The 230,686-nt window shown below is 32.0% G+C and carries 191 protein-coding genes, 1 tRNA gene, 1 pseudogene and 1 other annotated feature (2 of these 194 only partly in view); of the genes and pseudogenes, 30 read left to right on the forward strand and 163 right to left on the reverse strand.

The genetic code is table 11. The annotated features are described in order from the left end of the window. The 4 genes from KQI38_RS13655 to KQI38_RS13670 all read right to left on the reverse strand — a co-directional run. On the reverse strand, window positions 1–487 hold the 5' portion of the coding sequence (locus KQI38_RS13655; RefSeq protein ID WP_338114478.1) for a response regulator. 197 nt of this gene lie to the left of the window's left edge; only the first 487 of its 684 coding nucleotides appear in the window; its start codon is at window positions 485–487; its stop codon lies beyond the left edge, outside the window. Window positions 488–501: 14 nt separating this feature from the next. Then, a complete protein-coding gene (locus KQI38_RS13660) occupies window positions 502–1,959 on the reverse strand; it encodes a sensor histidine kinase (protein ID WP_216560327.1) in 1,458 nt (485 codons plus the stop codon). A gap of 530 nt (window positions 1,960–2,489) precedes the next feature. After that, complete coding sequence (locus KQI38_RS13665; RefSeq protein ID WP_216560330.1) at window positions 2,490–3,395, reverse strand: acetamidase/formamidase family protein; 906 nt, start codon at window positions 3,393–3,395, stop codon at window positions 2,490–2,492. 83 nt (window positions 3,396–3,478) lie between these two features. After that, complete coding sequence (locus tag KQI38_RS13670; protein ID WP_216560333.1) at window positions 3,479–4,849, reverse strand: APC family permease; 1,371 nt, start codon at window positions 4,847–4,849, stop codon at window positions 3,479–3,481. Window positions 4,850–5,267: 418 nt separating this feature from the next. On the opposite strand from KQI38_RS13670, the gene KQI38_RS13675 reads away from it, so the two are divergent. Together KQI38_RS13675 and KQI38_RS13680 are read left to right on the forward strand one after the other, a co-directional pair. Beyond that, window positions 5,268–6,356, forward strand: coding sequence for a response regulator transcription factor (locus tag KQI38_RS13675; protein ID WP_216560336.1), 1,089 nt, complete (start codon window positions 5,268–5,270; stop codon window positions 6,354–6,356). Next, window positions 6,346–7,578, forward strand: a complete 1,233-nt coding sequence (locus KQI38_RS13680; protein WP_216560339.1) for a sensor histidine kinase — start codon at window positions 6,346–6,348, stop codon at window positions 7,576–7,578. The genes KQI38_RS13675 and KQI38_RS13680 overlap by 11 nt, the downstream gene beginning before the upstream one ends. 266 nt (window positions 7,579–7,844) lie before the next feature. Here KQI38_RS13680 and KQI38_RS13685 read toward each other — a convergent pair whose 3' ends face one another. The 15 genes from KQI38_RS13685 to KQI38_RS13755 form a co-directional block, all read right to left on the reverse strand. After that, entirely contained in the window at window positions 7,845–9,143 is a 1,299-nt protein-coding gene (locus KQI38_RS13685) for an L-cysteine desulfidase family protein (protein ID WP_216560342.1), read from the reverse strand. Between the two features lie 88 nt (window positions 9,144–9,231). Further along, window positions 9,232–11,064, reverse strand: a complete 1,833-nt coding sequence (locus KQI38_RS13690) for an ABC transporter substrate-binding protein (protein WP_216560345.1) — start codon at window positions 11,062–11,064, stop codon at window positions 9,232–9,234. A 94-nt stretch (window positions 11,065–11,158) separates the two neighbouring features. Further along, entirely contained in the window at window positions 11,159–12,142 is a 984-nt protein-coding gene (locus tag KQI38_RS13695) for an ABC transporter ATP-binding protein (protein ID WP_201259810.1), read from the reverse strand. A 1-nt stretch (window position 12,143) separates the two neighbouring features. Next, complete coding sequence (locus KQI38_RS13700; RefSeq protein ID WP_216560348.1) at window positions 12,144–13,124, reverse strand: ABC transporter ATP-binding protein; 981 nt, start codon at window positions 13,122–13,124, stop codon at window positions 12,144–12,146. A gap of 16 nt (window positions 13,125–13,140) precedes the next feature. Further along, complete coding sequence (locus tag KQI38_RS13705; RefSeq protein WP_216560351.1) at window positions 13,141–14,649, reverse strand: ABC transporter permease; 1,509 nt, start codon at window positions 14,647–14,649, stop codon at window positions 13,141–13,143. Window positions 14,650–14,664: 15 nt separating this feature from the next. Further along, a complete protein-coding gene (locus tag KQI38_RS22030) occupies window positions 14,665–16,074 on the reverse strand; it encodes an ABC transporter permease (RefSeq protein ID WP_216560354.1) in 1,410 nt (469 codons plus the stop codon). An 18-nt stretch (window positions 16,075–16,092) separates the two neighbouring features. Then, window positions 16,093–16,233, reverse strand: coding sequence for a hypothetical protein (locus tag KQI38_RS22035; protein ID WP_246565847.1), 141 nt, complete (start codon window positions 16,231–16,233; stop codon window positions 16,093–16,095). 371 nt (window positions 16,234–16,604) lie between these two features. Then, a complete protein-coding gene (locus tag KQI38_RS13720; protein WP_094901081.1) occupies window positions 16,605–18,467 on the reverse strand; it encodes a sigma-54 interaction domain-containing protein in 1,863 nt (620 codons plus the stop codon). A gap of 236 nt (window positions 18,468–18,703) precedes the next feature. Further along, window positions 18,704–20,707, reverse strand: a complete 2,004-nt coding sequence (locus KQI38_RS13725; protein ID WP_216560357.1) for a molybdopterin-containing oxidoreductase family protein — start codon at window positions 20,705–20,707, stop codon at window positions 18,704–18,706. Window positions 20,708–20,839: 132 nt separating this feature from the next. Then, window positions 20,840–22,903: a 5'-nucleotidase C-terminal domain-containing protein gene (locus KQI38_RS13730; RefSeq protein WP_216560360.1), complete on the reverse strand. Its 2,064-nt coding sequence runs from the start codon at window positions 22,901–22,903 to the stop codon at window positions 20,840–20,842. 181 nt (window positions 22,904–23,084) lie between these two features. Next, a complete protein-coding gene (locus KQI38_RS13735; RefSeq protein ID WP_216560363.1) occupies window positions 23,085–24,191 on the reverse strand; it encodes a glycerol dehydrogenase in 1,107 nt (368 codons plus the stop codon). A 219-nt stretch (window positions 24,192–24,410) separates the two neighbouring features. Then, window positions 24,411–24,995: a metal-dependent hydrolase gene (locus KQI38_RS13740; protein WP_216560366.1), complete on the reverse strand. Its 585-nt coding sequence runs from the start codon at window positions 24,993–24,995 to the stop codon at window positions 24,411–24,413. A gap of 148 nt (window positions 24,996–25,143) precedes the next feature. Continuing rightward, complete coding sequence (locus KQI38_RS13745) at window positions 25,144–26,208, reverse strand: hypothetical protein (protein WP_216560369.1); 1,065 nt, start codon at window positions 26,206–26,208, stop codon at window positions 25,144–25,146. Window positions 26,209–26,284: 76 nt separating this feature from the next. Beyond that, window positions 26,285–26,923 carry a YiiX/YebB-like N1pC/P60 family cysteine hydrolase gene (locus KQI38_RS13750; protein WP_216560372.1) on the reverse strand — a complete coding sequence of 213 codons (639 nt, stop codon included), beginning with the start codon at window positions 26,921–26,923 and terminating at the stop codon, window positions 26,285–26,287. A 99-nt stretch (window positions 26,924–27,022) separates the two neighbouring features. Continuing rightward, entirely contained in the window at window positions 27,023–27,538 is a 516-nt protein-coding gene (locus KQI38_RS13755) for a competence protein ComK (protein ID WP_216560374.1), read from the reverse strand. Between the two features lie 232 nt (window positions 27,539–27,770). Between KQI38_RS13755 and KQI38_RS13760 the strand changes: the two genes are divergently transcribed. Further along, window positions 27,771–28,319: an RNA polymerase sigma factor gene (locus tag KQI38_RS13760; RefSeq protein ID WP_216560377.1), complete on the forward strand. Its 549-nt coding sequence runs from the start codon at window positions 27,771–27,773 to the stop codon at window positions 28,317–28,319. An 82-nt stretch (window positions 28,320–28,401) separates the two neighbouring features. Here KQI38_RS13760 and KQI38_RS13765 read toward each other — a convergent pair whose 3' ends face one another. The 3 genes from KQI38_RS13765 to KQI38_RS13775 form a co-directional block, all read right to left on the reverse strand. Continuing rightward, window positions 28,402–28,848: an Hsp20/alpha crystallin family protein gene (locus KQI38_RS13765; RefSeq protein ID WP_216560380.1), complete on the reverse strand. Its 447-nt coding sequence runs from the start codon at window positions 28,846–28,848 to the stop codon at window positions 28,402–28,404. A gap of 184 nt (window positions 28,849–29,032) precedes the next feature. Then, window positions 29,033–29,923, reverse strand: coding sequence for an HD-GYP domain-containing protein (locus KQI38_RS13770; RefSeq protein ID WP_216560382.1), 891 nt, complete (start codon window positions 29,921–29,923; stop codon window positions 29,033–29,035). A gap of 199 nt (window positions 29,924–30,122) precedes the next feature. Continuing rightward, entirely contained in the window at window positions 30,123–30,614 is a 492-nt protein-coding gene (locus KQI38_RS13775; protein WP_216560385.1) for a metallophosphoesterase family protein, read from the reverse strand. 164 nt (window positions 30,615–30,778) lie between these two features. On the opposite strand from KQI38_RS13775, the gene KQI38_RS13780 reads away from it, so the two are divergent. After that, complete coding sequence (locus KQI38_RS13780) at window positions 30,779–32,782, forward strand: transporter substrate-binding domain-containing protein (RefSeq protein ID WP_216560388.1); 2,004 nt, start codon at window positions 30,779–30,781, stop codon at window positions 32,780–32,782. After that, the gene (locus KQI38_RS13785) at window positions 32,766–34,130 is read left to right on the forward strand and encodes a sigma-54-dependent transcriptional regulator (protein WP_216560392.1); all 1,365 of its coding nucleotides are present in this window, start codon (window positions 32,766–32,768) and stop codon (window positions 34,128–34,130) included. Before KQI38_RS13780 ends, KQI38_RS13785 begins: the two co-directional genes overlap by 17 nt. Window positions 34,131–34,230: 100 nt before the next feature. On the opposite strand, the gene KQI38_RS13790 is transcribed toward KQI38_RS13785, so the two are convergent. The 5 genes from KQI38_RS13790 to KQI38_RS13810 form a co-directional block, all read right to left on the reverse strand. Further along, a complete protein-coding gene (locus KQI38_RS13790; protein ID WP_216560395.1) occupies window positions 34,231–35,670 on the reverse strand; it encodes a Na+/H+ antiporter NhaC family protein in 1,440 nt (479 codons plus the stop codon). A gap of 273 nt (window positions 35,671–35,943) precedes the next feature. Next, the gene (locus KQI38_RS13795) at window positions 35,944–36,780 is read right to left on the reverse strand and encodes a polysaccharide deacetylase family protein (protein WP_216560398.1); all 837 of its coding nucleotides are present in this window, start codon (window positions 36,778–36,780) and stop codon (window positions 35,944–35,946) included. A 293-nt stretch (window positions 36,781–37,073) separates the two neighbouring features. Continuing rightward, window positions 37,074–37,562 carry a nucleoside recognition domain-containing protein gene (locus tag KQI38_RS13800; protein WP_216560400.1) on the reverse strand — a complete coding sequence of 163 codons (489 nt, stop codon included), beginning with the start codon at window positions 37,560–37,562 and terminating at the stop codon, window positions 37,074–37,076. After that, window positions 37,546–38,199: a nucleoside recognition domain-containing protein gene (locus tag KQI38_RS13805; RefSeq protein WP_216560402.1), complete on the reverse strand. Its 654-nt coding sequence runs from the start codon at window positions 38,197–38,199 to the stop codon at window positions 37,546–37,548. Before KQI38_RS13805 ends, KQI38_RS13800 begins: the two co-directional genes overlap by 17 nt. A 15-nt stretch (window positions 38,200–38,214) precedes the next feature. Next, window positions 38,215–39,387 (reverse strand): M20 family metallopeptidase, encoded by a 1,173-nt coding sequence (locus KQI38_RS13810; protein ID WP_216560405.1) that lies wholly within the window; start codon window positions 39,385–39,387, stop codon window positions 38,215–38,217. A gap of 477 nt (window positions 39,388–39,864) precedes the next feature. On the opposite strand from KQI38_RS13810, the gene KQI38_RS13815 reads away from it, so the two are divergent. After that, window positions 39,865–40,287: a helix-turn-helix domain-containing protein gene (locus KQI38_RS13815; protein ID WP_216560408.1), complete on the forward strand. Its 423-nt coding sequence runs from the start codon at window positions 39,865–39,867 to the stop codon at window positions 40,285–40,287. A gap of 233 nt (window positions 40,288–40,520) precedes the next feature. On the opposite strand, the gene KQI38_RS13820 is transcribed toward KQI38_RS13815, so the two are convergent. The 6 genes from KQI38_RS13820 to KQI38_RS13845 all read right to left on the reverse strand — a co-directional run bounded on the left by KQI38_RS13820 (window position 40,521) and on the right by KQI38_RS13845 (window position 47,696). Further along, window positions 40,521–41,180, reverse strand: coding sequence for an RloB domain-containing protein (locus KQI38_RS13820; protein WP_216560411.1), 660 nt, complete (start codon window positions 41,178–41,180; stop codon window positions 40,521–40,523). 2 nt (window positions 41,181–41,182) lie between these two features. Then, window positions 41,183–42,511: an AAA family ATPase gene (locus tag KQI38_RS13825; RefSeq protein WP_216560414.1), complete on the reverse strand. Its 1,329-nt coding sequence runs from the start codon at window positions 42,509–42,511 to the stop codon at window positions 41,183–41,185. A gap of 358 nt (window positions 42,512–42,869) precedes the next feature. After that, window positions 42,870–43,475, reverse strand: a complete 606-nt coding sequence (locus KQI38_RS13830) for a substrate-binding periplasmic protein (protein WP_216560417.1) — start codon at window positions 43,473–43,475, stop codon at window positions 42,870–42,872. 66 nt (window positions 43,476–43,541) lie between these two features. After that, window positions 43,542–44,588 (reverse strand): 2,5-dihydroxypyridine 5,6-dioxygenase NicX family protein, encoded by a 1,047-nt coding sequence (locus KQI38_RS13835; RefSeq protein ID WP_216560420.1) that lies wholly within the window; start codon window positions 44,586–44,588, stop codon window positions 43,542–43,544. Between the two features lie 43 nt (window positions 44,589–44,631). Further along, window positions 44,632–45,921 carry a cytosine permease gene (locus KQI38_RS13840; RefSeq protein ID WP_216560422.1) on the reverse strand — a complete coding sequence of 430 codons (1,290 nt, stop codon included), beginning with the start codon at window positions 45,919–45,921 and terminating at the stop codon, window positions 44,632–44,634. Between the two features lie 137 nt (window positions 45,922–46,058). Continuing rightward, entirely contained in the window at window positions 46,059–47,696 is a 1,638-nt protein-coding gene (locus KQI38_RS13845) for a PucR family transcriptional regulator (protein ID WP_216560425.1), read from the reverse strand. 389 nt (window positions 47,697–48,085) lie between these two features. On the opposite strand from KQI38_RS13845, the gene KQI38_RS13850 reads away from it, so the two are divergent. After that, window positions 48,086–48,754: a diacylglycerol/polyprenol kinase family protein gene (locus tag KQI38_RS13850; RefSeq protein ID WP_216560428.1), complete on the forward strand. Its 669-nt coding sequence runs from the start codon at window positions 48,086–48,088 to the stop codon at window positions 48,752–48,754. Between the two features lie 11 nt (window positions 48,755–48,765). Next, window positions 48,766–49,560: a DUF92 domain-containing protein gene (locus tag KQI38_RS13855; protein ID WP_216560431.1), complete on the forward strand. Its 795-nt coding sequence runs from the start codon at window positions 48,766–48,768 to the stop codon at window positions 49,558–49,560. Between the two features lie 87 nt (window positions 49,561–49,647). On the opposite strand, the gene KQI38_RS13860 is transcribed toward KQI38_RS13855, so the two are convergent. Beyond that, complete coding sequence (locus tag KQI38_RS13860) at window positions 49,648–50,043, reverse strand: type II toxin-antitoxin system HicB family antitoxin (RefSeq protein ID WP_216560434.1); 396 nt, start codon at window positions 50,041–50,043, stop codon at window positions 49,648–49,650. A 36-nt stretch (window positions 50,044–50,079) separates the two neighbouring features. Next, window positions 50,080–50,253: a type II toxin-antitoxin system HicA family toxin gene (locus KQI38_RS13865; RefSeq protein WP_216560437.1), complete on the reverse strand. Its 174-nt coding sequence runs from the start codon at window positions 50,251–50,253 to the stop codon at window positions 50,080–50,082. A gap of 341 nt (window positions 50,254–50,594) precedes the next feature. Between KQI38_RS13865 and KQI38_RS13870 the strand changes: the two genes are divergently transcribed. Both KQI38_RS13870 and KQI38_RS13875 read left to right on the forward strand, forming a co-directional pair. Beyond that, entirely contained in the window at window positions 50,595–51,944 is a 1,350-nt protein-coding gene (locus KQI38_RS13870; RefSeq protein WP_216560440.1) for an MBOAT family O-acyltransferase, read from the forward strand. Next, the gene (locus KQI38_RS13875) at window positions 51,913–52,959 is read left to right on the forward strand and encodes a hypothetical protein (RefSeq protein WP_216560444.1); all 1,047 of its coding nucleotides are present in this window, start codon (window positions 51,913–51,915) and stop codon (window positions 52,957–52,959) included. The genes KQI38_RS13870 and KQI38_RS13875 overlap by 32 nt, the downstream gene beginning before the upstream one ends. A 12-nt stretch (window positions 52,960–52,971) precedes the next feature. Here KQI38_RS13875 and KQI38_RS13880 read toward each other — a convergent pair whose 3' ends face one another. The 5 genes from KQI38_RS13880 to KQI38_RS13900 all read right to left on the reverse strand — a co-directional run bounded on the left by KQI38_RS13880 (window position 52,972) and on the right by KQI38_RS13900 (window position 61,749). Continuing rightward, on the reverse strand, window positions 52,972–55,386 hold the full coding sequence (locus tag KQI38_RS13880; protein WP_216560447.1) for an S-layer homology domain-containing protein: 2,415 nt from the start codon (window positions 55,384–55,386) through the stop codon (window positions 52,972–52,974). Window positions 55,387–55,600: 214 nt separating this feature from the next. Next, complete coding sequence (locus tag KQI38_RS13885; RefSeq protein ID WP_216560450.1) at window positions 55,601–56,611, reverse strand: stalk domain-containing protein; 1,011 nt, start codon at window positions 56,609–56,611, stop codon at window positions 55,601–55,603. 354 nt (window positions 56,612–56,965) lie between these two features. Continuing rightward, entirely contained in the window at window positions 56,966–58,762 is a 1,797-nt protein-coding gene (locus tag KQI38_RS13890; protein ID WP_216560453.1) for a C1 family peptidase, read from the reverse strand. Window positions 58,763–58,837: 75 nt separating this feature from the next. Continuing rightward, entirely contained in the window at window positions 58,838–59,011 is a 174-nt protein-coding gene (locus tag KQI38_RS13895) for a hypothetical protein (RefSeq protein ID WP_216560456.1), read from the reverse strand. A gap of 422 nt (window positions 59,012–59,433) precedes the next feature. Further along, window positions 59,434–61,749, reverse strand: coding sequence for a leucine-rich repeat domain-containing protein (locus KQI38_RS13900; RefSeq protein WP_216560459.1), 2,316 nt, complete (start codon window positions 61,747–61,749; stop codon window positions 59,434–59,436). A gap of 226 nt (window positions 61,750–61,975) precedes the next feature. Here KQI38_RS13900 and KQI38_RS13905 point away from each other — a divergent pair, with 226 nt between their 5' ends. Next, window positions 61,976–63,487 carry a PPC domain-containing protein gene (locus KQI38_RS13905; protein WP_216560462.1) on the forward strand — a complete coding sequence of 504 codons (1,512 nt, stop codon included), beginning with the start codon at window positions 61,976–61,978 and terminating at the stop codon, window positions 63,485–63,487. Between the two features lie 209 nt (window positions 63,488–63,696). Here KQI38_RS13905 and KQI38_RS13910 read toward each other — a convergent pair whose 3' ends face one another. The 9 genes from KQI38_RS13910 to KQI38_RS13950 all read right to left on the reverse strand — a co-directional run bounded on the left by KQI38_RS13910 (window position 63,697) and on the right by KQI38_RS13950 (window position 81,076). Continuing rightward, window positions 63,697–64,092, reverse strand: coding sequence for a hypothetical protein (locus tag KQI38_RS13910; RefSeq protein ID WP_216560465.1), 396 nt, complete (start codon window positions 64,090–64,092; stop codon window positions 63,697–63,699). Between the two features lie 55 nt (window positions 64,093–64,147). Next, entirely contained in the window at window positions 64,148–64,369 is a 222-nt protein-coding gene (gene tnpA, locus KQI38_RS13915) for an IS66 family insertion sequence element accessory protein TnpA (protein ID WP_420857136.1), read from the reverse strand. A 300-nt stretch (window positions 64,370–64,669) separates the two neighbouring features. Next, entirely contained in the window at window positions 64,670–66,703 is a 2,034-nt protein-coding gene (locus KQI38_RS13920; protein WP_216560469.1) for a hypothetical protein, read from the reverse strand. A 103-nt stretch (window positions 66,704–66,806) separates the two neighbouring features. Beyond that, a complete protein-coding gene (locus KQI38_RS13925; protein ID WP_216560471.1) occupies window positions 66,807–70,025 on the reverse strand; it encodes an FIVAR domain-containing protein in 3,219 nt (1,072 codons plus the stop codon). A gap of 349 nt (window positions 70,026–70,374) precedes the next feature. Continuing rightward, on the reverse strand, window positions 70,375–71,838 hold the full coding sequence (locus tag KQI38_RS13930) for an S-layer homology domain-containing protein (RefSeq protein ID WP_216560473.1): 1,464 nt from the start codon (window positions 71,836–71,838) through the stop codon (window positions 70,375–70,377). A gap of 109 nt (window positions 71,839–71,947) precedes the next feature. Continuing rightward, a complete protein-coding gene (locus tag KQI38_RS13935) occupies window positions 71,948–72,304 on the reverse strand; it encodes a four helix bundle protein (protein ID WP_216560475.1) in 357 nt (118 codons plus the stop codon). Between the two features lie 58 nt (window positions 72,305–72,362). Then, window positions 72,363–74,069 (reverse strand): hypothetical protein, encoded by a 1,707-nt coding sequence (locus KQI38_RS13940; RefSeq protein WP_216560477.1) that lies wholly within the window; start codon window positions 74,067–74,069, stop codon window positions 72,363–72,365. Window positions 74,070–74,217: 148 nt separating this feature from the next. Beyond that, a complete protein-coding gene (locus KQI38_RS13945) occupies window positions 74,218–80,652 on the reverse strand; it encodes an IPT/TIG domain-containing protein (RefSeq protein WP_216560479.1) in 6,435 nt (2,144 codons plus the stop codon). A gap of 61 nt (window positions 80,653–80,713) precedes the next feature. After that, entirely contained in the window at window positions 80,714–81,076 is a 363-nt protein-coding gene (locus KQI38_RS13950) for a four helix bundle protein (protein ID WP_216560483.1), read from the reverse strand. 248 nt (window positions 81,077–81,324) lie between these two features. Here KQI38_RS13950 and KQI38_RS13955 point away from each other — a divergent pair, with 248 nt between their 5' ends. From KQI38_RS13955 to KQI38_RS13965, 3 genes are read left to right on the forward strand one after another with little or no spacing between them, the layout of a single operon-like run. Next, complete coding sequence (locus KQI38_RS13955; RefSeq protein WP_216560485.1) at window positions 81,325–83,820, forward strand: chitobiase/beta-hexosaminidase C-terminal domain-containing protein; 2,496 nt, start codon at window positions 81,325–81,327, stop codon at window positions 83,818–83,820. A 13-nt stretch (window positions 83,821–83,833) separates the two neighbouring features. Next, window positions 83,834–84,715, forward strand: a complete 882-nt coding sequence (locus tag KQI38_RS13960) for an S-layer homology domain-containing protein (RefSeq protein WP_216560487.1) — start codon at window positions 83,834–83,836, stop codon at window positions 84,713–84,715. 11 nt (window positions 84,716–84,726) lie between these two features. Continuing rightward, window positions 84,727–90,972: a hypothetical protein gene (locus tag KQI38_RS13965; protein WP_216560489.1), complete on the forward strand. Its 6,246-nt coding sequence runs from the start codon at window positions 84,727–84,729 to the stop codon at window positions 90,970–90,972. Window positions 90,973–91,052: 80 nt separating this feature from the next. Here KQI38_RS13965 and KQI38_RS13970 read toward each other — a convergent pair whose 3' ends face one another. From KQI38_RS13970 to KQI38_RS22840, 22 genes are all read right to left on the reverse strand, one after another. Beyond that, window positions 91,053–93,560, reverse strand: a complete 2,508-nt coding sequence (locus tag KQI38_RS13970; protein WP_216560495.1) for a sulfatase-like hydrolase/transferase — start codon at window positions 93,558–93,560, stop codon at window positions 91,053–91,055. Window positions 93,561–93,630: 70 nt separating this feature from the next. Beyond that, the gene (locus KQI38_RS13975; protein ID WP_216560497.1) at window positions 93,631–94,746 is read right to left on the reverse strand and encodes a S41 family peptidase; all 1,116 of its coding nucleotides are present in this window, start codon (window positions 94,744–94,746) and stop codon (window positions 93,631–93,633) included. Window positions 94,747–94,904: 158 nt separating this feature from the next. Next, entirely contained in the window at window positions 94,905–95,291 is a 387-nt protein-coding gene (locus KQI38_RS13980; protein WP_216560499.1) for a hypothetical protein, read from the reverse strand. Between the two features lie 124 nt (window positions 95,292–95,415). Beyond that, window positions 95,416–96,174 (reverse strand): lysine 5,6-aminomutase subunit beta, encoded by a 759-nt coding sequence (kamE, locus tag KQI38_RS13985; protein ID WP_216560501.1) that lies wholly within the window; start codon window positions 96,172–96,174, stop codon window positions 95,416–95,418. Next, the gene (gene kamD / locus KQI38_RS13990) at window positions 96,174–97,727 is read right to left on the reverse strand and encodes a lysine 5,6-aminomutase subunit alpha (protein WP_216560503.1); all 1,554 of its coding nucleotides are present in this window, start codon (window positions 97,725–97,727) and stop codon (window positions 96,174–96,176) included. The genes kamE and kamD overlap by 1 nt, the downstream gene beginning before the upstream one ends. Window positions 97,728–97,876: 149 nt before the next feature. Further along, the gene (gene kamC, locus KQI38_RS13995; RefSeq protein ID WP_216560505.1) at window positions 97,877–99,514 is read right to left on the reverse strand and encodes a lysine 5,6-aminomutase reactivase ATPase KamC; all 1,638 of its coding nucleotides are present in this window, start codon (window positions 99,512–99,514) and stop codon (window positions 97,877–97,879) included. Window position 99,515: 1 nt separating this feature from the next. Next, window positions 99,516–100,544, reverse strand: a complete 1,029-nt coding sequence (gene kamB / locus KQI38_RS14000; RefSeq protein ID WP_246565848.1) for a lysine 5,6-aminomutase reactivase subunit KamB — start codon at window positions 100,542–100,544, stop codon at window positions 99,516–99,518. A gap of 159 nt (window positions 100,545–100,703) precedes the next feature. After that, window positions 100,704–101,954: a lysine 2,3-aminomutase gene (gene kamA / locus KQI38_RS14005; RefSeq protein WP_216560507.1), complete on the reverse strand. Its 1,251-nt coding sequence runs from the start codon at window positions 101,952–101,954 to the stop codon at window positions 100,704–100,706. A gap of 149 nt (window positions 101,955–102,103) precedes the next feature. After that, entirely contained in the window at window positions 102,104–103,141 is a 1,038-nt protein-coding gene (gene kdd / locus KQI38_RS14010; protein WP_094900414.1) for an L-erythro-3,5-diaminohexanoate dehydrogenase, read from the reverse strand. Between the two features lie 355 nt (window positions 103,142–103,496). Further along, a complete protein-coding gene (locus KQI38_RS14015; RefSeq protein WP_216560509.1) occupies window positions 103,497–104,885 on the reverse strand; it encodes a sigma-54 interaction domain-containing protein in 1,389 nt (462 codons plus the stop codon). Window positions 104,886–105,080: 195 nt separating this feature from the next. Next, window positions 105,081–106,289 carry a hypothetical protein gene (locus KQI38_RS14020; RefSeq protein ID WP_216560511.1) on the reverse strand — a complete coding sequence of 403 codons (1,209 nt, stop codon included), beginning with the start codon at window positions 106,287–106,289 and terminating at the stop codon, window positions 105,081–105,083. Window positions 106,290–106,447: 158 nt separating this feature from the next. Then, window positions 106,448–107,815, reverse strand: coding sequence for a germination protein YpeB (gene ypeB / locus KQI38_RS14025; protein ID WP_216560513.1), 1,368 nt, complete (start codon window positions 107,813–107,815; stop codon window positions 106,448–106,450). Window positions 107,816–107,826: 11 nt separating this feature from the next. Continuing rightward, a complete protein-coding gene (gene sleB / locus KQI38_RS14030) occupies window positions 107,827–108,522 on the reverse strand; it encodes a spore cortex-lytic enzyme (protein ID WP_276515588.1) in 696 nt (231 codons plus the stop codon). Between the two features lie 305 nt (window positions 108,523–108,827). Continuing rightward, on the reverse strand, window positions 108,828–109,547 hold the full coding sequence (gene spoIIR / locus KQI38_RS14035) for a stage II sporulation protein R (RefSeq protein WP_216560515.1): 720 nt from the start codon (window positions 109,545–109,547) through the stop codon (window positions 108,828–108,830). A gap of 185 nt (window positions 109,548–109,732) precedes the next feature. Beyond that, window positions 109,733–110,860: a Ger(x)C family spore germination protein gene (locus KQI38_RS14040; RefSeq protein WP_216560517.1), complete on the reverse strand. Its 1,128-nt coding sequence runs from the start codon at window positions 110,858–110,860 to the stop codon at window positions 109,733–109,735. Beyond that, window positions 110,857–111,951 (reverse strand): GerAB/ArcD/ProY family transporter, encoded by a 1,095-nt coding sequence (locus KQI38_RS14045; protein ID WP_216560519.1) that lies wholly within the window; start codon window positions 111,949–111,951, stop codon window positions 110,857–110,859. Before KQI38_RS14045 ends, KQI38_RS14040 begins: the two co-directional genes overlap by 4 nt. Beyond that, a complete protein-coding gene (locus KQI38_RS14050) occupies window positions 111,938–113,452 on the reverse strand; it encodes a spore germination protein (protein WP_216560521.1) in 1,515 nt (504 codons plus the stop codon). The genes KQI38_RS14045 and KQI38_RS14050 overlap by 14 nt, the downstream gene beginning before the upstream one ends. A gap of 11 nt (window positions 113,453–113,463) precedes the next feature. Further along, entirely contained in the window at window positions 113,464–113,673 is a 210-nt protein-coding gene (locus KQI38_RS14055) for a CLC_0170 family protein (protein WP_216560523.1), read from the reverse strand. Window positions 113,674–113,734: 61 nt separating this feature from the next. Continuing rightward, entirely contained in the window at window positions 113,735–114,589 is an 855-nt protein-coding gene (ispE, locus tag KQI38_RS14060; protein WP_216560525.1) for a 4-(cytidine 5'-diphospho)-2-C-methyl-D-erythritol kinase, read from the reverse strand. Window positions 114,590–114,661: 72 nt separating this feature from the next. Next, window positions 114,662–116,209, reverse strand: a complete 1,548-nt coding sequence (locus tag KQI38_RS14065; RefSeq protein WP_216560526.1) for a DUF3794 and LysM peptidoglycan-binding domain-containing protein — start codon at window positions 116,207–116,209, stop codon at window positions 114,662–114,664. A 114-nt stretch (window positions 116,210–116,323) separates the two neighbouring features. Continuing rightward, window positions 116,324–116,590 carry a Veg family protein gene (locus KQI38_RS14070; RefSeq protein ID WP_246565849.1) on the reverse strand — a complete coding sequence of 89 codons (267 nt, stop codon included), beginning with the start codon at window positions 116,588–116,590 and terminating at the stop codon, window positions 116,324–116,326. 176 nt (window positions 116,591–116,766) lie between these two features. Then, window positions 116,767–116,877: a hypothetical protein gene (locus KQI38_RS22840; protein WP_420857137.1), complete on the reverse strand. Its 111-nt coding sequence runs from the start codon at window positions 116,875–116,877 to the stop codon at window positions 116,767–116,769. 189 nt (window positions 116,878–117,066) lie between these two features. Here KQI38_RS22840 and KQI38_RS14075 point away from each other — a divergent pair, with 189 nt between their 5' ends. Then, window positions 117,067–118,869, forward strand: coding sequence for a heme NO-binding domain-containing protein (locus tag KQI38_RS14075; protein ID WP_216560547.1), 1,803 nt, complete (start codon window positions 117,067–117,069; stop codon window positions 118,867–118,869). Window positions 118,870–119,031: 162 nt separating this feature from the next. Here the strand turns inward: KQI38_RS14075 and KQI38_RS14080 are convergent, their stop codons facing one another. The 5 genes from KQI38_RS14080 to KQI38_RS14095 all read right to left on the reverse strand — a co-directional run bounded on the left by KQI38_RS14080 (window position 119,032) and on the right by KQI38_RS14095 (window position 123,161). Further along, window positions 119,032–119,571 (reverse strand): spore maturation protein, encoded by a 540-nt coding sequence (locus tag KQI38_RS14080; protein ID WP_216560549.1) that lies wholly within the window; start codon window positions 119,569–119,571, stop codon window positions 119,032–119,034. Continuing rightward, window positions 119,556–120,191, reverse strand: coding sequence for a nucleoside recognition domain-containing protein (locus KQI38_RS14085; RefSeq protein ID WP_216560551.1), 636 nt, complete (start codon window positions 120,189–120,191; stop codon window positions 119,556–119,558). Before KQI38_RS14085 ends, KQI38_RS14080 begins: the two co-directional genes overlap by 16 nt. Before the next feature lie 357 nt (window positions 120,192–120,548). Then, window positions 120,549–121,886, reverse strand: coding sequence for a magnesium transporter (mgtE, locus tag KQI38_RS14090; RefSeq protein ID WP_216560553.1), 1,338 nt, complete (start codon window positions 121,884–121,886; stop codon window positions 120,549–120,551). Window positions 121,887–122,184: 298 nt separating this feature from the next. Next, window positions 122,185–122,481, reverse strand: a complete 297-nt coding sequence (locus KQI38_RS22660; protein ID WP_338114399.1) for an iron-sulfur cluster biosynthesis family protein — start codon at window positions 122,479–122,481, stop codon at window positions 122,185–122,187. A 284-nt stretch (window positions 122,482–122,765) separates the two neighbouring features. Next, complete coding sequence (locus tag KQI38_RS14095; protein WP_094900398.1) at window positions 122,766–123,161, reverse strand: phage holin family protein; 396 nt, start codon at window positions 123,159–123,161, stop codon at window positions 122,766–122,768. A gap of 157 nt (window positions 123,162–123,318) precedes the next feature. On the opposite strand from KQI38_RS14095, the gene KQI38_RS14100 reads away from it, so the two are divergent. Then, the gene (locus tag KQI38_RS14100; RefSeq protein WP_094900397.1) at window positions 123,319–123,504 is read left to right on the forward strand and encodes a DUF1858 domain-containing protein; all 186 of its coding nucleotides are present in this window, start codon (window positions 123,319–123,321) and stop codon (window positions 123,502–123,504) included. A 54-nt stretch (window positions 123,505–123,558) separates the two neighbouring features. On the opposite strand, the gene KQI38_RS14105 is transcribed toward KQI38_RS14100, so the two are convergent. Continuing rightward, window positions 123,559–123,789: a glutaredoxin family protein gene (locus tag KQI38_RS14105; RefSeq protein WP_216560555.1), complete on the reverse strand. Its 231-nt coding sequence runs from the start codon at window positions 123,787–123,789 to the stop codon at window positions 123,559–123,561. 209 nt (window positions 123,790–123,998) lie between these two features. Between KQI38_RS14105 and KQI38_RS14110 the strand changes: the two genes are divergently transcribed. Beyond that, window positions 123,999–124,265 (forward strand): late competence development ComFB family protein, encoded by a 267-nt coding sequence (locus tag KQI38_RS14110; protein WP_158220060.1) that lies wholly within the window; start codon window positions 123,999–124,001, stop codon window positions 124,263–124,265. A 36-nt stretch (window positions 124,266–124,301) separates the two neighbouring features. On the opposite strand, the gene KQI38_RS14115 is transcribed toward KQI38_RS14110, so the two are convergent. From KQI38_RS14115 to KQI38_RS14200, 18 genes are all read right to left on the reverse strand, one after another. Further along, the gene (locus KQI38_RS14115) at window positions 124,302–124,667 is read right to left on the reverse strand and encodes an ArsR/SmtB family transcription factor (protein WP_201259740.1); all 366 of its coding nucleotides are present in this window, start codon (window positions 124,665–124,667) and stop codon (window positions 124,302–124,304) included. A 26-nt stretch (window positions 124,668–124,693) separates the two neighbouring features. Beyond that, on the reverse strand, window positions 124,694–126,163 hold the full coding sequence (locus KQI38_RS14120) for a ring-infected erythrocyte surface antigen domain-containing protein (protein WP_216560557.1): 1,470 nt from the start codon (window positions 126,161–126,163) through the stop codon (window positions 124,694–124,696). A gap of 30 nt (window positions 126,164–126,193) precedes the next feature. Then, window positions 126,194–127,060, reverse strand: a complete 867-nt coding sequence (rsmA, locus tag KQI38_RS14125; RefSeq protein ID WP_216560718.1) for a 16S rRNA (adenine(1518)-N(6)/adenine(1519)-N(6))-dimethyltransferase RsmA — start codon at window positions 127,058–127,060, stop codon at window positions 126,194–126,196. Continuing rightward, window positions 127,050–127,598, reverse strand: coding sequence for a ribonuclease M5 (gene rnmV, locus KQI38_RS14130; RefSeq protein WP_216560565.1), 549 nt, complete (start codon window positions 127,596–127,598; stop codon window positions 127,050–127,052). The genes rsmA and rnmV overlap by 11 nt, the downstream gene beginning before the upstream one ends. A 146-nt stretch (window positions 127,599–127,744) precedes the next feature. Further along, window positions 127,745–128,512: a TatD family hydrolase gene (locus tag KQI38_RS14135; RefSeq protein WP_216560567.1), complete on the reverse strand. Its 768-nt coding sequence runs from the start codon at window positions 128,510–128,512 to the stop codon at window positions 127,745–127,747. Window positions 128,513–128,524: 12 nt separating this feature from the next. After that, window positions 128,525–130,474 (reverse strand): methionine--tRNA ligase, encoded by a 1,950-nt coding sequence (metG, locus tag KQI38_RS14140; RefSeq protein ID WP_216560569.1) that lies wholly within the window; start codon window positions 130,472–130,474, stop codon window positions 128,525–128,527. Window positions 130,475–130,755: 281 nt separating this feature from the next. Beyond that, window positions 130,756–130,989: a binding site (T-box leader), on the reverse strand. Window positions 130,990–131,180: 191 nt separating this feature from the next. Beyond that, complete coding sequence (locus KQI38_RS14145) at window positions 131,181–134,165, reverse strand: collagenase (protein ID WP_216560571.1); 2,985 nt, start codon at window positions 134,163–134,165, stop codon at window positions 131,181–131,183. Between the two features lie 825 nt (window positions 134,166–134,990). Continuing rightward, a complete protein-coding gene (aroC, locus tag KQI38_RS14150; RefSeq protein WP_216560573.1) occupies window positions 134,991–136,115 on the reverse strand; it encodes a chorismate synthase in 1,125 nt (374 codons plus the stop codon). 53 nt (window positions 136,116–136,168) lie between these two features. Further along, window positions 136,169–136,990 carry a 3-deoxy-7-phosphoheptulonate synthase gene (gene aroF / locus KQI38_RS14155; RefSeq protein WP_216560575.1) on the reverse strand — a complete coding sequence of 274 codons (822 nt, stop codon included), beginning with the start codon at window positions 136,988–136,990 and terminating at the stop codon, window positions 136,169–136,171. 12 nt (window positions 136,991–137,002) lie between these two features. Beyond that, window positions 137,003–137,800 carry a tryptophan synthase subunit alpha gene (gene trpA, locus KQI38_RS14160; protein WP_216560576.1) on the reverse strand — a complete coding sequence of 266 codons (798 nt, stop codon included), beginning with the start codon at window positions 137,798–137,800 and terminating at the stop codon, window positions 137,003–137,005. Further along, entirely contained in the window at window positions 137,790–138,971 is a 1,182-nt protein-coding gene (gene trpB, locus KQI38_RS14165; RefSeq protein WP_246565850.1) for a tryptophan synthase subunit beta, read from the reverse strand. Before trpB ends, trpA begins: the two co-directional genes overlap by 11 nt. A gap of 5 nt (window positions 138,972–138,976) precedes the next feature. Next, window positions 138,977–139,579: a phosphoribosylanthranilate isomerase gene (locus KQI38_RS14170; RefSeq protein WP_216560579.1), complete on the reverse strand. Its 603-nt coding sequence runs from the start codon at window positions 139,577–139,579 to the stop codon at window positions 138,977–138,979. Between the two features lies 1 nt (window position 139,580). Continuing rightward, window positions 139,581–140,354 carry an indole-3-glycerol phosphate synthase TrpC gene (gene trpC / locus KQI38_RS14175; protein WP_216560582.1) on the reverse strand — a complete coding sequence of 258 codons (774 nt, stop codon included), beginning with the start codon at window positions 140,352–140,354 and terminating at the stop codon, window positions 139,581–139,583. Beyond that, a complete protein-coding gene (trpD, locus tag KQI38_RS14180; RefSeq protein ID WP_246565851.1) occupies window positions 140,351–141,367 on the reverse strand; it encodes an anthranilate phosphoribosyltransferase in 1,017 nt (338 codons plus the stop codon). Before trpD ends, trpC begins: the two co-directional genes overlap by 4 nt. Window positions 141,368–141,370: 3 nt before the next feature. After that, window positions 141,371–142,828 (reverse strand): anthranilate synthase component I, encoded by a 1,458-nt coding sequence (gene trpE / locus KQI38_RS14185; protein ID WP_216560584.1) that lies wholly within the window; start codon window positions 142,826–142,828, stop codon window positions 141,371–141,373. A gap of 508 nt (window positions 142,829–143,336) precedes the next feature. After that, the gene (locus tag KQI38_RS14190) at window positions 143,337–143,915 is read right to left on the reverse strand and encodes a DUF5317 domain-containing protein (RefSeq protein ID WP_216560585.1); all 579 of its coding nucleotides are present in this window, start codon (window positions 143,913–143,915) and stop codon (window positions 143,337–143,339) included. A gap of 5 nt (window positions 143,916–143,920) precedes the next feature. Then, on the reverse strand, window positions 143,921–145,168 hold the full coding sequence (locus tag KQI38_RS14195) for an HD-GYP domain-containing protein (protein WP_216560587.1): 1,248 nt from the start codon (window positions 145,166–145,168) through the stop codon (window positions 143,921–143,923). 234 nt (window positions 145,169–145,402) lie between these two features. Beyond that, window positions 145,403–146,014: a hypothetical protein gene (locus KQI38_RS14200; RefSeq protein ID WP_216560589.1), complete on the reverse strand. Its 612-nt coding sequence runs from the start codon at window positions 146,012–146,014 to the stop codon at window positions 145,403–145,405. 353 nt (window positions 146,015–146,367) lie between these two features. Here KQI38_RS14200 and KQI38_RS14205 point away from each other — a divergent pair, with 353 nt between their 5' ends. Beyond that, complete coding sequence (locus tag KQI38_RS14205; protein ID WP_216560591.1) at window positions 146,368–147,399, forward strand: 3D domain-containing protein; 1,032 nt, start codon at window positions 146,368–146,370, stop codon at window positions 147,397–147,399. Between the two features lie 48 nt (window positions 147,400–147,447). Here KQI38_RS14205 and KQI38_RS14210 read toward each other — a convergent pair whose 3' ends face one another. From KQI38_RS14210 to KQI38_RS14345, 28 genes are all read right to left on the reverse strand, one after another. Continuing rightward, window positions 147,448–150,048, reverse strand: a complete 2,601-nt coding sequence (locus KQI38_RS14210; protein WP_216560593.1) for an HD domain-containing phosphohydrolase — start codon at window positions 150,046–150,048, stop codon at window positions 147,448–147,450. 333 nt (window positions 150,049–150,381) lie between these two features. Continuing rightward, on the reverse strand, window positions 150,382–152,220 hold the full coding sequence (locus KQI38_RS14215) for an ATP-binding protein (RefSeq protein ID WP_216560595.1): 1,839 nt from the start codon (window positions 152,218–152,220) through the stop codon (window positions 150,382–150,384). Window positions 152,221–152,436: 216 nt separating this feature from the next. Then, window positions 152,437–153,432, reverse strand: a complete 996-nt coding sequence (locus tag KQI38_RS14220; protein WP_338114476.1) for a DNA double-strand break repair nuclease NurA — start codon at window positions 153,430–153,432, stop codon at window positions 152,437–152,439. 102 nt (window positions 153,433–153,534) lie between these two features. Beyond that, complete coding sequence (gene rsmI, locus KQI38_RS14225) at window positions 153,535–154,371, reverse strand: 16S rRNA (cytidine(1402)-2'-O)-methyltransferase (protein WP_216560597.1); 837 nt, start codon at window positions 154,369–154,371, stop codon at window positions 153,535–153,537. Window positions 154,372–154,425: 54 nt separating this feature from the next. Further along, window positions 154,426–155,157, reverse strand: a complete 732-nt coding sequence (locus tag KQI38_RS14230) for a tRNA1(Val) (adenine(37)-N6)-methyltransferase (protein WP_216560599.1) — start codon at window positions 155,155–155,157, stop codon at window positions 154,426–154,428. A 104-nt stretch (window positions 155,158–155,261) separates the two neighbouring features. Beyond that, on the reverse strand, window positions 155,262–155,429 hold the full coding sequence (locus tag KQI38_RS14235; protein ID WP_094900372.1) for a DUF362 domain-containing protein: 168 nt from the start codon (window positions 155,427–155,429) through the stop codon (window positions 155,262–155,264). A 98-nt stretch (window positions 155,430–155,527) separates the two neighbouring features. Further along, window positions 155,528–156,427, reverse strand: coding sequence for a PSP1 domain-containing protein (locus KQI38_RS14240; protein WP_216560601.1), 900 nt, complete (start codon window positions 156,425–156,427; stop codon window positions 155,528–155,530). A gap of 15 nt (window positions 156,428–156,442) precedes the next feature. Further along, window positions 156,443–157,411 (reverse strand): DNA polymerase III subunit delta', encoded by a 969-nt coding sequence (gene holB, locus KQI38_RS14245; protein ID WP_216560603.1) that lies wholly within the window; start codon window positions 157,409–157,411, stop codon window positions 156,443–156,445. Window positions 157,412–157,426: 15 nt separating this feature from the next. Beyond that, window positions 157,427–157,720 (reverse strand): cyclic-di-AMP receptor, encoded by a 294-nt coding sequence (locus KQI38_RS14250; protein ID WP_235601265.1) that lies wholly within the window; start codon window positions 157,718–157,720, stop codon window positions 157,427–157,429. A gap of 3 nt (window positions 157,721–157,723) precedes the next feature. Continuing rightward, window positions 157,724–158,050 (reverse strand): cyclic-di-AMP receptor, encoded by a 327-nt coding sequence (locus KQI38_RS14255; RefSeq protein WP_216560605.1) that lies wholly within the window; start codon window positions 158,048–158,050, stop codon window positions 157,724–157,726. A 4-nt stretch (window positions 158,051–158,054) separates the two neighbouring features. Next, on the reverse strand, window positions 158,055–158,687 hold the full coding sequence (gene tmk, locus KQI38_RS14260) for a dTMP kinase (RefSeq protein ID WP_216560607.1): 633 nt from the start codon (window positions 158,685–158,687) through the stop codon (window positions 158,055–158,057). Window positions 158,688–158,703: 16 nt separating this feature from the next. Beyond that, window positions 158,704–160,119 carry an aminotransferase class I/II-fold pyridoxal phosphate-dependent enzyme gene (locus KQI38_RS14265; protein WP_094900435.1) on the reverse strand — a complete coding sequence of 472 codons (1,416 nt, stop codon included), beginning with the start codon at window positions 160,117–160,119 and terminating at the stop codon, window positions 158,704–158,706. A gap of 94 nt (window positions 160,120–160,213) precedes the next feature. After that, on the reverse strand, window positions 160,214–160,405 hold the full coding sequence (locus tag KQI38_RS14270) for a sigma factor G inhibitor Gin (RefSeq protein WP_094900368.1): 192 nt from the start codon (window positions 160,403–160,405) through the stop codon (window positions 160,214–160,216). A gap of 97 nt (window positions 160,406–160,502) precedes the next feature. Then, window positions 160,503–161,480, reverse strand: a complete 978-nt coding sequence (amrS, locus tag KQI38_RS14275; RefSeq protein ID WP_216560609.1) for an AmmeMemoRadiSam system radical SAM enzyme — start codon at window positions 161,478–161,480, stop codon at window positions 160,503–160,505. 132 nt (window positions 161,481–161,612) lie between these two features. Beyond that, a complete protein-coding gene (gene amrA, locus KQI38_RS14280; protein WP_246565853.1) occupies window positions 161,613–163,058 on the reverse strand; it encodes an AmmeMemoRadiSam system protein A in 1,446 nt (481 codons plus the stop codon). A gap of 310 nt (window positions 163,059–163,368) precedes the next feature. Beyond that, complete coding sequence (locus tag KQI38_RS14285) at window positions 163,369–165,336, reverse strand: sodium:solute symporter family transporter (RefSeq protein WP_216560611.1); 1,968 nt, start codon at window positions 165,334–165,336, stop codon at window positions 163,369–163,371. Between the two features lie 61 nt (window positions 165,337–165,397). After that, on the reverse strand, window positions 165,398–166,171 hold the full coding sequence (locus tag KQI38_RS14290; RefSeq protein WP_216560726.1) for a cyclase family protein: 774 nt from the start codon (window positions 166,169–166,171) through the stop codon (window positions 165,398–165,400). A gap of 22 nt (window positions 166,172–166,193) precedes the next feature. Beyond that, on the reverse strand, window positions 166,194–167,015 hold the full coding sequence (locus KQI38_RS14295; RefSeq protein WP_216560613.1) for a beta-keto acid cleavage family enzyme: 822 nt from the start codon (window positions 167,013–167,015) through the stop codon (window positions 166,194–166,196). A gap of 21 nt (window positions 167,016–167,036) precedes the next feature. Beyond that, entirely contained in the window at window positions 167,037–168,209 is a 1,173-nt protein-coding gene (locus tag KQI38_RS14300; RefSeq protein WP_216560615.1) for a thiolase family protein, read from the reverse strand. A 226-nt stretch (window positions 168,210–168,435) separates the two neighbouring features. Then, complete coding sequence (locus tag KQI38_RS14305) at window positions 168,436–169,857, reverse strand: sigma-54 interaction domain-containing protein (protein ID WP_216560617.1); 1,422 nt, start codon at window positions 169,855–169,857, stop codon at window positions 168,436–168,438. Window positions 169,858–170,018: 161 nt separating this feature from the next. Then, window positions 170,019–170,981 carry an L-threonine 3-dehydrogenase gene (locus tag KQI38_RS14310; protein WP_216560619.1) on the reverse strand — a complete coding sequence of 321 codons (963 nt, stop codon included), beginning with the start codon at window positions 170,979–170,981 and terminating at the stop codon, window positions 170,019–170,021. A 21-nt stretch (window positions 170,982–171,002) separates the two neighbouring features. Beyond that, on the reverse strand, window positions 171,003–171,770 hold the full coding sequence (locus KQI38_RS14315) for a creatininase family protein (RefSeq protein ID WP_216560621.1): 768 nt from the start codon (window positions 171,768–171,770) through the stop codon (window positions 171,003–171,005). A 171-nt stretch (window positions 171,771–171,941) separates the two neighbouring features. Next, on the reverse strand, window positions 171,942–173,132 hold the full coding sequence (locus KQI38_RS14320; RefSeq protein WP_216560623.1) for a glycine C-acetyltransferase: 1,191 nt from the start codon (window positions 173,130–173,132) through the stop codon (window positions 171,942–171,944). A 101-nt stretch (window positions 173,133–173,233) separates the two neighbouring features. Next, window positions 173,234–173,941, reverse strand: coding sequence for an ABC transporter ATP-binding protein (locus KQI38_RS14325; RefSeq protein WP_216560625.1), 708 nt, complete (start codon window positions 173,939–173,941; stop codon window positions 173,234–173,236). After that, window positions 173,919–174,719, reverse strand: coding sequence for an ABC transporter ATP-binding protein (locus tag KQI38_RS14330; RefSeq protein ID WP_216560627.1), 801 nt, complete (start codon window positions 174,717–174,719; stop codon window positions 173,919–173,921). The genes KQI38_RS14325 and KQI38_RS14330 overlap by 23 nt, the downstream gene beginning before the upstream one ends. Before the next feature lie 20 nt (window positions 174,720–174,739). Continuing rightward, window positions 174,740–175,690, reverse strand: a complete 951-nt coding sequence (locus KQI38_RS14335; protein ID WP_216560629.1) for a branched-chain amino acid ABC transporter permease — start codon at window positions 175,688–175,690, stop codon at window positions 174,740–174,742. Between the two features lie 16 nt (window positions 175,691–175,706). After that, window positions 175,707–176,579 (reverse strand): branched-chain amino acid ABC transporter permease, encoded by an 873-nt coding sequence (locus KQI38_RS14340; RefSeq protein ID WP_216560631.1) that lies wholly within the window; start codon window positions 176,577–176,579, stop codon window positions 175,707–175,709. Between the two features lie 50 nt (window positions 176,580–176,629). Further along, a complete protein-coding gene (locus tag KQI38_RS14345) occupies window positions 176,630–177,790 on the reverse strand; it encodes an ABC transporter substrate-binding protein (protein WP_216560633.1) in 1,161 nt (386 codons plus the stop codon). A 454-nt stretch (window positions 177,791–178,244) separates the two neighbouring features. On the opposite strand from KQI38_RS14345, the gene KQI38_RS14350 reads away from it, so the two are divergent. Beyond that, complete coding sequence (locus KQI38_RS14350) at window positions 178,245–178,892, forward strand: Crp/Fnr family transcriptional regulator (RefSeq protein ID WP_216560635.1); 648 nt, start codon at window positions 178,245–178,247, stop codon at window positions 178,890–178,892. 62 nt (window positions 178,893–178,954) lie between these two features. Here the strand turns inward: KQI38_RS14350 and KQI38_RS14355 are convergent, their stop codons facing one another. The 4 genes from KQI38_RS14355 to saoL form a co-directional block, all read right to left on the reverse strand. Next, window positions 178,955–179,593, reverse strand: a complete 639-nt coding sequence (locus KQI38_RS14355) for a 50S ribosomal protein L25 (protein WP_216560637.1) — start codon at window positions 179,591–179,593, stop codon at window positions 178,955–178,957. A 92-nt stretch (window positions 179,594–179,685) separates the two neighbouring features. After that, the gene (locus KQI38_RS14360) at window positions 179,686–179,946 is read right to left on the reverse strand and encodes a pro-sigmaK processing inhibitor BofA family protein (RefSeq protein WP_094900361.1); all 261 of its coding nucleotides are present in this window, start codon (window positions 179,944–179,946) and stop codon (window positions 179,686–179,688) included. A gap of 70 nt (window positions 179,947–180,016) precedes the next feature. After that, window positions 180,017–180,292, reverse strand: coding sequence for a DUF2508 family protein (locus KQI38_RS14365; RefSeq protein WP_094900360.1), 276 nt, complete (start codon window positions 180,290–180,292; stop codon window positions 180,017–180,019). A gap of 49 nt (window positions 180,293–180,341) precedes the next feature. Further along, a complete protein-coding gene (saoL, locus tag KQI38_RS14370) occupies window positions 180,342–181,010 on the reverse strand; it encodes a MerB-like organometallic lyase SaoL (protein WP_246565854.1) in 669 nt (222 codons plus the stop codon). 174 nt (window positions 181,011–181,184) lie between these two features. Between saoL and saoD the strand changes: the two genes are divergently transcribed. From saoD to saoC, 4 genes and pseudogenes are all read left to right on the forward strand, one after another. Next, a complete protein-coding gene (gene saoD, locus KQI38_RS14375) occupies window positions 181,185–181,517 on the forward strand; it encodes a DsrE-related protein SaoD (RefSeq protein ID WP_216560641.1) in 333 nt (110 codons plus the stop codon). Window positions 181,518–181,623: 106 nt separating this feature from the next. Beyond that, window positions 181,624–181,842 (forward strand): annotated as a pseudogene (gene saoT, locus KQI38_RS22395) (thioredoxin-like (seleno)protein SaoT); the annotation flags it as partial. Between the two features lie 7 nt (window positions 181,843–181,849). Further along, complete coding sequence (gene saoE, locus KQI38_RS14385; protein WP_216560645.1) at window positions 181,850–182,947, forward strand: efflux transporter SaoE; 1,098 nt, start codon at window positions 181,850–181,852, stop codon at window positions 182,945–182,947. A 4-nt stretch (window positions 182,948–182,951) separates the two neighbouring features. Beyond that, complete coding sequence (gene saoC, locus KQI38_RS14390; protein WP_216560647.1) at window positions 182,952–183,422, forward strand: Cys-Cys-COOH (seleno)protein SaoC; 471 nt, start codon at window positions 182,952–182,954, stop codon at window positions 183,420–183,422. 69 nt (window positions 183,423–183,491) lie between these two features. Here saoC and saoX read toward each other — a convergent pair whose 3' ends face one another. From saoX to saoB, 7 genes are all read right to left on the reverse strand, one after another. Then, the gene (saoX, locus tag KQI38_RS14395) at window positions 183,492–184,679 is read right to left on the reverse strand and encodes an ABC transporter substrate-binding subunit SaoX (protein WP_216560649.1); all 1,188 of its coding nucleotides are present in this window, start codon (window positions 184,677–184,679) and stop codon (window positions 183,492–183,494) included. Between the two features lie 75 nt (window positions 184,680–184,754). Next, the gene (locus KQI38_RS14400) at window positions 184,755–185,192 is read right to left on the reverse strand and encodes a MerR family transcriptional regulator (protein WP_216560651.1); all 438 of its coding nucleotides are present in this window, start codon (window positions 185,190–185,192) and stop codon (window positions 184,755–184,757) included. A 231-nt stretch (window positions 185,193–185,423) separates the two neighbouring features. After that, a complete protein-coding gene (locus KQI38_RS22965) occupies window positions 185,424–185,558 on the reverse strand; it encodes a nitrate ABC transporter substrate-binding protein (RefSeq protein WP_094900352.1) in 135 nt (44 codons plus the stop codon). Between the two features lie 39 nt (window positions 185,559–185,597). Further along, window positions 185,598–186,251 (reverse strand): ABC transporter permease subunit SaoP, encoded by a 654-nt coding sequence (gene saoP, locus KQI38_RS14410; protein ID WP_216560653.1) that lies wholly within the window; start codon window positions 186,249–186,251, stop codon window positions 185,598–185,600. Window positions 186,252–186,270: 19 nt separating this feature from the next. Further along, window positions 186,271–187,428 (reverse strand): double-cubane-cluster-containing anaerobic reductase, encoded by a 1,158-nt coding sequence (locus KQI38_RS14415; protein ID WP_094900351.1) that lies wholly within the window; start codon window positions 187,426–187,428, stop codon window positions 186,271–186,273. Window positions 187,429–187,463: 35 nt separating this feature from the next. After that, complete coding sequence (gene saoA, locus KQI38_RS14420) at window positions 187,464–188,336, reverse strand: ABC transporter ATP-binding protein SaoA (RefSeq protein ID WP_094900350.1); 873 nt, start codon at window positions 188,334–188,336, stop codon at window positions 187,464–187,466. A 13-nt stretch (window positions 188,337–188,349) separates the two neighbouring features. Beyond that, entirely contained in the window at window positions 188,350–189,156 is an 807-nt protein-coding gene (gene saoB / locus KQI38_RS14425) for an ABC transporter substrate-binding (seleno)protein SaoB (RefSeq protein WP_369819382.1), read from the reverse strand. 259 nt (window positions 189,157–189,415) lie between these two features. Between saoB and KQI38_RS14435 the strand changes: the two genes are divergently transcribed. After that, on the forward strand, window positions 189,416–190,570 hold the full coding sequence (locus KQI38_RS14435; RefSeq protein WP_216560657.1) for a double-cubane-cluster-containing anaerobic reductase: 1,155 nt from the start codon (window positions 189,416–189,418) through the stop codon (window positions 190,568–190,570). Window positions 190,571–190,618: 48 nt separating this feature from the next. Here the strand turns inward: KQI38_RS14435 and KQI38_RS14440 are convergent, their stop codons facing one another. Continuing rightward, on the reverse strand, window positions 190,619–191,878 hold the full coding sequence (locus tag KQI38_RS14440; RefSeq protein ID WP_216560659.1) for a GGDEF domain-containing protein: 1,260 nt from the start codon (window positions 191,876–191,878) through the stop codon (window positions 190,619–190,621). A gap of 372 nt (window positions 191,879–192,250) precedes the next feature. Between KQI38_RS14440 and murJ the strand changes: the two genes are divergently transcribed. Next, window positions 192,251–193,759, forward strand: a complete 1,509-nt coding sequence (gene murJ / locus KQI38_RS14445) for a murein biosynthesis integral membrane protein MurJ (RefSeq protein WP_216560661.1) — start codon at window positions 192,251–192,253, stop codon at window positions 193,757–193,759. 43 nt (window positions 193,760–193,802) lie between these two features. On the opposite strand, the gene KQI38_RS14450 is transcribed toward murJ, so the two are convergent. The 20 genes from KQI38_RS14450 to KQI38_RS14545 all read right to left on the reverse strand — a co-directional run bounded on the left by KQI38_RS14450 (window position 193,803) and on the right by KQI38_RS14545 (window position 214,838). Then, window positions 193,803–194,663 (reverse strand): uroporphyrinogen decarboxylase family protein, encoded by an 861-nt coding sequence (locus KQI38_RS14450; RefSeq protein WP_094900341.1) that lies wholly within the window; start codon window positions 194,661–194,663, stop codon window positions 193,803–193,805. 13 nt (window positions 194,664–194,676) lie between these two features. Further along, window positions 194,677–196,401: an ASKHA domain-containing protein gene (locus tag KQI38_RS14455; protein ID WP_216560663.1), complete on the reverse strand. Its 1,725-nt coding sequence runs from the start codon at window positions 196,399–196,401 to the stop codon at window positions 194,677–194,679. Then, the gene (locus KQI38_RS14460; RefSeq protein ID WP_094900339.1) at window positions 196,401–197,399 is read right to left on the reverse strand and encodes a uroporphyrinogen decarboxylase family protein; all 999 of its coding nucleotides are present in this window, start codon (window positions 197,397–197,399) and stop codon (window positions 196,401–196,403) included. Before KQI38_RS14460 ends, KQI38_RS14455 begins: the two co-directional genes overlap by 1 nt. Window positions 197,400–197,410: 11 nt before the next feature. Beyond that, on the reverse strand, window positions 197,411–198,484 hold the full coding sequence (locus KQI38_RS14465) for a uroporphyrinogen decarboxylase family protein (RefSeq protein WP_216560665.1): 1,074 nt from the start codon (window positions 198,482–198,484) through the stop codon (window positions 197,411–197,413). A 15-nt stretch (window positions 198,485–198,499) separates the two neighbouring features. Continuing rightward, entirely contained in the window at window positions 198,500–199,147 is a 648-nt protein-coding gene (locus KQI38_RS14470; RefSeq protein ID WP_201259734.1) for a corrinoid protein, read from the reverse strand. Window positions 199,148–199,460: 313 nt separating this feature from the next. Beyond that, complete coding sequence (locus KQI38_RS14475) at window positions 199,461–200,327, reverse strand: MetQ/NlpA family ABC transporter substrate-binding protein (RefSeq protein ID WP_216560667.1); 867 nt, start codon at window positions 200,325–200,327, stop codon at window positions 199,461–199,463. A gap of 30 nt (window positions 200,328–200,357) precedes the next feature. Next, entirely contained in the window at window positions 200,358–201,173 is an 816-nt protein-coding gene (locus tag KQI38_RS14480) for a DUF169 domain-containing protein (protein ID WP_216560669.1), read from the reverse strand. 22 nt (window positions 201,174–201,195) lie between these two features. Next, entirely contained in the window at window positions 201,196–201,870 is a 675-nt protein-coding gene (locus KQI38_RS14485; RefSeq protein ID WP_216560671.1) for a methionine ABC transporter permease, read from the reverse strand. Further along, entirely contained in the window at window positions 201,864–202,862 is a 999-nt protein-coding gene (locus KQI38_RS14490; RefSeq protein WP_216560673.1) for a methionine ABC transporter ATP-binding protein, read from the reverse strand. The genes KQI38_RS14485 and KQI38_RS14490 overlap by 7 nt, the downstream gene beginning before the upstream one ends. A gap of 280 nt (window positions 202,863–203,142) precedes the next feature. Then, window positions 203,143–203,922 carry a pseudouridine-5'-phosphate glycosidase gene (locus KQI38_RS14495; RefSeq protein ID WP_216560675.1) on the reverse strand — a complete coding sequence of 260 codons (780 nt, stop codon included), beginning with the start codon at window positions 203,920–203,922 and terminating at the stop codon, window positions 203,143–203,145. 15 nt (window positions 203,923–203,937) lie between these two features. Next, the gene (locus KQI38_RS14500; protein ID WP_216560677.1) at window positions 203,938–204,777 is read right to left on the reverse strand and encodes a YjjW family glycine radical enzyme activase; all 840 of its coding nucleotides are present in this window, start codon (window positions 204,775–204,777) and stop codon (window positions 203,938–203,940) included. A gap of 36 nt (window positions 204,778–204,813) precedes the next feature. After that, window positions 204,814–206,283, reverse strand: coding sequence for a YjjI family glycine radical enzyme (locus tag KQI38_RS14505; RefSeq protein WP_246565856.1), 1,470 nt, complete (start codon window positions 206,281–206,283; stop codon window positions 204,814–204,816). A 15-nt stretch (window positions 206,284–206,298) separates the two neighbouring features. Then, on the reverse strand, window positions 206,299–207,225 hold the full coding sequence (locus KQI38_RS14510; protein ID WP_216560681.1) for an ABC transporter permease: 927 nt from the start codon (window positions 207,223–207,225) through the stop codon (window positions 206,299–206,301). After that, the gene (locus KQI38_RS14515; protein ID WP_216560683.1) at window positions 207,219–208,316 is read right to left on the reverse strand and encodes an ABC transporter permease; all 1,098 of its coding nucleotides are present in this window, start codon (window positions 208,314–208,316) and stop codon (window positions 207,219–207,221) included. The genes KQI38_RS14510 and KQI38_RS14515 overlap by 7 nt, the downstream gene beginning before the upstream one ends. Next, window positions 208,306–209,835 carry an ABC transporter ATP-binding protein gene (locus KQI38_RS14520; protein WP_094900328.1) on the reverse strand — a complete coding sequence of 510 codons (1,530 nt, stop codon included), beginning with the start codon at window positions 209,833–209,835 and terminating at the stop codon, window positions 208,306–208,308. Before KQI38_RS14520 ends, KQI38_RS14515 begins: the two co-directional genes overlap by 11 nt. 64 nt (window positions 209,836–209,899) lie before the next feature. Then, complete coding sequence (locus KQI38_RS14525; protein ID WP_216560685.1) at window positions 209,900–210,970, reverse strand: BMP family ABC transporter substrate-binding protein; 1,071 nt, start codon at window positions 210,968–210,970, stop codon at window positions 209,900–209,902. A 228-nt stretch (window positions 210,971–211,198) separates the two neighbouring features. Further along, on the reverse strand, window positions 211,199–211,396 hold the full coding sequence (locus KQI38_RS14530) for a tautomerase family protein (protein ID WP_094900326.1): 198 nt from the start codon (window positions 211,394–211,396) through the stop codon (window positions 211,199–211,201). A gap of 248 nt (window positions 211,397–211,644) precedes the next feature. Continuing rightward, entirely contained in the window at window positions 211,645–212,589 is a 945-nt protein-coding gene (locus KQI38_RS14535; protein WP_094900325.1) for a carbohydrate kinase family protein, read from the reverse strand. Between the two features lie 322 nt (window positions 212,590–212,911). Further along, window positions 212,912–213,733 carry a zinc transporter ZupT gene (zupT, locus tag KQI38_RS14540; RefSeq protein WP_216560687.1) on the reverse strand — a complete coding sequence of 274 codons (822 nt, stop codon included), beginning with the start codon at window positions 213,731–213,733 and terminating at the stop codon, window positions 212,912–212,914. Beyond that, window positions 213,726–214,838 (reverse strand): YibE/F family protein, encoded by a 1,113-nt coding sequence (locus tag KQI38_RS14545; RefSeq protein ID WP_094900323.1) that lies wholly within the window; start codon window positions 214,836–214,838, stop codon window positions 213,726–213,728. Before KQI38_RS14545 ends, zupT begins: the two co-directional genes overlap by 8 nt. 408 nt (window positions 214,839–215,246) lie before the next feature. On the opposite strand from KQI38_RS14545, the gene KQI38_RS14550 reads away from it, so the two are divergent. Then, window positions 215,247–215,322, forward strand: a tRNA-Val gene (locus tag KQI38_RS14550). Between the two features lie 152 nt (window positions 215,323–215,474). Further along, window positions 215,475–216,932, forward strand: coding sequence for a leucyl aminopeptidase (locus KQI38_RS14555; RefSeq protein WP_216560689.1), 1,458 nt, complete (start codon window positions 215,475–215,477; stop codon window positions 216,930–216,932). Between the two features lie 46 nt (window positions 216,933–216,978). On the opposite strand, the gene KQI38_RS14560 is transcribed toward KQI38_RS14555, so the two are convergent. Beyond that, complete coding sequence (locus KQI38_RS14560; RefSeq protein WP_216560691.1) at window positions 216,979–218,187, reverse strand: L-lactate MFS transporter; 1,209 nt, start codon at window positions 218,185–218,187, stop codon at window positions 216,979–216,981. Between the two features lie 165 nt (window positions 218,188–218,352). Between KQI38_RS14560 and KQI38_RS14565 the strand changes: the two genes are divergently transcribed. Next, a complete protein-coding gene (locus tag KQI38_RS14565) occupies window positions 218,353–219,894 on the forward strand; it encodes a putative polysaccharide biosynthesis protein (protein WP_216560693.1) in 1,542 nt (513 codons plus the stop codon). Window positions 219,895–219,972: 78 nt separating this feature from the next. Further along, a complete protein-coding gene (locus KQI38_RS14570; RefSeq protein ID WP_158220055.1) occupies window positions 219,973–220,866 on the forward strand; it encodes a DUF4349 domain-containing protein in 894 nt (297 codons plus the stop codon). A gap of 25 nt (window positions 220,867–220,891) precedes the next feature. On the opposite strand, the gene KQI38_RS14575 is transcribed toward KQI38_RS14570, so the two are convergent. Genes KQI38_RS14575 through KQI38_RS14590 form a run of 4 tightly spaced genes read right to left on the reverse strand, consistent with a single transcriptional unit; the run spans window position 220,892 to window position 226,084 of the window. Continuing rightward, entirely contained in the window at window positions 220,892–222,670 is a 1,779-nt protein-coding gene (locus KQI38_RS14575) for an aminopeptidase P family protein (protein WP_216560695.1), read from the reverse strand. Further along, on the reverse strand, window positions 222,660–223,742 hold the full coding sequence (gene eutH / locus KQI38_RS14580) for an ethanolamine utilization protein EutH (protein WP_094902441.1): 1,083 nt from the start codon (window positions 223,740–223,742) through the stop codon (window positions 222,660–222,662). Before eutH ends, KQI38_RS14575 begins: the two co-directional genes overlap by 11 nt. Window positions 223,743–223,790: 48 nt before the next feature. Next, window positions 223,791–224,978, reverse strand: a complete 1,188-nt coding sequence (locus tag KQI38_RS14585) for an amidohydrolase family protein (RefSeq protein ID WP_216560697.1) — start codon at window positions 224,976–224,978, stop codon at window positions 223,791–223,793. Continuing rightward, window positions 224,972–226,084 (reverse strand): amidohydrolase family protein, encoded by a 1,113-nt coding sequence (locus tag KQI38_RS14590; RefSeq protein ID WP_216560699.1) that lies wholly within the window; start codon window positions 226,082–226,084, stop codon window positions 224,972–224,974. Before KQI38_RS14590 ends, KQI38_RS14585 begins: the two co-directional genes overlap by 7 nt. 274 nt (window positions 226,085–226,358) lie before the next feature. Here KQI38_RS14590 and KQI38_RS14595 point away from each other — a divergent pair, with 274 nt between their 5' ends. After that, window positions 226,359–227,537, forward strand: a complete 1,179-nt coding sequence (locus KQI38_RS14595; protein ID WP_216560701.1) for an IS110 family RNA-guided transposase — start codon at window positions 226,359–226,361, stop codon at window positions 227,535–227,537. 307 nt (window positions 227,538–227,844) lie between these two features. On the opposite strand, the gene KQI38_RS14600 is transcribed toward KQI38_RS14595, so the two are convergent. The 3 genes in view from KQI38_RS14600 to KQI38_RS14610 are tightly spaced (at most 57 nt apart) and all read right to left on the reverse strand, a layout consistent with a single transcriptional unit that may run on beyond the window. Continuing rightward, entirely contained in the window at window positions 227,845–229,608 is a 1,764-nt protein-coding gene (locus tag KQI38_RS14600) for a peptide ABC transporter substrate-binding protein (protein WP_216560703.1), read from the reverse strand. 57 nt (window positions 229,609–229,665) lie between these two features. After that, window positions 229,666–230,634, reverse strand: a complete 969-nt coding sequence (locus tag KQI38_RS14605; RefSeq protein WP_216560708.1) for an ABC transporter ATP-binding protein — start codon at window positions 230,632–230,634, stop codon at window positions 229,666–229,668. After that, a protein-coding gene (locus tag KQI38_RS14610; RefSeq protein ID WP_094902433.1) for an ABC transporter ATP-binding protein crosses the window boundary here: on the reverse strand, window positions 230,624–230,686 show its end. The gene runs 981 nt beyond the window's last position; the window shows 63 of its 1,044 coding nt (coding positions 982–1,044); its start codon lies beyond the right edge, outside the window; it ends in the stop codon at window positions 230,624–230,626. Before KQI38_RS14610 ends, KQI38_RS14605 begins: the two co-directional genes overlap by 11 nt.

Below are 230,686 nucleotides of genomic sequence, written 5' to 3' on the forward strand. Positions count from 1 at the left end.
AATGTAGTAGCTCAAACTCCTTGTTAGGTAAAAATATTTCTTTTCCTCTAATGTATACCTTTCTTGATTTCACTTCTATTGTTAAATCTCCTCTGATAATTACATCTTCTTCTTTCATTGTGCTTCTCGTTAATAACTCATATCTACGAATATGTGCACCTACTCTAGCTACCAGTTCTGAGGGTTCAAATGGTTTTACAATATAGTCTGTGGCACCCATACCTAAACCTTTAATTTTATCTAAATTCTCATTTTTTGCCGTCACAAATAATATTGGTATGTCATGATGTTTTATAAGTTCCTTACAAACTTCAAATCCATCCATATTTGGAAGCATTATATCTAAAACAATTAAATCGTATAAATTTTCATCGGCTTTTTTTATTCCATTTTCTCCTGTATAACATATATCTACTTCATATTGATTTGCTTCTAGATAATCTTTCTCAAATTCCGCTATCTTTTTATCATCTTCTATAATTAACACTTTTTTCAATTATATCAATTCCCTTCTTCTATAACCTTTAACCCTGCTTTAGGCAAACTGATAATCAATTCTAATCCATCATTATATTTTTCATTTACTCTTATACTACCATTATGTGCATTAACAATATTTTTGACAATAGCTAGCCCTAAACCTGCACCTCCTGTTTGCTGACTTCTTGATTTATCAGCTCTATAGAATGGATCAAATATATTAGTTATTTCATCGTTAGTTATTCCCATACCATCATCAGCAAAAGAAATATTATATAGCTCGCCATATTCTGATAAAGTAATATATATATTACCTATACCATCTTTCTTATATTTCGCACTATTTTTTAAAATATTTAATACAACTCTTTTAAAATGCATCCAATCTATCTGAACTTCTGCCATTTCTAATTCTGTAATAAAATGTATATATATATTGTCTTTACTAAATTCCGACCTAATTTCTGATATACATCCTTCAAAAAAATCAACTAAATCAGTACTAATAAAGTTAAAAGACACACCGTTCATATCCAATGTGGAGTATAAAAAAAGTTCATTTATCATCTTACTCATTTGGTCTGCTGTTTGGTTAATATTTTCTAAATACCTAATTTGTTTTTCTTTTGTATCTATAATCCCTTCTAATAATCCTGAGGTAAATCCCTTTATAGATGTAAGTGGAGTATTAAGATCATGTGTTATTCCTGCTATTAGCTCTTTTCTATTATTTTCATATCTTTCTTTTTCTTCTTTAGAATTAAGTAATTTCTCTCTCATATCATCAAAATCTTTACACACATCTCCAAATTCATCATCATTAAGATAATCAATTTCAAAGTGTAAATTACCCTCTTTAATTTGATTTGTTCCTTCTCTAAGAGCGTTTAAAGGTCTTAAAATTGATCTTAAAATAATAAATGTCATTACAGATGTTGTTAAAATAACTGCACTAACTATAGCCACTAAGACAAATAATATAGTTTTCATTATAAATTGTTTATCTTTTGCAATAGTCTCATTCTGCTCTTCTAAAGTTACTCTCGTCTGTGTACTAACCATATATAAATAATTAATATTATCATTGCTGCTACTATCATTTCCAAATAATTTTATACAACTTGCTTCTCCTGATTCATTTATAATAGTGTATTCACTTTTATTTGCATTATTGAAATATTCTCCTATCACCTTATCTGAATATTCATTATAATTTTCACTTTCATAACTTGTATCATTATCAAGTATAAGCTTTACTGAATATCCCCCAGCTTCAATTTCCTTTACATTTTCTATCACCTTTTCAAAGTCTTCTTCTAAGATATTCTGCTCTATTCTTTGTATGATTTCAAAATGATCTTCATAAACAAATCTTTCCTCTACTGCATTAGATGCAATATATAATGACAATATTCCAATAACAACTGGCAATAAGAATGTTAACAAATTAGATATAACAACCTTTTTTCTTATAGACATTTTATCCTCCTTTGTAAGCTATATATGTTATCATCTTATTTATTTAATTCTTTACTTTAAAACTAATATTATCTTATAACTTGTTTATTCTATATTATCTTTATCCATATATCTTATTATTATAAATATCAATATAACTGCAACTACTGCGTACATAATATAGTTCATACTATTAATTAACTAAACTATTTTTGATATCAGTTTATGTTTACTTAAATCAAAGGCACTAGATAAATCAATTATAAAATTATATGTAGCATGAACATATACCCCTTTAAATATTTTATAGTATATAAAATAATATTCACAGTATAAACAAGATATCTTTCAAAATTTTTAACAATTATACCATATTAAAAAATTTAAATCTATAAAAAATACGGAGAGAGTGCATTCCTCATTAGAATACCTCTCTCCGTCCAACTTTTTGGGGTCAGATCAGTTAAACCTTATCTCGTGCTTTTCACTTTAAGCTTTTTTATTTAGCTCTATTAATTACTTTCTACAATTGCTCCCTTAATTTCTCAAAACTATAATGATTGAATCAATCTTTCTGTTGATATAATATATTTTGGTATAGCAGCTCTTATGGTTTTTTTAGGATCTACAACTTGAGATATTTTTAAATCTACAGCCAAACTAGTTAAAATATAAGCATCTTCCCATTCTAATCCTAGAGCACCCTCAAGATATTTTACCGTTTCACTAGTAGCTTCATATAGAGCAGAGTCTAAATTATTACCGGAAGCAATAACCATAGTATATCCATCTGTTTCAAGTAAAGGCCACTTAACAGTTTTACCTTTAATTAAGCTTATTTCCAGTGTAACCTCTGCTGGTACTTCTAATCCCGTAAAGCAGATTTCTCCATCTCCCATAATTGCATGACAATCACCTAATGCCAACAAAGCACCCTTTTGATTTACAGGAAAATACAATGTAGACCCAGCTGTGATATCATTAGTATCCATGTTACCACCATGTTTCCATGGACTATCAGTTGGCCATTCACCATCTTCTTTAGAAGGTGCTACTCCAATTACTCCTATCATAGGTCTTATAGGTAACTTTACCCCATGGAATATTGCATACCCATCCTCAATATTCACAACTCTAATTATTGGTTTACTAACTTGATCACCAAGTACACCTTCATTAGGTACTACTGCACAAACTCCTTTATTAGCAACATCAATGCTAATAACTTTTACTTGAAGTAAATCCCCTTGTTCTGCACCTTCTACATAAATAGGTCCTGTAGCAGGATTCAATCTATCATAGTCAATTTCTGTTAAAACTTGCTCTTCATTATAGATTTGTTGAAAGAAGCAGTCATTTGTCTTTACCTTGATTACATCCCCAGGGGAAATTACCTCCACATGATCCATTAAATTTGTAAATTTGTAAATAACTTTGTTTCCTGAAATTATCTTCATCTTTATCTCCTCCACATCTATATCAAAATTTATACTTATTACTTCAAAAAGACAGGAGAAACTTCCCCTGTCTTAGCTCTTATTTACTCAAGGCTATTGATATCATCAGGTGTTAGTGTAATTAATTCGTGCTTATTAGGATGTTTCTTTCTATAGGATTCCATCAATAAGTATAATACAGCTCCAATAAAACTATATATGATAAGTGAGATATATCCACCTATTGCTAATTCCAAAGATGATCCTATGATTATCCATACAGATACTATCATTCCTAGAATGAATAATAGATTACCTCCTGGTGCCTTATAAGGTCTTTCCCATTCAGGAAACTTCTTCCTTAGAACCATTGCATCCAAACAACATATAAAGTATACCAACCCAGCTGCTATACAGGAAACTGCATAAATATATTGAACCCAGTTATCTCCAGTAAAGAGACAGAAGAAAACTGAAAATAATAATACTACAAAATTTGCCACTATCGGCTGTCCATGCTTGTTTAGTTTGGTGAAAGCTTTAGGTAACTGATTTAGCTGAGCAGCTCCATATAATACTCTTGCTGATGATACCCAAAATCCCATCAATGTAGTAAATGCATGTAGTATACCTGAAACTATAGCTGCTATACCAACTATTTTAGGTAATCCAAATTTAGCTACAAGCTCTGGTTCTGGTAGATTCATACTTGCTATTTCTTTCCAAGGAGCCATACCACCTATTGCTAATACAATGATAAAATATAGAATCGCAGGAACAAACAATGATGACAGAATAATCTTCCATATTTTCTCTGGTGGAAAGTTTGTTTCTTCTATCATTGTGGGAGTCATTTCGAAGCCTATAAACTTCAAGGAAAATACTGCAAATGCTATAAATATCCCATTGAATCCCCTAGGAAACATACCACCATGAGAAGAAATATTATCAAATGACCAGTTTCCACTAAAGAAAAAAGTTCCAGCAACAATTAATGATATAACTACCATTGTGAAGAAAAATATACTAGCCAATCTTCCTGTAAATCCTATGTTAAAATTAGATAGTATATACCATAAAACTATTATTCCAATAGCAACCCAAACTACCATATGAGCTGGAATAGGAATAAAAAAATTAAGTGCTGTTATAAAAATAAATGCCATCATAGGTGGCTCCACGACTTGTATTAAAAACATCATCCATTGAGCTGCCCAACCTGCTTTATGACCAAATGCATTGGTAGTCCAGATATCAACCGCAGATGAAAATGGTAACATTGCAGTAAGCTCCGCAAAAGTTAGACCTACAGGTATTAACAGTACAGCCAGAATAGGAAATATAATTGCTGCTCCTGCTCCAGTTACAGAGAACCAATAAGGAGCCTCAGCAAGCCAACCGCCGATTACTGCTCCTGAAGCTATAGCTATCATTTGCATAAAAGATAGATTTCTTTTTAATTTTACATCTGACATATTAATACCCCCTATAATTATTTAATAACTTCTAATCGCTCGTCTGTGTTAATAACATGGCAGTAAATATTATTCAAGATTTCCATCTCATAATAAAAAGATACATGCCTATCATTTACCCTCATAGATAATTCCTCCCTTTATTTTAATATAATTACTACCTAAACAATTACAAATTGTTGATGCTTTGTTGAATACATAATTGAATTTTTTTATTATTCTAAATATATTGTAACATCTCTAGTGTCGATAAATCCTTTACATATATTTTCTTTTTTATATCTTAATATCATATTTTGCAAATCAAAAGTATGAAATAGCAAATCTATAATATGTTGATATGTATATAAGCAAATGATAATCTATAATTAGAGACTTTATCTGTTAAATATATCTTCTTCAAGGAGGGACAAACATAATGTATACAGTATTAATAGCAGATGATGAAATTATTGAACGAAATTATCTAAAAAGCGTTCTCAAAAAACACTCTGACGAATTTACTCTAGTTGGAGAAGCAACTAATGGGGAGCAAGTTATCAATATAGCTTTTCAAAAGAAACCTAATATTATAATTATGGATATTAATATGCCTCTTCAAAGTGGGCTAATTGCTGCCAAAACTATAAAGACAAAGTTCCATAACACCATTATCATCTTAAATAGTGCTTACTCAGAATTTAAATTTGCACAGCAAGCCATCCATTATGATCTTGATGCCTATTTATTGAAACCTGCTAGTGAAAAAGAAATACTTGATACAATGATTAATTCTCTTCACAGAAAATGTCTGAAAGGACAAGTCATTGGTGACTATTGTAATGTCTCAAATACTTTAAACAATAAATATCCTTATACACTAGTAGACAGATTAATCAATTCTATCTTCACAGAAGATTTTGAACTTATTAGGTTTAACACTCTTAACTATCTTGACTTTTTAAATTCTCAGCAACATAATTTAGAAGAATACAGATTACATATAGTAAATACTATTTTTTCAATAATGAGATCATTAAAAAAAGTTTTACCTGATGATATACAATCATTATTAAATGGTGATGAGTATCTTCAAAAAATAAGCAAATCCCAATATTGGTATGATATACTGGCTGTCACTGAAGATTTCTTTAGGCAATTCTTATTTTTATTCAGTGGAAATCTATCTTTATCTTCTAATTTTACTGATATGGTTGAAAAATACATAGAAGAAAACTTTGAGAAACAGATCTCATTAGATATGCTTGCAGAAATATTTCATTTTAATCCCACATACCTATCAAGAAAATTTTATCAGGATAAAGGTTACACTATAAATGATTTTCTGAATCAAAAACGAATTGACTATGCTATTTACTTATTAAAAAATTCTTCTCTTTTAGTAAAAGATATTTCAAGAAATTGTGGATTCACAAATGTATCACACTTTAATCGTAGTTTTAAAAAGGTTACAGGTAAGCAGCCTTCTCAAGTCAGACTGGAGGGAAACGTGGAAAATGGACATTAAACTGACAGATATATTAACAGAAGAGTTCCTAGAAAAATTTCAGGATTCCTTTGCTTTTGCTACAGGTTTTGGTGTTGTTTTTGTAGATTTAGACGGTAATCATATAGGAGAAGGAAGTAATTTTTCCAAATTTTGTAGTGCAATTAATAAGACAGAAGAAGGGGCTTCTTACTGTGCATTAACTAATCGGAAGGCAATAGATTTAGCTATTAAAACAAAAAAGGCCAGTATATATGTATGTCATGCAGGTCTTATAAATATAGAAATCCCTTTAACTTATGAAGGAGAATATATAGGAGCAATTACTGCCGGACAAGTTTTATGTTCAGATATGGATACCTATCCAAAAGATACAGAGTTTAAACCACTACCTTGGCTGGATACAGAAGAAGCAGCCGAATATTTCAGTAATATAAAAATACTCACCAGACAAGAAATTGAAGCTACAGCAGTATCTCTAGAAAATATAGCCAATTATATTATTCAAAATACTATGTATAACAAGCTTCAGGAAAAATTAGCAGAGGAACGAGAAAAAACTTTGGAATATGAGAAAAAACAAATCGAGATGGAGCATCATCTAAAACTAGCAGAATTAGATGCACTCCAAAAACAAGTTACTCCACATTTTATTTTTAATGTAATCAGCTCTATATCTCGATTAATTTCTATGGAGGAATATTCATCTGCTTCAAATATGCTAAATTCTTTTTCACAAATGCTACGCTATAGTTTGTCAAATATACGATCAAAGATTACTTTAGAACAAGAACTCAACTATATTCAAAACTATTTAGTTATACAGAAAAATCGTTTTTCTGAAAGAATAGACTATGAAATTATGGCAGACAATGAAATACTCTCACTAATGATACCTTATTTCTCTTTACAGCCTTTAATAGAAAATGCTATTGAACATGGCCTTCTCCCATTGGAAAATGGTGGTAAATTGAAATTAAATTTTTCAACAACATCTTCTGACTACTGTATTGAAATAATAGATAACGGAATTGGAATGAATTATAAAAAATTAGAAGAAGTTAAAAAGATCTTACAAATTGATAGAGATACTTGCTCAACAAATCATATAGGTCTTAAAAATTGCTATAGAAGATTTAAACTTATGTATGGTGAAAATGCAACATTTAATATAGATAGTAAACCCAATGAAGGTACAAGGATATATATTACAATCTCAAGGAACGCTGATATCATAAACTGACACTCTTATTTAAGTATTTCTAATATAATTAGATATTGCTAAATGCATGTTAATAAGGTGCAAGAATACTTATTTTTACTTCATTATCATTCATTATCAACACCTCAAAATAATTATATCAGATTTTTAATATTAATATATTATCTTTAATAATTCTAGGATAAATAGCTATACAATGATGTGAAAAAGACCCATGGATTTAATCTGTCATATCCATTGGGTCTTAGTAAACCAAATAGTATTAATCAATAAAAAATACTATTCTTTTATCTATTTAACATTATTTCTATGACTGTATCGTCAATATTTTTCATCCCTTCACCGCTAAGTTTTGCAAGATTTCTAATGCTTTTTTCTACCTGATTATCTACTATTCCATTAAAATCTTTAATTGTTATTCCTTCAATAGCTAATAAAGCAGACTGCACAGCTGTAGAAGCTGCTGTACCTAATTTTAATGCACAACTTGGTTTTGCACCATCGCATATTACACCTGCTTGATTTGCTATAATATTGTTAATTGTAGATGTTATAGCATTTTTATCTCCTAACAACCAAGCAATAGCTGCTCCTGATCCTATAGATGCAGCTATACTACACCCACATAAATTAGATAATCTTCCTATATATCTTTTTACATAAGATGTGATTATATGACTAATTGCTAACGCCTTTACTAAATCTTCATCACTTATCTTCATAATCTCTTTATATGCAGCTAAAGGCAATATAGCAGTTAATCCATTATTTCCACTTCCACTTGAGCTCATAACTGGCATAGAATATCCTGACATTCTAACATCTGATGCAGCCGCAGTTAAAGCATATGCCAAATTCACAAAATCTTTTGAGATTAAACCATTTTTCATATTGCTATTATAACTATATCCTACCCCTAAGCCATGCTTTTTGTCTAATCCTTCTTTAGCTATATTCATATTCATTTCCATACCGTCTAATAAAAACTTAATATCTTCATAATCTAATTTTTCGATTTCTTCTACTATAGTATTTATCGGTAGATTATAGAAGTTTTGCTCCTCATTATCATTATTATTTTCCTTGTTTGCCCCATTTCTCTTATTCAATATTTCATTACCATCTATTGATAATAAGACAATATTATCATGTTTATCTTCTGTTATGGCAATTGAAACATGATCCTTGTTTTCTATAGTGGTCTTTATATAAACTGGCTTATTATTATCTTTATCAACTTTAACATTAATTTCACAGGACTCTAATATTTTCTCCGAGTATTTTAATTCTTCATTTGTAATGTTCCCCAATATCTGTAATCCATATTTAGGATCTCCTATTGATGCCCCTAATGATGCAGCAATATGTAAGCCTATCTTATTGGTATTTGGTATTCCTACATCCATACCATTTTTATATATTCCTTTGCTTACTTCTACTGTGATTTTTGAAATTTCTTTGGAATCATTAGGTAATATTGATACTCCATAGGCTGTATTTAATGCAACAGCTACAGGTTCAGTACATCCGATAGCAGGTTTAATTTCTCTATTTAATATTTCGATAATATGTCTTTTAATATCCATATATGTCCCCTCCTTATCTGCCTTAGCAAAGATAAAATTCATCCCTTACTTATAAGGTGTAAAGGATGAATTTTTTCTTGTTATACTATTATTTCTTTGAATCCCAATATTTTTGTATATACTCTTTTGCTTTTGCTGGGTCAGCCTTATGAACATTTCCAGTATCTACTAAGGTACTAATTGTTGAATAAGCCTTAATCTTTAAATTATTGTATACTGCCAAGATTTGATCTTGGTCTATTGCATTTAATACTGCTTTTCTTAAGTTTTCATCTGAAAACTCACTTTTTCCTAGTAGATTGAAGAATGCATAGGACACTGCATTGCTTGGTCTTTTTTGTAGAGTAAGTTTGGAATCTCCTTCTACTAATGGATATTTATCTTCTGGTACACTATATAATAAATGAATCTCACCACTTCTAAGTGCTGAAAGTGAGCTGTCTAGATCTTTTATAAATTTAACTTCTACTCTATTTATTCTTGGCTCGTGTTCTGTTCCTGCCATATATCCAGGATTCTTTTCAAATACTACTTCATAGTCATTTTTATAAAGCATAATATATGGTCCACTAACTGTAAGAGTATTATTATATGTTGCACCTTCAGTTACAGTTGATTGGTCTCCATAAGCTATATCTTTATTTTTATCATATTTTGCAACATCATAAGTATTAATTGCTTCTACTTGTTTCTTTGAAACAATACCTGCTGATTGATGTGCTAAATAATTTAATACCTGTGGGAAAGGATGAGTTGTTGTAACTTTAACTACCTGGTATTTTCCAGCTGCATTATTTACATCTTTTTTATCTGCAACAAGTTCTTTAATTTCACTTGGTAAACCTGCTTCTAGTGCAGACTTTACTGATGTTTCTTTTCCTGACTCCTTGAAGCCTTCTAATGATGCTAAGTCTGTAATAATTTCGATTTTATCCATACTTGAGTGCAAACTATAAGTTCTATGGTCTGGAACTGAATTCTTGTCCTTTGCTCTATTCATGGAAAATACAACATCTTCTGCAGCTACTAATTCTCCAGTATCTACAGCCTTTTTATCAACAACTTTAGCAAACTTTACATTATCTCTTAGTATAAAGTAATACTCTTGATTTCCTTCTTCAATAACATAATTATAAGATAGAGAACCCTTAGAGGTTACTTCATCATCGTCTGTTAAATTAACTAATCTTACATGCATATTTGTATTTATTATATTGATTGAACCGTCATTTCCCTTGATAGGGTCCATGGATGTTAATGATGACATTGTTTGGCTCATTATAAATGGTGAAGAAGTTCTTTTACTTTGGTCTACAAAATCAATTTCTTCCCAAGGCAATGAACGAGATTTACTCAATCTAACACTATCAGCTTTTAATACATCTTTATTTATAGCTTGACTCTTAAGACTGGAATAAAGTGGAATTATATATGCATTATCCTCTACAAGAACCTTTTCAAATTCTTTATAAGTTTCTTTATATTGTTCTGGTGTTTCAGAAGCAGCTTCTTCAACTAATTTATCAAGCTCAGGATTTGATAATCCATAATCATTATAGTCTCCACCTGTTGTAAATATAGATCTTACTGCATAATCAGGGTTTCCTGTAACAGTTGTCCATCCAGAGATTGCTATATCATAGTTTCCTGCTTCCTTTTGTCCTGTAAAGCTACCATAATCAGGTTGAATATTTAGTTTAACATTGAAACCTGCCTTTGCAAGTTGATCTCTTACTATATTTACATCTTTTTCATTTGAGCTCATAGATAATATCTGAATATCTACTGGTTTAACTGATGAATCTCCAGAAGCTGCTGTATCCTGAGTGTTGTTTTTTACATCATCCTTAGTCTTTACATTACATCCTGCAACACCTAATACCATCACTAAAATTAACAGTATAGATATAAATCTTTTCATTATTCATCTCTCCTTTTATATAATTAATATCATTTCCTATTAACATCTATTATTTCCGATACCCCCTCCTTTAGTTAAAACAAAACAGAACTCATTATTTTGTCTCAAAGCATAGAGTACCATCTTGAATTTCTTTATATCTAAAACAAGCTACATGATGATCCTTTTCAACTTCATTTAAGGATGGATTCTCATTTCTGCATTGTTCTATTGCAAAAGGACACCTAGCGGCAAATCTACATCCAGGCTGTGGATTAATAGGTGAAACTATTTCTCCAGCAAGAATAATCTTTTTCTTTTTAGCCTCTATATTTATAGATGGTATTGCCGATAATAAAGCTACAGTATATGGGTGTAATGGCTGCCTAAATATTTCTTTCTTCGGAGCTTTTTCAATAAGCTGTCCTAAATACATAACACCAATATTATCAGATATATGTTTTACTACTGATAAATCATGGGAAATAAATATATAGGTTAATCCTAACTTCTGTTGAAGTTCCATTAATAAGTTTAAAATTTGAGCTTGTACAGAAACATCTAATGCAGATACTGGCTCATCACATACTATAAATGATGGATCTACAGATAAGGCCCTTGCTATAACTACTCTTTGACGTCTGCCTCCATCAAATTCATGAGGATAAAGATTATATGCCCTTTTGGATAATCCTACTTGTTCCATGAGGTATTCTACCTTTTCTCTTCTTTCCTTCTCATTCTTATATATGTTATGAAGCTTAAGTGGCTCTTCAATAATCTGTGATATAGTAAACCTAGGATTTAATGAAGCATATGGATCTTGAAAGATAATCTGCATATACTTTCTCATTTGACGCATCTCTTCATTATCAAAGGTTGTAATATCCATGCCATCATAGAGGACACTTCCAGCAGTGGGTTCGTGAAGTCTAAGTATCACTCTCCCCAAAGTACTTTTTCCACATCCTGATTCTCCAACTATACCTAAGGTTTCACCTTTATCTATGGTGAAACTTACATTATCAACTGCATGAAGATTTCCATTAGGTACGCTAAAATATTTTTTTAAATTATTTACTTCCAGTATATGTTTCATCTTAGTTGCCCTCCCCATTTTCAAATAATGAAAAATGGCATTTATATTGATGCTCCTTGCCTTTAACCGTTGGAGCTAATTCTGCACATATATCTTGTTTGTACTTACATCTTGGATGAAATGGACATCCCGTTGGTAAATCAGCAGAGTTAGGAGCAGAACCAGGAATCGGAATGAGCTTTTCACTATCTTCGTCTAGCTTTGGTATAGACTCAAAAAGTCCCCTTGTATATGGATGTTTAGCATTTGTATATACTTCTTTAACAGTACCCTTTTCCATTATCTCTCCTGCGTACATTATAGCTACATGGTCACAAGTTTCTGCTACAACACCTAAATCATGAGTAATGAGTATCATAGCCATATTATATTTTGATTGTAAATCACTAATAATCTTTAGTACTTGTGCCTGTATAGTAACATCTAATGCAGTAGTAGGCTCATCTGCTATTAAAAGTTGAGGATTGCATAATAACGCCATAGTTATAACTACTCTTTGCTTCATCCCACCAGAAAATTGATGTGGATAATCATTGTACCTATCCTCTTTTACTCCTACAACCTTCAATAAATCTAAAACTAATTTCTTTCCCTCCTCTTTATTTAACTTCTTATGAGTCATTACAACTTCTAAAAGTTGCTCTCCTATGGTCATAATGGGGTTAAGAGAAGTCATAGGATCTTGGAATATCATGGATATACCATTCCCTCTCATTTGCTGATTTTCTTTTTCCGTATTGTAAATTAAGTTTTTTCCTTGAAATATTATCTCTCCTTGGGTAATAATACCTGGAGGATATGGAACTAATTGCATTATTGCTAAAGCAGTAGTAGATTTACCAGCACCAGTTTCTCCAACTAGACCTAAACTTTCACCCTGTTTCAAGGATAAGTTCACACCATTTACTGCTTTTACTGTTTCATCTTCTGTAATATAATGTACGTGAAGATTTTTTATCTCTAATATCTTATCTTTTTCCAAAATTCCCTCTCCTTTCTTACTTCAATTTAGGATCTAGTGCATCTCTTAAACCGTCGCCAAAGTAATTAAAAGATAATACTATCAATATAATCGCTAACCCTGGAAATATGGCTAAATAAGGATTAGTCTCAAGGTAGTTGCTTCCAATCTTGAGGATATTGCCCCACTCTGGAATATGTGGTTCTACCCCTAATCCAAGATAACTTAGAGAACTAGTAGAAAGTACTGCTCCACCTATTCCTAAAGTAGCTCTTATAATTATAGGTGCTAAAGAATTAGGAATTATATGTTTTAATATTATAGTAAAATCCTTTGCTCCGCAGGCTTTAGCTGCTTCCACAAATTCATTATTAGATATACTCATTACAGTAGCCCTTACAGTTCTGGCATAGGCAGGAACTGAACCTATACTTAGAGCCAAAATTAAATTAATTGTATTTGCACCAAAGGCAGCCACAATTGCGATAGCTAACAATATACCTGGTACTGCATATAAAATGTCTAATAATCTCATAATCACATTATCTAATTTTTTACCATAATAGCCAGATATTGCACCTAAGATTCCACCTATGATTACAGGGACTAAAGTTGCAATAGTACCAACTACTAAGGATATCCTAGCCCCAAAGACTATTCTAGTAAAAACACATCTACCATAATTATCTGTACCAAAAGGAAATTCCAATGAAGGAGATTTCAAAATAGTTTCATAGTTATTATCAATGGCAATAGAATAATCAAAGGTTAAATTACTACAAATTGATAGAGAAATAAGTAGAATTACCATAAACATTCCTAAAACTGCCATATAGTTTCTAAACAATCTTCTAAGTACGTCGATCCATTCTATAGAGATTTCCTCATCTTTTTGTCTTAATTTACTTATGATTATCAATCCCAATAAGAATGCAAATACATTCCCTGTTAAAACACTAAGGATTAGGGGGAATGCAAAGGGCAAAAGTTTTTTATCAACTACTTTTCCCTTTACAAACTTTGAAACCATTACCATGGTAAATATATAAAATATCGTAATAGCTAGTAATATTCCCATACCTAACATAAAGGTATTGGATACATATGCCTTAAATAAATTTAGTGCTGATATAAGCATAATTGTAAAAGACGTTAAAATAGCATAAATACATAAAGTATATTCTATATTTTTTTCTTTTTTAATTAAAGTAAAGCCAGCTATTGCCATAAAGAAATTACCTGTTATTGCAAAAGGTATTAAAAGATATCCTACTATTCTTGTAGATTTTTTAATATCATTAAGCTGTAATATTTCTTTTTTTATCTTCATTGTTATTAAATATTGGAATATAGCTGATACAAGATAAATGCCTCCTACTATAATTGCTATGGAATTTATCTTTTTAGTTGAGATATCAAAACCAAATCCTAAAATAAGAAGTGCAAGGATTAGGGATATTCCCCAAGCAAAAGCTGAGTTTCTATATTCCTGAAAACTATCTAGTTTTCTTTTTTCTATTCTTTTTAAGTATTGTTTGTTTTCCAAAGTCTCCACCTCCTCCTAATATGACTTCATCTTGGACTTAATTCTTGGATCTAAAAATGAATACATAATATCAACTACAAGATTAGCCAAACTTATAATCACTGCAACATATACTACTCCTGCCAAAACTATAGGTATATCTGGAATGAATTGTTTATCCACTATGAAGCTGCCAATACCATTAATATTGAATACCTTTTCCGTTACGGCAGAACCTCCAAGCATACCTCCAAATTGTAATCCTATAACAGTAACTATAGGAATCATTGCATTTCCAAGTATATGCTTAGTTATAACCTTTCCTTCACTTAAACCCTTAGCACGGGCTGTAACAATATAATCCATATTTTTTACCTCAAGCATAGAAGACCTTGTCATACGGGCTACAGTTGCAGCTAATGATGTTCCCAAAACTACACTAGGCATAATAAGTGTTTTCCAATCTCCTAGAATAAACGTAGCGGGAAGCAAATGCACCTTTATAGAAAAATTTAATATTAAAATCAATCCCATCCAAAATGTAGGTATTGACAATCCTAGGAGAGCTACTAGCATGAAGATATAATCAAAAGATGAGTATTGCTTTATTGCAGATATAATCCCTGCAGGTATTGCTATAGCAACAGCTATGATGAGGGAAGCAAATGTTAATTGCAATGTAATAGGAAACTTTCTCATAATTGCAGCTAAAACATCTTCATTTCCTACATATGACTTTCCTAGATTAAAGGTAATTAAACTTTTAAATGTATTGAATAGTTGTATATAGTATGGCTTGTCCAACCCATTAATCCTGTTGAACTCTGCAACCTGATCTGGTGTAGCTGTTTGCCCTAGAACATTTATAGCTGGGTCCATTGGAGACAAATATAGTATAGTAAATACTAGCCAAGTAACACCGAATATAACAAATATCATCATTAAAAGTCTTTCAAATATATATTTTGTATAAGGATTACTATAGATCAATATCAATACATACATGGGAAGAGATAATATTATAGATATTGCAAGAAATACCTTATTGTTAAACAATTCTACAAAAGTATTGCATAAAGTAATATTCTTGATTCCTCTTTTTTTAGCTTCAAGGACTAGCTCATCCATCAATATTTCGTTAAACTTCTTCTCTGTATTTTTATTTACTCTATTCTTAAAATCCTCTTTACTTAATTCTTTTTTAAAGAAATTTTGCTTATTCTTTAATTGTTCTTCAGTATCCTTAATAATCTTATCCTTTACACCCTCTTTTATTAGCCTATTAGCAATATCTTCTTTCAATTTTTCATATTGATTTTCTCTTCTATTATTTAAATATTTAAATAAAACAAAAGGAAGAGATAATATTCCAAATACAAACAAAAATATCTTATAAAGAGGGCGTTTATACATCTTTTCAAAAGAAACTCCCAAAGTTTTTATCACCTTTTTAACCTCCTTATTTTATTTTTTTATGTCCTCAATATCTAAAGTCATATAATCAAAGACAATTTGTTCTCCATCATTTATTACAATACAAGGTAAGCCAACTCGTCCGCTTTCCCTAATATCTTTAAACTCTGGAGCATGGTCTCTGTGTTTCAAAAATAGCTTTAAATTAAACAAATTTTCTGTAATATCCAGATACAAAAACTTTATTTCATTTGTAGAAAGAAACTCTTTCGCAGGTGTACATCCGGGTCAATGCTTACTTCCAAAAATAATAACTTTTTTCATTTAATATCCTCCTGTAATTTTTAATATTATTGTATATTTAATTATCTTCTATAATATAGCAAGAACCATGCCATACTTTTTATCACTTTTTCTAAGTAAATAAAAAAAGCGCCTATGGACGCGTTAAAGGTAGCTTTTCTTGATATTAAATTATCGATATTGAAATATTAAAGCAAAACCTTCCTATTGGTTATAAAAAAAGTCATCTCAATAATGAGACAACTTTTAAAAAATTATGTCTATTTTTGTCGTTTAGTGTCCTTTTTATCTATCGTCTCATGATTGAGATAATTCTCATGATTGAGACAGATATTATACTCCTTTATTTTTCTATATAATGTTGCTCTACTGATGTCTAATTCTTTACAAACACAACTGATCATTTGGTCTTTTGTGTTAGAATAAGAATATTTATTTATACATCTTATAATAATTTCCTTTTCTACTATACCTAAAGAGCTGGATAAAGATTCACCATCAAATCGTTTAGTAAATCCTTCATTCTTAGGTTCAAGACGCTTTTCTATCACTTGACTACTTATTAGACTTCCAGTTTCAAAATTACATGCATATTCTATAAGGTTTTGCATCTCTCTAACATTACCAGGCCAATGATATTCCATCATTAGATTAATAGCCTCTTGTGTTAGACCACGGATATCTTTGTTAAGCAGTTTAGAATAATACTTGATAAAATGGTTTGCAATATATAAGATATCTTCATGTCGTTTGACCAATGGAGGTACCATTATAGGTATTACATTTAATCTATAATATAGGTCTTCCCTAAAAAGCCCTTCTTTAACTCTCTTTAGCAAATCTTTATTTGATGCAGCAATAATCTTTACATCAACTTTTTTTACGACATTGCTGCCTATCCTGCAAACTTCTTTTTCCTGTAAAATCCTCAATAGTTTTACTTGAAGATCATAGGGAATGTCTCCAATTTCATCCAAGAAAACTGTCCCTTTATCCGCTACTTCAAACTTACCAATTTTGTTAGCATATGCCCCAGTGAAAGCCCCCTTCTCATAACCAAAGAATTCACTTTCAAATAAGTCATAGGGAATAGCTCCGCAGTTAATAGGGACAAATGCGAAATCCCTCCTGTCACTGGAATTATGTATAGCTCTCGCAAATAATTCTTTGCCTGTCCCACTTTCCCCCTGAATCAATATATTAGATTCAGATAAAGCTGCCTTTTCAGCTAATCGCTTTACTTCCAAGAATTCTTTGGAGATTCCTAAGATATTATCAAACTTTAGCCTGATATGATTTTTTTCAATGGATTGCATAACTTGTTTCTTAAAATAATCTATATTTTGAATAGTTAGCATTATTTCTTTAGAATTATTATCCATATTTAAATAAGTTATGGTCACAAGGAGCGTATATTTTATTCCAAGAATATCTATGGCAATTTCACAGGGTCGTATACACTGTCCTGATTCCAATAATTCTTGAAGCTTCTTATGTTTCCTTATCTCACTTACAAAATCATCTATATTTTCAATACCAACCTCAGCAAATATACCCTCTAGTGCATTGTTTGTATATAATACCTCTCCACTGTCTGTATATAGGATTACACCTGAGTTTATAGTATTTAAGATACCGTTCATTCTTTGTGCATATCTTTTCTTAGATAGATCCATTTGATACTGATCATATTTACCTCCTAATAAAGATGCCATCTTTTCAAGGTAGTTTAAATAAATATCTCTATTACTTTGTATTCGATGTTTTTGTTCATCATTAAATGCTATAACACCTAAAACACCAATTTTCTTCTCCTTACACTTAATTGGTACACAGATCTTAGCTAATTCCTGACAATGAATACGATTAGTACATCTATTATATATAGATTCATTTTTACAATGATTGATAATAACAAAAGATTCGTCAGATAAAAGACAACTTTCAAATGCAGAGTTCTTCGCAATTTTATTATTAAGTTCTTTCTTATATATTCCAGTTCCAGCTATCCGATCCATATTTTCATTCATCATCGTAACATCTAAATTAAGAACCGCCTCAATAGCTTCAGCAATCTTTTGTGCTAAATCATAATACTCTTGTAATTCTAATTCGTTAATCATGGCGTCCTCCTAAAAACACTTATTTAAAAATCTTATAATAAGTATATTATATATAATTAATATGAATAACTGCAATAGAGCTCATATGGTAATTTTTATAATGTTTAAATTAAAATGAGGATTCTTATCCAAAAGAATCCTCATGTCTCCTATATTTACAATACTTCTAGATATAATAAATGCATCTAAGATATTATTCCTAATATATTTAAAGAATCCAAAACACTCTTAATTAATCAAGCCTTATATCTTATATTACATATACATTCATAATAAGCTGCATTATTACCCATATCGGAATATCTCTCAGAGATAAGTCTATTAACTCCTCCCAATCTTTGTATCCACCATCCCTGATATATCATCAGTATATCTCTTCTTATGCTGTCATTATACTCAACTACACAATCTAAACTACCAGTATCTGTGAATACTTCAGCTACTGAGCCATTCCTTATATCCATCTTAGATCCAGTTTCACTATGTATATATACGATAGGTAATTGTTTTTCATCCACTAGAACAAAATGCTGGGAATTAAGTGAATCCTTAGTATGTGGAGTAAGCAGATAAAAAGGATATTCTTCATTTGGTTCCATATCTATACTTTTATATACAGGGAGAGGTTCAAAACCCTGACTCTTAGCTAGATTAGAATAAAGTTCATATTTTCCGCTAGGTGTTTGGAAGTTCTTATCATCCCAAGCCACAGGAGTAGCTCCAGGTACTATTATTGGACCTGACTTTATATCATCTATAGTTATACCCGTTAAATCAGTCATTGGCTTTAGTGCCTTTTCTATCCACCACTCACTATTCTCTATAGGAAAGTTTTCTAGTTTCAATCTCTTAGCCAATTCATTCCAAATCAACAACTCAGATGGTATCCAAGGATTTGGTTCTATTACCTTATTACAATAATTTATATAATTGTGATTAGATGGAGGACAAATTATATTATCTTCCTCTAAAAAATGGCGACAAGGTAGAACAACGTCTGATAGATTTGCTGTATCTGTCATGAACATATCTATAGTAACTTTAAATCCTACTTTTTCAAATGCCCTAGCCATTCTGTTACTATCCATAAATTGAGTTAATGGATTAGCCCTAGTAGTAAATATAATCTCTACCTTTGGGTCTTCTGCTGTTTCAATAAATTCAGCCATTTTAGGTCTAGAAAATACTCTATGGTGTTTTCTTAGTGTGTCTCCTGACAGAAGCTCATGATCAACATAATCATTCATCCTGCTATTATTATAATTTACTCCTCCCCCGCCTATTCCAATATTTCCAGTTATTGCACCTAAGGCGTCAATGGTTCTAACAGTATAGCCTCCATTGGTATATCTTTGTATTCCAAATCCAATTATAATAGAAGAAGGCTTAGATTTACCATATTTATCTACAAGAACTTCAATATCTTCCATAGGAACACTAGATATTTTAGCCCCTTTCTCTAGGGTAAAATCCTTTATATAACTCCTAAACTCATCAAAACCTACTACATACTTATCTATAAATTCCTTGTCAATTAATCCCCTTTCAATAAGGATATTTGCCATTGTAAGAGCCAATGCTCCGTCGGTCCCTGGCAATGGAGATATATGCATATCTGCTAGTTTTACTGTATTTGTCTCTAAAGGGTCTATAACTATGATATATGCTCCCCTTCTCTTTGCTTCCTTTAAAAACGGAACAAGATGAAGTCCAGTATCCATAGGATTTCTTCCCCATATAATGATAGTCTTTGAATTTACAACGTCGGAAATCTCATGGCTTAGAGATTTTCCAAAATCATATCTTTGACCTTCACTTCCTGCTCCTACGCATAAACTGCCTATTGCAGCAGTAACTCCACCATATGCACTAAAAAATCTATTTTCCACTTTTTTAAGTAGTCCTACGTTGCCTGCATGATTACAATGTAACAAGGCAGTAGTAGGATATGTTTCCCTCAACTCATGAAGCTTACTTGCTACTAGATCCAAAGCTTCCTCCCAACTAGCCCTTTTCCATCCATTTTTCTCTTTTATCAGCGGCTCTCTAATTCTATCTGGATGGTTTATCATATCCATATACCTCATACCCTTGGCACATAAAACATTACCTGTAATATGGTTTCTATTATCTCCCTTAAGAGATATAATCTTGTTATCAGATACAGTAGCCAAAATAGAACATGAATCCCAACAATCCAATGTACAAGAAGTACTTATTTTGATTTCGTTATAATCCATTATCAACACCTCAAAATAATTATATCAAACTGAAGAGTTTTTTTCTCTAGTTAATTATATTATCTAATTTTTATAAATTTCTTCCAAATTTAAAAACCCCAAGGCTACATTCAAAGCCTTGGGATTTCTATATTATTCTGCTGGATTAATAACAGTTATTCTTCCTTCTAATTCTGGAGATACTGTTTTAACTTTCATTAGATATTCTACAAAAACATCTCTTAAATAAAGCTTAGTTTTCAATGTTTCTGTTGTTTCATCCTTAAGCATAGTGAAATTATCTCCTCCACCTGTTAAGAAATCATTTGATACAACCTTATAAACTTTATCCATTTCTATAGGTTTATCATCTACTAATACTTCTGTTACCCTTGAACCTACTTCCTTAGATGCATCAAATGTATATTTAAGTCCTGCTACTTGTAAGAAGCCACCTGCAGCTCCTGGATACCAAGATACTCCATGCTCTAAAGTCTTCCATATAGTTTCACCAGTAGCTTCTACTACAACTACTGTATTATCAAATGGTAAAACTGCATACACATCATTCATAGTAATAGGCCCTTGGGCAATACTTGCCCTTACTCCACCACCATTTTGAAGAGCAATATCAGCACCAGTTATATCTAATAAGCTATCTGCAATTAAATTTGCTAAATTAGATTCTTTCATTCTTGCTGTTCCTCTTTCACCATCTAAGGCTACAGTAGATTCTCCTACTACTTCTTTCATCTTTTCATCTAATTGAGTCTTATATTTCCCTATTATGCTTTCTGCTACTGGATCATTTTCAAGATTTTCAGTTAAGAAAATATGTGCAAAATTAAGACCTATCATTTTATTATCTAATACATTAATATTTATCTGATTTAATACTTCTGCATGTTTTCCAGGAGAAATTAACCAAGTTCCTTCAATATCTTGTGGAAATCCAACTACGTCTTGTCCACCACCGATTTCTATATCAATACCCTTTACCTTTGTAGGAAGTATCGGATTGTTTCCATGAATATGTGCAAGAGTTATTATTATATCTGTTTCATCCTTAATAGCATCTATAGCATTTTGTGTAGCTTCAAATTGCTCTTTAAAAGTAATTCCTTTAACATTATTAGGATGAGTATATACATGACTCATATCATCTGTTATGCCAATAATCCCTACTTTAATTCCATCTACTTCCTTTATAATAGATGGTTTTAAAAACTCTGGATATTTTTCTTCAAAATAAGTATTTGCTGATAAGAATGGGAATTTAGCATTACCAGCATTTCTCTTCATAACTTCGAAAGGAAAATCAAAGTCATGATTTCCTAATGCCATAGCATCATAACCCATTTCATTCATTACCTCTATAGTTGATGCTCCTTCAAATAAATTAGCAATGTTGGTATTATAAGGTGCATCGCCACCGTCTATTAATAAAGTGTTAGGCTGTTTTTTTCTAAAATCTTTTATAATCTTACTCATTTTAGAAAGTCCACCTATTTCTCTTTCCATTCCTGTTGCTTTATATGGTTCCAAATGACCATGAATATCAGATGTTGCAAATACAGTGATTACTTTAAAATTAGGATTAGATAAGATATTGTGAAGAAGATATGCAGCTTCTTCTCTATTTATCAACTCATCAGAAGTAGCAAATTCCTTAGAAACAAGACCTAAATCAACCATTTCTTGAATGAAATCAATTTCTTTATCTACTCCAAGTACTACCTTAGCTATCATCTCAGTAAATTTTGTTTTTGTAAGAGTATCATTTGGTTTATATTCATTACCAACAACTTTATCTGCCCTTACCTTCAGTAATCCTTCAATATAATTCATTCCCCAATGATTAACTATATCCTTTGAAGAAGGAATAGAGAATGCATCTGTTATTACTTCTAGCGGATTGCTATAGCTAAATTTCTTTTCTAGCTCTGTATTTTCTACCATAAGTGGTTCAATTTCAGATAGCTTAAAACCTCTTACTAATAATGCAGCAGCCTCTGCCTTTGTTAATATTCTTTCAGGATAAAACTTATTATTAGGGTTAGAGCTAATAACACCCTTAGTGTGTAACTCCACTATAGCTTGATTATAAGGTGATTCTCCAATATCATTGAAAACAATCTCCTCTGCTGCTAATGTTGGCATACCAAGTCCTAATACTAGAATGATCGCCATAAAAATGCTAATAAATCTTTTACTCATTGTCATGCCCCCTTAATTTATTATGGTCTATTAAATTATAGTATATATAGGTTAAGGGAACAAGACCTTCGCGTTAAATATTGGTAAATTTAAAATATAAAACCTGTCCCTATATTTCACAGAGACAGGTTTTATTAATTCAACTATTCAAATAGCTCAATATAAGTGAACAAGATATACTCTATTTTAAAATATATTGTTTCTTAAAGTTTTCTCCTATGGCATCTGCAGCCAATATTGCTGCATATACATCTTCTGCTGTTACCTTAAATGGCATATAGTGAATAGTTTCACCTTCTGCACAGCTTAATTTTGCTGCTTCCATTAATTTTTCATTTGATACATTAGCCATATTTAAATCTACTAATGTAGTTGGAAGACCTACTTCATTACAGAAATATAGCACTTCATTTAATTCTTCTATAGATGCATTTTCTAATACTAATTGAACCAATACACCAAAAGCAACTTTTTCACCATGATATAAATCATGTGCTTCTTCTATAACAGTTAATCCATTGTGAACAGCATGAGCTGCACCAAGTCCGCCACTTTCAAATCCAAGACCACTTAGAAGCGTATTTGCTTCTACTATTTTTTCTACAGCCTTAGTTACAACTTTCTTCTCTATGGCCAATTTTGCTTTTAATCCTTCATTTATCAATGTTTCATAGCATAAATTTGCTAAAGCAATTGCAGCATCTGTAGGAAGTCCACCAGCCATAGTAGTTGAACCTGATTGAAAACTGGCTCTAGCTTCAAACTTTGTAGCCAAAGCATCACCCATACCTGCAACAAGTAACCTTGCTGGCGCAGATGCAACTGCCTCTAAATCAATCAATACAACATCTGGGTTCTTTGGTAAAAGTAAATATTCATCAAATGCTCCTTCGTCTGTATATAATACAGATAAGGCACTACAAGGTGCATCAGTGCTTGCAATAGTTGGAACTATGACTACTGGCAAACCTTGATAATAGGCAACAGCTTTTGCAGTGTCATGGATTTTCCCTCCGCCTATACCGATAATAACATCTGCACCTATTGATTTTACTTCTTCTTCAAGTCTTTTTATCTCTCCTTTTGAACATTCACCATTAAATTTTGCAAAATGAATATTAACAGAGTCTCCAAAACTTTCCTTCACAGTTTCTCCAAATCTTTTATGACCTGATTCACTAATTATAATAAAGAAAGATTTTCCCAAATGTCCTACATGATCTTTAATTCTCTTTAATTCGCCAGCACCTTGTATATATTTTCCCGGAGAAATTATAATTTTTGTCATAAGTACCACTCCCTAATTGTTTTTAATTAATATACCCTTGATTGACAATTAATAATCAAGCTATAGATATGTTTTATATGGAATTATAATAATATAGATAAATGATAGTATGGAGTAGTAAACCGATTATATAATCATTATGGTGATATAAAAATACCCTAAGGCTTAAAATTACTAATAACCTTAGGGTGTTCTTGTTATTCTGTTAGATCAATAGCTCTATATTAAATATCTAAACAATAAACAAGCACAATAGATACTTAACAATCTAAATATTATCTTTTCAGCCTTACTATTTGTCTTAATTTTAATAGGAAATGATATATTATTTTTCAAAGGATAAAATAACTTCACTCCTTTTGTAGTAAATAAATCTGCTATTATATGTAGTACATATCCTATAGCAAAACCAGAATATACAGAGGTTAATCCATAATTCACTGTTCCCAGTGTAACTATAGATGTAGATGCTAGAAAACCTACTATACTATGGGTAAAACCCCTATGACTAGATATCCCTATGAGAAAGGATATTAGTCCTAAATAAAGAAAGATACTTATTTGATTTGAATAATACAAATACATAAATAAACTGCCTAAAGATAGATAAAATAATATCCTATAAAAATTATTATTAACCAATAGTATTTTTTGATTTAATTTACCCTTAGGATGATCTAAATCAGGAATTAAAGAGCTTACTGCTGAAGCCAGTACTACTATTAACTGATTTTCTACTGGCTGACCAAAGGATACTGTTAATGCTGCAGTGATTCCTATTACTACATGTGTTTTTCCCGTCATAAAACTCCTCCATAGATGTCATTTTCATATACCTGCCTAATTAGTATACTTTATTATAGAGAAAAGAACAAGTATTCCATTTAATATAAATTTATATTTCTCTATTATATCTAGATATAATCAATACAGTTTTATACCTTCTAGTTCCTTATGGCTTAAATAAACCTGTGGTATAATAATGATAATCAGTCTCTCTCTCATTGACCACCAGAGTAGAATCCTTTAAGGAGAAATTCTTATCATATCTATATAAATATCCATCTCCCAGTATGATAATATCTTCATCATCTAACTCTAACTGTTCTATATTATGTGTAAATTCAACTATATCACTATTTTTATCATCGACATTAAATATACTAATTTTATTTCCTATAACTCCTACAGGATCAAAATGAGTGATAAGTAATTTGTCATTATATCCCATTATTTGGAAAGGAAAGTTTTCTTTTAAGTCATATATTCTAACTTCTCCACTTTCTCTATTGTATTCACATAATTTATTTATCGGTTGACTTTCTGTGCCTTCTATTGAATGAGATGCTGAAAAGTATAATTTATTGTCTTTCATTACTGTATCATATTGTCCAAATCCAATATCTGTAATATCTATTTTTTCTAAGATATTCAAAGTATCAGCATCTAGTATATAAAGAGATGAATTCATTTTTCCATTTTCATTGCTTTCACCAAAGGCAAATAATTCATTCTCATAAATTTCAATATAGCTGATATAGGTGTTAGGTATTTCTACTTTAGATAGTTTCTTTGTTTCCCTATTACATCTTACAATATTTGATACAAAGTTCATGGTATTAACACCATAAATATAGCTATCATCTACAGCAATACTATTCATGTTCTGTAACCCAGTATTATATTTTTTTATTTTCATCTTATCCAAATCATATTCCATAATAAAGGTAAGTTCTTTTTTACTATAAAGTCCTTTAGGAACAATAAACATACTATTTTTAAAAACTTGAGGCAAAGAAAATCCATCTCCCATAGATCCATATTTAATTTTTTCCTCACCTGTCTTTTCCAAGTTATCATCATAAAATGATATATATGAGTTATTCTCTTGACCTGTAGTTTCAATTACTCCATACTTATAATTAAAATCCTTTCCCTTAAAGTTCATATTGTTACATCCTGATAATAGGAATAAGATAAGAATTGTAGCTATAAGAAAATTATTTCTTCTATACATTTGTTTCCCTCCTAGGTAATAATAGTGGACATACTAAATGTATATCCACTATTATCTAAAATTATTATTCGTAAAGTTAGTTTTCGTATATTTTTGATGTTCTGCTAGTATTTACTAACTCCATAGGATGAACTGCAACTCCATAGGAACCAGTATCTAAATCTATTCCATATAAATCTAAAAAGGCTGCCCAAACTAACTGAGAACAATAGAAGGAACTCCTTGTTGAAACATTTAAGTAATTCCAGTTATAGCTTTTTCCTCTTTGTCTATAACACCAATCAGCAGCATTGCTATCTTGGGTCGTAGTTGTTCCACTTACGGTTACTCCATAACATTTTGATCTAGTTTTATTCCAATCATTAGGTCCTGTAGTTACTCCGCCAGATAAGGATTCAACAACTGTTGTGCTAGTATAGATAATAGCTGCATGACCTGTAGGGATAATGCCCTTAAATTTGTCAGGTGTAACTAAAATAACTCCTTTTCTTGTTGGATATGTGCCATAGGCAGAAAGTTCAATGCCTTTGGAATTTTCTGAATTTTTATCTTGCACTAAAGGTACTTTTGCTGCCTTTTCCCAATCTTCTTGAACTTGCTTCATATCAATGGTGTAATTATCACTACCATTGGCAAACACTGGAGAGACATTTGTCAACACCAAAATCATCATTAAAAGAACACAACTTAACAAACTTACCCTTTGCCTTTTCATTTCAAATCAACCTCCAACAATTTATTTTTTCCGTATAAAAACTTATGCATGATTATCTTTTAATATTCATTGAAATGAAATTACTTTCTTTTTTATTGCCTATCTAGTGATGATTACTCTCGCATTATAAACTACTTCCTGCTCCTTTATTTTCATTGACCTATCCTCATAACACCTACTTACTATATTACCATTTCTCATATGCTTATCTATTGTAGATAAACTACATAAGCATGGAATGTAGACACCATTAGATAAATATACTACAGTGGATTCTTTTTCTTCTCTAATTTTTTCTATATGTCTCATATTAATATATCCAAAGGCTCCATCATTCTTATACATGGGCACTCTAGTCTTGAAAGGTATGAAAACATCTCTCTTACTTAATGGAATAGGTACTAGATTTGGTGATGATACTAAAGCTCCATATCTCTTCTTCAATTCCTTTAAATCAATCATATAATGTTTACCAATAAGACGTAGAATCGTTTTAATACTTTTATCTAGTATTAATGGTTCTAAACCCACAGCATAAATCTTAGTACAGTTCCCCCTGTTATCTACGTACTGCGGCAAAATTGCCATCAGTTCTTCATTAAGTACTCTTTCCATCATATTCCCTCCTCTTTTTTAACAGTTATTTAACTCTTAGACTTATAATAACAGAACATATGTTTTATTGCAAGTCCTTTGAAAAAAATAAGGACTTTTATTTAGTCACTAAAAATCCGTCTTATTCTTCCCATGACTTGTTATAAATCTGCTTTTCCAATTTAAGTAATAACCAGATATATTAATCCTAAATAATTGTGCACTGTGAATTGTCAAAAAGGGAGTGAATAATATGTTGGATAAATTAATTGAAGAAGCTAGAAAAGGAAATAGGGCGGCAGCAGGAGAAATTATCAATAGATTGCAGCCATTGGTTATAAGCTCAATTAGAAAATATTATAATAATGGAAAAGAGTATGAGGATTTAATACAAGAAGGTAATTTAATGATTTTGGAAAGTTTAAAGAGCTATGACTCTACTAGGGCCGTACATTTCTTAGGATATATAAAATTGAATCTCAAATATCTATATCTAAATAAACATAAAAGAAAAATACATCTATCCCTAAACGACTCGATAGCAGATGGAGAACTGGAAATCATAGATATTCTAGTATCAGATGACAAAGCTGCACTGGATATAGTATTAGAAGATGAAAGAAATATCCAGCTTAACAAAGCTCTAGAAAAGCTTACTGAAAGGCAGAGAGAAATAGTAATTCTTTATTATGTAAAAAATATGAGTATTGGTTATATAGGAAGTAAGCTTGGTATAAGCTACAGAACTGTGGTAAATACAAAGACTAGAGCCTTAGAAAATTTAAAAAAATGGATAAGGTAAGGAAAGAGCCAGTTCCTAAGAGCTGGCTCTTTAATGTGGGACATAAGGTTGCATAAATATAGTTAGATATCATCTGTCCCAGTTATTCAATTTCAATTTTTTTAGTATTGCCTGTATTTTCTTTTTTAGAAACTGTAATATGAAGAACTCCATTATCTAATTTTGCTTTTACTTCATCAGATTTAGCTTCATCTAAATATATAGCACGACTCATTGAACAATACCTGCTCTCTTTGTAAACATAGTTCTTCTTTTCCTCACTAATATTCTCATCTCTTGCCACAGAAATACTAAGTCTACCATCATTTAGTTGAATATCTATTTCCTCTTTTTTCACACCAGGAAGTGCCGCTTCTACTATATACTCCTTATCATTCTCTTGAATGTCTATTTTAAATGACCCATTTCCACCAATTCTGTTAGAGGACCAATTATAATTAAAAAAGTCGTCCATTATGTTGTATAAGTCCTCAAAACGAGAATTAAATATACTTGTGTTTCTTCTGTTAAAAGGTACTAATCCAGACATATTTAACAACTCCTTTTTATATTATTTAATATTTCATTAGCACTCTAAGTCACCGAGTGCTAATTTCTACATATAATATACCATTTATTCAAGATTATGTCAACCTATTTTCTTGATTTATATAAAAAAATAGAAAACCAATTCCCTTGATTGATTCCCTATTTTCCCTTTAATAAATAATGATTTATTCTCTAACTACCTCAACTAATGCCTCAACTATTTCTTTTTCATACCATATACCTGAATAAGTTCTAAGTTCTTGGATGGCATCATTAACACTCATAGGCTTTCGATATGGTCTATTAGATGTCATAGCATCAAAGCTATCTGCAACTAAAATAATTTTAGCCTCCATAGATATTTCTTTGCCTTTTAGACCAAAAGGATAACCGCTGCCATCAATTTTTTCATGATGCTGCAAAATAATTTTAGCAACTTCTTTATCTCCAATTGTCTCCATGACTATATCATGTCCCCTCTGAGGATGTTTTTTTATGAAATCAAACTCTTCTGCAGTCAATTTTCCAGGTTTATTTAAAATTTCAATAGGGACATCGATCTTCCCTATATCATGAATTTTACCTATAAATAAGACATTTTGAATAACCTCATCTGAAAGCTTTAAATAAGTTGCTATTTTAACAGCTAAATTCCCTGTACTATTACAATGTTTCTCTGTATAATGATCTTTTTTCTGAATCATATCCATAAGCTCCATGACCTTATTCATTTTGGATACTTGCTCCATGAAAAAACTCTTTTTTCTAATCATCAAGAGTTCTGTGTCTTCCTCTACACTGAGGTGATGGGTTTCTTTTAAATTCTTAAAGGTATAATGTTCTCCCCCTAAAATATAAGACCTTGTATTAGTATGATAAAGTTTACCACTTAATACAAAGACTGCATTCATCGAATTCTCACATTCATATGGCTGACAAATCACCGAATGCCCTGCATGTATGTAAGATTCAAAGATTTCAAAATCACTGTCTTGAATCATAAGTTTAAATCTTCCTGCTTTGTTTATATCTTCTTTTATGGCTTCACCGTTTTTATAGATTTTAAAACCATCCATGTTGTACCTCCGTGTGAGTTTTCATTAGAACATAAACTTATGAATAATCATTGCTATTACAGTTAGATATTAACTTATTATAATTAAAATAATTATACCAAATATTTCTACAATTTCCAACAAGGTTATACACAATACGACAAAAAAGTTAGCTTTAGCTTAACCTCCACTAAAATCCTAACCCTCTTTCTTTAATATTCTAAGAAAAAAATTTAAATTGCAAATCAATGCTTTCAGAATGTAATTCTAATATAATATAAGAATACCATCTTTCTTGACGTTTATTGGTTAATGATCCAGGATTCAACATCAATATTCCCTTTTTAGTTTTAACTAATGGTTGATGGCTATGACCAAATATAATTATATCTATATCGTCTTCTCTAAATTTTTCATAGGCTCGATCTAAGGTATTACTATCAGTACCATGTCCATGAAAAATTCCTATTCTATAACCCTCTATAGTGACTATTTCTTTTTCCTTTGTCAGATTTTTTATTTCAGGTTCATCTACATTTCCCCACACTCCAATAAAATTCTTGTAATTTTGTAATACTTCTATGACTTCCATACTTATATAATCACCTGAATGAATAATGATGTCTACTTCCTTAAAATAAGTATCTAGAAAATCAATAAAGCTAGAGATATTTTTTGTAATATGAGTATCAGAAATAATACCTATTTTCATTTAACTTTCCTCCTATATTCATAATTATATATTTTAGATATTTCTTTTCCAATAAAATCCTTAACCTCATAGCATTGAGAATCCATTCTAATTATTCCCAGCACTTAGTCATCTCTTAAAAGATATGATATAATAAAATTATCATCTTAGTGGGAGGTATAACCTTGGGTCATAAGGCTTATAAACAAATTGCAATTATATTTATAATACTTATCATATTATTTCCCCTCTTTATAATTCTAAATAATAGAATTAATTTATCTAATAATTTAACCAAAAAAGAGAGAGAATGGTTACATCAACAGGGAAGTCTAATATATGCTGCTGATAGAAATGCTCCTCCTCTTAGATTTCATGATGAAGCAGATGGACAGTATAAGGGAATTCTTATTGATTATGTAAATTCCTTATCTATAGAAATAGGAACTAATATCGAACTTCATCCTATGCTCTGGGAAGATGCTATAGACAGCCTTTCACAAGGTCAAACTGATATATGTGATATGTTTGCTAGTGCTGAAAGGAGTAAACATTTCCTATTCACTAAACCTATATATAACTTAAGATCTGTATTGGTGATTCAGGCTAGCAACACTGACATACATAGTCTACAAGACCTTGAAGGTAAGGTTATGGCTATGCAAAAGAAAGACTATGCCAGCGAATATCTAAGTATTAATTTCCCTAGTATCGAGCAGCATTATGTTGGTGACTTAGAGGAAGCATTGCTACTTCTTGGAGAAGGGAAAGTAGATGGAGTTTTAGGAGACGAACCTGTCATATTTTATCACTTAAATAATAATCATCTAGAAAATAAAGTAAAAATAATTGAAAAACCTGTTTATGAAAATCAGGTGGTTTTTGCTGTTCCTAAGTCTAAGCCTGAATTAATTCCTATTTTAAACAAGGGTATAGATGCATTGAAGAAGAAAAATGCTGTTGAAAAAGTGCAGCAAAAATGGTTTGGCATTTCAGCACCTATTGTTAGACAATTTGATATTGAGGCAGCTAAAAAATATATATTTTCCCTTATACTTATAATAGCTACTATTATTATCTTGATGAGTCTATGGAATAGTTCTCTTAAAAAACAAATTAAACTTAGAACTAAAGAGTTAGAAGATAGTAGAAATGATCTGCAAATCGTTTTTGATGGAATGACTGAGTTTATGTTAGTTCTAAATAGAGATAATATAGTTGTTAATACTAATAAGTCCTTCTTAAATTTCATAGGAAAAAACAAATATCAAGTCTTAGGAAAATATTATGGTGAAATTTTAGATATGTTTTCTACTTCTGATTTTGATAATATTATAAAAAGTACTTTTGAGGATAGTATTAATTGTAAAAATGAAATATATTTAAAAAATGAAGTCTATGAAGTCAATACTTATCCCTTAAAAGACACCAATAATAATATTAACAATACATTAGTTTTAATGTATAACGTTACTAGCGATAAAATAAGTAAGAATAAATTGCTCCAAGCTAATAAAATGATGGCAATTGGAGAATTGGCCGCTGGTATAGCCCACGAAATTAGAAATCCTTTAGGAATAATTAGGAATCATAGTTTTATTCTAAGGTCATATTCCAATACAAATATCAATAAATCCCTTGATTATATTGATAATGCAGTACAAAGAGCCAGTAGGATTATTGATAATATTCTCAATTTCTCTAGAATTTCTGGTGATACTGAAGAATTTGTGGATATAGGTGGATTTATCCACAATATTTTAGAGCTACAGGTAAAAAATTTACAGAAACAGGGGATAAGTTACAAAGTTGAATGTATAAATAACTATAAATTTTTAATTAATCAAGAGTCTTTAAAGCATATATTGATAAATTTATTGTCTAATGCTATGGATGCTATTGAAGAAAATGGAGAAATCATAGTAAAAGCCTATGAATATGATGAAGGTATCCTAATAGAATTTATAGATAACGGAATTGGAATTAATGCAGAGAATATAGAGAAAATCTTCAATCCTTTTTATACTTCTAAGGAACCGGGTAAAGGTACAGGACTGGGACTTTATATAACCTATAATGAAGTTAAAAAACTAAAAGGTGACATTTCTGTAGAAAGCAAGTTAGGATTTGGTACAAAATTCAAAGTGTATTTACCAGCTGGAGGGAGTAGCAATGAAGGAAGTATTTAAAATATTAATAGTTGATGATGAAAAAGAACATAGAGAAACCTATAGAATGCTTTTAGAAAGCAGAGGCTTTATTATTGGAGAGGCAAGCAGTGGGGATGAAGCCTTAAATATTCTGGAAAGTGAATACTATCCAATAGTTTTATGTGATGTAGTCATGCCTGGTTTAAGTGGTATAGAGGTATTAAAAAAGATAAAATCAAACTACGAATCTGTAGAGGTAATTATGGTTACAGGCTACGGTGGAGTAGAAACAGCTGTAGAAGCCATGAAAATAGGAGCATTCGGCTATTTTATCAAAAGCCATAATCCAGAGGAACTTTTAATTGAAATAGAAAAGACTAAAAAACTGTTAAATTTACAAAAGAAGAACAATATGATTTCAACAAAGAAGAATAAGGAAAGATATCTTTATCAAAGCAAGAATCCTAAGATGAAGGAATTATTAAACACTCTAGAGGATATTGGACAATCAAGTGCAAATGTACTTCTTTTAGGGGAATCTGGTGTAGGAAAAGAGATAATAGCTCAAAGACTTCACGATATAAGCAAAAGATCTAACATGCCTTTTATCGCTATTAATTGTCAATATTATTCTACAAATCTATTAGAATCTGAATTATTTGGGCATGAAAAAGGTTCTTTTACTGGTGCTAATGAAAAGAGAATTGGTAGATTTGAAGAAGCTAATGGAGGTACTATCTTTCTAGATGAAATAGGAGAAATATCTCAAGAAATTCAAGTTAAATTTCTAAGGGTATTAGAAAATAGAAAAATTGAAAGAATGGGTTCAAATAAACAAATAGAAGTTGATTTTAGATTAATCTGTGCAACTAACAAGAATCTACTACATGAGATTCAAAGTGGAAATTTTAGAGAAGATCTCTTTTATAGAATCAATACTATTATACTTGAAATACCTCCTCTCAGAGAGAGAAAAGAAGATATCTTGGATATGATTAATTTCTTTATAGATAATTATAAGATGGAGTTTAAAAAGGATATCACTAAGATAGAAAATGAAACATTAGAATATCTACTTAATTATAGCTATCCTGGTAATATCAGAGAATTAAAAAATATAATCGAGAGAATGTTTGTCTTATGTAAGGATGGAGTATTGAAAATGGAAGGAATGGAATCAAGTACAGCAAAAAACTTTGATTCTCATAAACACTTTGATATTTTAGACTTTAACCTTGCAAGAGCAAACTTTGAAAAAGAATATTTAATCAACGTTCTGAAATTAAACGATAACAATATAACTAAAACCGCTGAGGTAATCGGTTTAAGTAGAAGACAACTTTTCAATAAAATAAACGAGTACAATTTAAGAGAATTTATGTCATAGTAGAACTTTCCTATTGGTTATAAAAAATAACTCCTTGGTGATATGATACTTCCAAAGTAGATAGTCTAATTAAAATAGACTATCTACTTGGAGGTATTTTTTATGCCTTTTCGCTAATTTTCTTAGCTTGTTTCATATTATCGTATCTACCGATTCCAAATATTATTGAAATAAACATTACTGCTAGCATAGCATAGGAATATAATACATATGGCGTTACTTCAACTGCTGTTAATGGAGCTGCACTGTCTTTAGCAAAACTTATGGTATAGATTATAGCAGGTGTCCAAGGTAGGGCATAAACAAATGTATTAGATTGGGCGTCTAAAAGATTTGCAATACGATATGGACTAATTCCATGTTTCTCACCTAGTGGTCTAGCAAAGGAAGCACCAACTGCTAATATTGCAGGAGCATTAAGTCCCATTAAAGCTGAAAGTATTATAATCATAAAGCTTATAACAAACTCTGCACTTCTTGGGCTCTTTGCTACTTTTCCTAAAGCATTTAATAATTTAACATCTCCATGTCCTGCTCTCATGATTTCAATTGAACCAAATAATAAAAGTGCTAGGACTACAACCTGCATCATACTATTGATACCTGTATAAATAACACCATCTACTGTTCTATCAAGTCCAGCACCTGAAACTCTAATTAAAGCCTCCTTAACTACATCAGCAGCAGGATCTATTTGTATAAAGTCCATTAATCCAAATAATACTGCTGTTCCACCTGCTAATACAGACCCCACTGTAGTTGCAATAATAATATCTCCAGATTTAACGGCAATCCAAATGGTTAATGCAACTGGAATCATCATAAATAATGTCTTAGGGTTATATGAAATAGATTCCATAGCTGAAATATCACCTTTATATCCACTTCCAATAATGATAATTCCAATGATAACTATAATACCTGAAGTAATGGCATATTTCAGACGAGATTTAACTACACCTGGAACATCAACACCTTGTGAAGTAGCAGAACAAATAGTTGTATCAGAAACTGGTGCAAGATTATCTCCAAAAGCACCGCCAGAAATTATAGCACCAGCTAAAAGAGCAGGATGTGCGCCTAAAGCAATGCCAGCCGGATATAAAACACCCATTCCAGCAGCAATTGTACCAAAGCCTGTACCAGAAGCCGTAGCAAAGACTGCTGATGCTAAAAAAGATATGACAATAAAGAAAGTCCCTTGGATACCCATAGAAGCAGCTACACCAGCAATCCCATCAGCTAAACCTGAAGTACGAAGAATTCTAGAAAAGACTCCTGCAAAGATCCAGCATACTACAGGGATTATAGCTTCTTTACTAGCCATACCATTAATTAGAGCATTAGAATATTGTGACTTATCCTTTGCAAAGAAAAAAGCGACAACTAAAGCAGTGAATGCAGGTACCCAAAGAGCCCCATCTGATATAGAGCCAAAGTGGAATGTTGTAAGTATAATCATAACTAAGAATACAACAAAAGGTAAGAAAGAAACCCATTCACCACCATAAAACTCTAATTTTTTCGTTTCATTACTCATTTTACTCCCCCTCTTAATATTATTTATTAAAGTATATATATGGATTAATATATAATTGCAAGAAGGATGCCATGTCCTTATATAGGTAATATGCCCAAAATCCCTTAGTAGAACAATATAATTGAAAAAAATTGCTATGTAAAATAGTTCACCCTATGCAATATATTGCATAGGGTGAACTATACTAGGTAGGCTTTACTTAAAATCTTTTATTATACAAAACGCCTTATAGGTACTTCTACCTATAAGGCGTTCATTTTGAAAATATCTTATTTATTTTAGAAAAGACATAAATTTATCTAAATCTATATTTTGATTGATAACCATTCTAGGAATTTCATATTTTTTAGTATATCTAGATACATATCCTGAGCTTACTGTGAACCCCAGCTTATATCCTGCTTCTTCTACATATTTAATAGTGCGTTTATCATATTCTCCAAAGGGATAAGCTATGTATTGTGAATTCAATAATTCTTTACTTTTAAATAAATCCTTCATTATTTCTTCCTCAGAAAGAGATTTTAAAAATGGAATCCCTTCTTCATTATGACGATGTAGATCATAGGTATGACAGGCAAATAAGAATACATCATTATATTTTCCCATATCCCCTACTGGAATATACTGTAAGCCCTTAGGATCAAATTCCATTTTTTCTCTAGTTGCCAGCTCTCCTACTGAAAAAATAGTTCCTTTCATGCCATATTCTTTCATTATAGGATAGGCATATATACCATTGCTTAGATATCCATCATCAAAGGTTATAACCACTGTTTTTTTAGGAAGTTTTATTTTTCCATCCATAAAGGATTCAAGCTCATTCATGGTGGCTGTATAATAACCATTTTCCTTTAAATATTTCATTTGTTCAGTAAATTTTTCAAGGCTTAGTACACTATTATTATTTTCCCAACCGCAGTTTATAATATCCTGTTCAGGCAATATATGGTGATATAGAAATACAGGAATCTTATCTAAACTAGCGTAGGAAACTGTAGCTGTACAGGCAAATAAAAAAATAACTATAACTAATATTTTTCTTATGTAATCATCCCCTTTTGTTCTTGTTCTTCGATTTATTTTATCATGATTACATAGAGTCTTCAATATATTAATTTTATATCTGTTGAGAAGGTTATTTGTTGTATAAATTATCTTTTGAAGATAAGAGTTTTAAGTTATATTCTTAGTATTTTTATAATCAAATATTATAAGTTTTTAAGACGTTATTTATCTTGCTTATAAATTATTATCAATAGATTCTATTTAAATGAAAAATATAGGGATTTTAGTTTCCTTGAGGCTGTCGAATTTAAACAAGAAGGGGAGAAGTATATCTAATACAGCTTAAAGAAAAATCTCCTCCCCTTATATATCACCTAAGTTATATGTTAATGAATTTATTGTAATCCCATAATAGTAAGAATTAATCTCATTAATAACATACCTACAATAGTATCAAATATGGGAATAAATAGCATAAGCTTTCTATACTTAGGATTAGTATCTGCAACCAGAACTATCCTTGCATAATGTCCTACTAGAGTTCCCATAAGCATACTAGGCATAATAAGTATAGTTGCTTGTGCTGCATTTATTAACCCTTGAGTATATAAATTAGCTGCTGTAGCCGCTCCTGCTGCTTTTGCAAAGAATGCAGATATAAACACTACTACAGATTCTCCAGGTAATCCAAAAATACCCATTATAGGTCCAAAAACATTTCCTAAAATATCAACCAAACCAGTTAGCTGCAAGAATTGAACTATTACATACCCAAGAACCATAGCGGGAAGTATTTGTTCAATGCCTATATAAAACCCTTTCTTTGCACCGCCCATAAAAGTTTCAATGGTACTTTTCTTTTTCTCTTTAACTAATTGGCTCATGTTTTACACCTCTTTCCTTCCTATTTTTAATACGAATAATTAGTCTAACTAAATTTGCACCTAAAATCTTGCAAACTATTTCTATCAAAATAATTGGTCCAATAGCAAGTAAAGATATGGGCAATAATGGTGCTTGAGTATTTATTGTATTCAATACAACAGCAGAACCTGCATATTGATATGCTACATATATGGTTCGTTCATCATCAGTCATATGCCCATCCTCTACTAATTCCTTTGTCATAAATGATCCAATATCTGAGCTGGTAAAAGAAGCAACAAAAGATATGCCTGCAATTCCAGGAATCCCTAGTAATGGCTTGAGCAGAGGATTAAATAGCTTTGCAGCCGCATCCATTGCTCCCATAGATTCCACTACATCAATTAGCCCTACTGCAAGGCAAACTGTAGGTATTAGAGTAAGTGTAAATAGAAGTCCTTCTTTCGCTCCTGTTCCACCTTTTCCAACAAAATTTATACCTTCATAAATTTCTCCAAAATTACCTGTCAAGTTTGCAAAGTCAAATGCTTTGAGTACACCATCAGAATCTTTGAAAACTCCTGAAAACAAAATAATCAAACCTAATAATGATAGCCAACCTTTCCAAGTTACTTTGTTTTGATTTACCATATTCATAATATGCTCCTTTCACTATTGAAATTTTTGTAAATTCATGATAATCGTAGATATTAGCTTTGTCCTCTTCAATAAAGAATCCACCAAAGCATATTCTTTAATAGTATGGTTCCATTGACCTTGCACTCCAAATGAACACAAAACAGGAGTTTTTGCTATAGTTATATAGGAAGCATCTGAACTACCTCCAAGCCTTTTATAACCCATTTCTCCAAATCCATATTTCTTAGATACTTCATTGACAAAATTATAATATTTCATGACATCTTCTGTTGTTTCATAGGCTGCCATTGAGCTTACGATTTCATATTTTGTTGAAGTTCCTTCTATATATGTTTTCTTGCATATATCTTGTATTTTTTCTTTAACAATATCCATATCACTCATTTTATCAAACCTAATATCAATTTCTATAGTGCATTGTGCAGGTATTGCATTGGATACTGTACCACCATTTATTTTTCCTACGCTAACAGTAATTCCAGATTCTAAATCAGTAAGTTTTTGAATTTCTATAACCTTTAGAGCCATTTCCGCTATTGCATTTTTCCCACTTGAGAAATCATTTCCAGCATGTGCCTCTACTCCATCTACAGTAACATGGCACTCCATCCTGCCTTTTCTTCCTACACATAGATAATTATCAACTAAGCCTGTCTCCATATTAAATGCACAAATACCACCTTTTGCTTCATTTAATATTATTTCTGCACCCTTTGAATTTACATGACCGATTTCTTCATCTCCAGAATAAATAATCTTTATTGGTCTTTTATTGTAATTAGTCTTGTTTAAAGCTTTAATAACATATAGAGAAATGATTATTCCTCCCTTCATGTCCAATACCCCTGGTCCATAGGCTTTACCTTCTTCCATTCTAAAAGGCTTGTCTCCAAAGGTTCCAGTAGGAAAAACAGTGTCCATATGTCCAGAGAAAATCACAGGTTTATTTTCTCTATCAGAACCTAATTCTCCAACTAGAGTAACTCCATTTTCTTCTCCCACATCAACTAATCTGCAACTTAATCCTTCTTTCTCAAATTCTTCTTTTAGACGTTGAGCTACTATATTTACATTATTCCTTTCTCTAGCATAGCTTTCCAAATTAACAATATCTCTCCATAAGGCTATCATTTCATCCTTACTATCATCTATATATTTATAGATTTGATTTAAACTATTTTCCATAATCTTATCCTCCTTGAAATTTTTATTAATGGTGTACAGATATTGATTTTAAATTATATTTTTTTGATAAAGCTAGATCTAATACTATAATTAAAAGCAAATTTTATAAAAGAAATATCTGCAAAAACGCTAGTGATAGGACTAAAATATGAATTGACCATGATGACTTGTTATAGTTAAGAGTTATGAATTTTTTATATAGATTTCTCATTAGATTCACCTCCTGATAAAATATTGGTCATTCAAAAATAAAGCATACAAATATTAGTAAATTAAATAAATAAGTAAAAGATGATGTTTAAGCTATTGTAATAATTGGCAAGTTGTTTTTAATCAAATTACCATTCGGTAACATAATGTTACCATACCGTTTGGTAATACGTCAACATCTTTCTTGTATTTTTGGTAAATATAATGCTAGTAAAACTTATATGGATTATAATATTGGTAAGATATTATTTAGGAGGAACATAACAAGTGGCAAGTATTGGTGAAAGAATATTAGAATTGAGAAAACAGTTTAATTTAAGTCAAAAAGAATTAGCTGAAAAAACAGGTATTACTGAAGCTAGTCTATCACGATATGAGAATAATTTGAGAGAGCCAAAAGCAGAAATAATCACAAGAATATCAGAAGTTCTCGAATGTTCCACTGACTATCTCCTTGGACGTACTAACAATAAAAAAGATTATACCAAATCCGATACTAACTTGTTCAATGATAATTTTAAATCTAAAGGATATAACGAAATAGAAGAGAAAATTAGGGAAAGATTGTTGAATGAAGGAATTATAGATAAAAATGAACCTATTACTAAAGATATGCTTGATAAAGTTTTAAAGTATGGTATAGAAGCTACTATAGAAATATTAAAATTAGAAAAGAAACTAGAAAAATAAAATTTACTAGTTTCTTTTTTGTTTTGCGAGCATTAAAAAAATTAATTATTTATCCAAATAAAGTGTTTTATGAATTTTTGCCAACCTTCTTGATCTGTTCCATATCTACCAAAGCTTAATGAAAGTATAAAAGTAAACAATAAAATAAAACATATTTTTTGCTTCATGCCTTTAGTATCCTCCTTGTTCCTCAACTAGATACTAATGTTCTACCCACAATTGCATTTAAATCATTAGACTAATTCACAGTCTTTTAATATTTTTTTAATAACCTCCCATATTCCTAATGAGGGATTCTCTTTGTAATATTTGAATCCTTTATATTCATGTAGTATATATCCATTATCTTTATTACGTTGCATAATGACTTTTGCACGGTTAACAGCAGTTATTACATCTGTCAACGTTAATTTATTCAAGATACGTTTAAAATTGGCTTCATGCTTGTAATCATCCATACTTTCAAAATTCTCATTAAAAGCTCGATTAATTGGAAGAAGGTATTGTCGCCTATGCGCAAAGGGACCATTACAATCAGCCTTATGCAAAACAATCCACAAATCAAAAGTTAAATTGGTGTATCCAAATTTATATGTTATTTGCTTGCCTAATTCTTTAGCCTTTTTCATATTATCCATAGTATCTTTAAATTCTTTCACATGGATCGGTTCGTCACTTTCATAATCAGAAATATGGTAAATGTCTGTTTTTCTAATAACAACAAGTGACTTTGCCCTTTTTAATGGATTCTTCTCTATAGGACAATCAAAAGAAACCTTGAATGTAGCTTCTGAAGAATCATTGATTTCACCTTGTAACCACTTAAGATACCACTGCTCCGTTTCACCTTCTACACTAAAATAATATTTTTTAGTTGATTTCAATTTCGCCATTATTACACCTCTCTTTCTTGAGAAATCAATTCCTCGAAGATTGGTGTAAAATCAATATCTTTAATAGCTCCATATTGACTGATAAAATAGTTTTTCATATAATCTTCATGCTTACGCACTCCTTTTTCACCAGTAGTTCCAAAATCAGATAAAGCATATACTACACTATTATGAGCATCCTCATCTCTTTCAACAAATTTAATTTCATCCCGTCTGAATAAGTTTGAATTTAAAAATATTGGATTATGAGTATTAAAAATTAATTGTGCATGTTTAATATTGATATCGTCATTATGAAAAATGTTTATAATACTCATCAATGCCATGGGATGAATAGAAGCATCAAACTCATCAACTACTAACGTGCCTCCTGTCAATATTGCTCTAATTACTAAAGGAAACATATTAACAAAACGAATTGTTCCATAAGATTCAAATATCTCTGCGGCCATTGCAGCTCTTTTTTGGTCTTTTATATCTTCAAAAATTGAACATAGCTTTGCATCTTCTTCATCATCGCTTATGACATATCCCAATGCATTAGAATTAATTCCAAATAGTCTTGCAGCATTATTTGTAGTCTTTTCCACATAAACCGTTTGCTTCTGAGGATCAACAAAGCGCTTAATAAGCTGCATTGAATCCGCTCTATAAATAACCATAAATTTCTTTGCAAACCATTCTGTAATTAATTTTACAAAATTCTGGCTAAATATTAATTTAAATCCGTTTGTTAGAAAAAGTTCCTCATCATTTAAACTATTTCTAGATATTTCAATAACACTCTTTTCATTTTGATAAGTAGTATCAACTAAATAGTTTTTTATGCTCTTCAAATTACCGAAAGAAAGCCCATCTTCTCTTAAAAATATTTTTTCTCCATTTACATAAAGCTCTTCCTTTAATACTTTTCTAGAGTAAGTATCATCCAGAAAGCAACCTAAATCTAAATTTATGGAGTAATGAATAAGAAGGCTATTTTCTATAAAGTCTATAGAGAATAATACAGGTTCTGAACATCTTGCATTATTGTTCGGTATCAATTCCAATGCATTCGCTGCTGGATTTAGTGTAGTTTTCTCTTCGGAATTTCGAATGTTTCCTCGTAATACAATAGCTCTAAAAGTGTCCATTGCACCAATAATATTAGTTTTCCCTGCTGCATTAGGCCCATATATCACCGATGAACATAACCCCTTAATATTTTTGCCTTTTATTCTTTCTATAAGTAGACTGTAATCTAAACCTTTTTGCTTCGGTGCAGCCGTCATTGAAAAAACAGTTTCATCTACAAAAGATTTATAATTTTTTGTTCTAAATTCCAAAAGCATATTTTTTCCCTCCATTCTGCAATTATTTTGCAAAATCACACTTCATATTATACTTATATTATGCTCAAAAGTCAAATATGTTATTCAATTTTGAAATTATTTTGCAAAATTATTATAAACACACTTTCTTAATAATCACAACTTGAAGCTTATTTATTCTTCATTCCACCCAATCTCTGTTACATACATAAAGGTAACATAATTCAATGATACTATGATGAAATGTAGCAAATTCATAATCATATTTTTTATTGGCAAGTTTCGATAAAAGTCGGATGGTACCTGGTACTTTTTGGACTTGCTGAAAATAAAAGAAAACACAGGATACAATCTTTTCCTATGTTTTCTATGCCTTTATTTACTTCTCATTCCACTCATTTCTCAAGCTTTCATTACTAAATACTACATATAGTGGTCTTATAAATTCTAAGGCTTTTATTGAATGTATATTTGAGAATTCTTCTTTTTCTAATATATATTCTTTTACACCCTTATCAAATATGCCCAAATCAACTACCTTATCATTAATAGCCTTGAGAAGCTCTGTTTGGTCTTTGTAGCTAACCTTCAAAGAAGAATCAATATTATCAATATCATCACCATAGGTATAATTAGCTATAACACCTAAAGTCAACTTGTTTTCTTCTATTTCTTTATAGGAGTTAAGCTTTATTTCTGGATTACCTGTAACTACTTCTGTAATTGCATTTCTAAATAAATTTGAAAAAAAGTATTTGCTTTCTCTCTCCTTAGTATATTGTACTTGAAATGCTGCATCTAATTTCTTGTTGACAATATTATCTTCAATGATTTTCCACTCATCTAAAACTATATTTACTTCATACCCCATATTTTCAAATTTGTTTTTTATATTTTCATAATCAGAGCCTTTTAGATTTCCATCTTCATCATAATATTGATATGGGGGAAATGGATCTGCTCCTATATTTATTATTTTTTTCATTGTAGCACCATCCTTTATTAGAAGTACTGTAATTTGGCTGCCAGATTACTGACAGCCAAAGTTTATTTATTTACCTAGTTTTTTTGCAAGTTCTTCTAGTTTTGGATCTATGAAAACACCATCTTTTAATATTTGGCGACCATCTAACCAAACTGAGCAATTTAAGCAAATACCGTCAATATGACTCTTAGCCTCTCTTGATTCACCACCAGAATAATTAGATCCTTGGTGACCGAAGCCCCACTCTGTACTACCCCAAACCCTTTCATCTTCAGTTGTACATCCTTCTAACTTTGCATTAGGGCTACAGCCATAGCAAACATGTGCTGCAATATACATATTTGGATCATTCAGAGATTTGAAATAATTTTTAACTAATTCTGCCTTGCTGCCACCTTCAAAATCAACTATTCTTCCCTTTTCAACAACATAAGTTATGACCTCATCTAATACTCCTAGTTCTGCATCTCCACCACCACTTAATGCTCCATCAATAGCAATTCTACCATTAATACTTTCTTCTATAGGAGCCCATCCAATTTGTCCTATTAAGAAATGTGCCCCTGGAACACTATAATCTATTTCGCTATTAATTGGTCTATTAGGGTCATTTTTAAAGGATACATCTGTACCAGCTTTATTTGTTATCCTTACTTCAGATGCTTCCTTAGTCATTCTTGTTAGTTCATCTTGAAATTGTTTTTGAATATCCATATCAACTTTTCCAATATTCCTTACAATTCTTTCAATTCCTAGACCACCAAGCATTACCTGTCTGGTTCTTCCATTAGTAACAGCCTTGTCCCACAGTGGTGAATAAAGAAGCCATTGGTCATTTAATTCTATCCATACATCTGTTTTATCTGCACAAGCAATCAGAGGTTCTGGTAAATATGGCATAGTTAACGCCCCATATCCCTTTGGTGTTGAGTGCCATGCTACCATTACCTTTGCCCCTAAAGCTTCTGACATTTTTGCTATTTCCTCTGCAACTCTAAAATCAGAAACTGAATCAATTGTAATTAATACGCTTTCACCTTTTTTTACTTTAACCATATCATGCATCAACTTATATGCTGCTTGTGCTAATTCCATATCCATATATTTTGGCATATTAAATTCCCCCTTGATATTATTTTTATTATAAATTGAACTATTATGGTTCAATATATGTGCCAATTAATCCAATCTTCTTATCCTTATTCATCTTCATAAGAATTATATATACTACCATTCCTACGATTAGTGAATTTAGTGAAGCTATTCCCCAATTAACAAAGTAACCTACCAAACAAGCTATTGCCCAGCTTATAAATGCATTTATATTCCACTGACAATATTCACTACCTTTGCCATACTCATATTTTTGATTGCTAATAAAGAAGTAGTCTGCCAATATTATTCCTGCCATTGGTGGAACTCCTATACCTAATAAAACCAACCAATCAGCGAAGTAGTTTGATAGACCTGCAACACCTACAAGAGTAGCTATAACACCTGATACAAGAACTATCTTTGATCTATCTACATTGATAATATTTGCAAGTCCCAAGGATGAGGTATATAAATTATTATCATTAGTAGTCCACTGTGCACCTATAAGTACTAATAATGCAGGGATACCAAGACCTAGTTGTAGCATAGCTGATGGAAGATCACCTATACCAGTAGCTACTGTAGTTACAAATCCAGCCATTATAATGAAAACATTTGCAACCATATATCCGAAAATTGTACCTAACCAAGCTACTTTTGTAGATTTTGCATATCTTGTAATATCTGCTTGGGCAGAAGCCCCTCCTGCAAATGATCCTACAACCATTACTATTCCAGCTCCTAAGCCCATAGATTGCTCTGGTTTCATACTTGCAACCACGTTCCAGCCTCCTACTTGCTTTACTGCCACAATCATACCTATCGTTGCAGTAATGACTATTAGCGGAACCGCTATCTTGCTTAATAGGCTAATTCCTTTGTAGCCATAGTAGGCAGTTAAAAGCATTAGTATCCCACCCCAAAATGCTGCCACATATTTTGTAGTTAAAAATCCACCGTTAGGGAACATAGCATTAATTGTGTCTCCAAAGAATCCTACTTGAACAGAAAACCAACCTAACATACTAAGAGCAAGTACTAAACTTACAACCTTTGAACCTTGTCTTCCAAATCCTGGTCTAGCTAACATTGGAGTAGCTACACCTTCTTTAGCCCCTGCAGCACCTACTGCACCACCATAAATAGATAAAATAGTGTTACCAATAAAAGAGGCTATAATTGCTTGTTTTAGATCAAGACCTACTGCTATCGACGCTCCAGTAAAGAGTCCTGACATGGCAATACAGAAACCTGCTGCTACAATGGCAACATCAAAAAAACCTTTTTTCTGGTTTTCAGGTACTCTCTCAGTTGGGATGTGTGATGGGTTTGAATGTTGGTAGTCATACATTTTCCCTCCTATTTTTTATTTTGTTGATTAATTTTAATTTTAACATCTCTTAATTGATATTACATTATAGTAAAAGACAAATATAAAGGTATATATTTGTGCAAAAGCACAAACACATACCACCTAAAATTTCTTTGTTATAGACTATTTATCATAAATGCCAATAAATAATTGAGCGTATATGGCATTTCAAATGGATTATCATTCAATATTTCAGTTATCTTGTTTTTTCTATAAAGTACAGTATTTTTGTGCAAATACATATCCTTAGCGACTGTTGAAATATTCATATTATTATCTAAGAGATTTTTCAATGTCTCTATTAAATCAGTACCATTGGCCCTATCATAATCTATTAATGGTGCTAATAAATAATCAATTATAACTCTAATATCATCATTAAATTTCAGATCCTTTAATAATGGAAAAAAACCTAGCTCATTATATTTAACTACCCTATTTTCTCCAAATAAATTTCGTCCCATTATAGCGGCACTTGTGGCCTCCTTATATGCCTTAGGAATTTCAGTAACTTCTTCCATATGGTTGCTTATTCCTATGGATACAGAGCCTATGAAATCATTATTACATATTTTTAATATCCTTTGACCTAAAGAACTGGCCTTATCTTTATCTTTGATTTTATCATTATTACTATGTAATAATATAAAGATCACATCAGATCTAAATCCAATTAAATTATTAGGGTTAGAATATTTAACCTCCTGAGACAAGGTAGGATATAGAACCTTCTTAGCATAATTTTGAATATCCTTTACACCTTTACTAGATAAATTTTCTTGAATGCTATTAATATTAATAATCATGAGTCTAGTTTTATTGACGATATCCCAATTAATGTCTAATCCTGCCTTTAAAGCAACTTCTTCACTCCTAAAATTCCAAGTAATTAAATCACCAATATAATCTTGAATATTAATTTCTTCTAATTCTTGGATTCTACTTTTTTTTGTATAAATCAATGTGCATATCTTAGCAATATTTTCTATTTTTCTCAATGTATGTTCAAATCTTTCTTCTTCATATCCGACTACTACAAAACCATAGAACTTACCTATAGTTTTAATAGGATATAATACCTTCTTCTTTTGTCCAATATTTTTGATACAGTAATTAAACTTATCACATTCTGAGTTTATAGTGTTGAAGTTGAGTTTTAAATAATCCTCTACTGTTTTTATAGTGTTTTTATCTGCATTTTTAGAGAATATACAATTATTGTCTAAGTCAAGAAACAATATTTCTTGTTCAAACATACTTGAAATATTGTTAAATATATCTTCCAATTCTTCTTTATTTGCAACCTGTTCTATTAGCTTATTTTGTGTTGAAAGAAGTAGCTGGAAATTATCTATATTTATTTTCATAAGTTTTTCTATTATAGGGTTTAATATCTCTACATAAGAAACTTCAGAATTTGCAACAATGAGAGGGAAATCTATAGTATTACATAGTTCTATTATTTCTTTGTCAATATCTTTTATCCACATATCAATATGACATAGTACAAGGCCACAGCCACCTGACTTATGTAAGGCTCTTATTACCTCTTTTTGCTTTTCAATATTTGTATGAATTGCATAAAATGAAGTTATATATAATTCGTTTTTTAGCACCCATTTTGAAATATTAGAGTCTGCCACTTCCAAAACACTTATACTATCTACTATATTATTGACTCCACCATTACCAGCTACTATACTAGCATCTCTTAAACCACCTAAACTAAGTATGTCTCTTACTGTAAGATTCATTTAATCATCCCTTCTTTCTTGCTAAGTGAAGATAAAAGTTAAACTATTTTAATATTTTGCAGCTTTATAACTATAATCTATGTAACTGAAATTTCCTTTAATTTTATACTAACAGAATATATTATTTTTTGCAATTTTGAGAAAATTCTTCATCCATAAGAAAATAGCTATTTGGCTAATAGATAAATTGCTTCATCCTTATATTTCCTTTTTTATCTATAACTCTTATTTATGTTCCTGTTTTATTCATAAATTTTATCTACTAACAAAAAAATTAGCTCAAAAATATGCGATTTTTAGACGATATGGGAGCTTTCTTTTAATTTTTGTAAATTAATGATATTATGTATTATATGTATTTTTTAACCAAAGAGATAGGAGAATTTGATTTGAATAATATAATTGGAATATTGGTATCTATAATTTTTGTATTTTTAATCATAGGTGCGGCTTCTTTAATGAAAAAACTAAATATTTTATCTAATGAGGGCAGTAGAAAATTTATTCATATAGGTGTTTCCAATTGGTGGATTATAGCAATGATTTTTTTTGACAATAATATAAGTGCAGCAATTGTACCAGGACTCTTTGTTATTATCAATTATATATCGTATAAAAAACAGATCTTTAATGCTATGGAAAGAGATGGATCAAGAAAAGATTTGGGGACTGTCTACTATGCCTTATCTTTACTGGTTTTATCTTTGATTACTTTCAAGAACAAAGAACTCTCTTACATAGGTGCTTTAGGCATCCTAATAATGGGGTATGGTGATGGCTTCGCTGCAATTGTAGGAGTAAACTTTGGAAATCACAAGTTTAAAATATTGAGAAATGATAAAAGTATAGAAGGTAGCTTGGCTATGTTTGTTTTCTCTTTTATAGTCTCTATAATAATATTATACATATTCAACCCTGTTAATATATTATTATTTAGCTTTATGTTAGCATTTCTTAGCACAGCCTTAGAGTTGTTTTCTCCCCTTGGATTAGACAATCTTACTGTACCATTAGGATCTGCAATGTTTTTTTATATCATTCTATTATTACAAGTTTAGGAAGTGGTTAAATGTTAAATTTTACAATAGGATTAGTTTATTCTTCTTTAGTTTCCTTTGCAGCTTATAAAAAATCATCATTGAATATAAGTGGCTTTTTAGCTGCTATAGCGTTAGGTACTGCAATCTATTTTTTTGGAGGTTTATGGTTCTTCAATATAATGATAGCCTTTTTTGTGTCCTCTAGTCTTTTAACTAAATTTAAAGGAAATAATAAGAAAAATCTTGATAAATTAAATCAAAAAGGTGGAAGGCGTGACTATATTCAGGTTTTTGTCAATGGAGGAATAGGACTTGTTTTGGCTATCTTATATTATATTTACAATAGCCCTATATTTCTATTAGCTTATGCTGTATCCTTTGGAGTTGCGACTTCAGATACCTGGGCCTCTGAAGTAGGTGTATTAAGCAAGGATAAGCCCTTATCTATATTAACCCTTAAACCTATAGAAAAAGGAATGTCTGGCGGTATAAGTATATTGGGAACTACCTTTGCCTTTCTAGGCTCAGCCTTTATATCTTCAATGTTTTTAATTGCTTATATTGTAATATATAATGATATACGGCAAGGACTTACTTATTCTTTAGTATGTCTAATTCTGGGATTTATAGGATCAATTATAGATAGTATACTGGGAGCTTCTATACAGGCTCAATATTATTGTGAGGAAATAAAGTCATTTACTGAAAAAAAAGTATATAAAAACAAGCCTAATAGGCTTGTTAAAGGTTTTTCCATTATAAATAACGATGTTGTAAATTTTGTTAGTAATTTATTGGCTACTTTGATGGTGTTTTTGTTGTAGATGTACTTCATATGATATTACATAATTAGTATAATCTTATATTTTGGGGACAGCACTGTCCCCCTGTCCTTATCTTATCCTAGTATTTTATTGTAATTGTAATCGGTCTTTTAACGCTTCTTGTAATAATTGGGAGAAGTTTATTCCTTCTTTTTCTGCTGCCTCATTTAACCAGCTAGGAATAGTTACATTTTTCCTAATTGTTCTCATGTCATTTGCTCTACGATATGCTTTGAAATCAACATCTACAAGAGTAACTATATCATCACTACCATGCTCTATTTTTTCCATTTCTATTGTTGTTGGCTCTGGAATATTTCTCCCACAATCCTCCTCAGTTATTCCCCATAACCCAATGGCATCTCGTGCCATTTCAATTGCATCTGCTATATCCGCTCCTTCTGTATTTATTTTTAAATCTGGAACATATACGACATATCCTGTCTCAGCTGGAATTAAAATTATAGGATATACTTTTTTCATCTTATCAACCTCCTTGGTAAATGCGACTATTAGAGGTCATTTCAGTCCTTGCCGCTTAATAATCGCTTTTGCTAAAAGCTCATTTATCTCAGTGTGTCGTGGTATAGGCTCTCTTACCTCTCCATTCGTATATATGTCGTGATTTGCACCCTCCCTGAGTTTCCACCATCCGTTCTTTTCTAGCCTCTTTATTAAGTCCCTTCGTTTCATTGTAATCCCCCCAACACACTTACTATCTTAATTATTATTATACGTATTTAATGTGTACCAGTCAATGGATTTATTCAATTATTTTATCTATTTCGTATTATACGAAAATTTCCGCTTTATCCCTACTATGGGACACTGATCCTGTCCCTTTTGATTATGTCCCTTGATAATATATGATAAATACTTTATAATACTAGTGTAAAACTAATCTATGAGGTGCTAATATGTTATTTAATTCAGTACAGTTTATTATATTTTTTATTGTTGTAACCTTAGTTTATTATATTCTTCCCCATAGATTTAGGTGGGTTCTGCTTTTAGTTAGCTCCTATTATTTCTACATGGCTTGGAAACCTGTCTATATACTATTGATACTATTATGTACCATAATAAACTATATTGCAGCTTTAATAATAAGTAAACATAAAAATCAAGGAATTAGAAAATTTTGGCTGGTTCTTAGCTTAGGTATTAGCTTTGGAGTATTATTTATATATAAATATTTTTCCTTTCTCAATGATTCTTTAGGGAATGTATTTGCATATTTCAATCTTAATTATCCAATTGGACATTTTGATATACTTCTTCCCATGGGAATATCATTTTATACTTTTCAAACATTGAGTTATACTATAGATGTATATAGAGGAGATATTAAACCTGAGAAGAATTTCTTTATGCTATCCTTATATGTAACCTTCTTTCCTCAGCTTGTGGCAGGACCAATTGAACGTTCCGATAGATTACTACCCCAATTACGTAAGAAGGCTTATTTTGACATCTATAGGGTCTTAGATGGTATAAAGATTATGGTAATAGGATTTTTCAAAAAAATAGTAATAGCAGATAGATTAGCCGTAGCCGTTAATGCAGTATATAACTCTCCACAGGATTTCTCAGGTATATACTATATTGTAGCCACCATATTATTTGCTTTTCAGATATATTGTGATTTCTCTGCATACTCGGAAATAGCCTTAGGAGCTGCAAAGGTATTGGATATTGATTTGATGAGAAATTTTGATAGACCATATCTTTCTAAAAGTATACAGGAGTTTTGGAGAAGATGGCATATTTCTCTATCCACTTGGTTTAGAGACTATCTATATATACCCTTAGGTGGAAATAGAGTAAGTAAGCCTAGATATTATTTTAATGTATTAATTACATTTTTACTCAGTGGCCTTTGGCATGGTGCAAATTGGACATTTGTCATTTGGGGAGGACTACATGGTATATATCAGATTATAGCCCATATGACTAAAAGAGTTCGCTCTAAGGTTAAGTCAACCTTAAGGCTTAATAATAGCTTCGTTCTAAAATTATTTCAGGTAATATTTACCTTTACTTTAGTGTGCTTTACTTGGATATTCTTTAGAGCAAATTCCATTTCTGATGCAATTTATATTATAGAGAATTTATTTTCAGATATAGATAGTTGGAAAGATATAAATTATCTATACTTAGTAGCCAATAATATGGGACTTAGTTTCTTTGAGTTTTTATTGGGAATTGCCTCTATTATATTATTATCTATTGGAGAGCTTATTGCTAGGAAAAGACCTTTATATTTAACTCTCAATAACTCTAATTTTATAATAGAAGGTTCCTTTTATATCATACTATTATTGATAATATTAACGATGGGGGTATACTTCAATGCAAACCAATTCATATACTTCCAGTTCTAATAGGAAAAGATTTATATGGATAAAATTGATTATATTTATAATCATCTTATCAATTTTATTACATTATATCGGAAATTACTATGAGGATATAAGCAATGAAAATCAAATTACATCTGCATATAAAAAGGCATGGACTGAGTTTTATACTTTAGAACCTAATACCTTAGATCTAATATTTATAGGCTCATCCCATGCATATTGTACCTTTGATCCTGAAATCATTGATGCAGAAATTGGAACTAGCAGTTTTAACTTTGGTTCTCCACTACAACATGCTGATTCTACTTACTATGTTTTAAAGGAAGTCCTAAAATATCATAAGCCTAAGGTAATGGTATTTGAATTATATTGGGATATGCTTAGTAATGAATTTGAATTAAAGCAAGCAGATACAGTTATTTCAGCAATAAATAACAAGGAATTCGAAAGAGAATTTTTAAGAAATGCTTTTCCCTTAAACGAACTGGTAAAATATATTTTTAAACCTGTTAGATTTCAGCAGGATGTATTTAGCTATTGGAACGATGAATTAAAAGAAGATATAGAAAAGCAACTCAAGCCTATAGAGGAGGAACAAAAAAATGTTCCTGGAGTGAGCTATCATAGATCGAGAGGGTTTATATATTCAAATATAGTTATACCTGAATCAGAGTTCCATGAAACCAATCAATTTATTGAATTTGATGGTGCTACATGGGATTTTAATGAAACACAAAAATCCTATATTGAAAAAATAGTTAAACTCTGCAAAGATGAAGGAATTACACCTATATTTGTGACAGCACCTATTGCCAATGTTTCAATGGACTATATTAAAAACTATGATATGCTTCATAAAAAGATTGCAGATTTTGCTGATGAACTGGATGTACCCTATAGGGATTACAATATAGTAAATAAAGAAAAGAATTTATTTATCAATGAAAACTTTAGAGATGATGCCCACCTTAACTATAGTGGGGTGCAAATATTCATGAAAGACTTTATAGAATGGTATAAGCAAGGTCAATATTGACCTTGCTTATTATTATTTTACTAAGATTATATCTACTTCTCCTTCATTATCTAAATGAAGCTTAACAAAAGAGCCTTTTTTAGCAGTTCCAAGCTCTATATGCTCTTTGCTAACCCAATAGGATTTTGCTTTACCATTTTCCATTACAGTAATCTCTATTAGTTTTCCGGAGCTAGTATCTACATCAACCACTTCTATGAATTTATCCGCATCTCTAAATATTAATTCGCCTTTAACTATTTTATCCTCAGAATTCATATAAACCTTAATATAATCCCCTACAGCTAGGTTTTGAAGCTTAGTATTTTTATCCAGCTTTATTCTCACTGGTTCTTCTCCTATAAATCCTTCGATTTCATCATCATAATTAGCTTTAAAATCATATCTTAGCTTAACTAGCTCTTCTATGGTTCCTTCTGTAGTTTGTTTAAATCCTGTAAATATAAATAGGTTGATTCTATTCTCTACTCCTGAGGTTATGACATTCTTGCTTAGTCCAAGCTTATCGAATTCATAATCTGAAAACATGAATACCCTCAGATTAGAATCTAAGCTAGCATTTGATAATATCTTTTCCAGTTCTAATGCCTTAACTTCTTTTAACTCTTTACCATCTTCGTAGAATAGGAAGGATCTTGCATCTTTATTAGCTATATATCTTCTATCTATAGTAAATTTACCCTGAGAATCCTTATCTACCTTTACAGATGAGTTTTTAATGCCATTGAAATCCTTAACTAAAGACAATTTTTCAATATATTTACCATCCTTAAGGATATATACTAAATCTCCTGATGATAAATCCTTTAATTCAAGTTTTTTACCTTGAGAATTTTCTAATTTGGATTTTAAATCTATTTCAAATTCAACCTTATTTCCATTGCTATCTATTAGACGAATTTCTTTAACCAAAGCTCTATCTACTATATAAAAATCTTCATTTTGAACCTTAGATGAAACTATATATTTAATATTATTAGCTGCATCTAGTCCATAAGCCACTTCTTGTCCCCTTAATAGGTATATATCATCATAAGCTTTCTCTGAATCTAAAACTATAAATTCTTCTCCATCAGTGGAATATAGCATATTAAACTTATTTGAAACCTTATATTCTTTATCATCTATTTTCACAACTACGTCTTTTCCATTTCTAGAAACTACATTATCTAGTTTACCCTTTAAATCTATTTTATTGCTGATTAAAAGCTTATTGTCGTCATATACATGTCCTACATTTAATTCATCAACATCCTTTAAATCAGCTGCTACTAGGCTATTATCTTGTAGCATTATAGCTCCATCTACTGCTATGGTTCTTCCGTCAGTAAATGTCACCTTATTACCGTCAACTTTCTCAATAGGCTCTACCTTAGAGAAATCAAAGGATTCTATGGCAATTACTTTATCTCTGTCTAAAGTAATTCTTGCAAAATCTGATGTTTCCTTATTATATAAATCATTATAATTTATTTTTTCATCATTATGATACACAAAATGAAGCTTATCATTTGCCTTAGCTAAGCTACCTTCAGATAAAATATCATAGGTATCTCCCATCAATAGTGCTTCGTCTCTTTTAAATTCCACTAAACCTGCCACATACTTATATGAGTTATCTATTTCATAGCTTTTAATATTATTATTTTCATCTAATTTAACCTTAATAACCTTACCAAGTAAATCGTCAACATTGTCTATATTGTTAAATCTTGCTCTAGTATAATCATTAACACTATATTTGTTGCCTTCGGCAGATTCAAGTATAACAAGTCCTAATTCATTTTCATCTATGGCATGTACTCTCTCTATTTCTGTTACTAAAGCCTTATAGCTATATAGACCTTCTTCATCTATATCTTCTTTAGCTACAGTATTATATAACATTTCAAAGGCTTTGAGTCTTGTTATCTTAGCCTTTACATCATCAATTTTAATTCCATCTAATATACCAAGTTGATCTGCCTTCAAGATATATGGTGTTGGCCAAGGTGCTGATTTTACTTCCTCTTCAGTTAATCCACCTTTAACTTGAACTAACATAACCACTATCTCTTGATAGGTTATATTCTCCTTTGGTCTAAAGGTATTATCAGGATAACCGCTAACTATATTCGCCTCTACTGCTGCATTTACCATTCCATTAGACCATGTTTTAGCATTCATATCAGTAAATTTATTTTCAATGTTTTGATATAAAGGTGCCAGAGATTCTTTCCCTAAAGCTTTTACTATAATTGTAGCCGCTTCTTCTCGTGTTAAATTACCATTTAAATTTAAATCTCCATCTCCTCCACCTACTACAAACTTCTTCTCTACCAGCCAATCTATTTTCTCGTTTCCTGTTTTAGCTAAAGAAATATTTCCAAAGCCAATCATCATCAGGAAAATTAGCAAGCCAGATATAATCTTCTTATTCTTGTGCATATCTACTACCCCCTATATTAGTTATATTTTATATATTCCCACTCTCTATCTAGTGAAACAATTTTAATATCCCACAGTCTCGAAACTCAAATCTATTTGCTCGTTACGCTCACATAGATTTGGTTCTCGTTGCGTTTGACCTACTAAAGCTCACTATCGTTCGCTAAGTTAGGTTATAAAAAAGCAAGTAGATAACTACTTGCTTCTTTACAGACTATCTATCTTGATCCACTAATTTTCCATTATAGTAGAAGTCTACATATATTTTATATTTAGCACTTCTGTTTAAATCTACATCAATGTCATATCCAATATCAGTTCTCAAATCATATAATTCATCAGTTGTATATCTATTACTTTTTAGCTCGATATCAGCTACTATATTATAATCGTATTCTGTGATACTCGCATCATATACTTCACTATATTCGCTTATTATATATCTTTCTAAAGATGCATAATCTCCTCTACTGGAAGATCCTGAGCCTGATTGTACATCTATTTGCAGTTTATCCTTGCTATCTGTATAGAAGTCATAGGATGAAGCTTTAGTTCCTGCACTTAAAGTTCCTTCTACCTTAGGATATTTATATTCCTTTTGAATATCACTTACTATATCTGATATCAATCTTTCTTGTTTTGTATATGATAATTTATCCCAAGCAGTATAATAGCTCTTATTTATATCAATATCTACAACTATAGAACTACTTTTTTCTCTCAAAGTAATATCAACTCTTAGTTTTTCATAATCCCCATAATATTTGTTAAGATCCTTTTCAAAAGCAGTTAGACCTGTTACACTATCTTCTTTCTTTTTAAGCTCTTCCTCTAAATTTTTAACCTTAGCTTCTAATTCTTTAATCTTCGCTTCTTTTTCCACTATTTGAATTTTAGCTTGATTTAAATCCAAAGCAAGTTGGCTATATTGTTGCTCATTTGCACCAGCTGAAATATATACGCTATTAGGATCATTTTGACTCCAACTAACCTGTTTTCCTAAAGCCTCACCTAATGCTCTAACCGGTAGATAGGTTCTATTATTTACTATAATAGGCTGTTGATCACTTGGTACAGATATTGCCGCACCATTGTTGAAAATTTTCATATTGGCAATCTTTCCAACTACATCCGTTCCCGCTGCCATAACTCCTGTAAATACTGATGTTCCAAGTATTGTAGCAGCCCCTAGAACAGCAACTGCTTTTTTCTTAATATTATTCATACTGTTACCTCCCTTTTTTATTTCTACTTCCTATTGTATTATCTTATATTATTATGATATTATAAAATAATGCTTTTGTCAAAGACACTAAGGTTACAATACTATGACATTTGTATTACAAATTAAATAATCATTTATTTCTTCCAGTCAATAATGGTTATTTTCTCCATTTTACATCATACTAATGGTCATCTTCTCAAAATCTGCTAAAATACTTCAATTCTTCTGCGTACCCCTTTGGCATCTTTTATATCTATCAGGGATTTCAAATACCTATAACTCCATTATAGTTATCTAATTTATCTTTACTATTCATTTGGCAGGATATTTTTCACTCGACCAATAGTTCTATGGCTATACTATAAATGGAATTTTGAATCTTTTTTCTAACATTTTCCCACTAACCGACTGCAAAATGTCCTCTATAATTATCCAGTACTGCCTGTCCACTTCGAATAATCCATTATTATTAAGTTTTATATATCCATACTTAGTATCATTTTGCACTTCTGGAGTAATAAAACTTAATTTATTATAGTCTTCATCTATAATATAAACAGTAAACTCATCTACAGTATCATTATCTAGGGGCATACTTAATTTAATAGTCCATGAATAGTCTAGCAATGTTGTATGTAGTATGTTTCCCCATGTTTCATATTCCTCATATGGGTCAGGTTGTGGCTCTGGTTCTTTGTCAATTGTAAAAGCCTTTAGATTTACATTTGTATTAGGATATATCTGGTTTACGTCTGTCCAAACAAAACCATCATACCCAATAAAGCTTTGTCCAACTTCTGCCCGTGCTCCACTGGTATAGCCACTGATTTGTCTCTCTAATGGGATTTGATACCCTCCTGTGCTACTTATTATTTTAACAATAACTGCAAAGTTACTTCCTCTACTTATTCTCTCACCTGGAAATTCTATGGTATGATACCCAGCAAAATCTATCTCCCCACTCGCAACTTTTCTACTATTGTTCAAATTTCCCATATAGTCTGTATTTACATATACTTCATATCTACAATTATCTTCACTCACAAAAAAGCCTACACCTTCGAGGCTTTTATCTCTATCTCCAGTGCGAAAAACATTTGCAAACCATCCAGTATCAGTTCCGTATCCCATACTAGTGACCATTCCTAATGGATCATATTGATATATACTATCAAATTTATATGGTTCTTCTACAATATATATTGCATTGGATTTACCTACATTAGTATCATAGTATGATACATAAAAGTATCCTTCTTCTCCCCAATTTGTACCCCAACTGTTTTTTACTATAAAAGCTCCATCTCCAGGAGGTGCAATTCTAAAATTAGTAAGACTATAATTATCATCCCATCCAACTATAGACACTGCATGGTCTGTTCCTATTGATCCATTATAATAATGAGATGCTGTTACACTGTTATAGTATACTTCATTTGAATAAATACTAGTCTGGACAGCTCCATATTCCATTAAGGCATACTTTATCAATTCATTATCTAAATAATCTTTTCTATCAGGTATATAAAGTACATTAGTAAGATGTTTTTGAATTTGAAGATTTGATGGAGAATAGAAACCATATTCATCATAAGGATCATCAGCTTCTAAAACAGGTCCTTCCCATCTGGCCATATAAGCAGTTGACATAGATCTATTGCCTCCATCATTTGGACCATAATCAAAGCCATGATTATTTCGCATGTTTTTCTCTGAAAAATCCCATATCTCTCTTGGCATTAGATATGATTCTAAAGATGAATATGCTGCAAATGTCCAGCATGAACCATTTCTCCCTTGATCCTTAATAGAAGTTACCTTATTGATGTTTCTCAAATCAAATCTTTCAGGATAGACTCTATTATACATCTCACTGAAATTTATTCTTGAGCTTCGATTTATGATAAATGGTTCCGGTATAATCCCTCTCTCATATATTTGAATAGATGTTTTATCTTTCAAATTCATATAGTTCAATTCGCCATCTTCTTCGATATAATCTATCTCATTTATATAATCTAAAAACTCTGGATTCATAGGTGCCAATCTAGGTGTTAGGTCGCTCGCAAATATATTTATTGGCATAGACATTATTACTATTGATAGTATTAATATAAATTCCAATTTATTTACCATATTATTTAATTTCATTTATGTCCTCCTATTTTAAGCTGTTATAAATCATATATTCTAGGCTCATCCCACCTTTTACCAGCCATGGTATTATTATAGCAGAGATTCTAATGTTACAATATTAGCTTGTCTTTGTACATGGTAGGCTGTATGCTTCACACCTTCCCCAAATACTCTGTTCCATACCTTAGCATCTATAAAAGCTAACTCTATCTGATTTAGTATAATCAATTTTCTATTATTCATAAATGCTCTTAGTTTTTTCATCTAATTTCCTCCTTTTTTTACTTTTATCTACATTATATATTACTAGGTAAACTATTCCAACTACTTAATTATCATATAATAGAATCAATCCTAAGTATATTTCTTTTTAACCGTCTTCCTGTTCCTATAATATATTTATCTTTGGGTCATATACCCTTTCTTGGATATACTCCCATAATCTGAGTATTGAATAGTAGCTCAATATTATATAAACTAATATTAGTTAACAACATTACGTTAACTTTAGTAAGGTAAATAGCACTTACCTGTACAACTTTTAAAGACCTAGGATGAGATAGTCCTAGGTCTTCTTATTCTATAGTTATCTATATATTTTTACGAATTGAGATATTAAAGTTAACTTTTCTTGCTAAAAGTATTCTTATCCATTATTTTATTCTCTTAAAAATTCAAGCTACACATCAAAAGTCTTTACGAACAAGGTTTTCATAATATGAAAATACGGGACTAAAATCAGTTATTTGGTTACTACTTAATAACAATTCTGTTAAATTAGTTAACCCGGATAAAGCTTCTATATTATCTATCTGATTGTTTGTTAAATATAATACTTGCAAACCTATTAGAGCTGATAATGGAGATATATCCCTTATAATATTTCTACCTAAATATAGTTCCTTCAAATTTGTTAAATTAGATAACACTGATATATCTTTTACTTGATTTTTATCTAAGTTCAATATACGAAGTTCCTTCAAATTCATTAAAGGCGATATATCACTAATAAAAAGATTATCACCTAAACTCAAATACTCTAAATTAAGTAAATTTGCCAGAGCCGATATATCACTTATCTGATTCATATTCAGAACTAAATGATATAGCTTGGGTAACCTACTTAAAGGTTCTATATCATTAATCTTGTTAAAGTTTAAATATAATATTTCTAAATTAGCTAAATTTGATAGAGGACTTATATCCACAATATGTCGATTATTACCTAAACTTAAATATTCCAAATTAATTAAATCCCTTAGTGCTGATATATCACTCAGTTCATTTCCACTAAGCTCTAAATGCCTCAAGCTCTTTAAATCAGTCAAAAATGATATATCATTTATTTTTGTATCACTTAAACTCAACGTCTCTAACCTTGTTAAGTCTTTAAAATTAGAGGTATCTGTTATTAAATTACCGCTTAAATTTAATTCTTCAATATTAACTAATTTAGCAATTGGAGATATATCATTTACCTGACACCCAAATAAATCAAGGGTTTGTAATTTATATAGATTCTCTAAATCTGATATATCCTTAACAGGATTATTAGTCAACTTCAAATATTCTAAATTAGATAAGTTTGACAGTATAGATATATCACTAATGTAATTAGAGGATAGTTGTAAATGTTTTAAATTCTTTAAATTCTTAAGAGGGGATATATCTCTAATGCTACACTCATACATTGACACCTTCTCTAATTCAGTTAAATTAGCTAAGGGGATTAAATCTTCTATTAGAGGGGTTTTAAAAAAATCAATTGTCTTTAAATTTGGTAAATCAGCTATTGCTGATATGTCACTAAGGACTTTTGATTGAGAAGATAAATACTTTAAATTTGATAAATGTTGTAACCCTTCCAAAGTTTCAATTGGTGCACTTCCCAATGATAAAATCGTTATTTTTTCCACGTCACTTTTTAAAATATCCCCTTGATACTTTCCGGTTGCAAATCTTATAGCCTTTTCCAAATTCTCATCAGGAAATTTAATTCCTTCATCTGTATTTTCACTTAGCCCAAAATCTTTAAAATAAATACTATCATAAAATGGTGATACTGGACTAAAATCTGTGATAGGATTAAAAGCTAAATATAACGAAACCAATTTAGTATAATTACTTAAAGGAGATATATCAGATATTTGATTAGAGCGTAATCCTAAGCTAGTTAAATTTGTAAGTCCGGCTATAGAAGATATATCACTTATTTGGTTATATCCTAAATTCAAATGCTTTAATTTATCTAAGTTTTTTAAAGGTGTAATATCCCTGACTTTATTATCATATAAATCTAGAGTCTCTAAATTAGTTAGACTAATTAAAGGTGATATTTTCTCTACTTCATTATACATTAAATCTAATTTTTTTAGGGTTACTATGTTTTCTAAAGGCCGTATATCTTTTATTTTATTATTAGCTAGATATAAAAACTCTAATTTAGTTAAGTACTGTAATCCTTCTAAGCTTTCAATTCCCTTATTATCTGCATCAAGCTTAGTAATTTCTTGAAGATCATCTAAAAAAATACTTCCTGTTTGTTTATCTATGACTTCCCGTATTGCCAGTTCTAGATTTTTATCTAAAAATTTAACTTCTTGATTTCCTTCATTTAATTGAAATATAAATGGAACCTTAATCATTTTATTAAGCTTTTTATTATTCTCAGATGTAATATCATTTGTAATAAATATATGATATGTCTCATCCATGGTATATTCTTCTAGTGGTATTATAATAACTGTTTTTTGATCCTCTCCCATAACTACTCTTGAATCGATAATAATGTCTCTTTCATTTTTTATATAAATATTATCATTATTCACTGTAGATTGGTCTAATTCATAATTAAATTGGATGTTCCATTCTTTTATAGGATTATCTGTAAATTTCGTTTCCCATATGATAGCTAAGTCTTCTTGAGCACAAACCTTCATCATTCCGATATTTAACCCAAATAATAGAGCAAATACTAAAAGCACAATTGTTTTTCTACTCACAAAAATCCTCCTTTACTTTTTTATTGGAATACTATTACTTCATGGAGTATCAATTACATATATCTTATCATCTATCCATATATAACTCAATATCAGTGCTTCTATATAGCTTATTTTCTCTCATTAACCCCTAAAACAAATCTTATTATAGGATTGAAGATTTAATAACTATATAATATAATTAGGTAAAGCCATGTTTCCAAATTTAACCATAGGGAGGTATAAAATGAAAAAGAATGTTAGTTTATTAATCGCATTAGTAGTATTAGTATCATCAAGTTTTGTTTGGGGAGATAGCAATGAATATCTAGACTTTGATGAATATGGATTTAGAATGAATCCAAAACAGGAAATTTCTAGACAATTATTTAGTGTAGGAACAGTAGAATGGGAAACTTTTCCGAGTAAAAGCAATGTTCCATTAGATAAGATGTGGACTATAGAATTTTCTCGTACAATTGATATTAATGAAATTGATGCTGTAGTTATTGAGCAAGGAACTCAATATATTCCAGTAACAATATCAAAAACTGTAGACAATAAATTAGTTGTTTCTCCAAGAGATGAATTTGCTGGTAATACTAACTATGTTCTAAAGGTATTGTTGAACAATGGTAAAAGATATAAAATGGATTTTAGAACTAGGAACAGTAACAGAGAGGCAGATATAGAACCAAATAATACATACTTAGAAGCATCTAAGGTATATTTAAATGAGGTCATCAATGGTGAAATCACTAAGGGTGATGTAGATTTCTTTAAGGTAGAAATACCTAGTCATGGAACATTAAATCTCAACCTAACCGGATTCAATAATGTAGGTATGTCTTTGTACCTATATGGTCCTAATGGAAATAATGAGTCTTATATGGAAAGTAAAACAAACTTTACACAAGGAGGAATATCAGAGGGACTAAGACCGGGAACTTATTATATAAAAGTAACTACTCGTTATGATAGTGATTATTCTCCATATGAATTAGAAATAAACTTTGATGAAAGTCAATTTAAAGATGATAATGGAGTAAGTAATTATTTATATTCAGAATTAGTAGATTTAAATGGTAGTTTTACAGGACATGTTGGATATTTCTCAGATTATAATCGCGGAAATTATAATGATTTCTTTAAGGTAGAAATACCTAGCCACGGAACATTAAATCTCAATCTAACCGGATTCAATAATGTAGGTATGTCTCTGTACCTATATGGTCCTAATGGAAATAATGATTCTTATATGGAAAGTAAAACAAACTTTACACAAGGAGGAATATCAGAAGGATTAAGACCAGGAACTTATTATATAAAAGTAACTACTCGTTATGATAGTGACTATTCTCCATATGAATTAGAAATAAACTTTGATGAGAGTAATTTTGAAGATGATAATGGAGTAAGTAATTATTTATATTCAGAATTAGTAGATTTAAATGGTAGTTTTACAGGGCATGTTGGATATTTCTCAGGTTATAATCGCGGAAATTATAATGATTTCTTCAAGATAGAAATACCTAGAGAAGGAACATTAGATATTAATCTAACTGGATTCAATAATGTAGGTATGTCTTTGTACCTATATGGTCCTAATGGAGATAATGAGTATGCTATGAAAAGTAAAACAAACTTTACTAAAGGTGGAATATCTGCCTCATTAACTCCCGGAACTTATTATATAAAAGTAACTACTCATTATGATAGCAGTTATTCTCCATATGAGTTGGAACTGGAATTTGATTAGAGGTTATATGATTTTAATAGTTTTCACCACGTTCTAGGTAAACAAAAAATATATTGAAAATTAAATAAAAATTTGTTATTAAAACAATAAGTTTTTATGAAAAAATTCTCTTCTCTGGCAAAAAGTATATATACCTAAGTCCAGAAAAGAGAATTCTTATATATTTTAATATTAATAATAAACAAAACTTTTTAGATAACTGTATAATTCTAATAAATATCTATTACCTCTAGATTATCAGGCGCCTCCATTATAATTTCAGGTAGTGATTCAGCGATAGAAGGTATAGCTAAAACTATATTCATTATAATTTCATCCTCTTCAAGATTTTGCTCTAATCCTTGAAAAAATACTTCTGTTACCTTAGCTTTGAAATCATTATAATTCACAAGCTTTCCTTGAACCAGCTTAGCAAACGTGTGACCCATATAAGCTTCTGATATAGCCTCATCAATCTGTTGATTAGTCATTGGTGTATAATAAGATTTCTTTAATGTTACATTATAGTACAATGGTAAATCATCTGTAGCATATGTCACATTTGTGAAAACAAAACCAAATAGTAGAAAGAAAAACATAAAGCCAATTATCACTATCTTTTTCATTTTTTACCCCCTATTATGTTTATATTATTATCCAAATTATACCATATGATTAAGTTTATATCAATAAACTTAGCTCTAAAATTCTATATATGTTACTTGTTTCAAGAACTTTAACAACAGCAAAAGGAGATTGAACTACTTGTGATTCTCCTGGTATCAATGTAAGTGATTCATTACAAACTATTCTTTGCCAGTAATAATATTGACTTGGTCTTACCCCGTTTTCAGCACACCATTTTCTTATTAGCATACCACTATTTCGACACCTAGAGATAATTTCACGTCATTCCTCAACTAGAACTTGGGATTAACGGATATCATATCCATACTGCATTCTTTCTGATACCTTATTATCTCATTTAGCAATTCTCATGAATACCAATCTTTTATTATATGCTTGCTTAACAAGTAGTAGCTGGTGGAGTAATTTTTGATCGAAAAAGGAAAGAGACTCTGGACTTATGATTACTTCCTTTCCTATTTCGTGTCTCTCCTTAATAACAAAACCCTCAAGGATTAAATCCCTGAGGGTATACTTGCATCAAGTTTATACTTGAGTAATTTATTTAGTTCCTAATTATAGTCCCATTGCTGCTACTATGTCTGCAAGTGTTGCATATGGAACATTTGCTAATACCGCATCTGCTACATCAGATTTTTGAGCAGTAGTTAATGCATCAAATGCTTCATTGCCTAAAGCTGTTAATGCAGTAATCATATCAGCTATATTATCTGCTGTATTAACACCATTAATTAATGTTTCATAAGCAGTTATTTTTGTTCCTAGTAAAGCTTTAATTTCATCATAGTCAGCTGGTACTGGATCTTCTGCAGCTAATTCATCAATAAACCACTCTGCAAATTCATTCTTTTTAGCAGATGAAAGGTTTAAATAATCGGAGTTTTCAAATTCAAATAATAAAGCTCTCATTTCAGTTGCTGTTTCAGCTTTCATTACTTTTCCATAAATAACAAGTTTCGTAGTTTCTGCTTCTAAATCCTCAATTGCATTAGTCACATCTTCTACACTCTTTGTCGCTGGATCAGCGGTGAATCCTTCTAAAGCTCCTACTAAAGCAACATATTCTGGATCAGTTTCTTCTCCACCTGCTGCTAGATATGCTCCCATAGCTACATTTGCATCATCTATAACAGTTAATGCTTTAGTTGCTGCTTTTAAAGCTTCTACAGCTGAAACAAGAGTTGTAGTCGCAAGTGCATTAACACTTAAATCTTCTGCAACTAAAGCTTCTACAGCTCCAACAACATCTATATATTCTGTTTCTTCTGCAAAATCTTCACCAAATGCTACTTCAAATGCTGCTAATGCTTCTTCTGCTTCTACTATAGCTGCATCTGCTGCTTCACGTGCTTCAGCAATTGCCTCTAATTGAGTATCTATAGCTTCAATGGTTTCTGCTTTAGTATTGCTATTAACAGTATCTTCTGTTTCTTCATTAACTAATTCTAATGTTACTAATGCTGCTTTGTATGCATTCAATTCTGATGGTTTTGCATCTGCATCAATTATTACACTATCATTAGTTACTACAGCATCAAGGTTAATTTGGTCAATCTTATCTTGAACTAATTCAACAGTTGTCATTCCACCATCAAGAGCTAAATCAGTAGTAAAGATCAGACCAGCAACATCCATATATGCATCCATATTAGCATCATCAACAAATTGGAAGTATTGTTTTAATACAGTATATTTTGCAAATTCACCAGTTGCATCATCTAATGCTGCTTTGAATTCAACAAAATATGATCCAGCTTCTGCTGCTTCGTTTGCTGCATCTATAACTAATTCTTGAACTTCTGCTACTGTTTTAAAAGTACCTGTTACATTAGCTTTATAAGCATCAACATTAGCTACATCAAAGCCTGTGAAATAAGTATCATCAGCTAAAAGTGTTGCTAATTGAGCTGCAGTAGCAGTATTAATTTTAGCAACTAAATCTTCAACTGCTTTAAACTCAAGAGCTACATTAACAACTTGTGTTTCTTCACCTATTGTTACTTCAACAACATATTCATCATCACCAAAGTTTTTGCTGCTAATATCAAATGTTACAACATTATCTTTGATTTCAACAGCATTAGCTGTAACCATTGCAGTTCCAGTCTTTGCACCTTCTTCATCAAGTGCAAAAATAGCAACCTTTGCTGTTGCTCCTTCTTCTGCTTCGAATACAGCTACATTTAAATCAATTGTCTTGTCAATAGCACTTACTTCTACAACTTTTAATTCTTCTTCAGGCAATTCAACTTCTTCTAATCCTTCAACTATAGATGGTATTGCTGCAACTACTGCTTCTATTGCTTCTTCTTCTGTTTTGCCAGAATCTAAAGCTTCTTGTAAAACTTCTATTACTGCAGCTCTATATTCATCATAATTAACTAATTTGTTATTCACTAATTTAGCTATTTCGTTTCCATTGTTATATTCAGCTATTAGTTCGTCTACTGATTCATTAGTCATTGGTGTAGTATATTCTTTTTCCAAGGTTACATTATAATATAACATATTAGCAGCGGATGCTACACTACCCATAACCATTGTCAGTGCTAAAATTAAGGATAACATTAATCTTAATTTTTTGTTCATAAGTTTCCTGCCCCCTTGTCATTTTATTTAAAATCATAAATATATCGGTTATATGCTAGGGAGCCCTAGCATATAACCTGAAATATTTCTTTGCATTATTTAATTAGATGTTTAGCAATGATTTTGCTAATGTAGTATCTTCTACACCATCTACTTCTACAGTTACTTTAACTTGTAAATCACTTACATCATATACTTCAAAACTTCCATCAGCATTTAATTCTATTTCTGTTCCATTAGCTTTTACTACTACTTTACCTTCTAAGCTTGCAGGAATAGTAAGTTTTCCAGAAAGTTTAGTAAATAATACGGATGGTGCTGTTGCCCAAGCAACATTTTCTTCTGGTTCTTCTTCTTTCTCAACTAATTTAGCTATTGCTGCATTAACTGCTGCTACTTTAGCATCTACTTCAGCTTGAATAGCTTCTGGTAATGCTTTTGCTGCTTCAAGTGCTTCTTCGAATGCTGTCCAGCTTTCAGCTGTATAATCAGCTTCTACTTTAGCATCTGCTTTGTCTAAAGCTGCTGTTAAAGCTGCTTTATCAACTTCTGGTTTTGGTTCTTCTTTATCTTCAACTAATTGGAAAGATACTATTAATCTGTCATCATTTCTATCAGTTGTAATTTTTTCAACTCTTGTTTCATTTGCTACTATTTCAGCTTTGATATCTTTTGAACCAATAGCTACTATTGTTCTTCCGTTAGCTGCATATAATTTTGTATCGTCATCAGTCTTATAAGTTGTTCCATTTACTTCGATTCTTGTACCAGTTGAATTGATATAAGTTACTAAATCTCCTTCAACTTCTGAATCGTCTGCAATTCCTGGATTAACGATTACTATCATATCATCTTCATAGTCTGAATCTAATAGATAAGAAATCTTATCACCTTTTCTTGGTCTTCTACCAAAGATATCTGTTGATCTTGTTTCATATAATGTTCCATCTACGCCTTTTATTTCATAAGCATAGTTTTCGATTCTTGATACTTCACCATATCCATTAAATATAACTTTATCTACAGATAAAGCTAAATCTTCAGTTTCTTTTGATTCTACTACTGAGTAAATAGATCCTTTTGTAAAGTCTACTTTACTTTCATCAACTGAACCATCTATTGTGAAAGTTCTTTCAGTTCCATCAGAAAGTTCTATTAATATTGTAGATTTTCCTGATGCTTTTCTGTCAGTGTATCTGATTAGTTTTCCATAAATAGCATCTTTTTGAGATGGAGCAATGTCTAAATCATATAGTACCATTGTATAAACATGGTCTGCTCTAGCGAATTTATATCCTCTTACAGATATTCTATCAAATTCTTTTTCGTCTATTAATGAAACTCTTACATCATCTGCTTTAGTAGTATTGTTTTCTTCATCTTTTTCAACTAATTTTTTGTATGCTTTAACTACGTCAGCTATCTTTCTTACTTCTGCTTTACCTTTAGAATTTACAACGTATACTACAGTATCATCAGTAATTCTAAGTCCGTTGATTTCTCTATCTGTTAATTTTGTTACTTCATCTTTATCATCATAGTCTCTTACTGTAACTAATGTTTCACCATCAGTATTAACATATACTAATGAATTTTCATCAATTCTGTTTAATCCTTGATGTGCAGTTTTAGTTCCTGCTACATAAACATCTGTATCTAAGTTTCCTACATAGTCATTAAGTTTATTGTCAGGATTTAGAACTCTCATTTCTTTTCCAACTACTCTAGTTGCTACTCCTGCGAATTCACCAAATCCTACATCTGAACCTACGAATTGAACTTTTCCATCAAGTCCTACTAATACTTTTACTGATTCTCCTCTGAAGCTATCTAATTCTTTATAAGCATCTTTAGCTGTTAAAGTATAGAATTTGCTATCAGATTCAAATTCGTAAACTGCTTCCTTAGGTGATTTTGTAGGTATAGTGTATGATGTTCCATCTACTACTATATAGTCACCATCTTTGTCTTCTGTAATCTTATCTAATTTACCTGCTATTGCTTTATCTTGTAATACAACATATTTAGTTGATGTACCAACTTTGTATGTGTGGATTACATTATCAGCTTTTACATCTTCTAAAGTTCCTCTAGTGAATGTCTTATCATTTACTAAGATTACTCTAGCAGTTGTTACTTCAGTTTCAATTAAGTTTCCATTTCTAACATCGTCATAGGAAATAACATGATCTTTTCCTCTAACTTCTTTAACTTCTTTAACTGGCATTATATCATCAAAGTTATATGCATCTATGAATAATACTTTACCAGATTTAACTGTTATTCTTGCATATTCAACAGTTTCGTTGTCTTTTGCAAAATCAACATATTTTAAATCTTTATCATTTAGGTATGTTCTGAAAACTCTTTCGTCTGTGTCTTTGTATTTTTCATCTAAATTAACGATATATTGTTTCTTGTTGATTGTTAATCTGGAAGAAGTTATTCCTGAAACTGCACCAGTTAGAACTTCATAAGATGAGTCTACTTTAACTTCTACAACTTTGTTGTTTTTATCAATTGATAAATCAACAACTTTTCCTAATAAATCTTCAGCATTAAATTTAGCTGGTAATTCATAAGTGTATTGTTCGCCTCTTAAGTCTTCTCTTGAAGCATCTACAAAGTTAGCTCTTTGAACTTCTTTGATTACTTCTACTGTAACTTCGTTTGCGCCAACTCTTGCGATTCTGTCGTTTTCTAAAACGATAGCCTTGATAACATTGTAATTACCAAATTTGCTACTGTTTAATACATTGTATAACATTTTTAAGATATCTTCTTTAACTGCTGGAGCTCCAACGTTTGCAATTGTAACGCCTTCTGTAACTCCTATTTCATTAGCTTTTGCAACATATGGTGCATACCAAGTTAATGCATTAGCTTTTTCAGCTTCTGTTAAGTCTCCATTTAAAGCTATTTTAGTTAATACAACTAAAGCTTCAGCATAAGTTGTAGTTCCTGCTGGCATGAATTGACGTTTTGCATTTCCTACCATATATCCTTTAGCATTTGCATAGGATGCATAACCATTAGCCCAGTGAGATGATGTCATATCAACAAATCCTGATGGAAGTGATTGTAATGCCTTAGCTGATTCTTCATCTTGAAGAGCTACTGCAACTATTCTAGCTAAAACATCTCTTGTTACAGTTTTTTCTAGACCATAGTCACCTGATCCGTCTCCTTGTAATAACCCTTGATCGATTAACCATTGCACTTTTGAATCAAGAGTTGTTTCTGCTGTTTCAGCAAAAACTGTACCGAAAGTTCCTAGTACCATAACTAAAGCTAGTACTAAGGATAAAATTCTTTTACTCATAGTCTATTGACCTCCTTTAAAATTATAAATTTTACAAAACAGTTAAGTTTTGCATTCTATCCTAGATTATAGCATCAAAGGAAAATAAAATCAATTCCAATAATGCTAATGTAATAAATTTGTAATATAACTACTAAATCTATTACCATAACCCTTATGCTATTAGTATATACTAAGAAGTAATGTAATACAATTACAGTTGTGTTACAGTTATATTACAAATCAGTTCACAGTTCACAATTCACAATTCACAGTTCACAATTGTTGGGGTCTAGATATTGGGTCTTTATTGGCGACCGTAGGTCGCTTCCTTAATTGTGCATTGTGCATCGTGAATTGTGAATTTACTCTAGTTGTTCAGTATGTTTTCTCTAAAGTCATACATCAGTCTTGTTTGTAAGTAATTAATGAAATTAACCAATATTACTGCTGTTTCTTCCTTTGTTATATTTCTATTTGGGTAGAAGTATTGGTCGTTATCTATTATGTCTAATTGCTTTGCCATATATACATGGTCTTTTGCCCATGTTGGTATACTTGAGTCATCTTGGAAGCCTGTGGTATAGTTCTTGATTGGCGCTTGGTTTTGCATGCCTAGTAGACGGATTAATATTGTAATTGCCTCTGCCCTTGTCAAGGCTCTATCTGGAGCAAATTTATCCTTACCTACTCCTTGCATTATATTTCTCTCTGATACTGCTTCGACATATTTGAAGTTTCTATGTGTCTTAGGTACATCTACATATATAGGAAGTTTCTCTACTTTATTTCTAGAGGATCTTCTGCTAGTTTCCTCTTCCACTGGTAATTCTATATCCATTGTCCCTACTAATGCCTTAGCAAAATCTCCCCTACTCATTGGTGTACTTGGTCCTAGAGTTGTAGTATTTAGGGGTAACCCCTCCATACTTGCTATTAAAAGTATGTCCTTCTCTGATGCTAATCCTCTAATATCTCTTAATGCTGGGATATTAAGCCTTGTAATTATTGGATTAGTATCTATTTGTGTAGAGCCATTACCTATATTCCTCCAAAGCATCTTTCCTTCTTCTGTGATTACTGGTAAGTCATAATCATATTTCAATGTGTTTTCATGTTTCTCTGTAAGGATATATCCTCCCTTGAAGGAGATTTGATTTGGTACGTTTTCTACATAGTTATAGTCCTTAGTTTTATTATAGGATGTCTCAACTACTGCTGTACCTTCCCATGCACCTTGACCTGTTACTTTGTTTTCATAGTTCATTATATATTGTAATGTTTGCGTTTCTGTAGCAGACCAAGGGCTATCATAGCCTACTAGATTACCTATAGTCTGTACTGTTATTTCTTCTCTACCTCTATCTAGACGATATGTCTTTCTAGCTGACCAGTCTCCTGCATAGAACTGTAGCAGTCCTGTATCCTGTACTACTTGTCCTTGATTCCATTGATAGTCTTCTGTCTTTACTTCATATTTCTTTTTTCCTACTTGGAATGTTTCCTTATAGGAATCTAAAGTTTTCTTTGACGTAGTTTGCTTACCATTGGTTTCAAAGGTTGTAATCAGTTTTACTGTTCTAGATAGACTTGCTCCTACCTTTTTATTGTCTAGTTTATAAGTATATTGTTCTGTTCTTTCATCAGTTTTATCTTTTATACTAATCTTCAAAGTTCCTTCCAGTTCTATTGGTTCTCCTGTAAGGAATACTACTTCTTTATAACTGTTTTCGTTGTTGATTCCTCCCTCATAGCCTGGAATGTCTACGGCGAAGGAAGCAATTGATTGCATTAGTATTAAGATTGCTATTATATAGGAAGTAATTCGTTTCATCATTGTTCTCCTTTTTTAGTGAATAGTGAAGAGTGAAAAGTGAATAGTTTTGGGTAAAGCTTTTAGGTCTTTTTATGTTTTTAACTATTCACTATTCACTTTTAGTTATTCACTTGTTGTTTTGTTTGCTGGTTTTTACTGTTGCATGAAGCATTTTTGTTAACTCTGTACACTCTTCTATTATATTTTCAGCTTCAGCTTTACCTAAATATTCTGTTTCCATTAATAGTTCTAACCAATATTGTGTTTCACTAATTTCTTTTAAAGCAATGCTCATCTTAGATATGAAATCTGGCATGCTTTGTGCAAATCTGGCTTCTCTTATATTTGCACCAACACTTGTCCCACTTCTCAGCAATTGTTTAGAAAGAATAAACTCTCTTTTTTCATCAACAAGATATTTATAAAGATATACAATTTTTATTGCAAAAGCCTTACTTTTTATAAATAAGATACTTTCTTTCACTAAGATTTCTCTCCTTCTTTAACTATTCACTATTCACCATTAGTTATTCACTATACTATTAGTCTTCGATTAATAATATATAAGTTGTGCTATTAGATGATAACTTTTGCTTAATTAGGTAAGCCTTGCTTGTTTTTCTTATCTTATATATTTCTTCTAATGATATTGGTTTGTCGTTGACTAATACTATTGCTTTAGTTAGGTCTAGAGTTTCATCTGTGCCTTTTTCCCATCTTTTTGTTAAGGTGTTGTAGTTTGTTACCTTTGTCAGTTCTATGGTTTTAGTCCCTTGGTCTATATTTTTTATTTCACCTAGTGTACTGTAATCCATTCTTACTAATTGGTTGTAGCTATTAGTTTCCTGTGGTACTAAATTAATACTTAGAACTTCTTTACCTAGCTCAGTTTCTCTAGCTACTACATAGGCTGGTTTGTTTTTGTAATAGTCTTTTTGTATCCTATCCCTTAGGCTCTTATCCTTTATATCTATTAAATCTATATACTTAGAATCTAAGAAGGACTTAGTTGGTATATTCTTCTTTAACTCTGAATCGTATACTAATGTATCTTCTGTGAATATCATTTCTTCTGAACTTGGGTTAGATACAAATCCTGCTGTAGTAAGTATTGTTTTATCTAGCTTAAAGTTATTGCCTAAAATTAATTTATAGTCTAGTACATCTTCTATCTTTCCTTTATAGACTAATAGTCTTGAGCCGTCTATTCTATCCTCTAATAATGTTGTTCCTTCTATAGATACTACTGATGCTTGCTTCATCCCATTCTTAAAGTCTGATACTAGATAGATATCCTGATATTTATTGAGGTTTAAACTATCTACCAATCTATTATCCTTCACTACTATAGTTCCATCATGGAAGAAGAACATATTCGAATCTACTATCATTTGTCCATTTCCATAGTCTATATTCTGTAATAAATCATTATACTCCATGCTAGAGCCTGCTTTTATAAGCATCTTTCCTACTGATTGTTTTCCAAAGGCATTCTCATAGGCTATATAGGCTTCTAACCCTTTTCTTTTTTGGAGGTCGGATAATGTTAGTTTCTTTCCTCCTTCATATATGGAACCTGTGCCTAATTTTATTTGTGTCTTTTGTACTGTTCCTATCCATACTCCTTGGTTCAGTACCTTTGGTTGTGAGATTATGACTTCCTTATTCCTCTCATCCACCATTTCAATTTTACCCTTTAATACTCCCTCTATATGCTTTTCTTCATCTTCTATTTTTATCTCTGATACTGTGGAAGAATAAGGATCATTGAATGTCAGTAATACCCTATCCCCTTCCTTTAACTGACGAAGCTCTGCTACCATTCCCTTTTTATATAGAGTTGTGGAAAAAGGGTCTATTTTATATTTTTCTCTAGATTTAGTTGTTAGAATCTCTATATCTTGATTTGTGGCAAATAATACTGTACCCACTCTAAATCTTGTATTAGGTATGATATATCCATCCCTAGTAGGGTCATCTTCTTCTATTAATTGTATTTTTACTGTATTTCTATCTCTTACTGTGGCTATAACTTCTTGTCCAAAGTATAAATCTGTTACTTTTATTTCCTTTGGCAAATCAATGGTGTGTAGATTATCCTCCCAATCTAGGATTGTAATCTGTCTATTTACTATATCTATGACTTCTATTGTACCTTCTATTATTATTTCCTTTGGATTAGCGGCGATAGAGGGTATAGCTTGAAGTAATAGTGTTATTGCTAGGATTAAGGTTATTATTTTTTTCATGATGACCTCCTTTTTTAGTGAATAGTGAAGAGTGAATAGTGAATAGTTTTGAGTAAAGCCTAAAGGTCTTTTTATGTTTTTAACTATTCACTCTTCACTATTAGTTATTCACTATTAGTTATTCACTATTAGTTATTCACTATTAGTTCTATTTATCAGAAATTAGTAAATACTTACCTTTCTGATTAAATGAAACGGTTCTAGCTTCTCCTGCCTTTTCATATGTTCCTGTACTTATATTGAATACTCCTAAATATACATTTTTCGTATTTGTATATAGTAGAGTATCTAAGTCTAAGGTTAATTTTCCTGACCTTAGTAGCTTGTCTATACTTATTGTATCCTTTCCTCTTTGGAAAAGGAAGTCTATATCGTAAAGAATTGATGCTACTTTTTTTCCTCTTGGGATATTAGTTTCTCTTCCTTTTTTGATAACAATCTGTAGGTTTGAGTCCTTATCCCCTTCATCCATTGTACTTACCTTGTAGGTGTACATATCCTTTGGATTGATAGTCATTGTCATTGTGCCATCTTTGATATTCAATGCGGAATCAGTTCTTGCTAAAGCTAGTGGTATTTTGATTATATATTCATTTGCGCCTTTGTACTTAGTTAAAGTGAAATCTATGAAACCAAGTCCATTTTTAATATCATCTGAGCCTAATGTTCTAATAACTTTATTTCCTTCTATAGTTTCTTTACCCTTTAATTCTATATTCTTTTGATTTTCTTTTAGTTTATCTTCTTTTTCTTTTTGTTTGTAATCTTCTTGTACACTTAATGTCTTCACTGTAACTGTGGCAAAATCTATGGCTGCTCCATATTCATTCAATGCTCTTACCATAAAGGTATACTCTGTATTTGGCTCCAATCCTTTTACTAGATATTCTGCCCCAGATGTTGTACCTACGAAGGTATTAGCTGAGTCCTTAGTTTTTCTACCATAGATTTCATAGTCTGTCGCTCTATTTAATAAATCTGGGTCTGACTTATTCCATATTAGCATCACTGTAGATTCATATCCCGGTATACCTTCCAACACCATTGGTTTTAATGGTAGAGGTTTTTCATATTTAAAATCATTATATGGGTCTGAGATACCACCGTCTGGGTTGATGATTATTAAGCTGGTATTTTCTAAATCAGTAGCTTCAGCAAAGGTAACTTTAATTTGATTTTCACTGACTACTTGTACCGTAGCTGCTTCCATACCTCCTATAACTGATGATTCTACATTATTTCCATCTTTATCTACTCCTGTAATACCTTGCCCCTTTAACTGCATATCTGGCTTTACATCTTTAGTCTGTATTATCTTTCCGCCTACTATTACCTTAGCACCCGGTAAGAACTGTATTCCATCTATAGTAACTACTGTTTTAGTGTCATTGGTAAATAATTTCTTAGGGCTTACATCATTTATCTTCGGCTTTGATATATAGGTGAAGGTCAAATTATCCTGTGTTGATGTACCATCTGGATTTTCAATCTTCACTTTTACAGGTCCAAGCTTTGGTGATGGTGGAGTTATTAGTTTTATTGTAGTATCTGTTATTTCTAGTATATCTTTAGCAGGTACTTCTACTCCACCAAAGAATACTGATATAGTATTATCTCCATAGCCCTCCATATTTTTTCTAAAGTCTTTCCCTTTAATAGTGACCTTAGTACCTCCTGTAGCAGGACCTTTATTTGGTTCTATATTTCCTGCTCCCGGCTCTGATTCTCCTTTTATAAATTGAATATATATTGGAGCATTCCACATATTATTTGGATTATCTGATGAAACTTGAGCTCCATCTCCATTTGTTACTGTAACCCTATATAGATTTCCTACTACATTTTCATTGACTCCCGGCATTGTAAATGCTAGTTTATTTGGTGCTGCATTTAGAGTTTCTGTAATATCTTTATTTTCTATCTTTAGTATATTTCCTATTTGAATAGTTGCACCTTCTCTAAAGTCTTCTCCTAGGACTGTAATATTTTGTCCGCCTCTATAGTCTAGCCTTATTATTCTTGTATTTCCATCATCACCTTGCTCTGGATCTTTACCATCTCTTGTAATATTGGTTATTTTAGGCTTACTAGCTGGATTAGTATATTTGTATTTTGTTGTAGCCCTTCCTCCATCTGGGTTTGTAACCTCTACCTGCACATCTCCTATTGTATAATAGGAAGGAGTTTGTAAAGATATAAGTCCTGAGTTTACAAGCTTTGTTTCTGGTGAATATCCTTTTGCTACTACTAGTTTTCTTCCGCTTTTTTCCACTTTAATGAGTTCATAACCTGGGAATTCTTTGTCTCCATTTCTTAGTTCCCATATAGGTAAATATATCGGTGTACCATCATAGCCATCTATGGTAAAGGTCTTCTTATATATTTCCTTATCATATTTAGCTGTCATTGTAATGGTAGCTGATGTAATGGCTGTATTGTTATAGTCTAAAGTAAAGTCTCCATTTTCTAGAGTTATTTGTGCAATATTGTTGTTTATATCCTTTGTATCTCCTATTGTACCAAACCTAACTAATGCATTAACATCCTCGTATTCTTTTTTCTGACCATTTTCTAAGACATATATCCTTGTTCTTTGGAAGCCTGAACCTGATATCTCAACTGAGTCTTTACCTTGCTTTTTACCTATATCTCCTACTATTTTATTTATCGTTATCTTTGAGCCTTCAAAGTTTAGGACTACCTTGTTAGATGTACCAAAGTCATTGTTCACCACATATAGTTCCTGTTTACCTGCTGCTATTTGCGGTGTAATAACTCTTATATATCCATCTCCAAACTCTACTATTCTAGCTTCTATTCCACCAATTCTTACTGTTGGAAGGACTGGTGATGTTAGATATTTTGTGTAAGTTTCTACTGGTGCCAATAGTTCTTCTGTAGCTCCGTCTTTCTCTTTATAATTTAGCCAACTGGTATAGGAAGTGTACTCTCCATCTCCATTTAGGTCTTCATAGAATACCTTTACTCCGTTTCTTTCTCCTTCTATCCATCCAGCATATTTTGGTGTTAGAGCCCAAGGCTCTTCAAATTTAAAGTATTTTCCTGTAATAGTTAATATCTCTTCTCCTGCTGCAGAGCCTATTTGATTTTCCTTTTGAAACTCTGCCTTATCTATTACTGGTCTTGCAGATGGTGGAATTACATAGGTAAATCTTCCTAATGCAGTACCACCATTTCCATTTTCTACAGTAACGGGTACTAGCTTTCTATCGGTTCCCTCTTCATTCATATTTCTTCTATAGGGTGGCATTGCAGTTATTATAAGGGTATCCACTCCACCTCTTATTTCTCTTTTTATACTGTTTTGAGGTACTAGTGCTCCATCTACATAAACCTTTGAATTATCTTCAAAATTCTTTCCTTCTATCAATATCTGATATCCTCCATCTATGGAGCCTATGGATGGTTTGATTTCTGTTATTTGTGGTTTTAAAGATACAGTTTCATAGTAGTAGAATAAATCCTTTGCTGTGGATTTCTTTGTATCTGGATTTTCTACTGTGATTGTATATCCACTTGGTAGTTTTGATACTAATGGTGGAACTCTAAACTCTATTCTATTTTTATCTTTAACTTGTACCCTAGAACCATAGATATCTTCGCCACTAAATTTATATGGTGTCTTCATTACAAGGTCTAGAACTAAAGTACTTCCTTGAAATAGTTTAAGTCCATCTTCTGAGACATCTACTTTATATGTTTGCCCGCCTTTTTCTGCGATTAAATCACCATTTTCATATCTTATATTATATAGATTTATTATATTGTTCTCTTCTGCTCCACTTCCTCCATCTGAAAGGAAGATATTCATTCTATTATCATTATAGATAGTAAAAAATTTGTTTTGATTGTTTCTATCTACTAATATTACGCTATGAGCATAACTCGATAGTTTTGCTACGCTATGCTCTGAAGCTATTAACATTTCAGATGAATTCGTATATGGCTGCAATACAATATTTCCATTAATATCTCTATTATATTCATTGATGTCTTTCCCATCCATCAATACTCTACTACCTATTAATCTATGGATTCCCATTCCTGTAATACTTACAACTGATGGATTTGGTGCTAGGAAATTATCTCCATCTATGACAACTACAGTATCTAATGTTCCACTCTTAGGTGAGAAGCTTGTAAGGATCGGGTCTCTTTGTAATGATTTTACAAAGGTGAAATCCTTTACTGCTATACCGCCGTCTGGATTCATGACCATTATTTTAGTTGGTCCATCTATTATTTGTGGAAACTTAGGTGCATTAAATTTCAATATTGTATTTAATCCTGATGGATCTAGTTCCTGCTTTACTCCTGTAACCTCAACTCCCCCTAAGAATACTCTTGCCCCTTGCTGGAAGTTTGAACCAGTGACTATTATTTCTTCTCCTGAATCTATTGCTACTACATTTGGTGTTACTGTATCTATAGTAGGTGAAGGATTGTCTTTTAAATCTATAAACATGACTGCTACGTTGTCGTTGCTAACAGGTTCCCCTGGCTTTTGACTTCCTAATACTGGGTTCATTACATATACTGGTTTAGGTATTGGCTGAGACCTATCTGTAGTAACAGAATCTGTTGGTAGGTTTATATCTGCATTTTTAGGTAGATTTATTATTATTTTATTTCCTACATCTTTACCTATGGTACCGTCTATTATATTACCCTTAGAATCTAGGATTGTAATATTTGCTCCAGATATAGTTTCCCATTTATTATTTTTGTAGATCTCTACTTGTCCCTCTTTTTCTGGACTCATTCTAAGGACTATACCATCATCGCTGTTTTCTAGATTTGCTCCTATACCTACTATCGGATAATTTGTCACATCTTTACCAGTTGTATTATCTCTAGATCTTAATACCTTGAAGTTTTGACCTTCAATAGTTATTACCATATCTTCCTTTAATCCATATCCTTCTGCCCTTTGAACTACTTGGATTTGCTCTGGTATTATTTTAGTTATACTAGGCCTTGTATGGCTAGGTATTATGGTGTATTTGATATTGTCGTTTGTTACTATATTTACGATTGTATGTGTATTACCATCAACGGTTTCTATTTCTGTTTGCATTATCATAATAACATTTACTTGCTTTTCAGCATTTACGTTACTTGAAGGAACTCTAACAGATAAACTATCGTATACCTCATCAAAGGAATATACCGGATTTCCATTTACTGTATGAGGAGTTGTCCTATCTCCTACATATACTGCTATATATCTGTCTATCTTGCTTACTTCTTGATTGTTATAGATTGATTGACCTTTAGCATACTCAATATGAAAAACCTTATCTGGTTTATTGTCTGTCTCTATACCTTCTGAACCTATAATATCTCCTATTACATTGTCCAAAATTTTATCTGCTGGCTCAACTTTAGTATGTTTTACACCTTGAATATTATCAAAGCCATCTATAAAGTCTACTTCGTCAAACTTTTTACCCCCTATTCTAACTACTTCACCCGTATCCGGTCCCTTTTCTGGGCTTATGCTGGTGATTACCGGAGATTTATCTGCACCTATGACGAAATATCTGTTTTTTACTGTCTTTCTCTCTAAAACCTGAGCATCTATATTACCTTTTGGGTCTTTTACTCTATTGGTTACCTGTATTTCATAGGATTTACTATCCTGTATTCCCTTAGGGTCCTTCTCTGTAGGCCCCTTAGGAATTCTTATTTTCATAACCTTTCTGTTTTGTGAGTAGGATATTATTTCAGCCATATTATTTACTGAATATTTGTCAGTTGTATCTGTAAGGAAGAACACTGAGTATTCTCCAACTCCATCCTTTACATTGAATTGTCCGTTATTAGCTCTAATATATGCAACGCTTTCATTTTCTCCCATTTCTGGTATGATTTTTAAATAATCTCCCGGTTGGTCGCCTAATTCCTTTAATGTGCCCATTAGTTTAAATACTTTTGAGTAGGTTATTTTTTGTTTTATGTAGCCTATTTGTGGGGTGGATCCTATTACTTCAAATATGATATTTTTATATCCCGGACTGCCGTCCACTATTGGCTGAGAAAACTCAGTTGAGTTTCCTGAATATACAGGTTCTAGTCCTGATATGGTCATGGTGCCTTGATTAAGGTTATCTCCCTGGAATCTAAGATTATCACCTAGTAGTACATCATAGGTTTGCATTTTTGTTATCTTAGGAGTAGGCATTGATAGATTTATTATATGTCCTCCTATATATAAATCAGTGATCCTTATATTTTCCTTTGGCTGTAGTTCAAAGTCTGATGGTGATATATATTCGCCTACATTATTGTCGTCTATTTTTATTGTTCCTATGGTATGTGTTTTCCCTTCGGTATCTCCTACTTTTATGGTATAATTGTCCTTTGTATCTATTTTTAGTGTCATATAGAATGAAATTTTTTCTAGTTGGGTTTCGTCTCTTTCTTTATATGTGTAGTTTATTGTTAGTTGAGAAACTTCTATGCCTGATTGTGCAAATGCCCGCATTTCTCCAATTGGCATAAGTGGCAGTAGTATTGATATTAATAATATTGTTGATATTATTTTCTTTAGTTTAGTCATGGTTTACCCCCCAATTTAATCAGTTCACAGTTCACAGTGCACAGTTCACAGTTTTAAAGAATTAATTATTTAATTCTAGAGATTCTCTAGTTGATTTAACTATTGTATTTAGAATCCGGCATATTTCTTTACAGTCCATTAAAAGATCTAAATTTGTATTTTTATCTAAATAATTCGTGGCAAATAAAAGTTCAATCCAGTATTCTACCTCATTCGCTTCTTTGAGAGATATATTCATCTTTGATAAAAAGTCTTTTTTGCTTTGTCCTCTCAATGCTTCTTTTACATTAGCTCCAATACTTGTACCAGTTCTAAGCAGTTGTTTGGACATAACAAATTCATTCTTCTCACATAAAGCTTTATATGTATTTATAATTTTAATTGCAAATTTAAAAGACTTATCTTCAATTATACTATTTGACATCACTCATACCTCCCTTCAGTCAGTGCACAGTTCACAGTTTTCTTCAGTGCTCTGTTAACTGCTCTATTATTATCGGCAAATATAGACAAAATCTTGAGGTTATTATGAAGAAAAATACATTTTCTGCCGATAAAGATAGTGAATAGTGAATAACTAATAGTGAATAGTTAAAAAGACCCTGAAGCCTTACTCAAAACTATTCACTATTCACTTTTAACTATTCACTAAATAAATTGGGGGGAGATTTTTTGAGAAGGAGATTTATTTCATTTGTATTAGCAATAATTGTTTTAATTCCTCTGGTACCAATGCCTGTTTTTAGTAATGGATTGGTTAAGGAAATTGATGTTTTCATGAATAATTTTAGAGTGCAAGTAGAGGGAAAAAACTTTTCTCACAAGGAAGTTTTTCTTTATGAAGGTGATATCTTTGTACCTATGAAAGACTTCGGTAAAGCTCTGGGTCTTGGAGTTAATTTTAATTCCAATAAGAGGGCTCTTACTTTGAACTCTAATAATAAACTGAGATTTAATGATAATTCTAAATATCCTATAGCCTATCAAAGAGGATATGAAATAGAGGTCAAAGAAAGATTGATGGATAATATTAATCAAGAAATTCGTGATTTTTTGAGGGATACTAAATCAAAATCTAGTTCAAAGGATATAGATTTAAAAACTATTCGTGCTGGTTTTTCAGGTATAGAAATTACATTAGATGGAAAAAAGATTTTTTTAGATGGTGAACCTCTTTTGTATAATGATGATGTCTATCTTCCATTAACATCCTTGTCACCTTATCTATATATCACTCCAAAGTTAAATAATAATGTTATAGATATTGATTGCAATGGAGTATTGAAGGACAAGCCAAAGGATACTATTTATCCTAGCTATTATTCTATTGATGAATTAGTTAAATTTAGAGAAGATTTAAATAATAGATATGCTAGGGAATTGGAAGAACTAAATAAAAAGAAAAAAATAATAATGGATGTAAAGATTCCTTATGAAGAGGTAAAATCCTTATCGGATATGGAAAGATATTTAAATAGACATCTTTCAAAAATTAATAATTTAAATGTAGACATCAATCTTCGTTCTGGTACTGGACATTGGTATTATGTGGATATTGATTTCTCTACTCGTGATAATAGCAAATGGCGTAATCTGAGCAGAAGAGATGTGGAAGCCTACATATGGGATATTTATGTGGCTATTTCTAGTCTTTATGATGAAGAAGCTAGAATTCAAGGAAATATAAAGAGATATGTAAGTTTCGATACTAAGATGAAAAATATTGTCTTTAGCTTTATAGATAGCGGATTAGATATGAAATCAAAGGTAGATCCTGTATTTATTGAAGAGCTACTCAATAAGGCACTAGGTAAATATGGTGGTGAATACTTTGATTATACTGCTAGGATTTCTGGCTATGATCTGGAGCTTGTAATCACTCCTTCTCATAGTGACTATATGGAAAGATGGTCTCCTAGCCGTAAACTTGACTTGCTAGAGAGGGTAAATCGTGAAATTAGAAGATATTATCCTGGTCTTAAAGTAAATGGCAAAGTTGTTTATAGGGATTTAGAGCCTATATCATTTACTATTGATGATAATAAAGTAAGATCAACTACTTTGATGGCAAGTACTGCTGAGTATTTAAATAATAGATATGGTATTTTCTATGTTAATGGTTTTAGAGTACCAGTGAAATATAGTTTGCATCAAATAGATAATGATAATTTTAAGCTTATGGTAGATATGGACTTATCTCTATCTGATTCTAGATGGGATATCAATTCTAAGGATGCCCTAGCTGATTTAATGCAGGAAGTGATGAAGTTAGTAATAGATATGTGGGATGCTAATGTTTTTGTTCAAGTATTTGATAAATCTCAACACTTAGTTTATGAATACATTGTTTCTCAAGACACTGTACAGATGGTAATGGCTAACCCTAGTGGCGGCGAAGTTGTAGAAGGTTCTACTGTTACTTTAAATACTTCCACAAGTGGAGCAAAGATTTATTATACTCTAGACGGCTCTATGCCTACTATCAATAGTAGCTTATATACTGGACCTATAGTTATTAGCTCTAATACTATAATAAAAGCCTTTGCTGTAAGGAATGGATTTAAAGATAGTGCAATATCTACCTTTGAATATACTATAGTAGCTGATGATAATATGGCTACTGGTTTAGATAGCTTAAGATTTGATATAGGCACTCTCAGTCCTAGATTTGATAGGAAGGAGCCTAATTATACTTTAACTTTACCTTATGGCACTTCAAGAGTTAAAGTTACTCCATCAGCTTCAGTAGGTAGCATTACTGTAAATGATTCTACAGTTGATAGCGGAGATAGTGTAGAGTTTGATGCTGCTACTTCTACTATTAGGATTGTCCATATTGAATCAGGTAAGGCTAAGAATAGAGTTTATACTATTAATGTAAAGATTGAAGATAAGCAAAACTCCAATGTTAAGCTGGAAAGCTATAGTTTTGATACTTTTGGTTATGGTGTCTTTAGTGGTCAGTTAAGTGGAAATTATAGTGGACATAAAGTAAGACTACTATCCACTACTGGAAAGGAATATGATAATACAGTTGTTGAAAGTAATGGTAGGTTTGAGATTGTTGAATTCCCTACTGGTGTTAGAGAAAGACTTATTGGATATAAATATGAGGTTCGGGATATAAATGGAAATCTAGTTGATTTTGGTCCATTAAATGAAAGGTAGTGGAGGTGATAGTTTGAAAAGAACTTTGTCAATTTTATTAATTATTATACTTTTACTTCCTAGCTTTAGTTTTGCAAATCCATATGAGGAATTAACCCAAAATATTAGAGTTTTTCAGATGGGTATAATGGGGCAAGGCAGCATTGATTTAGATAAGAAAATTAGTCGAGAAGAGTTGGCTACTATTGCTGTTAGGTTAAAGGGATTAGAGTATCTGAAGGATTTTCAAAAACAATCTACTCCATTTAAGGATGTAAAGGGCTGGTCTGTTCCATATATAAATATAGCCTATGATATGAAATTAGTAAATGCAGTGAAAAAAGATTTCTTTAATCCCAATGGCAAAGTCAGTTATGGAGAACTTCTAACTGTATTGATGAGAGTTCTGGGCTATGAAAATGGTGTAGACTTTAAAAAATATCCTGAAGACTATTATTCTAAGGCTTTGGAAATAGGTCTAGGGAATCTCTATATTCCGCATGATGAGGTTGTGACTAGAGGAATTGCTGCTACTACTATTAATAAAGCTTTGGATTTGAAGATGAAAAATAGTGATAAGGAATTATCTAGTTTACAGTTAAACTACTATATTGATGGAAATGTGACTAAGAAGGATTCTGTTGTAGAGAGTGAAGTTTATTTGAAGGAGCTAAGCTTTAGTACTACTATTCTAGGAGTATTCTCTGGAGTATTAGTAGGTGTAAATGATTTTTCTAGATATAAGGTTGTCCTTTTATCTAAATCTGGTAAAGTCTTAGATTCTAAAGTATTAGGAATAAACGGTAGTTTTTCCATTGAAAACTTTGATATTAGCACTTTAAGTAAATTGCAGGGATATAAATATGAAATTTATTCTCCTAATGGGAGTTTAATTCTATGGGACGATTTAGACTAGGGGGTGTTTTTGTGAGAAGAATTACAGCTTTTATTTTAAGTATAGTTATTTTACTTGGTAGCTCTATTAGTTTCGCTGCTCCTGGAGATTTTATCCATACGGGATTAAAGAAGGGCTATAATATGAATAATCCAGATGATAAGGCTGCTTTAATAAGGGATTTAAAGGATAGGAATGTTGATAATAAGCTTTTTTATCGGGAAGTAGAAGGTAAAAAGTATATAAATATAGTTGAGGAGCAAAGGAAAGAGGAAGAAAAATTAAAAGATCTTCTTAAGGCTAATAATGTGGACATACTAGACCCTTATGCCATTGAAAAGTTTCTAGACAATCCTAATAACATTGAAAAAATAGAAAAGGCTTTGGAGGAAATAATCGCTGAATCTGCAATAACATTTGATGAAATCAAAGATGAAAATAAGGGTTCTGAGGAAGATTATTTCAAAGATATGTATGCCCAAAGGCTACAGACTCCTGAAAATTATTCTATACCTGTACCTGGCTATAATGATAATACCACTAAGATAGTGAATTTAACTTTCCCTTCTAATTCTGGAGCTACTAAATGGATGGTTAAAGTAGGAGATGAAGCCTTTGGACCATTTAAGCTCAATGAGGTAATATCTGATGGAAGAGTATATAATTCTGGTACAGATATTGAGGTTTCTGTAGACAAATATTTGCTTTTAGCTGCTGTAGACGCCAATGCTAGAATAAAGGCATACGCCAGTATAAAGATTACCGATGAGATGGTAAGGGCACCTAAGGTCGAGGCTGAGAAAGATGGAAGTATAACCTCTGATATGGCTTTAGCTCCAGGTGAAAAATATTCTGGTGCTACTAAAGTTAGTAGACTTGCAGAGGGGTTGAAGCTAGCTGTGCTGGATACTGAGCCTGCTATTATATATGAAACAGATAAGTTTAATTCTGTTGTATATACAGAAGGTATAGAGCTTATAGTAGCTAATGATGAAGAAGTAGACAATATGACTGATGAATTCAAGAAATATATTGTTGTCTATAGTGAAAAGGATGGAAAGATTGAGAAGTATAATATAGTTGAAGTGACTTCAGCCAATGTATCAGGAGCTTTTAAAGCCAAGGAGCTTGCTGCTAAAACCCATTATTCACTTCCTGTGAAAGGAAATGCTGCTGGTACTACTAAGATAGAGACATTATCTGGATTAAAAGAATTTGATGCTACTAAGTGGATGTATATTGCAGGTAATGAATTAACTCCTCCTAAATTAGATAGAGTCGTGAAGGATAGTAAAGATTATGTAGCTGATGAGGATATTAAAATTGGTATAGGTCAGGATTTAATGCTCTTAGCTACAGATAATAATGGACGAGTCAGAGCCTGTGGTATAGTTAAAGAAATTACTGGGGAAATGATAAAAAATCCTTTGGCAGAGGAACTTAAAGAAACTACTCATTACACTAAGCCTGTGAAGGGTTTTGAACTAGGTGCTACTAAGTTTGGATTCTTGAAATATGGAAGTATAACTGATTGGAAATATGTAGTTAGTGATGAGGTTATATCGGCACCTGAGTTGAATAGTCCCGTTGTTGGTGGTAGTGAACTTAAGTTAACTAATGATAGCATTGATAATTTAATGATTGAATCTGATTTGCCAAAGTTAAAAGATGAAAAGGGCTTTAAAAAATATATGATGGTCTGTGGCCTTGATAGTATTGGTAATGTTAAGGTATTTAAGAGTTTTGTGATGAATGATACTAATGTGAGAATGCCTAAAGCTGATGATTTAGTGCTTGATAAGCATTATTCTGCTCCTATAAAGGGTAATTCTCCTAATACTACTAGGATTGTAAACTTAACCCATACTGGATTAAGTAGTACTGGATTTAGATACAAGCTAATAGATAAACCAGATATTGAAATAGAGTTTAACCAAGTAATTGATGGAATTCATGAGCTTAGGCCTAATGTAGATATACCTACTACTATTGGTAAAAACTTATTAATATTAGCTGTAGATGGATCTAATAAGACCAAAGCCCATACTATAGTCCCACTGAACTTTAATAATGTGAAGGCTGGAAATGCACCTTTGCTACAACCTACAACAAATTATCAAGGTCCTGTACCTGGTAATAAAAATGAAAGTACTAGATTTACTTTCTTAAGCTTACCATCAGGTGCTAAGAAATGGGTTTATAAAGTTGGTAACACTAGCTTTGGTGTACCTGAAACTGGCACTGATATTAAAGGTGATGGAGATTATAAGGAATATACTTTCAATGAAGATATTGAAGGTGTATCAGTAAATAAATATTTGTTATTAGTAGCTGTAGATGAGCATAATAAAGTAATTGCCTATAGAGAGTTTAGATTAAATGAGAATCAGATTAAAGGTAAGTCTGCCGATAAGTTAAATTCACAAGCTTATTACTTGATGGAGGGAGACAATCCTAGCACTACTAAGCTAAAACTTGAACCTCTAGGTCTTGAAAATCCTTCATCTATTGTATGGAGATATAAACTGGTGAATAATGAGCCTGTTGAGGAAAAAGAAAAGCCTTATTTGAATCAAATAATATCTGACACCAAAACTTATAGTGTAAACAGCAGTACTAAGATTGGTCCTGATATTGCTGTAACTAAAGTTGATGGGTCATATGGATATATGCTGCTTCTTGCTACAGATAATTCAGGTAGGACTAAGGCTTATGAATATATTCCGATTACAGCTGATGATGTGAAGAAGCATGCTGATGAGATTAGTGGTGCTAATATTAGTGAAGGCTCTGTCATTGATTCTGTTAAAATAATAGGATTAGACACCAATAAAGAATATAAATATTTGATCAGCAATACTTCACCTGCTACACCTGCTATTGGTGATACATTGCCATCAGGAGCAAAGGACTATGATTTCAAGGATATTGTAGTACAGATTGGAAGATATTTGACCATATATAATATTGAGCATAATAAAATAGTTGGATTTAAAACTTTCCAAATTGATTCCGTGACACAGGGTAAGGCTGAGTTATCAGGAGATACCTTTCTTGAAGGTAGTATTAAAAACGGCGGCTCTAGCTTTACCATCACTTTAACTGGTGCTACTTGGACTGATGTAGCAAATGATAAGTCCATAAGGGACAAGTTATTTAACGGATTTAAGGCAGATAGCGAAGCTACAGAATGGTCTAAGGTTGTAGCATCTATGATAGCTGATGGTAAAGGGGCTATTAGCAAAGTTAATGATACTACAATTACTATTTTGCTACCTCAGACTTTAAACTATGATATTAAGGAAGATCAAAAGATATCTTTAGTTATTCCTCCTGAAGATATAGTCGGAGCTATAAATCCTATTACTGCCACTGGGACTATAACAATTAAGCCTACTATAGGTGCTACTATTTCTGGTGATGTAGTAAGTAGTATTGTTCGTCAGGCTGATATTAAAGCTGGTGGCAAGACTATAATAGTTGAGTTGGCTGATGGGACTTGGGCTAATCTTGCCAATACGAAAAAGGAAGTTTTAGTTGATGGATTTAGTAGTAGTGGTGGTAAATGGGCTGATATTGCCAAAAAGATAAAAACTGATGGAAATATAGTTAGAAATTCTGGTACTAAGGTTACTATTACTCTTCCATCAGTAGATGTGGATTTTGGTACTACTTTAGAGGTAATTACCTTAACTATACCTGAGTCTTCTGGCTTAATTGATAGCGCTACTAAAGATGTAATTGCTAGTCCAAGCTTTACTCTATATCCTGATACATTAACAGTTACAGGTAAAACTGTTGACGGAAAAGATAAAGTTACTTTAACGGCTCCTGATTATAGGGTTGTTGATACTAATAATGATACTTGGCAAATAAAAGTAACTACTGGAACTTTGAAAGATAATACAGGTAATAATGATGTGATAATCTCAGGCCTTCCTAGGGGTCTTGTAGCTAATGTATCTAAAGTTGTAAACGATACTAATGATACTGCTATACAGATTAAAGTATCCGGTACTGCTTCAGCTACTTTGCCTAATGAGACAATAGTTAAAGTGAAGGTAAAGGGAACTGCTGTAACTGAGCCTAATTCTGTGGATTCTGATGAGATTGAGTTGAAGTTAGTTAGAGGCGAGTCTATGATGGGAGAATTGGAGAAGGTCGGTATTGATGTATTTGGTGGAGAATTAAAAGATGGTATTCAAGATTTAAACTCTGACAAAATTGAATTTAGCCTAAACTCTACTAACGGAAGTAATGGAGATTGGACAGATGCAATAATTGATAATACAAAAAATATTGAATTTAAGCCTGGTAAAGTCTATGTAAGAGAAAAAGCTAATCCAAAAGTATTTAGGGAGGTTGCAAATTTAACCCAACCTAAAGCTCCTGTGGGGATTGTTGTTAGTGAAGTAGACTATAGTGATGGCCTAAAGGTTAAATTAAGTGGATTTGATGCTGGAGTAAATTATGATATTAGTACTAATGGAGGTAAGGAGTGGAAAAAAACATTTGTTATCTCTGAAGAAATTATCTTATTGCCAGAATCAGATTTAAGAGTTCGATATAGAGCTACAGAGAATAGTTTGCCGTCACTGGCTACTGGAAAATTAAATGGATTGGATTTGAGAAATGTTAAGATGGATGTTGGAGCAGGTCTATTAAAAGAAACTAATACATCTATGCAGTATAGTTTAGATTCTACTGATGGAATAGATGGTAAATGGGCAGCTGCCAAGGCTGGAGAAACTCCAATAAGCCTAATAGCTGGAAATACAGTATGGATTAGACAGCAAACAAGTAAAGTCAATATAAGGAGTTTAGGAAATGTTACGGCTATGCTAGAACCAGATATAGGAACTATAGATAATCCAAAGATAACTTATAATATAGCTAGTGGGGAAATTAAAAATAATACAGATCAAGATCTTGAATGTAAACTAGGTGGAAGTACAAGCTGGCTTGTTCTAGCTCCTCATTCCATTATTAAAGATGTTAGATTTGCTCCTGGTCCATTGGAGATTAGAACTAGAGGAAGCGATACTATTCTTCCATCTAAATCTAAGGTATTAGCTAGTATTCCTAATCCTACAGATCCTCCTGAATTAAAGGGCGATGATAATGCCAAGACTATTTCTTACTTAGATGAAAGTAGTCTTTGGAAACTATTAGATGATAATTTCCAATATAGAATTGGAGCCAATAGTAATGACTGGAAAGATGGTTCATCCTTTAATATTTCTGAAGATGAAACAGCAGTAGTTTATGTGAGGAAAAAAGCTACTGACAAGCTACTGCCTAGTAATGAGAAAGCTGTTTCTTTTACTAAGAATTTGACTTTCGAGAATATAATATTTGATATAGTAGGCAAAGCTATATTGGGTACTACTACAAAAATGGAATATAGTATAAACTCTAAAAATGAAAAAAGTGGAATTTGGATACCAGCTTTAGATAAAAAGACTCCTATAGAGCCTTTCGAGGGTATGTATATATGGCTTAGAGAGGTAAATAAGCCTTCTACGGAGAAGTTATACGTTGAAAATTTAAGTAGACAGGTAGTACCTGATTTAATTTATGTATATTACAATGTGGAAACAAATAAGATTTCTAATCAATCTAGCTATAACTTAAAATATAGGATAGCCGATGGTGAATGGAAAGACATTGATGCTAAAACAGATTTATATGGTATAGAATTTAAACCTGGAAAGCTAGAGTTTAAGGAAAGAGCTACTGATAAAAAGATGGAATCGCATCCTGCTGTGAAGGCTGTCATTGGTTCACCTATTTCTGGACCTAGTGTAGAAATAGATGATGTGGAAAATAAAATATTATCTATAACTAGCCCTGTTACTGACAGAAGTAAGATTGAATATAGAGTTAACCCTAGTTCTAATAGTCCTTGGATAAGCGGGGAATTATTAGATACTGAAGATTTAAGCGGAGATAAAATAGTTCAGATAAGGATTAAAGCTACTCCTACTACATTGGCTAGTCAAGTAACTGAAGTTAAGTTTACTAAGAACCTAGAGCTGGAACATGTTAAATTAAGTACCCATGTGAATCCGCATCAATTGAATGGTACCACAGCTCAGATGGAGTATAATATTTACTTGAATGATGGTAGAGAAACAAGTTGGAAAAATTGCTCTGAAGGTAATACTCAGATGCCTGATTGGTTACCTGAAAGTATAAAAATTGGTTCATTTATTAGAATTGAAATTCGTGATAGTAAACAACATGGAAATGCTATTACAGTATATCCAAAACCATAATTTAAGCAGCTAGGAAATCCTAGCTGCTTTTTCAATAAGTATCATTTTTGGTGCCAGGCACCAAAAATGATACTTATTTTTTATTCCACAAATCCTTTTACTTTTCCTCTAAGCATTAACTTTGTCAATCCGTTAGTTGGTTTGTCTACATAAGTGGGCAATCCTTTCTCTTTTAGCTTCTTCGGTAGATTCGTCTTTGCTCTGTCTTTATCTAATATTACTCCTACATGGGGATGCATTGTGACAAAGTCTAATATCTCTTCATCTGTGTAATCTTCCTTTATTGGATTTAATATCACTTTGTTAAATCCTCTATAGGTTACTGTTAGATATTGGCGGAAGTTTTTTATCTCCACTATACATCTATCTATTAGCATCGGATATTCTGTAAAGGCCTTGACAAATACTTTAGTATCTGGCTCTCCATGGCGTAGAATAATGTATGCATCTTGGTGCTTGTCCATCCATTTTATAAGATCCTCTATTGCCATTTGACTCTGATCTTTTTTCATTTTTAGTCCCTTAAATTCTTCTAAAGTTAGCCTTCTATCCTTTGGATTTTCAAAGAGGTTGTTATAATACCAATACCAATCTTTTAATAGGATTATCCTATCGTCTGTAGTTAATTCTATATCTACTGCTAAGAGTCTATGCCCTTTATCATAAGCCTTATTTAACTCTTCTAAGGAATTAAAATAGAAAGAATCTATCTTTTTATCCTTTAATATTTCTGTTTCTGTTAAAGTCTCTAAATCTACTTCTCCATTATTTTCTATATAATATTTCAATAAGTTTTTCTTTAGGATAAAGTCTGAGTTATTGATTTCTTCAATTATTTTATCATACATGGAACGAAATTTATCCTTATCTATTTCTTCCCTTGTATTTAAGTCATAGGCCTTGCTATGGTCAAATAATCCATCTCTTGCCATTACAAACATTGTATCCTCAGATATAAATGACCCTTTTAATAAATATGTTTGTGGAAATACATAGTTTTTGTCTTCATAATTTGTCAAATCTCTTCCTAGCATTAAACCCTTTTCATTTTTATATCCCATTATATTTAAAATAGTTGGATAGAAATCCATGGGGCTTCCTACTGTAGAAATGGTTTCATGAATCTCCCCTCCCGGCACATGAATAATAAGTGGTATATTCATCATAGAATCATAATCATATTTATATCCTAGAAGCTCTGTCATCATATTATCTACTTCATTATCTCCGCTTTGTATTGCAAAATGATCTCCATACACGGCAATAACTGTATCTTCATATAGCCCTTCATTCTTTAATTCTTCTATAAACTTACCTATTTCTTTATCTGCATAATGTATTGATTGTAGATAATTACCTAAAATTGTACCTTCATGCTCTGGCTTAATTTTTAGCATTTGATACTCTTCCGGAATATTAAAAGGTGAATGAGATGTAAGGGTTATAATAAAGGCGTAAAATGGATTATTATCTATACTATCTAGTTCCTTTAAATATTCTATATTTTGCTTAAAGAAGTCTTCATCTCTTATTCCAAATCCAATAGTCTTTTCAAATTTATAATCCTCTTCAGATATAAATCTTTGAAAACCTTGACTGACATAGGCTTTTTCTCTATTCCAAAATTCCTTTTTATATCCATGCATAGCCCAAACAGTATAGCCTTGATCTCTCAACAACCAAGGAAGACCATAAAATGTATTATTCTCATATTTGGTATAGCTAGGCTCTTCCAAGGATGGATGTAAAGAATTGTGACTTACGAATTCCGCATCAGAGGTATTACCCCTACCTATAAGTTGATAATATTTATCGTAATATACGGAAGATTTATCATTCATTAATCTATTTAAATTTGGTGTAATTTCTTGGTTATTGTAATTCAAATTTATTACAAAATTTTGCAATGCTTCTACCTGTAGCACTATAAGGTTTTTATTTTTTCCTATTCCAGTTAATTTACCATCTTTTAAGTTTGTACGAAGTTTTATTGACTCTAAATCTTCTTCTGTAAATATAATATTTCCTTCATTTTTAGAGGAATTAATATTTTTAGCTATATCTGTAGCATGAAAAAAATATGGTTCTTGTGCCATTAATGATTCTATTTGTCCTATAGTATTGCCATGAATTATTGCGAAGGCAAGAATCGTAAATATTATATGATTAATATAAGGGAGAAAAGAGGAAGTTTCTTTTATCCTTTTTAAATTAATTTTCTTGGAATATGCTGAAATAAAAATTAGTATAGGTATATCTAATATGATTAATAGATTTTTTATATTTATCAGGCTTTTTATATTATCTCCCACTGCTGTAAGTTGCTTAGCCTGTCCTAACATTGATACAGAAGGTAATGCATGGAATTGACTATAATAAACTACATCTAGAAACATTATAAATGAAACTACACTATAAAAAATCATTGTAATTAGAGTTTTATATTTTAGCTTTGTCTGATTAATTAAAGATATAATCCCTATTGTGGTCATGGACGTTATGATTAATATTAAAATTTTATTAAATTCAACATTGGTAATATTTAAAAATAGTATTGTTTTTAGTATAAATAAAATTGATAAAATCATTTCTGCCTCCAAACTAATACAATAGGGGACGATTAATTCCGTCCCCTTGTTTATTTAATTTTTAATAATCCTATTTTAATATTTCTAATGCCTTTTTTAACTGCAAATCTTCTTTTTCTGTATTCTCTATTTTTATATCTGGTTCTATTCCCTTTCCATGTATTGAGGTCTTATTTGGAGTTAGATATTCTGATGTTGTTAACTTTATTAAACTTCCATCTTCAATAGGCAATAGAGATTGTACTATACCTTTTCCAAAGGTTTTTGTTCCTACTAAGGTTCCTGCTTTTCTATCCTTTATGGCTCCTGCTACTATTTCAGATGCAGATGCTGAGTTTTCATTTACTAATACTACTAATTTGTATTTTATTTTCTCAAGGGTTGAAGTATATGTCTCTAATGGTTGATTTTTTGCCCTTATATGAACTACATCACCCTTTGGCACAAACAATTTAGCTATTGATATTGCCTGTGTAAGTTGCCCTCCAGGATTGTCTCTTAAATCTAAAATTACCTTTGTTACATTTTTATTATCAAATTCTTGAAGTGCTTTTTTTACTTCTTGAGTAGTCTGTGTATTGAATTCATCTATTTGTAAATAACCTATTTTGTTTTCTAAAATTTTGTAGTGTACTGGTGTGATTGAAATAGTGTCTCTTACTATTTCAATTGTTAAAATTTTCCCTTCTCTTTGGATACCTAATTTTACTTTTGTATCCTTTGGCCCCTGTATCATACTGGATACTTTTTCTAATCCAAGATCTTTGATATCTACATCATCTACTGATACGATTAGATCATCTTTCTTTACTCCAGCTTTTTCTGCAGGTTGGCTTTTAATAATATCTCTTACATTTATATATCCGTCCTTTTCTTCTATGTGTATGCCAATTCCACTAAAAGTACCCATTAGGCTTTTATATACACTAGCTGACTCCTCTACTGTATAATAGTTACTATAAGGGTCTATGGATTGGAGCATCCCTTTTAATGCCGCTTCTATTAGCTTACTCTCATCAACTTCAAACGGATAAGAATCCTTGACATATTCTAAAACTTCTTCAAAAAATATTAAATCTGCCTTTAATTCTGGTGGGTTACTTTGTGTTTCTGCTAATGCAAAGCCTGGGATAATTAATGTCAAAATTAGGGCAAAGATTATAATTTTAGATTTATTTTTATTCATTTTATTGCCTCCTTTTAGTTAGCGCCCTTGAGCCTTATTCTTATTATTTTACAGCATTATTGTATTGAGGTCAACTATGGAACAAAGAACTAAAATAGAGGTATATAAAAAATAAGTCAAGAAAGATACTTCGCTCTATCTTTCCTGAATCTTCCTATTTATCTTACTGCCTTTAATTTTGCTATATCAAGGGCACTTTTAGTTGTCACTATTTCTAATATATTAAAATCATTGCGCAATTCTTTTACTTCATCATATACGGATTGTATCTCTGTTTTTAACTCTTCAACTACAAGTTCAAGGTCTTCCTTCGTTGCCATAGTATTCTTTATTTCTTGTAGTTCTGCCTTTGTTGCCATGGTGTCTTTTACTTCCTGAAGTTCTGATCTTAACTCTTGTAACTCTGCTTTGGTTGCCATGGTGTCTTTTACTTCTTGAAGTTCTGATCCTAACTCTTGTAATTCTGCTTTCGTTCCCATATTAGCTTTTACTTCCTGTACTTCAATGTACAACTTTTCCAATAAATCATAAACTTTTTCATCCATATAGATTCCCCTCTCCGTTTATCCTTAAATAGATTATATCATTTATGGATTACTTTATACAATGAAAAAATTAGGGACATTCCTCAACAAGATAGATTATCCCGCAAAGTTCTGTCCCTTAATCTTAAATCAATTCTCTATTTACTATTTCTGTAACTACAAATGTAGCCACATCTTCTGCAAAGGAACCTGTGCCGAAGCCTGCGTCATAGCCTAGTTCTTTGGCTAATTCGTGGCTGATTCTTGGACCTCCGCATGTAAGTACTACTTTATCTCTGATGCCTTCTGCTTCTAGTAATTCTACTAATTGTGTAAGGTTTGGTATGTGAACATCTTTTTGTGTAACTACTTGTGATACTAAGATAGCATCTGCATTTAGCTCTATTGCCTTCGCTACCAACTCTTCATTTGGCACTTGGGAACCTAGATTATATGCCTCTACTCCTTCATATCTTTCTAGTCCATAATGCCCTGCATAGCCTTTCATATTCATTATGGCATCAATGCCTACTGTATGGGCATCTGTACCTGTGCAGGCACCAACTATAACTACTTTTCTCTTTATATTATCCTTAATATATTGCTCTACTTCTTCTTTAGATAATACATCTACATCTACCTTTGGTACCTCTATTTTAGTAAAGTCTATTGTATGTGTACATTTACCATATACTACGAAATAGGTATATCCTACTCCTAAATCCTTTGAATACACCACTGATGGTTCATCAAAACCCATCTTTCTAGCTAGTTGGCGAGCTGCTTCTACAGCCTCATCTCCAGCTGGTACTGGAAGTGAAAATCCTAGCTGTACCATTCCGTCATTCATCGTATCTCCGTAAGGTTTTACTTGTGTTAAATCTACTTTTGCAATTTCCACCATTATCTGTCACCTCCAAGCATCAATTCAATAAATGGATTGAAATATCCTGAGTCCTTCTTAGCTACTCCATCTAGACCCTTTCCACCTGTACGTGATCTTTTTACTCCACCAAATTTACCTTGTTCTATAGTTTGGAATAACCCTTCTTTTTCTATCTGAGTTAGAAGTGCTTCTGCATTTTTCAATACTTCTTGTGCTCTAGTTTGAATAATTCCGCCTTCTTTAAATTCTATTTCATCTCCTAGGCTTCTTGCATTATTGAATATATATTGAGCATTTTCTATAGATAGATATCTATCCTGTAAATGTGGTGTATGAATTGCTTCTGTTAGCATTCCTAATAATTGGATACCTTGGTTGGTCATAATTGATACCATATTAAACATAGCATTTTGTACATGACCTTTAAATATATTTCCTGTCATAAATTTTGTTGGAGGCATGTATTTTAACGGTGCTTTAGGGAATATTTCTCTAGCCATTTGAGCTTGAGATAATTCCAATAAAAATCCATTTTCTACTGTTGGATCCATTTCAAATGCGTGACCAAGACCCATTTGTTCTTCTGGTATACCTGCTTTAATTGCAAATTGTTCATTTATAAATTGTGATGCTAATACTGTATGTGCTGCTTCTACTGCATCATCAGTGGTTAAGTAATTATCTTCTCCAGTATTTATAATAATTCCTGCGAATCCATTGATTATTCTTGAGAAATATTGATCTACTAAGGTTCTTTGCATATTAATATCTCTAAATAGGATACCGTATAATGCATCATTTAGCATCATATCTAATCTTTCACTAGCTCCCATTGCCGCTATCTCTGGCATACAAAGTCCTGAGCAGTAGTTACATAATCTTATATATCTGCCTACCTCTTCACCTACTTCATCTAATGCTCTTCTCATTAGTCTGAAGTTTTCTTGAGTTGCATATGTTCCGCCAAAGCCTTCAGTCGTTGGTCCATATGGTACGTAGTCAAGTAAGGATTGTCCAGTAGTTCTAATAACAGCTATAACATCAGCACCTTGACGAGCTGCTGCCTGTGCTTGGACTATATCCTCATAGATATTTCCTGTAGCTACTATTACATATAGATATGGTTTTTTTCCTTCACCTATTGTATCTAGATATTCATTTCTTTTATTTCTATTTGTTTTAATTCTCTCTACTGTCTTTTCTGCTATTTCATATATTACTTCTTTTATTTTGCTTTCATCAGCAGCTGGAAGTCTTGTAATATCTATTTCTCCTGCTGCTATTTTTTCTGCTACTTCTTGAGGTGTAAGCCCTGTATTTACTACTGCATTTCCTATCCAATATGCCGCACCTCTTTCTAGTCCTCCGCCTTCTTTAATATTATCTACAACTACATTTGGAAGAGGTTTTTCGATTTCATCTACTCCATCTATTCCTAGAAGTCTTGCTATTGTCCTTTCTGTTGCAGTTGTAGTATGAGCATCTATAAATTTTTGCACTTCATCTGCTATATTTCTAGCCGCATTTCTTGAGCTTTCTATTAGTTTTTGATCAAGATTTAATTTCCCCACTTTGTCCTACCTCACTTTCTTTAAATTCAGTGAATAACTAAAAGATAGTTAATAGTGAATAATTAAGAGTGAATAGTTTAGGAAACTTCGAATAAATTCGAAGCTACTAACTAAAAGACCCAAAAGCCTCACTTAAAGCTTTTCACTATTCACTCTTCACTTTTCACTAATCTTAAATATCTCTCCGCCAATTCAAGTATTTCTTCATCCAACCCCATTATTCTAGCTATGTTTAATGCATCCTTAGGAACTGCCGTGTCTTTTTCTACTACTCTCAGGCTGTAGTCCATGTATTTATTGATTATCTCCATTTTTTCATGAGAATCCATCTCTTTTGCCAAATCAAATATATTTATTTGAGATAATCCTACTACTTGTAAATGAACTACATTGTCTAAATTTGCCACATTATCATAATGTGTAGTTAATAGTGTTATGGAATTTTTGTCCTTTAGATAGTCAACTATTGCTTTGGATATAGCATAACCTTCTTCTGGGTTAGTACCCCTTGCTAATTCATCTATGAGAATTAGCCCTTTTTCATTCGATTTAGATATGGCTTCTCCAACTATTTTAATTTCTCCGCCAAATGTAGATAGTCCTGAGTCTGTGGATTGCATATCTCCAATGGAAGATTTTATAAATTGATTTAAACCTAATTTCATTCTTTTCGCTGGTACAAATAATCCATATTGTGCCATGACTGACAATAGTCCCACTAACTTTAGACTAATTGTTTTACCTCCCATATTAGCTCCTGTAATACAAGCTACCCCTTCTTTTAAGAATATGGATATAGGAGTAAAGCTTAGTTCTTTTTCTTTGAGAAAATCTGCCACCTTTGGATGAATTCCATCGATAATTTCTATTTTATGTTCTTCTACTATATCTGGTTTTACTCCATTTATATCTAAAGCATATTTTGCTTTACCAAGGATTAAATCTAGCTTACCTATGCTTGCCATGTTTCTAAATATTTCTCTTCTTCTCTTACCAATTTCCTTAGAAAGATTTTCTCTTATTCTCAGCTCTTCTCTTTCTTCTTTGTCCTTCAAAATAAGAACTTCTCGTTCTAATTGATTCATTTTTTCCGTTGGCTTTATAGCGAACTTTATATTCATATAGGTTTCTGAAACATAGGTAAGATGAGAGTAGTTTTGGATTTTTTCTATTACTTCCTTCTTATCCTTGGATATGACTACAGATGAATCAGGTCTAAGATCTAGATTTAACTCTTCCTTTATTGTATTCTTAAGTTCTTTTTTCTTTAATTTTATTTCTTTATCTATTTCACGCTTCTTTTCTCTAATTTGTTTCAACTCATCAGAGTAAGTATCATATATATAAAATGTTGATATTCCTGTGTCTTCAGGATCTAAAAGCTTTTCTAAGGACTCTATTGGTTTAATTTCTGTATCATCAAAGATTGGTATATTATTTTTCTTTATTAATTCACTTAGGTCTCTAATTAAAAAAAGAAAGTTTTTTATCTCAAATAACTCTACTTCTGTGAGGATAAATCCCTCCATAGCCCGTCTAGTTGAGGTTCTTAAATCCTTTATATGAGCAAAGATATTGTTAAACTCCCTTCTTATTTCTTTATTGTTAACTGATGATAAATAAGCTTCTATCTTGTCTAGTTCCTCCATCAGTTCTCTTTCTCTACCTAATTCAAATGCTTTAAGCCTTCCTTTATACATCATCCCATAGGGTGTAAGGGTGGATATCTTATTTAATATATATTGAAAATCTAAGGATTCTTGAGTCACTTCATCCATGAATATCATTCTATTCACCACCTAATATCAAATCCATTACTGGAATATTCTTTATGTAGGATTTCATTTTTAATAAGAATTCTGCTGGTTCAAAGTAATATCCTTGGGGTGCATACGGATTTACCGTTATTCCTACTAAATTTATTTTATCCAGAACTTTGACCTTAACACCTTGCCTCATAAATTTCAGCCAATCCCTCGGATTTATAAATATTTTTGTACCATCCGTAATCACTATCTCTATATTTTTATATCTTCTTGTTGATCTAGTTAAATCCTCTAGGGTATTTTTCACCAAAGAACCTGGAATCACTAAATATTTTGAATCATCTCTTAGGTGATCTCCTATTATTGCGCCTCCATTTAATGCTGTTTTTAATGGGATGATATCTACTTGATTATTTTCATTTATTACTGCTATTTGATTTTCATTTATAATATTTCTAATGATTTCCCTTACATCCTGATCTTCAATAGCTGGAAGTCCTAATGTATTCACCACATGAATTGTTTCTTCTATTACTTTATTTACATCTCTAGATAATACAGCTCCTGTAGATAAAATAGTAGCCTCTGATATAGCTGGAGCTGCTTGGGATAGCCTGTCAAGGGCTCCATCTATGATGACAAATTTGGCACCAAGATTTAACATAATATCAGAGACTGCTTTTATTTCAGAAAGGCGCTGGGGGCCTGCTATTTGAACATAGCCCCCATCCCTTACTCTGCCTATTATTATTTCACCTAAAGGTGTTCTATATTCTGTTACACTTATAATCTCTATGTTAGCATCTCCTAGATCTAGCATTCCTGTAGCTGTAGCTATAAGAGTGCCTTCTTCTACAAAGATACGCGGCTTCTCTGTTTCTGTTACTATATCTAGAGATTCTCCATCACGACCTATGGATGTAATACCAATAGGAAGCCCCTCATCAATAGCTTCCCCTATTAAATGGTTTAATGCTACAGTCTTTCCACTATTCTTAGACATTCCTACTATAGATATTGTTTTGTACTTACCATTTATTAGTTCTAGCATGATAAAAACCCCCAGTTTTTTTCAATTCACAATTCACGGTTCACATTTCACAATTATTAGGGTCTGGCTATGGAGTCTTTTTTTGCGACCTTTGGTCGCTTCCCTAATTGTGAATTGTGCATTGTGAATTGTGAATTTGTTTAAGCTATGCATTGTGAATTAGTCTTTTCTATGTCTTCTTTCTAGATAGCTTGGTTCTAGAGCTTTTACTTCTGGTCCTTGAAGTAGTTCTGCAACTCCTGTAATTCTGCCTTCTCTTTCACCTTTACATACAGGACAATTACATGGCTCTTCTATCATTTGTGGTTCTGTATATGTTGTGATTATACCTTCGTAGTTTCTTAATACTACCTTAGTTGGTGATTGTGATATTACATATTGAGGCATTACTGGGGTTTTTCCTCCTCCGCCAGGAGCATCAACTACAAATGTTGGTACTGCATATCCTGATGTATGTCCTCTTAATGCCTCTATTATTTCTATACCTTTTGATACTTTTGTTCTAAAATGTTCAATTCCCATAGAAAGGTCACATTGATAGATATAATAAGGTCTTACTCTCATCTTAACTAATCCATGTACTAAGTCTTTCATTATATGTGGACAATCATTAATTCCTCTAAGTAATACTGATTGATTACCAAGTGGAATACCAGCGTTTGCTAATTTCTCACAGGCTGTCTTTGATTCAGTAGTGATTTCCTTTGGATGGTTAAAGTGAGTATTTAACCAAATTGGATGATATTTCTTTAGCATGTTAACTAAATCATCTGTAATTCTTTGTGGCAATACTACTGGTGTACGACTTCCGATTCTAACTATTTCTACATGTGGGATTTCTCTTAGTTTTTTGATGATATATTCTAATACATCATCTCCTACTAGTAGAGCATCTCCACCTGAAAGTAATACGTCTCTTACTTGTGGAGTATTTCTAATGTACTCTATACATGCATCTATTCTGTCTCTAGGCACTCCCATATCATTTTGTCCTGCAAATCTTCTTCTAGTACAGTGTCTACAGTACATAGAACATTGGTCTGTAATTAGGAATAATACTCTATCAGGATATCTATGGGTTAATCCTGGTACGGGTGAATCTTCATCTTCATCTAATGGATCTTCAAGGTCAGATGAGCTAATATGAGTTTCCATTAATGTAGGTACTGCTTGCATTCTAACTGGACAATGCGGATCATCTGGATCCATTAGAGATGCATAATATGGTGTAATACCTACTCTAAATTTCTCCATTACCTTACCGATGTTCTTTTCTTCTTCCTCTGTTAAGTTTATTATTTGTCTTAGTGTAGTTACATCGGTTACTCTATTTCTAACTTGCCATTTCCAGTCATTCCATTCTTCTTCAGTAACATTTTTCCAAAGCTCAATTTCACTATAATGACGCATTTTATTAACCCCCTTATTTTTTATTCAATTCACAGTTCACAATTCACAGTTCACAATTATTAAGGTCCAGTTACGGAGTATTTTCTTGCGACCTTCGGTCGCTTCCTTAATTGTGCATTGTGCATTGTGAATTTGTTCTAGTAAATTGACTAAGCGTATAGCTCTGTAAATATCTTTCTTAAGGATTCTGATTCTCTCATTAATTCTAGTGATATTGCTGCGTGGTCTTTAGTGTATCCATTTCCTACTATCATAGTTACGTCTTTACCTACTCCTTCTGCTCCTAATGCTGCTTTTGTAAAGCTTGTAGCCATACTGAAGAAGTATACTATTCCTCTGTCTTTACAGATTAAAATAGATGACATTTCTGTATTTGGGATATTTACTGTATTGATTACGATATCAGCCATTTCTCCATTTGTAGCTTCCTTAACCTTTTCAAGGATTTCTACTGCATCTGTTGCATTTGCTTTGATATATACATCTGCTAAATTAGCATCTTTACATCTTTGTAGAGTAGTATCTCTTGAACCTATACAGATAACCTTACCTGTAACTCCTGCTCTTTTCTTTGCTTCATATAGACAAAGCATACCTGATTTACCTGTTCCACCTATAACTACTACTGTATCTCCAGGTTTAACTAATTTTGCTGTTTGAGCTGGTGCCCCTGCTACGTCTAGTACTGATAATGCTAGGTTTTCAGGCATATCTGATGGAATTACTGCATATATTCCTGATTCAAATAATATTGCCTTACCTACTATATCTACTTGATCTACATCTGGTCTTATTTCTTTGAATTCATCTATACGTAATGGTGTTAAAGATAAAGATACTAATGTAGCTATTTTGTCTCCAACTTTAAGATCAGTTTTACCTTCTAATGCCGGTCCAATTTTTTCTATTGTACCAATTAGCATTCCACCTGAACCTGTAACTGGATTTTGGTGCTTACCTCTTTCTGCTACGATACCTTTCATTATCTTTTTAATTTCTTCTATGTCGCCCTTAGCCTGCTCTTTAATTTGCGTAAAGCTTGCTGAGTCTACATTCAATGTTTGAACGTCTATAAGTATTTCGTTGTCATAAATTTCCATATCATTGTCAATTTTAAGTGCTGGTTGTGGTAAAACTCCCTTTGGTTCAATAACCCTATGAGTACCGTATGGACATCCTTTTTTCATAATTGCATTCCTCCCCAGTATTTTAAATTAAATTTATTCACTAATTAATATAATGCAATATCTATGCCAATGCCAAATCAAATGTCATTTTAAATCATAAAACGACATTTGTTAATTATATCACGATGTTTTAGCTGTTTTGGGGATTTTTTTCTTTGGAAATAAAGATTTAGAGTTGAAGAAATAGGTTTTCAATGATTTTAAAGATGAAATCAGTGCCGAATATTGGGCGATATGACAATGCACAATTCACAGTTCACAGTTCACAATTAAGGAAGCGACCGAAGGTCGCAAAAAAGACCTAAAAGCTAGACCCTAACAACTGTGAATTGTGCATTGCGAATTGTGCATTAAATCAAAGCCCTAGCTTTGATAATCTATACTGTAGTGTTTGTCTTGGTATTTTTAGTAGTTCTGCTGTTCTAGTTATATTATGATCTGTTTGTTTTAGAGCTTCTTTTATTAAATTTCTTTCTGTTTCTTCTAATATTTCTGAGAGAGAGGATTCGTGTAATTCATGATTTTTCTTATGCTGTCTAAATTTATATGGAAGGTCCTCTATATCTATTATTTCTCCATCAGATATACTCATTATACCTTCAATTAAATGTTCCAACTCTCTTACATTTCCATCCCACTCATAATTATTGAATATATTTAGTACACCCTTGGATATACCTTTTACTTTTTTACCTAACTTCTCATTAAATTTATTAATGAAATAACTTGTAAGTACAGGTATATCATCCTTTCTATCTTTAAGGGGCGGGATTTCAAAAGATACTACATTTAATCTGTAGTACAAATCTCTCCTAATTTGTCTTTTCTCCACTGCTTCTTCTGGTGATATATTCGTTGCAGCAATTATTCTAACATTAACTTTAATTGTATTTGTAGCTCCTACTCTTCTTATGGTGCCATCTTGTAAAACTCTAAGGAGCTTAGATTGAAGTTCTAAAGGCATAGAGTTAATTTCATCTAAAAATAATGTACCCCCATGGGCTAATTCAAACAATCCAGGTCTATCTTCCGCTCCAGTAAAGCCTCCCTTTATAGTACCAAAAAGGATTCCCTCTAAAAGATTACCTGGAAGTGCCGCACAATTCTGTGTGATAAAGGGTTTATATCGCCTCGAGCTTGCATTGTGAATAGAATGAACAAATAATTCCTTTCCTGTTCCAGTATCTCCTGATATCAATACAGAGGCGTCTGATTCTGCCGCCTTTAGTGCAAGTGATTTCAACCTTATCATCTCTTTGTTTTCACCTACAATATCTAATAAGGTAAACTGAGCAGATTCTTTAGCTTTATCTATGGCATTCTTTTCTTTTTTATTATTATATAATTTATTTTGAAGGTCTACTATTTTCTCCGACATTTGACGTACCGTCGTTATATCCTTAGATATTTCCAATGCTCCTAAAATTTTACCTTTTGATGTTATTGGTATTGATGTATTTATTGTTGTAATTTTTTCACCTTTATAGTTAAGAAATGTTTGTTCCTTCTTATGCATTGATTCTCCTGTACGAATTACTGTGAGAAGGGTACTGGTTTCTTCTGTAAGAGATGGATATACTTCAAGTAAATGTCTGCCTATAACTTTCTCTCTCTCTATTCCATCTATTCCTTGAGCAAATTTATTATAATAAACTATTATTCCATTTTTATCAATAATATGTAGTCCCTCTTCCAAATAATCTAGAATTTCCAATACATTTTCTCTAAAGAATAAATCTTTCATATTTTCATCCTCCCTATGTCTAGAATCCCTCTTATATTCTGCTTAATTTCGGGCGGCACATGCCTAAAATTAGGCGGATATCCGCCTAATTCAAACTATTAATTATTCTCCTATATCTATTTTACTAATAATATATAAATATTACAACTAAAAAGAACACATCTATTAAGGATGTGTTCTCTAGAGTTTCTATGGTTATTTTGCTGGAGCTGGTACTGGAACATTTTGCATTTTCTCGATTTGCTCCATTTGCATTTTCATCATTTCCATATAATCGATTGAATTCTTTTCATCTACTTTATGCATTTCTACTTTCACATCTTTACTGTTGATATTGTAGCTCTTTGAAGTATAGCTGATACCTAATTTAATTATACCTTTCATTTCTGGAGCTTTTTCTCCTACAACTTCAGCTATTTGACCTAAATCTATTCTTAAGTCAATAGTACCAACTTCATGAACTATATATCCCTCTTTATTGATACCAAATTCAATTACTATTCCTTTATCTCCTAAGATCTTAACATCTTTGTATTTTTCCATGAATTCATTGAATTTTACCTTAAATTCTGGTAATTGTTTTTCAAGGTCTGCTAAGCCTTGTTTAACTTCTGCTTCTGCTGCTTCCTTTTCTCCTTCTGGAAGTACAACTACGCTCATAACTGCATTCATATATTCTTTTATGAATTCAATAACTTCTTTCTTATCTAAGCTATAGTTTACTGCATCTTTAACAAGTCCTTTTAAAGCAGCATCATCCATTTTTAATTCGTATATATCTAATTTTTCTTTATTTACTACTTTACTATCTTTTTGTTTAACTACCTCAATACCTGGTTTGAAGTCTTTTTGCATTTCTTTCATGAATTCTGTTAATTTAGGCTGGAACTCCTTGCCAAATTTCATCAATTCATTGAAATTCATTTCTGCATTTTCTTCTTTCATCATTTGTCCCATATCAAGAACTATATATTGCTTTGCAGGATCATTTGGAAACATAGAACTCATTAACATTTGAGGCATCTTTATAACTTCTTTAATTTTAAGTTCATCAGTTGACATATCCATATCAACCCAAACATTCATATCCATGCCCATGCCACCAAAGTTCATATTCATATCTACTTGTGCTTGGCCTACTGTTTTTTCCTTATTGTATTTTGCTTTTTGATTCATTGCAATTTTGGAATTATTCACCATAGCCTTTACTTGTTCTAGCATTAGCTGCTCTTCTTCTGAGAATCCTTCTGCTTCAAATGTAAATCCCATTTCCATTTTAGACTCTATTGAGGTTATATCTTGCATTTTGTTGAAAGCATTATATAACTTTGATTCTCCACCAACACAGCCCGTTAATGATATGGATAATGCTAATATCAATGCTAATACCGATATTTTTTTCATACAATCCCTCCTAGATTTTTTTGCATAATATTATGTATATGCTCATTAATTATCATTATATCAAGTATTATCATTAGTATGCAAGTGATTTGACAAAAAAGTGACCAAGGTCATAAAAAAACAAGAACCCATTTTTTTAAATGAGTTCTTGTTTTAAACTAGAATGTTAAAGTGCCATTCTCATCTTTTATTATTTGCAATATTTGTTCTTCTCTACCATCCAATGCATTTATATAGATAATAAAATCAGAATCATTATATTTTCCTTTAAATTCATAGCATAAAATCTCATTTTTTCCTTTTGGTATTATAGCTAACCTAGCAGAATCTATGTTAAAATCTACTTTAACTTTAGATCTTGCCTCAGTTTCATCTATATGTGGAGTTTCTATATTTCTCTCATGATGATTCATATAATAGGCTGATGCATCAAATCCTACTATTTCTCCTGTATCCAATGCTACTTTTACCTTAATTAAATCAGGATAAATTGTTACATCTTTTTCCTTATATGCAAAGTTAAATAAGATGGTTCCATCATACTTTAATGAATAGTTAGACTCCATATTATCAAAACCTTTTTCCTTTAAGTACTTCAATGCTTTGTCTTCTGCATTCTTTATTGATAATTTTATATTGAAAACTGGTCTTGGATTTACCATCCAAACTACTTTGCCGCCTTTTTTAGATACACCCATATATACCGCTAAGTCCTTTTGCTGGTTTTGAGGATATAAATGGAATGTGTACGAAGGTATTTTAACTTCATTCATATTCTCACCTTCTTCAAATGCCTGTATATCTCTAACCCTATCTTTTCCAAAAAATTCTAGTGCTGTATTTCTGGCCTCATCCATTGATACATCATTATCTGGAAGACCCACGGGTTTTCTATTTAACATTTGATCTGAAAATGGTCCATCATATATCAGTTCGGGAGTTTTTGCCATTTGTTTATCTAATGTTACCAAGGATGTTTGAAATACCTTTTGATTTCCCTGCTCTACTTTTTTACTCTGCTTACTGCTCATTGCACCCAGTGCGAAATTTGATTCTGCTAGACTATCATAAATCTTGGAAAGTTCACCATTAAATGCTGCGGAGTTGGTTTGAAGATTGTTTAATGCTTCCCTTTGTTCTTTTGTTACACCTTCTCCCAAAAGATGTCTCTGTATTAAATATGACGAATAGTCTGCCGCTTGCGTTAAAAATTTCTCTGTTTTTGCTGATTCTGCATGGGTTATTGGCATCTGTCCTAATTTATCCTTAGCAGAGAATGCTTCATTCATAATTTGTGAAAATAATACTATGTTCTGCTCCTTTGAATCTGCTACTAAGGCCTTGGATAAATTTACTTGAACATTTTCTACATGCTTTTTCACATCAAAGAATAGTCTTTGATAGTGATTTTCTAATGCTATTTCATGTTGTTTCCTAACTTGATATTGATTATATCCCCAAACAAGTGCTACGACTAATAGAAGACCTAATAGAGCTGGTGCTATGAATCTTCGACTATCTCTCATGATTTCACCTCCTATATTCCAAACCAGTGTTTACCAATTTTTAGCGTTACCTTTCTAGACCATATCCATTTGGATGTGGCAGTGGCTGGATTCCAATAATAGAGACAACCATAAGTCGGATCCCAACCATTTAAAGCATCCCTTGCTGCTTTTATGGAATCTTTATTTGGAGTTAGATTTATTTGTCCATCAGCTACTGCTGTAAATGCTAGAGGCTGATATACTACTCCAGCTATAGTATTTGGAAAAGAAGAACTTCTTGTTCTGTTAAGAACTACTGCCGCTACGGCAACCTTACCTACATAAGGTTCTCCCCTTGCTTCACCATGAATAGTTCTTGCTAAAAGATACTCGTCAGCCTTTCTATTTACACCTTGGGTCTGTGCCGCAGTTGTAGTTGTTGCCATCCCTAAGGCTTTAGCAGTAGAAGGTCCCACTATTCCATCTACCGTCAAACCATTTTTAGCTTGAAACTTTCTAACAGCTCTATAGGTTCTTGCACCATATACCCCATCTACGCTGCCATCATAATATCTCCATCTGAGAAGTTTATCTTGCACTGTTCTTACATCATTCCCCTGTACCCCCCAATATAGGGTTCTAGGACTGAATAATGAATTATAATTCGTGGCTGTTGGTTCGTAGAAAAGAAAAACTGAAAGAAACACCATTGTTAAAGCAGTTGTAATTATAATGAATTTCTTCAAGATTATTTACTCCTTTCATTGTTTTTTCTTATAACCCAATGATAAGCTCTCTCCCATTTTATTTTCATAAAAGAACTTTACATCAATGGGCCTCAAGAAAAGCTACCTTAAAGATGTTTTAATAGGAGCCTTTTCTTATAACCCAATGATAAGTTCTCTCTATTTTATTTTCATAAAAGAACTTTACGTCAATGGGTTTCAAGAAAAATTACCTTTAAAATGTTTTAATAGGAGCTTTTTCTTATTTTTAGTAAATTTCCATATTTTATACATGAAAATATTAAAACCTGCAATAACTATAATAATTATTGCAGGCTTATTATTTGCTTATATTTATTGACTTCATTTATTTTTTGTTCTTTAGTTAATTCTTCTATCTTATTATCTTTTTTCTTATCCTTTTTATTATCTTTTTTATTATCTTTTTTATTATCTTTTTTTAATTTTTTCATAATCTCTGCTGTCTTCCACTTTAATTTTAATTTTGGCTTCTCTTCTTCCAAGGTTACTCCTAATTCTTTTTCTAGGTTATAAGCCACTGAATGTGTAACATCTACAAAACATAGTGGAGGAAACATTACACACCACCAGTTTTGACCTTTTCCTTCTCCAAGTGTAATGAGTAATGTCTCATATTCTCCTGATGGAAGCACTAAATTTCCATACTTTCTTGTAGGAAAATTATCTTGTCCAAGGGTCACTGCTACATTATAATCTTTTCCTTCTTCCTTTATTACTCTCTCTGTTATGTACTTCATCTCTTCCATATTATCTTTTATTATTCTTCTACTTTCTCCTATGGATTTGGTGTCTCTGAACTTATCATTCATTTCTTTTAATATTTCATCTCTGATTTTAAGCTTTAAAGCTTGATCCTCTTCTTTATCACTATTAGCTCTTATATGAAATCTAATAATTTCATCCTTGAAACCTTCTTTTGCTTTATTTTCTATGAGAGGGTGTATTATATAGGTAAAACTAATAATAAATAAGGATAATAGCAGTATTAATTTTTTATATTTCATATATTTGACCTCCTATTTGCTTGTCCTAGATTTGTATTATAATTCTTGCCAAATATAGTTTCTTTATACATATTTTCGAATAAAAATAACTATAAAAAATTGTGCAGCCTTATATCTCAGTATATAAGTTCATCAGAAGGCTCTCCATTTTTTATAGTTACTGTTTCTCAATTATCTCTCAATTGTCACTGCACCAATCCTTTTCTTCTTATCTCAACAGTTAATGCTACTTCTATATCCATTTGAGAAAAAATCTCATCCCAATCTTTTGATACTTCTTTCCATACTTTTGGATGAAATTTAGATATATACTCTCCTACTCCTATGACATCTGCCTTATATTCTTTCTGCAGCAACTCCAGAGTCTTATTTATTTCTTCTTTTAATTTTGTCTCTATTGCTTTTTCCATATCTTTTAGTGTGCTAGCACTGTCGATTAAAGGATTATCTCTTAAGATATATTCTTGTAATGCTCCCTCTAACTCCACATCTATTCTTACTTTTAAATTTTCTCCCTCTCTTACTAATTTCTTTTTGGCGCTTGCATCAGTTAATGAATATGATATAGGAGCATCTCCAAGTTTAGCATCTATTATATCTGACTTGACGCTACCTCTTATTAATGATATAGCTCTATTTTCCAATTCTCCTAAATGGCCTATGAATTCATAATTTTTAAATATACATGCTCCAAATACTTTTATATCTTCGCCATGTGCTGCAGTCCTAGGCATCAATGCTACACCTCCAATGTCTGTATTTTTAATGAATCCAGTTAGAGTTTGAGGTGTGTATCTAGATGTAGTTCTTGTTCGCCTAAGCATACTAAAAAGTGTTCCTTCTATTACTTCTTGTCTTTTAGCTCCTGGTACAGCTGAAAGTAAGTCTCTGGCTTTTTCTTCTGCCATTACAAGTCGTATTTTCTTATTTATAACAAAATCTCTATTAAGTCCATCTAATATTTCTCTAATTGCATCTCCGTCTCTAGCAACTTCATGTCCTAATACCAGCACTCTCAGATGTTTAAAATAAAATGGATATTGCAGCCTTGTATATAATTGAGAGCTTCCTTGAAAAACAGATGGTGCTATAGTCGATATTACATGGACTCTTTCCTGCTGAGTTGCATTCTTTCCTATGGCATTTATATTTGGATATGATATGGTTATAATATATTTTTCCCCTTCTCCATCGTTTAAATCTACTCCTATGGAATAGGGAAATAATCTTTGATTTATTTCTATCATATCCCAACATCCTGTAGTTAAAAAGGTTAAAATTATTATAATTAATATTAATTTGAATTTCTTCATCTTCTTTTCCACCTTAACTTTATATATCCAATACAATAAATTAATATGGGTAATATAAATATTGATACTAACCCAGAGTAATTTATAAATGTTCCTAATTGTTTACTTACCTCTATAATGTTCTGAGGAATTAATGATACTATATATACAATTGGTAATAGAGGTATAATAAATAAACTATGGTCTCTTGTAATAAATAACTTTGATAGAACCTTTCCCGCAGAGTAATAGGTCGAAGCCATAGTTGCAAATACAATTAAAACCCAGATAGCCATCACTAATCCATCTAAGTTTTCTATAAAATATCCCGGCAAATCAATCTCCTTTATAATAGATAATGTAGGAAAAGTTTGCCTTTGTAAGTGATGTATTCCATATTGGGACAAACAAAGTATAAATATGATGACATACATAGCTATTACAATTCCAATTCCTGTAAGACTAGCCTTAAGAGTTTTTTCCCTTTCTTCAGCAAAGGGTATTGAAAATAATAATATTTCAAATCCAAAATAACTAAAAAAGCTAACCTCTATACTCTTGGGTAAGCCTTTCATACTAGATTGAAATACAGGAAGTATATTCGTAAAATCTGAATTTGGCAATGATACAAGTATCAAAAATATTATGAATCCTAATATAACTGGATATATAAGATATGCTGCCCTACCAATTATTTGAATTTCAGATCTAGCTATATAGGATGTGGTAAGTACAAAAGTCACTATCATTATCTCAGTTGGTGTAGTCTCTAAGAGAAATGCTTTCAATATTTCAGCTAGATTTCTAGCAACAGAAGACATTAAGGCTACAAGATAAGAAAATACAAAAATAAGGAATATATTAAATATCCACTTCCCTAACACTTCCTCACCTATCTCAAAGAAATCTTTATCGGGATAGAGCTCAAATAATTTGTTGATAATTACAATCCCAGCAGCCATAAGTAATCCACCGATTATTATGGCTATCCATCCGTCTTTACCGAGAAATACTGCTACTTCGTTAGGAAGGGATAATATACCTACTCCCACTATGGTGGAAACTACTAATGCCCTTATTTGGTTAGTTGATATTTTATTACTTTCTCTCATCTTTCCAAGATCTCCTCATCCTTATCTTATTCCTTGGTCGTGTGAAGGTAGGTCTCTCCTTAAGTTCTTGAATTGGTGCCTTAGTTAAAGTATCCTTTAGTTCACCAGTCCCTACTCCTAAACCTGAATATGGTGATGTAAATGGCACACCAAAACTATTTAATTTAATCAGATGTGTCCCTAAGAGAATAACTCCAAGCATTATGCCGTATAACCCAAAGATAGCTGCACCTAAAATAAGTATAAATCTCCAGACTCTTAAGCCTGCTGCAAATTCATAGCTAGGTATGGCAAACGAAGCTATGGTAGTTATAGCTACTATAATTATTAAAATAGCACTTACTATTCCTGCTTCCACTGCTGCTTGACCGATTATAAGCCCACCTACTATCCCTATGGTAGTACCTATAGGGCCAGAAATCCTTGTACCAGCTTCTCTTATAAGTTCGATGGTAACTTCCATTAAGAAAGTTTCCACGACTGCGGGAAATGGCACATTGATTCTACTGGCTGCTAAATAATATGTTAATTTTGTAGGAAGCAGCCCTGGATGATACGAGATAATAGCTATATAGAGAGCAGGAGATAGAAGGGATAGAGCCACTGCTGCCAATCTTAAAATCCTAACTCCCTGAGCTTCTTGCCATCTAGTATAATAATCTTCTGATGATTGAAGCAGTGTACCTACTGTGGCAGGTACTATTAGTGCAAAAGGTGAATTATCTACTATAATAACTACACGGCCCTCATAGAGAGCTGCCGCCGCTGAATCTGGTCTTTCTGTATTCTCTATTTGAGGAAATGCAGACATATAATTATCCTCTATTAAATTTTCCAACATAGAACTATCTAATACGGCATCAATATCAACAGACTTTAACCTTTCATTCACTTCTCGTACTAAGGTTTTATCTACTATATCCTCCATATACATTATTGCTAAGCTAGTCTGAGATCTTTTACCTACTGTTTGCATCTTAATTTTTAAGTTTGTGTCCTTTATTCTTCTTCTAACTAAGGTCATATTTACCTTTACTGATTCAGTAAATCCATCCCTTGGTCCTCTTATTACTGTTTCCGTCTGTGGCTCACTAATACTTCTAGAAGCCCAACCTTTAGAATCAAATACCAAACATTTATCCACTTTGTCAATTAAGATTACTGTATCACCAGAAAGTACTGAATTTGCTATATTATCTATATGAAATTCTTCTTTTACATCTATGGTGGTCAAGGCCTCTTTTGAAATTATATCTATTAAAGGGGTCTTAAACCCCTTGAGGGAGAAAGTTTTTATCTCTTCTTCTATAAATAACGAATAAATAGCATGCTCTGCAATATATTCCTTACTTACTAATCCATCTATATATATTAAAGTCATCTTTACCCTGTAAACATCGCCTATCTCTATTTTTCTAAATATTATATCATCGCAATCAGTAAATAACGTCTTAAATACTTCTTCATTTTTCTCTAGATCTTTGAGTAATATTTTTTGCATACATTACCCTCCTACATCATTAATAATAGAATAAACATCAAACCACCTATGACCATATAGGAATAAGATATAATCTTAACTATCTTTAATTCTCTCATATATCCTTTTTGTCTATATCTTCTTCCATCAAATATTAGAGTAAAGATTCCCACAGCAATTATCATCAAAATAGTATAATTACTAATGATTCCTTTTAATGCTTGAAGTAATTTAGAAAACAAAAAACCCACCTCCTGTAATTTATATACTTTACAAAAGATGGGTAATATATACATCTTAGTATTAAATTGTCTTTGCCAAAAGAACTATCCCTTTAGAATACTTTTCTGTTAAGATTTGTTTGCAAAATTTAAGTTTATCCATATCATCGAATAACCCAAAGACTGTTGGTCCACTACCACTCATAAGAGCACCTAAGGCACCATAATTCACCATATCTTTCTTGATTTGAGATATAATAGGATTCTTTTCTATAACTACTTCTTCCATAACGTTAGTTATATTATCTGCCACAGATTTCATATCATCTCTTTCTATAGAAGATATTATTTTTTCTACATCCATTCTCAATTCTTTATTTAGTCTAAGATTTCCATATACTTCAGTAGTTGAAACACCTATACCTGGGTTAACTAATAGTATATCCTTATCTTTAAATGACTTAATTTTCGTTAATCTTTCACCTATGCCCTCCGCTAAAGCGGTTCCTCCCATAATACAATATGGAACATCTGCACCAATTTCAATTCCTATTTCTCTTAATTCTTCTTCACTTAAGTTTAAGCCCCAAAGTTGATTTAGTCCCTTTAAAACAGCAGCTGCATTTGCACTACCTCCTGCCAATCCAGCTGCTATTGGAATGTTTTTGTGTATATTTATTTGAATACCCTTGTTTATGCCAGTTTTTTCCTGCATCTTCTTCCATGCACGATATACTAAATTTGTAGAATCTAGAGGAAGCTCTTTATTATTGCAATCTAATTCTATATCTTCTTCGATTTCTCTTATAATCAATGTGTCACTAAGGCTTATTTGCTGCATTATAGTATTTATTTCGTGATAACCGTCTTCTCTTTTATATAATACATCGAGACCTAAATTGATTTTACCGTAGGACTCTAATACGATTTCTTTCATTTAAACTTCTCCCTTGTGAAAATTTACCTTTCCATTATACCATAGTTCCTACGATACTATAAAGATACAAATTTAAAAAGATATATCTATTGTTTTTTCAATGATTATTTTCTCTCCTGGCATTATATTGTTTGGACTTAAATTTTCATTTGCCTGTAATATTTCTTCTATTGTTGTATTATACCTTTTAGCTATATCCCATAATATATCATTTCTTTGTACTATATAAATTGTTATGCTAGGACGATTTTTCTTATCTATTATCTCTCCGGTTTCTTCTAATGAATTTATTACAGATAATAATCTATTTCTATTGATTTTTATTTTATGTTTTATAGTTCCTTCTATAACAAATATATCTTTAGACATATTTGATTTAATAGATTCTAAGTCTAAACTTATATCTATCAGTGGATCTATTACTTTTTCTTCCATAGGTAAATAATATTTATATGGAATTTCCTCTCTCAATGTATTGATTTCACCAGTATCAGAATCCAGATAAATTCCATGTAATGAAAGAATCCCCTCTACTACTAACTCATCATCTACAATTCTGCTGTCTATAATAGTTGGGTGTCCTGATATATTATATAGTTCCTTTATTCTATATTCAGATAAATCTTTCAATATATTTTCTCTATGAATTGTACTCTTTATATTTTCAATTAAATTAATTTCTCCTATTCCTATTTTAATTTTTTCCTTAGTTGAATATGCATCTACTATTAGATTTTTTTCATTTTCTGAATAAGCTAGACCTGATATTCTTAGTTTTGCTTCTATGTCTAATATCTTAAGTTCTCCTTCATCATTCTCCAATACCTCATAGCTTCCTTCCACCACTTCTATAATAAGTTCTTCCTGAGATCCAGCTAATGCTCCAGGCATTTCTAAAAAATGATTGAAAGGTATTTCCTCTTCTACTGTGGCAATCCTATTTTCTCCATAATAAACTATCCTAGCGTTTACCATACCTGAAACTATTATTCTATCTTCTACTACAGTAGCTTCCTGCTCGTAAGCTTGTATAGTCATCTTAAGTATTTCTTCCATGACTGGCTTTTCTTCTCCTATTTCAAAAGCTTCCTTTACGATAGCATAGGATGTTTCCCTACCATAGATCTCCTTATACTTAATAGTTTCTTTTAATGTCTGTAGATTTTGTTTTTCTCCTATATCCTTAATTATCTCTATATTATTAACCTGCTCTACTTTCCCTTCAAGACTTACTAGGGCCTTTAGAGATAATTTTCTTTCATCTAATATCTCTTCCTCTATGTATTCAATATTAGATTTTATGGTTGCTGACATATCTTCCGTAATCCCTGATATTTCTATTTCTTCTCTAAAATCTGCGTTAGCATCTATTGTATATATATTATTTTCCTCTTCTTGTGATTTATAGACTACTTTAAATTTTACTACTCCTGATATTACTAGCCTATCCCTTATTACTTTAGTACTAAGTATTTCTACTAGACCATCTGTCCAAAGTACTTTCCCCAGATCTGCTTTTGATGGATTCAAGTAAACTTCTGTTTCTACTAAGGCTTGGGTGTCTTCTTTTCCTCTTAGTTCTTCAATCCGTAAGACATCTTTTATTAACTCAATCGACATAATATCCCCCCTAATTATTTCATATAACTATCCTATGAAGATATATATGCGTAAATGTGCTAAATAATGAATAAAGACACAAAAATAACTGTACAATCAATGTACAGTTATTTTTCAAGATATTTTTACCTGTGGTTGGGTTTGTGAGCAAACAGTTACTTCTACGGTTCCCGTCAATATGTCTGTGTAGGTATATGATACTTTTCTACTACTATCATATTCGTTATTAATCCTCACAACAAATAAATTAGGGTATGCTGCCTCCAATATTCCTTCTCTAACTATAGTCTTTTTTCTACCCTTATTTGCTCTTAGTATTACAGTTTTGTCAATACATTTTTCGATGTCCTTACGAATCCTAATCAATATATCTTTTTCCAATATAGCAAACCACCTTCCATTAATTGCTCCCCGACAGTAGAGGGCAGAAGAAGTGTTTGGGACACTCATGTATGCATTATATCATAGAATTCCTATTTTGTCAAACAAATAAATTATTATACTATTATTGAGTTATTTTGTCAATTATAATTAGCAATTATTTTTTATTAATTTTTTTATTTTTCTCCAGAATTTAGTTTAAGTATATCTACTTCAATCAATTTTATATGCTCTATCATTGCATTAGCTGCCTTTTCTGGATTTCTGTCTTTTATTGCATTGATTATATTTCTATGTTATTCCACAAAGTAATACATATTTAAATGCTCATTATCTCCGATGTAAAGCTCCCTGATAGACTTTATAAAAGGGCCATAAGATTAGATATTATAAAAGCTATATGACTGAAAATATTGGGATTTTTGACAAATACTGTGATATAATATAGTTAATTGTATAACAAGGGGGAAATAATTTTGAAAGGTACTATTGTTTCTGCATGGGTACAAACTTGTAGGAAACTGTATGGAGAAAATATAACAAACGAGGCATTAGATTATTTTAATATTAGTCCAAATAAAATATTTACACCTACGGAAGATATTGAAGATAAGGTGGCTAGAGGAATCCTTGACTACATTGCTAAAAAACTAGGAAAAACCTCTGATGAGGTATGGAGAACCATGGGTAATCACAATGTCATTACTTATTCTAAGGTTTATCCTGCATTCTTTAGATACAAGAATCTATATTCTTTTCTTCAAGCAATGTATGATATTCATGTTGTAGTTACTAAAAGAATAACTGGTGCAAAACCTCCTATTTTAGGGATAAAACCCATAGATAAATATACTGCACATATGACTTATAATTCTTCTAGAGGAATGTTTCCTTATTTCCACGGTATGTTGGAAGGTGCTGCTAAATATTTTAAAGAGGACATTAATATTGAAACTTTAGAGAAAACAGAGGATTTCACAAAGATATCCATCACTTTTCCTGATGAGATTTATTATCAAAAGAAATTTAGATTTAATAAAGCATTATCTTTTGGATTTATGAAGAATATGGAAGGAAAAATTGCCTTATCTTCCCTTCTATTAGTAGGTATTCCTGGAGTTTTGTTATCTAAATTTGTAGTTCCGTCAATAGCCTTCCCTGGAATTTTAGTTCTTTCTACTCTTGTTCCATTTTTGGTTAGTAAAGGACTGTTTAAACCTCTTAAATCCATTTATAGTTCTTTAGATGAAATTAAGAATAAAGACTTGTCTATAGTGGAAAATATATCTACTAATGATTTCTTTGAAGATATCAATGATAAGTTGAAGGATTTAAAAGAATCTATAAAAACAGACTTTGTAGGATATAAGGGTACTACCGATGAGTTAAATGTTTTTGCTGATAAATTCGCCGAGATTTCTAGTAATATGAGCTTTACTTCATCTGAAATATCAAATGTAGTAGAACAGGTGGCAGGAGGAGCTATAAATCAAGCCGAAGAAACTGAACAAGTAGCATATCAGTTAAACAATTCGATTATTTCTTTAAATGATGTTGTTAGAAAAGAAAACCTAGGCAAAGGTGAACTAGAATCAGCTGTTGAACAAATAAATAGGGGGTTTGAAGATTTAAAGTCTACATCTGATAGCTTAAACCATATACTATTACAGTTCTCTCAAGTAAAATCTAAGGGCCAAGATTTACAAAATAGGGCTACTGAAGTTCGGAATATTGTTGAAACTGTTGAAAAAATTGCTGAGCAGACCAATTTATTGGCTCTAAATGCCAGTATAGAAGCATCCAGGGCTGGAGAATATGGAAGAGGATTTACTGTTGTTGCATTAGAGATTAGAAAGCTTGCAGAAGGCTCTAAAGAGGCAGTTCAAACTATCAACGATAACTTAGAATCCTTTATTAAAGATATAGATGGATTTGTATTTGATATATCAGATCAGTTTAATATACTTGAAAGGGAAAATGTTAAACTAAATTCAGTTGCAGAAGAAAATCAAGCATCTGTAAATTCTATAGCACAAGTATCTGACTTAATCATTGAATTAACAAATGAACTTACAAACGAGACTAATAATATAAATAATATATCTCAGGGTATAGAATCCTTGGCAGCCATCGCTGAAGAAAACTCTGCCTCATCTCAAGAAGTATCTGCTAATGTGCAAACATATACTGAAGAGATTAGAAAAATGACTGAAAGTATACATGAGTTTAAAAAAGTCAGCGTGGAATTTAGCAAAGACTTGGAAAAATACATTGTATAAAAGCGAAGCTTTTATAGTGAATAACTAATAGTGAATAGTTAATAGTGAATAGTTAATAGTGAATAGTTAATAGTTAAGGAAGCTTCGAATAAATTCGAAGCTTTTTTATTAAATACCCTAAAGCATCACTCAAAATTCTTCACTCTTCACTCTTCACTAATTCTATCCCCCAAAAAATAGCCTTGTTATGTATATTGCTGAAATCACTCCTGCCAAGTCTGCTATTAATCCAGCCGCTAATGCATGTCGTTGCTTCTTTATAGATACTGACCCAAAATATACTGCTAGCACATAGAATGTAGTCTCACTAGATCCCATCATTACTGCCACTGTTCTAGCTATTAAAGATTCTGGTCCATGGTTTGCAGCCAATTCACTCATTATTCCTTGAGCACCAGATCCTGATAAAGGTCTCATTAATATCATGGGCACTACTTCTCCTGGTATATTAAAGATTTCAATAACAGGTGTTATTAATTTAATTAAAATATCCATAGCTCCTGATTCCCTAAAAACTCCAATGGCTACAAGCATGGCTACAAAAGAAGGTATTATTCTTATTGCCGTAGAAAATCCATCCTTTGCTCCTTCTACAAATGATTCATAAACTTTAACATTTTTACTCATTCCATAGGATATGATGCCAACTATCATAAAAGGAATTGCAAATTTAGATAAAAGTTGCATTATTTCAAGGAACATCTGATATCCCTCCCCTGCCTCCCATTAACCCTTTTTATTTCATATCTAGGAAGCCTCTGTAAAAACTTTGCTGCTATTATAGCTGCAGCAGTAGATATAGTAGTAGCAATTATAGTTGGCCCTATTATTTCTGTAGGATTAGTTGATCCTGCTGCTGATAATATAGCAATGGTTGAAGCAGGTATCAGAGTCACCGATGAGGTATTTATTGCAAGAAAAGTAACCATTGCATTGGTTGCTGTGTCCTTATGCCTATTTAAATTCTGTAACTCTTCCATAGCTTTTAGTCCAAAAGGTGTTGCAGCATTTCCTAACCCTAGTATATTAGCTGAAATATTCATTATCATAGCTCCCATTGCAGGATGTTCAGCTGGTACATCTGGAAATAAAATCACCATAACTGGCTTGAGTATCCTTGATATTCCTCTTATAAGTCCAGAATCCTCTGCTATTTTCATTATTCCTAACCATAATGACATAACACCTATTAGCCCAATTGCCAGCTCTACAGCTGATTTAGCGTTCTCTATAGCCGCATTTGTTACAGCATCTAATTCTCCTGTTACAATCCCAACTCCAAATCCTATAATAATTAGAGCTGCCCAAATGATATTGATCATTCTATCACCCCCAAGATAGTGAATAACTAATATAAGCAGGGTACCAAAATTGTGGTTTTTAATTTTGTGTACATCGCTTAGCTACTAATATTTTCCCCGCAGGGTACTGTTCAGTAGTCCTTTAGGGTTTGTTTATCTAATGAATAATTAATAGTTAAAAGATTAAACTCTTCAGTTTCTAGTTTTTAAAACTATTCATTATTCACTATAAATATCTTATTCTCCTCTATCTGGATATATTCAAAAAATAATAAGAGCCTAGTTTCCTAGACTCTCATTAATTCTTTTATTCTTTATTAAAGAAATAACACATATCCATTTCCTACATTTCATTTGTAAATTATATATTGTACATTGTTATAGTCCTAACAATACTGTAGCTATACCAAAGTATACCATCAAAGCTAGTGCATCTACTATAGTTGTAATTAGTGGACCTGCCATTATAGCTGGATCCATTTTTAATTTTTTAGCTACCAACGGTAAAACACCACCTACTATCTTCGAAGCCATAACTGTTACTACTATGGTTATGGAAACTGTCACAGCTATAAGAATATCTGTCTTTTCTAATAATATCAGTCTTACCCAATTGATAGCAGCAAGTGCCACCCCAACTATAAAGCTAATCCTCAACTCTTTCCATAGTACTTTCCACCAATCATGAGTAGTTATTTCACCAGTAGCTAATCCTCTTATTATCAAAGTTGAAGACTGACTCCCTGAGTTTCCTCCAGTATCCATAAGCATTGGAATAAATGTACTAAGCACTACTACAGATGCTAATACATTTTCAAACTTTCCCATTATTCTTCCCGTAAATGTAGCCGAAACCATAAGTATTAGAAGCCAGGGCAATCTATGCTTTGCCAAAGTAAATACTCCTGTATCTAAATATGCTTCCTCTGATGGTGCCATTGCGGCCATCCTTTGGAAGTCTTCTGTGGCTTCTTGTTCCATAATGTCCATAATGTCATCTACTGTGATAATTCCTGTAAGTCTATTTTCATTATCTACTACTGGCAATGCTAAGAATCCATATTTTCTAAATACATTTGCTACACTTTCTTGATCATCGTGAGTATTTACACGAATTACTTCATTTTCCATGATATCATCTATAAGCAAGTTTTCATCAGATGTAACTAAAGTTCTTAAGGAAACAAATCCTTCTAAAGTTCTCTTTCTGTCAGTTACATAGCAAGTATATACAGTTTCCTTGTTTAGACCAGTTTCTTTTATATGGGTTAGTGCTTCCTTTACTGTAATGCCCTTTCTTAAGTCTACGTACTCTATTGTCATTATACTTCCAGCAGAATCTGCGGGGTACCTTAAAAATTGATTTATTAACTTTCTCTCATCTTCCTTAGTAGACTTTAGAACCTTCTTTACAATATTTGCTGGCATTTCTTCTATTAAGTCAATCATATCATCAAAGAAAAGTTCATCCATAATATATTCTAATTCTTTATCTGTTACAGAATTTATAATGCCTAATTGTTGCTCCATAGAAAAATGGGCAAATACTTCTACTGCCAAATCCTTAGGTAGCATTCTAAATATTAATAGCGTCATATGTGCATCTAATGGATCTAAAAGCTCTGCTACGTCAACCTCGTTCATTTCTGATAATTCTCTTTTAATTTCTATATACTTTTTTTGCTCAAATAATTCTAAGAGTCTTCTTTCATCCATGTTCTCCCTCCAATTTAGAGAACCATGTTCTGTGATAAAAATGGTTCTCTATTTATTATTTTTAAAATCCTATTTTTAATACTACTGGGCAAAGGACCCGAATCCATTTTCATCACCAACCCTTCCGTTATTAGTTAATAGTTAATGGTGAATAACTAATAGTTAAAACCTTAAAGACCCAAAAGCCTTACTTAAAACTATTAACTATTCACTTTTAGTTATTCACTATGTTTCTCTATTATATCACATTTTCTCCATTTCCTTAAATAAAAAAGATAGGTTTCCCTATCTTTTTATCCTAGCATCCACTGCTGCCTCTATCTGGTATTACTGTAAATCCTCTTTTTATCCAATTGTCACTATAGTCTACTGTAAATTTTCCAAAACTTTCTTCCAAACCTTCTTCTACTAAAAATGTAAATCTATCTATCTTAGTTTCAATATCTCCTTCTTTATGCTCATCCAGAGCTAATCCAAATGATGGACCACCTCAACCATAACCTGCAATATAAATCCTCAAAGGTTTTTCAGTCTTTTTAGTTTCCACAATCTTTGTTAATTCTTCTGTAGCCTTAGGTGTTAAATCTATAATCATTATTATATCCTCCTTCATTGTATTCTTCTTTATATATTATATACCCATATAGGGTATTTGTAAACATTAAATATTATTTTTATCTATAAAGTTTTAGGTCATTATAGATTACCCTAATCATTAAATTTTTAATCAAAATAAAAACCGAGACCCATCCTCTACCTTTATAAGTGATTATATATCACCACTTCAAAGATAGAAAAGAATCTCGGTTTTTAATCTTAATCATTAATCATTTGTTCATCATATTTTTATTTTTCTTACGGTTTTAATTGTCAGTTATATTACATTGCTCTTCCTGGTATTATTGCATCTACTATACCTATTACTAGAGCACCTATTATAGCTCCCCATACAGATATATTAAATCCAGGAACTATAAATTTGGTAACATAAAGAATAATTGCAGCAACTAGAAATCCTGTTATTCCTCTTCCAAATGGTGAGGCATTTACACCAGTAAACCTTTGGACTAAATGATCCAGTACTCCTATTACTACTGCTGCTAACAATAGACTCCATATACTATCTATTGTAAAGCCTGGAGTAAAATATGCTGCTATAGCCACTACTATTGCTGTCACCAAAACTCTTATAAGCATTTCCCCAATATTAAAGTCATTGTCCCTATCTCTGTCCCTGTCCCTATGTTGATCTCTGTTTCTATCGTCATTATCCATAACTTCACCTCCTGATATAATAATCTCCAATAATAGATTTTTTTATACAGCAAATTATTAAATAATTTTTATATTTTGTGAAATCATATAAATATACTAGAAAGGAAATAAAAGATATGCTACTATATTAGTAAGAATTAAAAAGGAGGTTGAGAGTATGGAAGTTACTAAAGATATGCTAATTGGTGAATTAATTAGAAAAAAACCAGAAGCAATAGAAATTCTTATGAGATTTGGTATGGGCTGTGTAGGTTGTCCGTCAAGCCAAATGGAAAGCTTAGAAGAAGCTGCTATGGTACATGGCTTAGATTTAGATAAATTAATGGCTGCATTAAATGCATAATGCCGACTAACAAAAAAGAAGAGCTTACAAAATGTAGCTCTTCCTTTTTATAGTTTATTTTGCTAATAAGTTATCTATTTTTTCCTTATCAAAACCTACTACTTCTTCACCGTCTATAACTAATACGGGTACACCCATATGTCCCATAGCCATTAATTCTTTTCTAGCATCTTTATCTGTTTGAACATTTTTTTCAGTATAATCTATACCTTTTTCCTTTAGATAATCTTTAGCAGAAACGCAATATGGGCAAGTATTACTTGTATAAACTGTTACATTAGCCATTTTAATTCCTCCTTTAATATACTACTAATTCAATTATACCCTACGGGGGTATAAAAGTCAATAGCTTTTACGATAATATTTTACCCATAGTTATTTAAAATAATCATAGATATGAGAATTAATACTTATTAGCTGTATGTAAATTGACAATAATATTTATAAATAATATAATATTTCGTATGTCAAATTAAATTTTAAGGATGGTACTAATGATAAAAAACTATATGGAATTGTTAGTTGATGAGATTTTCAATGAAATAAAAAACAGTTATAAAATCTGCAATGAGGAAAAATGTATACATGATATTAAATCCATTGCTTTAAATAATCTACCAACCCATTATTTTAAATATGATACAACAGAAGCAGATAAAAAAGCTTTCTTATTAGAACGTCAACGGAGAATATCTGTATTAGCAAAAGTTGCTGAAGCAGCAGACATTGTATGCTCAAAATGTTATAGAAAAGGAAATTGAACCCACAGATTCCCTCCTAAGAGGGCCCCGTGGGCGTTATTTATGTTTCACGTGATTTAATCCTTGTTCAAACAGCTCCAACACATGTTCATCATCTAATGAATAGATAACAAGTTTACCTTCCTTTTTAAACTTGACCAATTTCATATCTCTTAAAATCCTCAACTGATGAGATATAGCTGATTGGGTCATTTCAAGTATATTAGCAATATCACATACACATAAAGATGACTTGGATAAGACATAAATGATTTTTAATCTGGTAGGATCTGATAATGCCTTAAACATATTAGATAAAAGATATATTTCTTCCTCACTATTTAAATTTTTCTTTAGATTTTTAAGCGATATTTCATCTGATAGATGACCTACACATACTAGCTTATCTTTTGTTTCTTTCATCATTTTAGCCTCCCATTATCTTAATTTTAATCCGTTGGCATCATTGGAGTTACAGGATGCACGGGTCTTCCAGTCATTGGATCTATATATATAATCCAATATCCTTCTACATGTAATCCTTGGTACCAAGTATTGAATCCATTAGCTCCTCTGTATGGATGCTCATCTGTAGTAAACTCACCTGGTATCCCATATACGAAGTATTTAACAGCCTCTCCTTCATTGTATAGTCCAAATAAATAATGTCCATACTTACTCATCAGTTGATTGCAAGTAGTAGTAGTAGTATTGTTATAGGGTTCTTTATTATTTCCTCCAATAATGTATGAAAAATATGGAAGAAAAGCTCTATATTCATTTTCTTTATCTAATTCTACTATCCACCAATTATATCCTTTTAGGTTATATTTAAAAGGATCAATATAAGGGAAAAACCTTAAAATACTCAATACATAATTAGTTGTTTGATTTTTTTGGTTTAATTTTCTTATATAGTCTAATGTCTTATAATCTGGTTCCATTGATTCTTCATCTAAATCTTCTAAATCAAACTTAACATCGGAATTCTCTTGAATATAATCTTCATTTTTTACTTCTATGTTTTCTTCTAAAGGTATATCCTCTGATAATTCATGTTGTACGACCTCAACATCTTGTTTCTCTATTATAGGCTCAGTAGCTGGTATATCATATGCTGGATTATATACTGGTACCTCATACGCTTGCTCGTATGCAGGTACATTATATATAGACTCATGTGTAGATCCTATCTTTATAGGTTCTTCAACTGGTTTAATTTCCTGCATTTCTATTTCTTGCACTTCCTCTAGTTTTTCAACTTCTTGGATCTCTGCCTCTTGTAATTCCTCTGGCTTTTCAACTTCTTGGATCTTCACATCTTGTATTTCCTCTGGACTTTCTACTTCTTTAGTTTCTTCTTCTTTTATTCTTTCTTGTACTTCTTCTTGTATGCTTATTTCTTGTACTTCTTCTGGCTCGATTACTTCTTTAGCTAATTCTTCTATTGCTAATCCTTTTATATGTTGTTCTATCTCTGTTGCTGGCTCAGATATAGATTGAATATGAGATTTAAAAGGTACGGATTCTATGTATCTTTCAATGGTGCCATCTTCTTTATCCAGATACCCTCCAAGGAGTACCTCTCCATCTCTCATTACTAGAATACCAGATATTTTGTCTGCTTGAAAGTTCTTAGCTTCTAATTCTCTCTGTATAAAGGTATATTCTCCTTTTCCTCTTCCTATATCATCTGTAAATATTTTCCCTAGTTCCCAAACTGAATGTGATTTATCCTTAGAGATAAATACAACATTATAGAAATTATCTACTTCTGCATTTTCAATATTTACTGTGACAATTCCTCTAGGACCCTTTATCTCTAGTTTGCAATGACCCTTTGGGTTTCTTCCAGCCATGGTAGAAAGTTCTTTCTTCAGTATTATAAACTTCCTTGTATATGCTAATGATGACGGCATAATTTTACCCCCTTTTTACACTTTATTTAATTATATGTCTAATGGGGGCAATGTTTTACTAATCTTTATAAAATCTTCTACAGATAAGTTTTCTGCTCTTGTATTAACATTGATATTTAGCTTCTCTAGAGCTTCTTTTATAGTTTCCTTTTCAATATTAAATCCATAGGTAGATAATGAATTTAGTATAGTTTTTCTTCTCTTTGAGAAAGCAGCTTTGACTATTTTGAAAAATTTATCCTTATCTACATCTGGTAGTTCCTTTTTGATTTCAAGCTTTATAACGGCTGAATCTATTTTAGGCTGAGGCATGAAAACAGTCTTTGGTACTTTTACAACTATTTCTGGTTTACTATAAAAATTGACAAATACAGAAAGACTTCCATATTCCTTTCCTCCTGGACCTGCCTCCATCCTTTCGGCTACTTCCTTTTGAACCATGACTATAATAGACTGTAAATTTAAATTATCTTCTATTAACTTTGCTATTATTGGTGTAGTCACATAATAAGGTAAATTTGCTACTACTTTTACGGGACCACCACTTAATTTTTCTTCTATTAGCTTTTCTATATCAATTTTTAATACATCTCCATGGATTATTTCTACATTATCATATTTTCCAAGAGTTTCATCTAATATCGGTAATAAAGTATCATCTATCTCAATAGCTACAACCTTCTTTGCCCTTAGGGCTAATTCTTCAGTTAACGTACCCATGCCAGGACCTATTTCTATTATATAATCTTCTGATGTAATATCTCCCTCATCTACTATCTTTCGCACAATATTACCATCTATTAGAAAGTTTTGTCCTAAAGATTTTGAAAATTTAAATCCATATCTTTCTAAAATTTCTTTTACATACTTAGGAGAATAAAGCCTCTTATCTTCCATAGTCTTCTTCAATCCTTTCCAAAGCTTTCCCAAACTCTTCCCTAGTTACTCCAAAATTATTTAACCTATTAAGAAATTGTTTAGAATTTGAATATCCAATACCTAATATCTCTCCCAATTTTTCTCTTTTCTCCCTTGACTTTGGTCCACCCGCTAATCCAAGGGCCGTTATCTCTTCCTTTGTAAACTCCTCTTTTCTTTCTATACTACTTGGCCTTGCTTTTAGGATTGCCTCAATAATATCTTCCTTATTTGCATTTTCTACTCCTATATCTCCCTTTTTCAAAGCTTTTCCTTGAGGCAAAAATGCGTGCTTACAATTTTTAATATGTTTAGATAAGTCCCTTCTAATTTGTTCTCCAGCATAATCTGGGTCTGTTAAGATAATAACTCCTCTTTTTTCTGCTATGTTTTTAAGAGTCTTAATAAATTCTTTCTTATAGCCAAACCCACCTGTTGCGATAACTTCTGCATCTAATGCGGCTTTGACAACAGTAATATCATCTTTTCCCTCTACTACTATTACTTCTTTTATCAATATAACAACCCCTTTAATCAGTTCACAATTAACAATTCACGGTTCACAATTATGAAAGTAGTAAACTATGGTCAAAAAACCCCAAAAACATTCCCCAACAATTGTGCATTGTGAACTGTGAATTGTGCATTTGAATTATTTAAGATTCAACGAATTTTAAATAATTCCTTAGTGTTTCTATTTGTAGCCTTTGCCAACTCTTCAAATGATATTCCTTTGGCTTCTGCTATGGTTCCTGCTACATATTTTACAAATATTGGTTCGTTTCTTTTCCCTCTATAAGGCTCAGGAGTTAAATATGGGCAGTCTGTTTCTACAAGGAGTTTATCTAATGGAACTACTTTAGCTACTTCCCTACTTACCCTAGCGTTTTTAAATGTAACCGGCCCAGCTAGGGATATATAAAATCCCATTTTTATATATTCTGCTGCCATTTCAGCACTGCCAGAATAGCAATGTAATACTCCCCTTAAAGTTCCGTCCTGAGCTTCCTTTAATATATTAAAAGTTTCCTCCGCAGCATCTCTAGTATGAATAACTACTGGCAAATCTACTTCCTTTGCAAGATTAATTTGTTCCCTAAACCATTTTCTTTGTATATCTCTAGGAGAATTATCATAGTAAAAATCTAATCCTATTTCTCCTATAGCTACTACTTTACCCCTTTTAGCAAAGGCCCTTAATATCTCAATAGTTGAGTTATCCATTTCTTTTGCAGAGTGGGGATGTATACCAACTGCTGCATATATATTATCATACTTTTCAGTTAAAGACACCGAAGCAATACTAGATTGTAAATCTGCCCCTATGTTTATAACCATTTCTATTCCATTGTTTTTTAAATTTTTAATTAGCATATCTCTATCATTATCAAATCTTCTATCATCGAGATGTGCATGACTATCTATAAGCATAATTATTTCTCCTTATGATATTGTAGCACCTGATTGTAGATCCTCCAAAGTTGATACTAAGCTAAGTTTACCAGTACTATCCTCTGCAGCTAATATCATTCCTTTAGATTCTACACCTCTTAATTTCACAGGTTTTAAGTTTGTGACTACTACTACCTTTTTACCCACTAAATCTTCAGGTGAATAATATTCTTTTATACCTGATACTACTTGGCGTTGTTCTTCACCTAATTTTAATTGCAATACATAGAGTTTATCAGCTTTAGGGTGATTTTCACAAGATATAACTTCTGCTACTTTTAATTTTACTTTATCAAAATCATCTATTGTAATTTCTTCTACTTTTTCTTTCACTTCTTCCACTTTATCAACCTTCTTTCCTTTGTTTCTTGAATCTATGAGCTTTTGGTTTGCATCATTTAGTTTAACTAATTCCTTTTCTATTTCAAGTCTTGGGAATATAATATTTCCTCTTTCTACTTTTGTACCTACTTCTAGTATTCCCCAGACCTTAGCATCATCCCATGATACTTCATTCTTTAATCCAAGTTGCTTTCTTATCTCTACTGAAGTTTTTTCCATAAATGGTTTAATCAGTATAGATACTATTCTTAAACTTTCTGCTAAATTATATAATACTGTATCTAATCTTTCTTTATCTTCTTCCTTTGCTAGTATCCATGGTGCAGTTTCATCTACATATTTATTGGTTCTTCTAATCAACTTCCATATTTCTTCTAAGGCATTAGAGAAGTTTAATCTCTCCATATATTCTTCTACTTTAGCAGCTGCATTTATTCCAGTTTCTTTTAGAGAATTGTCAAATTCTCCTTCCTTAACTGGAGAAGGAATTATTCCTTCATTATATTTTTCAATCATAGTAACTGTTCTACTAACTAGATTTCCTAAATCATTTGCCAAATCTGAATTTAGTCTTTGTAAGAATTTATCTCTATGGAAAGAGCCATCTTGACCAAAAGAAAATTCTCGAAGAAGAAAGTATTTGAAGGCATCTATGCCATATAATTCAATTATTGGCTCTGGATATATTACATTTCCCTTTGATTTAGACATTTTATCATCTTCAAATAATATCCAACCATGACCAAATACTTTTTTTGGTAATTCTAACTCCATTGCCATTAAAAGTGCCGGCCAAATTATAGTATGGAATCTCACTATCTCCTTACCTACTAAATGTACATTTGCAGGCCAGAAGTCTTCAAAGTTCTTATTGTCATCACTGCCATACCCTAAAGCTGTAATATAACATGATAACGCATCTATCCATACATACACTACATGAGATGGGTCAAATGGAACCTTAATCCCCCAATCAAAACTAGTTCTGGATACACATAAATCCTCTAAGCCATCTTTTAAGAAATTGTTCACCATTTCATTCTTCCTTGATTCAGGTTGAATGAATTCAAGATTTTCATCGTAAAATGCTAATAGTTTATCCCTATATTTTGAAAGTTTAAAGAAGTATGCTTCCTCCTCTGCAAGATGAACTTCTCTACCACAATCCGGGCACTTTCCTTCTATTAGCTGAGATTCTGACCAAAATGCCTCACATGGAGTACAATAATGTCCTTCATACTTTGATTTATATATTTCACCTTTTTCATATAGTTTTGTAAATATTTCTTGAACTGCTTTTTCATGATGAGAGTCTGTAGTTCTTATGAAAGTATCGTAGTCTATCTCTAAAGTCTTCCATAATTCTTTTATATCTGCCACTATCTTATCTACATAAGCTTTTGGTGTAACTCCATTTTCTTTAGCCTTTTCCTGAATCTTTTGACCATGCTCATCTGAGCCTGTTACAAAATATACGTCATATCCTTGCATTTGTTTAAACTTCTTTATAGCATCTGCTGCTACTGTAGTATAAGTATGACCTATATGCAGATTATCAGATGGATAATAGATTGGTGTCGTTAAATAATATTTTTTCATCTTTATTACCTCCCGTTTATTCAATGCACAATTCACAGTTCACAATTCACAATTGTTAGGGTCTAGCTGTCGGGTATTTTTTTGCGACCTGCAGTCGCTGTTTTAATTGTGCATTGTGCATTGTGCATTGTGCATTGTTTTTTATTTGTTTACTTCTCGCAGTTTCGCAACTCAAATCTATTTACTCGCTACGCTTGTATAGATTTGGTGCTCATTGCGTTTGACCTACATCAACTCACTAGCGTTCGTTGTGTTAGGTCATAAAAAAACCCTCATCTCTATATAGAGACGAAGGTTATCTTCGCGGTACCACTCTAATTTATCTAAATCTTGCGATTTAAATCTTACTAGGTTATAATAAACCTTGCAGTGTAACGGCTGCTTCCGTTACAGCCTAAAATCTTCGGCTGTAAAGTTCCGGGGCCATCTTCGGAATAATCTTAATCACTGGCTTTCACCTAACCCAGCTCTCTATAGAATAATCTTAGTCCTACTCTTCCCTTCCACACTTTTAACATGAGTTTACTCAACAGTCAAACTTAATATCTAGTCTAATTTACCTTTAGTATATCTTTCCTTATTTGATAATATATTATACTCTAACAGAAATATTTAGTCAACTAAATAATTAATATTGCAGTATTAGTTGAGTAAATTTTTATAATCCTTGTTTTTTGATTGCATAAAGAGACATTTAGTCTACGGTCTATTTAAGAGGTCCGTTAACATCTATTGTATATGAACCTGTTCCTGAATATTTATATATATAAAGATAATATCTACCTGCTGCTGCATCATAAGAACCTGTTAATCTCCCACCTGTCGTTGAAGTAGGATACGCTACATAATTTATAGTATCTGATGCCTCATAAAGCATCCAGCTAATTCCCAAATCCCTGTCTGGTGTTACATTGATATCAACCTGTCCATTGGAGATTACATCAAAATAGTACACATCTACATTGTCATTACCATGAATCTCCGCAGATACTGTGAGTTCAGCAGTTATAGGTCCATTTGCATTATCAAATGTATCATTTGATTCAGTCTCAGATGTGATTCCATCACTAGGATTAATTTCAGGCTCATTAATTATTACCTGTGCCTCATCTGTATTTCTTTCTCCTTTATCATCTACTACTGTCAAAGTTGCTGTAAATGTACCTGCTGTTGAGTAGGTATAGTTTGGATTTACTTCTGTGCTTGTACTACCATCTCCAAAATCCCATAGATATGATATTATAGTCCCATCACTATCTTTAGAACCCATGCTACTAAAGCTTATCTCCTCACCTTTCGTCACAACATATGGTCCATTTGCTTCTGCTACTGGAGGATTGTTCACCTGTATTGTCCCATCACCTGTAAGTATTCCATGAAATACTACGTCAAATTCTGCTTCATCTAATGAATTCACTTTATAATTTGTAAAGTAGCATACTACTGTTTCATACCCACTCCATGGATAAGATGTAAGTGTGTTTAAAGATTCATTCGCCATTAAATCCATGTATTCCCAATCTGCTATAGGTCCTTGAGATGTTGCTTTTGTATATGTCCCACGTAATGTAAATGTTTTAAAAAATTCTGATTGTGATTGGGTTATTGTTATATCTGTCAGATCCACAACTGAAGTTATATCTGAGTATATTGACTCTAGATCTTTTCTTGTATGGGTTTCTAAGTAGTCATCAGCTACAAGGGGAACATAGTAAATATTTATATTATCTACTAAATATTGCATTTGATTTTGATATTCTGCATTTAATCGATTATCATTACTATATTGGCTTATTAAGTTATCATATTCCCTTACATTATTTGTCTTTACAGCATTATTCAAACTGTCCAACATATCCCTATTCTTTTCATGCATATAATTATAAACAACAAAACCATAGGTATAAAAAGTAAAACCACTATCATATGATGAATGTAAAGTTTTAGATAAGGAATATCTATCTTCCACTCTTCCAATATTGGATACCATAGTTTTTCTTGGAACAACCCCATCAGTACGAGTAGAACCCGCAAACCATTCAGCTCCACCTTCTTCAAACCATGTTAATCTTTCATTATTATAAATTTCTGATTCTCCCCACATACCAGGGACCAAATATCTGCCTTGTAAATAGTGAGTAAATTCATGACGGAATAACTCTTCTAATGTATATATGCTGTCTTGAGGAGTTCTTTCATAGGTATAAAAGGATCCCCAGCTCTCTATATACATACCACCATTATTAGTATCTAGTCCAAACAAATATCTATTCATACCATATTCATGAGGACTATTATAAATGTAACATATCAATACTTCATCAGTATTATTGGCTTCAAGGGGAGTATCACTTCCTATGCTCCTATAAAATTGCGCTCTAACTTCATGTGAAGCCCAGTATAGCCTTTTAACTTTATCAATTGTAACATCATCTCCAGCATATATGATTAATTTATCATCATCAAAAGTATATTTTTTAGGCAGGTATTTATTTATTCCATCTTGTGTGATTTTCTTAATATCTATTCTTCTGTCATAATAATCTAATCCATCATAATTATCTACTATAGATGAAGCAGCTTGAAAATACGCTTCCCCTAAATACGGATAGGAGCTCATTGCCTGTGTGAGGACTCTATTTCCTTCACTTGGATTGCTATGAACTTTCCCTAATGTTCCCATCCAGTATAGTCCATTATTTATAAGCCATCCATTATCTGAATTAAAGTTTCCTAATAGCGCTATATTCGATACTTCTGTTATAAAATCATCAATTCTGCCATACCAAATAGTTTTTGATGGTATAACTCCATTATAAAGTTCTTCATTAATGTCATATTCTATACCACCACCTAAGTTATAAATAGCTGTTCCTTTTGCATTATCATTTATATAGTTATTTATATTTGATTGAAATTGTTGAAATATAGGAATAGTACGGTTGATTATATCTACATTGGTTGAGCCGTTCCACATAAGAAGACCTATGGAAGATACTAAATCATCCTGCTGTACTGTACCTAATTTGAAATTAACATTATTCATAACTGAAACTATTGCAGGTAAACATTTATCATGATAATCTCTACTATTAAGCTCACTTAATTGACTATTATAAAATCCTAAATAAAAGCCTGCTCTAACTACTTCACAAAGTGTAGGTATACCTTTGTTATCTGTACTTGTATATTGTCTTCCACGAATGTTTATTGCATCAATAAGCGTTTCCATACGACTTTGATTAGAATAAAATTCATATGCGTCTTGGCTATATTGAAATAAATCTGTAATATCACTGTATTTAAGAGTAACTAGCAGATTTACTAAATCAGTATAATTTAATGTCTTTAGATAAGACATTGAGTAGGTGCTTTCCCCTGCAGCAAATGATCTTATATCCTGGAAACTTTGGTCAATAGATTCCGACTGTGGCGGTTCAGGTGATTTGATTGCTAATAAATCATCTGTAATTTCTTTTGAAAATACACTACTCTCTTTTTTTTCTCTATTCTCTATTTTTCCTATAGGTAGTTGATTTGATACTGATGAAGCATTGAGATTATCATTTATTGCTAAAACTGAGCCACTGAAAACATTACTTAATAATAAAACAATAATGCAAAACAAGCATATAATTTTATATAATTTATGCCTGCCTTTTTTTCGATCTTTACCAGTTGTTTTTTCCATAATAGAATCCTCTCCTTTAAAATAATTTTATTTTATAAATAACCCTTGATGAAAATACAATAGTCACCTCCTTGGATAATATAGTTAAAATTCAATTGCTATATTTTCTTCCTCACTGATTTCATGAGATAATATTCATGATTTTTCTACAGTTTCTTTTCCTAATAAATTTCTCGATAATCTCAATACCATTTAACTTTGATAAATAATGCTTATAATTGAAAATATAAATCTATTACTCTTTTTGTTTTTCGAATATTCGGAATATTTTCTTCGTACTTTCAAAACAACTTCTAAATAATCACTCTGTTTTTTATAATCTTGAAAATAATAAGGATATGCCAATTAATTCAATAATTGATGATATTAAATAATAGAGATTACAATAGTTATCTTACAGTGTTATTAAAGATCATGTTTTAACAATCTTTAAATTACATTTTTTTAAACTATACGCTAAGGAACTGAGTCTGAAAGATATAATTTGAAATGGAAAAATCTTAATTTTAAAAACTTACCTTGTGAGAAATACTTCAACATACGTGATATTCTTATATTTGGCTTTTGTTATAATTTCTTATAGTCAAAAGTAATATTTATATCTAATAATTTACAATGCAATCTTTATGCCATTTTATCGCTTTAATACACTCTAGTGATATTGATGTATTTATTCAATAAAATTGAAAATAATTAAGAAAAAGTATTAAATTTAATACTTTTTCTTAATTATTTTTAAAGATCAATATGAAATTTCAGACCAAATTCAGAATCATAGTAGAATTAGTCTTATCTTATATCTACTCTCTATTACTCTTCATAATATTACTGCGCTTTTACTCTAGTCATATAGTTTTCAAAATTATATTTAAGTTCTTCTATACTATCTCCACCAAACTTTATCATCATCTCATTAGCTAATACATATGCCAACATATTCTCTGCAACAATACTAGCTGAAGGTACAGAACAAACATCCGTCCTTTCAACCTGAGCATGAATATGCTCTTTTGTTTCCATATCTACAGTATTCAAAGGCTTCTTCAGGGTAGGAATAGGTTTCATAATTGCTCTGAATACTATATCTTCTCCATTAGAAACTCCCCCTTCAATTCCCCCTGAATTATTGGTTTTCCTATAGTATCCATTTATATCATAGTATATCTCATCATGTACCTTTGAGCCAGGCTTATTAGATGTATTAAATCCTAACCCAAATTCAATTCCTTTTATTCCGGGAATGCTCATTATACCATAAGCAATCTTTCCATCTAATCTTCTATCCCAGCTGATATAACTTCCCAATCCTACAGGAATATTCATCCCTATTACTTCTATAACTCCACCTAAAGCATCTCCTTCTTTTTTTATATTATCTATTTTTTCTATCATAAGCTTTTCAGTTTCTTTATCTAAGACTCTCACAATAGATTCATCTACTTTTAACAATTCCTCTTTACTAATATTATTATAATTATCCTTTGAAGTTTCAATATCTCCAATTTTAACTACATGACTATATATACATATATTGAATTCCTTTAATAACAACTTACATATACTGCCCAATGCAACTCTCATAGCTGTTTCTCTAGCACTAGCTCTTTCTAAAGTATTTCTACCACCTTTTTGATTGTACTTTAAGGAACCTGCTAAGTCTCCATGACCTGGCCTAGGTCTTGTTATTTCTCTTAATTCTACATCAGTTCCTCTATTTTTAATTATAATGGATATTGGATTTCCTGTGGTATAGGAATTATTGATTCCAGATAGAACTTTTATTTCATCTTTTTCTATAGCCATCCTTTCACTTCTGCCATATCCTTTTTGCCTTCTTTCAAGCTCATGGTTTACATATTCTATATCAAAATATAAATTTGCTGGAAGCCCATCTATTATTCCCTGCAAACTATCGCCATGAGATTCTCCTGATGTTAAGAATCTAATCATTTGAATATCCTCCCATATATAGGTTAATGGTCTAAACAAAGAAATAATCTTTGCTATAACAGTTTATTTTCGAGTTTTGCAATAGCCTTTAAATCCTTCATAAGTTTTTGAAATCTATCTGGAGTTATAGATTGCTCTCCGTCACATTTTGCATTTATAGGGTCATTATGAACTTCAATGATCAGTCCATCTGCCCCTGCTGCTATGGCAGCCTTTGAAAGTGGTTCTACTAACCACCACAAACCAGAAGCATGACTAGGATCTACTATTACTGGAAGGTGACTTAATTTCTTAATTATAGGAACTGCACTTAAATCCAAAGTATTCCTTGTATATCTTTCAAAGGTCCTAATCCCTCTTTCGCATAAAACTATATTTTCATTTCCTTCTAACATAATATATTCAGCAGCCATCAAAAACTCTTCTATAGTAGCTGACATTCCTCTCTTTAAAAGTACGGGTTTTTTTATCTTACCTAGCTCTTTTAAAAGAGGATAGTTTTGCATATTCCTTGCTCCAATCTGAATAACATCCACATTCTCTATAAATTTATCTAAATAATCTAATGACATAAGCTCTGTTACAATAGGAAGTCCTGTTTTCTCTCTGGCTATCTTTAGCATCTCTAGTCCAGTTTCACCTAATCCCTGAAAGCTATAAGGGGAAGTCCTTGGCTTAAAAATACCCCCTCTTAAGAAACCAGCCCCTGATGTTTTTAATTTTTCAGCTATATTTACTATTTGTTCCTCACTTTCTACTGAGCAGGGTCCAGCCATTATTGCTATTTCCTTACCGCCTATGGTATTTCTGCCGACATTTATAATTGAGTTTATTGGATGTGAAATTCTATTCACCTTATTAAGACCTATCTCCATGAGCCTCCCCCCTTACTCATCAATTGCTTCTTTTAAACTTTTTACAAACTCAAAAACTCTTCCCTCAATATTATCCGATTCTATTCCCTTCTCTATTTCTTTAACAATTGCACTTCCAACTATTAGCCCATCAGCTAAATCCTTTAATTTCTTTATGCTCTTTACATCAGATATACCAAAACCAATAACTGTAGGAATGTTTGAATGTTTTTTTGTTTCTTCTAAGAGATCTACCAGTCCTTCATCAAAGGATTCTCTCATTCCTGTAATGCCCTTTGAAGAAATGCAATAAATAAATCCTTTTCCTTCTTTAACTATTGATTCTACACGACTATGAGAAGTTGGAGCAACTAGGACTATTAAATCAATAGAATAAGCCTTCATCATTTCGTTTAATATTTTTCTCTCCTCTAAAGGAATATCTGGGATAATCAAACCATCTATTCCACATTCTTTACATCTACTTAAAAATCTTTTTACTCCATAAGAGATAACTGTATTGTAATACACCAAGAAAATCAGAGGAATTTCTGTTTTACATCTTAGTGTTGACACCATTGAAAAAATAGTCTCCACATTAATACCTTGGTTTAAAGCCCTTGATGAAGCTCTCTGTATAACAGGCCCGTCTGCTAGAGGATCTGAATATGGAATCCCCAATTCAATAATATCGGCTCCTGCTTTTTCCATTGCCAAAACTAATTCTATGGTTTTATCTAATGTAGGATCTCCTAATGTAATATAAGTAATTAGGGCTTTTCTTTTCCCCTCTCTAAGTTCATCAAACTTTTTCTTTATTCTACTGTCCATCTTCAAATTCCCCCAATACATTAAACAATGTATCTATATCCTTATCTCCTCTTCCGGACAAATTCACTACAATAATATCTTCTTTATCTATTTGTCTAGCTAACTTCATTAAATGCGCTATAGCATGAGCGCTTTCCAAAGCAGGTATAATTCCTTCTGTCTTAGTTAAATATCGAAAAGCTTTTATTGCCTCATTATCATTGATAGCTACATATTTAATTCTGTTTATAGAATGAAAATATGCATGTTCTGGTCCAATCCCTGGATAATCAAGGCCTGCTGATATTGAATGTACTGGTTTAATCTGCCCATTTTCATCCTGCAACAAATAAGTCATCATTCCATGTATGATTCCTAATCTACCTTTGGAAATACTAGCTGCATGATATTCTGTATCTATTCCCTTTCCTCCTGCTTCAACACCATACATCTCTACTTTTTCCTCAATAAAAGGATAGAATAAACCCATTGCATTACTTCCTCCACCTACACAAGCTACTAAATAATCTGGCAATCTACCTTCCTTTTTCATAATTTGTTCCTTCACTTCATCTCCTATAATCCTTTGAAAATCTCTTACCATTGTAGGATAAGGATGGGGTCCTACTACTGATCCAATTACATAAAAAGTATCTTCTGGATTAGTGACCCAATGCCTAATGGCTTCATTAGTAGCATCCTTCAAGGTTCTTGTTCCAGAACTCACAGAGTTTATTTTAGCCCCCAACATTTTCATCTTCAAAACATTTAACCCTTGCCTTTTTATATCTTCCTCCCCCATAAAAACTTCACAGGAAATATCAAATATTGCACAAATAGTAGCTGTAGCCACTCCATGCTGTCCTGCACCTGTCTCTGCTATTATTTTCTTTTTTCCCATTCTTCTAGCAAGTAGTACTTGACCAATTACATTATTTATCTTGTGAGCCCCAGTATGGTTTAAGTCCTCTCTCTTTAGATAAATCTTACCTCCACCTAGTTTTTTTGTTAGATTCTCCGCATAATATAATGGAGTAGGTCTTCCAGAATACTCTTGACAATAATACATATATTCCTTTTTAGAATTCTCATCATCTTTTATACTAATAAATGATTTTTCCAGCTCGATCAATGGATTCATTAAAGTTTCAGGTACGAACTGCCCACCAAATTGTCCAAACCTCTTATTCATATAAATCATCCCCTTACTCTCTCTATAAAATCTTTTATCTTTCCATAATTCTTATATCCTTCTGTCTCCACTCCAGAGCTTACATCTACTACTGCAGGTCTAACTATCCCTATAGCATTTCTGATGTTTTCCGAACATAATCCCCCTGCTAAAACTATGGACTTAGTTTTACCAATCTCTGTAGCTAATTCCCAATTAAACCTTTTTCCTGTCCCCCCAGCTTCCCCTTCTATCCAAGTATCCAAAAGATACTTATTAACCCTATATTTTTCTAATAATTCTAGGCTATTTTCATCTCTTATAAGAAAGGATTTCCATACTTCATTCTCAAAACAACTACAATAACTAGAACTTTCATCTCCATGGAATTGAAGTACATCAAGGTGACAAAGTTTTTCTATTTCTTTTACTTCTTCTAGAGAATGATTTAGAAATACACCAACTTTTTTTATATCTTTATTTAATCTATCTACTAATCTCCTTGCCATATAAGGGTCAATTTGTCTCTTACTTTTTGCAAATACAAATCCTATATATTCTGGTCTTAATTCATTTACATAATCTATATCTTCATATCTTCTCAATCCACAGATCTTTATCTCTACCAAATTATTCACCTCTTAATTCTTTTATCTTATCCTCAATAGATTTAGATTTCATAAAGCTCTCCCCAATTAGAACACCATCTACACCTATGGATTCTAGATACTCCATATCTCTTTTATTAGAAATACCACTTTCACTAACAATTACTTTATCCTTCGGTATATAGCCTATTAATTTTTCTGTAGTTTCAAGCTTTACTTCAAAGGTCTTTAAATTTCTATTGTTAATCCCGATTATATCTGCACCTGCATCTAATACCTTTTCTAGCTCTTTTAAATTATGGATTTCGACTAGGCACTGAAGATTAATGTCCTTAGCTATTTTTTGAAATTCATCTAATTGCCTCTTAGTTAAGAGGGATGCAATAAGCAAAATAGCATCTGCTCCTAATAATCTGGACTGATATATCTGATATGAATCGATTATAAAATCTTTTCTAAGTATAGGTACTTTTGTTTCTTGTTTTATCATCGATAAATATTCACCTTTTCCTAAAAAGAAGCTTTCTTCAGTCAATACAGAAATTGCATCCATCTGATTTTTGTCATAGATTCTACCCACGAGTATAGGGTCAAAATCTTCTCTTATAATTCCCTTTGAAGGGGAAGCCTTCTTTACTTCCCCTATTATATTTAATTTTCCTATGTTTTCTATGGCTTTCTTGAAGTCTCTGATATCCATGTTTTTAATTTGGCTTTTCAGCTTTTCAAGAGGCACAATCTCCTTCTCTATCTCTAATCTTATTCTCTTTAAAGAGATAATTTCCTCTAATATCATTTCCTCAACTCCTGACTAAGTTTAATCAGTTGATTTAATTTCTCCAATGCAAGTCCTTTATCTATCATCTCCTTAGATTTGTCTATTCCTTCTCCCAGAGAATTCACTACATTTCCTACATACATAGCTGCACCTGCATTTAATAAAACCATGTCACGTTTAGGTCCCTTCTCACCCTTTAATATATTTAACAAGATCTTTGCGTTTTCTTCTGGGTCCCCTCCTTCAACTTCTTCAATTTTAGCGAAGGAGATACCATAATCGTTAGGATCTAAATAATATTCGTGAATTTTATTATCTTTCAGTTCAGACACCTTAGTCTTTGCAGTAATAGTAATCTCATCTAATCCATCCATGCCATAGACTACCATAGCCCTTTTCAAACCTAATTTCCTTAGAACGTTTGCCAAAATAGATGTAAGATTTTCATTAAACACACCGAGGACTTGACCTTTAGGATTTGCAGGATTAGTTAAAGGTCCTAGAACATTGAATATAGTTCTTATCCCTAATTCCCTACGAGGATTTATAGCGCATTTCATACTCTGATGAAAATTTGGAGCAAATATAAATCCTATTTGCAGTTCATCTATACACTTTTTAACAGCTATAGGAGAAAGATCTATATTGACTCCTAAACTTTCCAATACATCTGCACTTCCACATTTGCTGGAAACAGATCTATTTCCATGTTTTACAATGGTCACTGATGCAGCAGCTGCTACAAAGGCTGATGCTGTTGAAATATTAAATGTATTTCTTTTATCACCACCAGTTCCACAGGTATCTACTGTATAGCTACTATTTGTTTGAATTTTTATAGCCTTTTCCCTCATAACCTTAGCAGCACCAATGATTTCTTCTATGGTCTCACCCTTCATACGGAGACCAGCAAGGATTCCTCCTATCTGAGAGGGAGTAGCTCTTCCCTCCATAATGGTATTCACTACGTCAAACATCTCATCTTCTGTTAAATCCCTATAATTTATAACCTTATCTATTGCTAGTTGCATAATTTACACCTCATTTCTAATACACTCCATAAGAACCTTTGCTTTCCTTAAGGTTTCTTCATATTCACTTTCAGGATTTGAATCTGCAACAATTCCAGCACCGGCTTGTATATATGCCATATTATCCTTGAATACTATAGTCCTTATGGCGATGCAAGTATCCATATTCCCATTAAATCCCAGATATCCTATAGCCCCTGCATATATTCCTCTTTTCTCATTTTCCAGCTTCTCTATAATTTCTAATGCTCTTAATTTTGCTGCTCCAGACACAGTTCCTGCTGGTGCGCAAGTTTTTATAACATCATAATGATTTAAACCCTTTTTCATTTTTCCTATTACGTGGGATACTATATGCATTACATGAGAATATTTTTGTACCTCCATGAACTGCTTCACTTCAACGCTTCCATTCTCTGATATTTTTTCTAAATCTTCTTTAGATAAATCTACTAGCATCAAATGCTCATTTCGTTCCTTTTCATCTCCTAATAAACTATTTATATAAAATTTATCTTCCTCTAAATTTTTACCCCTCGCCCTTGTCCCTGCAATAGGACAGGTTTCCACTCTATCTTGATTTATTTTCACCAACATTTCCGGTGAAGACCCGACTATATGATAAAATCCAAAATCTATATAATACATATATGGAGAAGGATTTAATTTTCTTAGTTTTCTATAAACCCTAAAAGGATCAATTTTTGTATGAAAATCAAATCTTTGAGATAAAACCACTTGTGATACTTCTCCATTTCTTATATAATCCTTAGTTTCTAAAACCTTTTTCATAAAACTTTCCTTTGTTTCATTGCTGGTATATTTAACTTCCTCCAGATATGACCTTGGTTCTTTTTCTATATAAAGTTTATTTTCTAATATTTCTTCTTTTATTTTTTCTAGCTTCAATACTCCTTCTTCATATATTTCTTTTAAGGAGTCATCTACTTCTAAATTTACAACTATCCTTATCCTTTGTCTTATATGATCATAGATAATAATATCTTTAGGTAATAAAAGATGTAAATCTGGAGTTTTTATGCTATCTTTATTTGTATTCTCTACTCCATAGATATTCTTTATTAAATCATAACCTATAAAACCTACAACTCCAGCTGTAAAGTCTTCTAGACTTTCTAATGAAGCCATCTTATATTCATCCATAATTTCTTGCACAATTTTAAGGGCGTCTCCCTCTTTATTTATTGTCTCATTCCCTTTAATTATTGTAATTTCATTGCCATAGGCCATAATCTCCATAAAAGGATTTCTTCCCATATAAGAATATCTGCCCCACTTAATTCCCCCTTCAACACTTTCCAATAGAAAGGTCTTTTTACATTTGCATAACTTACTAAATAAAGAAATAGGTGTTTCCATATCACCATCTATTTCCAATGAAATGGAAATTATTTTTCTTTCTTTACTTAATCCTTTAAATTCTTCATAATCTGGATACATAGTATATTCCCCCTTTTTTTAGTACAAAAAAAGCACTCCGTCCCTAATATAAGGACGAAATGCTCAGCACTCCGTGTTGCCACCTTTTTTAGATAATCATATATCCTATATGATAAAACAAAAAAACATTTCAATCCTAATATCTAGGACGAAATGTTAAATTTCGTTATGCCACCTAATATAGATAGTTGACTATCTCACTCTAAGGGTACGGAAATAATAATATTTCGATACCCCGTCTTTATAACGTAAGACACTCGGCTAATGATACTCTCCTAAGATTTCACACCGCTTCTCATGGAACCATTCAGCAGACCATCCGTATCAGGTTTCCACCATCCCCGACTCTCTAGACCTTCAAGTATTGCTTACTTTTTCCAATCAATGAATTTTTTAACTTTTCCAAAATTATAGTATTTAAAAATAATTTTGTCAACTATTATTTTTTTATATGTTGTTATCTTTTGATTTTATAAAATCACATTTTCAAAAAATATATATTTATACTTTAACTAAATAATTGAAAACTCCATCTTCCTCTGACCATGGCCTCTTGAAAAAACAAAAAAACTCCTATCATCAGAAAAATATCTCCAACACTTATTATTCTAGCTAAAGGATAGGGTCTTGGTATTACAATAACATCTGCTAGGTAAACAAGCTTAGTATCTTCTGTGACTAAAGAATGTTTTATATCAAAGGATTTCTCTGGCATATTTTCTGTATAATGTTCATATCCTGTAAATCCCTTAAAGGATACCGGCATTTTACCACCGTTAGCAAATATGACTATAAAGTTTAGCATAATTCCTATAAGAATAAACTTCATAAATTTCTTCTTAATATTGAGAATAACTCCTGCTATCATGATTAAGTATGTAAACAAAAGAATATAGACAAAATATTTATCAAAAAACTCTGGTCCTAATATAAGATTTCTGCCCTTCAACCAAGATATACATCCCTGAATAAGTCCTGCTATAAGAAACAAATACCATCCCTTTATATGCATATTTCCTATATTTCTTATTCTTCCTTTTCTAAATATGGCTACAATAAATCCAAGAACCATAGCTTCAATAAACAATGATATCACTCCCTTTCTCTTAAGATATCTGCAAATTTTTCTGCAATATCTGGATGAAATTGTGTTCCAGCATTATTTATAATCTCCTGTAAAGCCTCTTCCCTAGTCAGAGCATCTCGGTATGGTCTGTCTGAAGTCATTGCATCGTAAGAATCTGCTATGGATAATATATAGGCTTCCATAGGTATGTCATCTCCAGACAATCCATCAGGATATCCTTTACCATCATATCTTTCATGATGATATCTTACAATTCCAGAAATTTTCTTTAAAAAATCAACCTTACTAATTATTTCTGCACCAATACTCGGATGCCTTCGAATATCTTCATATTCCTTTTGAGTCAATGCTGTAGCCTTATTTAATATATTATCATTGATACCTATTTTACCAATATCATGTAAAATAGCCGCATTTTTAATATTTTGAATCTTCTCGTATGACAATCCATATGCCTCTGCTAATTTAACAGCATAACTTTCCACCCTAGAGGCATGTCCAGATGTATAAGGGTCTTTTGCCTCCATGGCAGAGTTAAAAGCTTGTATAGTAGATAGATATAGATTTCTTGTCTCTATATATAATTTAAAGGAATATCTTGCTAGTAATAATGGTCCAAAAAATAATAAAACAGCCCAATATCCATAGCCTATAAAAGCCAATGCTATAATTATACCTATAATACCTACAGCTAATGAACTTGCAAAGGTTCCTTTAATGTTAGAATACCAAACTTTTATAAATTGTTGTTTATTTAATAAGGACATTAAACCAGATATTATTATAGTATTAAAAATTGTCCCTAAAATTACTATTAAAATTGTTTGTGGTAGAAAGAATTCTCCTATCTTACCTCCAGTGCCTATATATATAATTCCCATGACAGATGTTACAATAATGCTCTGTGACATATTAAATACTGTAACATAATAAGGAGTGTTGAATAAATGAGTATATCCATATTCTGGGACATTAGGGCATCTAAATAATAGTCCTAAAAAAGATGATGTAGTACCTAATAATGGTCCACCTACTACGATAGATGCTAGATTTATAGCAGATCCTACAGAAACTCCTATTGAATTATTTGTTAATGGTATTAGTAAAGACTCAACTATAATTGTAAGAATTGTCCAAAATAATAGCATTTTTATATCTGTAATTGTAAAACTTGAAATTAAGAAACCATAAGCTATGATTGATATCAAGAAAAGTATTCCTATGTATATATATGTTTTTTTATTTGGTTTCAAATCACTCATCTCCTAATATATCTCATTCCGGCTAATAAATTAAAATATTATCTAATCCAAGTATAATTTGCTCCAGCTGATAAAACTAAAGCCAAAATGCTAAGCAAAACCATTAATATTCTTTTCATCGAATATAGCCCCCTTTTTAGGATACTATGTTGATTCGCTATTACAACACGCCATATTCGCTTCGCTATTTTTGTTAATGAGAAATTTATTAGCCGGCATTGATACCTACCTTGATGTAAAACGATTTAGAGCATCTAAGGTAGCTTTTACAACTGCCTCCTTATAATCACTTTTTATTAAACAAGAACCGCAAAATTTTTGCTCCAAACCTTCGCTGATACAAGTAATAACAACTATCACTACTTCATCCGTGGAGATGTTGACAGTTTTTATATCTTCTAATATAAAGGTTTCCTCATAACCATAAGCATCTTCCACAGTCTTTAATGTAACATCTACTAACATTCTATCAATATTTGTACTAGTATTTATTCCTATCCTTGAATTCTCAAAAATATCCTTATGGTTGTCCAAGGATACTTTCACCATAGCCTTTTGCCCATTATTATCATGGGATATTGACATTATCTTAAGCCTGTTTTCAATTTTCTTAAGACTATCATCTTGTATTTCTGCTATACTTATTTTCTTATGATCTACTTGAATATTATATGTAGCTATTAGAATAGATTGGATATCCCTAACTAACTGTTTGGCAGATCTATTCCTATTTGAAACTATATGAATTTCTTCAAAATTATTATCCTCTGAAATAATTTTACAAGAAACTACGGAATCTAATTTCTCAATCGTTTGTTCTATTATTTCTATATTCAATATTATCCCCCCGGATGCATATTTTTTTGAAATTCATCATAATATTGGTAAATTCCCTAAATTATAATTTGATTCTACCATTAATATATCTTAGTTACAACATAAAACTACAATAATAAGTATAAATAAGCCTCACTCTTATATAAACTTTATTAATATAATTGACCTTTTTATCCACTATAAAATAACAATTCTCATTTTTTATGAATAATTTTCCAGTTTTTGTATATGATATTCATATATAAAGAAACATTGTACAACCACCAGAATATTATGTGTATTATATCAAAAATTTGACAAACAATAAGTTTTTGATTACAATACAAGAATAGTTAAATTATAGGAGGTATATTATGGAAAATCATACAGTCAATAAGACTTGGAAGTTTATAGTCTTGGCTGCCCTCGCTATAGCAGTAACTGTATCTTTAGGGTTTTATATGTACCAGGGTAGTATTAATAATATTACCTTACAACTAGAAAATGAAGTTATAGAAATAGCTTCAACTGCTAGAACTTTGGAAGAATTACTTGAGAAAGAATCCATTCCATTCAATAAAGATGCTTATATTAATATGGACTTAGACACAGAACTTAAAGACAATATGAATATCATTATAAAAAATCCTAAGTCATATACTATTTCATTTGCTGGAGGAGAATACGAAGTAAAATCTTTTTACAGAACAGTAAGTGAAGTATTAGATGAACAAGGAATTGTATTAGGGGATAAGGACTTTACTTCTCCCAAGTTAGACGCTACAGTTTCAGATGGAGGAAATATCGAACTATTTAAAGTCGAGGAGGTGGTTGAAACCGTTGAGGATATTATTCCTTTTAATAAGATGGTAAATAAAAATAACAAAATGGATATTGGAACATCCAAAGTTGTTCAAAATGGTAAGGATGGGCTTAAAAAGTCTCATTTTAAAAAGGAATTTATCAATGGTAAACTACATTCAATAGAGTTGGTAAAGGAAGAGATAGTTACCGAACCTATTTCTGAAGTTGTAGAAAAAGGGACTAAGGATTTAATTGTTACATCTAGAGGTAATACTAGCTATAGAAAAGCTATAACTATGACAGCCACTGCCTATGACGCATCATTTGAAAGTACTGGTAAAAATCCAGGAGATAAATATTATGGTCTCACAGCCTTAGGTACAAAGGCTAGACCTGGCGTAGTTGCTGTTGACCCTAGGGTAATCCCATTAGGCACGAAACTCTATGTTCAGAGCCTTGATGGATCTAAAGATTATGGTTTCGCTATAGCAGAGGACACAGGAGGAGCAATCAAAGGAAATAAAATCGATTTGTTCTTCGAAACTTCTAGTGAAGTTAATAGATTTGGAAGAAGAAAAGTTAAAGTATATGTATTAAAATAAAAAAAGTTTCTTATAAAAGATTAGATTCCAGAAAGGAATCTAATCTTTTTAATCTTCTATCCATTTAGATTTCAGAACTTGCTCTACGAAGATCCTTGCCAGCTGAGGATCAAATTGTGTTCCAGCATTTCTTATAAACTCTTTTATTATTTCCTCATTTGATAAAGCTTTTCTATAAGATCTATCACTTGCCATTGCATCATATGAGTCAGCTATAGCTATAATTCTTGATACTAAGGGAATTTCTTCTCCTTTCAATCCTCTAGGATAGCCTCTACCATCATATCTTTCATGATGAGCCAATGTATACTCAGCTATTTGAGACATCTCATTTACTGTACTAAGTATTCTATATCCAATCTCAGGGTGTTTCTTCATATCTTCCCATTCTTCATCAGAAAGATATCCTGGCTTGTCTAGAATAGCTTCATTAATTGCAATCTTCCCTATATCATGAAGCAATCCAACATTTTCAAGTTCTTTTAATTTTTCTTCCTTCATACCTAGAATACTACCTAATTGTTGAGAAATCATTGCTACTCTTTTGGAATGTTCTTCTTCTCTTTTGTTTTTTTCGTATAATGCTGTCATTATAGTATCTATGGTCTTACTTCTCATACTAGGACCTTCAAATAATTTGTGAGTATACATATTATCTTCAGCCTTTTTTAATATCTCTGACATGTCAGTATCTACAGTGCATTTAGTTCCCAAGCCAAAAGATACAGATAATTCCATATTTGATAATTTGTCATTTGAGAACTTTTCATCTGCACTTAATGCCTTTAATCTTCCTATAATAGCTTCTGCTTCTCTTTCATTGGTCTGAGGTAGAATAATAACGAACTCATCCCCACTTATTCTTGCGATTATATCATCTTCTCTACAGCCTTTTTTCATTATATTTGCAATATCTTTCAATAATTCGTCTCCTGCCTTATGTCCAAAGGAGTCATTTATAAGCTTTAATCCATTTACATCTGCCATTACAATTGTAATAGGTAAATTTCTAGGAACGTCTAACCTCCTAAGTTCTTCTTCAAAAAATCTTCTATTATATAATCCTGTTAATTGATCTTTATAAGATAATCTTATTAATTTATCTTCCATTTTCTTCTTATCTGTTATATTTCTAGTTACTGATACTACTTCATCCTCATTAAGTTTTACTATTCTAATTTCATAATTTTCCATGCCTTTTGGAACCTCCAGACTATATTCAAAAGTTTCCATGACATCATTTTCTAATACATTTTTTATTTTTTTCATAGAAATCTCTGTTATTTCAGTTGAAAATAGGTCTTTAATCTTTTTCCCTATAAAATCTTCTTTTTCTATATATAGTTCCTGACTATCTGCTACTTCAACTTCAACAAATATTCCTTCTCTATTGATTACAAATAATATATCTGGTAAGACTTCTATAATCGCTTTATTTTTTTCCAATGCTTGCTTTAAATCTTTTTCAGATTTAACAAGCTTTTCATACTGATCTCTTATCTCTTCCTCCATTGCTGCTAGCTGCCCATAGGAAGCTTCTAACTCTTCATTTTGAGCTACTATTTCTTCAGTATCCTGCTCATGCTGCTGTAAGAATTCGTGGGTCTTATTTAATATAAAATTAATTGATTTTCTTAAATCAATAAAGGGGTCATTTTTCTCCATTGGTATTCTATATCCAATATTTCCTTCAATATTGATATTTCTAATATCCTTATCTAATTTATATACAGGCATTAGAAAATTTACCTTTTGCAAATAAGTAAAAGAGATAAAAATAATCATAGATATTGCTAGAGCAATCAAAAGTATTCTCCAGATATCACTATTATTGCCTCTAAATTCTTCTAGGGACATAAAATTTCCAATAATCCAGTCCGTCTTTTCTACAGGTTGATATGATAAATATCCTAGAACACCGTCTAATTCTACTTCTATTTTTCCAGTCTTAGTTTCTTTAAGTTTTTCATGAATTCCACGGCTTATTGAATTAATATTTATTAATTCAGAATCAAATTCGTATTTATATTTAGGATGGGCTAGTATATTTCCTGCATTATCAATTAGAAAAGAATAGCCTAGATCTTTGATTTTCGTATCTTCCACTATCTTTATAATCTCTTCCATACTGATATCAGAGGCTACAACGCCTAATAATTCTCCATTTTTATTATATATAGGTCTTGATATGGTGGTTATGAGTTTATTCTCAAGTGCATCTATATACACATCAGAAATCACAAGTTTATTTTCTTCAATTGCTTTTATGTACCATGGTCTTATTTTTATGTCGTAGTCTTTTGGCGGTTTCCAATTATCACTATTTATTAATTTATTATTTATATCACCGAGGTAAATAGATCTTATGGTGGTATTATTTTCTACAAGTCTTTTAAAATATTCTACTACTTCCTTATCTGACCATTCTCCTGTAGCTATAAACTCCGAAGCTGCAACGGTATATTGGCTATGATATTTTAAATTACTATTTATTTGATAACCTAGATGTTCTATAGATTTTTCCATATTTAGCTCTTTATCCTTAGTTATAACATTATTCAGATATCCATATTGAATTACCAATCCTATAGCAACAATGAAGGTCAGCAATATACCAAACAAATAAAATTTCCTTTGTATAATTTTCATATCCCCCACCTCGACAGTTTATTATAGACATATGTTTATTTTGACATAATATATCTATACCCATAATTTCCCATTACTCTTCTTAATAGACAGTTTTTTCTAAATATTAAAAAATATTGTTTGTAAGACAAACAATATTTTTATAACGAAGAGGAAAATCCTACTTCAATATTCTTATATAAGGAAATTGATCTTTATGAGTTTTAAGCAGATTTGCGAAATCTTTGATTTCGTCCGAGTTGCTTATGCAGTGGCAAAAAAGCTTCATTAATGTCTTTATACTTTAATAGAAGCTTTTTTTATAATACTATATTTTAAATTTATCAGTAATCCCTATATTTCTTTATATCTATATCCAAATATGGTTTCTTCTCTTTTTAGATGCCCCTTTTCCACCATTTGCTTTAATCTGCCTTCTAATGATTCTATAGTCATTGTAATGCCCGCTTCTTTTTCTATTTCTCCAATGATATGAATTAGTTCAGTATCATTTATAGGAAATTTTCCAGATATAATTTTCATAAATTTATCATCATCTTCTTTTTCTTTGCCTTTTAATTCATCAAATGGATTCTCTGTATGAGGGCTAGAACTTATAGCAGCTCTTATTCTTGCGAATATAGTTCTCCCCATAGAAGCAGATGAAATAAATACATCACCTGTCCTTAGGTATGGTAATCTCCTAGTTTCTTCCATTGTAAGGTCAGTTTCTTCCTTTATAGTTTGTATATCTGATGCTCTAACAGTTCTAAATATAAATTTGGTATTTAACTGTGCTGTAATGGTTTCATCTAATAATGTAGGCCTCTGAGTTGCTAAAATTAGAAATGCACCGTATTTTCTACCTTCTTGAGATATTTCCTTTAATATGGATTTAGATGGAGAATCATAACCCTTTGGCGCAAAGTTATGAGCTTCATCTGTAACTACTATAAATGGTGGAAAATACTCAGCATGAGTCTTCTTATACAAAGCATCTTTATAGTCTCTTCTCTTGTGATAAAGATTGTTTAATAGATAGGTACTAAATACCTGAAGTATCCTAGTATTTCCCTGAATAACCATTAGTTTTCCTCTTTGAAGCCCCTCTTCTATTTCTCGTATATCCTTTGAGAATACTCCTTCATTATCTAACCTCTTTAATCTCCACATTATTCCCTTTACGGAATTATATGGACAATTTTTATCGTATTTAAGATAGGTTTCCTTTCTTCTTTCCCATGCCTTTCTCTCTTCTTCTGAATCTGCATAATTAATTCTATTATCTATTCTGTCAATGGAACCTTCCTCTTGAGCCTCTGTTAGCATTTGTAACCTAGTGTAAAAACTATGATAAGAATCTCTCTTTTTAAATAATACATCTACTACATTATTCATAGCATCTGTAAGGTTTGAAGCAGCATCTAATAAATTCTTTAAATCTGAGGCTGCTAAATCTTCAAATTTTACTCCTACATGATAGCCTACTTGTAGACATTTGAACTTATCTTCAAAACTTATTATATTTCCTTCTAAATAAGGGGCTACATGGCTAAAGTCCATTTCAAAATGAGGATCTAATACTATAGTAGGAATGTTTTGTTTCATCAATTCTTCTAATAATACCCTAAGACCAAAGGATTTACCTGAACCTGAACCTCCGAACACACCGATATGAGGATAATGATGCATAGATTTTATATCTAATATATATGGAATTTCTCTTTGAGGACATAGCCCTTTTTCTTCAAAGGTATATAGAAGATTTTTATATTCCTCATCCATACCCAAAGCCATATCATCTGTATTTCTAATAACTCCTAAAACTAATCCATCTTCTTTTTTAGTCCTTATCATTAAATCCTTTACTTCATAAAATTCCGGCAATCTAATATCTGATCCAGTTTGTACTGGATATAAAGCTTCATTTAAAAGTCTTACTTTGGCTATATAAATGGTTTCTTCATCAATATTATAACCTAATGTTCTTAGGGACTCTAATACAGAAGAGTCTACAAAATCTCCTGCTATATTTAAAGGTATATATCTGTTGAAAGTCTTTGCCTCTACAACTTCTCCCATTAAATCTCCTTGATATGGATCTTCTATTATTAAAAACTCATTTATTCTAAAATTTCTGGTTTTGGAACCTATAAATACTTCCTGTTGAGTTGTAATACCCACTACTTTCATCTGCCTCTCACCTCTTATAATTAATTGACACTTCTTATCTAAAAATGTACCTACTGTTTTCGAATCTTATTCAATTCACAATGCACGATGCACAATTCACAATTGAGAACCTTAGATTCTTCGCTACGCTCAGAATGGCTGTCACCCTGAGAGAATCGAAGGGTCTTGGTTTTATCTTCTAATTGTGAATTGTGAACTGTGAACTGTGCATTGTCTTTAGTTTCTCTTCGCTCTTTCTGATATAAAAAACCTTTCATACAAATCTCTGTCCATATACCTTTCCATAAGTCCCTTTATCATAGCATCAGATATTTTGACCTCTTTATCTACTATATCCAGCCATAGAGGTACTCCTCTGCTATTTTCTGGAGTTAAAGTGAAAACTAGCCTTCCCATCTCCTCTAAATAGTCTTTCTGACTATCTATAATATCCATTCCTATAACCGTAGGGGCTAATGAGGACCTCATAAATACAGAAGAATATCCCGCTTCCTTCTTCTTGTTAGCTTCGTCATCTATAATTATCATCTCACCATACTCTAATTGCCCAAATAATAACTCCCTATCATAGGCATTTATGTTCATTTTAGGATATACCTCTCCTAGCTTATCTCCTATGATAGAAGTTTTTATGTCTTTGATAACCCCAACTAAAAGGATACCCTGTCTTTCACATTCTTCCCTTAATTCTACCCACAAATCATAGGAATCTATATTATATCTAATAAGTGAACCATCCATAAGAATTGCATAGGGCTTAAATCTCTTAGCAGCTTCAAGAGCAACTTCTACCTCTATACTAGCTAACAGCTTATTCCTCTTATCTACTATTATTTTTTCATCTTCTTCCAATATATTTTCTTCTCTTTCAGAAAATAATGGAGTATATATATCTGATTTAAATATAGGCTTGTCTTTAATTATAGTTGATTTGGCTAAACCTTGAAAGACATCTACAAAATGAGGATAAGCTCCGCCCATCCTATTTGTAGAACCATCCACTCCAACAATACCACCTTTGGCTTCATATAGAGCTAAATGATTGTTTTCTAATTTTTTCATTGATTTAATAGAACCTACATGCTCCTTTATAAATTCTCTTAATATATTTTTATCTAAAGACAATACTTCCTTATATTTGTCTTGTATTAAACTGTTTAAATTAGATATCTTTTCTTTTAATTCATTATGTATAGTATAAATGGCAATCACCCCTTTGTTTAGTGAATAGTGAATAACTAATAGTGAATAGTTAAAAAGACCCTAATCTTTACTTAAAACTATTCACCCTTCACTTTTAACTATTAACTGGTTTTATAACTTTTCACTGATTCTAATGCTTTCTTTATATACAAGGTTCTTCGGTACATTGTATTCTTCTGATACTTTTTTTACTGCTTCTTTTTTAGTAAGTCCTTCTTCTATAAATTGCCTTAACAATTGACCTATATCTATTTCTTCAACTTCTTTTACTTCATGATTTCCATCAACTATTATAACGAATTCACCTTTTACTCCTGAGTCTTTAAACTTCTCTAATGCTTGTGACGCTGTACCACGAAAAGTTTCTTCATACTTTTTTGTCAATTCCCTAGAAATAGAAATTTGTCTATCTCCTAATACTTCTTCCATATCCTCCAGCAAATTCATTAATCTATGAGGCGCTTCATAAATAATCGTTGTTTTCGTATATTCCTTAATCTTATCAAGTTCTTTTTTTCTTTCTCCCTTTTTAGAAGATAAAAAACCTTCAAAAATAAACTTCTCCGTTGATAATCCTGAAATAACTAGAGCAGTAATAGAGGCTGTAGCTCCTGGCAATGCAATTACTTCTATTCCTTCATCAATTGCTTGTCTTATAAGTTCTTGACCAGGATCAGATATACCTGGCATTCCAGCATCTGATACTAATGCAATATTTTGGCCAGAACTTAATTTTTCTATTAACTCAGTTCCTTTTTCCTTTATATTATGCTCATGATATGATGTTAAAGGCTTTTTAATATCATAATGGTTCAGCAGCTTAATAGTATGTCTAGTATCCTCAGCGGCAATCAAATCTACTTCTCCTAATATCCTTATGGTCCTAAGGGTAATATCCTCAAGATTTCCAATGGGAGTAGGGCATATATATAGAACTCCTCTTTCCATCTTATTTCTCCTTCCAATAAGTACGATTTTAGTGCATCTCCGGTCCTTGACAGGCTACCTAGAAGGGCCACCATAAATTATACTTATTTCATCTGTATAAGATCCATCTTCATTATACACTATCAATGGATCATAAAATTTCAAATCAGGTTTACCTGTCTTTACTGCTTCAATTAATACTAAATTAGGTTTTTTAGTTGATTTTGGCTGAACAAATCTTATGTATTTTGGCTCCAATTTATATTTTCTAAGGCTATAAATTATATCTACCAATCTATCTGGCCTATGAACCATATAAAATTTTCCTAATGGCTTTAATAGATATTCGCTAACTTTAATTATATCCTCAAGAGTACAAGCTATTTCGTGGCGGGATATGGCAAAATTCTCCTCAGGATTTACTAATGCTCCTCCTGCTTTCATATATGGGGGATTTGTGGTAATAGTATCTATTGTATTCCTGCCAAATTTTTCTGGTAACTCCTTTAAATCCATATTTAGGATAATAATCTTTTCTTCTAAATTATTTAATTCTATGGATCTTTTTGCCATGTCTGCTACTTCTTCTTGAATTTCTACACCATAGATTATATCCACTTTGTCCTTTGCATATAGCCTCAAAGGTATAATTCCCGTACCAGTTCCTAAATCTACTACTTTTCCCTTAGATTTTGCAAAGTGGGATAGGAATATAGCATCAGTACCGTAAGAAAATTTATTTTTATTTTGTATTATTTTAAAATCAGACCCCGGAATTATATCTATTCTCTCATCATCTCTTAACATAGAATTCTCCTTTAATTTCCTCTAATGGAACATAAAGTTATATAAACATATAATTTTATATCTCTTTTAATAAAAAAGACCCTTAAGGGTCTTTTTTCTAAGTACTATTCTGGCTTAGGTGCGTCTACTGGACAAACGTTAGCACATGCACCACAGTCAATACATTTTTCAGGGTCTATAACATAGATATCTCCTGCAGATATAGCGTCAACTGGACATTCCGCTTGGCAAGCGCCACATGCAATACAATCATCATGAATCTTATATGCCAATTGTTTCACCCCCTTGTTATGCTTGTATGTTAATACGATTTAATTTTAACAGATTTCGCTCAATATTAAAAGAGATTTTAAATTTATTTAACTTTTACCTAATCTTCTAAACTTTTAATATCTATTTCCTCCACGTCTATAACTTCCTGTACTAGCTCCATTACCTTCTCATATGCTGAATCTACTTCTCCCGTATCTTCTATCTCCTTAACTTGGAAGTATAATAAGTCATCTGTATTATCTTTTAATCTTACCTTTACTTTTACCTTTTCAAGCAGAGTAAATGTCTCAACAACAGTTCCTCTTCCCTCTGGGGTAATAACTATAGCTCCTACTTGTGGCATTTTAGCCAATAATTCCTCGTATACATCATGTTCATATTTTAGACAACACATGAGTCTTCCACAAAGTCCAGATATTTTAGTTGGATTTAAAGATAAAGATTGCTCCTTAGCCATTTTTATAGATACTGGCTCAAATTCACCTAAGAATTGCCCACAGCATACTACCTTTCCACAAGGTCCTATGCCACCTACCATCTTAGCTTCATCTCTTACTCCTATTTGTCTAAGCTCAATTCTGGTTTTAAATATAGCAGCTAAATCCTTTACTAACTCTCTAAAATCCACCCGGCCATCAGCAGTAAAATAAAATATTACTTTATTATTGTCAAAGGTATATTCCACATCGACTAATTTCATAGATAATCCATGTTCTTCTACCTTTTGTTGACATATGGATATTGCTTCATTGGCTTTTCTTTTATTTTCTCTATGAATATCAAAGTCTTCATCTAAAGCTACCCTAATAACTTTTTTTAGGGGAGCTACTATTTCACTCTCTGTAACTTCCTTTGGTCCCACTACTACATGGCCAAATTCTATTCCTCTAGCTGTTTCAACTACGACAAAATCATTAAATTTTACATCTATATCATCAGGGTCGAAATAATAAATTTTTCCTGCTTTCTTAAATCTCACTCCCACTACTGTTACCATTATAATTAATTCCTCCTATATACTGAGAAGCATAGTTTCTATGGATAAACTAAAGTTCACATTCCTTTTAATATTTATCTTAGTATCTTCTACTTTATATATTATATCATTAATTCTATTTAAATCTATAAAGGATTCCTTGGATAATATCTCAATCTTATCTTTATTTATTAAAAGGCCAGTGTTTCCTATTTCTTTATAAATAAGCAAATCCCTAAACCAATAAAGAATAATATCTAATATTTCCTCAATATTTTCCTTATTTTCATTAAAAAAGTCCATAGAAGTAAGAGCTTTTGTTTTATCACCCTTTAACAGACCATCTATTATCTTTATGATTTCCTCTCTTTTATCAAAAAAGCTATTTGATTCAGCTAATTCTATAGATTTCTCCACAGACCCCTTTGTAATACCTGCAATAAATTTAGCCCTATTCTCATCAATTCCATAGTCTCTCATTAACAAATCTATTATCTTAGAAATATCCAGTGGATAAAATTTGACTATTTGACATCTAGATAATATTGTTGGAAGTAATTTACTACTACTGGAAGTAACTAAAATTATATTAATATATTCTGGGGGTTCTTCTAATGTTTTAAGTAAAGCATTTTGACTCTCTAGTCTCATCATATCACAATCATCAATAATGAATACTTTTCTTTTACTCTCAAATGGGGACGTTGCCATGGAATTAATTAGTTTCTCTATTTCAAATTTTTTTATTATTCCCTTTTCAGGAGACAAAATTTTAAAATCCGGATGATTTTCACTATCAAATTTAATACAAGAACTACATTTATTACATGGTTCAGCCTGTCCTTCTCTACAAAGAAGTGTTTTAGAAAAGGCTAGGGCCAAATTTCTTTTCCCTAAGCCTTTTTCCCCTTCAAATAAATAGCAATGGCTAATACTTTTATTCCTTATGGAGTTTTTTAAAGCCTCTATTTGCTTTTCATGTCCTAGAATCTTATTAAAATCCATTTATATCCCTCAACTCTATATCTTCATATATTTATCTATATCCATTACAAATAGATTAGCGCCTCCAACAGTTATTTCATCATTTCCTGATTTTACTTTTTTGCTAACACATTCTTTTCTTATTAATTCTACTACCTCATCTACTTTATTATCTTCCACACCTATGAAAAGTGTAGTATTTCCAGATTTGAGAAAACCACCTGTTGAGGAAAGCTTTGTGGTTCTTATTTTATTTTCCATTAAAGCTTTTATAACTTTTGTAATATATTCATCTTGAATTATAGCGATAATAAGTTTCAAAGAACTCACTCCTTATATTTTAATATGTTTGTCTACATCAAGTATAAATACTGTTGCGCCCCCAACTTTTACTTCCAATGGGAATGGTATATAGGTATCTCCTGGCATAGTCACTGTAAGAAGGGATGTTGTAAGCTCCCTAGTTTTACAATTTTCCTCTATTACCTTTATTACAGAAGATACTTCTTCCTCATCTACCCCTATTAAAAGCGTAGTATTCCCTGACTTTAAAAATCCGCCAGTTGATGACAATTTTGTGACTCTAAATTCCTTTTCTGTTAAATCATCAATTAAAGCTCCTGCATCTTGATCCTGAACTATACATATTATGAGTTTCATACAATCACTCCCTTTTCTTAGTTAGTAAGTCCTCCACTTCCTTAATACTTTGCTCAAGAACTTCTTCTATTGATTTAGTAGCATCTATAACTTTTATGTTCTTTGGGTACAATTTTAAAAGTTCCATATAGCCTTCATAAACAGTCCTATGAAAATCATTGCCTTCCTGTTCCAGCCTATCTCCACCTTGATTCCCAGTTTTTCTCTCTAAAGTAACTTCTGGATCAACATGAAAGAAAAGGATTAAATCTGGATACACTCCTCTAATTGCAAAATCATTTATAGCTTTAACCTTTTCTATGCCTAACCCTCTTCCTACTCCTTGATAGGCTAAACTGGATAAAACAAATCTCTCACATAAAACCAATTTTCCTTCTTTTAAAGAAGGCAATATTTTCTCGTGGACATGCTGTCCTCTTGCTGCTGCATAAAGCAGTGCTTCTGTTTCATCACTTATACCAGTGTTTTTTTCATCTAAGACAATATGGCGGATTTCTTCGCCTATTAAAGTCCCTCCGGGTTCTCTAGTCATTACAAATTCTATGCCTTTATCTTTTAAATAATTCCCTATTAGTTTTATTATCGTTGATTTCCCTGAACCATCCGGTCCCTCTAAAGCTATAAAAAGTCCTCTCACCAAATATCTTCCTTTCTTATTCCACTACAACTAGTCTATCTTTATTATAGCCCATTAATCCTACTATTTCTATACCGTTTTCCATTAAGAAAGTAATTTGCTCATACAGTTCTTGAGTTATTTCTTCCCCAGGTACTACTAACGGTACTCCTGGTGGATACGGAATAATAGCAGTGGCAGATATTTTACCTATACTATATTTTAGCTCTCTTTGTTTTTTGTTGCCGTGATAAGCCTCATATATAGGCATTATAACTTCTGGTGTTGGTAATTTGATACTAACTGGTGTTATATCATCATATGGGGCTGTCTTTGCCAGATCTTCCACAGCAGCTATTAATCTTTCATAATCCTCTTCTTCATTCATAAAAGATGTAAGAGCTAAAGCATAGTAATAATCTGTCATTTCTAATCTTATATTGTATTTTGCATATAATTGCTTCTTTACTTGAGAACCTTTCATCCCATCTATTCTAAACAATATCTTTGTATTATCCTTTGCAAATATGGTTTTGTCATTTTCATCTCCAGTAAATACGAATACCCTATCTATAGCATTAAGTCTTTTTATAGTTTCTTCACATTTATCTATATTCCATTCTAATTTTTTCCTTGCCTCCATTGAGTCCATATAAGCTGTTGCTATTTCATTTGATGCAGTGAATAAATATGAAGGTGAAGTGGTTGTATACAGTTGAAATCTATCCCTAAGCTTATTTAAATCCACTCTATCAGTACCTACGTGAATCATTGATGTCTGAGTAAAGCTGGCCATAGTTTTATGTGTGCTATGAATTACTATATCTGCACCACATTCTAAGGCTGGCTTAGGAAGTCTCTCTGAGAAGGTCATATGAGGTCCATGTGCCTCGTCCACCATTAATATTCTATTATGCTTATGAACTATCTTTGCTATTGTTTCTAAATCAGAACATACCCCATAATAATTTGGATATGTTATGACTACTGCTTTGATCTCATCATCTTCAGTTAAAATATCATCTATATCCTTTGGATCTAAACCCGTCATTACATGGTATTCCTCATTATAGTTTGGATACATGTAGATTGGATTTAGTCTGTTGAGTATCATTGCATTATATACTGCCTTATGACAGTTTCTTTGAACTAGTATTTTATCTCCTGGCTTCGTTATTGTAGCTAATGCTATATATATACTTCCAGTTGAACCATTTACTGCATATTGGGTATATTTTGCACCGAAGACCTTAGCTGCTAGTTCTTGGCTCTCTTGGATGATGCCCCTTGGGTCTAGCAAATTGTCCATGCCTTCTGTTTCTGTTGTGTCTATAAAAGGTATATAGTCACCCCAATTAATTAGTGTATTTTTGCCTTTATGTCCAGGCATATGAAAAAAAACACTATCCTCTTCCATCAATCTTTTTAGCGCATCAAATACGGGAGTTTTCATTCCCAACCATCATCCTCCTAATCAAAATAAATTTTCTTACTTATTATATATCACTTTTACAAATATATAAACCATAAATTTAAAAAACCCTGTATTAATTTACAGGGTTTAGTTGGTGCTTTTCAGATATGTAATATCCTAATAAGATTCTAATGAGATTTTTATACAAATCATATGTTTCATCAAATACAGATGTCCTTGTAATTTCATCTATACATTCTTTGCAAATGCTTTGCCCAAGTAAATTTGTTATTACTCTATCGTTACCACATATTTTGCAATACATATATCTCACCCCTTACCTTTATTTCCCATTACGATTATTGCCCTAATACTATATTTTATTCTTAATAATTTATTTCGTGCTTGGCAAGGGGTAAGTATTAATATTTAAAATTTAATGTGTACTGGCATTTTTTGCATTTTCCATTTTCTACTCCAACTATCTCCCCATTTAAATGTCTATCTACTAGTTTGTTGTAACATTTGGGGCAATAGCTATTATTATCGACACCCCAAACATTACCTATATATACATAATCTAAAAATTTCTTAGCTATATTTTTAGCTTGAATCAAGGTTTCAATATTAGTTGATGGAAGTTTCATTTTATATGCTGGGAAATATCTACTTAGATGGAGAGGTATAGAAGAATCTACCTCTGCAATTCTTTGGGCTAATCTCCTTATTTCATCAAAAGAAGCATTTTCTCCATCAATTAACATGGTAGTCACTTCAACATGAACGTCTTTAGAAGCTATCTCAATTGTCCTTATAACAGGGTCTATACTTCCTTTACATATAGATTTATAAAAAGAATCTTCTATAGACTTTAAGTCTATGTTCATGGCATCCACATAAGGCAGAAGCTCCCTTAAAGGTTCTTCATTTATATATCCATTTGTGACCATTACATTTTTGAAGCTTTCTTCTTTTATTTTCTTAGATATGTCTAAAACGTATTCAAACCAGATACTGGGTTCATTATAAGTATAAGCTATACCAATGGAATCCTTTGCCTTAGACAGTGTAATTATGTCATCCTCAGATATGTCCATCATCAAAGATTCCTCGTACACTATCTCCCAATTTTGACAAAAATCACATCCTAAATTACATCCGAAACTGCCAACTGAAAATATACTAGTTCCAGGGTAAAAATGATATAACGGCTTTTTCTCTATTGGATCATAAGAATAAGAAGTTACCTTTCCATAATTTAAGGTATAGAGGGTTCCATCTATATTCTTTCTTACTTTACATTTACCTGCATTTCCGTCCCTAATCTTACAATAATGAGGACAGAGGACGCAATATACATCTTTGTTATCACCTTTTTTATAATACATAGCTTCTTTCATGATCTTCACCACCTTTTCTTGAATGCACAATTCACAGTTCACAATTGTTGGTGTCTAGCTATGAAGTATTTTTTTCCGACCTACGGTCACTGTTTTTATTGTGCATTGTGCATTGTGAACTGTGAATTTGTTTCAGTTGTATCTCACCACTTCAAACCTCTCCATGGTATAATTCTCATCTGGCATAATATTAGCTTTTCTTAAAGCTATATCTAGCTGTTCGTCTACAGTATCTACACCTTCTAAATTAGGAAGTAAAAGACCTTTTTTATATCCATGAGAAACTATTATTCCATATTTCTTTACATCTAGTTCCTCCTTAGTTTTAATAGGCTCTGGCTCCGACAATACATCTACAGAATATATTATATCTTCTAATTCATATTCTGTTACCCTATCAAACCTCTGATCCTTCATCCCTGCTGATACTGCATTTTTTATTATCTCCAATGATATATTTTGTTCTGTTGGCTCAATAGTACCTATACAGCCTCTTAGCATATCATCTTTTTTTAGAGATACAAACACTGCTTTTTGCATGTTTAAAAACTCTTCAGGCAGTCCATCTGGGACATCTATATATTGCCTATACTTTACATAATGTTCTAAACTTTTTCTAGCTAATTTAACATATAGACTTTCTTTTTCCCTAGCCTCGTTGATTTTAGTCCTTTTCTTTTCTTCTATTATATCTAGGAGATTTTTTCCTTCCAAGGGATTGCCAAAAATCTCTCCTAATATATCAGCTTTTGCTGTGCAATAGCCTACACCAAAAGGACCTTCATAGGACATAATCTCTGACTTTAATTTATATCCATCTACAATTCCTGTGGCTATCATCAATGACCTTAATCCGCATTCTCCTGCTGCTTCAGCTAATTCTAAGTCAAATGTAACAATATCCTCTAATCTGTTTTCTTTTAATATATCTATAATTTTCTCATCAAATATTTTTCCCTTTGGAGAATAAGTATAGGGACCATCATTTGAAAGTCTATGAGATAAATCTCCAGATGCGATTACTACAACTTCTTCATCTGAATCTATTATTGCAGATTGTATTGCCCTTCCAAATTTATATAATTCTTTTGGAGATAAAATTCCGTAGGTAATGTGGATAAGTTTATAATTCTCATATTCTTTATCCACAAAATATAAAGGTACTAAGGCCCCATGATCTAGTTCCCTTTCCACCTTATACCTTTTAGCAAAGCTTTCGTCTACTCCTGCTACCATTATCTCTGCTTCTAAGCTGTTGTTGATTATTTTCTTTACTAATGATAGATTATTTTCAAATTTAAACTTTAATTCACTATGACCAAAATTTCCAAAATTTCCGGATAAATCCTTTTCTATCGATATTGATATTGCATCACTAAATAATGGTCCGTGAGGTGTAATAATTATTATAGTAGATGGAGATTTTTCTTTTATATCTATACTTAAGGCTTTAACACCTTCCATTGTTTTTTGTATCTTCTTCTCTTCTCCCTTTCCTATTTCTGGAATAATAATAGGTGGATGTGGAAATAAATAAGCCCCTAAAATTTTACCCATTAGATCAATCCTTTCATTCAATTCACTTCTCCAATTCACAATTCACAATGCACAATGCACAATTATAAAAGCGACCGCAGGTCGTCAATAAAGACCCAATAGCTAGACCCCAGTAATTGTGAATTGTGAACTGTGAATCGATAATTATATTTATATCTTACCCAAAAAATAGAAAAACCTATATAGAAAACTCTATATAGGTTTCTTTTTTTTCTAATCCCAGAAGAAAGCTCTTTTTTCCTAATTTTATTTAATTGCAACTTAATTTATATAGATTTCAAAAAGGCTTCCCTGATGTGTTAATATCTCAATAGAAACCTTTTTTGTTTTATTAGGAATATTTCTTAACTGCTTCTATACCTTTTTGTGTTACATAAATTTTTCTCTTAAATAAACCTTTTTCTAATATATATCCTTGTCTTGTTAAATGGCTGGTTACGCTTGATACTTTTAATGATTTCCATTGTTGATCTTTCACGTATTTATTTACATTTTGAGGAGCTTCCTTTGCAATTTTTAGCAATCCAACATAAGTCGAATTCAACCCTTCCTGATTCATTTCTGCTTCTTTCCCCACCAAGGTTGATAATACTTGATTTGCTTTTTCCGTTACATAGAACTCATAAAACTTACTACCTATTAAACCAGCTCTCTCAATATAACCTCCACGGTCCAGTTTTTCAATTGAGATATTTGATGTCTTAGAATCTACACCTAATGCATCTGTTATATCTGCCATATATATATGTCCGTTTTTTATTAGTTCTAATACTTGTATATCAATTTTATCTAATGTAACTTTTTCTCTTTTACCTTCTTTTACTTTAACTTTCCAATCTGGTTGAGCATAGTATTTAGAAGATTTAGATCCATTAGCTAAAAGACCTACTATAACTGTTACTGCAAATCCAACAATTGCCAAATGAGTCCATTTTCCAACGGTAAATATTCCTAGTAATTCAGTCAATGTTAAAACTGCCATTGATATCATTCCTGCTAAAACCCCCCATAATGCTCCATCTGAGTTAAATTTAGGCCAAATAGCTCCAAAACAAAGCAATACTGCAGGTGGTACTAGCCAAGCATTGGCAAAGGCGAATAAATAAGTTGGGCCTCCTGGGAAGTAACATAATGCCCATGTTAATATTCCTACCAATAACATTATTATCTTACTTGCTTTTAATGTTGTTTTAGCATCTGCTTTAGGATTAATCATTCTTTGATAAATATCTCTAGTAGCTGTTGATGATGCTCCTATTGCAGCTGTAGATGCTGTAGAGATAGATGCAGCTACAGAACCTATGATAAAGAAAGATGATACAATTGGTGGGAATAAGCTAGCAAATACTCCATATGCTGCGGTAGGCAGATTTGTTCCACCACCAAGTGTAAATGATTCTGGAGTTACCGCTCCAGCATATGCACCTATGAATGCAAGAGGAATCATAAATACTACTATTAATAATACTCCAGCTATGGCAAATGATTTCTTTGCTACCTTTTCACTTCTACAGGAAGCAATTTTCATCCAATAATAGTTGTTTCCCCAAACTAAGGCAGCTCCGAAAAGTAAAACAAAGGTTAGTGCACTTGGATATTTAAATGAAGTAATTCCCATACTTCCACCTGTAATTCCTTCTGTGAATACACTTGCTCCTCCCCAGTTTGATTGTAGAAAATCAATTCCTCCATATTTTTGAATAGTCATTGTTAAAAATAAAGGAATTGCTATAATACCAACAGATACTTGGAAAAAGTCTGTTATTGTAGCCGCCCACAATCCACTAATATAGGTAAATATTAAAATTATAGCAAAAACTATTGCAAGGACAACTCCTTGTGGCCAACCTACGAATCCAGAAACTATTCCAACTACAGACATTATATTATTAGCTAATATACCGCATAACCCTATAATAGTACCTGCAGCAACTACATTTCTTACTTTGCCGCTATATCTCATTTCTAGGTATTCTGGAAGTGTTTGAGCTCCATTTATTCTAATAAATTTTGAGAATACTAGTCCATAAAATATAAGACCTAATGCAGAATATATAATTCCCCATATAAGTGATCCTTTGATTCCATATAGAATAGAATATCCTGGAGCTAAGGATACTGTTGTACCAGCAAAGCCTATAGCTGCTACCCCCATAATATTTATTAATAAACTTACTTCTCTTCCTGCTAGTATATAGTCAGAAGTGTCAGATACCCACTTCTTGCTATATACTCCAGCTCCAACCATTATTGCTGCAAATACAATAAGGAAAATACTGAAGATAATTTGCACATTCATTTTTTCTACCACCTTTATGTTTTATTTGTAGTTCATATCATTAATGTTTAATTATCAGTTTTTATTCTTCTATTATTCCAACAGCTCTAATCCATCCTGCACTTGCATCCTTGATTTTAATTGGAAGACAAATTATTTCAGAGCCAGTTATTGGAAGTTGATCAAGGTTAGTAAGTTTCTCTATATGAAGATAAGCTTCTTCCATGCCAGCTCTATGTCCTTCCCAGATAATAGAACTATCTCCTGTACGGTTAAACTCTTCTCCAGTTAATGGCAGTGGTATATCCCAGCTCCATCCGTCAGTTCCCATAACTCTTACTCCCTGCTCTATTAACCACAAAGTCGCTTCTTTTCCCATTCCACATCCAGCAGTTAAAAATCTTTCTGTTCCCCAGTATTTAGGTGCACCAGTCATTATTAAGACAATATCACCTTTTTTTAATTTATAATCAATCTTCTCAAAATACTCAATAAAATCTTTACTTGTAACTTTATATCCATCTGCCTTATCTCTAAAATCTACTATTACTCCATGACCGAAAAACCAATCTAAAGGCACTTCATCAATAGTCCATGCTCTTTCTCCTCTATTCATAGTTGGATAAAAATGATATGGAGCATCAATATGAGTTCCTGTATGAGTTGATAATGTTACATACTCTATCGCCCATCCATTCCCTCCTGGTAAATCATCTACAGTTGCATTCCCGAAGAATCTTGCCATTTCTTCTGCTGTGTCTTTATGGTTATTATATACTATCTGTGGAATCTGTTTTGGTGGGTCACTAGGTAAATTATTTTCAACTGAAATACTTAAATCAATAATCTTTCTCATCTTTTATTCTCCTTTTGCAGTTTTACTTTTTTAGTCCTAAAATTTCTCTAGCTTCATCTGGTGTAGCTACTTCATTACCACTTTGTATTATTATGTTAGCTGCTCTTTCAACAAATTGTTTATTTGATTCTGCTAGTTGTCCCTTAGCAAACATTACATTATCCTCCATGCCTACCCTTATATGACCACCCATGGCTATGGTAGCTAACATAATTGGTATATGCCCTCTACCAATGCCCAAAGCAGACCAAGTAGAGCCTTGAGGTATCAAGTTTTTCAAATAAACTAAATTTTCTACAGTTGCAGTTGTTCCTCCCGCTGCTCCTAAAACAAACTGATAATGTAAAGGTGCCTTTAATATACCTTTTTTCACGTAATATTCTGCATTGTAAATCATACCTGCATCGAAAATTTCAATTTCTGGCTTAACTCCATATTCTTGCATTGTTTTGCCTAGTTCCTCCAAGAAGGAAGGTGTATTTAGAAACACAGTACTATGTTGCCAGTTCATAGAACCACAATCGTATGATGCCATTTCAGGTCTAATGGTTTTTAGATGAGCTTGTCTTGTCTCATCTGTAGCATTTAAATCTCCGGAAGTTGTGCAGTTAATTACAATATCACATTTTTCTTTAATAAGTCTTACTGTTTCTTCAAATTTTAATTTATCCATAGTTCCTAAACCTTCATCATCTCTCATATGAAGATGAGCAATTGCAGCTCCTGCTTTATAACATTCAAAAACATCTTCTGCAATCTCTTTAGGTGTCAAAGGTACATTTGGATTATCCTTCTTTGTTGGCCACGCACCTGTTGGTGCTACTGTAATAATTGTTTTTCCCATTTTTATCCTCCTCTTTATTATTTAATCTCTTTCAAGCAGCATAGCTACTCCTTGTCCACCACCACAGCAAAATGTTACTAGCCCTAATTTTGCATCTCTATCTTTCATCTCATAAACCATTTTAGTTACTAATATAGCTCCCGTTCCTGCTAGAGGATGACCTAGAGCAATAGCTCCTCCATTAACATTCAGCTTTTCTTCATCAATGCCTAGTTCCTTTACACAAGCCAAAGTCTGTGCGGCAAAAGCTTCATTTAATTCAATTAAATCAATATCCTCTAACTTAAGATTGGTTTTCTCAAGAATCTTTTTAGTAGCAGGTACTGGTCCAATCCCCATAATATTTGGATCACAACCTACAGATGTAAAGGTCTTGTATCTTGCCAAAATCTCTAAACCAAGTGATTTTGCTAATTCTTCCTCCATAATAACTACAGCTCCTGCTCCATCACTCATAGGGGAACTATTCCCTGCAGTAACTACTCCATCTTTTTTAAAGACCGGCTTTAATTTGGACATAGATTCTACATTAGCATCTTTTCTAATAGGTTCATCCTCAGAAACTGTAATAGTTTTTCCTTTACCTAAATCAACTTGAATAGGTAATATCTGTTCCTTAAATTTCCCTACTTTTAATGCTTCTGTGGCTTTTCTATGACTATTTACTGAATATAAGTCTAGCTCTTCCCTTTTCAAATTATATTTTTCCGCAAGATTTTCTGCTGTAATACCCATATTTGGATTTCCAATATGGTCTGGAGCAAGTCTCAATCCTTCAGAAAACCTTGGTGGAGTTACGGAATATGCCGCTTCAGGTTTTAACATCACATAGGGCCTACGAGAATCGCTTTCAACTCCGCCTGCTACAATCACCTTAGCTTCTCCTAGTTGAATCATCATTGCACCTAGTGCAATTGCATTGAGGGAAGTTCCACATTGTCTATCAACTGTAAGTGCAGGTTTTTCCATTGGTATGCCAGCTTCAAGTGCTACCATTCTTGCAATATTGTTTACATCGTGTCCCATTAGATTTCCAAAAATTACTTCATCTATTAAATCCATATTTATGCCTGCTCTATTTACTGATTCTTTGACAACTGCTGCACCCATTTTATATGGCTCTACTGACGATAGTATTCCTCTGCATTTACCTACAGGAGTTCGTACGGCAGAAACTATAACTGCATTTTTCATATTTTCCTCCTTTATATAATTATTTTTCAAATATAAATAGTGCAAATACCATGCCAAATTTAAAATAAAAAAGAAGCTTGAAATTACAGGCTTTCACCCATATAATTTCAAACTTCTTTTCGTTCACATGTAAACAATTGTTTACATATATTAGATTTAATCTTGTAATTTATTATGGTACAACAGTATCTGTAAACATAAGTTTACGTAAACCATAGTTTACACTTCAATTCTTATCTATGGAGTATTTTTCCATCTTTTTATATAATAATGTTCTAGATATTCCAAGCATATTTGCTGTCTGAGTCTTATTATTATTACATTTAGAAAGAGCTTGTATTATGGTTTCTTTTTCTAGTCTATCCTTCATATCTTTAATTAAAAATTCATTATCATTAGTTGATAATTCATTATTTATATTTATTTTATGATTCTTTCGAAGTTTCTTATTCTCAAAGTAAGGACTAAAATGTTTCCATTCTAAAACCTCTCCCCAAGACATATTCATGGCTCTTTCCACTACATTTTGTAGTTCTCTTATATTTCCCGGCCACTCATATTCCTTGAGTTTCATCTTAGCCTCATCAGATATACTAGGTACACTCATTCCTAGTTGAAAGTTTAATTTATCTAACAAATTGTCAACTATAAGCGGAATATCTTCTTTTCGTTTTCTTAATGGTGGAATAACTAGCTTTATTACATTGAGTCTATAGAATAAATCACTTCTAAATTTATTCTCTTTTACCATTTTTTCTAGTGAAACATTAGAAGCTACAATAATTCTAACATCAATAGGAATACTCTCTTTTCCACCTACTCTTTCAATTTCTTTTTCTTGTAGAGCTCTCAAAAGTTTTGGCTGTAATACCAATGGCATTTGATTTATTTCATCAAAAAATAGACTTCCTCCTTTGGCCATTTCGAATCTGCCCTCTTTACCACCTTTTTTAGCTCCAGTAAAAGCTCCTTCTTCATATCCAAAGAATTCAGATTCTAGCAGGTTACTTGGTATTGCAGCACAATTTACCTTTATAAAAGGAGCTGAGGATCTCATACTCAGATCATGTATGGAATGAGCTACTAACTCTTTTCCAGTTCCTGTCTCTCCTTCAATCAGTACAGTAGAGCTTGATCTTGCAGCATTAATTATGATATCTTTCATTTTTCTAATCTCTAGACTATTTCCAACAATATTATCTATAGAGTATTTTGCTCCTCTAATCTTCCTTAATTCCTCTTGATAGTACTCGATTTGATTTAGCATACTATTTACTTTCGATGAAAAATCTACTGCACTTTTCATTCCCCTAATAAATACATGTATAAATCCTGCTACCAATTCACCATCCTTGAGAATAGGAATATAAGTTGAAAATGCCTCTGTCTTAGAAGGGCCTTTTGAGATAATAACATGGCCTGTAACTGCCTCTTTAGATTTAAGAACAAAGTCAATCTTTGTATCTGGTATAATATCATGAACAAATTTTCCTTTTATATCTTCAAGCTTAATTCCACCCATCATTTCAGACCAAGCTTCATTTACATATACATATCGACCCTGTGGATCAGTTATAACAACACCATCTAAATGATCTATAATAAGTTTTGTAATCTCTGGACTTAAATCCATAATATTATCTATCACCTTAGCTACACCTCCAATATATTTGTTGTTAGGTGCATTTCAATAACTATAAATTCATAAGTATTATATAATATTTAACAAAATAAAACAAAATAATCCTTTACTTAAAAAATAAAAAACCCATAAAGAATTTTCTTTATGGGTCATAAAACAATAAAAACCTAATCCTCTATATTTAATTTTACTTTCAATTTCTCAAGCATATTCTCTGTCATCATTTCTAAATTATATTTTGGATTCCATCCCCATTCTTCTCTTGCAGCTGTATCATCTAAGGAGTTTGGCCAAGAATCTGCAATTCCTTGCCTAATGGGGTCAACATCATATTCTAATTCAAATTCAGGTATGAATTTTCTAATAGAAGTCGCTAACTCCTCTGGATCAAAACTCATAGCTGTTACATTAAAGGCATTTCTATGTTTCAATTTAGACGGGTCAGCTTCCATCAGATTTACTATTGAATCCAATGCATCGGGCATATACATCATATCCATCTTTGTTCCTTTGTCAATAAAGCTAGTATACTTCTTATACTTTAATGCTTCATAATAAATATGAACTGCATAGTCCGTTGTACCTCCTCCGGGAAGTGTTTCATATGATATTAATCCGGGGAATCTAACCCCTCTGGTATCAACCCCAAATTTGTTGAAATAATAATCACACAATAGCTCTCCTGCAACTTTTGTTACTCCATACATAGTAGTTGGTCTTTGAATTGTATCCTGTGGCGTGTTATCTGGTGGAGTAGATGGACCAAATGCTGCTATCGAACTTGGAGTAAATACTTGTAGGTTTTTCTCCCTGCCTAATTCAAGAATATTGTATAATCCATTCATATTTATATCCCAGCAGGATAATGGATCTTTTTCTCCAACAGCCGATAAAATAGCAGCTAAATTGATTATGGTATTCACCTTATATTTATCTACGATTTCACCCATTTGTTTAGAATCATTAATATTAACGATTTCAAAGATTCCTGATTCAATTAATTCCTCATGTCCTTCTTTAATCCTTCTTCCACTAGCTATAACATTGTCTACTCCATAGATCTTTCTAAGCTCTGTTGTTAATTCTGAGCCAATTTGACCTAATGCTCCAGTGATTAATATACTTCTCATAAGATTCCCCCCTATTTTTTATTAAATTTGCAATTGATTAATAACCTTGACTAAATTTTTCACGAGATGATCGTGATATATCTTTCCTTTTTCTTTAGAAGATTTTGATGGCTGTCCTGTAGTTCCTCCTGATTTTTCAGCATGAGCTTTTGCTACTTTTATGGAGCTTGGAACATAACATAGAGTATCATGTTCATATGCAGGGTCAACAGAATATAAATCTTTCTTGCTTATTGGATTATCTACGGCTTTATCAATCTGTACAAGCTCTTCATATCTATAAAGCATATGAGAGCTTTCTATTTCATCAGCATGTCCTACTGGTCCATAACCAAGTTCTTTCACTATATCCTTTGACATATATGCAGGGTCAAAAATCTTAATTTCAACATCTAATTCTCTCTGTGCCTTTTCAGCTGCTAATTGCATCCAAATTATATTTACTATTCTATGGCCGTTTAAAAGTACAATTTTTTTAACTCCGTGCTCAGACATCGACTTTATAACATCAAATAGATATTCCACTAATACCTCTGCTCTGATGGTAATTGTACCCGGAAGTACCATATGATGTGGACTCCATCCAAACCATAGCGGGGGAATGATTAATGCGTCAGTTTCTAAAGCAGCTGCTTCTGCTAAAGTCATGGCTACATAAGTATCTGTACCAACTGGTAAATGCAAGCCGTGTTGTTCTGTGCTTCCTATAGGTATTATAGCTACACCCTTACCCCTTTTTATTTGCTCTTCTGTTTCCTTCCAATTATTTTCTTGTAACCAATTTTTCATAAAATCCTCCTCGATATTAATTCTTTTTTATTTATAAAATTAATATTTAAATATTATATCTTTATTTTATAATGTTCCCTATTCAATTAATGTGTTTAGGAATACATTTCACAATATTTCTTATAACTAAAATAAAAATAATCCATTGGCTGTTTGGCCAATGGATTATTTTTATTTTAGTATATTCATTTCTTTTCCTACTTTTTCAAATACAGCCGCTGCTCTATCTAACTGATCCTTTGTATGAGCTGCAGTTACCATGCATCTAACCCTTCCTGTTCCCCTTGGAACTGTTGGGAATACAATACCTGATACGAATACTCCATTTTCAAATAATTTTCTGCTGAATTCCATTGTCTTAGCTTCGTCTCCGATAATTACTGGAGTTATTGGAGTTTCACTATGACCTGTATTATAGCCTAGGCTACCAATTTTTGATTTCCAGTATCTTGCGTTATCCCATAGTCTATCAGTGTATTCTGTTGATTCCATCAGAATGGTGATTGCTTCTGTAACTGCTCCTACAGCTGCTGGTGGTAAGGATGTACTGAATAGTACTGGTCTTGCTCTATGGCTTAACCAATCACACATTGTTTGTGAACCAGATACATAGCCTCCCATTACTCCTATACCCTTAGATAGACAGCCCATTGAGAAATCTACTCTACCATGTAATCCAAAATGGTCTATGGTTCCTCTTCCGCTTTCTCCTAATACTCCTGAGCCATGAGAATCATCTACATAGGTCATTGCTCCATATTTTTCTGCTAACTCTACTATTTCAGGAAGCTTTGCTATATCTCCATCCATACTGAAAACTCCGTCAGTGATGATTAGCATGTTTTTATATTTGTCTCTAGATTCCTTTAGTACTGCTTCTAAGCTGTCCATATCAGAATGCTTATAAATTCCTCTTGCAGCCTTTGATAATCTAGTACCATCTATGATTGAAGCATGGTTTAATTCATCAGATATTATTATATCTCCTGCCTCTGTAACTGCTTGAATAGTTCCAGCATTACAATTGAAAGCTGATTGATATAAAAATGCTGCTTCATCTTTTTTGAATTTAGCTAAAAGGGCTTCTAGATTTTCATGGATGTCCATATTTCCTATAATGGTTCTTACAGCACCTGTACCTGCACCATATTTTTCAACTGCTTCAATAGCAGCTTTTTTTAATCTAGGATGATTAGCGAATCCAAGATAATTATTTGAAGATAAATTTATAACCTTTTTACCATTCAATATTACTTCAGCCTCACATGGAGTTTCTAATACTGGCAGCTTCCTATAAACACCATCCTTCTTTAATTCCTCAATTTTTTCCTTTAAGAATTTTAACTCATGTACATTGGACATAGTAAGACCTCCTAAAATTTAATTATGAAGATTAAATATAACTACCCTACATTTTTTAAAACTGTAGGGCATTTATAGTCTTGCAGTTACATATTTCTTTATTATAAACCTAAATAAGCTTTTTCCACTTCAGAGTTATTTAATAACTCTTGTCCAGTTCCTTCTAAAGCTATATGTCCTAATTCAATAACGTAACCATAATGGGCAATACTTAAAGCCAATGACGCATTCTGTTCTACGAGTAAAATAGTTTTACCCATATTTTTTATTTTTTCAATTACCCTGAAAACCTCTTCTACTATTATTGGAGCTAAACCCATTGACGGTTCATCCATCAAAATCAATTCTGGACTACCCATAAGAGAACGTCCAATTGCCAGCATCTGTTGTTCTCCTCCTGACATAGTGCCAGCAAGCTGCTTATATCTAGTTTTCAATACAGGAAAAGTATCAAAAATCCAATCTAAATCATCTTTAATTACATTTTTCTTATCCTTACGTTTATAGGCTCCTAACTCCAGGTTTTCCATAACAGTCATATCAGGAAAAATATGCCTTCCTTCTGGTATTAAAGATATTCCCATACTAACGATATCCGGTGTTTTTAAATTGGTGATATCCTTGTTTTTCCAAGAAATACTACCACCTTGCCCTTTAACAACTCCCATAATGCAATTTAATGTAGTTGTTTTTCCTGCTCCATTGCCGCCAATAAGGGTTGTTATTTTTCCTTCTTCCACCTTTAAAGAAATATCATGAAGTACTTTAGTTGGTCCGTAACTTGCACTAATTCCCTTTATCTCGAGCATTTACATCTCCACCCTTCCCTAAATATGCACTTATTACATCTGGATTATTACGGACTTCCTCCGGTATTCCTTGAGTAATTATTTTGCCATGATTGAGTACAGAAATCCTATCACATATATTCATAACTAATTTCATATCATGTTCAATTAAAATAAGTGTATATCCTTTTTTTCTTAATCTATCTATAATATTCAATAGATTTATTTTCTCTGTAGGATTCATGCCAGCAGCTGGTTCATCTAGAAGTATTATTTTAGGCTGAGCGGCTAAGGCACGAGCAAATTCAACCAATCTTTGTTGTCCATATGATAAATTCTTTACAATTTCATCCTTCTTGTCTTCCAGACCCATAAATTCAAGGGCCTCTAATGCTTTTTCTCTAGTAATTTCCTCATATTTGCGAGATTTTTTTCCATTAAGTAAAATGGATAAAATCGGCATGGGAGTATGAACATGGTGACCTATCATAACATTATCTAAAACAGACATTTCTTTAAAAAGTCGTATGTTTTGAAAGGTACGAGATATTCCTGCTGGTACAAGCTGATATGACTTAGAAATTGAAAGTTTCTTTTCTTCTAATGAAATATCACCTGAGTCAGGCTTGATTATTCCAGTAATAACATTGAAGAGAGTTGATTTACCTGCTCCATTAGGACCTATTATCCCATGTACGGAGTTTTTTATTACTTCTATGTCAACACCACTTAATGCTTTCAGTCCACCAAAACTTATAGATACTCCTTTTATAGTCAAAATATTTAATCCTTCAGGCATTATACATCACTCCATATTTTTCATTGAGCTTTTACTTTTTTACGTTTATTTCTTATATCATTTATTATACCTACTAAGCCATTGGGCATATAGATTACTGTAAGTACTAGGATAAGACCATATATTATCAATCTTGCTCCTTGAAAAACTCTTAGACCTTCAGAAATAATAGTCAATACAAAGGCTCCAAAGATTCCCCCTATAATTGTCTTGTTTCCACCGATAACTGACATACATAGAAATGCTACAGATTCATCAAATGTAAAGTTATCAGGACTGGTTACACCAGAAAAAGAACCAAATAAAGCTCCAGCTATACCAGCAAACATAGCACTAATTGCAAAGGCTGCAATCTTATATTTATTAACAGGTACTCCCATGGCTTCTGCAGCAATCTCGTCTTCTCTAATGGCTGTAAGTGTTCTACCGATTTTAGACTTAGTTATACGAGTTGCTATATAGGTACCTAAAATTACAAATACTAATATTAGATAAAAGAATTGCATTTCAGATTTTATCTGTAGTCCAAAAATTTCTGGATAAGGTATACCCGTAAGACCAGCTGCCCCTTTGGTAACTGGAGTCCAATTCAATAAAATCAGTCTAATAATCTCTCCAAAGCCAACTGTAGCCAAAACTAAATATGGACCAGATAACTTCATCGAAGGTACGCTAATGATCAAACCGAAAATAAGCGATACGATTACGCTAAGAATAGCTGCTAAAAAGAATGGAACTCCAAAGTTCATCATAGCAAGTGCCGATACATAGGTCCCTACAGCAAAGAATCCCGCTTGTCCCATGGAAGTCTGTCCGGTATATCCGCTTAAAATATTTAAACCTATTGTCACCAATGCATAGATACCAGCTAGGTTGATTACATGAAGATAATAGAGATTCTTAATATAAAGTGGAATAGTTAAAATTAGCACGATTCCTATCAGTAATAAAATCTTCTTGTTTTTTCTCATTTTTACACCACCATAACTATACTTTTTGTTTTCTCTTTCTCAAAAACAATCCCGACGGTCTTAACCATAATACCAAAATCAATATAGTGAAGGTAATAGCATCTCGATAACCGGAGCTTATTTGGCCACCTGCTATTGATTCAACTATTCCTATGAAGAAACCTCCAGCAATGGCACCTGGTACAGAACCTAATCCTCCAACTACTGCAGCAACAAAGCCTTTTAATCCTATTCCTGCACCCATATTAAATGTTACAAAGAATATAGGAGCTATTAGTATACCTGCGGCTGCGCCTAATGCTGCACTGGTAGCAAAGGCTACCCCATCAGAACGCTCTGTATTGATACCCATGAGAACTGCTGCATAGCGGTCTTGAGTAACTGCTCTCGAGGCTTTTCCTTCCTTCGTATACTTTAATAGATATTGAAATATAATCATTATAATTATACTGACTATGACTATTAAAATATCCTGAGGTGTCATGCTCATAACTCCTGCAGCAATAGGTTTTGTACTCACAGGTGACGGAAATAACTGAGCATCAGGTCCCCAAATCATTAAAGCTATATTTCTCAAGATAATAGATGCACCTAATGTACCAATAATAACATTTACTGGTGGTGAATTTCTTTTTCTCAATGGTTTTAGAATCAATTGTTGAACTAGAACCCCTGCTATTGCTACTGCAGCCATTGAAATAAATAGAGCAGGTGTAAATCCTAAGTTCAATACTTGATAAATTGTAAAACCTACATATGCTCCTAGCATTACCATATCACCCTGTGACCAATTCAGAACACCTGAAGCCGCATAAATAAAACTATAACTCAAAGCTACCAGAGCATAAATTGCTCCTATAGGCAATCCATTTAGAATATATTGCAACAAATTTTTCACTTCCTTTAAAATAATCTGAAGTAATATGATTATATTGTTTATTAATTATTTTCTACTGCCTTAATAAGCTTAAATTCATTTCCTCTGATTTCAGTGATTAATAATCTCTTTCCAATATCATCACCTTGCTCATTAAAAGCAGGGTTTCCAGTGACTAATTCTAGACCTTCTGTTTTTCTTAATGCATCTCTTAAATCTTTAGGATTACTACTATTAGCTTTTCGTACAGCATCAGCTATAATATAAACTGTATCATAAGCCTGTGCGCCATGTGGAATCGGAGATTCATTATATTTTTCTTTATATTTCTCAACAAATTCTTTTACCTTTGGAATATCAGCATCTGGTAAGAATGTTTGTGTTAAAATTAACCCTTGAGCAGCATCTCCTCCAAGCTCAATTAACTTTGCACTGGCCATACCGCTTGCTCCAAATAATTGTACATCAATACCTAATTGTTGAACCTGATTACTAATGAGAGCTGCTTCTGTATATAGTCCCCATAGGAAAATTGCTTGTGCTCCTTTTTCTTTTATTGAAATTAACTGAGGTTTAAAATCTTTATCTCCATTATTATAAGTAGGAGCATCTACAAGTTCTAATCCATATTTTTCAATAGCATTTTTTAATAATTTTGCACCACTTTGTCCATAATCATCGGCAGAAGTGAATGTAGCAAGCTTAGTTAATCCTAATTCTTCTTTAGCATACTTAATTAATGCATCTGCTTGAAAAGCATCATTTGCTGCTGTACGGAAAATCCATTCATTTCCTTGTTCAGTAATAGAAGCTCCTGTAGACCCAGGTGTAATTTGGGGAATACCCGCTCTTTCTGTAACAACCATATCAGCTAAGGTTGCAGAACTGTTAATGGCTGCTATAACAACATGAGTCTTAGATTCTTGAATTAATTTATTTGTAGCACTTGATGATTTTGTAGGATTACCTTCATCATCTTCAAAAAAAGCTTCTAATGTCCATTCTCCAGCTAATTTATTTTCATTTATTTCACTTATAGCTAATTCAATTGCCCTACGTTGACCTTGTCCCAACTGAGCTGAACCTCCAGATTCCGGTCCAACTACTCCTATTCTTAAAACATTTTCTGATGAGCTTTGATTATTGCTGCAAGCAGCTAGAGCATTAACTGATAAAATTAAGACGATTAATAAAACTAACTTTCTTTTACTCTTCTTAAGCATGACCAGATCCCTCCTTAATTTTTTAAGACTCTTCTGATTTGTTTTTGCTAAAGTAAGCCTATGTAGCTCTCAAATAGGTTAGTAGATATAATAAATCCCTCCTTTTCTATAAAATAGCTCATAAAACAACAAAATGCAAATATGTAAAAATTGGCACTTTTGTTAAATTATTGGCATTATGTAAAATAATTTCTAAGCTGCTTTTGTTTCAGAATATTATTGCTATTTGATTATTTGTTAATTTTGTGAGAATATCATATGTATATAATATTACATAAATCCTATGCTTAATGTGTTCTAGAATACATTTTCTTAATATTCCTTTTAATATTTATTAAATATCTTAATAGTGCAATAAATAACTTTTTATTATAAAATATCATTAACAGCATGTATTTATAATGCTTATTATATTATTCAATACTTAAAAATTTACTTTAAAGGAGTTGAGCCTTTGAATATATATAACAGCTATTCTATTAATTATGACTATAAAAATATCCTTTTAAAGCATTTTAAAGATATTGGAACTATCATTGACTTTCAGAAAGATACATTAATTGAATTTGAATTTAAAAAGTTGGACTATATTTATTTAATCTTAGACGGTATTGTCAAACAATTTTTTTTAGACCTAGAGGGAGCAGAAAGGATAATATTACTATTATCTACTGGAGATATGTTTGGAGAAATAACTATGTTACAACAGGATTCGGACCGTGTCATTACAAAAACCTATTCCAGAGTTAAGGTATGTAAAATTGAAAAAAGTGTTTTTTATAATTATCTGAAAAAGAATCCTTTTGTATATGATAGTATCTTATTAATGATTACTACAAAATTCAGAATACTCATGACACAAATTTATGATAATACATATTTAAATACAAAGGAAAGACTTTTCTTTCTTTTAAAAAGATTATCTATACAGCAAAACTCATTAGAGGAATTAGGGCATAAACTAAATTTTAATCTCACTCACGAGGAATTAGCCAATATGATTGGTTCTACTAGGAGTACTGTAACAAGGATTATGAAGTTATTAGAATCAGAAGGCAAAATAGCAAGAAATGGCAGAAAGATAAATATCATTGACTTATAAAGGATAGAAAAATAAAAAACCCATAAAGAAAATTCTTTATGGGTCATAGTTTATAAATCATATTATTCTTCTGATTCAATTACATCTGGCGCTGCTTCTGTTGCTTCTGGTATGGATGTTTCCTCATCCTCATCTTCTCTATTTATAGATGGCTGAGTCAATGTACAAACTACATCTTCTAATTCTCTTAATATTGTAATATTCTCATTGTTAGCTATATCTAAATCCTTCACTAACATTGGAGTTGTAAAGTCCATATTTTCCACATCAACTTCTGCACCATTTGGTATATCAGTAGGTAAACATTCAATTTCAATTTGATCCAATAGTTGCATCAATATTGAAGGTTGAAGTTTTATACTATCCCTATTAACTAGTACTATTGGTACAGTCATTCTTACCTTCTCATCCATGTTTAGTTTCTGAAAATCAACATGAAGTATTTGATTTTTCACAGGATGCCTTTGGATTTCCTTTATAATAGCTGGTATAGTCTCTCCTTCTAATTCTAAGCTTAATAAAGAAGAACTTCCTGCTGATTTATATACTCTTAAAAATTCGGCTGAATCTACTGAAACGCTAGCTGTTTCACCACCCCTGCTATATACAACTGCAGGTATAATATTATCTTTTCTAATTTTCTTTACTAAATTTTTTCCAGATTCTGTCCTTTTCTGTATCTGCATTTTTATAGCTGTCATGTAATATACCCCCTATCCTTTTTATAGTATACTCTAATAGAATATCACATTTTGGCTCTTCATGCAAATAACAGATGCTATACCCCTACAAGCTATAAAATCACTTGAAGTATTAACAATAATATTACTCCGGGAACTCCTAAAAAACCAACTATTATAGCATTTAATGGATTGATTGCTATACTTAGTCCAAAGAACTTTCCTATGAAGTTGAAAAGTAACAGTGTTAATCCTCCTAAAATTCCATTACCTATTAATTTAATTATCTTTTTAATTGGCCATACAAGTATAAGACCTATAATATATAGCAAAAAGAGTCCAATAATATAATAAAAAATTGTGCCTAATTCCATTATTCTCCCTCCTAAATCTTATTATACTATAATTATAGGAGGACTTAAGAAAATATTACAATTATTTGTACTAGCCATGAGTAGAAATGTTTTTATTGTTTTCTTCTTCCAGCTCTTGCTGTAAGACAGCTCCTGCTTCCCTATCCCATTCCTTCATTTTCTTCAATAGATATATATATTTTAATTTAGATGCCTCCATATCATATATGGCATAATCAATTAAATCAGGATCTGTAGCTGTTTCAAAAAAACTCTCCTTATCTCTCCACTCCTTATGAGCCAGTCTCAAATTTTCTAACATATCATCCCTTGAGTAGTCTTTTTCCTTTTTCTTAAAACTCATCATAAAAACACCCCCTACTCTTTATCATTGACAAAAACTAAGGGGTATATACTTAGATATCTGTTACACTAAATAACATTTTTGAAACTTTAATAGCTTCATTAGCATTTAGACAAAATATTTCGGACTTATCTAACTCCATTTCTTCGATCCAGACATTATATTCTTTCTCCTTACAGAAGAAATTCATAACATTTCAGCAACTACCTGACCAATTTGAATTTTTATTTAAGTCCACATGAAGTATATGTAAATCACTAGGTTCATAGCTATGTAATCTTCCATCTCTGATACTTACCTTGATATCAAATCCACAATTGCTGCACTTTGATTCTACATCTATATCCTGTTTGAAGGTAAATGCCGCTCCCATGGCATCAATAGCACACATAGCAGTGAATTCTCTTCCATCAGCAAGCCTAATTCTATGATTCGTAGGAATTGCCGATACTGGATATATGAAATTGATATTTCCTTCTTCATCTGCCACTATTCCATTTTTCTGAATCAAACTATTCAATATAATATTTACTTCTTCATCTGTCATTCCTAAATTTTTAGCAACCTGCGATGAATTATTTATATTAAATGCTTGTCCATTATCAATAACATAATTCATCAAATATCTTCTTATTCTTTTCTCTCCTATAGATAATTTACTATCTATACTGGCTATTTTCAGTTGCTCATCAGAATAATACCTATAATCACATTGTTCCATAAAAAAATCAACTCTTTCTAACTAATATCATTTCATAAAGATATCATCTTTTTTAACAATTGTTAAATAGAAAATATTAATAATTATCCCATCTACTATAATATATTTTAATTGTTATTTTTTGCACAATTATGATATTATTTAGAGGATTTCAAGATATAAGGGGGAATTTTAGTGAAAGTTGCATATGTTATCAGTTCTGATAACGCCAGAACTATCTTAAGAGATATGGTAATCCCACAATTAGAGGCAGGAAATCATGGAGCTGAAGTAGTTGGTATGTTTTTCGTATTTGATAATACTTTCTTATTATTAAAAGATACTGATATTGGTGAAAGACTTCAAAAATTACACGAAGAAACCGGCATGATACTTTTAGCCTGTGATCAATGTGCTATTGAAAGACAAATAGAAAACAATCTTGTACAAGGTGCTGCTATTGGTTGCTTCCCTGTATTATATGGAGCCCTTGGTTCAGTAGATCTTGACCAAGTAATTACATTCTAGAGCTACAAGGTCCGTTAATACGGACTTTTTTATTTTTTTATGGAGGGGAAATGATTTGAACAAAGTTTTAGTTGAATTTATCAATACCTGATCTGGCTGCGACGGTTATACCCGTGCTGTAGAGGCTGCTGCAGCTAAATATAAGGACAAGGTAGAGGTGAAAATCTACTACGCTGGCAAAAATATGGATTATGTAAGAAAATATGGAGTTATTTTTAGAGGAACTTTAATTATTAACGAGAAAAAGAAGATTCAGCGAATATCTAAAGATATTATTGAGAAAGAAATAGCTTTGGCTATTCAAGAATTAGAAAATGGACGGTGATTTATAATTGTTATTATTAGATTTTTTAAAGAATATATTATTAACTTCTATTAGTTTACTCAATGGAACCTCTGGTTGGCTTGTTTTCAGTTACATAATAGCTGGACTTCTTCATGATGTTATATCTCCGGTGAGATTCCATAAGCATTTAGGAAATACTAAAATTAGCTCTATTCTAAAAGTAACAATTTCAGGCATGTGTTTACCTATTTGTAGCTGCGGAACAATACCCCTTGGCATTAGTTTATACTACTCTGGGGCTTATGTAGGACCTACATTAGCATTTATGGCATCTACTCCTGCATTAAATCCTATAGCGTTAATACTTAGCTATGGACTCCTAGGAAAAGAACTAACAATAATAAATATAGTTGCAGGATTTTTACTTCCTTTTATTATAGGAATAATTGGTAATAAATTAGGGGGCAATGAAGTATGTAAACCTAACTTAGAAAATGAAATATCTACTATGTCCTTAGATCCAATGGAAGAAACTACTTTACTAGAAAAATTCAAATCAGGTATGCAATGGGTAATGGGAGATTTAGCTGTAGTATTGAGTAAATATGTAGTTCTAGGAATGTTATTTGGAGGGTTTATTCTAACTGCATTTCCAGACTCCTTTATACAAAAATATCTAGGAAACCCTAGTATGTTATCACTTTGGAATGTGGCAGTCCTCAGTGCATTTATGTATGTTTGTGCAGTTGGTCACATACCATTTATAGCTGCTTTAATTGCCAGTGGAGCTTCACCTGGTGCAGCAATTACATTCTTGATGGCAGGAGCAGCTACTAATTTCCCCGAACTATTGAGTATTTATAAGATGATTGGTAAAAAAACTGCTATCATTTATGGAACAGTAATATCTGTCTTTGCACTGACTGTTGGATATTTAACAAATTTATGGCTTATGCCTGGATTTGAACCAGCAATTAACTACAATAGAATCGATAGTACTATTGAAAGTGCCAATAAACTGCTTTTTACAATACCAGAGCCACTTAAATATATATGCTCATTTATTGTTTTTCTATTTTTTTTAAAGTCTATGTATCCTAAGGTAAGAGATTTATTCGGAAAACTTGCAGAACAAGCGAGGTAACTAGATGAAAAAAAACATAAAATCTTTATTAATATTTTTAGTTATCTTTGGATTAGGCTTATATTCCTTTTCTATTAAAAAGAATATTACTGTAAATTATTTAGGGGTAGAATCAGATAATGAGCTTCTCTTATATTTTCAAGAAACTCATCCTGATAATGACGCCATATTATGCGGATATGAGGATTTAAATGACGATGGTCGTAAGGACCTATTGGTAATTTATGTAGAAGAATATAGAAAAAATGCAATGGTCGTGGTTATAGATACTGGAGAAGGATTTAAATTATCTGACCACACTCATGCTCCAATACAGAATCAAAAAATCGAGTTCAAAGATATTGATAAAACTGGACCCATAGAATTTATTGTATCTGGTTCAAAGGATGGCAAATACGGTTATGCAATATTTAGATTAATTGATGATAAAGAAATAAAAGATTTATTCGGTGAAGGTATGGAGGATTGCTGTTAGATAAGATATAAAAATGTGGCTATTTTAAAAAAATAGCCACATTTTTATATCTTATCTTATTTATACATTCTATTGTTCAGTAATACCATCTATTGTTTTCGCCTTAGTTATCCATTCTTCATAGGAAAGCCCTATTGGAAATTCTTTGTTAATCTTCTCTTCTATAAAGGTATTGAAATCTTCAATACCGCATGTCTCTAATAGGTTAGTAGACATAAATTTTTCGATGTCATCTATATTAGGAATTTCTTCTTCTGGAATATCAAAATCATAATAATATTGTATATAATTGTCTAAATTTTCCTGTGAAAATTGCCATGTAATAGTTCTTCCCTCTGCTACTGTTTTCATATAGACAGTTTTTAGTCCTACTTCTGGCTGAACTCCAAATCCTTCAGCAAACATCATACCTGCATTATATGGATGTTCATATAGATACTTTATTGCAAGAGCATGTGCAAGTACCAATCTTTTAGCTAATTCTGGATGTTCTTCTAGAAAATCATTGTTCATACAGTAGATACAACACATTCCCCAACCAGTTTCAAGATCATCTGAAATATGAGCACCCCATCCAGTTGCCATAATTTTACCAATTCCCTCAAATTCTGCTTGAGAAGCATAAGGGTCACAGCAAGAAAATCCATCAAGCTGACCAGCCTTTAATGCAAATAGTTTGTCCTTATCTCCCATATCAACTACTTCATAATTTTTTAATTCCATAGGAATATCTAATTCTTCAGACCATTTACGCCATTCTGGTTTTACCTCTGCACCTGAGCCTATAGCTAGAGTCTTTCCAATTAAATCCTTTGGTTCTTTTATGTCATTACTAACAACTAGATATCTAGAACCTCCTATATGATTGGCTGCAGCCATAAATAATGGTGCTCCTTGGTTAACTGATTTAATGGCACCTTCAATCCCTTGATATCCAACATGCATTTCACCTGAAGACATAGCCTCCATAATCTTACCAGTCTTTGTAACAACAACATTAAGTCCTAGTGCCTTATAGATGCCTGCCTTTTCTCCTATAATTGATGGAACCATATGGTCACAGTCCCTATATCCCATTTGCACAACGAAATTTTTATCCGCTTCTGTCAATTCACCTAGTTTGTATTTAGCTACCTCCGCAACTGGGTCATAATCTACTTCTTGAATTACGGTTTCTTTACTACTATCAGTACAACCTGCTAAAAAAGTAATTCCCATTGCTAGTACTAAAACCATAGCAATTATTCTTTTTGTCATATATATTTCCTCCCTAGATTATATATTATATAATATGTCTTACATATCATAGACGGCTTTAATATACTTTGCTGCTTATTGGGCATTTTTCATGCCTGTTTCCTCGGATACCTTCTCATTTTCATTTCCTTCGATATAATGGCATATAGAACCTTTACATCCACTTACCTTTCTTGCATCTGATAAATGTTTCTCAAGTTTGTTTTTTTCTTTTTCTAATCTTACTATTTCTGCTTTTATAAGGGATATTTTTTCTTGTATCTTATGGCTTACATAATTACAGGGAGGTATTCCATTGTTTTTTAATACCAGTATCTTTTTTATTTCTTCCAATTCAAATCCCAAAGCCCTAGCCTTTTTTATAAATAATAATTTTTCTATATCTCTTTCATCAAATACTCTATAGTTATTAGAACGTCTTTCTACTTCCCCTAATAAACCTTGACTATCATAGTATCTGACAGCAGAACTATTAAGTCCAGTAATCCTGCAAACATCTTTTATAAATAACATGGCTTCCTCCTACCTCCTATTATAAACCTTAAAGCCGACTTTAAGGTCAAGGGAAAAAAATAGAAATTGTATAAAAATTATCAATAAACATTTTTTGTAAAAAAGGTTTCTAGCGAAGCATTAAAGCCTTTCTAAAAACTAAATTAAGTCAAGTTCTTTTATTTATAAATCTAAAAACAAAACTTTTCTATTTCTTATAAAAAACATCCATCAAATAATCTGATAGATGTCCTAATCTGCTTTCCATCTAAGTAATATACTTTCAATTAAGAGCATCAATTTATCAATACCAAACCCTATCAAAGCAGCTATAAACATATATGCTATAATTGTATGGGTTTGCATCCTAGATTGAGCCTCTACCATACAGTAGCCGAACCCGGCACTGGTCGCAATGAACTCCGCTCAGATAACTGACATCCAACCCATACCAATGGCTAATCTGATTCCAGTTATAACTCCTGGAAGTGATCCCGGAAGAACAATATCTTTTATTATATCAATTGTACTTGCTCCCATACTTCGAGCTGCATTGTAAAAATCTCTGTTGATATCCTGAACACCTGCTATAGTATTTAGAATAATGGTAAAAATTCCTGAAAACGCAATCATAAAAATTGTAGGCCCATCACCAAGACCAAACCAAATAATAGATAGTGGCACCCATGCCATAATAGGAACTTGTCTTAAGGAGTTTATAAATGGAGCCATAGCTCTTAGCATTGTTTTAGAATAACCCATAATCATACCAATGGGTAACCCAATAATGAGTGCATAAAAAGCACCCGTTAAAACACGTCTCATGGTAATACTAATGTTTCTGAGTACATACAGATCCGTTATAGCCTTAAAAAAAGCTTCAACTACACTTTTTAACGAAGGGAAAAGAAATGGTTTATCTACAATTTCTGCCGCAATTGACCATATTATACCAATGATTATTAGTGCAATTGGAGTATAAATATTGAAATCTTTACCATTAAGCTTTCTCCAAGCATTCCTATCTTTCATCTTACTTGCATGTACCATTCTTTTTATGTCTTTTTCTTGTGTATTCAATTCCTTTCTTCACCTCCTCCTAAAGCATTTCCAAGAATGCTTCTATTCTTGTTCGTAGTTGTCCTTCATCGCCCTGTCCATAATTTGTCTCTAAATGCAAATAAGGCTTACCGCATTGGTTTGCGATGTTTTTGATATTTGTGGACTCAATTCCAAATGGGTTACATGAGTGAAGAATAATTCCAACAACTCCATCAACCTTCCATTCATCAATAGTAAGAGCCACCTGTTCGAGTCTCTTTTGATTAGGTGACATGACTGCACAAGGTACCTCTAAATATTTTTCTGCAATACATTTAATAGGATCCTTTGTTTCAGATTCCTCAATGAGCCTTCTTCTAGAAACAATTCCACTGCAGCCCTCATAACAAACTATGACACCACCAAGTTCTTCAATGACCTTAATGGTTTTCTCAAATACTCCTCCACTTGGTCCTCCTGATACTAAGATTCTAGGCCTCTTACTACCTTTAGGAATAGGTCCTTTTCCATTTCTCCAATCCTCTTCACACTTATCTAAAACCTCTTGCACTTTCTCATAACGTTCCTTACGATCAAATATGTATTGGACTCCCTCCATTACACTACGCATATGTAAACCTGTAATAGCAGGCGGATCATAACGTCCAAGCTCATATAGCCGAGCCATTTGAAGACGTTCCTTATTCCCCCATTTAATGGCTTCCCTTAGCATTTCATCTGTAATAGTAATATCAAATTTCTTTTCTAATACTTCCTTAAAGTGGCATAATTCCATAATCCAAGATTCCAGAGATCTTTCAGGGTCAGGATTATTTGGCAAATGTATTATATGAACATCCTTTAATTCCCCAAGCATTTCATACATTTTTTTCTTTCCATCACAAGTCGTTTCACCTACAATAAGATCAGAAAAATAAGCGTAAGGACATGTTTCCGTTAGTGCAAATCCGTAACTTGATTTAATTAAAGGACAAAGATTTGCTGGTAGCTCTGCTTCTGCTGCAGGGATAGGTTCAGGACTCTGACCACATAATCCTACACGATAAAGACCTGCTGCATCAATCATTTCAGAAGGAGCAAATTGACAAAATGTCCCACATAACTTTCCACCATTATCCTTTAGTTCTTTCATCCTAATAAAACCTTGTCTTCTAGCATCAGCAAATTCTTCAAAGCGTTCTGGTAAAGTTGTCATAAATATTCTCCTTTTATAAAAATATTATAATTAAATTATTTATTGCTGTTACAAATTGCCTTTTCAGCGAAGACTACTCTCTTATTGCTCTTTTTATCTGTTTTTTGAATAAACTCCAACAACTCCTCATCACCTTGATTTTTGACTTCTCCATTTAAAGCAGTCCTTAGAATATCAGATAATTCATTTGTATATTGATGATATTTTTCATTTTTTCTATCTCTAGGTCTAGGAAGTTCAATTTTTATATCAGCTAATATTCTTCCTCTATCCCTAGACATAACTATAACTCTATCGCTTAGATAAATAGCTTCATCAACATCATGAGTTACCATAAGAGCTGTTTTCTGATTCTCTTGCAACATTGCTTCCAGCTGTGCTTGAAGCATTTGCCTCATTTGAAAATCAACTGCACCTAAGGGTTCGTCCATCAATAAAACCTTTGGATCACATGCAAGAGCTCTAAGCAAAGCAACCCTTTGTTTCATGCCGCCTGATATCTCATGAATGTAGTAATTTGCATATTCCTCCAGATGTGCCATCTCTAGAAGATTTCTAAGTCTATCTTCTCGTTCTTTTTTTGGTACTCCTTGCATTTTCATTGGATACATAATATTCTCTGAAACTTTCATCCATGGAAAAAGTGCATAATTTTGAAATACAAAAGCTCTATCCGGTCCCGGTTTATTTACTTTCTCTCCGTTTATATAAATATTTCCACCTTCATGCTTCAAAAAACCTGCAATAATATTCAGAGTAGTTGTCTTTCCGCATCCTGATGGCCCTAATAAGGAAACAAATTCCCCTTCATTTACATCAAAAGAGATCTCTTCTAATACAGTATTCATTGATCTTTTATCTCTTCTGTTTGAAAAAACTTTAGTAATTCCTTGTACTGATATTGACATGTCTTCACCTTTCCTATTCTAAACTTAAAAATTTAATATTTTTATTCTGCCAAAATTCCTCTCTCATGCTAATATATTCCTTAAGTATCTCAGTTTGATTTAGCTCTTGAACTGTATTATTATAAGCTGTTATAAAATCTTCAAAAACCTTTGTGCCTATAATATCTTTCTTAACAATTAGACTATAAGAAATATAATCATCTTTGGAAAGTGGAACAAAATTAATGTCTTTTAATAATGCTGCCTTTGTTATATCTAAGACCACTCCATCTACTTGCCCTCCTTCTAGAGAATAGGGCAAGGAAATAGGTGACATCTCAATAACTTCTTTAACCTGTTTGTAGCTTTCTGTGGCAAGTTTATGTAAATGTTCCCTTTTATGACCAATTCCAAGTCTGTGAATGCTTTCTACATCTTCCTTATAACCAATAACCTCTGCATTCATGATAACTGGACCATATATTTCAAAATCATCATTAGCTTGTACTAAATGCAAAGCCATATGATTACAATAAAATGCCATATCGATTTCATCTGAGCTCAAGGCCCATTGCGCTGTATTACTTCAGCAGTCCTTAAATGTAAAATCAGATAAAACTTCTTCTTTTCCTTCTGTAATACCAATGCTATCTATACCAATATTTTTACTCGTTCTAATAATCTTCTCTAGAAGCAATCCTGTTATATCATCTCCAGAGCCGATTCTTAATCCTATGATCGTATTTTTTACTTTCTCCTCCCTAGGCATGAATTTAGAAAACCCTAATCCTAAAATCAATAGCAATAGAAAGAAAAGAAATATCCTTTTAGTTGTGTTCATATAATCATCACTCTATGTCTTAATTTGTCAGTTTTTTAACCATATAGACTAAAAATGTACTAGTTTTATATCAGAAATACTATATCAAACCTTTCAATATGATTAAATAAATATAGAAATATTTGATGGTAATATATACTAATATAGAAAAACATAATCACAAACTCTCTACAATTCGTATATAATTGATTTTATAGATAGAAGGAGCCTACAATTTATATAATATCAAAGGACTGAAATACATTTGGAGGGATATATAGTGCGTGACTTAAATTTATCAAATCAATTTGAAGAATATTTAGAAGCAAAAAGAAATGGTATTCTGAAGGCAAAGGAAGTTAAGGAAAAAGGTGGTATAATTGCAGGTACTTTCTGTAGTTTTGTACCAGTGGAAATACTAGATGCCGCGGGCATCCATATAGTAAACCTATGTGGTACAAGCAATAAAACAACTATAGGTTCAGAAGCAGATCTTCCAAAAAATCTCTGCCCTTTGATCAAATCAAGCTATGGTGCTGCTATTTCAGACAAATGTGGTTATACCCACTTTTCTGATATAGTTATTGGAGAAACGACCTGTGATGGTAAGAAAAAAATGTATGAATTACTGAGTGAGTTAAAGGATATACATATCATGCAATTGCCTCAAGGAGCTGATAGAAGCTATTCACCTCTTATGTGGGAAAAAGAAGTTAGACTATTGATTAAAGTTCTAAAAGAAAAATTTGATATAGAAATTACAGAGGAAAAACTAAAAGAAGCAGCTTCATTTAGAAATAAATTTAGATCTTTATATGGTGAATTATTTGAACTAAGCAAGTTAGAACCACCTGCTATTACAGGTTTTAATGCATATAAAATACTTGAAGGCTACAGATTTAATTTTGATCTAAATGATGAATATAGACAACTAGAAGAACTAATTCATAAAATTAAAAAAGAATATAATGGAGACAAAAGACCTATAGATAATAAGGCTAAGCGAATTCTTATTACAGGCTGTCCATTAGGTGGAGTTTTAGATAAGATTGTTAATACAATTGAAAATAACGGCGGCGTAGTTGTTTGTTTTGAAAATTGTGGTGGCATAAAACCTATTAGAAATAATGTTGATGAAAGTACCGGTGATATCGTAAAGGCTATAGCTGATAGATACTTGGATATCGGTTGCTCAATTATGTCACCTAACCATAAGCGTATGGAATTATTACCCGAACTAATAGAAGAGTTCAAAGTTGATGGTGTTATTGAAGTAATACTGCAAACATGCCACCCTTATAGTGTTGAAACAAGAGCAGTCAAGAAATTAATATCAGATATAACTACACCATATATGGCCATAGAAACAGATTACTCCGACTCCAATATTGGTCAAATAAAGACTAGAATCACTGCATTCATGGAGATGTTATAATATTGAAAAAGCTAGAAATCAAGTTCTAGCTTTTTTCATATTCGTTCGTTAAATCTTCCAAACAGATACCCTATTTCTTCCATATCTCTTTGATAAATAAAGAGCTGTATCTGCATAGTTGAAAAATTCTTTTATATTTATTTCATCCTTTGGGATTGTACTTGTAACACCAATACTTACAGTTTGAACCTTTCCTATTGGTGAATATGGATGTTCTAGCTTTGCATCATTTATGGCTTTCAAAATAGTATTGCCAACTTCTTCTCCTTGAATGATATTTGTATCAGGAAATAAAATTACAAATTCATCCCCACCATATCTAAATACATAACCTCCATATTTAGATGACTCTTTTTCCAGAATCTCTCCTATGTTTTTTAACATAACGTCCCCTGCAGAATGACCATAATTATCATTAAATTCTTTGAAATAATCTAAATCTATAAGCATTATTGATATATTCTGTTTTTCTTCTTTTGCCTGATTCCATAATTCTATAAATAATTCATTGAATTTTCTTCTATTAAATACATGGGTCAGTTCATCTATTCCCGAAAGATGTCTCTCCTTTTTAAGATCATTATGTACTTTTCTCATATATCTATATAAAGCAAAGGCAATCAGCCCAATCATTAGATTTATTACTATATAAACTGTTATTAGGGGAACATATCTTTCTCTTATTCTTCCCAGCTCATATACATCTGTATCAACACCTAGTAACCCGATATAATTGCCTTCAACAGTATAAAATGGTACATAAGCATATACTCGCTCTGCACCTTTATATTTGTCGACTTTATATGAAGGGATTTTTGTCTTTTCTACCTCTTTAAATAACTCATCTGCTATACCATATCTAATTTCATCATCATAATAATTTTTATCCTCTGCGTCTTCTCTTCTAGTTTTAACACTATCTACTGCATCCAATAGATAAATAACATCATTATTATACTTTTTTTCACTACCCTCTAGTCTTGATACTATATAGATATACTTATAATTTGAAACATCCATTACTGCCCTAGCCATTTCTTCAAAGTCTTTGTTTATCTCACTTTCCAGTAACTCTTTAAATGTAAGTGATTTTAAAAATAAGTAATCTTCATTGCTTATCTTTAAACTATTGGCAATATATGTGGCTAAGATTATGGCATTACTGCCTACTTCATCCTTTACGTAGAAATTTATTTCATAATTAGAATAGATAATCACACTTAGGAATACAACGAACCATAAGGCTATAAGAATTTTAAAATAGAATTTAATATTATCATACTTTTTTAAACTCAATTCTTCCGCCAACCCACTCACTACCTTTAAATATATTAGATAATAATATCTATTTTGAATTATATCATAATTTGGGTATTTAGTCCTATTTTTATCTAATTCTAGGATATAAAAATATCAATATATTCATTTCAAATTTTATGTCTTATAACCCATAAGAAATTTCTCGTTTGATTCTTATTCCTTAAGACAATTTGACCTAATTGAATCTTAAGCAAATTGTCAAAATCTTTGATTTGATGCAAGTTGCTTATGCAGTGGCCAAAAATTCTATCTCCTAATTCTTCCTTGGTAATTTTTTATAATTTTTGTTACTATAATTTCACTTTTATGCTATAATTAGCTACGTTAATATTTAATCAATGTGAGGCGTATTATATAAAAATGAAAAGAAAAAAAGCAATGAAGGAAGCAACTCTTTATATTATTTATTTTGGAATCGCTGCTAAAGTTTTATCCTTTATAAAAGGAATTCTTACTGCATCCAAAATAGGAGTAAGCTATAAAATGGACTCCTATCTATTGGCTTTCAGTACCATTATGCTTCTTACAAGTTTAATAAGTGATGGAATAATTATTGCAGTTATCCCTTTATTACAGGAGATACAAGAAAGGCATGGGATAGAAAGAAAAATAAGTTATACCAACAATTTAATAAATATTACTGCTGTATTTTCCTTTATTCTAATCTTGATAGGATTTATCGAAGCACCTGCAATAATTAAAATCTTTGGTCCCGGATTTAAAGGAAAAGAACTGGACAAGACCATCCTATTATTCAGAATAGGGCTGCCAATTATCTCACTCTCCTGGATTAATGCAATATTTTCTGGTTTTTTGCAATCAGTCCACTCTTTTAAGGGAGGACCTAAAGGAAAGGTTGCAAGTGGAATTCTGTACATAATCTATTTATTATTCTTTGCAAAGACCTGTGCCCTTAAAGGTCTTATGGTAACAGGTATTATATCTGCTATCGGTCAAATATATATATTTAGAAAAGGACTCAAGAGAAATGAATTTAAATATAGTTGGAATTTTGACTTGAAGGACAAGTATATTAAAAAACTAAGAGGTTATCTAATACCAATAATTGCAGGTGTCGGAATCAATGAGTTAAATGTTTCTATCGATAATGCTGTGGCCTCAACCCTTAGCGCAGGTAGTATTGCAGAATTAAGCTATGCAAATGAAATCATAGATTTATTTTTGGGAGTATTTATTGCAGCAATAGTTACAGTTATATTTCCAGTGCTATCTGAAGATTATAATAAACATGATGAAGACCATTTGAAAAATGAAATAAAGCATGGAATGAATGTGGTCCTAATTATAGCCATACCTGTATCTATTATATTGATAACTATGGCAGAGCCCATAGTTAAGATAATATTCCAAAGAGGTGCATTTGATGCTAAAGCATCCTTGCTGACATCAAAAGTACTGGCACATTATGCATTTGGCTTAGTCGCCATGGCACTTATTCCATTAATTACAAGAGCTTATTATTCAATTCAAGATATGAAAACTCCTATAGTCATTAGTCTAGCTGCCTTAGGAATAAATACAATTTTAGACTTATCACTGGCACCATTGATGGGAAGCAGTGGAATTGCATTAGGTACTAGTATTTCTATTATATTAGCTTTAATATATGGAATATTTGATTTGAATAGAAAGCTGGACATTGTAAGAGATGATGGTTTGAAGGATACCGTACTTAAGATTGGTGTAGCAACTGTGGTTATGACTGAAAGTATGTTCCTAGCCCACGGTACAATTTCAACTCTGTTAAATGATTTACTTATAAATAATATACTAGACATTTCTTTCTCAACAATAGCCGGAGTAGGTGTATATGCCGAAGTATGTAAGGTGTTACGTGTAAAAATATAGAAAAATAGAGATGATTTTCAAAAATCCCCTCTATTCTTCTAATTTATTTAATTTTACAATTAATAATTTCGTTATTAAATTTATCCAATTTCAGACACCAATGCCCTATAAAATTTACATCTTTTCTTTCTTCTTTTATCTTTTTAACCATATCAAAATAATTACAGTCTTCTACCTTTATCTTTTCACTCTCTAACAATCCTATGACCTCCAGGGATGTTGACGTCTTCCCACAGAGATGAATTACACTTTTTCCCAGCCGTTCTTCAACTCTTTTCAGTATATTATATGTAGAATTTCCCGCTACTTCCTTATATATTTTAGGTCCAACTATGTCTATAGTACCTGTAGGGTCTGCAAAGGAAATCACATCTACATTCTGTTTAACTCCCTCTAGAATAAGTTTTACTAAACTATTCTCAACTTTTTCTAATAATCTATTAATTTTTTCTCTATCTTTTCTTATAGCCCTGTAAAACAATTGACTGTCCATAATAGATGTAGCAATACTAAATGGACCTGTTATATCCAGTATTACATTCTCTTCATTTTCCTTTAAAATACTTATTGCCTTTAAAACTTCAGCAATTCTCCCGTTATTTAAATCTATTTCTAATATGTCCTCAGCTAAATTTATATCATTAACTTTATACTCTCCAATCCTATTTCCTACTTTTTGATCAAAAATCACTGTCGAACCAAATGCCTCAGCTTCTACAGTATGGCAGAAAGGTACTTTACAATATTTTTTATTTTTATATTCTTTTAAAGCCTTTGCCAATATAACCATCTCAGAAGCATTTTTATTTGATTCTTCATATGATATATTTAACTCTTCCAAAATACTGTCAGGTACTATTTCGATTTCCTTTCCTACACATTTAAAAATATTTGTAGCTGCCATCTTATCACCTTTTCTAAAAATTTAATTGAGACACAAAAATATCTTGAAAGTTCTCTTTAAGGGATAATTCCAATACCTCTATATTATTCCTAATATTATATATCTCTTCAAAGCATTCTTTATTAATTAGTGCTAGCCTAGCTCCTTCCAATGAAGTATTCCCTAAAAAGCTTATCTCTCCTTTAAATCCCTTAGGAATAAGCCCTATTATCTTTATATTATCAGGGTTAACATGGTAGCCAAATGCACCAGCAATATATACCTTTGATATTTCTTCTATCTTTAGCCCTATTTCCTCCAGCATTAAAATTACACCGGCAGCTATGGCTCCCTTTGCCAGTTGAATCTGCCTTATATCCTTTTGGGAAATATATATATCCTCTGTTATATAAAATTTTTTATCTACTAATCTATTTTCGAGTTTAGAATCTAAATTTTTATTCCATCTCCCCGATTCCAAAAGAATATTTCTCTTAACCAATGCTCCGGCTATATCTATAAGTCCGCTTCCGCAGATTCCCAGGGGTTTTTCATTTCCTATGGTAGTATAGCTAATATTAAACTCTTCATCTATACTAAAGGTTTCTATAGCACCCCTTTGTGCACGACAGCCACATTCAATATTCATACCCTCTAAGGCAGGACCTGCCGCAGTAGATGTAGCTATTATCTTTCCATTCTTTAAGACTGCCATTTCACCATTGGTTCCAATATCTATAAATACGGCTTCCTCATTGTTTTTAAAATCTGATGCCATAATACCCGATACTATATCTCCTCCTACATAGGATGAAGCAGATGGAATTAAGCTAAGTATAGCCTCATCATTAACTTCAATGGATATATCTCTTGCCTTAAAAGCCTTTGGACTTAAAAATACTGATCTATAGGGGGCTTTAGCCAATGAATTTGGATTAATGCCCAACAAAAGATGCAGCATAGTAGTATTGGCAGAAATGATAATATAATAAATATCATCTCTATTATAGAGAGTCCCTGTTAGATTTTTTATTGAATTATTTATTTCATCTACTATCAATTCCTGAAGCTTAACAGCCCCTGCTGGATTTTCCATACAATATGTAATTCTGGTTAGGACATCTCCCCCATATTGAGTTTGAGGATTTAGGGATGACAGCTTTTCTATTATTTCTCCACTGGATAAATCCATTAAATAGTAAGAAATACCTGTAGTACCAATGTCTATTGCTATTCCTAGAATATTCTTTTTATGGCTACTGATATCTAACAACGTATCCTCAAATACTACACCCCATATTTCTCTAGAATTCCTTTCTTCTAGTATAGTAATTTTTCTATATAATTCTACTGAATTAAAATCATATCCTAGATAATCAACATATGGAACATAGCTATCTTCATTAATCTCTGGAAGCTTTCTAATTTTAATAGGGCTGTCTATTGGAACATTGATACTAAACCCCTTATTTATAGTCTTCAACACCCTTTCCTTTTCAATCAACTCTACTTCTACATCTCCAAGTATTATTGCCATGCAGGACAGCCTTTCGGATTTCTTTTCATCAATGATTTTTCGTTCTCTATCACTAGGCTCAGATAGCTGTCCCCCTGCTATTACCTTACATTTACCACAAAACCCCATACCATTGCATGGGGTTTCAATCTTTAATTTCGCTTCTCTAATGGCATCTAATAAAATTGTACCTTTCTCTACTTGAATATTTATATTTTCATTAATGAATTTAACTATAGGCATTATATACTTCCTTTCACGTAGTCTGTCATAACTCTAAGATTTCCTAGTGGAGTAGACATACCTAAACCGCATGCCGGAGACACAATATCTACTCCCGAACCTATTGCGTTCTTTGTAATTGAAATAATCTTATCCTTAGGACCATTTTGCAACAGAAGTGTACTCACATTACCCATCAGTCTTGTATTCAGCTTAGATTTAGCAAATCTCATATTTACTATGGAATCGAAGCTAAGTGCTTGTACCTCTAAAGAGTTTAAGCTATCGATTATAGTTTTTGCATCTCCGCATATATGAATTATCACGGGTGTATTTATTTCTCTCATTGATTTTAAAAACTCAGTATACATAGGCATTGCAAATTTATCAAAATTTTTCTTGCCTAATATTTCACCTGTTGCTGTAGGATCTGAAATTGCAATGATATCAGCACCTGCCCTTACCATTCCTTTAGCATACTCTATAAGATAGTTATTTATATATTCAATAAAAGTGTGGGCTTCATCAGGTTCTTTTCTTATCATTTTAAACAACTTAATAGGATCCACAATTGAAGTAGCCGTACTTATAGGACCAGTGATATTCCCAATTACTGGAATCTCGTCATTCTTCAATCTTCCAATTGCTTTGATTACAGTTTCACTTCTTAAATTATTGGATATCTTTGGATCAGAGGATTTCATGATATCTTCCAATTTAGATTGATTATATTCCAGTATCCTTGGCTCATTAATCTTATCTCCTTCACTAATAATTACACCAAAGGGCTCTGATTCGCACGTCATGCAAAATGGTACTCCATAATTCTCAAATCCTATAACTTCTCTCACCTTAATGGCAGCAGCTACCATGGCATCTAAATCCGTATTATGATTAGCATTTATTTCTCCTAAAAGTTCTGTAACCGCGGCATTCATCATCCCCCCCGGACATATAACAGGAGGTCTGTCTGTTTCTTCGCCCTTTAAGGCTCTTAACAATCTTTCTTTTTCATTCATATTTTATTCTCCTAATCTTCACTAAATAATAGTTCTTCATCAATAGGATAGCTGCCATATATTCTGGCCGCATCCATTAATGCATCTATATTTTCCATTGGAGTATTCATAGGGATTTGACATCCAGAACTAAGTATATATCCCTTTTTAGTTCCATAAGTTTTTCTAATACATTCTTTAGCTGCTCTAAGTACATCTTCCCTTGTACCCTTTTGCATTATATCAACTGGTGGAACATTTCCTGATATTGTAATTCTATTTCCCATTATCTCCTTAGCATCTTGAAGGTCTTCTACGTTGTCTATACTAAAGCTTGATATTCCAGTATCCATTACAGATTCCCAAATACCCTTGCTTTTACCACAAATATGAATTGAAATACTACGTCCTGTTAAAGATTTCATCTTATCCACATTTTTCTTAATATAAGGTGCGGAAAATTCATTGAATTGTTTAACACTTATTAAACTTGTAGATGAAACAGGATCTGATAATCCCATCCCAACACCTAATTCTGCAGCTTTCTCTATAAATCTATTATTAGATTCTGTTACTATCTCCATTAATATATGTACCTTGTCAGGATACTTTAGCATCCATTTCAATAGATTTTCGGTACCAACTACTGAGGCAGCAGTACTAAAAGGTCCGGCTAATCCTGTTCCAATATTTACTTCATGTCCTATCTTATCCTTTATAATCTTTACAGCCTTGAGAACTAATGGCAGCTTTCCGTCCTTTTCAGGATCACAAGGCTTTAAATTTTCTATTTCATCAACATGCTTTACAGCAGGAGTATCCATAAGTGAAATATTATTATCGGGATAGTACATCTTAGAGCCCATAGCCTCGGCAACTCCCCTTAAGGTAGCTGAAACGCTTACACCATCATGTCTTAATCTTTTAAACAACGCTATTTCCAGTTCTGCCATCCTCTCCGCTGAATGATAGTACTCTTTTAAAGTGATTCCTATAAAGGGAGCCATAGTTACTCCCATATGAGGATTGCATGGGATTCTGTCTACTTCAAGTCCCTGTGCAAATGCCGTCATCCTTTCCTTTGGAGTCATCTGATCCTTATTCAACTTTATCCCTCCGATCTAATTAACTGCCGCCATTGTTTTTATTCTCTTTACAGCTTCACCTGCATCAGCAGTATAAGCATCTGCGCCAATCTCATCTGCAAATCTTTGAGAAATAGGTCCACCACCGATCATAACCTTATACTTATCTCTTATATTTCTTTCCTTCAACATATCTATTACAGTCTTCATTCCCATCATAGTAGTTGTCATCAAAGTTGACATACATATAAAATTTGCTCCTACCTCTTCCGCTACTATGATAAAATTTTTTAATGGAACATCTCTGCCTAAGTCGTATACCTCAATACCTGCCGATTCCGTCATTATCTTGACTAAATTCTTTCCTATATCATGGGTATCCCCTTCCACAACTCCTATTACCACCTTAATAGCATTGTCTGATGTTTCCGTCTTTATATGTGGTTTCAATATATCCAATCCTATATTTAATGTATCTGAGCAGGTAAGTACCTCTGGTAAAAAGTATTCCTGTTCCTCGTATAGTTGTCCTACTTTATCCATTCCTGCAACTAAGCCTTTAGTAATGGTTTCATCAGCCGGTATAGAAAGTTCCAAGGATTTATTGCAAAGTTCCTCTACTAATTCGTCCTCCATCTCTACTACTGCATCGCTTATTTCTTGAAATAAACTTTCTTCCTTCACTATATATTCCTCCCTTATACTTAACTTTCTAATTTATATTGTATATTAATTGACAATAGTATTCTAATAGGTATTATCTATTAATGTTATGATTGCTATAGAATAAAATAATATGTTTTGAAATTAGCAAGTCTTCTCATAGTTTTATTTATGTACTTTATTTTTTCTACATTTAATCTTTTATCCTATCTAGTCGATAATTAACAATTCACAAAGAACCAGTGAAATTTCTCCTCTGGTTCTTTGGTTAACTATTATTAATTTAAGTAATAATCATCAAAAATACATCTTATTTACTATTTACCTTGCTAATCTAGTCATTAAATAATTTATATGCACCGCCATAAAATTCATTAAATTTATCCTTAAACTCATCTGTTTGTGTGACTTCAATTATAGCCTTTACCCACTCTTCATCAACATTTTCTGGTTGCACAACTAGACCTGTTGGAAATTGAGTAGAACTCTCATCTTCATAAAGATACACTTTAGGATCAAATCCAGCCATCTTCATTGTACTGGAGAAAGTTATTATTGCATCTACATCTTCAATACTTCTAACTGTTGCAGTAGTTTCCGTTTCAATTAATTTTATATTTTTAGGATTATCCTCGATATCTAATAAGGAATAAAAACTTCCTGTTTTCTCACCTAAAGTAATAAGGCCTGTATCTCTAAGTACCCTCAAACTTCTATCCATATTAGTAGGGTCACCAGCTATTGCTATTTGAGCATTTTTTGGCAATTCATCTATACTCTTATATTTAGATGAATATATTGCAAAATAAGAATAGTAAACATAAGGCTCTACCATAGTAAGATCAGTATTATTTTCTTCATTGAAGGTATTTATCCAAGGTAAGTGATTGAGAATCAAACTATCGATATTACCTTCCTTAAGAGCTACAGCTGGAAGATGATTACCATCAAATACAGTTATCTCTATGTCGTAGCCCTTTGGCTCAAGCAACTCCTTCATTATTTGAACTGCTGGTTCATTTAGAGGCATACATCCGACTGTAAATTTTCTCTTTTCTTCTATCTTAGTCTTATCATCTAGTTCATCGCCTGAATTAATTATAATATCCTGCTTTTTATCATCTTTTCCACAAGCTGTCAATATTGTAGATAAGATTATCACACTCATCATAAAAATTAGTATCCTTTTTCTCTTTTTCATTATCTTCGCCTCCATTTAATGTTTTTACTTCTACTTATAGTTGTCTAGTCCTTTTATACCTATGTATGCTCCATCATCATAGTTTTTGTTATATTCAATATTTAAAGCATCCTCTAAGTTATTTTCTTTAAGCTTTTTCTGAATTATTTTCTTTTGAGGATTTCGTTCCAAAGAATTTACAGTTTGCTTTATTCCATCTAGTATAGTTGCGAATTTATTAAATGGAATTCCTATAGCCAGCTCATCTCTGTTCCACTGTGCTAAAAGTCTTGTGCCGGAACACATCATTGATATATTAATCTCGTTAGTTTCAAATGGAAAGGAAGTACATTCCTGACATAATGCCTGCATTCCTGCAATTTTTATTCCTTTAGCCTGCCCACTATGATAGGCATTCCCCTGTATAATTCTCATGGCATTATATGGATTGGTTATTATTATGACTACGTCTGGATTTTCTTTATATTGTTCTAAGGGCATTATTGCAACTCCATAAATATCATGCTGGCAATATACCATATCCCTTGATAAGCTTCTGCTAATACATAAATCTTTATATGACCCATTTTCTGAACGTCTTTTCCCTGATATAGTTCCATTATTTGGTTTTAATAAACCTAATGCCATAGCTGCACCAAGACATGCAAAGTTTTTCAGGCAAACCTTATAGGATTTACCCTGTGATGCATTTCTTACCATGGTACAATACGCCATCATATTATCCATTGTGCTGGCTTTAAATTCATCATATTCTTCTTTTTCAAATATAAATTTTATGCCTACTGCTTTTCTCTCTAATTCCAATAAAGATTCCAATAAAATTGAACTAGTATTAATATCTGACATATTTGATTTTCACCTCCTGAATCTATAAGAATTTTTTATATAACCAGGATCCAATTGCCTGAGTAATTATTACCATTATAAATAGTATAAATACGGAGGTATAAAGTATAGAATTATTAAAGCTTTGATATCCATAGTTTAAAGCTACAGCACCTAATCCTCCTCCGCCTACTGCTCCTGCTATAGTTGTACTTGCAATATAAGTAATTGTAGACATGGTAGCAATAGATATTATAGAGGGCACAGATTCTTTAACAATAATTTTAAATATAATCTGCATATCTGTTGCACCAAAGGATCTAGCTGCCTCTATAAGTTGCTTGTCCACTTCTCTAAAGCCATTTTCCAGCATTCTTGCAATAAATGCAGTCGCAGCAATAGATAAAGGCAATATGGCCGCCTTTTCGCCTACAGTAGTGCCTACAATCATTCTAGTTAAGGGAGATATGGCAACAATAAGTATCAATATTGGAAATGACCTTATGGTATTAACAAGGAAATCAAGTAGCTTATATATCTTCTTTTTAGGATTCAAACCATCTGGTCCATAGATTGTGAGCAATATTGCAAGACCAAACCCCAAGGCAAATCCAATAGTTACTGTAGCTATAACCATCCTCAATGTGGCAAAAATAGATGGTCCAATTATCTTTTTAAAATATTTCATCCATAATGTCCAAAACTCACCATTCAACATATTTCCCCCCTTCCTAAGAATTCTTCATCTAATTCAAAGCACTTCCAAATAACATTTTTGTCATCAAGATACTTCCTTACATTATTAAATTCATCATTGGGTATATTTATTATTATTGAACCTAATGGACTATTTTTATAACTTTCCATCTCTCCGCCTAATATTATGCAGTCTATATTAAGTTCCCTCGCCATCTTTGTAATAATAGGCTGAGAAGCATTATCTTGAGAATAGAATATCTCAATATTTATTCCTGTTTCAGGTAAAGCTATTTCCTTCTGTCCTATAAGGTTCTTTAAGGCTGGCGGCTGATTTAGGAACACTTTCTCTACTGGTCCGACTGCCTCAATTCTTCCGTCTTCAATAATTGCTATTTCTTCGCATATGCTTCTCAAAACATGCATTTCATGAGTAACAATCACCATTGTTATTCCTAAATCCTTATTGATCTTATTTAATAATGAGATTATAGATTTAGTGCTTTTAGGATCTAATGCGGATGTTGCTTCATCACATAAAAGTATTTTAGGTTCCATGGCTAATGCCCTTGCTATTGCAACCCTTTGCTTTTGTCCTCCTGATAATTCTCTAGGTTTTGAGTTGATTTTATCTGGTATATCTATTACCTCCAGCAATTCTCGTACCCTTTTGTCTATAAAGGATTTGTCATAATTCCAGCATCTCAAAGGTAAAGCTATATTTTCATAGACCGTCAGCCTTTCCAGCAATGAGAAATGTTGAAATATCATACCTACATCCTTTCGAAAACTTCTTAGTTCCTTTTCTGAAAGATTTTTCACATCAATATCACCTACATATAAACTTCCTTCATTATATTTCTCCAAGCCATTTATGCATCTAAGCAAGGTTGATTTTCCAGTTCCGCTTCTTCCCACTAATCCAAATATTTTGCCTTCTTCTATTTGTAAATCTATACCTTTTAATACTTCCAGATTACCATAGAATTTCCTAAGGTTTTTAATTTCTATCATATTTTCACTGACTTCCTTTCCTTCCCATAATCCACTTTTTTTCCTTAATTGATAAAGCTCTCATTAGTTAACCTTTTAACATCTTTTATCAGTGTATATTAATTTTAAAAACTAATCTAATCATTTTTCCAAATACCAACAGTGCAATCTATAGCTGCAATTTATGGTAAGATCATCGCTAAAAATTCTTTTATACTTACTAAAATTAATATTATTAATTTAATTATGCGTGAATTTACTAGAAAGGTTAAAATAGCTAGTATTATTCAATAAATTCCTGTCATCTGGTTAATTCATTTGCCCAAATACTATTTTCAATTAATGACTTTAATTGCAATTCAGAAGACCTTCCAAATGAAAGTGTATCTATCATAGCATTTGCTGCTGGATGATAGTATTCTCCTCTTTCTTCCGCTTCTTTACCCGCATTTTTAGCCTTTTCTATTATGGTTAAATCTTTTAATCTCATTTCATTTGGTACAGGATTTAATAACAATGTTTTTCCTTTTAATGGTTGTCCATTGTATTTACCTGTAAGTTTAACTGGCTTATCAGTTACCATAAAACCATCTACAGTATCTGTATCTTTCCCCCATATACTGACATCATGGTTCAATAACCATTTAATAGTTCCCTCTATATCTATAACATCCTTTGGCGAAGTAGCTATCAATGTTACATCCATAGTTGCTATGGCAGGTAAATCTGCACATAGCTCTTCTCCTATAATATCTCCAATGCCACCCATTCCAGCAGTTACTGCAATATGGATTCCCTTTTCCTTTGCTGCCATCATAGTCCCTGATGCAGTCAAGGCACCACTTATACCATTATTACAAGATTCTATGAAAATATCCTTATCAATTCGTATCAATTCCTTAGCTCTATTTCTAAAACTAATAAATTCGTTTATATTTCCTATTATTATTTCTCCCCTATCAACCCAAGTTATACATTTATGCTCCCAGGGCCATAATTTAACAAGGGTTTCATTATCAATGGATTTTAGCCCATGGGTCAATAAAGCTGTTTCTACAAGAAATTTAGTTTCTATATTCATTAATTCTTCACTTCCTTAAACTAATATTATTGATTTAAATCCGTTGTTAACTGCAATTGCTTTTAGTTTCTCCATCTCCTCATCATCAGGAGGCTCGTGGTTTGAAAACTCCTGACGTACTCCAAAGGGTCTATATCTTGTTATCTTATATTTAATATCTTGGTTTTCTAAATATGGCTGCAAAAGCTTTGTTATACTATCTATGGTTTCATAATTATTAATGCCTTTAATTACCACTGTCCTAATTTCATACAGCTTACCTAAACCAGCTAAATACTTAACATTTTTAATAACTACATCATTATATTTTCTTGTAATAGAAAAATGTTCATCCCTATCCATAGCCTTTATATCCAGAATAAATTTATCAGCTATTTCTACTATTTCTCTTTCCTCTAATAAATCTACTCCTCCGTTTGTGTCTACAAAATTAGTTAGACCTATTTTAGTGGTTTCTTTAAACAGCTCTACTAAGAACTTAGATTGCAAAGTACATTCTCCTCCACTGGCTGTAATCCCTTTGATAAATGGTCTATTATACTCTATTCTCTTGAGAACATCTTCTACTGTCATATTATATATTTTAGGTGATGCATCATATTTACATGTTTTTATACACTTATCACAATCTACACATTTAACACTATCCCATATTACTTTATTATTGACAGAATCTAAGGCTTTTTCAGGACATTTCTCTATACATTCCAAACAGTTTATACAATGATTTATAGTTTCCGGATTATGGCAGTAAAAGCAGTTAAAATTACATCCTTGAAAAAATATTGCAGTCCTATTCCCAGGTCCATCTACTACGCTCATATCTATGATTTTATTGATTTTCGCCTTATTCATCTGTAGTCCTTACCATTCTATCTAATATATTATGATTTAGAATCTGTTCTTTTCCTTGCCATAATTCACATGGAAACCATTTTTAAGTCTTTCAAGATCAGATTTTTTAACTAAATACCCACTTACTCTGACTAGATCTCCGTCTTGTCTATAGGACGAAAGATACCTTGCACCAACTTCAAAGCCACCTTTAAATATATCTAAAATAGCATCTGGATTATTTATTGCCGTACTGTCAAATGGAAAATGGTCACTGACTCCTGAAGGAAAGTATTTATGAAATAAGCCTGAATGTCTTAAATGTGCATATATGGGAAGCTCCTGTCCATTGGCTATTCTAACTCCTGCTGTTGTTTCCGCTGTTGATTCTATTTGAGCATGAAGTAAAAAACGGTTATTCATTGCTTTTCCGTATTTACTTTTGAAACTCTTCACCCTATTATCTATGAATTCCATTATTTCTAACCCTAATTTATTGGCTTCATCATCCTTTCCATATACAAATGATTTTCCCTGAATTTTCATCAAATAGGTAACACATTCATGCATGCCAACTATGCCAAACATACCAACAAACCTATCAAGCTCAATAAAGCCTTCTGTTACTAAGAAATTAGTCTTGAAAAAAGTGCTTTCCTCCACTAGAAATCTTATTTTACTTTCCATAAAATTACATAATATATCTATGGCATAGGGTAAATTCTTCTCAAAAAATTCTTCTATGGATTCTGAATCAAAAGCTACTTTATTTAATTTAATCTTTGACAAGGTAAAAGCTCCTCCATTAGATGGAAGTCCATTAAAACAGCTTGCTATACCGTATTCGTCTCCGAAATCCTCCTTAAACATTCTGTCGTTGGCAAAGGCAGGATTAGCACATATAAGAGAGGATTCTATACATTTAACAGCAAAGCCATCTGGAGTTTTTTCTTTATCATATAATAATGTCATATTGGGAATGGTATTTTGTAATTCCTTTTCTAAGTCAATGATTATATTACCTGCCAATGTTTCTTCCGGGCCTATATTTGCATGACAAAAACTATCATTTATTGTTCTATCTAAATGAATTAAAAACCATTTAATCTGTTCCCTTGCCATTTCTTCATTCTCAATATACGGATCTAACAATTTATCAATTCTTCCGACAAAGACCGGATAATTACTAAAGGATGGTACATGATGATAAAATATTAATAGCGAATTAATTACTTCCATCAATGTCTTGGCAGGTTTTAACCTTAGAAAATCACAACCTTCCTTTAAAAGTTTTTCATAATTTGGCAGTATATATCGGGGAGTAAATGTGGCATGTCCTTCACCAAGGTCTGATACTATATCCTTCTCAAATAATTCAAAGTATTCTTCACCAACTCCCTCCGGATATGGAAGCTGATTTTCTGCTATTTTTGCTAATCTTGATACTATTTGGTCATAGGTTAAACTGGGATTTTTTATCTCTTTTAAAACATCTGCCTTTGTTTCATCTATATTTCTATATATCAATATATCCACCTCCATCTATTGATTATCTATTATAGGTTTCCTGCTAAAATTCTTTAAATTACTAATTATCAATACTAAAATAACCACTACAAATGGCAGCATCTGCAATAATTGAGTAGGGACTCCAAATGATGTTAAGGTAAGTGTTATCGCATTGGTATAAGCAAATAATATACCTATAAGAGCTGCCTTTAAAGGATTTCCCTTTCCCACAAGTATAGCTGCAAAAGCTAAAAATCCACGCCCTGCTGTCATATTTTCAGAAAACATACTTAGTCCTGATAAGGGCATATAGGCACCACCTAAGCCTGACATCATTCCCATAATAATCAATGCTATCCACCTATATTTTAATATATTTACTCCTGAGGTCTGAGCTCCTACTTCATTAATTCCAATACCCCTAAGCCTTAGTCCAAAGGGAGTCTTATACATAATTATAGTTCCTACTAATATAGAGATATAGGCTATATATACAAGTATAATTTGATTGTTTAATATCCTATTGATATATGGAATTGACCTTAAAACAGGCATATCTATAGGTTGAAAATTCACAATTTGAGGACTATGGAAGAAACCCCTTACTTTAAATATCTTAGTCAACAACAAAGTAGTCATTGCCCATGACCCAAAATTAAGTGCTATACTTACAATCATTGGATTCGCATTAAAATGAAGTACAAATATACCAAAAACTGCAGCAAGGATTATTCCTGCAAGAATAGCAAGTAAAGTACCTATATAGGGACTTCCTGATAAATAGCTTCCCCATGCAGCGAAGAATGCTGCTGAAAGCATAAAACATTCAAAGGCAATACAAAATGTTCCTGTTTGTTTACTGAAGGAACCACCTATGCTCGTCAATATAATTGGAGTACTCAATCTAAAGGTAGCTGACCATGTTACAGTTCCAAATAAGATTTCCATTATAGTCAACATATTGAAGAGCCTCCTTTATAATTAATTTTCTTTAACTTTATTTTCTCTTTCCATTTGTTAAATAAGTTATCATAGTCAATAGAAACAAATAATACAAATAACATTTGAATTATGATGACTACAAGTCTATTTAACGTAGTCATACGTTCCATATGCAATGCCCCTTGTTTAAGGGCTCCCCATATAAGAGAAACGATTATTACTGCAATTGGATTGTTATTTGCTATACGAGTTATCATAATCCCATCCCAACCTAAATTATTGCTGAAATTAGGTGTAAATCTATAATATGAACCCGTTACCTCTATACCTCCGCCCATTCCCGATATTAGCCCTGACATTAGAAAGACCATTATAAAGGATTTTTTGATATTTACTCCACCCATTCTGGCAAAATTCATATTCTGTCCTATCTGAGTAAATTCATAGCCTTCTAAGGTATATTTATAGATAAACGCTATGAATAGCAGAATTCCTAATGCTATAAAAATCCCAGTATTGGCAGTAGTACCTTTGATGATTGTAGAAAGCCTGGCAGTCTTAAGTATCTGGGGAGTTGTTATAGATGCAGAGCCGTTAGCAGACTGCTGCCCTCCCATTATTACCCACATGGTTATATATTCTGTTAGATACTTTGCTATGAAATTAAGTATCAGAGTTGTTATAAGCTCGTTGATTTTAAAATACATCCTAAGTAATGCCGGTATTAATGCATATAACATTCCAACTACAGATGCAGCTAATAAACATGCTATTACATGCAATCCATGGGGTAATTCTATGGAATATCCGATTATTGCTGCTGATAATGCTCCCATATATAGCTGCCCTTCAATACCTAGGTTAGAAACTCCTGATTTAAAGGCAACTATAGCTGCTCCTCCTACCATTAAGCTGGATATAACCCATCGAATTGTATTTCCAATATTTATCTTGCTTCCAAAGGCACCTTCAACGATATACCCTACAGCTTGCAAAGGACTCTCCCCTTGAACAGCAATCAGAATACATCCAAATAAAAGAGTTAATATAATTGATATACTATATCTTAATATAGTTCCCTTAACCTCATGACTCATCTTAAGCTTCATGGATTTCACCACCTAACATCATAAGACCTATCTGCTCTTCTGTTAATGATCTGCTGTCTTTATGCTCAATTATTGAGCCATTATACATTACCAATATCCTATCAGAAAGCTGCATTACTTCATTGAGCTCATGGCTGATTAACAGTATCCCTACTCCTTCTTCTGCCATTTCAATTATTCTCTTCCATATAAATTCAACTGAGCCAACATCAATCCCTCTAGTTGGGTCTTCAATAATCAATAGCCTTTGCTCTTGTAAAAATTCACGTCCTACTAGAAGTTTCTGTACATTACCTCCTGACAGAGTCTTTACCTTATCTTCTATTCCCTGTATCTTTACTGCATAGTCCTCAACTATTTTATTTGTAAATATATTTATATCTTTATAATCAAGTAGATGTTTGGTTTTAAAACCTTTGGCCCTATGGTAACCCATTATTGCATTTTCCCATATAGTCCCTTCTTTATTAGTACCTACAGATGATCTATCTTGAGCAATATATCCCATTCCCATTTTTCGCCTTTTAGCTATTGTCTCATCTATTACATTTTCTCCTGAGAACAGTATTTCCCCATCATTATTACAGTTTGACAGACCTACTAATGCCTCTACCAGCTCTGCCTGACCTGAACCTGCTATTCCCGATATACCTACTATCTCTCCGGCATGTACACTAAAATTGGCATTTTTAACTCTTGTTATTCCTGATGAATCCTTAACTGATAGGTTCTCAACCTCCAGTACAGTATCTCCTATTCTAGGTTCCGGTTTATCAACTTGCAATATGACTTCTCTTCCAACCATAAGTCTAGCTAATTCTAATTCGTTTGTGTCCTTAGCCCACAAGTTTCCTGTTACTCTGCCATTTTTTAATACTGTAATATCATCAGCAATTTCCAACACTTCTTTCAATTTATGAGTTATAAGTATTATTGTTTTCCCTTGAGCCACTAAAAATCTTATGGCATTAAATAAACCCTCTACTCCTTGAGGAGTCAATACAGAAGTTGGCTCATCCAATATTATAATATCTGCATTTCTATATAAAACCTTTATAATCTCCACTTGCTGCAAAGCAGCAACAGGTAATTCATCTACCTTTGCATCAATTGGAATATTGAATTTATACTTTTTACATATTTCTTCCACTTTTCTTCTGGATTTCTTATAATCTATAAAGATTCCTTTTTTCTGCTCAAACCCCATTATTATATTATCCAAAACTGTCATCTCAGGAAAAACCATAAATTCCTGATATACCATTCCTATTCCATGCCGAACTGCATCTAAGGGGTTCTTAAAATTTACCAGCTCCCCATGAACATATATCTTTCCACTATCAGGGCTTTGAATATTAGTTAGTATATTCATCAAAGTACTTTTGCCCGCACCATTTTCTCCAATTAGTGCATGTACTGTACCTTGTCTGACTTTAAACGTAATATTATCATTGGCCAGCAGGTCCTTAAATTTCTTATTAATATTATGCATTTCCAATACAAATTTATCTTTACCCATATCTCTATCTCCTTGATATGCAAATATAGGAACGATTAAACGTTCCTATATTTAAAAAATATTATTAATAATTTAGTCTATATTGTTCAAATCCTTCATAAACATCTACTTTCCCACTTTTAATATCCTCAATTAATTGTTTAACCTTTACTAATAAATCTTCCGGAATATTTTTTTCATCTCTTTCATCATAAACAGCACCACCTGAGCTTAAGTCAAAGTCAACTGATGTTCCAAATTCTTTTCCTGCTGTATGATCTTCAGCTAAGGATATAATTGCAATATCCATCGACTTAACTGCTGACCAAAATACAGCTGGGTCTATATCTCCTTGCCAATCATCAACGCCAATAACTTTGATACCTGCTTCTGCACAGGCTGATATTACTCCAGGTCCTCCTAAATATGCACTTTGATATATAATATCTACATCATTGTTTTGAATCATCGTCTTAGCTGTTTCTTGTCCCTTAACTGGATCAAATGGGTCTCCTGTAAAGGCAGAGATTACTGATTTACCATTGTTAGCATAGTTAACACCTGCTGTATATCCATCACGGAATCTTTGAACCTTTAGTATATCTTTATGTCCAATCCAACCTACTATATCCTTTTCAGTCATATTTGCAGCTACATAACCAGCTACAAATGATGATTCAAATGGGTCAACAGATACACTTGTTGCATTCTTCTTATCATGTTCCATATAAGTATCTAACATAAATATATGAAGATCCGGATAACTTTCTGCCAATTCATCGGAAAGCTCTAAAGCTACATTGCTTAATTCATCAAACATAGTAAACATAGCTGTATATCCTTGAGCTGCCATTGCTCTAATTTGTTCCGGATACTCTGATGCTTCTGATACTTCAATTGCTTTAACTTCCCAGCCTTTTTTCTCTAATTCTTGGAAACCGCTCCAAATTAAATCTGTAAAATCATTTCCCAATGGTGTTGTTGTTATTAAACATGCTTTTTTAGCAATTTCATCTTTACTTTCTTTACCATTTTCTTCTCCTGTAACTTCTGGTTTTCCTTGATCTGCATTTGCTGGATCTGCCTCTTTCTTTGTACATGCTGTCATTGTCACTACTAGCATAATAGCCATAACTAAACTAAGTAATCTTTTCACTTGTATCTCCCTTTCTTTTAATTTTATAGTTCATCTTTGAACAGGTTTTTCGGATAAAATATAATCAAATTATAATTATCTGGTTTAATTATTAATCACACTTTATCTGCATCTCCTTTATACAAAGATTTTCTTATTTTTTATAAAAATAACCCTCAACATTTTGTCGAGGTTATATTTTTAACAATTTAAATTATAGAAATCTTTATCAAAATACTTAGGAAATTACTATTTGGAGCAAACCGATTTTCCTCCACATCCCCAATTCTCACTTGGATGTTCTTCAATGATTACAGTAGTCTTAGCATAATAATCTTCATTACCTATGGCTTCTGCTAAAGCACGGCTAACTTTCTCTATTGCATCTTGTTTCATATTACTATCCTTCAAAACTCCCTCTTTCATCTTCAATATGATTAATGGCATAATATCTGCTCCTTTCCTATACCTATTAATATAATATTTCTGCTCTTAAATATGGTCTGTCAGTAAACTTCATGGATTCGACATATATCGACATCCACTTAATATTTTTCATCATAGCATATTAATTCTAGATAGTACAATTAAATATATCTATCCTAATATTTTATCTATATGTTTTTTCTATAACGTTTATTTTTACAGTTATAGCTACAATATTTTATAAATAACCCAATAATTTGCTGCATAATTTATTTATTAGAATGAATGAACTGTAATACATCTTCTACAGTAGCTCTTGTTCTAGGGCCTTTTTGCATACATTTTAGAGCAGCCGATGCAGAGGCAAATTCAATGGCTCCATATCTATCCATTCCTTTGCAGAAATAAGCATAAATGAATCCTGCCAAGAAACAATCTCCGGCTCCCGTAGTATCAATAGCTTCTACAGTATATGCATCCCTATAAATGGATTCCTCAGCATCATACCACAATGCCCCTTCATCGCCAGCAGTACATATTACCCCTTGAGGAACAGAATATTTTTTCAAGAATTTTTCTACTCCCTTATGATAATCTACCTCGCCTGTGATTTCAAAATAACCCTCTCGTCCACCGGAAACTATAGTAGAAAGACTAATCATTTCCTCTATCTCTTCCATGGTAACACCACATGCATTCATAAAGCTTGGGATACACTGCATATTATACACAACGGGAATTCCTTTTTTCTTAGCTAATCTCCCAAGATAAATAGATGCACGAGATGAAAACATATCAGTATAAAATACATCAATCTCATCCAGTATATCCTCCGGAAGCTCTTCCGGCTGCAGGTCTAATACCGAATCTCCTAAATTCGCAATAATACAGTGCTTCCCACCTGGAGCAGTTATAATGAATGTATGCAGAGTTGAACCACCCGGCTTAGTAACTAGAAATCTATCACAAACACCATCTTCTACTAAGGTCCTTCGGAATTCATCTCCATATTTATCATCACCAATTTTTCCTGCCTGATAAGCCTCTACACCATAGCTAGCCAATGCTACTGAAAGATTAGCAGCACTCCCTCCCGGTAAAAGTTTTTCAGAATCTATAAAACCAAATCCATCCTCCTTTGGTAGTTCTCTTGTTTCTAATATGACATCCATAGCCACCGTTCCAAGCGAAAGTACCCTCTTCTTTTTTTCCATTAGATATCTCTCTCCTTCATCTTACCTTATTAAATCCTTACAAGCTTTATATGTATGATTAGTTCAATGTCTACAAGCTAACTCTAAAGGTATCAAAATTTTATTCTTAATTAAAGAACTATTAAAGGATTTAATAATTCAAGTCTCCAATATAGAAAAATCTAATGATCTTTAGTCTGCTGTAATAATAAAATATAAGAAAAGCTACTTCTAATGAAAAATTAGAAGTAGCTTTTCTTTAAATTCATCAAGGTTAATTTCTTAAAGTAAAAAACAAAGAGTAGAACTTTTCGATCTGTTATAAAATATAATTCATGTTATTTTAATGGTGATGGTGAAATATACTCATGGATAATGCCATGACGATCATACCCGCTATAGCTCCATATACTGATATATGATGATCCTCATATCTTTGAGATGATGGTAATAATTCGTCTAATGACACAAATATCATAATTCCTGCCACTATGGAAAAAAGAATTCCAAAGACTAAATCATTAAAAAATCTTGAGAGGATTAAATATCCAATAATTGCACCGAAGGGCTGACACAGACCTACAAATAAGGAATATAGAAATGCCTTCCTTTTACTTCCCGTTGAATAATAAATTGGTACCGATATAGCAATACTCAATGGTATGTTATGAAGGATTACTGCTGCTGCTATTGGAACCGCTACAGATATATCTTTTAATCCAGCGGTAAAGATTGCTAATCCTTCAGGCAAATTATGTATAGCTATTGCAACAGCTGACATGATTCCTAGTTTTGATAGGTGTTCACCATTTTGATCATGATGATGACCATGTTCATGATGATGGTCATCATGTCCATGATAATGTCCTCCAAATTTATGGACTAGTTTCTCTACAATTGCAGTAATTAGCATTCCGCCAAAGAAACCTGCTAAGGCCACTAGATGACCTCCTTGTTCCCCAAAATATGATTCTATCAATTCCATACCTTCTGGTAAGATAGCCATAAAAGATACATATATCATTATTCCAGCTGAAAAACTTAAAGCGATAGCTAAAAATCTTTTATTTGTTTCTTTTATAAAAAAAGATAATATACTACCAAGTCCCATAGATAAACCCACTATGGTTGTAAGCCCCAACGATAATACTACTTCTTTACTCATTTTTCACATCCTCTCTTAGCTTTTGCTTTTTTGCTAAAAAACTGGCTATTAGTGCTGTAATTGGAATAGTAAGCACTAGCCCAATACTGCCTGCTAAGGATCTAACTACTTCCGTAGCTATTATATCCGAATTCATAATCTCTATTAATTGTGCTTCATACGCCATAAATAATAATAGAAGAGGAATAGATGACCCAGTATATGCAAGTATTAAGGTATTGGTCATAGTTCCCATTACATCTTTACCCACATTCATACCTGATATAAATAATTCTTTTCTTGAAAGATTATTATTTACATTATTAACTTCCTCTATAGCTGATGCTATGGACATCCCAACATCCATGACTGCCCCTAATGACCCTAATATTATCCCTGCAAAAAGTAGATTTTTAAAATTGAATTCTATTTCCTGAGGAATATACATTAACATTGTTGCCTCATCAGCACTTAATCCTGTAAGATGTATTTTTAATCCCACATAATATGATATTAAACCTGCTATAATAACACCTGCCGAAGTACCTGCTATTGCTGCTATACTCTTAGTATTGACACCAGATACTAAAAATATAGTTATAATCGTAACTCCTATTGAAATTAGCACAGATATAGGTATAGGGTTTACCCCTTTAAGTATCTGAGGTAATAGTATATAAAATACTGATCCTATTGTTAGAGCTAGTGATATAATTGCTTTTAATCCTTTAGTCCTTCCAATTATAAGAATCAATATAGCGAATAAAATAGCTAGATATATAATATAATTAGCTCTCTCGTAATCTGCAATATATACTTCATAATCTCCATCCTGAAGCTCTTCCATCACTACTAATATCTTGTCCCCCTTCTTCACAAAGAAGTTATAGGCCTCGTTATCAGAGAGATGGTTTTCTATGTCAATTATTTCTCCTTTATGATTTCCACTAGTAATCTTTAATTTTACTCTTTGTAACCTGATGCCCTCATATAAATCTTCACTCTCTTCTGCATCTCCAGCTTCAAGGACCACAGCCTTTTCCACCACTGATTGCATATCTTCCGCCAATACCATGGAATTAACCAAAATCAATAATAATATAATAATTGATATTACTTTTTTCATAATTACCTCCCTTATGATCTTTTGTAAAAAAGGCTTCTACCTAAAGAATTAATATATTAAGGAAGCCTTTTTGAAACCCATCTAGAAAAAATTCACCTTAAAAATATGGCTTTCCTATGTATTATAGAATATTATATCATATTGAACTATGATAAAAGAATAAAAAATATATTGCCAAGAGAACCCCTTCCCTTGGCAATATCCTAACTCATTGCTACTGTTATAATTGGTACAATAATAGATATTATAAAAGATGCTATAAGTAAATATATTATAATTTTGGTCATTTTTGATCTATTCATAGTACACCTCCAACTATATAAATTATACTCTAATTATATACAGGATTCCAGTCTAATATATTGTAAATTCTTTAATTTTATGATAATATATTATAGAACTATTTAAGGGTGGTTAACTCAGCTGGTAGAGTGTCATCTTGACGTGGTGAAAGTCGTAGGTTCGAGTCCTATACCGCCCACCAATATTCAATTAACAATTCACAATGCACAATGCACAATTAAAAATTTAAGTAATTAAAAGGATAGTAAATCTACTATTCTTTTTTTGTCTATTTTTTTCTAATTATATCTGATATAATTAGAGTGTCTAAATAAATTAAAAGGGGTGTTTTGATTGAAGATATTAGTTGGTAAAGGCGGAGAAATAAAAGTTCTTCTAGTATTTAAGGGACAAGATAATTTAGATAGCTCACCTGAATTATATAGCTATTTGAAGGAAAGAGAAATTTTTAAGGGTACCTGTGGTGAAATTTATTCAGACATTTCTCCTAAGGGAAATAATGTAATTCTATTGGGACTAGGAGAAGAAGAAAAATTAACCCTTGAGTCTCTTAGAAAAACTTTTTATAAACTAGGTAAAGAATTGATGAAATATAAGGTAGAATCAGCAGAAGTAGAAGTACCTAAATTTGAAAATCTTTGCTATAGAAAGACTAATATGGCCATAGCAGAGGGTCTTTTACAATCAGAATATGCATTTGAAAAATATCTATCAAAAAAGAAAACAAAACCTACAGTTAAAGAGTTTTTCTTAAATGTATTAGAAGATAGAAAAGATAAGGTTGAAGAAGGAATTGAAGAAATTAACAATATTATTGAAGGTATATTCCTAGCAAGAGATCTAGTTAATGAGCCTGCAATGGCAATGACTCCTGTAGAGCTTGCTAAAAGAGCTAAAGAAGAATTAACAGGCTTAGGAGTTGAAGTAGAAGTTTATGGCAAAGATAAAATAGAAGAAATGGAAATGAAAGCATTTCTAGCTGTATCTAAAGGCTCTGCTATTCCACCTCAATTTATAGTAATGAAATGGAATGGAGATAGTGCATCAGAGGAAAAACTTGCTCTCGTTGGTAAAGGACTTACCTATGATTCAGGTGGATATTCTATAAAACCTGGAGATAGCATGATAAATATGTATAACGATATGGCCGGATCTGCTTCTGTAATTGGTACAATGAAATCAATCGCTAGATCTAAGCTAAAGAAGAATGTTGTTGCAATTGTGGCAGCTTGTGAAAACTTAATCTCTGGAGAAGCATATAAACCTGGAGATATAGTTGGATCCATGGCTGGAAAAACTATAGAGGTATCAAGTACTGATGCAGAAGGTAGATTAACTTTGGCAGATGCATTATGGTATGCTGCAACAGTGGAAAAAGCAAATCAAATAATCGATATAGCTACTCTTACTGGAGCATGTGTTGTTGCTTTAGGCAGCATAAATACTGGAGCTGTAACTAATGATGAAAGTTTAATGAATAAAGTCAAAGATGCTGCAGAATTAGCAGGTGAGCCAGTATGGCAAATGCCTTCAAATGATGAATATAGAGATTTAATAAAAGGAACTGTTGGTGATTTAAAAAATACCGGCGGAAGGGGAGCAGGCACAATAACTGCTGGACTTTTCTTAGAAGAGTTTGTAAACAATACTCCTTGGGTTCATTTAGATATAGCTGGAACTGCTTTTCTATCATCTGAAAGAGGATATTTACCTAAGGGAGCTACGGGAGTTCCTGTAAAGACTTTATATCATTTAGCTAAGGGATGTAAAGGAGAAGGATGTAATCATTAAAAGCTAGAGGTTGCCTCTAGCTTTTTTATCTTTAACCATAATATATCTAACCTTCTTGCCTTTCAGACTTAAATGTAAATGCAATTATAGTTGATATTACAAGAAGTATTCCTGCTACTATATATGCAGTATTATAGTTATGGGTGGAGTCAAAAATCGCTGCTGCTGTCATAGGACCTATAATCCCTCCAACTCCCCATCCCGTATAGGTAAGACCATAATTTATTCCAAAATTCTTTATTCCATATAAATCTGTTACAGTTGCAGGAAAAACTGAAAACCCCGCACCATAGCATAAGCCTGCTATGGCCACCCCTATTGCTAGAAGACCTATATTTGAATATTTGGCAAATAGAAACATATTTACTCCTTGTAGAATAAATACCATTTTCATAAGACTTACTCTTCCTATTTTATCTGATAGAGTGCCTCCCAATATTCTCCCAAGAGCATTAAATATAGAAAGCAAAATTACTAATATAAATCCTGCTTGCCAATTTACTTGGCTTTTAGCGATACTGGATACATGTCCTATAATCATTAGACCCGCAGAAGATGAAAAGGTCAACATAAGCCAAAGTTTATAGAAATTCAGTGTCTTTATCATTTCCTTCCATGTGAAATCATTAGATGCTTTATCTTTTTTCTTTTCAGTAGAAGTAGTTTTCTGAGACAAGAAACCTTCAGGGGGGTTCTCCAATAACTGTGCCAATATCAATGTGAGAATTAAAGCTCCAACTCCTATGTAGATAAAAGTCTTAGATATTCCTACTTTATCTATCAAATAATTTGCTAATGGCGAATAGAATACGGAAGATAAACCGACACCAGCTACTACTATTCCAGTTATCATTCCCTTCTTTTCATGGGGAAACCATTTTACTGCTGGCGGTACTGTAGATGCATTTACAGTGCCTATTCCAGTTCCAGCTATTACCCCCATGGTTAGTATCATAATCTTTGGATCTGTAAATATCCCTGAGAATATGAGACCCGCCCCCATTAATATACCCCCAATTGTAACTGTTAATTTTGGACCTTTTTCATCTTGTATCTTCCCAAATATAACCATGGCAATTACAAAAAACACTGTAACCATTGTATAAGGAAGTGATGCTTCCTTACTGGTCCAATTAAGATCTTCAATTAATGCTTTGCTAATTACACTCCATATGTACACTAAACCTGCTATGACATTAGTTAATGTAGCTGCCCATAATACTTTATATTTTTTTGTGGTTAGATCCTTCTCCATATTAGCCCCCTTGTAAAGTCATTATTTTGTACTACAATATTATATCATTGAAAAATCCTACCTACAACAAAGATAGCATAATCATAGTATTAAAAAATCTCCTTAGAATTTTCTCTTTTATAAAACATATAAATAAATATCTGACTATTTTCAAGAGGTGATTTTTTGAATAAAAATAGATTTATTTACGGATCAATTATTATGGTTTTTATGAACTTTCTTATGAAAATCATTGGGTTTGCTTATGAAGTTGCTCTATCAAAATTTCTAGGAGCAGAAGCCATGGGATTATTTCAAATTTCCATGTCCACCCTTATGACTTTCTTAATTATAACTACTTCTGGAATTCCTACGTCTGTAACAAAGTTAGTAGCTCAAGAAAACTCTAAAAAGAATTATAATAATGTAGAAAGCATATTTAATTCAACCCTTACTTTTAACCTTTTTGCTTCTATTATAATTAGTATAATCCTACTATTATTTTCTGAATTCATTTCTATTAAGATGCTTAAAAGCAAAGATATGGTGCTTGGTGTATATTTCATGATTCCAGCTATTATTATTCTTTCTGCAAGCTCAATATTGAGATCATATTTCTATGGTATGAAGGATATGATAACCCCCAGTATTGCACAGATAATCGAGCATTTGACCAGATTCATCATTATCGTGGGCATTCTTTATTATGTGTGCCCTGTAGAACCTATACATGGAGCTACCATAGCTATTCTAGGAATCAGTATTGGAGAATTCTTCGACCTTATGTGGTCACTATTCTCTAAAAGACGGCTATATAAAACTAAGAGCAATTACCCAATTGATAAAAAAAATGAAAAATCTTGCTTAATTAAGGTTTTATATATGTCTATACCTTTAACTATCTCAGGATCATTTGGTGTTATCCTAAGATTTATCAACACAATCCTTATACCTAACAGACTTATGGCTGCAGGATATACTAGTAGTGAGTCTATCTCAATATTTGGGAGAATTATGGGAATGACCATGCCCTTGATTGGATTATCCTTTATAGTTACATCTGCTTTAGTTATCAATCTAATACCTAGCTTATCAGAGCAGATAGCTTTGAAGAGATATAAAGATATAAAAAGAGATATACATTTATCTATCAAAGTCACTTTGTTAGTAGCACTTCCTCTGATGTCTTTATATGTAGGACTCTCTAAACCATTAGCTATCCTTTTATACAATGACCCTCTAGTGGCTAATTTTATACATGTAATGGCTTATGGTACTGTTTTGTTGGCACTACAACATACCTTCTCGGGCATACTATTGGGTCTTAATAAGCAAACCAGTGCTACTGTCAATAGTATAATAGGTATGATTCTCCGAATAATTCTTATATATATTTTCGTGGGAAACCCCAGATTTGGAGTAAATGGAATTTTTATTTCTTTTTATGGTTCTAATACAGTGATTTTAATCTTGAATCTTATTGCAATACGGTCTGTAGTAAAATTTGATATTGACTATATAGATATTATAGGAAAACCTTTAGTTGCTTCTATATTTATGATTGGGTTTATCTATTTATCTATCCATGATATAGGAAACCTTCAAAACATTAGCACCTTAGGGTTTGTATCTAGCTTATTAGCTGGCAGTCTAGCTTATATTTTTGTTCTATTCTTGACTAAAGCAATACCTAAAAACCTCTTTAAAAAATTAATTAAACTTCCTTAAAATATATGATATTGTAAGGTTTTTGTAACCCCTCCTTTACCAAATTATTGTATAATTTAGCTAAAGGAGATGAATAAAATGAGGAATAGAAAATCAATCTTTATAATGGTTTTAGTTTTTGCTTTGATAGTTTCAGGATGTAGTGCAAAAAAATCTGAATCCTATGATATGTCTGTTCAGGATAGGGCTCCTGCTGAACCATCAGCCGAAAATGAAGAAAGAGGCATGGATAGTGTAGGTGAAGATAAAAAATCCGAATATGATCTAATCGAGCCTGATAAGATAATTACCACAGTATCAATTTCTATGCAAACAAAAGAATTTATGGCTACTGTTGAAAAGTTAAATTCTCTCATAGGTAAATATAAGGGTTATATTGAGAATTCAGATATCTCCTACAATAATTATGTTTATTCTACTAGTTTAAAGCATTCTCAGTATTCAATTAGAATTCCAAGGGAAAATCTGGATACTTTTAAAAATGAATTAAAGGAAATTGGAAATATAATCTCTGAAAACACTTCTAAAGTAGATATTACTAAACAGTATCGAGATACAGAATCTAGACTAAAGGTTTTAGAAGTTAAGGAAGGAAGAATACTTGATCTGCTAAAGAAAGCAGAGAAAATGGAAGATATAATAGCTCTTGAAAATCAACTTACCAATATTATTTATGAAAAGGAAAATTTAACTGCTAATATAATGGATATGGATGATAAGGTAAATTATAGTACTGTTAATTTCTATCTTGAAGAAGTGGCAAAACTAACTCCCGGTGAAAATATAAAAACTCCTTTCTGGACTAAGGTAGGAAATGCATTTAAAGATTCTTTATATTTCTTTACCTACAATATTGAAAACTTAATTATATCCTTTATATATTTCCTTCCATATGGAATAATCATAGGAGTTGTAGCTTATGTAGTATGGAAGTTTATAAGAAAGAGGAATAATACGCTTCCTAAAGAGTAAAAAGCAAGGGAACCCCTTGCTTTTTTTATATACTTCTGGTTTCTTCCTTTAACCAAGCTCTTTCTTCATCATTCAAATAGGACGAAAGTTTACTAAATACATCTTTATGATATTCATTTAGCCATGTTCTTTCATTTTCAGTTAATAACTCTACATCTATTCCTTCTAAATCTATTGGAACAAAGGATATTGTTTCAAATTTCATAAATTGACCTGAATCTGTTAAAATGTCTTCTTGTACTACTGCCACATTTTCTATTCTTACCCCATGACTACCCTCTTTATATACACCTGGTTCTATAGTTACTATCATTCCTGCTTCAAGTACTACAGTATTTGCTACCATGGCAAAACCATGAGGTCCCTCATGTACATTAAGTAAAAATCCAACACCATGTCCAGTACCGCATTTATAGTCTATACCTTCCTGCCACAATGGATATCTTGCCAAGACATCGAGGCTATGACCTGTTGCACCATAAAGAAATCTAGCATTGCCCAAATTGATATGAGCTTTTAATGTTAAAGTAAAGTCCCTTTTTTCTTCATCAGTTATAGGACCCATAACCATGGTTCTAGTAATATCAGTTGTTCCATCATAGTATTGACCACCAGAATCAACTAGATATAATCCTTCTTTCTTTATCTCTGCATTAGAATTTTCACTAGCTGAATAATGCATCATAGCTGCATTTTCTCTATATGCCGAGATAGTACCAAAACTTGGTTCAATAAAGCCTTCTTGCTCTTTCCTAAATTCTAATAATTTATCCTGTGCTGACATTTCAGTAACTGGAATATTTCCTACATTCTTATCAAGCCAATGAAAGAATTTTACCAAAGCAACTCCATCTTTAATATAGGCATTACTTTGGTTTTCAATTTCTGTAGGGTTTTTAATCCCTTTAAGTTTAGTGGTTATATTAGTTTCACTAATTATTTTACATTCCGATGGAATAGATTTGTAAAGCCATCTGTTAATCTTATTTTTATCTAAAAACACCTTGGAATTCTTATCTATAGCATTCACATAATCCGCCACTTCTTCATATTCTGCTACTTCCACTCCATTTTGATTTAAAAAGATTTCTACTTCTTCATTTATCTTATCTTTATCTGTAAATAGATATGCCTTGTCCATTGAAATCAGTCCATAGGATATAATTACAGGATTATTCTCTACATCTTTACCTCTTATATTATAAAGCCAAGCTATATCATCTAGGCTACCTAACAGGAAATAATCTGCACAATATTTTTTCATCTCTATCCTAACTTCTTCTATTTTCTCTCTGCTAGTTTTTCCAGTATATTTTATATCATGTAAAAAAGCCTCTTCTTTAGAAAGTCTAGGTCTATCTTCCCAAATCTCCCCTACTAGATCAAATTCATCAACAAACTTTATCTTCTTTTCTTTAAATTCTTTTTCCAAGTTTTGGACAGAAGACTCTGGAAATGTTTTTCCGTCAAAACCTAAAGAATCCCCATCATTCAATTTCTCTTTTAACCATTCAGTATAAGTTGGAAATCCAGGGATTCTCATTTTAAATAACTTATATTCACTACCAGCTAATTCATTCTCAGCTTGAATGAAATATCTACCATCAGTCCAGAGAATTGCTTCCTCTTGAGTGATGACTACAGTACCAGCTGAACCTGTAAACCCTGATATCCATACTCTTCCTTTGTAGTAATCAGCTACATATTCAGATTGATGTGGATCAGCTGTATTTACGATATAGGCAGTAATTCCTCTATCCTTCATTAAATGTCTTAACTTACTAACTCTTTCATTAATTGTCATACTTGACCTCCTTAGACTTTTCTAATCTTACTAATAATATTGCTATAAAAATAGCACTAATTCCTCCTATTAACTTACTAACTATAAATGGATTAATTGTCTCAGGTGAAACTGATGATATATATCCCAGCTGTCCCCCAAAAGTAAATGCACCAGATACAATAAAAGCAGCATTTAATACCTTTCCTTTTTCATTCATTTTATCATAAATTCCTAGCATTGGAATACAATTAGCTAGAGAAGTAAATATCCCTAATATAGAATATTGATCTAGTTCAAATTTTTTACCTATTTTAGATAGATATCGGTGCAACTTTCTTGATAAGAAATAAAACATAGGATAAGCCCCAGACAATATAATGCCAATTTTAATCACAAGTATAACCCCTTCCTCCAGAGGTATCATACCAGGAACTAATTCATATCCAAACATAAAACTAATAATACTTATAATCAAACCAATGGTACTAATCCCCATTATAATCTTACCTATTATATTGAAGATTTTAACCATATTATTTGGAGATTTGAGTAATCCCAAAATTATTATAATCGAGAATATAAGAACAGGTATTAGATTAAAAACAATATCCATAAATCCTATATTCATCATAGCTCCGCCTACAACCATCCCGAGGGGCAAAGTAGTAATACCTGCTAAAATTCCTTTAGCAAAAAATTTAAAATCTTTCTTAGATACAAGTCCTACTGCAACTGGAATAGTAAATGAAATCGTAGCGCCTAACATAGAAGCTAGTATAAGTCCATTAAGCTTACCGATAACTTCAGACTTTGCTATTTCAATACTCGTTGTATATCCCCCTAAATCTACAGCCAGAATACTACTGAGAAAAACTGAAGGATCAGCATTGATCAGATTGGCTAAAGGATTTAGTATAAACATAAAATATTTCGCTATAACTGGTGATAAGCTATAAATACCAATTATAGTTAAAGCCAATTCCCCCAAAGCTTTAAATCCCTCATCAAACTTTTCTCCCAGTCCAAATCTATTATTTAGTATCTTGTCTATTCCCGCTATAATTGAAAAAGCAACTATTATATAAACCACTTCACACCTCTATTATATTGGATTCTTATGAAACTCTTAATTAATCTTCTATGTATTAGAAGAATATACAACTTTACCATCTATAATGGTTTTTATTAATTTTGCATTAGTATTGTATGCCGGTATTCCTTCAAATATCAAGATATCAGCATCCTTTCCTTCCTCTAAGGAACCCACTCTATTATCTATGCCTAATACCTTTGCAGCATTTATTGTTATCATTCTTAGAGCTCTTTCCACCTCTAATCCTTCTCTAACAGCTTCCCCAGCATGATGAATCAAGCTATCTATACTAATTATTGGAGCGTCTGAAGTCAGAGCAGTTAATACACCTCTATTATCCAATTCAACTACACTTTCTATATCAACTATTCTGCCTTCTCCAAAGCTTTTAATAGAACCAATAGGTCCAAAAACTATTGAGCATTTAGACTCTACTATTTCCTCAATATAATCACTAGCTCCCCATGCATGATCAAGAGAAAATTCAAAACCAAGCTTCTTTGCCACTTCTATTGCAGTCATCATATCAAATTGAGTACAATGTATCTTCAATGGGAGTTCTTTCTTTAGCACTGGTATAATGACCTCTAAATCCTTATCGTATTTAGGCATTTCTTTCTTGCCCAATTCAGCCTCTTCCTTATGACTTAGATATTTCTCAGCTTTATTAAATAAATCCAATATTATACTAGGAATAGCCATTCTACTAGATGGCGCTTGATTTCTATCTCCATAAGTTCTCTTAGGATTTCCGCCTAAAGCAACTTTTAAAGCAACAGGGTTTTTAATCGTCATTTCAAATATATTATCACCATAGGTCTTAGAAGCAAAAACTAATCCACATATAACATTTCCACTACCTGGTGTAATTCCCAATGTAGTTATACCATTTTCATAAGCATATCTAAAATCCTGAGAATCTGGATCAATACCATATATTGCTTCCATACTAGCAGTTATATTGTTAGTCATCTCATTTAAATCATCAACGGCAGTTGCTTCACTAAAATTCATACCACCTATATGTGAATGACAATCTATAAATCCCGGAAGTACTACCATACCATCAGCATCAAATACTTCCACTTCCTTACGACTTGAAACAATATAGTCTAACAATACTTCATTATGTTTATCAATCTTAAGAATTTTGCCATCATCAGCGATTATATATCCTTTTTCTATTATTCTATCAGCCATTGTAAAAATTCTTGCATTTTTTATTACTAACACTGGAATCCCTCCTCACCATAAACAAGCTCACCATGAACTATTGTATTAGCAACTCTTGAATCATAGAATTCAATGGGATTCTTATTATATATGACTATATCTGCAAACTTTCCTTCTTCAATACTTCCCAGTATATGATCTATACCTAGCATCTTAGCAGGATTTAATGTCATCATTTTGATAATTTCTTCCTTATCAACCCCCACTTTATAAAACTCTATGGCATTCCAAAGGTACTTTACCTTACCTCCTGTCCCATAAGTACTAGTAAGTGTAAAACTTATTAAATTTCCTTCCTTTTGAAGCTCCGCAATCTTATATAAATCTGTTTCATTATATCTTCTCTCTGTAAGATATATCTGCTCTCCAACTATAATAGAAGCTCCTGCATCTTTTATGCTATCAATACATCTATCTGCTTGATAAGCACCTACAATATTAAGCTTTATATCGCCAAATTCTTTGATAAGATGAAGAAGAGCGTTTATTTCAGCTGATTTATTGGCCGTAATAAATAAAGGTAATCTGCCCCCTAAAATATCATCTACTATTTCCTTGTTGGCTTCTGATCTATTATTTAAAAACTCTTCTAGCTTTGAAAATACTCCCATTCTTGTCATCGGGCATATATTTTTCTTACCATAGTAATCTTTAACATTGTTAACAATAGAGCCTTTCATACCAACAGGTTCTCTTATTAACATAGTACTTGAATTTTTGCCCCAAGTCCTATATGCAGCCATTTGACCTCCTATAATATTTGTATTTCCAGGGGATGCTCCTATAGTTGTTATACCTACTTTATATAGCTCCTCTAAATCAATTTCCCTATGGTTAAATGAATATTTTATTTTAGACTCTGGAGTTATAGGGTTTGAAGCTTCATTATGGTCCTTTATGCTAAAAGAAATATCCATACACCCAAAGCTGCTTACTGGATCAATAAATCCCGGAAAAACCTCCTTATCTCTTGCATCAATTATCTTTTTATTTTCTACTATAATGTTTTTACCTATCTCTTTTATAATTCCATTCTCTATTAAGATATCATGGTCATCTAAAACAATACCATTGCCTACATGAATATTTCCATTTTTAATAATCAAATTTCTTACTCCTCCTCGTATAATATAGTTACAGTTTAATAACTGTATCTCTTTTCTATCTCACTGTTCTTATGAGATAATATTTGTACAGATAGGGGTCGTAGATCTCCTCCTTGAAGCGTTGTCTTCCTAAATAAGGGTTACGCCTCTTCTTTACATCCATATGCGAATGAGCTGGATAGTACCTAGTTACTGAATATCTAACGAGGTTGTATTGTGTAAAGTAGAGAGGTTCTAGTCTTTATCTGTTAATATTCTAAAAGCTGGTGATTTTATGTTTTATGTTGGTATTGATATTGCTAAGAAAAACCATGAAGCTTCTATTATTGATTCTAATGGTAAGCTTTTAGATAAAAGTATTACTTTTTCAAATTCTGAGTCTGGAAGCAATAAGCTACTTTCCTTACTTAATAAATTTGAAGCTGATTCCTCCAATGTTATTATTGGAATGGAAGCTACTGGTCATTACTGGCTTAGTCTTTATTCTCATCTATTGAATCTTGGATTTACAGTCTATGTTATTAATCCTATCCAATCTGAAGCATTTAGAAAAATGTATATTAGACAAACTAAAAATGACTCTAAAGATTCTTTTATCATAGCCCAAATCATGCGTTTTGGTGAGTTTTCAACTACTTCTTTAGCTGATGAAGATATTATGGCTTTACGCCAACTTTCTCGCTATCGTTTTTCTTTGGTAGATGAATGCTCAGACTGGAAACGCAAGTGTATTGCATTGTTAGATCAGGTTTTCCCTGAGTACTCAAAGCTTTTCTCTGATACATTTGGAGTTACATCTAGGGAGCTACTCTCTAACTACCCTACTCCTGAGGATATACTATCTATAGATACTGATACTCTTTCTAAGCTTTTATCTGCAGCAAGTAGAGGTCGATTTGGAATCTCCAAGGCTTCTGAAATACAGGAAATTGCTTCTAATACTTTTGGTATTAGTTTTGCAAAAGATGCCTTTACTTTCCAAATTAAACAAATCATTGCTCAAATCAACTTTATCGAAGGACAGTTGAAGGATCTTGAAAATGAAATAGCTACTTTGCTTCATAGAACTAATCAGATTATCACTACAATCACTGGAATTGGTGATATTCTTGGTGCTGTTATTATCGGAGAAATTGGTGATATTTCACGTTTTGAATCAGCATCCCAGTTGGTAGCCTATGCAGGTCTTGATGCTTCTGTAAAACAATCTGGAGACTTTATCGGAACACATACTAAAATATCTAAACGTGGTTCTCCTTATCTTCGTAGAGCAATTTGGCTAGCTGCTACTGTTGCAGCTTTTAAAGATCCAGCATTGTCTTTGTACTATCAATCGTTAAGAGCACGCGGTAAGCATCACCTCACAGCCATAGGTGCTGTAGCTAGAAAGGTGTGTAATATTATTTTTGCTGTACTTTCTAATAATAAACCATATGTTCCAAATATTAACTAATTGTATGTTTAAGTATAAATTCAGCCTAATCTCCAAACTCTTGACTTAGGCTTATTTGTTTTGCCTAATTTTACATAAGAATTTGTGGCAGGCTCTGTCAAGGGACTCTTTTTCCCTTGATTGAGTTCTGACATAAATTTTATAATTTCCAAGGCAAAATAAATTAAATTTTTTCTTGACATTTAATAGCTGGTCTTATTTATGAGTAATTATTAGTGATTTAGAGCAAGACATAGTTTATAATTAGCCTATGTCTTGCTCCATTCAATTAAGGGGTTATTAACATTAATTAAATCCTAGTGGTTTTCTATCTCCCAGAGATATATACTTTAGTGTAGTCTACACCAGAAATTGAATTGAAATGGTAATTCTTCACATATTTAGCTGTAAAGAATGTTGATGAAGCTGTGTACGTAGGAACTATTACTGCTGTACCTACAAGAATCTTTTCTGCCTCTACAAATAACTCTGCTCTTTCTTGATTATCTGGAGAATTAGAAGCCTTTGCTAAGATTTCAGCAAACTTATCAGCATCTGGACCAGACCAGCCTGATTTATCACTATTGAAATATCCATTGACAGGTTCATATAATTCTAATAAACCATTAGGGTCATTGTAATATGGTCCCCAACCTGAAGTACAGATATCATAATCTCCAGCATGAACTCTATCCCACATAACATTCCACTCTATCATGTCAATTTTTATTTCAACACCTAACTTTTCTTTCCACTGTTGTAATAACCATTCTGCAGATTTCTTAGAATATTCAGTTGTACCTCTAGTTACATAACTAACATCCATTTTAGCTGGATCTGGATCAAAGCCTTCTTCCTTAAGTCCCTCTATTAAAAGAGCCTTTGGATCTGGATATTGTTTCAAAAGATCCTTTATAACTTCATTTTTACCATTTGTTCTCTCCATGTATGGTATTTCTCCCACATTAATAACGGATGGCATCATTGAATAAAGTGGTTCTGCTTTGCCATTTCTTAAATCTTCAACATATTTTTCTCTATCAAATGCTAATGAGAATGCTAACCTTATTTTTGGATTCTTAAAATATTTATTGCTACAATTAAATCCGAAAAATTCAGGTGCATTTCCAGGAGTAAGACTCATATCAAATCTTCCATCAGCATTAATAAGGTCTATCCATTCAGTGTCTCTTGCTCCAACAACGTCAATATCTCCGCTGATTAACGCTTGTGCAGCAGTAGCAGGATCTTGAATAAGCTTTCTTTCAATTTTTTGGAGTTTTACATCTGAAGCGCCCCAATATTTCTCATTTTTAACAAAAGTCATTTGAACATTTTGATCCCAGCTTTCAAGTAAAAAAGGTCCATTCATTACAACTTTATCTATGGATGATCCATATCCAGTTCCCCATTCTTCATATTTATCTTGTCTAACTGGCTTTGCACCTGTAAGTAAATCAAGGAAATATCCATATGGCTTAACTAATGTAAATTCAATTGTTTTATCATCAATTACTTTTACACCAATATCTTCTGGTTTCTTGTTATATTCTGGATTTGTTCCATCGTTGTAAAGTGATTCTCCAAAGTTTACAATTATTCCATCAAATAACCAAGCATTAGTAGAACCTACTTCCGGGGTAGCCATTGTTCTAAATGTAAATAAAAAATCGTTTGCAGTTACAGGCACGCCGTCACTCCATACAGCATCTTCTCTAATTTTAAAAGTATATACTGTTCCATCAGGAGTAACTTTCCAATCTTCTGCAGCTGCTGGCTTTATTATTGTATTCCCCTTTTCATCAGTCACTTCTGAAACTAAGGTCTCAAGAACAAAATTATGAACACCATTATCAGGAGCTGTAGTGTTTAACATTGGATTAAGACCTGTTATATCACTATTGTCGCTATATCTAAATACTTGCTCTTTATCCATTTGGATTTCATCTTCTTTTGTATCTTTGGATTGTTCTGCACTGGTTGTATCACCTGTATCTACTTGTACCTCTTCATTCTTTCCACATCCTGTTAATGTACCAAAGCATAATGCAAAAATAATAACTAAAATAATTACCTTCTTAATTTTTTTCATATTATCCTCCTTTATTGATAATGATTTTATACTTTAAAAGCCAATGCTATTAAAGACTTAGGATTTTTTTACCATATGACAAGCAACGAAATGCTGATTGTACACTTCTACAAGAGATGGCATTTCTTTGTTACATATTTCCATCGCGTATTTACATCTAGAAGCAAATCTACATCCAGGAAGAGGATTAATAGGACTAGGTATTTCCCCATCTATTGGTATTCTCTTTTTTTCCTTTTCCTCATTAGGATCTGGTATAGGAATTGCTGATAATAATGCTTGTGTATATGGATGCAATGGATTTTTGTAAAGGGAACCACTAGTTGCAAATTCTACTAAGCTGCCAAGGTACATTACACCAACTCTATCGGAAATATGTTTAATCATTGATAAATCATGTGCTATAAATAAATAAGTAAGTCCTCTTGTTTTTTGCAATTCAATTAGAAGATTTACAACCTGTGCTTGTATTGAAACATCAAGTGCTGAAATAGGCTCATCACAAACAATGAATTCAGGCTCTATGGCTAATGCCCTTGCTATTCCAATTCTTTGTCTTTGCCCTCCAGAAAACTCGTGGGGAAATCTAGAAGCATGCTCCCTATTTAATCCTACAGTTTCAAGTAGCTCAAAAATCTTTTCTTCTCTCTCTTTTCCTTTGTACAGATCATGTATATCTATACCTTCTCCAATAATAGCTCCTACTGTCATTCTTGGATTCAATGAAGAATATGGATCTTGAAATATTATTTGGGCTTTTTTAGTAAATTCCTTCTTTTCCCTATGATTGAAACTATGTATATCTACTCCATCATAGACAACTTCTCCTCCTGTGGCTTCATATAGTCCCATTACAGTTTTTCCACAAGTTGTTTTACCACAGCCTGATTCTCCAACAAGGCCTAAGGTTTCACCTTTATAAATATTAAAGCTTACATCATCTACAGCTTTTAGCATGCTGTTTCTTCCAACTTTAAAATATTTTTTTAAGTTTTTTACTTGAATAAGTACCTCTTTATTTTCCATAGACTTCACCTCTTAACAATAATTCCTGCGGCACTCCTCTAACGTCAGCTCT

It is taken from the genome of Tissierella carlieri, from assembly GCF_018917285.1.
GTDB lineage: Bacteria > Bacillota > Clostridia > Tissierellales > Tissierellaceae > Tissierella > Tissierella carlieri.

Bases quoted from the DNA above. Each gene is read 5' to 3' on its own strand.
- KQI38_RS14085 (WP_216560551.1), bottom strand. From the start codon at position 120,191: ATGATCAATATCATTTGGGCAGCTCTAATTATTATAGGATTTGGAGTT.
- KQI38_RS14115 (WP_201259740.1), bottom strand. From the start codon at position 124,667: ATGAAAGAAACAAAAGATAAGCTAGTATGTGTAGGTCATCTATCAGAT.
- KQI38_RS14495 (WP_216560675.1), bottom strand. From the start codon at position 203,922: ATGAATATAGAAACTAAATTTCTTGTAGAAACAGCTTTATTGACCCAT.
- KQI38_RS14325 (WP_216560625.1), bottom strand. From the start codon at position 173,941: ATGCTCGAGATAAAGGGAATTAGTGCAAGTTACGGACCAACTAAAGTA.
- KQI38_RS14290 (WP_216560726.1), bottom strand. From the start codon at position 166,171: ATGAGAAAGATTATTGATTTAAGTATTTCAGTTGAAAATAATTTACCT.
- KQI38_RS14210 (WP_216560593.1), bottom strand. From the start codon at position 150,048: ATGAAAATTATACAAAGGAAATTTTATTTGTTTGGTATATTGCTGACC.
- KQI38_RS13760 (WP_216560377.1), top strand. From the start codon at position 27,771: ATGTTGGATAAATTAATTGAAGAAGCTAGAAAAGGAAATAGGGCGGCA.
- KQI38_RS13740 (WP_216560366.1), bottom strand. From the start codon at position 24,995: ATGACGGGAAAAACACATGTAGTAATAGGAATCACTGCAGCATTAACA.
- KQI38_RS13800 (WP_216560400.1), bottom strand. From the start codon at position 37,562: ATGAGCCAATTAGTTAAAGAGAAAAAGAAAAGTACCATTGAAACTTTT.
- KQI38_RS13845 (WP_216560425.1), bottom strand. From the start codon at position 47,696: ATGAATCTTACAGTAAGAGACATACTTAGTTTAGGTGGTTTAAGAGAT.
- KQI38_RS13855 (WP_216560431.1), top strand. From the start codon at position 48,766: ATGTTAAATTTTACAATAGGATTAGTTTATTCTTCTTTAGTTTCCTTT.
- kamC (WP_216560505.1), bottom strand. From the start codon at position 99,514: ATGATATTCATGGATGAAGTGACTCAAGAATCCTTAGATTTTCAATAT.
- KQI38_RS14315 (WP_216560621.1), bottom strand. From the start codon at position 171,770: ATGAAAAATTGGTTACAAGAAAATAATTGGAAGGAAACAGAAGAGCAA.
- KQI38_RS13660 (WP_216560327.1), bottom strand. From the start codon at position 1,959: ATGTCTATAAGAAAAAAGGTTGTTATATCTAATTTGTTAACATTCTTA.
- KQI38_RS13860 (WP_216560434.1), bottom strand. From the start codon at position 50,043: ATGAAAAAAGTATATCCTATAATTTTAATTCCAGCTGAGACAGGATAT.
- KQI38_RS14020 (WP_216560511.1), bottom strand. From the start codon at position 106,289: ATGAAAAAAATATCGGTATTAGCATTGATATTAGCATTATCCATATCA.
- rsmI (WP_216560597.1), bottom strand. From the start codon at position 154,371: ATGGAAAGAGGAGTTCTATATATATGCCCTACTCCCATTGGAAATCTT.
- saoC (WP_216560647.1), top strand. From the start codon at position 182,952: ATGAAAAAAAACATAAAATCTTTATTAATATTTTTAGTTATCTTTGGA.
- KQI38_RS13720 (WP_094901081.1), bottom strand. From the start codon at position 18,467: ATGATTAACGAATTAGAATTACAAGAGTATTATGATTTAGCACAAAAG.
- KQI38_RS14475 (WP_216560667.1), bottom strand. From the start codon at position 200,327: ATGAAAAAGAGAAAAAGGATACTAATTTTTATGATGAGTGTGATAATC.
- KQI38_RS14490 (WP_216560673.1), bottom strand. From the start codon at position 202,862: ATGATAGAAATTAAAAACCTTAGGAAATTCTATGGTAATCTGGAAGTA.
- KQI38_RS13785 (WP_216560392.1), top strand. From the start codon at position 32,766: ATGAAGGAAGTATTTAAAATATTAATAGTTGATGATGAAAAAGAACAT.
- KQI38_RS14575 (WP_216560695.1), bottom strand. From the start codon at position 222,670: ATGACAATTAATGAAAGAGTTAGTAAGTTAAGACATTTAATGAAGGAT.
- KQI38_RS14480 (WP_216560669.1), bottom strand. From the start codon at position 201,173: ATGTCAGATATTAATACTAGTTCAATTTTATTGGAATCTTTATTGGAA.
- saoX (WP_216560649.1), bottom strand. From the start codon at position 184,679: ATGACAAAAAGAATAATTGCTATGGTTTTAGTACTAGCAATGGGAATT.
- KQI38_RS14460 (WP_094900339.1), bottom strand. From the start codon at position 197,399: ATGAATGAAAAAGAAAGATTGTTAAGAGCCTTAAAGGGCGAAGAAACA.
- KQI38_RS13745 (WP_216560369.1), bottom strand. From the start codon at position 26,208: ATGTATAGAAGAAATAATTTTCTTATAGCTACAATTCTTATCTTATTC.
- KQI38_RS13825 (WP_216560414.1), bottom strand. From the start codon at position 42,511: ATGCTTTTGGAATTTAGAACAAAAAATTATAAATCTTTTGTAGATGAA.
- KQI38_RS14230 (WP_216560599.1), bottom strand. From the start codon at position 155,157: ATGTTAAGAGATGATGAGAGAATAGATATAATTCCGGGGTCTGATTTT.
- KQI38_RS14255 (WP_216560605.1), bottom strand. From the start codon at position 158,050: ATGAAACTCATAATATGTATAGTTCAGGATCAAGATGCAGGAGCTTTA.
- KQI38_RS13925 (WP_216560471.1), bottom strand. From the start codon at position 70,025: ATGAGTAAAAGAATTTTATCCTTAGTACTAGCTTTAGTTATGGTACTA.
- KQI38_RS14040 (WP_216560517.1), bottom strand. From the start codon at position 110,860: ATGAAGAAATTCAAATTAATATTAATTATAATAATTTTAACCTTTTTA.
- KQI38_RS13970 (WP_216560495.1), bottom strand. From the start codon at position 93,560: ATGATTTTATCAATTTTATTTATACTAAAAACAATACTATTTTTAAAT.
- KQI38_RS13895 (WP_216560456.1), bottom strand. From the start codon at position 59,011: ATGAAAAAACTAAGAGCATTTATGAATAATAGAAAATTGATTATACTA.
- KQI38_RS14400 (WP_216560651.1), bottom strand. From the start codon at position 185,192: ATGTTATTTATAAAAGATGTTTGCAGGATTACTGGACTTAATAGTTCT.
- KQI38_RS13890 (WP_216560453.1), bottom strand. From the start codon at position 58,762: ATGAAATTAAATAATATGGTAAATAAATTGGAATTTATATTAATACTA.
- KQI38_RS13695 (WP_201259810.1), bottom strand. From the start codon at position 12,142: ATGAAACATATACTGGAAGTAAATAATTTAAAAAAATATTTTAGCGTA.
- murJ (WP_216560661.1), top strand. From the start codon at position 192,251: ATGAAAAGAAAAAAAGCAATGAAGGAAGCAACTCTTTATATTATTTAT.
- KQI38_RS14600 (WP_216560703.1), bottom strand. From the start codon at position 229,608: ATGAAAAAAATTAAGAAGGTAATTATTTTAGTTATTATTTTTGCATTA.
- KQI38_RS13750 (WP_216560372.1), bottom strand. From the start codon at position 26,923: ATGAAAAGGCAAAGGGTAAGTTTGTTAAGTTGTGTTCTTTTAATGATG.
- KQI38_RS13880 (WP_216560447.1), bottom strand. From the start codon at position 55,386: ATGCACAAGAATAAGAAGATTATATCTGGCTTGCTAATTTTCCTGATG.
- KQI38_RS14535 (WP_094900325.1), bottom strand. From the start codon at position 212,589: ATGGAAAAAAAGAAGAGGGTACTTTCGCTTGGAACGGTGGCTATGGAT.
- trpD (WP_246565851.1), bottom strand. From the start codon at position 141,367: ATGCAACTAGCAATAGATAAGGTTATAAATTATAGGGATTTAACAGAA.
- aroC (WP_216560573.1), bottom strand. From the start codon at position 136,115: ATGATTAGATTCTTAACATCAGGAGAATCTCATGGCGATAGTTTGCAG.
- KQI38_RS13690 (WP_216560345.1), bottom strand. From the start codon at position 11,064: ATGAAAAGATTTATATCTATACTGTTAATTTTAGTGATGGTATTAGGT.
- KQI38_RS14485 (WP_216560671.1), bottom strand. From the start codon at position 201,870: ATGTTGAATGGTGAGTTTTGGACATTATGGATGAAATATTTTAAAAAG.
- KQI38_RS13680 (WP_216560339.1), top strand. From the start codon at position 6,346: ATGGACATTAAACTGACAGATATATTAACAGAAGAGTTCCTAGAAAAA.
- KQI38_RS14300 (WP_216560615.1), bottom strand. From the start codon at position 168,209: ATGAAAAATGCAGTTATAGTTTCTGCCGTACGAACTCCTGTAGGTAAA.
- aroF (WP_216560575.1), bottom strand. From the start codon at position 136,990: ATGGAGATAGGTCTTAATAAGGTGAATAGAATTTCACATCCAATAAAC.
- spoIIR (WP_216560515.1), bottom strand. From the start codon at position 109,547: ATGAAATATAAAAAATTAATACTGCTATTATCCTTATTTATTATTAGT.
- KQI38_RS14335 (WP_216560629.1), bottom strand. From the start codon at position 175,690: ATGAGAAAAAACAAGAAGATTTTATTACTGATAGGAATCGTGCTAATT.
- KQI38_RS14265 (WP_094900435.1), bottom strand. From the start codon at position 160,119: ATGAAAACTCCCGTATTTGATGCGCTAAAAAGATTGATGGAAGAGGAT.
- KQI38_RS13840 (WP_216560422.1), bottom strand. From the start codon at position 45,921: ATGTATGACTACCAACATTCAAACCCATCACACATCCCAACTGAGAGA.
- KQI38_RS14095 (WP_094900398.1), bottom strand. From the start codon at position 123,161: ATGGATAATGACGATAGAAACAGAGATCAACATAGGGACAGGGACAGA.
- KQI38_RS13870 (WP_216560440.1), top strand. From the start codon at position 50,595: ATGGCTTGGAAACCTGTCTATATACTATTGATACTATTATGTACCATA.
- KQI38_RS14570 (WP_158220055.1), top strand. From the start codon at position 219,973: ATGAGGAATAGAAAATCAATCTTTATAATGGTTTTAGTTTTTGCTTTG.
- trpB (WP_246565850.1), bottom strand. From the start codon at position 138,971: ATGAATAAGAGGTTTGGACAATTTGGTGGGCAGTTCGTACCTGAAACT.
- KQI38_RS14510 (WP_216560681.1), bottom strand. From the start codon at position 207,225: ATGTTGACTATAATGGAAATCTTATTTGGAACTGTAACATGGTCAGCT.
- KQI38_RS14050 (WP_216560521.1), bottom strand. From the start codon at position 113,452: ATGCAAAAAATATTACTCAAAGATCTAGAGAAAAATGAAGAAGTATTT.
- KQI38_RS13885 (WP_216560450.1), bottom strand. From the start codon at position 56,611: ATGAATAATATTAAGAAAAAAGCAGTTGCTGTTCTAGGGGCTGCTACA.
- KQI38_RS14100 (WP_094900397.1), top strand. From the start codon at position 123,319: ATGGAAGTTACTAAAGATATGCTAATTGGTGAATTAATTAGAAAAAAA.
- KQI38_RS13765 (WP_216560380.1), bottom strand. From the start codon at position 28,848: ATGTCTGGATTAGTACCTTTTAACAGAAGAAACACAAGTATATTTAAT.
- KQI38_RS14515 (WP_216560683.1), bottom strand. From the start codon at position 208,316: ATGAAGCTTAAGATGAGTCATGAGGTTAAGGGAACTATATTAAGATAT.
- KQI38_RS13980 (WP_216560499.1), bottom strand. From the start codon at position 95,291: ATGGATGAAAAAGTTTATGATTTATTGGAAAAGTTGTACATTGAAGTA.
- KQI38_RS14295 (WP_216560613.1), bottom strand. From the start codon at position 167,015: ATGGGAAAAACAATTATTACAGTAGCACCAACAGGTGCGTGGCCAACA.
- ypeB (WP_216560513.1), bottom strand. From the start codon at position 107,815: ATGAGAGATAGTCGAAGATTCATAGCACCAGCTCTATTAGGTCTTCTA.
- KQI38_RS13770 (WP_216560382.1), bottom strand. From the start codon at position 29,923: ATGGATGGTTTTAAAATCTATAAAAACGGTGAAGCCATAAAAGAAGAT.
- KQI38_RS14520 (WP_094900328.1), bottom strand. From the start codon at position 209,835: ATGGGTAAAGATAAATTTGTATTGGAAATGCATAATATTAATAAGAAA.
- KQI38_RS14365 (WP_094900360.1), bottom strand. From the start codon at position 180,292: ATGATGAGTTTTAAGAAAAAGGAAAAAGACTACTCAAGGGATGATATG.
- KQI38_RS14530 (WP_094900326.1), bottom strand. From the start codon at position 211,396: ATGCCATTAATCATATTGAAGATGAAAGAGGGAGTTTTGAAGGATAGT.
- KQI38_RS13675 (WP_216560336.1), top strand. From the start codon at position 5,268: ATGTATACAGTATTAATAGCAGATGATGAAATTATTGAACGAAATTAT.
- KQI38_RS13755 (WP_216560374.1), bottom strand. From the start codon at position 27,538: ATGGAAAGAGTACTTAATGAAGAACTGATGGCAATTTTGCCGCAGTAC.
- mgtE (WP_216560553.1), bottom strand. From the start codon at position 121,886: ATGGATGAAAGAAGACTCTTAGAATTATTTGAGCAAAAAAAGTATATA.
- KQI38_RS14355 (WP_216560637.1), bottom strand. From the start codon at position 179,593: ATGACAGCTATAAAAATGCAGATACAGAAAAGGACAGAATCTGGAAAA.
- rsmA (WP_216560718.1), bottom strand. From the start codon at position 127,060: ATGGAAGATAAGAGGCTTTATTCTCCTAAGTATGTAAAAGAAATTTTA.
- KQI38_RS13775 (WP_216560385.1), bottom strand. From the start codon at position 30,614: ATGAAAATAGGTATTATTTCTGATACTCATATTACAAAAAATATCTCT.
- KQI38_RS13810 (WP_216560405.1), bottom strand. From the start codon at position 39,387: ATGGAAAATAGTTTAAATCAAATCTATAAATATATAGATGATAGTAAG.
- KQI38_RS13975 (WP_216560497.1), bottom strand. From the start codon at position 94,746: ATGAATAAAAATAAATCTAAAATTATAATCTTTGCCCTAATTTTGACA.
- KQI38_RS13735 (WP_216560363.1), bottom strand. From the start codon at position 24,191: ATGACAAAAATTATAATTTCTCCGGGAAAATATATACAAGGTGCTGGC.
- kamA (WP_216560507.1), bottom strand. From the start codon at position 101,954: ATGCGTCATTATAGTGAAATTGAGCTTTGGAAAAATGTTACTGAAGAA.
- KQI38_RS14545 (WP_094900323.1), bottom strand. From the start codon at position 214,838: ATGAAAAAAGTAATATCAATTATTATATTATTATTGATTTTGGTTAAT.
- KQI38_RS13830 (WP_216560417.1), bottom strand. From the start codon at position 43,475: ATGAAAAAAATAATAAATATAGGAGCAGATCCATTTCCCCCATATCAA.
- KQI38_RS14045 (WP_216560519.1), bottom strand. From the start codon at position 111,951: ATGAGAGAAAGTAATAAAATATCAACTAACCAAATAAGGGCATTAGTA.
- KQI38_RS14065 (WP_216560526.1), bottom strand. From the start codon at position 116,209: ATGTCGATTGAGTTAATAAAAGATGTCTTACGGATTGAAGAACTAAGA.
- trpE (WP_216560584.1), bottom strand. From the start codon at position 142,828: ATGTATCCAGATTATGAAGAATTTAAAGGATTAAGTAAAGAAAGAAAA.
- KQI38_RS14330 (WP_216560627.1), bottom strand. From the start codon at position 174,719: ATGCCTGAAGGATTAAATATTTTGACTATAAAAGGAGTATCTATAAGT.
- KQI38_RS14015 (WP_216560509.1), bottom strand. From the start codon at position 104,885: ATGAAAGATTTATTCTTTAGAGAAAATGTATTGGAAATTCTAGATTAT.
- trpC (WP_216560582.1), bottom strand. From the start codon at position 140,354: ATGATATTAGAGGAAATTATCTCTTTAAAGAGAATAAGATTAGAGATA.
- kdd (WP_094900414.1), bottom strand. From the start codon at position 103,141: ATGAAAAAAGGATGTCCATACGGTACTCATAGGGTTATTGAACCAAAG.
- KQI38_RS14120 (WP_216560557.1), bottom strand. From the start codon at position 126,163: ATGCCGTCATCATTAGCATATACAAGGAAGTTTATAATACTGAAGAAA.
- KQI38_RS13875 (WP_216560444.1), top strand. From the start codon at position 51,913: ATGCAAACCAATTCATATACTTCCAGTTCTAATAGGAAAAGATTTATA.
- KQI38_RS13930 (WP_216560473.1), bottom strand. From the start codon at position 71,838: ATGAAACGAATTACTTCCTATATAATAGCAATCTTAATACTAATGCAA.
- trpA (WP_216560576.1), bottom strand. From the start codon at position 137,800: ATGGACAGTAGAATAAAGAAAAAGTTTGATGAACTTAGAGAGGGGAAA.
- KQI38_RS14285 (WP_216560611.1), bottom strand. From the start codon at position 165,336: ATGAATGTGCAAATTATCTTCAGTATTTTCCTTATTGTATTTGCAGCA.
- KQI38_RS13820 (WP_216560411.1), bottom strand. From the start codon at position 41,180: ATGGCGAAATTGAAATCAACTAAAAAATATTATTTTAGTGTAGAAGGT.
- KQI38_RS22965 (WP_094900352.1), bottom strand. From the start codon at position 185,558: ATGGTAGAGGCTCAATCTAGGATGCAAACCCATACAATTATAGCATAT.
- KQI38_RS13910 (WP_216560465.1), bottom strand. From the start codon at position 64,092: ATGAAAAAGATAGTGATAATTGGCTTTATGTTTTTCTTTCTACTATTT.
- metG (WP_216560569.1), bottom strand. From the start codon at position 130,474: ATGAAAAAATATTATTTAACGACACCAATCTATTATCCATCTGATAAT.
- KQI38_RS13865 (WP_216560437.1), bottom strand. From the start codon at position 50,253: ATGAAACGAAGGGACTTAATAAAGAGGCTAGAAAAGAACGGATGGTGG.
- KQI38_RS13950 (WP_216560483.1), bottom strand. From the start codon at position 81,076: ATGTCAAATAGTATAATTGAAGATAAGTCTTTTAAATTTGCAATTAAA.
- KQI38_RS14240 (WP_216560601.1), bottom strand. From the start codon at position 156,427: ATGGTAACAGTAGTGGGAGTGAGATTTAAGAAAGCAGGAAAAATTTAT.
- zupT (WP_216560687.1), bottom strand. From the start codon at position 213,733: ATGAGTAAAGAAGTAGTATTATCGTTGGGGCTTACAACCATAGTGGGT.
- kamE (WP_216560501.1), bottom strand. From the start codon at position 96,174: ATGGTGGAAATTGCAAAAGTAGATTTAACACAAGTAAAACCTTACGGA.
- KQI38_RS14080 (WP_216560549.1), bottom strand. From the start codon at position 119,571: ATGTTCCTTGAAATAATGCAACTTTTATCTAAATTTGCAATTCCTTTT.
- KQI38_RS14105 (WP_216560555.1), bottom strand. From the start codon at position 123,789: ATGGCTAATGTAACAGTTTATACAAGTAATACTTGCCCATATTGCGTT.
- holB (WP_216560603.1), bottom strand. From the start codon at position 157,411: ATGGATTTTAATAAGATTCTAGGACATGAAAAGCAAATAGAGGCTTTA.
- KQI38_RS14135 (WP_216560567.1), bottom strand. From the start codon at position 128,512: ATGCTTATAGATAGTCATGCACATCTCGATGATAGAAGATTTGATAAT.
- KQI38_RS13835 (WP_216560420.1), bottom strand. From the start codon at position 44,588: ATGCCAAAATATATGGATATGGAATTAGCACAAGCAGCATATAAGTTG.
- KQI38_RS14110 (WP_158220060.1), top strand. From the start codon at position 123,999: ATGATAAAAAACTATATGGAATTGTTAGTTGATGAGATTTTCAATGAA.
- KQI38_RS14360 (WP_094900361.1), bottom strand. From the start codon at position 179,946: ATGGAATTAGGCACAATTTTTTATTATATTATTGGACTCTTTTTGCTA.
- KQI38_RS13945 (WP_216560479.1), bottom strand. From the start codon at position 80,652: ATGACTAAACTAAAGAAAATAATATCAACAATATTATTAATATCAATA.
- KQI38_RS14270 (WP_094900368.1), bottom strand. From the start codon at position 160,405: ATGTATTGCAAAATATGTGGTAACGATAGAGTAATAACAAATTTACTT.
- KQI38_RS14345 (WP_216560633.1), bottom strand. From the start codon at position 177,790: ATGCTTAAGAAGAGTAAAAGAAAGTTAGTTTTATTAATCGTCTTAATT.
- KQI38_RS14455 (WP_216560663.1), bottom strand. From the start codon at position 196,401: ATGCCTATAGTTAAATTCATTAATGAAAATATAAATATTCAAGTAGAG.
- KQI38_RS14605 (WP_216560708.1), bottom strand. From the start codon at position 230,634: ATGGAAAATAAAGAGGTACTTATTCAAGTAAAAAACTTAAAAAAATAT.
- KQI38_RS13790 (WP_216560395.1), bottom strand. From the start codon at position 35,670: ATGAGTAATGAAACGAAAAAATTAGAGTTTTATGGTGGTGAATGGGTT.
- ispE (WP_216560525.1), bottom strand. From the start codon at position 114,589: ATGAAAGAAATCGTATTAGAGTCCTACGGTAAAATCAATTTAGGTCTC.
- KQI38_RS14560 (WP_216560691.1), bottom strand. From the start codon at position 218,187: ATGGAGAAGGATCTAACCACAAAAAAATATAAAGTATTATGGGCAGCT.
- KQI38_RS14205 (WP_216560591.1), top strand. From the start codon at position 146,368: ATGGAAAATCATACAGTCAATAAGACTTGGAAGTTTATAGTCTTGGCT.
- KQI38_RS13665 (WP_216560330.1), bottom strand. From the start codon at position 3,395: ATGAAGATAATTTCAGGAAACAAAGTTATTTACAAATTTACAAATTTA.
- kamB (WP_246565848.1), bottom strand. From the start codon at position 100,544: ATGCTAGAACTAATAAATGGTAAGTACAAAACAATATCTATAGTAGGA.
- KQI38_RS14450 (WP_094900341.1), bottom strand. From the start codon at position 194,663: ATGGCAGCTACAAATATTTTTAAATGTGTAGGAAAGGAAATCGAAATA.
- KQI38_RS13805 (WP_216560402.1), bottom strand. From the start codon at position 38,199: ATGAATATGGTAAATCAAAACAAAGTAACTTGGAAAGGTTGGCTATCA.
- KQI38_RS14215 (WP_216560595.1), bottom strand. From the start codon at position 152,220: ATGAAAGTAGTGGGTATTACAACTCAACAGGAAGTATTTATAGGTTCC.
- KQI38_RS13725 (WP_216560357.1), bottom strand. From the start codon at position 20,707: ATGGATTATAACGAAATCAAAATAAGTACTTCTTGTACATTGGATTGT.
- KQI38_RS13730 (WP_216560360.1), bottom strand. From the start codon at position 22,903: ATGAGTAAAAGATTTATTAGCATTTTTATGGCGATCATTCTAGTATTA.
- KQI38_RS13905 (WP_216560462.1), top strand. From the start codon at position 61,976: ATGAAAAAGAATGTTAGTTTATTAATCGCATTAGTAGTATTAGTATCA.
- KQI38_RS14320 (WP_216560623.1), bottom strand. From the start codon at position 173,132: ATGTCCAATGTACATGAGTTAAAATTCTTAAAGGAAAAAATTGAGGAA.
- amrS (WP_216560609.1), bottom strand. From the start codon at position 161,480: ATGAAAGAAGCTATGTATTATAAAAAAGGTGATAACAAAGATGTATAT.
- KQI38_RS14595 (WP_216560701.1), top strand. From the start codon at position 226,359: ATGTTTTATGTTGGTATTGATATTGCTAAGAAAAACCATGAAGCTTCT.
- KQI38_RS14310 (WP_216560619.1), bottom strand. From the start codon at position 170,981: ATGAGAAGTATATTAATCACTGGAGCATTAGGTCAAATTGGCTCAGAA.
- saoA (WP_094900350.1), bottom strand. From the start codon at position 188,336: ATGTCAATATCAGTACAAGGAATTACTAAAGTTTTTTCAAACAGAAGA.
- KQI38_RS13685 (WP_216560342.1), bottom strand. From the start codon at position 9,143: ATGGATATTAAAAGACATATTATCGAAATATTAAATAGAGAAATTAAA.
- KQI38_RS14415 (WP_094900351.1), bottom strand. From the start codon at position 187,428: ATGACAACTTTACCAGAACGCTTTGAAGAATTTGCTGATGCTAGAAGA.
- KQI38_RS13920 (WP_216560469.1), bottom strand. From the start codon at position 66,703: ATGAACAAAAAATTAAGATTAATGTTATCCTTAATTTTAGCACTGACA.
- KQI38_RS14145 (WP_216560571.1), bottom strand. From the start codon at position 134,165: ATGGAAAAAACAACTGGTAAAGATCGAAAAAAAGGCAGGCATAAATTA.
- KQI38_RS13670 (WP_216560333.1), bottom strand. From the start codon at position 4,849: ATGTCAGATGTAAAATTAAAAAGAAATCTATCTTTTATGCAAATGATA.
- KQI38_RS14500 (WP_216560677.1), bottom strand. From the start codon at position 204,777: ATGAATAAGGCGAAAATCAATAAAATCATAGATATGAGCGTAGTAGAT.
- KQI38_RS13940 (WP_216560477.1), bottom strand. From the start codon at position 74,069: ATGAAAAAAATAATAACCTTAATCCTAGCAATAACACTATTACTTCAA.